At 68.7% G+C, this 213,292-nt stretch carries 184 protein-coding genes, 3 tRNA genes, 3 rRNA genes, 2 other RNA genes and 3 pseudogenes; 131 read left to right on the top strand and 64 right to left on the bottom strand.

The features are described 5' to 3' along the window. Positions 1–280: 280 nt before the first annotated feature. On the bottom strand, positions 281–2,311 hold the full coding sequence (locus ACW7G5_RS13825; RefSeq protein ID WP_457005424.1) for a sodium-translocating pyrophosphatase: 2,031 nt from the start codon (positions 2,309–2,311) through the stop codon (positions 281–283). A 178-nt stretch (positions 2,312–2,489) separates the two neighbouring features. On the opposite strand from ACW7G5_RS13825, the gene ACW7G5_RS13820 reads away from it, so the two are divergent. Further along, complete coding sequence (locus tag ACW7G5_RS13820) at positions 2,490–3,002, top strand: hypothetical protein (RefSeq protein WP_457005422.1); 513 nt, start codon at positions 2,490–2,492, stop codon at positions 3,000–3,002. Between the two features lie 45 nt (positions 3,003–3,047). On the opposite strand, the gene ACW7G5_RS13815 is transcribed toward ACW7G5_RS13820, so the two are convergent. Then, complete coding sequence (locus ACW7G5_RS13815) at positions 3,048–4,304, bottom strand: 6-phosphofructokinase (protein WP_457005420.1); 1,257 nt, start codon at positions 4,302–4,304, stop codon at positions 3,048–3,050. Positions 4,305–4,429: 125 nt separating this feature from the next. On the opposite strand from ACW7G5_RS13815, the gene ACW7G5_RS13810 reads away from it, so the two are divergent. The 3 genes from ACW7G5_RS13810 to ACW7G5_RS13800 all read left to right on the top strand — a co-directional run bounded on the left by ACW7G5_RS13810 (position 4,430) and on the right by ACW7G5_RS13800 (position 7,053). Beyond that, a complete protein-coding gene (locus ACW7G5_RS13810) occupies positions 4,430–4,996 on the top strand; it encodes an adenylate kinase (RefSeq protein WP_457005418.1) in 567 nt (188 codons plus the stop codon). Positions 4,997–5,000: 4 nt separating this feature from the next. Continuing rightward, positions 5,001–6,407, top strand: coding sequence for a UDP-N-acetylmuramate:L-alanyl-gamma-D-glutamyl-meso-diaminopimelate ligase (gene mpl / locus ACW7G5_RS13805; protein WP_457005417.1), 1,407 nt, complete (start codon positions 5,001–5,003; stop codon positions 6,405–6,407). 61 nt (positions 6,408–6,468) lie between these two features. After that, a complete protein-coding gene (locus ACW7G5_RS13800) occupies positions 6,469–7,053 on the top strand; it encodes an LON peptidase substrate-binding domain-containing protein (RefSeq protein WP_457005415.1) in 585 nt (194 codons plus the stop codon). Here the strand turns inward: ACW7G5_RS13800 and ACW7G5_RS13795 are convergent. After that, complete coding sequence (locus tag ACW7G5_RS13795) at positions 7,050–9,080, bottom strand: VTT domain-containing protein (RefSeq protein ID WP_457005413.1); 2,031 nt, start codon at positions 9,078–9,080, stop codon at positions 7,050–7,052. The genes ACW7G5_RS13800 and ACW7G5_RS13795 overlap by 4 nt on opposite strands. Before the next feature lie 21 nt (positions 9,081–9,101). Here ACW7G5_RS13795 and ACW7G5_RS13790 point away from each other — a divergent pair, with 21 nt between their 5' ends. The 3 genes from ACW7G5_RS13790 (at position 9,102) to ACW7G5_RS13780 (ending at position 12,005) form a co-directional block, all read left to right on the top strand. Next, positions 9,102–9,809, top strand: coding sequence for a serine/threonine protein kinase (locus ACW7G5_RS13790; protein ID WP_457005411.1), 708 nt, complete (start codon positions 9,102–9,104; stop codon positions 9,807–9,809). 144 nt (positions 9,810–9,953) lie between these two features. Further along, complete coding sequence (locus ACW7G5_RS13785) at positions 9,954–10,775, top strand: SDR family oxidoreductase (RefSeq protein WP_457005409.1); 822 nt, start codon at positions 9,954–9,956, stop codon at positions 10,773–10,775. A 9-nt stretch (positions 10,776–10,784) separates the two neighbouring features. Then, positions 10,785–12,005 (top strand): acetylornithine transaminase, encoded by a 1,221-nt coding sequence (locus tag ACW7G5_RS13780; RefSeq protein WP_457005407.1) that lies wholly within the window; start codon positions 10,785–10,787, stop codon positions 12,003–12,005. 117 nt (positions 12,006–12,122) lie between these two features. Here the strand turns inward: ACW7G5_RS13780 and hemL are convergent, their stop codons facing one another. Continuing rightward, on the bottom strand, positions 12,123–13,415 hold the full coding sequence (gene hemL / locus ACW7G5_RS13775; RefSeq protein ID WP_457005405.1) for a glutamate-1-semialdehyde 2,1-aminomutase: 1,293 nt from the start codon (positions 13,413–13,415) through the stop codon (positions 12,123–12,125). A 106-nt stretch (positions 13,416–13,521) separates the two neighbouring features. Next, complete coding sequence (thiE, locus tag ACW7G5_RS13770) at positions 13,522–14,160, bottom strand: thiamine phosphate synthase (protein ID WP_457005458.1); 639 nt, start codon at positions 14,158–14,160, stop codon at positions 13,522–13,524. An 87-nt stretch (positions 14,161–14,247) separates the two neighbouring features. Here thiE and ACW7G5_RS13765 point away from each other — a divergent pair, with 87 nt between their 5' ends. Beyond that, positions 14,248–14,430, top strand: coding sequence for a rubredoxin (locus ACW7G5_RS13765; RefSeq protein ID WP_457005403.1), 183 nt, complete (start codon positions 14,248–14,250; stop codon positions 14,428–14,430). A 20-nt stretch (positions 14,431–14,450) separates the two neighbouring features. On the opposite strand, the gene ACW7G5_RS13760 is transcribed toward ACW7G5_RS13765, so the two are convergent. Next, entirely contained in the window at positions 14,451–14,903 is a 453-nt protein-coding gene (locus tag ACW7G5_RS13760; RefSeq protein ID WP_457005401.1) for a DUF192 domain-containing protein, read from the bottom strand. Between the two features lie 769 nt (positions 14,904–15,672). On the opposite strand from ACW7G5_RS13760, the gene ACW7G5_RS13755 reads away from it, so the two are divergent. The 7 genes from ACW7G5_RS13755 to ACW7G5_RS13725 all read left to right on the top strand — a co-directional run bounded on the left by ACW7G5_RS13755 (position 15,673) and on the right by ACW7G5_RS13725 (position 22,076). Further along, positions 15,673–17,217, top strand: a 16S ribosomal RNA gene (locus ACW7G5_RS13755). Between the two features lie 96 nt (positions 17,218–17,313). Further along, a tRNA-Ala gene (locus tag ACW7G5_RS13750) sits at positions 17,314–17,389 on the top strand. A gap of 17 nt (positions 17,390–17,406) precedes the next feature. Next, a tRNA-Ile gene (locus ACW7G5_RS13745) sits at positions 17,407–17,483 on the top strand. 230 nt (positions 17,484–17,713) lie between these two features. Continuing rightward, positions 17,714–20,597: ribosomal RNA gene (locus ACW7G5_RS13740) — 23S ribosomal RNA — on the top strand. 171 nt (positions 20,598–20,768) lie between these two features. Next, positions 20,769–20,882, top strand: a 5S ribosomal RNA gene (gene rrf / locus ACW7G5_RS13735). Together the 16S, 23S and 5S rRNA genes with 2 tRNA genes alongside form the textbook arrangement of a ribosomal RNA operon. A 44-nt stretch (positions 20,883–20,926) precedes the next feature. Further along, positions 20,927–21,538 carry a hypothetical protein gene (locus ACW7G5_RS13730; RefSeq protein WP_457005400.1) on the top strand — a complete coding sequence of 204 codons (612 nt, stop codon included), beginning with the start codon at positions 20,927–20,929 and terminating at the stop codon, positions 21,536–21,538. 49 nt (positions 21,539–21,587) lie between these two features. Next, the gene (locus ACW7G5_RS13725; protein WP_457005398.1) at positions 21,588–22,076 is read left to right on the top strand and encodes a hypothetical protein; all 489 of its coding nucleotides are present in this window, start codon (positions 21,588–21,590) and stop codon (positions 22,074–22,076) included. A gap of 67 nt (positions 22,077–22,143) precedes the next feature. Here the strand turns inward: ACW7G5_RS13725 and rpiA are convergent, their stop codons facing one another. The 7 genes from rpiA to ACW7G5_RS13690 all read right to left on the bottom strand — a co-directional run bounded on the left by rpiA (position 22,144) and on the right by ACW7G5_RS13690 (position 26,911). Further along, positions 22,144–22,791 (bottom strand): ribose-5-phosphate isomerase RpiA, encoded by a 648-nt coding sequence (gene rpiA / locus ACW7G5_RS13720; RefSeq protein WP_457005396.1) that lies wholly within the window; start codon positions 22,789–22,791, stop codon positions 22,144–22,146. Next, positions 22,788–23,270, bottom strand: a complete 483-nt coding sequence (locus ACW7G5_RS13715) for an EVE domain-containing protein (RefSeq protein WP_457005395.1) — start codon at positions 23,268–23,270, stop codon at positions 22,788–22,790. The genes rpiA and ACW7G5_RS13715 overlap by 4 nt, the downstream gene beginning before the upstream one ends. Next, complete coding sequence (locus ACW7G5_RS13710; protein ID WP_457005456.1) at positions 23,267–23,815, bottom strand: 5-formyltetrahydrofolate cyclo-ligase; 549 nt, start codon at positions 23,813–23,815, stop codon at positions 23,267–23,269. Before ACW7G5_RS13710 ends, ACW7G5_RS13715 begins: the two co-directional genes overlap by 4 nt. Before the next feature lie 81 nt (positions 23,816–23,896). Then, positions 23,897–24,082: non-coding RNA, 6S RNA (ssrS, locus tag ACW7G5_RS13705), on the bottom strand. A gap of 93 nt (positions 24,083–24,175) precedes the next feature. Next, a complete protein-coding gene (locus tag ACW7G5_RS13700) occupies positions 24,176–24,469 on the bottom strand; it encodes a cell division protein ZapA (protein ID WP_457005393.1) in 294 nt (97 codons plus the stop codon). Next, positions 24,466–24,687 (bottom strand): TIGR02449 family protein, encoded by a 222-nt coding sequence (locus ACW7G5_RS13695; RefSeq protein ID WP_457005391.1) that lies wholly within the window; start codon positions 24,685–24,687, stop codon positions 24,466–24,468. The genes ACW7G5_RS13700 and ACW7G5_RS13695 overlap by 4 nt, the downstream gene beginning before the upstream one ends. A 31-nt stretch (positions 24,688–24,718) precedes the next feature. Further along, on the bottom strand, positions 24,719–26,911 hold the full coding sequence (locus ACW7G5_RS13690; RefSeq protein WP_457005389.1) for a putative bifunctional diguanylate cyclase/phosphodiesterase: 2,193 nt from the start codon (positions 26,909–26,911) through the stop codon (positions 24,719–24,721). Between the two features lie 141 nt (positions 26,912–27,052). On the opposite strand from ACW7G5_RS13690, the gene ACW7G5_RS13685 reads away from it, so the two are divergent. Both ACW7G5_RS13685 and ACW7G5_RS13680 read left to right on the top strand, forming a co-directional pair. Further along, complete coding sequence (locus tag ACW7G5_RS13685) at positions 27,053–27,601, top strand: UPF0149 family protein (protein ID WP_457005387.1); 549 nt, start codon at positions 27,053–27,055, stop codon at positions 27,599–27,601. Positions 27,602–27,611: 10 nt separating this feature from the next. Then, entirely contained in the window at positions 27,612–28,928 is a 1,317-nt protein-coding gene (locus ACW7G5_RS13680; protein WP_457005385.1) for an aminopeptidase P N-terminal domain-containing protein, read from the top strand. A 57-nt stretch (positions 28,929–28,985) separates the two neighbouring features. Here ACW7G5_RS13680 and pepQ read toward each other — a convergent pair whose 3' ends face one another. The 6 genes from pepQ to rph all read right to left on the bottom strand — a co-directional run bounded on the left by pepQ (position 28,986) and on the right by rph (position 35,795). Further along, complete coding sequence (pepQ, locus tag ACW7G5_RS13675; RefSeq protein ID WP_457005383.1) at positions 28,986–30,323, bottom strand: Xaa-Pro dipeptidase; 1,338 nt, start codon at positions 30,321–30,323, stop codon at positions 28,986–28,988. A gap of 65 nt (positions 30,324–30,388) precedes the next feature. Next, entirely contained in the window at positions 30,389–30,739 is a 351-nt protein-coding gene (locus tag ACW7G5_RS13670; protein ID WP_457005381.1) for a PilZ domain-containing protein, read from the bottom strand. Continuing rightward, a complete protein-coding gene (locus ACW7G5_RS13665; RefSeq protein ID WP_457005379.1) occupies positions 30,736–33,210 on the bottom strand; it encodes a DUF1631 family protein in 2,475 nt (824 codons plus the stop codon). The genes ACW7G5_RS13670 and ACW7G5_RS13665 overlap by 4 nt, the downstream gene beginning before the upstream one ends. Before the next feature lie 101 nt (positions 33,211–33,311). Then, on the bottom strand, positions 33,312–34,463 hold the full coding sequence (hemW, locus tag ACW7G5_RS13660) for a radical SAM family heme chaperone HemW (protein ID WP_457005377.1): 1,152 nt from the start codon (positions 34,461–34,463) through the stop codon (positions 33,312–33,314). Between the two features lie 3 nt (positions 34,464–34,466). Beyond that, positions 34,467–35,060, bottom strand: coding sequence for an RdgB/HAM1 family non-canonical purine NTP pyrophosphatase (rdgB, locus tag ACW7G5_RS13655; protein WP_457005375.1), 594 nt, complete (start codon positions 35,058–35,060; stop codon positions 34,467–34,469). A 3-nt stretch (positions 35,061–35,063) separates the two neighbouring features. Then, positions 35,064–35,795 carry a ribonuclease PH gene (gene rph / locus ACW7G5_RS13650; protein WP_457005373.1) on the bottom strand — a complete coding sequence of 244 codons (732 nt, stop codon included), beginning with the start codon at positions 35,793–35,795 and terminating at the stop codon, positions 35,064–35,066. Positions 35,796–35,858: 63 nt separating this feature from the next. Between rph and ACW7G5_RS13645 the strand changes: the two genes are divergently transcribed. The 9 genes from ACW7G5_RS13645 (at position 35,859) to ACW7G5_RS13605 (ending at position 45,474) form a co-directional block, all read left to right on the top strand. Next, complete coding sequence (locus ACW7G5_RS13645; protein ID WP_457005371.1) at positions 35,859–36,719, top strand: YicC/YloC family endoribonuclease; 861 nt, start codon at positions 35,859–35,861, stop codon at positions 36,717–36,719. Positions 36,720–36,729: 10 nt separating this feature from the next. After that, positions 36,730–37,347: a guanylate kinase gene (gmk, locus tag ACW7G5_RS13640; RefSeq protein WP_457005454.1), complete on the top strand. Its 618-nt coding sequence runs from the start codon at positions 36,730–36,732 to the stop codon at positions 37,345–37,347. Positions 37,348–37,467: 120 nt separating this feature from the next. After that, on the top strand, positions 37,468–37,770 hold the full coding sequence (gene rpoZ, locus ACW7G5_RS13635) for a DNA-directed RNA polymerase subunit omega (protein WP_457005369.1): 303 nt from the start codon (positions 37,468–37,470) through the stop codon (positions 37,768–37,770). A gap of 163 nt (positions 37,771–37,933) precedes the next feature. Then, the gene (locus ACW7G5_RS13630; protein ID WP_457005367.1) at positions 37,934–40,090 is read left to right on the top strand and encodes a RelA/SpoT family protein; all 2,157 of its coding nucleotides are present in this window, start codon (positions 37,934–37,936) and stop codon (positions 40,088–40,090) included. Positions 40,091–40,164: 74 nt separating this feature from the next. Continuing rightward, positions 40,165–40,548 (top strand): RidA family protein, encoded by a 384-nt coding sequence (locus tag ACW7G5_RS13625; protein ID WP_457005366.1) that lies wholly within the window; start codon positions 40,165–40,167, stop codon positions 40,546–40,548. Between the two features lie 3 nt (positions 40,549–40,551). Continuing rightward, positions 40,552–42,669 (top strand): ATP-dependent DNA helicase RecG, encoded by a 2,118-nt coding sequence (gene recG / locus ACW7G5_RS13620; RefSeq protein ID WP_457005364.1) that lies wholly within the window; start codon positions 40,552–40,554, stop codon positions 42,667–42,669. A gap of 17 nt (positions 42,670–42,686) precedes the next feature. Then, a complete protein-coding gene (locus tag ACW7G5_RS13615) occupies positions 42,687–43,619 on the top strand; it encodes a nucleoside hydrolase (protein WP_457005362.1) in 933 nt (310 codons plus the stop codon). Between the two features lie 66 nt (positions 43,620–43,685). Next, on the top strand, positions 43,686–43,928 hold the full coding sequence (locus tag ACW7G5_RS13610) for a type B 50S ribosomal protein L31 (protein WP_343254709.1): 243 nt from the start codon (positions 43,686–43,688) through the stop codon (positions 43,926–43,928). 271 nt (positions 43,929–44,199) lie between these two features. Further along, positions 44,200–45,474 carry a citrate synthase gene (locus ACW7G5_RS13605; RefSeq protein WP_457005451.1) on the top strand — a complete coding sequence of 425 codons (1,275 nt, stop codon included), beginning with the start codon at positions 44,200–44,202 and terminating at the stop codon, positions 45,472–45,474. Between the two features lie 185 nt (positions 45,475–45,659). Here the strand turns inward: ACW7G5_RS13605 and ACW7G5_RS13600 are convergent, their stop codons facing one another. Together ACW7G5_RS13600 and ACW7G5_RS13595 are read right to left on the bottom strand one after the other, a co-directional pair. After that, positions 45,660–46,349 carry a hypothetical protein gene (locus tag ACW7G5_RS13600; protein ID WP_457005360.1) on the bottom strand — a complete coding sequence of 230 codons (690 nt, stop codon included), beginning with the start codon at positions 46,347–46,349 and terminating at the stop codon, positions 45,660–45,662. A gap of 45 nt (positions 46,350–46,394) precedes the next feature. Further along, on the bottom strand, positions 46,395–48,875 hold the full coding sequence (locus ACW7G5_RS13595) for a penicillin-binding protein 1A (RefSeq protein WP_457005359.1): 2,481 nt from the start codon (positions 48,873–48,875) through the stop codon (positions 46,395–46,397). Between the two features lie 244 nt (positions 48,876–49,119). On the opposite strand from ACW7G5_RS13595, the gene ACW7G5_RS13590 reads away from it, so the two are divergent. From ACW7G5_RS13590 to ACW7G5_RS13525, 14 genes are all read left to right on the top strand, one after another. Further along, complete coding sequence (locus ACW7G5_RS13590; RefSeq protein ID WP_457005357.1) at positions 49,120–50,178, top strand: pilus assembly protein PilM; 1,059 nt, start codon at positions 49,120–49,122, stop codon at positions 50,176–50,178. Beyond that, positions 50,178–50,936, top strand: coding sequence for a PilN domain-containing protein (locus ACW7G5_RS13585; protein ID WP_457005356.1), 759 nt, complete (start codon positions 50,178–50,180; stop codon positions 50,934–50,936). The genes ACW7G5_RS13590 and ACW7G5_RS13585 overlap by 1 nt, the downstream gene beginning before the upstream one ends. A gap of 11 nt (positions 50,937–50,947) precedes the next feature. Beyond that, positions 50,948–51,604 carry a type 4a pilus biogenesis protein PilO gene (locus tag ACW7G5_RS13580; RefSeq protein WP_457005449.1) on the top strand — a complete coding sequence of 219 codons (657 nt, stop codon included), beginning with the start codon at positions 50,948–50,950 and terminating at the stop codon, positions 51,602–51,604. Positions 51,605–51,611: 7 nt separating this feature from the next. Continuing rightward, positions 51,612–52,145 carry a pilus assembly protein PilP gene (locus ACW7G5_RS13575; RefSeq protein WP_457005447.1) on the top strand — a complete coding sequence of 178 codons (534 nt, stop codon included), beginning with the start codon at positions 51,612–51,614 and terminating at the stop codon, positions 52,143–52,145. Between the two features lie 14 nt (positions 52,146–52,159). Then, entirely contained in the window at positions 52,160–54,115 is a 1,956-nt protein-coding gene (locus ACW7G5_RS13570; protein ID WP_457005354.1) for a type IV pilus secretin PilQ, read from the top strand. A 137-nt stretch (positions 54,116–54,252) separates the two neighbouring features. Then, a complete protein-coding gene (locus ACW7G5_RS13565; RefSeq protein ID WP_457005352.1) occupies positions 54,253–55,245 on the top strand; it encodes an AAA family ATPase in 993 nt (330 codons plus the stop codon). 71 nt (positions 55,246–55,316) lie between these two features. Further along, positions 55,317–56,258, top strand: a complete 942-nt coding sequence (locus tag ACW7G5_RS13560) for a DUF58 domain-containing protein (protein ID WP_457005350.1) — start codon at positions 55,317–55,319, stop codon at positions 56,256–56,258. Beyond that, a complete protein-coding gene (locus tag ACW7G5_RS13555; RefSeq protein WP_457005348.1) occupies positions 56,258–56,713 on the top strand; it encodes a DUF4381 domain-containing protein in 456 nt (151 codons plus the stop codon). The genes ACW7G5_RS13560 and ACW7G5_RS13555 overlap by 1 nt, the downstream gene beginning before the upstream one ends. After that, positions 56,710–57,723, top strand: a complete 1,014-nt coding sequence (locus ACW7G5_RS13550) for a vWA domain-containing protein (protein WP_457005347.1) — start codon at positions 56,710–56,712, stop codon at positions 57,721–57,723. Before ACW7G5_RS13555 ends, ACW7G5_RS13550 begins: the two co-directional genes overlap by 4 nt. Further along, on the top strand, positions 57,720–59,522 hold the full coding sequence (locus ACW7G5_RS13545; protein ID WP_457005345.1) for a VWA domain-containing protein: 1,803 nt from the start codon (positions 57,720–57,722) through the stop codon (positions 59,520–59,522). The genes ACW7G5_RS13550 and ACW7G5_RS13545 overlap by 4 nt, the downstream gene beginning before the upstream one ends. Before the next feature lie 4 nt (positions 59,523–59,526). Then, complete coding sequence (locus ACW7G5_RS13540) at positions 59,527–61,197, top strand: BatD family protein (protein WP_457005343.1); 1,671 nt, start codon at positions 59,527–59,529, stop codon at positions 61,195–61,197. A 60-nt stretch (positions 61,198–61,257) separates the two neighbouring features. Next, on the top strand, positions 61,258–62,592 hold the full coding sequence (locus ACW7G5_RS13535; protein ID WP_457005341.1) for a dicarboxylate/amino acid:cation symporter: 1,335 nt from the start codon (positions 61,258–61,260) through the stop codon (positions 62,590–62,592). Positions 62,593–62,793: 201 nt separating this feature from the next. Next, positions 62,794–64,782: a transketolase gene (gene tkt / locus ACW7G5_RS13530; RefSeq protein WP_457005339.1), complete on the top strand. Its 1,989-nt coding sequence runs from the start codon at positions 62,794–62,796 to the stop codon at positions 64,780–64,782. Positions 64,783–64,804: 22 nt separating this feature from the next. Then, a complete protein-coding gene (locus tag ACW7G5_RS13525; RefSeq protein ID WP_457005337.1) occupies positions 64,805–65,908 on the top strand; it encodes a PLP-dependent cysteine synthase family protein in 1,104 nt (367 codons plus the stop codon). A gap of 19 nt (positions 65,909–65,927) precedes the next feature. Here ACW7G5_RS13525 and modC read toward each other — a convergent pair whose 3' ends face one another. From modC to ACW7G5_RS13500, 5 genes are all read right to left on the bottom strand, one after another. Continuing rightward, positions 65,928–66,548: a molybdenum ABC transporter ATP-binding protein gene (gene modC / locus ACW7G5_RS13520; protein WP_457005445.1), complete on the bottom strand. Its 621-nt coding sequence runs from the start codon at positions 66,546–66,548 to the stop codon at positions 65,928–65,930. A gap of 32 nt (positions 66,549–66,580) precedes the next feature. Beyond that, on the bottom strand, positions 66,581–67,285 hold the full coding sequence (gene modB / locus ACW7G5_RS13515; RefSeq protein ID WP_457005335.1) for a molybdate ABC transporter permease subunit: 705 nt from the start codon (positions 67,283–67,285) through the stop codon (positions 66,581–66,583). Between the two features lie 27 nt (positions 67,286–67,312). Then, the gene (gene modA / locus ACW7G5_RS13510) at positions 67,313–68,101 is read right to left on the bottom strand and encodes a molybdate ABC transporter substrate-binding protein (RefSeq protein ID WP_457005333.1); all 789 of its coding nucleotides are present in this window, start codon (positions 68,099–68,101) and stop codon (positions 67,313–67,315) included. A gap of 90 nt (positions 68,102–68,191) precedes the next feature. Continuing rightward, the gene (locus ACW7G5_RS13505) at positions 68,192–69,007 is read right to left on the bottom strand and encodes a S1/P1 nuclease (RefSeq protein WP_457005331.1); all 816 of its coding nucleotides are present in this window, start codon (positions 69,005–69,007) and stop codon (positions 68,192–68,194) included. 70 nt (positions 69,008–69,077) lie between these two features. Beyond that, positions 69,078–69,716 (bottom strand): OmpW/AlkL family protein, encoded by a 639-nt coding sequence (locus ACW7G5_RS13500; protein ID WP_457005329.1) that lies wholly within the window; start codon positions 69,714–69,716, stop codon positions 69,078–69,080. A gap of 168 nt (positions 69,717–69,884) precedes the next feature. On the opposite strand from ACW7G5_RS13500, the gene gap reads away from it, so the two are divergent. Together gap and ACW7G5_RS13490 are read left to right on the top strand one after the other, a co-directional pair. Continuing rightward, complete coding sequence (gene gap, locus ACW7G5_RS13495) at positions 69,885–70,889, top strand: type I glyceraldehyde-3-phosphate dehydrogenase (RefSeq protein WP_457005327.1); 1,005 nt, start codon at positions 69,885–69,887, stop codon at positions 70,887–70,889. A 376-nt stretch (positions 70,890–71,265) separates the two neighbouring features. Then, positions 71,266–73,944 (top strand): DUF2339 domain-containing protein, encoded by a 2,679-nt coding sequence (locus ACW7G5_RS13490; RefSeq protein ID WP_457005325.1) that lies wholly within the window; start codon positions 71,266–71,268, stop codon positions 73,942–73,944. A 46-nt stretch (positions 73,945–73,990) separates the two neighbouring features. Here ACW7G5_RS13490 and ACW7G5_RS13485 read toward each other — a convergent pair whose 3' ends face one another. Together ACW7G5_RS13485 and ACW7G5_RS13480 are read right to left on the bottom strand one after the other, a co-directional pair. After that, positions 73,991–74,674 (bottom strand): DsbA family oxidoreductase, encoded by a 684-nt coding sequence (locus tag ACW7G5_RS13485; RefSeq protein ID WP_457005324.1) that lies wholly within the window; start codon positions 74,672–74,674, stop codon positions 73,991–73,993. A gap of 5 nt (positions 74,675–74,679) precedes the next feature. Next, positions 74,680–75,159 carry an RDD family protein gene (locus ACW7G5_RS13480; RefSeq protein ID WP_457005322.1) on the bottom strand — a complete coding sequence of 160 codons (480 nt, stop codon included), beginning with the start codon at positions 75,157–75,159 and terminating at the stop codon, positions 74,680–74,682. Between the two features lie 41 nt (positions 75,160–75,200). Between ACW7G5_RS13480 and xerD the strand changes: the two genes are divergently transcribed. The 3 genes from xerD (at position 75,201) to purL (ending at position 81,283) form a co-directional block, all read left to right on the top strand. Continuing rightward, complete coding sequence (gene xerD / locus ACW7G5_RS13475; RefSeq protein ID WP_457005320.1) at positions 75,201–76,175, top strand: site-specific tyrosine recombinase XerD; 975 nt, start codon at positions 75,201–75,203, stop codon at positions 76,173–76,175. 154 nt (positions 76,176–76,329) lie between these two features. Next, the gene (locus tag ACW7G5_RS13470; protein WP_457005318.1) at positions 76,330–77,190 is read left to right on the top strand and encodes a DsbC family protein; all 861 of its coding nucleotides are present in this window, start codon (positions 76,330–76,332) and stop codon (positions 77,188–77,190) included. Positions 77,191–77,266: 76 nt separating this feature from the next. Further along, a complete protein-coding gene (gene purL / locus ACW7G5_RS13465) occupies positions 77,267–81,283 on the top strand; it encodes a phosphoribosylformylglycinamidine synthase (RefSeq protein ID WP_457005316.1) in 4,017 nt (1,338 codons plus the stop codon). 37 nt (positions 81,284–81,320) lie between these two features. On the opposite strand, the gene ACW7G5_RS13460 is transcribed toward purL, so the two are convergent. Next, a complete protein-coding gene (locus ACW7G5_RS13460; protein WP_457005315.1) occupies positions 81,321–81,839 on the bottom strand; it encodes a hypothetical protein in 519 nt (172 codons plus the stop codon). 40 nt (positions 81,840–81,879) lie between these two features. Between ACW7G5_RS13460 and ACW7G5_RS13455 the strand changes: the two genes are divergently transcribed. Together ACW7G5_RS13455 and ACW7G5_RS13450 are read left to right on the top strand one after the other, a co-directional pair. Next, on the top strand, positions 81,880–82,011 hold the full coding sequence (locus tag ACW7G5_RS13455; protein WP_457005313.1) for a hypothetical protein: 132 nt from the start codon (positions 81,880–81,882) through the stop codon (positions 82,009–82,011). Positions 82,012–82,145: 134 nt separating this feature from the next. After that, entirely contained in the window at positions 82,146–82,733 is a 588-nt protein-coding gene (locus ACW7G5_RS13450; RefSeq protein WP_457005311.1) for an ECF-type sigma factor, read from the top strand. On the opposite strand, the gene ACW7G5_RS13445 is transcribed toward ACW7G5_RS13450, so the two are convergent. Further along, positions 82,654–85,140: a protein kinase domain-containing protein gene (locus ACW7G5_RS13445; RefSeq protein WP_457005309.1), complete on the bottom strand. Its 2,487-nt coding sequence runs from the start codon at positions 85,138–85,140 to the stop codon at positions 82,654–82,656. The genes ACW7G5_RS13450 and ACW7G5_RS13445 overlap by 80 nt on opposite strands. Before the next feature lie 191 nt (positions 85,141–85,331). Between ACW7G5_RS13445 and gspE the strand changes: the two genes are divergently transcribed. The 15 genes and pseudogenes from gspE (at position 85,332) to pncB (ending at position 99,756) form a co-directional block, all read left to right on the top strand. Continuing rightward, positions 85,332–87,044, top strand: a complete 1,713-nt coding sequence (gspE, locus tag ACW7G5_RS13440; RefSeq protein WP_457005443.1) for a type II secretion system ATPase GspE — start codon at positions 85,332–85,334, stop codon at positions 87,042–87,044. Between the two features lie 89 nt (positions 87,045–87,133). Continuing rightward, positions 87,134–87,634, top strand: coding sequence for a hypothetical protein (locus ACW7G5_RS13435; RefSeq protein ID WP_457005307.1), 501 nt, complete (start codon positions 87,134–87,136; stop codon positions 87,632–87,634). A gap of 130 nt (positions 87,635–87,764) precedes the next feature. Next, positions 87,765–88,982 (top strand): type II secretion system protein XpsF, encoded by a 1,218-nt coding sequence (gene xpsF / locus ACW7G5_RS13430; protein WP_457005441.1) that lies wholly within the window; start codon positions 87,765–87,767, stop codon positions 88,980–88,982. 54 nt (positions 88,983–89,036) lie between these two features. Further along, on the top strand, positions 89,037–89,465 hold the full coding sequence (gene gspG / locus ACW7G5_RS13425) for a type II secretion system major pseudopilin GspG (RefSeq protein ID WP_457005305.1): 429 nt from the start codon (positions 89,037–89,039) through the stop codon (positions 89,463–89,465). 12 nt (positions 89,466–89,477) lie between these two features. After that, entirely contained in the window at positions 89,478–89,951 is a 474-nt protein-coding gene (gene xpsH / locus ACW7G5_RS13420) for a type II secretion system protein XpsH (protein ID WP_457005303.1), read from the top strand. Next, the gene (gene xpsI, locus ACW7G5_RS13415; RefSeq protein WP_457005302.1) at positions 89,948–90,370 is read left to right on the top strand and encodes a type II secretion system protein XpsI; all 423 of its coding nucleotides are present in this window, start codon (positions 89,948–89,950) and stop codon (positions 90,368–90,370) included. The genes xpsH and xpsI overlap by 4 nt, the downstream gene beginning before the upstream one ends. Next, positions 90,367–90,978, top strand: a pseudogene (locus ACW7G5_RS13410) (prepilin-type N-terminal cleavage/methylation domain-containing protein); the annotation flags it as partial. The gene xpsI and the pseudogene ACW7G5_RS13410, both read left to right, overlap by 4 nt. A gap of 152 nt (positions 90,979–91,130) precedes the next feature. After that, entirely contained in the window at positions 91,131–91,979 is an 849-nt protein-coding gene (locus ACW7G5_RS13405; RefSeq protein WP_457005300.1) for a general secretion pathway protein GspK, read from the top strand. Continuing rightward, positions 91,979–93,151, top strand: coding sequence for a PilN domain-containing protein (locus ACW7G5_RS13400; RefSeq protein WP_457005299.1), 1,173 nt, complete (start codon positions 91,979–91,981; stop codon positions 93,149–93,151). Before ACW7G5_RS13405 ends, ACW7G5_RS13400 begins: the two co-directional genes overlap by 1 nt. Next, positions 93,132–93,761 carry a type II secretion system protein GspM gene (gspM, locus tag ACW7G5_RS13395; protein WP_457005297.1) on the top strand — a complete coding sequence of 210 codons (630 nt, stop codon included), beginning with the start codon at positions 93,132–93,134 and terminating at the stop codon, positions 93,759–93,761. The genes ACW7G5_RS13400 and gspM overlap by 20 nt, the downstream gene beginning before the upstream one ends. Further along, on the top strand, positions 93,751–94,551 hold the full coding sequence (locus ACW7G5_RS13390) for a type II secretion system protein XpsN (RefSeq protein WP_457005295.1): 801 nt from the start codon (positions 93,751–93,753) through the stop codon (positions 94,549–94,551). Before gspM ends, ACW7G5_RS13390 begins: the two co-directional genes overlap by 11 nt. 27 nt (positions 94,552–94,578) lie before the next feature. After that, entirely contained in the window at positions 94,579–96,801 is a 2,223-nt protein-coding gene (gene gspD / locus ACW7G5_RS13385) for a type II secretion system secretin GspD (RefSeq protein ID WP_457005293.1), read from the top strand. Between the two features lie 2 nt (positions 96,802–96,803). Then, a complete protein-coding gene (locus ACW7G5_RS13380; protein WP_457005291.1) occupies positions 96,804–97,691 on the top strand; it encodes a glycosyltransferase family 2 protein in 888 nt (295 codons plus the stop codon). A gap of 17 nt (positions 97,692–97,708) precedes the next feature. Beyond that, positions 97,709–98,578 (top strand): glycosyltransferase family 2 protein, encoded by an 870-nt coding sequence (locus tag ACW7G5_RS13375; RefSeq protein ID WP_457005439.1) that lies wholly within the window; start codon positions 97,709–97,711, stop codon positions 98,576–98,578. After that, positions 98,575–99,756: a nicotinate phosphoribosyltransferase gene (pncB, locus tag ACW7G5_RS13370; protein WP_457005289.1), complete on the top strand. Its 1,182-nt coding sequence runs from the start codon at positions 98,575–98,577 to the stop codon at positions 99,754–99,756. The genes ACW7G5_RS13375 and pncB overlap by 4 nt, the downstream gene beginning before the upstream one ends. A 101-nt stretch (positions 99,757–99,857) precedes the next feature. Here pncB and ACW7G5_RS13365 read toward each other — a convergent pair whose 3' ends face one another. The 3 genes from ACW7G5_RS13365 to ettA all read right to left on the bottom strand — a co-directional run bounded on the left by ACW7G5_RS13365 (position 99,858) and on the right by ettA (position 103,433). Then, positions 99,858–100,514: a hypothetical protein gene (locus ACW7G5_RS13365; RefSeq protein ID WP_457005288.1), complete on the bottom strand. Its 657-nt coding sequence runs from the start codon at positions 100,512–100,514 to the stop codon at positions 99,858–99,860. Positions 100,515–100,622: 108 nt separating this feature from the next. Then, positions 100,623–101,462 (bottom strand): orotidine-5'-phosphate decarboxylase, encoded by an 840-nt coding sequence (gene pyrF, locus ACW7G5_RS13360; RefSeq protein ID WP_457005286.1) that lies wholly within the window; start codon positions 101,460–101,462, stop codon positions 100,623–100,625. Positions 101,463–101,771: 309 nt separating this feature from the next. Next, on the bottom strand, positions 101,772–103,433 hold the full coding sequence (gene ettA / locus ACW7G5_RS13355) for an energy-dependent translational throttle protein EttA (protein ID WP_457005284.1): 1,662 nt from the start codon (positions 103,431–103,433) through the stop codon (positions 101,772–101,774). A gap of 170 nt (positions 103,434–103,603) precedes the next feature. On the opposite strand from ettA, the gene ACW7G5_RS13350 reads away from it, so the two are divergent. The 10 genes from ACW7G5_RS13350 (at position 103,604) to thiL (ending at position 111,811) form a co-directional block, all read left to right on the top strand. After that, positions 103,604–104,089 carry an RcnB family protein gene (locus ACW7G5_RS13350; protein WP_457005282.1) on the top strand — a complete coding sequence of 162 codons (486 nt, stop codon included), beginning with the start codon at positions 103,604–103,606 and terminating at the stop codon, positions 104,087–104,089. A gap of 128 nt (positions 104,090–104,217) precedes the next feature. Continuing rightward, entirely contained in the window at positions 104,218–105,486 is a 1,269-nt protein-coding gene (gene glyA, locus ACW7G5_RS13345; protein ID WP_457005281.1) for a serine hydroxymethyltransferase, read from the top strand. Positions 105,487–105,569: 83 nt separating this feature from the next. Further along, positions 105,570–106,103: a transcriptional regulator NrdR gene (gene nrdR, locus ACW7G5_RS13340; protein ID WP_457005279.1), complete on the top strand. Its 534-nt coding sequence runs from the start codon at positions 105,570–105,572 to the stop codon at positions 106,101–106,103. 5 nt (positions 106,104–106,108) lie between these two features. Next, positions 106,109–106,828 (top strand): DUF4272 domain-containing protein, encoded by a 720-nt coding sequence (locus ACW7G5_RS13335; RefSeq protein WP_457005277.1) that lies wholly within the window; start codon positions 106,109–106,111, stop codon positions 106,826–106,828. Next, on the top strand, positions 106,828–107,946 hold the full coding sequence (gene ribD, locus ACW7G5_RS13330; RefSeq protein ID WP_457005275.1) for a bifunctional diaminohydroxyphosphoribosylaminopyrimidine deaminase/5-amino-6-(5-phosphoribosylamino)uracil reductase RibD: 1,119 nt from the start codon (positions 106,828–106,830) through the stop codon (positions 107,944–107,946). The genes ACW7G5_RS13335 and ribD overlap by 1 nt, the downstream gene beginning before the upstream one ends. A gap of 12 nt (positions 107,947–107,958) precedes the next feature. Further along, a complete protein-coding gene (locus ACW7G5_RS13325) occupies positions 107,959–108,552 on the top strand; it encodes a riboflavin synthase (RefSeq protein ID WP_457005274.1) in 594 nt (197 codons plus the stop codon). A gap of 89 nt (positions 108,553–108,641) precedes the next feature. After that, complete coding sequence (ribB, locus tag ACW7G5_RS13320) at positions 108,642–109,745, top strand: 3,4-dihydroxy-2-butanone-4-phosphate synthase (protein ID WP_457005272.1); 1,104 nt, start codon at positions 108,642–108,644, stop codon at positions 109,743–109,745. 116 nt (positions 109,746–109,861) lie between these two features. After that, positions 109,862–110,329, top strand: coding sequence for a 6,7-dimethyl-8-ribityllumazine synthase (ribH, locus tag ACW7G5_RS13315; RefSeq protein ID WP_457005270.1), 468 nt, complete (start codon positions 109,862–109,864; stop codon positions 110,327–110,329). Continuing rightward, positions 110,326–110,805 carry a transcription antitermination factor NusB gene (gene nusB, locus ACW7G5_RS13310; protein ID WP_457005268.1) on the top strand — a complete coding sequence of 160 codons (480 nt, stop codon included), beginning with the start codon at positions 110,326–110,328 and terminating at the stop codon, positions 110,803–110,805. Before ribH ends, nusB begins: the two co-directional genes overlap by 4 nt. Positions 110,806–110,821: 16 nt before the next feature. Further along, positions 110,822–111,811, top strand: a complete 990-nt coding sequence (thiL, locus tag ACW7G5_RS13305) for a thiamine-phosphate kinase (protein ID WP_457005266.1) — start codon at positions 110,822–110,824, stop codon at positions 111,809–111,811. 85 nt (positions 111,812–111,896) lie between these two features. On the opposite strand, the gene ACW7G5_RS13300 is transcribed toward thiL, so the two are convergent. Together ACW7G5_RS13300 and ACW7G5_RS13295 are read right to left on the bottom strand one after the other, a co-directional pair. Further along, positions 111,897–112,268, bottom strand: coding sequence for a YraN family protein (locus ACW7G5_RS13300; protein WP_457005264.1), 372 nt, complete (start codon positions 112,266–112,268; stop codon positions 111,897–111,899). Next, positions 112,265–113,446 (bottom strand): penicillin-binding protein activator, encoded by a 1,182-nt coding sequence (locus tag ACW7G5_RS13295; RefSeq protein WP_457005262.1) that lies wholly within the window; start codon positions 113,444–113,446, stop codon positions 112,265–112,267. The genes ACW7G5_RS13300 and ACW7G5_RS13295 overlap by 4 nt, the downstream gene beginning before the upstream one ends. A 57-nt stretch (positions 113,447–113,503) precedes the next feature. Here ACW7G5_RS13295 and rsmI point away from each other — a divergent pair, with 57 nt between their 5' ends. From rsmI to lpxC, 16 genes and pseudogenes are all read left to right on the top strand, one after another. Continuing rightward, positions 113,504–114,328 (top strand): 16S rRNA (cytidine(1402)-2'-O)-methyltransferase, encoded by an 825-nt coding sequence (rsmI, locus tag ACW7G5_RS13290; RefSeq protein ID WP_457005437.1) that lies wholly within the window; start codon positions 113,504–113,506, stop codon positions 114,326–114,328. Positions 114,329–114,396: 68 nt separating this feature from the next. Next, an RNA gene (rnpB, locus tag ACW7G5_RS13285) (RNase P RNA component class A) lies at positions 114,397–114,777 on the top strand. 374 nt (positions 114,778–115,151) lie between these two features. Beyond that, a complete protein-coding gene (locus tag ACW7G5_RS13280; protein ID WP_343254290.1) occupies positions 115,152–115,598 on the top strand; it encodes a division/cell wall cluster transcriptional repressor MraZ in 447 nt (148 codons plus the stop codon). Between the two features lie 56 nt (positions 115,599–115,654). Next, entirely contained in the window at positions 115,655–116,551 is an 897-nt protein-coding gene (gene rsmH, locus ACW7G5_RS13275) for a 16S rRNA (cytosine(1402)-N(4))-methyltransferase RsmH (protein ID WP_457005435.1), read from the top strand. After that, on the top strand, positions 116,548–116,811 hold the full coding sequence (gene ftsL, locus ACW7G5_RS13270) for a cell division protein FtsL (protein WP_457005260.1): 264 nt from the start codon (positions 116,548–116,550) through the stop codon (positions 116,809–116,811). Before rsmH ends, ftsL begins: the two co-directional genes overlap by 4 nt. Then, on the top strand, positions 116,808–118,628 hold the full coding sequence (locus ACW7G5_RS13265; RefSeq protein ID WP_457005258.1) for a peptidoglycan D,D-transpeptidase FtsI family protein: 1,821 nt from the start codon (positions 116,808–116,810) through the stop codon (positions 118,626–118,628). Before ftsL ends, ACW7G5_RS13265 begins: the two co-directional genes overlap by 4 nt. After that, on the top strand, positions 118,625–120,100 hold the full coding sequence (locus ACW7G5_RS13260; RefSeq protein WP_457005256.1) for a UDP-N-acetylmuramoyl-L-alanyl-D-glutamate--2,6-diaminopimelate ligase: 1,476 nt from the start codon (positions 118,625–118,627) through the stop codon (positions 120,098–120,100). The genes ACW7G5_RS13265 and ACW7G5_RS13260 overlap by 4 nt, the downstream gene beginning before the upstream one ends. After that, entirely contained in the window at positions 120,097–121,515 is a 1,419-nt protein-coding gene (locus ACW7G5_RS13255) for a UDP-N-acetylmuramoyl-tripeptide--D-alanyl-D-alanine ligase (RefSeq protein WP_457005255.1), read from the top strand. Before ACW7G5_RS13260 ends, ACW7G5_RS13255 begins: the two co-directional genes overlap by 4 nt. Continuing rightward, on the top strand, positions 121,505–122,590 hold the full coding sequence (mraY, locus tag ACW7G5_RS13250) for a phospho-N-acetylmuramoyl-pentapeptide-transferase (protein WP_457005254.1): 1,086 nt from the start codon (positions 121,505–121,507) through the stop codon (positions 122,588–122,590). Before ACW7G5_RS13255 ends, mraY begins: the two co-directional genes overlap by 11 nt. Further along, positions 122,590–123,891 carry a putative lipid II flippase FtsW gene (ftsW, locus tag ACW7G5_RS13245; RefSeq protein ID WP_457005252.1) on the top strand — a complete coding sequence of 434 codons (1,302 nt, stop codon included), beginning with the start codon at positions 122,590–122,592 and terminating at the stop codon, positions 123,889–123,891. Before mraY ends, ftsW begins: the two co-directional genes overlap by 1 nt. Then, positions 123,888–125,342, top strand: a complete 1,455-nt coding sequence (murC, locus tag ACW7G5_RS13240) for a UDP-N-acetylmuramate--L-alanine ligase (protein ID WP_457005250.1) — start codon at positions 123,888–123,890, stop codon at positions 125,340–125,342. Before ftsW ends, murC begins: the two co-directional genes overlap by 4 nt. Next, positions 125,339–126,277, top strand: a complete 939-nt coding sequence (locus tag ACW7G5_RS13235; protein WP_457005248.1) for a D-alanine--D-alanine ligase — start codon at positions 125,339–125,341, stop codon at positions 126,275–126,277. Before murC ends, ACW7G5_RS13235 begins: the two co-directional genes overlap by 4 nt. After that, positions 126,274–126,981, top strand: coding sequence for a cell division protein FtsQ/DivIB (locus ACW7G5_RS13230; RefSeq protein WP_457005246.1), 708 nt, complete (start codon positions 126,274–126,276; stop codon positions 126,979–126,981). The genes ACW7G5_RS13235 and ACW7G5_RS13230 overlap by 4 nt, the downstream gene beginning before the upstream one ends. After that, positions 126,978–128,213, top strand: a complete 1,236-nt coding sequence (gene ftsA / locus ACW7G5_RS13225; protein WP_343254280.1) for a cell division protein FtsA — start codon at positions 126,978–126,980, stop codon at positions 128,211–128,213. The genes ACW7G5_RS13230 and ftsA overlap by 4 nt, the downstream gene beginning before the upstream one ends. Before the next feature lie 205 nt (positions 128,214–128,418). Next, positions 128,419–129,397 (top strand): annotated as a pseudogene (gene ftsZ / locus ACW7G5_RS13220) (cell division protein FtsZ); the annotation flags it as partial. A 548-nt stretch (positions 129,398–129,945) separates the two neighbouring features. Beyond that, positions 129,946–130,857, top strand: a complete 912-nt coding sequence (lpxC, locus tag ACW7G5_RS13215; RefSeq protein ID WP_457005244.1) for a UDP-3-O-acyl-N-acetylglucosamine deacetylase — start codon at positions 129,946–129,948, stop codon at positions 130,855–130,857. 267 nt (positions 130,858–131,124) lie between these two features. Here the strand turns inward: lpxC and ACW7G5_RS13210 are convergent, their stop codons facing one another. Further along, complete coding sequence (locus ACW7G5_RS13210; RefSeq protein ID WP_457005243.1) at positions 131,125–131,571, bottom strand: DciA family protein; 447 nt, start codon at positions 131,569–131,571, stop codon at positions 131,125–131,127. 46 nt (positions 131,572–131,617) lie between these two features. On the opposite strand from ACW7G5_RS13210, the gene ACW7G5_RS13205 reads away from it, so the two are divergent. From ACW7G5_RS13205 to mutT, 3 genes are all read left to right on the top strand, one after another. Continuing rightward, the gene (locus tag ACW7G5_RS13205; protein WP_457005241.1) at positions 131,618–132,493 is read left to right on the top strand and encodes a M23 family metallopeptidase; all 876 of its coding nucleotides are present in this window, start codon (positions 131,618–131,620) and stop codon (positions 132,491–132,493) included. 111 nt (positions 132,494–132,604) lie between these two features. Continuing rightward, positions 132,605–135,334, top strand: a complete 2,730-nt coding sequence (gene secA, locus ACW7G5_RS13200) for a preprotein translocase subunit SecA (protein WP_457005239.1) — start codon at positions 132,605–132,607, stop codon at positions 135,332–135,334. Between the two features lie 153 nt (positions 135,335–135,487). Further along, positions 135,488–136,513, top strand: a complete 1,026-nt coding sequence (mutT, locus tag ACW7G5_RS13195; RefSeq protein WP_457005237.1) for an 8-oxo-dGTP diphosphatase MutT — start codon at positions 135,488–135,490, stop codon at positions 136,511–136,513. A gap of 58 nt (positions 136,514–136,571) precedes the next feature. Here mutT and coaE read toward each other — a convergent pair whose 3' ends face one another. The 5 genes from coaE to pilB all read right to left on the bottom strand — a co-directional run bounded on the left by coaE (position 136,572) and on the right by pilB (position 141,570). Then, entirely contained in the window at positions 136,572–137,204 is a 633-nt protein-coding gene (gene coaE / locus ACW7G5_RS13190) for a dephospho-CoA kinase (protein ID WP_457005235.1), read from the bottom strand. 55 nt (positions 137,205–137,259) lie between these two features. Continuing rightward, entirely contained in the window at positions 137,260–137,523 is a 264-nt protein-coding gene (locus ACW7G5_RS13185) for a BrnA antitoxin family protein (RefSeq protein ID WP_457005233.1), read from the bottom strand. Between the two features lie 50 nt (positions 137,524–137,573). After that, positions 137,574–138,434 carry a prepilin peptidase gene (locus ACW7G5_RS13180; protein WP_457005231.1) on the bottom strand — a complete coding sequence of 287 codons (861 nt, stop codon included), beginning with the start codon at positions 138,432–138,434 and terminating at the stop codon, positions 137,574–137,576. A gap of 3 nt (positions 138,435–138,437) precedes the next feature. Further along, positions 138,438–139,712: a type II secretion system F family protein gene (locus ACW7G5_RS13175; protein WP_457005229.1), complete on the bottom strand. Its 1,275-nt coding sequence runs from the start codon at positions 139,710–139,712 to the stop codon at positions 138,438–138,440. Positions 139,713–139,845: 133 nt separating this feature from the next. After that, positions 139,846–141,570 (bottom strand): type IV-A pilus assembly ATPase PilB, encoded by a 1,725-nt coding sequence (gene pilB / locus ACW7G5_RS13170; RefSeq protein WP_457005227.1) that lies wholly within the window; start codon positions 141,568–141,570, stop codon positions 139,846–139,848. A gap of 130 nt (positions 141,571–141,700) precedes the next feature. Here pilB and ACW7G5_RS13165 point away from each other — a divergent pair, with 130 nt between their 5' ends. Then, positions 141,701–142,552: a glycosyltransferase family 2 protein gene (locus tag ACW7G5_RS13165; RefSeq protein WP_457005225.1), complete on the top strand. Its 852-nt coding sequence runs from the start codon at positions 141,701–141,703 to the stop codon at positions 142,550–142,552. Positions 142,553–142,643: 91 nt separating this feature from the next. After that, a complete protein-coding gene (locus tag ACW7G5_RS13160) occupies positions 142,644–143,792 on the top strand; it encodes a glycosyltransferase (RefSeq protein WP_457005223.1) in 1,149 nt (382 codons plus the stop codon). 19 nt (positions 143,793–143,811) lie between these two features. On the opposite strand, the gene ACW7G5_RS13155 is transcribed toward ACW7G5_RS13160, so the two are convergent. The 12 genes from ACW7G5_RS13155 to ACW7G5_RS13100 form a co-directional block, all read right to left on the bottom strand. Then, positions 143,812–144,723, bottom strand: coding sequence for a glycosyltransferase family 2 protein (locus ACW7G5_RS13155; protein ID WP_457005221.1), 912 nt, complete (start codon positions 144,721–144,723; stop codon positions 143,812–143,814). A 106-nt stretch (positions 144,724–144,829) separates the two neighbouring features. Then, positions 144,830–145,708 (bottom strand): glycosyltransferase, encoded by an 879-nt coding sequence (locus ACW7G5_RS13150; RefSeq protein ID WP_457005433.1) that lies wholly within the window; start codon positions 145,706–145,708, stop codon positions 144,830–144,832. After that, positions 145,696–147,153 (bottom strand): MOP flippase family protein, encoded by a 1,458-nt coding sequence (locus ACW7G5_RS13145; RefSeq protein WP_457005219.1) that lies wholly within the window; start codon positions 147,151–147,153, stop codon positions 145,696–145,698. Before ACW7G5_RS13145 ends, ACW7G5_RS13150 begins: the two co-directional genes overlap by 13 nt. Next, positions 147,150–147,827 carry a class I SAM-dependent methyltransferase gene (locus ACW7G5_RS13140; RefSeq protein WP_457005217.1) on the bottom strand — a complete coding sequence of 226 codons (678 nt, stop codon included), beginning with the start codon at positions 147,825–147,827 and terminating at the stop codon, positions 147,150–147,152. Before ACW7G5_RS13140 ends, ACW7G5_RS13145 begins: the two co-directional genes overlap by 4 nt. 12 nt (positions 147,828–147,839) lie before the next feature. Continuing rightward, positions 147,840–148,742 carry a class I SAM-dependent methyltransferase gene (locus ACW7G5_RS13135; protein WP_457005215.1) on the bottom strand — a complete coding sequence of 301 codons (903 nt, stop codon included), beginning with the start codon at positions 148,740–148,742 and terminating at the stop codon, positions 147,840–147,842. Then, the gene (locus tag ACW7G5_RS13130; RefSeq protein ID WP_457005431.1) at positions 148,739–149,674 is read right to left on the bottom strand and encodes a glycosyltransferase; all 936 of its coding nucleotides are present in this window, start codon (positions 149,672–149,674) and stop codon (positions 148,739–148,741) included. Before ACW7G5_RS13130 ends, ACW7G5_RS13135 begins: the two co-directional genes overlap by 4 nt. A 372-nt stretch (positions 149,675–150,046) precedes the next feature. Continuing rightward, entirely contained in the window at positions 150,047–150,466 is a 420-nt protein-coding gene (locus tag ACW7G5_RS13125) for a pilin (protein WP_457005213.1), read from the bottom strand. Positions 150,467–150,582: 116 nt separating this feature from the next. Continuing rightward, positions 150,583–152,556 carry a tetratricopeptide repeat protein gene (locus ACW7G5_RS13120; RefSeq protein WP_457005211.1) on the bottom strand — a complete coding sequence of 658 codons (1,974 nt, stop codon included), beginning with the start codon at positions 152,554–152,556 and terminating at the stop codon, positions 150,583–150,585. Beyond that, positions 152,553–154,409, bottom strand: coding sequence for a hypothetical protein (locus tag ACW7G5_RS13115; RefSeq protein ID WP_457005209.1), 1,857 nt, complete (start codon positions 154,407–154,409; stop codon positions 152,553–152,555). Before ACW7G5_RS13115 ends, ACW7G5_RS13120 begins: the two co-directional genes overlap by 4 nt. 75 nt (positions 154,410–154,484) lie before the next feature. Further along, a complete protein-coding gene (locus tag ACW7G5_RS13110) occupies positions 154,485–154,922 on the bottom strand; it encodes a pilin (protein WP_457005207.1) in 438 nt (145 codons plus the stop codon). Positions 154,923–155,526: 604 nt separating this feature from the next. After that, complete coding sequence (locus ACW7G5_RS13105; RefSeq protein WP_457005205.1) at positions 155,527–156,921, bottom strand: sigma-54-dependent transcriptional regulator; 1,395 nt, start codon at positions 156,919–156,921, stop codon at positions 155,527–155,529. An 80-nt stretch (positions 156,922–157,001) separates the two neighbouring features. Further along, positions 157,002–158,579, bottom strand: coding sequence for a sensor histidine kinase (locus ACW7G5_RS13100; RefSeq protein WP_457005429.1), 1,578 nt, complete (start codon positions 158,577–158,579; stop codon positions 157,002–157,004). 101 nt (positions 158,580–158,680) lie between these two features. On the opposite strand from ACW7G5_RS13100, the gene sucC reads away from it, so the two are divergent. Then, the gene (gene sucC, locus ACW7G5_RS13095; RefSeq protein WP_457005203.1) at positions 158,681–159,847 is read left to right on the top strand and encodes an ADP-forming succinate--CoA ligase subunit beta; all 1,167 of its coding nucleotides are present in this window, start codon (positions 158,681–158,683) and stop codon (positions 159,845–159,847) included. A 153-nt stretch (positions 159,848–160,000) separates the two neighbouring features. Then, positions 160,001–160,879, top strand: coding sequence for a succinate--CoA ligase subunit alpha (sucD, locus tag ACW7G5_RS13090; protein WP_457005201.1), 879 nt, complete (start codon positions 160,001–160,003; stop codon positions 160,877–160,879). Positions 160,880–160,952: 73 nt separating this feature from the next. Here the strand turns inward: sucD and ACW7G5_RS13085 are convergent, their stop codons facing one another. From ACW7G5_RS13085 to ACW7G5_RS13075, 3 genes are all read right to left on the bottom strand, one after another. Then, positions 160,953–161,456, bottom strand: a complete 504-nt coding sequence (locus ACW7G5_RS13085) for a hypothetical protein (protein ID WP_457005200.1) — start codon at positions 161,454–161,456, stop codon at positions 160,953–160,955. A 266-nt stretch (positions 161,457–161,722) separates the two neighbouring features. After that, positions 161,723–162,994 carry an N-acetylmuramoyl-L-alanine amidase gene (locus ACW7G5_RS13080; protein WP_457005199.1) on the bottom strand — a complete coding sequence of 424 codons (1,272 nt, stop codon included), beginning with the start codon at positions 162,992–162,994 and terminating at the stop codon, positions 161,723–161,725. After that, a complete protein-coding gene (locus ACW7G5_RS13075; RefSeq protein WP_457005197.1) occupies positions 162,991–163,278 on the bottom strand; it encodes a hypothetical protein in 288 nt (95 codons plus the stop codon). The genes ACW7G5_RS13080 and ACW7G5_RS13075 overlap by 4 nt, the downstream gene beginning before the upstream one ends. Positions 163,279–163,327: 49 nt before the next feature. Between ACW7G5_RS13075 and ACW7G5_RS13070 the strand changes: the two genes are divergently transcribed. Next, positions 163,328–164,104 (top strand): hypothetical protein, encoded by a 777-nt coding sequence (locus ACW7G5_RS13070; RefSeq protein ID WP_457005195.1) that lies wholly within the window; start codon positions 163,328–163,330, stop codon positions 164,102–164,104. After that, positions 164,101–165,738 carry an NAD+ synthase gene (locus ACW7G5_RS13065; RefSeq protein ID WP_457005193.1) on the top strand — a complete coding sequence of 546 codons (1,638 nt, stop codon included), beginning with the start codon at positions 164,101–164,103 and terminating at the stop codon, positions 165,736–165,738. The genes ACW7G5_RS13070 and ACW7G5_RS13065 overlap by 4 nt, the downstream gene beginning before the upstream one ends. A gap of 141 nt (positions 165,739–165,879) precedes the next feature. Here the strand turns inward: ACW7G5_RS13065 and ACW7G5_RS13060 are convergent, their stop codons facing one another. Next, positions 165,880–166,734, bottom strand: a complete 855-nt coding sequence (locus ACW7G5_RS13060; protein ID WP_457005191.1) for an outer membrane protein assembly factor BamD — start codon at positions 166,732–166,734, stop codon at positions 165,880–165,882. Positions 166,735–166,826: 92 nt separating this feature from the next. Here ACW7G5_RS13060 and rluD point away from each other — a divergent pair, with 92 nt between their 5' ends. From rluD to ACW7G5_RS13025, 7 genes are all read left to right on the top strand, one after another. Beyond that, positions 166,827–167,843: a 23S rRNA pseudouridine(1911/1915/1917) synthase RluD gene (gene rluD / locus ACW7G5_RS13055; protein ID WP_457005189.1), complete on the top strand. Its 1,017-nt coding sequence runs from the start codon at positions 166,827–166,829 to the stop codon at positions 167,841–167,843. After that, on the top strand, positions 167,840–168,667 hold the full coding sequence (gene pgeF / locus ACW7G5_RS13050) for a peptidoglycan editing factor PgeF (protein ID WP_457005187.1): 828 nt from the start codon (positions 167,840–167,842) through the stop codon (positions 168,665–168,667). Before rluD ends, pgeF begins: the two co-directional genes overlap by 4 nt. A gap of 130 nt (positions 168,668–168,797) precedes the next feature. Continuing rightward, positions 168,798–169,325, top strand: coding sequence for a lactoylglutathione lyase (gene gloA, locus ACW7G5_RS13045; protein ID WP_457005185.1), 528 nt, complete (start codon positions 168,798–168,800; stop codon positions 169,323–169,325). A 170-nt stretch (positions 169,326–169,495) separates the two neighbouring features. Beyond that, a complete protein-coding gene (locus ACW7G5_RS13040; RefSeq protein WP_457005184.1) occupies positions 169,496–170,566 on the top strand; it encodes a hypothetical protein in 1,071 nt (356 codons plus the stop codon). Beyond that, positions 170,563–171,108 (top strand): GTP-binding protein, encoded by a 546-nt coding sequence (locus ACW7G5_RS13035; protein ID WP_457005182.1) that lies wholly within the window; start codon positions 170,563–170,565, stop codon positions 171,106–171,108. Before ACW7G5_RS13040 ends, ACW7G5_RS13035 begins: the two co-directional genes overlap by 4 nt. Next, positions 171,101–171,514 carry a roadblock/LC7 domain-containing protein gene (locus ACW7G5_RS13030; protein WP_457005180.1) on the top strand — a complete coding sequence of 138 codons (414 nt, stop codon included), beginning with the start codon at positions 171,101–171,103 and terminating at the stop codon, positions 171,512–171,514. Before ACW7G5_RS13035 ends, ACW7G5_RS13030 begins: the two co-directional genes overlap by 8 nt. 35 nt (positions 171,515–171,549) lie before the next feature. Beyond that, the gene (locus ACW7G5_RS13025) at positions 171,550–171,909 is read left to right on the top strand and encodes a hypothetical protein (RefSeq protein ID WP_457005178.1); all 360 of its coding nucleotides are present in this window, start codon (positions 171,550–171,552) and stop codon (positions 171,907–171,909) included. 14 nt (positions 171,910–171,923) lie between these two features. On the opposite strand, the gene otsA is transcribed toward ACW7G5_RS13025, so the two are convergent. The 3 genes from otsA to otsB are packed head-to-tail and all read right to left on the bottom strand — an operon-like array spanning position 171,924 to position 175,938. Beyond that, complete coding sequence (otsA, locus tag ACW7G5_RS13020) at positions 171,924–173,291, bottom strand: alpha,alpha-trehalose-phosphate synthase (UDP-forming) (RefSeq protein ID WP_457005176.1); 1,368 nt, start codon at positions 173,289–173,291, stop codon at positions 171,924–171,926. A 1-nt stretch (position 173,292) separates the two neighbouring features. Further along, entirely contained in the window at positions 173,293–175,101 is a 1,809-nt protein-coding gene (locus ACW7G5_RS13015; protein ID WP_457005427.1) for a glycoside hydrolase family 15 protein, read from the bottom strand. Positions 175,102–175,146: 45 nt separating this feature from the next. Continuing rightward, positions 175,147–175,938, bottom strand: a complete 792-nt coding sequence (gene otsB, locus ACW7G5_RS13010; protein ID WP_457005174.1) for a trehalose-phosphatase — start codon at positions 175,936–175,938, stop codon at positions 175,147–175,149. Between the two features lie 217 nt (positions 175,939–176,155). Here otsB and clpB point away from each other — a divergent pair, with 217 nt between their 5' ends. After that, positions 176,156–178,741, top strand: a complete 2,586-nt coding sequence (gene clpB, locus ACW7G5_RS13005; RefSeq protein WP_457005172.1) for an ATP-dependent chaperone ClpB — start codon at positions 176,156–176,158, stop codon at positions 178,739–178,741. A gap of 118 nt (positions 178,742–178,859) precedes the next feature. Here clpB and ybaL read toward each other — a convergent pair whose 3' ends face one another. Further along, positions 178,860–180,575, bottom strand: coding sequence for a YbaL family putative K(+) efflux transporter (ybaL, locus tag ACW7G5_RS13000; RefSeq protein ID WP_457005170.1), 1,716 nt, complete (start codon positions 180,573–180,575; stop codon positions 178,860–178,862). Positions 180,576–180,650: 75 nt separating this feature from the next. Beyond that, positions 180,651–183,038 carry a TonB-dependent receptor plug domain-containing protein gene (locus tag ACW7G5_RS12995; RefSeq protein WP_457005168.1) on the bottom strand — a complete coding sequence of 796 codons (2,388 nt, stop codon included), beginning with the start codon at positions 183,036–183,038 and terminating at the stop codon, positions 180,651–180,653. Between the two features lie 119 nt (positions 183,039–183,157). Here ACW7G5_RS12995 and ACW7G5_RS12990 point away from each other — a divergent pair, with 119 nt between their 5' ends. The 6 genes from ACW7G5_RS12990 to ACW7G5_RS12965 all read left to right on the top strand — a co-directional run bounded on the left by ACW7G5_RS12990 (position 183,158) and on the right by ACW7G5_RS12965 (position 190,287). Beyond that, entirely contained in the window at positions 183,158–185,086 is a 1,929-nt protein-coding gene (locus ACW7G5_RS12990) for an ABC-F family ATP-binding cassette domain-containing protein (protein ID WP_457005166.1), read from the top strand. Between the two features lie 87 nt (positions 185,087–185,173). Beyond that, entirely contained in the window at positions 185,174–185,626 is a 453-nt protein-coding gene (locus tag ACW7G5_RS12985) for a universal stress protein (RefSeq protein WP_457005164.1), read from the top strand. 40 nt (positions 185,627–185,666) lie between these two features. After that, a complete protein-coding gene (locus tag ACW7G5_RS12980) occupies positions 185,667–186,347 on the top strand; it encodes a hypothetical protein (protein WP_457005162.1) in 681 nt (226 codons plus the stop codon). Positions 186,348–186,560: 213 nt separating this feature from the next. Further along, a complete protein-coding gene (locus tag ACW7G5_RS12975) occupies positions 186,561–188,162 on the top strand; it encodes a FecR domain-containing protein (RefSeq protein WP_457005160.1) in 1,602 nt (533 codons plus the stop codon). A gap of 1 nt (position 188,163) precedes the next feature. Then, on the top strand, positions 188,164–189,870 hold the full coding sequence (locus tag ACW7G5_RS12970; RefSeq protein WP_457005158.1) for a CHASE2 domain-containing protein: 1,707 nt from the start codon (positions 188,164–188,166) through the stop codon (positions 189,868–189,870). 60 nt (positions 189,871–189,930) lie between these two features. After that, positions 189,931–190,287 (top strand): FmdB family zinc ribbon protein, encoded by a 357-nt coding sequence (locus tag ACW7G5_RS12965; RefSeq protein ID WP_457005156.1) that lies wholly within the window; start codon positions 189,931–189,933, stop codon positions 190,285–190,287. A gap of 133 nt (positions 190,288–190,420) precedes the next feature. Here ACW7G5_RS12965 and ACW7G5_RS12960 read toward each other — a convergent pair whose 3' ends face one another. Then, positions 190,421–191,671, bottom strand: a complete 1,251-nt coding sequence (locus ACW7G5_RS12960; protein WP_457005154.1) for an MFS transporter — start codon at positions 191,669–191,671, stop codon at positions 190,421–190,423. 243 nt (positions 191,672–191,914) lie between these two features. Between ACW7G5_RS12960 and aspS the strand changes: the two genes are divergently transcribed. From aspS to queC, 17 genes and pseudogenes are all read left to right on the top strand, one after another. Then, positions 191,915–193,666, top strand: a complete 1,752-nt coding sequence (aspS, locus tag ACW7G5_RS12955; protein ID WP_457005152.1) for an aspartate--tRNA ligase — start codon at positions 191,915–191,917, stop codon at positions 193,664–193,666. A gap of 100 nt (positions 193,667–193,766) precedes the next feature. Then, positions 193,767–194,273 (top strand): annotated as a pseudogene (locus ACW7G5_RS12950) (N-acetyltransferase family protein); the annotation flags it as partial. 115 nt (positions 194,274–194,388) lie between these two features. Continuing rightward, positions 194,389–195,045: an esterase/lipase family protein gene (locus ACW7G5_RS12945; RefSeq protein WP_457005150.1), complete on the top strand. Its 657-nt coding sequence runs from the start codon at positions 194,389–194,391 to the stop codon at positions 195,043–195,045. A gap of 420 nt (positions 195,046–195,465) precedes the next feature. Next, complete coding sequence (locus ACW7G5_RS12940; protein ID WP_457005148.1) at positions 195,466–196,197, top strand: YebC/PmpR family DNA-binding transcriptional regulator; 732 nt, start codon at positions 195,466–195,468, stop codon at positions 196,195–196,197. A gap of 10 nt (positions 196,198–196,207) precedes the next feature. Next, a complete protein-coding gene (ruvC, locus tag ACW7G5_RS12935) occupies positions 196,208–196,744 on the top strand; it encodes a crossover junction endodeoxyribonuclease RuvC (protein WP_457005146.1) in 537 nt (178 codons plus the stop codon). After that, positions 196,741–197,331 (top strand): Holliday junction branch migration protein RuvA, encoded by a 591-nt coding sequence (ruvA, locus tag ACW7G5_RS12930; RefSeq protein WP_457005144.1) that lies wholly within the window; start codon positions 196,741–196,743, stop codon positions 197,329–197,331. The genes ruvC and ruvA overlap by 4 nt, the downstream gene beginning before the upstream one ends. Positions 197,332–197,353: 22 nt before the next feature. Continuing rightward, positions 197,354–199,321, top strand: coding sequence for a potassium transporter Kup (locus ACW7G5_RS12925; RefSeq protein WP_457005142.1), 1,968 nt, complete (start codon positions 197,354–197,356; stop codon positions 199,319–199,321). A gap of 172 nt (positions 199,322–199,493) precedes the next feature. After that, complete coding sequence (gene ruvB, locus ACW7G5_RS12920) at positions 199,494–200,516, top strand: Holliday junction branch migration DNA helicase RuvB (protein WP_457005140.1); 1,023 nt, start codon at positions 199,494–199,496, stop codon at positions 200,514–200,516. A gap of 41 nt (positions 200,517–200,557) precedes the next feature. Beyond that, the gene (ybgC, locus tag ACW7G5_RS12915) at positions 200,558–200,980 is read left to right on the top strand and encodes a tol-pal system-associated acyl-CoA thioesterase (RefSeq protein ID WP_457005426.1); all 423 of its coding nucleotides are present in this window, start codon (positions 200,558–200,560) and stop codon (positions 200,978–200,980) included. Beyond that, positions 200,977–201,783: a protein TolQ gene (tolQ, locus tag ACW7G5_RS12910; RefSeq protein ID WP_457005138.1), complete on the top strand. Its 807-nt coding sequence runs from the start codon at positions 200,977–200,979 to the stop codon at positions 201,781–201,783. Before ybgC ends, tolQ begins: the two co-directional genes overlap by 4 nt. A gap of 3 nt (positions 201,784–201,786) precedes the next feature. Then, positions 201,787–202,227, top strand: coding sequence for a protein TolR (gene tolR, locus ACW7G5_RS12905; RefSeq protein WP_343279152.1), 441 nt, complete (start codon positions 201,787–201,789; stop codon positions 202,225–202,227). Then, positions 202,227–203,198, top strand: coding sequence for a cell envelope integrity protein TolA (locus tag ACW7G5_RS12900; protein WP_457005136.1), 972 nt, complete (start codon positions 202,227–202,229; stop codon positions 203,196–203,198). The genes tolR and ACW7G5_RS12900 overlap by 1 nt, the downstream gene beginning before the upstream one ends. 79 nt (positions 203,199–203,277) lie before the next feature. Next, a complete protein-coding gene (gene tolB / locus ACW7G5_RS12895) occupies positions 203,278–204,618 on the top strand; it encodes a Tol-Pal system beta propeller repeat protein TolB (protein ID WP_457005134.1) in 1,341 nt (446 codons plus the stop codon). 61 nt (positions 204,619–204,679) lie between these two features. After that, positions 204,680–205,192 (top strand): peptidoglycan-associated lipoprotein Pal, encoded by a 513-nt coding sequence (gene pal, locus ACW7G5_RS12890; protein WP_457005132.1) that lies wholly within the window; start codon positions 204,680–204,682, stop codon positions 205,190–205,192. Between the two features lie 92 nt (positions 205,193–205,284). Then, the gene (gene ybgF / locus ACW7G5_RS12885) at positions 205,285–206,133 is read left to right on the top strand and encodes a tol-pal system protein YbgF (RefSeq protein WP_457005130.1); all 849 of its coding nucleotides are present in this window, start codon (positions 205,285–205,287) and stop codon (positions 206,131–206,133) included. 61 nt (positions 206,134–206,194) lie between these two features. After that, positions 206,195–206,881 carry a 7-carboxy-7-deazaguanine synthase QueE gene (gene queE / locus ACW7G5_RS12880; RefSeq protein WP_457005128.1) on the top strand — a complete coding sequence of 229 codons (687 nt, stop codon included), beginning with the start codon at positions 206,195–206,197 and terminating at the stop codon, positions 206,879–206,881. A 67-nt stretch (positions 206,882–206,948) separates the two neighbouring features. Continuing rightward, complete coding sequence (queC, locus tag ACW7G5_RS12875) at positions 206,949–207,617, top strand: 7-cyano-7-deazaguanine synthase QueC (RefSeq protein WP_457005126.1); 669 nt, start codon at positions 206,949–206,951, stop codon at positions 207,615–207,617. Here queC and ACW7G5_RS12870 read toward each other — a convergent pair. Then, on the bottom strand, positions 207,605–208,069 hold the full coding sequence (locus ACW7G5_RS12870; RefSeq protein WP_457005124.1) for a group III truncated hemoglobin: 465 nt from the start codon (positions 208,067–208,069) through the stop codon (positions 207,605–207,607). The genes queC and ACW7G5_RS12870 overlap by 13 nt on opposite strands. Before the next feature lie 93 nt (positions 208,070–208,162). Here ACW7G5_RS12870 and ACW7G5_RS12865 point away from each other — a divergent pair. The 3 genes from ACW7G5_RS12865 to ACW7G5_RS12855 form a co-directional block, all read left to right on the top strand. Then, positions 208,163–208,238 (top strand) — tRNA-Lys (locus ACW7G5_RS12865). 52 nt (positions 208,239–208,290) lie between these two features. After that, positions 208,291–209,040, top strand: a complete 750-nt coding sequence (locus tag ACW7G5_RS12860; protein ID WP_457005122.1) for a response regulator transcription factor — start codon at positions 208,291–208,293, stop codon at positions 209,038–209,040. A gap of 755 nt (positions 209,041–209,795) precedes the next feature. Continuing rightward, a partial coding sequence (locus ACW7G5_RS12855) for a DUF7507 domain-containing protein (protein ID WP_457005120.1) occupies positions 209,796–213,292 on the top strand: 3,497 nt, incomplete at its 3' end.

Here is a 213,292-nt window from a genome sequence, read left to right as displayed (position 1 = left end):
TCCCGCGCACAGGGGGTGTGCGGAGAGCCGGCCATGGATGGCCGGCGCCCGGCGCTGGTAGCAGGACGCGGAGACGCCGGCGCAGCACACCCCCTGTGCGCGGGACGGGCCGCGCGGACCCCAACGGAACGGCGACCATCCCCAGACGCGCATCAACGCCCCAGCTGCAAGCCATCACCCCTGCAGCCCGGAGAAGAGCCAAAGAAAAGCGGCCGCAGGGGCCGCTTTTCTGCTCCTGCGTGGGATGCCCCGCGCAGGAATGTGCCGTCTCAGGTATCGCCTAGAGCAGCGGCACCAACAGCAGGGCGACGATGTTGGTCACCTTGATCAGCGGGTTGATGGCGGGGCCGGCAGTGTCCTTGTAGGGATCGCCCACGGTATCGCCGGTGACCGCGGCCTTGTGCGCCTCGGAGCCCTTGCCGCCGTGGTGGCCTTCCTCGATGTACTTCTTGGCGTTGTCCCAGGCGCCGCCGCCGGTGCACATCGAGATCGCCAGGAACAGGCCGGTGACGATGGTGCCCATCAGCAGGCCGCCGAGCGCGTCCGCGCCCAGCACCAGGCCGACGATGATCGGAATGGCCAGCGGCAGCAGCGAAGGCACGATCATTTCCCGGATCGCCGAGCGCGTCAGCAGGTCGACCGCGCGGTCGTACTGCGGCTTGCCGGTGCCTTCCATGATCCCGGGGATCTCGCGGAACTGGCGCCGCACCTCCTCCACTACCGCACCGGCCGCGCGGCCGACGGCCTGCATCGCCAGCGCGCCGAAGAGGTAGGGGATCATGCCGCCGATCAGCAGCCCGATCACCACGTTCGGGTTGTCGATGGAGAAGTTCACCGCGCGGCCCGAGGCCTCCAGCTTGTGCGCGTAGTCGGCGAACAGCACCAGCGCGGCCAGGCCCGCCGAACCGATCGCATAGCCCTTGGTCACCGCCTTGGTGGTGTTGCCGACGGCGTCGAGCGCGTCGGTGGTCTCGCGGATCTCCGGCGGCAGGCCGCTCATCTCGGCGATGCCGCCGGCGTTGTCGGTGATCGGGCCGTAGGCGTCGAGCGCCACGATCATGCCGGCCATCGACAGCATGGCGGTGGCGGCGATCGCCAGGCCGTACAGGCCCGCGATTGCGTAGCAGCACCAGATCGCGGCCGCGACCACGATCACCGGTGCCGCGGTCGACTTCATCGACACCGCAAGTCCCGCGATCACGTTCGTGCCGTGGCCGGTCTCGGAAGCTCGCGCCACGTCCTGCACCGGCGCGTACTCGGTCGCGGTGTAGTACTCGGTGATCACCACCAGCATGCCGGTCAACACCAGGCCGACGATCGCGCACCAGAACAGCGGCAGCGCCAGCGAGGCTTCGAACATGCTGCCGGTGATGAACCAGAATGCGATCGCCGCCAGCACGCCGGACACGCCCAGGCCACGGTACAGCGCGTTCATGATCTTGCCACCCGGCCGCGCCTTGACGAAGAAGGTGCCGATGATCGAGGCGATGATGGACGCCGCACCCAGTACCAGCGGCAGCACCACGCCGGCCCAGCCGTAGGTCGCGAAGCTGATGCCGGCGACCAGCATCGAGGCGATGATGGTCACCGCGTAGGTCTCGAACAGGTCGGCCGCCATGCCGGCGCAATCACCCACGTTGTCGCCGACGTTGTCGGCGATCACCGCCGGGTTGCGCGGATCGTCCTCGGGGATCCCGGCTTCGACCTTGCCCACCAGGTCCGCGCCGACGTCGGCGCCCTTGGTGAAGATGCCGCCGCCAAGCCGCGCGAAGATCGAGATCAGCGAGGAACCGAAGGCAAGTCCGATCATCGGCTGCAGCGCGGCCTCGACCGCCAGCGCGTCGCGGCCGTCGCCGACCACGAACATGAAGTAGCCGGCCACGCCCAGCAGGCCCAGGCCGACGACCAGCATGCCGGTGACCGCGCCGCCCCGGAAGCTGACCGCCAGCGCCTCGTTCAGGCCCACGGTCGCCGCCTGCGTGGTGCGCACGTTGGCACGCACCGAAACGAACATGCCGATGAAGCCGGCCAGGCCCGAGAGTACCGCGCCGATCAGGAAGCCGATGGCCGTCGGCCAGCCGAGGGCCGGCACGAAGCCGGTGACCAGGAACAGCACCACGCCGACGATGGCGATGGTGATGTATTGCCGCCGCAGGTAGGCCCCGGCGCCCTCCTGGATCGCGGCCGCGATCTGCTGCATGCGCTCGTTGCCCGCGGGCTGCGCAAGGATCCATCGCGCAGAAACAATGCCGTAGATGATCGCCAGGCCGGCACAGGCAAGTGCCAGCCACAAAGCTTGTTGCTCGAGCATGAATCCCTCCCCAGGGTGTGGTCGATAGCATCTGAGTGGAGCTGGAACCACCCGACTATGGCATACGCCCCGGGCCCGGTATTGCCGCGCTGCAGCGCGTGCGGGCCGCGCCGCGGCAGGGCGGATTCAGGCGCCGCATGCCAGCCTGACCATCGCCCCGGCCCAAGGAGTCCCCGTGATGCGATCCGCCGCTGCCATCTGCCTGCTTGCCTTCGCCGCCGCGCCCGCGCTGGCCGCCGACCCGAAGCCCGAGATCAGCCGGCCGGCGGCGGCACCGCAGGCGGTGGGCGTGGTCCACACGCTGCGCCAGATCCCGGAGGCCTGCGCACGCATCGAGGGTGCGTTCACCGGCGATGCCGCTGATCCCTACCGTTTCGCCGTGGTCCGCACCAGCGCGAACTGCCAGCCGCGCGCACGCTTCGTAGACGCGGCCAAGGCCAGGCCGTCGGTCGCGTCAGGCTGGGTGTTCAACGATGTGCTCAGGGTGCCGAGCGCCGAGTGCGCCTCGCGGCGGGCAGTGGTGCGCGTGTGGCGCAAGCCGGTGGACCAGACGATGGAGCTGGACGGCCAGGGCCAGTCGCGGATCTACATCGAAGAGTCGAAGCAGGCCGCCGCCGCCGGCAGGATCGCGGCGACCCCCATGTACGCCGCCGAGATGGGTGTGGAAGGCGAGGCCTGCGCCGGCGGCTGACGCGGCTCCCGCTCGACCGCTATCGCCACCCCCGAGGGGAGGAACTCATTCTTCCCAGGTCGGCAGCTTCTTTGGAACGGCGACATTCTTCAGGGTGACGTACTTCGGCAGGCCGTCGCGGCCGTAGGGCGGGTAGGCTTCGCCGCGGATCAGCGGCTCGAGATAGGTTCTCGCCGCGGCCGTGATGCCGTAGCCGTCGCGGCGGATGAAGCCCCTGGGCATGGTCTTTTCGCGGTTGGCGATCCGGGCCAGCGGCGCCGGCTCGATCTTCCAGCGATAGGGCGCGTCGGAGGTGCGGACGATTGCCGGCATGGTCGCGTTGCGGCCCTCCAGCGCGAGGCGCACCGCGGCCTTGCCCACGGCCATGGCGTGGTCGAGATCGGTCTTCGAGGCGATGTGGCGCGCCGAGCGCTGCAGGTAGTCGGGCAGCGTCCAGTGCACCTTCAGGTCGAGGCGATCCTTCACCCGTCCCGCCAGGTACGAGGCGACCCCGCCAAGCTGGGTGTGGCCGAAGGAGTCCTTGCCGCCGCCCGCGTCCGCCACGAAGCGGCCGTCCGCGGTGCGGATGCCCTCGCTGGCCACGACCACGCAGTAGCCGACGCGATCCACGACCTTGCGCACCCGGGCCAGGAAGTCCTCCTCGTCGTAGGCGCGCTCCGGGAACAGGATCAGGTGCGGCGCGGCATCGGGGCCGTCGCCAGCGAGGCCCGCCGCGGCCGCCAGCCAGCCGGCGTGGCGGCCCATGGCCTCGTAGACGAAGACCTTGGTCGAGGTGTCTGCCATCGCCGCGACGTCCAGCGCTGCCTCGCGCACCGAGACCGCGGTGTACTTGGCCGCCGAACCGAAGCCCGGGCAGCAGTCGGTCACCACCAGGTCGTTGTCGACCGTCTTCGGCACGCCGATGCAGGTCAGCGGGTAGTCGAACTCAGCGGCCAGCTGCGAGACCTTGTTGGCGGTGTCGGCGGAATCGTTGCCGCCGTTGTAGAGGAACCAGCGCACGTCGTGGGCGCGCAGCACGTCGAGCAGGCGCTCATACTTCGCGCGGTCCTCGTCCAGTGATTTCAGCTTGTAGCGGCACGAGCCAAAGGCGCCGCCGGGGGTGTGGGCCAGGGCGCGGATCGCCGCCGCCGGCTCCTTCGACGTGTCGATCAGCTCCTCGCGCAGGGCGCCGAGGATGCCGTTGCGGCCGGCCAGCACGCGCACCTTGCGCGCGCGGGCCTCGCTGATCACAGCGGAGGCGGTGGCGTTGATGACGGCGGTGACGCCGCCGGACTGGGCGTAGAACAGGCAACCTTTGGGCATCTCGGGTCCGTTGGAAAGGGGCTTCGGGCCGGGGGGTGATTACGGTAAGCTGGCGCGGTCGTGGCCGCAGGCGGTGGATTCTACGCCCCGCGCCGTCCACGCCCAGAGACCACATGGAGCGTTCGATGCGACTGGTACTGCTTGGTGCGCCGGGTTCCGGCAAAGGGACGCAGGCCACGCGCCTGAAGGAGCACCTGCAGGTGCCACACGTGTCGACCGGCGACCTGCTGCGCGCCGAGGTCAAGGCCGGCAGCGCGCTGGGCCTGCAGGCGAAAGAGGTGATGGCCCGCGGCGAGCTGGTGTCCGACGCGATCCTGCTCGGCATGCTCGAGGACCGGCTCTCTCGCGCCGACGTGGCCAATGGCTTCATCCTCGACGGCTATCCGCGCAACCTGGCCCAGGCGGCCGCGCTTGACGCCCTGCTGCAGCGCATCGGCCAGCCGATGGACGCCGCGATCCAGCTTGAGGTCGACAATGAACTGCTGATCGACCGCCTTGCCGGGCGCGCACAGGCCGAAGGCCGTTCCGACGACAACCCCGAATCGGTCCGCAAGCGCCTGCAGGTCTATGACGAGCAGACCGCGCCGGTGATCGGCTACTACCGCGACGCCGGCAGGCTCGGCGTGGTCGACGGCGTCGGTACGCTCGACGAGGTCTTCGACCGCATCCTGGTGGCGCTCGACCGGTCCTGACGCCTTGAAGCTGCATATCCTCGGCATCGCTGGCACTTTCATGGGCGGCGTGGCCGCGCTGGCGCGCGAGCTCGGCCACGAGGTCGAGGGCAGCGACCAGGCGGTGTACCCGCCGATGTCGACCCAGCTCGAGCGCCTCGGCATCGAACTGCGCCAGGGCTACGACCCCGCCAATATTTCGGCCGACTGCGACCAGGTGGTGATCGGCAACGCGCTGTCGCGCGGCAATGCCGCGGTGGAGCACGTGCTGGACAACGGGCTTGCCTATACCTCCGGCGCGGAGTGGCTGCGCGACAAGGTGTTGCCGGGGCGCGACACGATCGCGGTGGCGGGCACGCACGGAAAAACCACGACCACCACGATCCTCGCCTGGCTGCTCGAGGCCGCGGGGCGTCATCCCGGATTCCTGATCGGGGGCGTGGCGGAGGATTTCGGGGTCTCGGCGCGGGTTGGCGGCATGCACGACGGTGCCAGGCGCGAAGGCCTGGAAAACTCCCCCTTCGTGGTCGAAGCCGACGAATACGACACCGCCTTCTTCGACAAGCGCTCGAAATTCGTGCACTACCGGCCGCTGGTCGCGGTGCTCAACAACCTCGAGTTCGACCACGCCGACATCTTCCCGGACCTGGCCGCGATCCAGCGCCAGTTCCACCATTTCGTGCGCACGATCCCGGGTCGGGGGCGTCTGGTGGTCAACGGCGAGGACCCGCACCTGGCCGAGGTGTTGGCCATGGGCTGCTGGACGCCGGTCGTGCGCTTCGGCATCGACGCGGGCCAGGGCGCGCCGCTGGACTGGAGCGCGCGGCTGCTCGCCGACGACGGCGGCGCATTTGCCGTCTTGCAGGCCGGACGCGAGGTCGGCGAGGTGCGCTGGCCGCTGCTCGGCCGCCACAACGTGATGAACGCGCTCGGCGCCCTTGCCGCCTGCGATGCGGTTGGCGTCGATGTCGCCTCCGTGCTGCCGGCGCTGGGGGCTTTCCGCAGCGTCAAGCGACGCATGGAGCTGCTCGGCGAGGCCGGCGGGATCAGCGTCTATGACGACTTCGCCCACCATCCCACCGCCATCGCCACGACCCTGGAGGGCCTGCGGGCACGCGTCGGCGACGGGCGGATCGTGGTGGCGATGGAGCCGCGCAGCAACTCGATGCGCCTGGGTGCGCACGCGAAGGCGCTGGCGCCCTCGCTCGCGCTGGCCGATGCGGTGGTGTTCCTCCATCGCGCCGGGCTGGAGTGGGATGCGGGCGCCGTGGTCGGCGGGCTCCGCGGCCAGGGCACTGCGGTATCCGATGCGGACACCTTGCTGGCGAGCCTGCGTGCCCTCGTGCATGAAGGCGACCATGTGGTGTTCATGTCCAACGGTGGCTTCGACGGCGCGCCGCGTCGCTTCCTCGGCATGCTGCGCGGCGACTGAGGTCGCACGATGCCGCCGTCTCGCCGTGGCCTTGACGCGCACGGCGGGTAAACTGCGGTCGATGGCCGATCCACCGCTGCTTCCGCTGCTTCCGCTGTTCCCGCTGCAGACCGTGCTGGTGCCCGGTGCGATGCTGGGCCTGCGCGTGTTCGAACCGCGCTACCTCGACCTGGTGGGCGAATGCGGCCGGCGCGGCAGCGGCTTCGGCGTTTGCCTGATCGCCGAGGGCAGCGAAGTCGGCTCACCCGCGGTTCCGGCGAAGTTCGGCACCGAAGCGCTGATCGAGGACTTCGGCACCGATGAGGACGGCCTGCTGACCCTGCGCGTACGCGGCGCGCGCCGGTTTCGCGTCGCGCGTACGGCCGTGCGTGACAGCGGCCTCGTCGAGGCCGAAGTGGAGTGGCGCGCGGACGAACCCGCCCATGCCCGGCTGCGCCCCGAGCACGCGCTGCTCGGCACCCTGCTGGAACGCATCTTCGACCAGGTCGGCCGGCCACCCGGCTTCGAGCCGGGTTTCCAGGATGCCGCCTGGGTCGGTTGGCGCCTGCTCGAACTGTTGCCGATGCCTGAAGAGCGGCGCGTCGAACTGCTGGCCATGGACGATCCCCACGCCCGGCTCGAGGGCCTGCTGGCGCTGATCGGCTAGGGCCCGGCTCCGGCCACCAGCGGCAGCCGCAGGCGCAACACCTGTTCGCCGGACGCCGGGTGCGGGTCTTCCCGCAGATCGAATCCGGCGAGGTCTTCGCGCAGCAGGGCGTAGGCGCTGCTGGTGTCCGCGTCGGGCGACCACAGTCCGAACAGGTCGAAGGGGCGCGCGTGGGTGAGGGTCTGGACCGTGCCGATCCAAAGCGGCGTGCCGTCGCGCGGCTGTCGCGGTGCGTGCCACAGGCGGAGCACCAGGATGCGGCCGTCATCGAGCGTGCGGCGCGCCAGCAGGGTTTCGGCGCTGGCGCCCAGGGTGGCCGGCAACACCTTCTGCTCCAGCGCGGGGGTGTCATCGTCAAGCAGCAGCAGTGTGTCGCTCCAGTCCGCCTGGGCCTGGACGGTCCAGCCGCGCTGGCCGAGGTGCGCCTCAAGGGGCTGCAGTGGCCCGGCGACCTGCACATCCAGCGGCCAGCGACGGCTGGCGTCGCGTTCGTTGCGCTGCCAGGGCAGGGCCGCCCAGCCGTCCCGCCACCAGCTGTCCAGGTCGATGTTGGCCGGTGCCGGCTGCGGTGCGAAGCGCTCCAGCAACGGATCCACCGCCCGCGGTGCGTGCCACAGCGCGGCCAGCAGGAAGGCGCCGTAGAACAGGCCTGCAAGTGGCCGCATCCAGAACGAGCGCGCCACGTGGCGGCGGTAGGCGATGCCCAGCGCCAGCAGCCAGGCAATGCCCAGCAGCATCCCGCCCACGAGGTCGGTCAGCCAGTGCGCGCCCAGGTACAGCCGCGCGAAGCCCAGCACCGCCACCACCGCGCCGGATACCAGGTAGGGCCAGACCCGCTGCCGCCCGGGGAGTTCGCGCGCAATCAGCACGGCGAAGAAGCCGAAGGTGATGGTGGTCATCGTCAGGCCCACCGAGGGGAAGCCGAAGCCGCTGAGCGCGGTCGGCGGGCGCGGCATGTCGATCGCCGCCTCCAGGGCCGCGGTCAGCACCAGGCCGAAGGCCAGCGCCGCCAGCCAGTGCGCCGCCGCCATCCAGCGCCGTCGCCACAGCAGCCACAGCGTGGACAGCGCGATCGGCAGGCCGAGGACCACCGGGTCGCCGATCGACGCCAGCCCGGCCATCAGCCGGTCGGCCAGCGGATTGCGCAGCGCGTACATCGCGTCGTGGATGCGCAGGTCCAGCGCCAGCGGCTCGCCGCGCGCCAGCATCGTCGCCAGCAGGGTGAACCAGGCCACGCCGATTGCGAGCAGGCAGGCGGCCAGCAGCGCCAGCGAGGCGGATTCCGGGCGGTTGGGCGAGATCAGCGCGGCGGCGTAGCGACCCAGGCGCGGATGGTCGCGGGTCCAGCGCAGGGCGCGCGCCAGCAGCGCATCGGCGTGGTTGGCGAACCAGCGATAGGTATAGAGGACCAGCGACCAGGCCAGCGCGATCGCCGCCAGCAGCGCGGCGACCACCAGCGCCAGGCGATCGGCGACCGCCGCCACCGCGTCGTAGGCCTCGCCGAGCAGCCAACCCGGGGCGAGGAACAGCATCGCCCACGAGATCGCGGCGACGATGCTCGCGGGTACGTAGCGCCGCAGGGGCATCCGCGACATGCCGGCGATCGCGGGCACGAAAGGGCGCACCGGGCCGACATAGCGGGCGATGAAGATGCCCTTGATCTCGTTGCGGCGGAACAGCACCCCGGCGCGGTCGAGCAGCTGCGGGTATTTCCTGAACGGCCAGGTGGCGCGCAGCTGCGGGCCCCAGCGGTAACCGATCCAGTAGCTGCTGGCATCGCCGGCCAGCGCGCCAAGCGCTGCGCAGGCGATCGCGTACGGCCCCGAGATCTCGCCGAAGCCGATCAGCACGCCGATCGCGAACAGCAGCGGCAGCGCGGGCACCACGGCACCGAGCACGATGACGGCATCGCAGAACGCAATTGCGAAAATGGCCACGCCGGCGGCCACGGGATGGGCGCCGATCCATGCAACGAGGGTGTCGAACCAGGCACTCACCGCAGCAATTATGGCAGCCGGAGGGCGCATCGCGCCGCCTACAATGCAGTAATGGATGACTCGGGTTCAGTCGAAGTGCGCGCGCTGAAAGCGGACAGCTTCGGCCGCATCGGACTGATGCGCCGCGAAGGCGGGGCCGCTGTGCCCGGCGCCGGGAACGCCGGCGCGGCCGGCGGCACCCTGTTCGTGCGCCGCGACCTGCGCCACGTGCCGTGGTGGCTGCGGCTCCCCGCCTGGTGGCTGGCGCGGCGCGAGGCGCGCGGACTCGAAGCGGTGGCGGGCATGGCCGACGTCCCGCAGCTGCTGCGCTGGGACGGTCGCATGCTCGACCGCAGCTACATGCCCGGCGATGCGATGTACCAGCGCCCGCCGCGCGGCGACATCGCGTACTTCCGTCGCGCGCGCCGGCTGCTGCGGCAGCTGCACCGCCACGGCCTGGCCCACAACGATCTTGCCAAGGAAGCCAACTGGCTGGTGCTCGAGGACGGGCGCCCGGCGATCATCGACTTCCAGCTGGCGGTGCGCGGCCATCCGCGCTCGCGCTGGATGCGCCTGCTCGCGCGCGAGGACCTGCGCCACCTGCTCAAGCACAAACGTACCTACTGCCCGGACCGCATCACCCCGGTCGAGCGCCGCGTGCTCAAGCGCACTTCATGGCTGCGCGACGCCTGGTTCGCCACCGGCAAGCCCGTCTACCGCTTCGTCACCCGCAGGCTCCTGAAGTGGGAAGACAACGAAGGCCAGGGCCCGAAGCCCTGAGGGCATCCGCCACGACCCCACCGCCGGACCACATGCGCCGCCCCCCACCGCAGGCGCAGCTGTCGCTGCGACGCACCCTCTTGAAGCCATGTCCTATCATCATCCGATCGCAGCTATAGCTGCTCCTACAGGCGGTGTCCTGCCATGACGTCCACACTTTCCGGCAAGACCCTCTTCATCACCGGCGGCTCGCGCGGCATCGGCCTGGCGATCGCGCTGCGAGCCGCGCGCGACGGCGCCAACGTCGCCATCGCGGCCAAGTCGGATGTCGCCAATCCGCGGCTGCCGGGCACCATCCACACCGCGGCGAAGGCGATCACCGACGCCGGCGGGCAGGCCCTGGCGCTGAAGTGCGACATCCGCGAGGAGGATCAGGTACGCGCCGCGGTCGCCGCCACGGTCGACGCCTTTGGCGGCATCGACATCCTGGTCAACAACGCCAGCGCGATCTGGCTGCGCGGCACGCTCGATACGCCGATGAAGCGCTTCGACCTGATGCAGCAGGTCAATGCCCGCGGCAGCTTCCTCTGTGCCCAGGCCTGCCTGCCGCACCTGCTGGAGGCGCCTAATCCGCACATCCTGACGCTCGCGCCGCCGCCGTCGCTGGACCCGAAGTGGTGGGGTCCGCACACCGGCTACACGCTGGCCAAGATGGGCATGAGTTTCGTGACCCTTGGGCTTGCGGCCGAGTTCGGGCCCAGGGGCGTGGCGGTCAACGCGCTGTGGCCGCGCACGATCATCGGCACCGATGCGCTGAACATGATCCCGGGCGTGGAGCCTGGCAACGGCCGCTCGCCGGAGATCATGGCCGACGCCGCCCACGCCGTGCTGGTGCGCCCGGCGACCGGCTTCGCCGGCAACTTCCTCATCGACGACGAGGTGCTGGCCGAAGCGGGCATCACCGACCTCTCGGGCTACGCGGTGGATCCGTCGATGCCGCTGTTCCCCGACCTGTTCCTCGACTGAGCCCGCCCCATGCCGGATACCGCCTCCCTCCTCGCCCTCGGGCGCGACCGCTACCTTCCGGTATACCGCCAGCGCGAGGTGGTGCTCGTGCGCGGCCAGGGCGCGCGGGTCTGGGACAGCGAAGGCCGCGACTACATCGACTTCTCGGCCGGCATCGCGGTCTGCAGCCTGGGCCATGCCGACCCCGACCTCGTCGCCGCGCTGGTCGAGCAGGCCGGCAGGCTTTGGCACACCAGCAACGTCTTCCACAGCGAACCGCCGCTGCGCCTGGCCCAGGAGCTGGTGGAGGCTTCGCGCTTCGCCGAACGCGTCTTCCTGTGCAACTCCGGCGCCGAGGCCAACGAGGCCGCGATCAAGCTGGTGCGGAAGTGGGCGAGCGTGCAGGGGCGGGGGCCGGAGCGGCGGGTGGTTCTCACCTTCCGCGGCAGCTTCCATGGCCGCACGCTCGCGACCGTGACCGCAACTGCGCAGCCGAAGTACCAGGCCGGCTACGAGCCGCTGCCGGAAGGCTTCCGCTACGTGGACTTCAACGCGATCGACCAGCTGGAAGCGGCGATGTCCGCGGGCGACGTGGCCGCGGTCATGCTCGAGCCGGTGCAGGGCGAGGGCGGGGTGGTCGCGGCCGCGCCCGGCTTCCTGCAGGCGGTGCGCGCGCTGTGCGACCAGCACGGCGCGCTGCTGGTCCTGGACGAGATCCAGAGCGGCATGGGGCGTACCGGTGCCCTGTTCGCCCACTGGCATGACGGCGTGGTGCCGGACATCGTCACCCTGGCCAAGGCCCTGGGCGGCGGCTTTCCGGTGGGCGCCATGCTTGCGGGGCCGCGCGTGGCGGAGGCGATGCAGTTCGGCGACCACGGCACCACCTTCGGCGGCAATCCACTGGCCGCGGCGGTGGCCCGGGTGGCGCTGCGCAAGCTGGCCTCGCCGCAGATCGAAACCAACGTGGCGCGGCAATCCGGTGCCTTGCGCGCCGGGCTGGTGGCGATCGGTGCGGAATTCGACCTGTTCTCTGAAGTGCGCGGGCGTGGATTGATGCTGGGCGCGGTGCTCAAGGCGGCGCATGCCGGTCGCGCCGGTGAATTCCTCGATCACGCCGCGGCCGAAGGCCTGCTGCTGTTGCAGGCGGGCGCCGACGTGCTGCGCCTGGTGCCGGCGTTGAACATCAGTGACGCGGAGGTTGCCGACGGCCTGGCACGCCTGCACGCCGCCGGGGCCCGGATGGTTCGCTGAAAGCATGGGGGATGCCGCGATCCGAAGCGCCGGGAGCGCCGGCACTTCGGGCAGCCCTGGTGGAAAGGCGGCCGGCCAGTGCGCCGCCGGGTCCGGCGGCGCCTGCGCTCCGCGGGCTCAGCCGGCGGCGACGACCTTGAACGCCTCGCGCGCGGCGGCCAGCGTGGCCTCGACCACCGCCTCGTCGTGGGCGCTGGAGACGAAACCGGCCTCGTAGGCCGATGGCGCCAGGAACACGCCGCGCTCCAGCATCGCGTGGAAGAAGCGGTTGAACGCCGCGCTGTCGCAGGCCACGGCGTCGGCATAGGTATCGACCTTGCGGTCGGTGAAGAACAGCCCGTACATCGCGCCGACGCGGTTGGTGGTCAGCGGTACGCCGGCCTCGCGCGCGGCGGCCTCGAAGCCGTCGCACAGCGTGTTGGCCGTGGCTTCCAGGCGGTCGTGGAAGCCGGGCGCTTGCACCAGCTCCAGCATCGCCAGGCCCGCGGCCATCGCCACCGGATTGCCGCTGAGCGTACCGGCCTGGTAGATCGGGCCGGCTGGCGCGATCTGCTGCATCAGCTCGCGGCGGCCGCCATAGGCGCCCACCGGCATGCCGCCGCCGATGATCTTGCCGAACGTGGTCAGGTCGGGAGTGACGCCGTAGCGCGCCTGCGCGCCGCCCAGGGCCACGCGGAACCCGGTCATCACTTCGTCGAAGATCAGCAGCGCGCCGTGCTTCGTGCAGAGTTCGCGCAGGTGCTGAAGATAGCCTTCGCGCGGCGGCAGGCAGTTGGCGTTGCCCACCACCGGTTCGATGATCACCGCCGCGACCTCGCTGCCAATGTCATCGAACAGCTGCGTCGCGGCCTCGAAATCGTTGTAGCTGATGGTCGAGGTCAGCTCGCCCAGCGCGGCCGGCACGCCCGGCGACGTCGGCACGCCGAGGGTGAGCATGCCGCTGCCGGCCTTCACCAGGAAGGAGTCGCCGTGGCCGTGGTAGCAGCCCTCGAACTTGACGATGCGCTGGCGCCCGGTGGCGCCTCGCGCCAGGCGCACCGCCGACAGCGTGGCCTCGGTGCCGGAGTTGACCATGCGCACCATTTCGCAGGACGGCACCAGGCGGGTGATGGTCTCGGCCATGGTCACTTCGGCCGGGCAGGGTGCGCCGAACGAGAGGCCGTTGCCGATCGCCGCCTGCACGGCCTCGCGCACCTTCGGATGGTTGTGGCCGACGATCATCGGCCCCCAGGAGCCGACATAGTCGATGTAGCGGTTGCCATCGACGTCATGCAGATAGGCGCCGTCGGCGCTCTCGACGAAGAACGGCTCGCCGCCGACCGACTTGAACGCGCGTACCGGCGAATTGACCCCGCCCGGGATCAGTTCCACGGCGCGGGAGAACAGGGCGTGTGACTTGTCGTGCTTCATCGCAATGAATTCCTGTAGTGGCGCCTGAAGGCGCGAATGGCGTGATGGTGATTGCCGCGGACGCTCCATGGCGCCCGTGCGGGACGTGCCCGGTGCATCCGGCTCTCTACGCGACAGGTGCTTCGAACGCCTGGAGGTAGGACTGCGCCGCGGCCACCGGGTCGGGCGCGTCGAACACGCCGCTGATCACCGCGACCAGGTCCGCGCCGGCATCGACCACGATGCGGGCATTGTCCGGCGTGATCCCGCCAATGGCCACCCGCGGCACGCCGAACTTCGCCGCGCTGCGCAGCAGTCCGGGCGTCGCGCGGCGGGCCAGCGGCTTGGTCGGCGATGGAAAGAACGCGCCGAACGCGAGATAGTCGGCGCCCGCGGCCGCTGCGCGCTCCGCGTGCTGCAGGCTGTCATAGCAGGAGGCGCCGATGATCGCGCCTTCGCCAAGCGCCTCGCGCGCGGCGCGGATGTCGCCGTCGCCTTCGCCCAGGTGCGCCCCATCGGCGCCGCAGGCACGCGCAAGCCGCCAGTCGTCGTTGATCAGGAGCGGTACGCCGCGCTCACGGCAAAGCGGCAGCAAGGCTGCAATCTGTGCGCGCGCCAGCGTGGCGTCGGCAAGCTTGTTGCGGTACTGCAGCAGCGCCGCCTTCGCGAGCACCGCCGAGACCCGGGCCAGCAGGCGCGACGTGTCGGGCTCGTCCGGCGTCAGCAGATAAAGGCCGCGCGCGTGGGCGCCCGGACGCGAAGGCATTGCCTCGGACATTGCGTGGTTTCCTGTCGATGGGCGTGATGGGACAATGGTGGCCCGCGCCGTGCGCGACCGGAACCGCATTATCCGATGAACGACACCACCGCCTACCGCACCTGGATGTGCGTGGTCTGCGGCTTCATCTATGAAGAAGCCGTGGGCCTGCCCGAAGAAGGCATCGCCCCCGGAACGCGCTGGGAGGATGTCCCGGACACCTGGACCTGCCCGGACTGCGGCGTAACCAAGGACGATTTCGAGATGATGGCGCTCTGAAGAGCCCCGCGTGACCGCATTCAGCGGCCGCGAGCGACGTCCGGGCCGAGTTCCAGCGCGGCGCCGTCCTCCAGCCCCAGCCGGCGGGCTTCACCGGCGTTGAGTTCAAGCACGTACAGCGCCGGTGCCCGGCTTGGATACGGCGGACAGCGGTCTCCCGCCGAACACGGCGGCACTCCCCGCTGCTGTGACACCAGGCGCAGCGATGCGTCGAAATAGAGGATGTCCAGCGGGATCCGCGTGTTCTTCATCCAGTAGGCCTGGCGCTCTTCGCGTTCGTGGATGAACAGCATGCCGTGGCCATCCGCCAGCGAGTCCCGGAACATCAGGCCGCGCGCCCGGGCCTCGTCGTCGTCGGCTACCTCGACCACGTAACGCTCACCGGCAAGCTCCACCCAGCGCCCGTCACTGGCGCACGCGGTCGCAAGCAGGGTCGTGCAGCACAGCAACAGCGCGAAAAAGGGTATTCGCATGGGCAGCGTCTCTCGTCATATATAGGGAGTGCGCCAACAGTCCCGGAGAGGCGCGGCGCGGTCAAGTCGAAAAAAAACACTGGACCCCTTCCCAAATCCTCCCGGGCGCTGCACAATGCGCGCCCCGCCAAGCAGCGGTCGGCACCGCCGGCAGCTACGAAGCGGGGAAGAACGAAAAAGCCGCTTCACAGGGTGTTGACGTTCTTCGAAACCGCGCTAAGATGTGCGGCTCCCCTGACGGAAACGGCCTCCGGGCCACGACGAAAAGGGAGGCTGAAATCAACCCCACACAGGGTGTTGACGGAAGCGAAAGTCGCGCTAAGATGTGCGGCTCGCTTCGGACAAAACGGTCACTGACCGCCACCTCCGAAGCACGCTGAAGGAAGCGCCCGCAGGGTGTTGACGGAAGCAAAAGTCGCGCTATAATGGGCGGCTCGCTTCGGACAAACGGTCACTGACCGCCACCTCCGAAGCACGCTGAAGAAGACGCCTCACAGGGTGTTGACGAAAGCAAAAACCGCGCTACAATGTGCGGCTCGCCTCGGAGGAAACGACGGGGCAACGGGAAAGGCGCTGAGGCCGATCCCCATGATCTTTGACAGTGTGCGCAGGTGACTTGTGCGGACGTCTGGCAAGTGGATGGTTGTCCATTTGCAGACGTACGTAACAAGAGCAACAAATCAAGCAAATGCAGAAATGCATGCGAGTGATTCGAGCTCGGGTAACGACGACTGCACTCAAAGCGTTTGGACTTCGGTCCATGCAATTTTAAGTGAAGAGTTTGATCCTGGCTCAGAGTGAACGCTGGCGGCAGGCCTAACACATGCAAGTCGAACGGCAGCACAGGAGAGCTTGCTCTCCGGGTGGCGAGTGGCGGACGGGTGAGGAATACATCGGAATCTGCCTATTTGTGGGGGATAACCTCGGGAAACCGGGACTAATACCGCATACGACCTACGGGTGAAAGCGGAGGACCTTCGGGCTTCGCGCAGATAGATGAGCCGATGTCGGATTAGCTAGTTGGAGGGGTAATGGCCCACCAAGGCGACGATCCGTAGCTGGTCTGAGAGGATGATCAGCCACACTGGGACTGAGACACGGCCCAGACTCCTACGGGAGGCAGCAGTGGGGAATATTGGACAATGGGCGAAAGCCTGATCCAGCCATGCCGCGTGAGTGAAGAAGGCCTTCGGGTTGTAAAGCTCTTTTGTTGGGGAAGAAAAGCAATCGGTTAATACCCGGTTGTTCTGACGGTACCCAAAGAATAAGCACCGGCTAACTTCGTGCCAGCAGCCGCGGTAATACGAAGGGTGCAAGCGTTACTCGGAATTACTGGGCGTAAAGCGTGCGTAGGTGGTTCGTTAAGTCTGATGTGAAAGCCCCGGGCTCAACCTGGGAATTGCATTGGATACTGGCGGGCTAGAGTACGGTAGAGGGTGGCGGAATTCCTGGTGTAGCAGTGAAATGCGTAGATATCAGGAGGAACATCCGTGGCGAAGGCGGCCACCTGGACCAGTACTGACACTGAGGCACGAAAGCGTGGGGAGCAAACAGGATTAGATACCCTGGTAGTCCACGCCCTAAACGATGCGAACTGGATGTTGGGGACAATTGAGTCTTCAGTATCGAAGCTAACGCGTTAAGTTCGCCGCCTGGGGAGTACGGTCGCAAGACTGAAACTCAAAGGAATTGACGGGGGCCCGCACAAGCGGTGGAGTATGTGGTTTAATTCGATGCAACGCGAAGAACCTTACCTGGCCTTGACATGTCGAGAACTTTCCAGAGATGGATTGGTGCCTTCGGGAACTCGAACACAGGTGCTGCATGGCTGTCGTCAGCTCGTGTCGTGAGATGTTGGGTTAAGTCCCGCAACGAGCGCAACCCTTGTCCTTATTTGCCAGCACGTAATGGTGGGAACTCTAAGGAGACCGCCGGTGACAAACCGGAGGAAGGTGGGGATGACGTCAAGTCATCATGGCCCTTACGGCCAGGGCTACACACGTACTACAATGGTCAGGACAGAGGGCTGCAAACCCGCGAGGGCTAGCCAATCCCAGAAACCTGATCTCAGTCCGGATCGGAGTCTGCAACTCGACTCCGTGAAGTCGGAATCGCTAGTAATCGCAGATCAGCATTGCTGCGGTGAATACGTTCCCGGGCCTTGTACACACCGCCCGTCACACCACGGGAGTCTGTTGCACCAGAAGCAGGTAGCTTAACCTTCGGGAGGGCGCTTGCCACGGTGTGGCCGATGACTGGGGTGAAGTCGTAACAAGGTAGCCGTATCGGAAGGTGCGGCTGGATCACCTCCTTTAGAGACTAAAGACAGCTAATTGCCTGTCAGGCGTCCGCACAAGTGACCTGCATCCAGGAGTTCCACGGCGAAAGCCGGGGGACCGACCCCTTTTATGGGGCCTTAGCTCAGCTGGGAGAGCACCTGCTTTGCAAGCAGGGGGTCGTCGGTTCGATCCCGACAGGCTCCACCACGCTGGGGAAAGACATTGGGTCTGTAGCTCAGGTGGTTAGAGCGCACCCCTGATAAGGGTGAGGCCGGTGGTTCGAGTCCTCCCAGACCCACCATTCCTGGATGATCTGCGCACACACTAAAGATTTAGAAGCGGGGCGGCATTGTGGCCGAACCGTGTTCTTTGAAAATCAGGGACGTAGCGAGCGTTTGAGACGAATATCCAAACGTGTCGTTGAGGCTAAGGCGGGGCCCTAGAGGCCCTACATAAATTGAGTGGTTATATTCACGTCCGTGCTTTGTACGCATGGGCTGCATATGGCTCCGAGGCGACTTGGGGTTATATGGTCAAGTGAATAAGCGCACACGGTGGATGCCTTGGCGGTCAGAGGCGATGAAGGACGTGGTAGCCTGCGAAAAGTGTCGGGGAGCTGGCAACAAGCTTTGATCCGGCAATGTCCGAATGGGGAAACCCACTCCGCAAGGAGTATTGCATGGTGAATACATAGCCATGCAAGGCGAACCCGGGGAACTGAAATATCTAAGTACCCGGAGGAAAAGAAATCAACCGAGATTCCCCTAGTAGCGACGAGCGAACGGGGAGCAGCCCAAAAGTTGTTCCGGTTCTAGCAAAACAGTCTGGAAAGACTGGCCATAGAAGGTGAAAGCCCTGTATGCGAAAGTGCCGGAATGATGATAAGTGAGTAGGGCGGGGCACGAGAAACCCTGTCTGAACATGGGGGGACCATCCTCCAAGGCTAAATACTCCTGACCGACCGATAGTGAACCAGTACCGTGAGGGAAAGGCGAAAAGAACCCCGGTGAGGGGAGTGAAATAGACCCTGAAACCGTGTGCGTACAAGCAGTAGGAGCTCCTTCGTGGAGTGACTGCGTACCTTTTGTATAATGGGTCAGCGACTTACTGTTCGTGGCGAGCTTAACCGTATAGGGGAGGCGAAGGGAAACCGAGTCTGATAAGGGCGCATAGTCGCGGGCAGTAGACCCGAAACCGGGTGATCTAGTCATGCCCAGGGTGAAGGTACCGTAACAGGTACTGGAGGCCCGAACCCACTCCCGTTGCAAAGGTAGGGGATGAGGTGTGATTAGGAGTGAAAAGCTAATCGAACCCGGAGATAGCTGGTTCTCCTCGAAAGCTATTTAGGTAGCGCCTCGCACGAATCTTCTTGGGGGTAGAGCACTGTTATGGCTAGGGGGTCATTGCGACTTACCAAACCATTGCAAACTCCGAATACCAAGACAGAATATGCGGGAGACACACGGCGGGTGCTAACGTTCGTCGTGAAAAGGGAAACAACCCAGACCCACAGCTAAGGTCCCAAATTCCATGCTGAGTGGAAAACCATGTGGAAAGGCACAGACAGCCAGGAGGTTGGCTTAGAAGCAGCCATCCTTTAAAGAAAGCGTAATAGCTCACTGGTCGAGTCGGTCTGCGGGGAAGATTTAACGGGGCTAAGCATGGAACCGAAGCTTGGGGTGCATCACTTTGTGATGCGCGGTAGAGGAGCGTTCCGTAAGCCGTTGAAGGTGGATTGAGAAGTCTGCTGGAGGTATCGGAAGTGCGAATGCTGACATGAGTAACGATAATGGGGGTGAAAAGCCCCCACGCCGAAAGCCCAAGGTTTCCTTGCGCAACGTTAATCGACGCAGGGTGAGTCGGCCCCTAAGGCGAGGCAGAAATGCGTAGTCGATGGGAAGCTGGTTAATATTCCAGCACCTCGCACAAGTGCGATGGAGGGACGGAGAAGGTTAGGTCTACCAGGCGTTGGTTGTCCTGGGGAAAGGAGGTAGGTTTGGGTCTTTGGCAAATCCGGGACCCTTCAAGACCGAGCACCGAGACGAGCTCATTAGAGCGAAGTGACTGATACCACGCTTCCAGGAAAAGCTCCTAAGCTTCAGCTTGTGCAGACCGTACCGTAAACCGACACAGGTGGGTAGGATGAGAATTCTCAGGCGCTTGAGAGAACTCGGGTGAAGGAACTAGGCAAAATGGTACCGTAACTTCGGGAGAAGGTACGCCCTCTTTGGTGGCCACATGCGTGGCTGGGCTGAGGAGGGCCGCAGATACCAGGCCGCTGCGACTGTTTATCAAAAACACAGGACTCTGCAAACACGAAAGTGGACGTATAGGGTCTGACGCCTGCCCGGTGCCGGAAGGTTAATTGATGGGGTCAGCCGCAAGGCGAAGCTCTTGATCGAAGCCCCGGTAAACGGCGGCCGTAACTATAACGGTCCTAAGGTAGCGAAATTCCTTGTCGGGTAAGTTCCGACCTGCACGAATGGCGTAACGATGGCGGCACTGTCTCCACCCGAGACTCAGTGAAATTGAAATCGCTGTGAAGATGCAGCGTTCCCGTGGCAAGACGGAAAGACCCCGTGAACCTTTACTATAGCTTTACACTGAACGTTGAGTTCGTCTGTGTAGGATAGGTGGGAGGCTGTGAAACCCTGGCGCTAGCTGGGGTGGAGCCAACCTTGAAATACCACCCTGTCGTGCTTGACGTTCTAACCTAGGTCCGTTATCCGGATCGGGGACCGTGTATGGTGGGTAGTTTGACTGGGGCGGTCTCCTCCCAAAGAGTAACGGAGGAGCTCGAAGGTACGCTCAGCGCGGTCGGACATCGCGCACTGTGTGCAAAGGCATAAGCGTGCTTGACTGCAAGATCGACGGATCAAGCAGGTACGAAAGTAGGACTTAGTGATCCGGTGGTTCTGTATGGAAGGGCCATCGCTCAACGGATAAAAGGTACTCCGGGGATAACAGGCTGATACCGCCCAAGAGTTCATATCGACGGCGGTGTTTGGCACCTCGATGTCGGCTCATCACATCCTGGGGCTGTAGCCGGTCCCAAGGGTATGGCTGTTCGCCATTTAAAGTGGTACGCGAGCTGGGTTCAGAACGTCGTGAGACAGTTCGGTCCCTATCTGCCATGGGCGTTGGAGATTTGAGAGGGGCTGCTCCTAGTACGAGAGGACCGGAGTGGACGAACCTCTGGTGTTCCGGTTGTCACGCCAGTGGCATTGCCGGGTAGCTACGTTCGGAAGCGATAACCGCTGAAAGCATCTAAGCGGGAAGCGCGCCTCAAGATGAGATCTCCCGGGGCACAAGCCCCCTGAAGGAACCATCAAGACTAGGTGGTTGATAGGCTGGGTGTGTAAGCACAGCAATGTGTTGAGCTAACCAGTACTAATGATCCGTGTGGCTTGACCATATAACCTCAAGTGGCCTTGGACTCGACGACGCGTCGATGTTCGACCCAAAAGTTCGCTACGTCCCTATTTATTCGCCAACGGCGGAGCTGATTTCTGGCTCCGTTCCGAGGCAAACCAACGAGAGCGTGTGCGCGTCAAGCCGGTAACGGCCCGCGACCCTCCACCCTCTCCCTGGTGACAATAGCTGCGTGGAACCACCCGATCCCATTCCGAACTCGGAAGTGAAACGCGCATGCGCCGATGGTAGTGTGCATCTAGCATGCGAGAGTAGGTCATCGCCAGGGTTTTACCCCAAAACCCCGCAGCCACGGCTGCGGGGTTTTTCTTTGTGTCCGTGCAGCTGACCGGGGCGCGGCTCTTGCCGCGTTACGCTGCTTCCGTTAACGTGTGCGACCTTTCCCTACCGGTGACGTCCATGCGTTGTTCTGCCCGCATCCTGATTTATGCAGCTTGCCTGCTCGTGCTGCCGGCCCTCGGCGCGGCCGAGCTTCCGCGTGTCGACGTGCAAGGCGCAACCGGCATGTGCAAGGCGTCCACGTTTGCCTACTCCCAGGGCACCCGGTATCGCCCGCTTGCGCTGGCGAACGAAGCCGCCGGCGACATCTATGTCAGCTGCAACTGGCAGGGTGATGATCGCGCGGGCAGCGTGCGCGGGGCCAAGCGTCTTTCGGTCGTGGTCAGCAATGGCGGCACGTCCGCGCGAGACGTGACCTGCACGCTGGTCAATGGCCATCAGACCGGTGGCCTGGAGTTCGCGGTCTATGTTCCGAAGACGGTCAGTGTCGCGGCCGGTAGCCATGCCGAACTGGCCTGGATTCCGGGTGACGTGTCCAATGCGAAGCCGTCGGGCATCGACCGGCCTTCCCTGAGTTGCGTGCTTCCGACGAAAACCTCAATGCAACACACCCGTCGCGAGTACAACGAAGATGTCGGCGCCTGATTCCCGCGGGCGCGCGCCCGCGGTTGCAACCGCCCTGCTTTCGGCCTTGATGCTTCCCATCGTTTCGGGGCAAGCGGATGCGGCCGAGGTCGTTCGTTACGACTTCCAGGGCGCTGCATCGGTTTGCCAACCGGCCACCTTCGCGTATGCGGAAGGCCTTGATTCGCGGCCCTTGAGCTTCGTAAACAAGGGAACGACGCCGGTATTCGTTTCTTGCGCCCTGCGTGGGGATCCGCGTCCCGGTGGCCGGGGCGCGATGAAGGTCCTGGTGGAAGCGGGTGCGACGGGCCGGCGATCGGGGAGGGTGACCTGCACCTTCGTCGAGGGCTACGAACAGGGCGATACGAGCCAGGCTGTCTATCGCACCAAGTCGGCGGATGTCTTCACGATGTCCCGCGGCGTGGCGCTTACATGGCAGCCCAGCGAGATCGCGGGCGCTCCCGAGCACATCTTCAGGCCGGCACTACAGTGCGTGCTTGCTCCGGGCACGGCCATCCACTATCTCTCCGTCACCTACGACGAAGACGTCGGCTCCTGAGCGTACGCATGCTTTGAGTCCTGGCAAGTCCTGGCAAGTCCGGGACTTCCGGTAGCAGTGCCGTGGTTCAGCGCACCCGCGGCGGCGTGCCGCCGACGATCACCACGTCGGCGGGACGCCGCGCGAACAGTCCGACGCTGACCACGCCCGGCACCTGGTTGAGCATCTGCTCGAGCGCCACCGGGTCGGTGATCGACAGGCCGTGGATGTCGATCACCCAGTTGCCGTTGTCGGTGACCGTGCCCTGGCGCCAGACTGGCTGGCCGCCGGTCAGCGCCACGATCTCGCGCCCCACCAGACTGCGCGCCATCGGGATGACCTCGACGGGCAGCGGAAAGCGCCCGAGCACCGGCACTTCCTTGGATGGATCGATGATGCAGACGAATTTCGCCGCCGCCTCGGCGATGATCTTCTCGCGGGTGAGCGCAGCGCCGCCGCCCTTGATGAGGCGCTTGCCCGGATCGCATTCATCGGCGCCGTCAACGTAAAGCGGGATCGGGCCGCAGGCATTCAGATCCAACACCTCGATGCCATGCCCGCGCAGTCGTTCGGTGCTTTGGTCCGAACTCGACACCGCACCGGCAATCCGGTCGCGGACGCCGGCGAGCGCATCGATGAAGAAGGCCACGGTCGATCCCGTGCCCACGCCCACCACCATGCCGTCTTCGACGTAGTCCAGGGCCTTTTCGCCGGCCAGGCGCTTGGCTTCACTCATTTCGGCTCCATGGCCAGCAGGATCTTCCACTGCGCGGCGCCCACCGGCAGCACGGACAGGCGGGTGCCCTTGCGGATCAGGGCGAAGTCCTCGCCCAGGGATTCCGAACGGGCGCGGATGGCTTCAAGCGTGACGGGTGCGGCGAGCCTGCGTACGAAGCCGACGTCGACCAGCATCCAGCGCGGTTCCTCCGGGCTCGCCTTGGAATCGAAGTACTTCGATTCGCGGTCGAACTGCGTCGGGTCCGGATAGGCCGCGCTCGCGACTTCGGCGATGCCGTAGATGCCGGGCACCTTGCAGTTGGAGTGGTAGAACAGCACGCCGTCGCCAAGCTGCATGCCGTCGCGCATGAAATTGCGCGCCTGGTAGTTGCGCACGCCCGTCCAGGGCTCGGTGCCGACCCGTTCAAGGTCGTCGATCGAGAAATCCTCGGGTTCCGACTTCATCAGCCAGTATCGTTTGCGCTTGCCAGTGGTCATGTCGGTCGGTAATGGGTGGATTGATCGGTGCATACCATGTCGAGCTGGACGTCCCAGTCTTCGCTGGGAAGGTCTTCGTCGACATGCTGGAATTCAAACGCAGCACCAACCAGCCGCGGTGGCGCGGATTGCCGGTGCCGGAACGCGAAGCTGCGATCGTACCAGCCGCCGCCCATGCCAAGCCGGTGGCAGCGGGTGTCGAAGGCGACCAGGGGCACGACCACCAGATCCAGCGCCGACGGCTCCAGGAGTGCCCCGGGCGCAACCGCGGGTTCCGGGATGCCATAGCGATTCGGTACGACGGGTTCGCCCGGGCGCCATGGAGCGAAGCGCAGGCAGCCGTCATCCTGCAGCACGGGCAGGCAATAGATGCAGTCCGCGGGAAGTCGCAGCTGCCAGACATGGAGGGCGATTTCACCGTCGGCGGCCCAGTAGCCGGCAACAGCGGCTCGAGGCGCAAGCGGCAGCGAAAGCAGCTGCCCGGCGAGGGCACTGGCCGAACCGATGCGCGCCGCCGGGGGAACCCCGCGTCGACGCTCGCGCATGAGGCGGCGGGTGTCGCCGCGGTTCGGGGGACTCACGTCACGTCCGGCGCAAGGCTCGCCGGCGGGAGTCGGAAAGGAGATACGTCCTCCACCATGTCGATGCATACCAAACGACCTTGAACCCGGGGTTCAAGTGGAGACGCTTGGCTGCCATCGGGCTTTCCGCTCGGGGGCGGACATGCACGCCAGGCTACCGTCGCGTCCCCGTGGTCGTGATTAAGGGACAAGGCGAATGTTTGTGTACGCCGTCGGTCACGGCAGAGGACGCAGCCGCAGTATACCCCTTGGACTTCCGACCCGAAGGCCATCCGTCGGTGGCCGTTCACCTTGTGCCTGGCCCCGCGGTCGATGCGCTCGCCTTCAAGCATGGAGCAGCGCGTCGAGCTTCAGCTCCAGCGCCGACAGCGCATCCGCCAGTTCCCGGTCGCGGCGTTCCGCGTCCCTGCGCAGCTGTTCGAGTTCGTGGGCCAGGTTGAGTGCGGCAAGCACCGCGACGCGATCGATCGCGGCCATGCGGTTGGCGCCGCGCACTTCGCGCATGCGCGCATCCAGCACGCGTGCCGCAGCCATGAGGCCTTCGACTTCGCCCGCGCCCACGCCAACGGTGTACTCGCGATCAAGCACCCGTACGCTGACGGCCTCGGTACCGCTCACGTGTGCTGCTCCAGTGATTTGAGGTGCGCGATCATCGCCTCGACCCGGCTGCGCGCCTGTTCGTTCCTGGTCAGCAGCTGGGCCCGTTCCCCCGAGGCCTGTTCATGCTGCTGGCGGAGGCTGCGGTTCTCCTCGCCCAACCGGCGCGTGCGCACCGCGAGCTCGTCGAAGCGTTCTGAAAGCCGCCGCAGCTGGGCAAGCACGTCCGGAGTGTCCATCAGCGGCACGATAGCAGGCGGGCGGGAGTGGTCAAGGCGTCCCGATGGTGGTGGCAGTGGCCGGACCCCCGGAATGGCGGCGGTTGTGGATGTAGGCCATGCAGGACACCGCGTCCAGGGGATGCGACACCCAGAAGCCCTGGATCTCGTCGCAGTGGTTGCGGGCCAGGAACCGGGCCTGGTCCGCGGTCTCCACCCCTTCGGCGACCACGGTCAGCCCGAGTCCGTGGGCCATCGCGATCACCGTGGTCGTGATCGACGCGCCTTCGCGGTCGTTGCAGACGTCGGCGATGAACGTCTTGTCGATCTTGATCGTGGTGATCGGCAGCCGCTTGAGGTACGCAAGCGACGAGTAGCCGGTGCCGAAATCGTCGATGGCCAGCGAGACGCCCAGCTCGCGGAAGGCCTGCAGCTTGTGCGCGGTCTGCGCGGCGTTGGCCATGAGCATGCTTTCGGTCAGTTCCAGCTCCAGTGCCTGCGCCGGTACGCCGGTATCGTCCAGTACGCCGCGCACGACTTCGGCGAAGTCCCCGCGCAGCAGCTGCAGTACCGACATGTTCACCGATACCCGGACATCGGACAGGCCATGGTCGCGCCAGCGGCGGGCCGCCAGGCAGGCCTCGCGCAGGACCCATTCGCCGATCTCGAGGATCATGCCGTTCTCTTCGGCAAGCGGGATGAAGTCGGCCGGCGGGATTTCGCCGTGTTCGGGACTGGTCCAGCGCAGCAGCGCTTCGGCGCCGGTGATGAGCGAAGACGCCAATGCCTGCCGTGGCTGGTAGACCACCCGCAGCTCGCCGCGGTCAAGCGCCTTGTGCAGCGCGCCGGCGAGGATCGCACGCCGGCGGATCGCGGCTTCCATGCTGTCGTCGTAGCGCATCCAGGTGCGGCGGCCGGCGGCCTTGGCCTGGTACATGGCGGCATCGGCGCGCTTGAGGAGTTCGGTGGGCACCTGGGCGTGGTCGGGGTACAGGCTGACGCCGATCGAGGCCGATACCGAGACCTCCTGGCCGTCCTCGGGGACCAGTGGCGCCTCGAACGCCATGATGATCTCCCGCGCCACGCGCTCGGCGTCCTCGGGTGCGGCCAGGCCCTCGAGGATCACCGTGAACTCATCGCCGGCCAGTCGGGCCACGGTCTGCCCCGGACCGACCGCCTGTTGCAGGCGGGCCGCGGCCGCGCGCAGGATGCGGTCGCCGACGGCGTGGCCAAGCGAATCGTTGATGTCCTTGAAACGGTCGAGGTCGAGGAACAGCACGGCGACCCGGGAGCCGTCGCGCCGGGCGTGGACGATCGCGCGCGACAGGCGCTCCGCAAGCAGCGAGCGGTTGGGCAGGTCGGTCAGCGAATCGAAGTTGGCCAGGTAGCGCAGCTCTTCCTCGGCGCGCTTCTGCAGCGTGATGTCGCTGAGCATCAGCACGTGCATGCGTTCGCCGCCGGCGTTGCCATCAAGCACGGTGGCGGCCTCCACGGCGCACAGGAGTTCCTCGCCGTTGTGTTCACGCTGCCACATTTCGCCCGACCAGCGGCCGTCGCGCCGGAGGGCCTCGCGCATGCTGCGCCCGCGTGAGTGATCGTGCTGGATGCTGTCGAGGACATCCACGCTGCGCCCGATGACGTCGGCCGCGCCGTGGCCGGTGATCCGCGTGAACGCGGGATTCACCGAGAGGAACCGGAAGCGGTCGTCAAGGACCGCAACCGCCTCGCTCATGCTGCGCAGCACTTCGCTGGCGATGCGGTTCTCGCGCTCCACCGCGCGGGTGGCGCCGATGTCGAGCGAGGTTCCGGCGACCCGCAGGATCGCGCCGTCGGCCTGGTGCTCGACCGCGCGGCCGCGGGCCCGGATCCACGTCCAGTCGCCTTGGGTCGACGCCGGGCTGTCGGCGCGGACCCGGTGTTCGGACGAGAACTCCGCGGTCTCGCCGGCGGCGTAACGATGCATGGCATCGACAACGCCCGGCAGGTCGTCGGGATGGATCACGGCGGCCGGCTCCGCCTGCTCGGAGCTGAAATCGTGCCTGCAGCCATCGCCATCGTGGCGGGCGACCAGGTATTGCAGGCGCGCGCTCGGCACATGGAAGTCCCAATAGCGCTGGCCGCTCGCCCACAGGGCCATGCGAAAGCTCTGCTCGCGCGCGTGCAGCGATGCCACCAACCTGCGCGCCCGTCGCGCACGCATGGCGAGGACGACGCAGGCCGCTGCCAGCATCGTCGCGATGACCACAGGTCCAGCTCCATCGGCCACTGGCAAGGCGGCTCTCCCCATCGCCTCCCCTGGCGGACATCGCAGTGTAGGCGCGCGTGCGCGCCGGCAACAAGCCGCGCCCGACGGTACACTGCCGTGGTCCATCGCAGACTCCTTGCCATGTCCGAAAAATCATTGCCTACCCTGTCCGAAGTCGAGCAGACCTGCCGCGAGTCCGGCCTCGCCACGCCCGCGCCCGAACTGCACGGCAGCCTGTGCGGCTGGTTGGCCGGTGGCGGCGACCCCGCGGGCAACTGGCTGGCCCGGGTGATGGTGGACGACAGCCTCCCGGCCCCGGCCGAAGGCTCGGTGCTGGCGCGCCTGCAGTCGGCAACGCGCAGCCAGTTCGAAGACCGCGAGTTCGGGCTGGTCCTGCTCGGCCCCGACGACGATGCCTCCCTGGCCGCGCGCAGCGGCGCCCTGTTCGACTGGTGCCGCGGTTTCGTTGGCGCGTTCGGACTCGCCGCCGGTAGTGGGGCGAAGCTTTCGGAGGAGGGCGAGGAAGCCCTTGCCGACCTTGCACGCCTGGCGCGCGCCACGGCCCAGGATGATGGTGACGAGGAAGACGAAGCCGCGCTGGCCGAGATCGAAGAGTTCGTCCGCGTCGCCGCACTGCTCCTGCACGGAGATTGCGCGCTGGCCGCCCGCCACCGCAACAGCCTCAACTGAGTTCCGCTGCATGGCCTTTGCCGCACCGACCAGCATCTGCAAGCGCCGTCGCCGCCAGCTCATGCGGATGGCCGGTGACGACGCGATCATCATCCTTCCCGCCGCGCCCGAGCGCGTGCGCAGTCGCGACACCTTCCATCCCTACCGGCCGGATTCCGACGTCCTGTACCTCAGCGGGTTCGACGAGCCGGAAGCGGTCCTGGTGCTGGTGCCGGGCCGCGCGCACGGCGAAAGCCTGCTGTTCTGCCGCGAACGCGATGCCGCGCGCGAAGCCTGGGACGGCTCCCGCGTCGGCCCCGAAGGCGCCCCGGACGCGCTTGGCATCGACGACGCCTATGCGATCGACGACATCGACGACATCCTGCCCGGCCTGATCGAAGGCCGCCGCCGCGTCTACTACCACTTCGGCCGCGACACCGACTTCGACCTCAAGCTGATCGGCTGGGTCAACAGCGTCCGCGCCCAGGTCCGCCACGGTGCGCAGCCGCCGCACGAATTCCTCGATCTGGGCCACCTGCTGGACGAGATGCGCCTGTTCAAGGGCGCCGACGAGCTGCGGCTGATGCGCCGCGCCGCGGCGATCAGCGTGCAGGCCCACGAAGCGGTGATGCGCGCGGCACGTGCCGGCATGCGCGAATACGAACTGCAGGCCGAGCTCGAGCGCGTGTTCCGCGCCGCCGGCGCCGAACCCGCCTATTCCAGCATCATCGGCGCGGGTGCCAATGCCTGCATCCTCCATTACCGCGGCAACCGCGCCACGGTGCGCCGCGGCGACCTGGTGCTGGTCGACGCCGGCGCCGAGCATCGCGGCTATGCCGCCGACATCACCCGCACCTTCCCGGTCGACGGCGCCTACAGCCGCGAGCAGCGGATCCTGCACGACCTGGTCGATGCCGCCTACGCCGCGGCGCTCGCGCAGGCGCGGCCCGGCGTGCCCTACGAGGCCGGCCACCTGGCCGCAGTGGAGGTGCTCACCGAGGGCATGCTTTCGCTGGGGCTGCTGAAGGGCACGCTGCGCAAGGCGCTGGCGGACGAGGCCTACAAGCGCTACTACCCGCACAAGACCGGCCACTGGATCGGCCTGGACGTGCACGACGTGGGCGACTACCGCATCGACGGCGAGTCGCGCCTGCTCGAACCGGGCATGGTCTACACCATCGAGCCCGGGATCTACATCCCGCCGGGCGATACCGACGTTGCCGCCAAGTGGCGCGGCATCGGCATCCGCACCGAAGACGACGTCGCCATCACCCGTGACGGCCACGAGCTGCTGACCGCTGGGCTGGCCCGCAGCGCCGACGAGATCGAAGCGTTCATGGCGGGCTGAACGGCGGCGCGGGCAAACGCACATGCCGCCGTCGTCGCGCCCGTTGCCGGTGGCCGGTCAGCCCAGCGAGGCGAACTCTTCGCGGGTCAGGTTCACCGGCTCGCCGTCCGTGCACACCACGTTGTCCTCGATGCGCACGCCGCCGAAGCGCCGGAAGTCATCCACGCGGTCCCAGTCCACCAGACGGGCGTTGTCGCTGGCCTTGAGGTCTTCGAGCAGCATGTCGCCGAAGTACAGGCCGGGTTCGATCGTCACCACCATGCCCGGCGCCAGCTCGCGCGTCAGCCGCAGGTAGGGATGGCCCTCGGGCTTGTCGATGCTGCCGCCGGCGTCGGAGGCCGCGAAGCCGGCGACGTCGTGCACCTGCAGGCCCAGGCCGTGGCCGATGCCATGCGGGAAGAAGCTCGCGCTGAGGCCGCTGGCCACGGCCTCCTCGGCGCCGCAGCCGATCACCCCGAATTCCTTCAGCACGCCCGACAGGGCCAGGTGGGCATCGAGGTGCAGCTGCCGGTAGTCGACGCCGGCGCGGACCTGGTCGCACATCGCCAGCTCGGCGCGATCGACGGCATCGATGAAGGCCTGGAATTCGCCCTCGCGATCCATGGCATGGGTGCGGGTGATGTCGGCCGCGTAGCCGGCGTGGCCGGCGCCGGCGTCGAGCAGGAAGCTCAGTACCGGCTTCGGCGGCAGGCGGTCGCGCTCGGTGTAGTGCAGCACCGCGCCATGGCCGTTGAGGGCGACGATGTTGCTGTACGGAAGTTCGTTGGCGTCCTGGCCCACCGCCTGGCAATAGGCCAGGTGGATGCCGAATTCGCTGGCGCCGGCCCGGAAGGCGCGTTCGGCCGCGCGATGGCCGCGGACCGCGCGCCGGTTGGCCTGGCGCAGCATGGCCAGTTCGTAGGGCGTCTTGTAGGCACGGTGGTAGTCGAGGTAGTCGAGCACCGGCTGCGGGTTGTTTGGGGCGAAGGCACCGTAACGGCCGAGCGCGCTCTGCGCCTCGCCGAGGATGGCGCAGCGCGTCGCGTCCCGCGGCAGGTGCTGCAGGGCCTCGTCGGGCGTGCGCACCACGGTGATGTCGAAGTGCTCGACCCAGTCGCCCGACGGCGACTCGGGTACCACGTGCCAGTAGTCGCGCGGCTGCAGGTAGACCAGCTTCGGGCGCGCGCCGGGCGTGGCCACAAGCCAGCTGCCGGGATTGGCCAGCAGCGGCACCCAGGCCTTGAACTGCGGATTGACCGCGTAGGGATAGTCGCGGTCGTCGAAGACCTGGTAATGCAGGGTGCCGCTGGGAACCACGAGGTGGTCGAAGCCGCCGCGCTCAAGCGCGATCGCGGTGCGCGCGGCCAGCGTCTCGAGGTGGGCGGCGTAGAGGGATGCGGGGGTCTGGACGGTCATGGCGGCTACACAGGGGGGGGGCTTGCCGCCATTTTGCCGCATCGGCCGGATCGTCGCCGGACCCGCTATTCGTAGCGGCTGCCCGGGGCGTCGATCCACGCGCGGAGCGGCCGCGCCTGCAGTTCGGTGATGCCGAGGAACCTGAAGCCGGCCCAGACCTGGCCTGGCGCGCTGGCCTGGTCCATCCACAGCAGGTGGGCGCCGATCTCGACGCTGGACTCGTCGTCGCCTTCCGTCGGCAGGCTGAAGCGGAACTGGTACAGGGCGTCGTCCACCAACGGCGTCCCGGCCATCAGCAGCATGCCGGTTTCCGACAGGTTGCCGATCCGCCCGACCACGCGTTCGGTCATGGCGTCGATCACCAGGATGGTCGCGGGGGCCTTGCGTCGCCGGGCGCGCCGGAACTCGTTGATCATGCGTGCGGATCCGCGTCGATGGACAGGGCGTCGCTGCGCCCGGCGAAGCTGCGCAGGGTACGCAGCGCGGCCTGCCAGGCGCGGTCGACCAGTCGGCCGCGCTCGGCGGTGACGATGCGTGCCTGCCCGGCCACGATCATCCGCGCCAGCGAGTCCAGCGAATGCTCGCCGATGCGCTGGCCGCGCTGGTTCACGAACAGCGCGTTGTCGGTGACCGGGCTGAACCACGACATGCGGCGGCGGACGACGTCGCCCTGCTGGTTGGTGGTGAATTCGATCCAGGTGCCGAAGGGCATCACCCGGAGCTGCTCGTAACGCGCCTGCTCCCCGGGCGTGCGCGGAGGCAGGTCGGGGCGGCGCGCCCGTTCGGCGTCCTCGCCGAGCCGGGTGCGCGCCTTGAGCTTCATCGCCAGCTCGGTGCGCGAGGCGGGATCGTCCTCGTCGCTGCGGCTGCTGGTCAGGCGCGCGGCGATGATGCCGGCCTCGTCGGCGTGGTAGCCAACCTGCGACAGGGCGGCTTCGACGTGGGTCGTCAGCGCCGGGTCGGCGACCGCTTCACCGCGTACGCAGGCGGTGATGATGCGCCGGGTGGCACCAAGCTGGGCCTGCCATTCGGGCGAATCCTCGCCCTGGCGAAGCAGGCTGAGGGTCAGGACATCGGTCCAGGCCTGGTTGAGCAGCGCCCGGGAGAATTTCGGGATCCGCTGGTCGCCGAGGAGCTTTTCAAGCACGGCCGCCGAGCGGAGCTTGGCGACCTCGAGCTTTTCCTTGCCGCGGGCGGCTTCGACGTGCCGGCGCTCGAGCATTTCGGCCTTGCGCACCTGCGCCTGCAGGTGTGCCTGCAGCTGCTCGTTGCTGGCCTCGAACACCTTGTTGTCGCCGTCGTACTTTTCGACGACCTGGCTGACCGCCTGCTGCAGCGGGAGCAGCAGCTGGGGGTCGACGTCGTCCTTGTCGAGCCAGCTTGCGGCGGTTTCGGCGACGGTGTTGAGGAGTTCGCGCGCCGGGTGCGTCGCCTGGACGAAGAAGGCCTGGTCCTGCAGCGCGACCCGCAGCAGCGGCAGCTGCAGCCTGCGGATCAGGGCGGCAGCCGGGGCATCGGTCCGGATCTCGCCTTCGAGCTGGCCGTACAGCAGGTGCAGGAGTTCGAAGGTGTCGTTGTCGCGCTGGGACAGGCTGGCGCCCTTGCCATGGCGCTGGCGTGCCTGCGCCAGCAGCATCTGGCGCACGTCCATCAGGCTCGGCCTGGTGCCACCGGGAGCATCCGGCTGGCGCTGTATCGACCCCAGCGCGTGCATCAGCTCGCTGGTTCCCAGCGTCGCCATCGGGCCCGCGGGACTGGTGGCGCGCAGCTTGCCGATCAGTGCGCGGCGTCCGGCCAGCAGCTGCTGCAGGGCACCGTACGACGCCTGCTCGTCGCTGCCGGCGAATGCGGTGGTGGTTTCCGCCATCCATCCGGTGTGCGGATGCCGGGTGCCTGCGGGACCCGGGCCTGTTCCCGACGGCTTCGAGCCGCGCTGCGCGCCGCCACCCGTGCCGCCGCCATTGCCAGCAGCGCCAGCGCGCGATCCACCGGCCACTGCGGCATCGCCTTGCCCGGCGTTCCGCGGCGCATTGTCCGCACCGCGCTGTTCGACCTCGCCATCGCGCCCGGAGCCGCTCCGCCCGTCCGGCGTCCCGCGGGCCCCACGGTTGTTGGACCGCCCCGGGGCCGCGCTCTCGGCGGCTTCCTCGGCCTGGTCGCGTGGCGAGGCGCGCAGCCGCGCGGGTACATAGGTCAGTCCCTTGAGGACACCCGCCTGGTCGAGGGTGGCGTCGAGCTTCTCGAGCACCGGCGCGTAGTGGGCCATGACCATGCGGTCGAACAACCGATACAGCAGTTCGCGCGCCTCGGCGCCGAGCTGGAGGGCGTGGCAGGCGCTGCGCAGGGCGCGGCACACGGCCTGTGGCCCCAGCGGCAGGCGTTCGGCGTCAGGCGCCGGCGTCCCGGCCAGCACGCCGAAGCGCTGGCCAAGCAGGTGCATCGGCAGGCTGGCGCGGCCTTCCTGCCGGATCGCGATCTCGCGCAGCAGCGTGTCCTCGTCGATCATCGAGTCGTCGACCAGGCCCAGGATCCGTCCGGCGGCCGGCGCTGCCGGAGGCGGGTTCGCCGCGGCCACCGGTGGCGCGCGCAGCGTGGCCAGGCCGATCTCCAGCTCGAGCATGAACTGCGGCACCAGGTCCGAGCGGTTCATGCGGAAGCTGCGCAGCGCCTGCACGTATGCGGACTCGCTGCCCGGGTGCCTGGAGCGCTCGGCCAGGCGGAACAGCTCCTGCTCGTACTCGTCGAGCATCGAGGCCAGGTACGGATCGAGCTCCATCGACACGAGCTTCAATGCCGCGTCCAAGGCCTTGCGTATGCGCCTTGGGAGGTCGACGGCCGCAAGGCCGCGCCGACCCGGACCATCGTTGGAATGTGTCGTCAATGACATGAGTGTTCGCTGGTTCCCCTGTGGGTTTCATATCACGGGCATCGAGTGACGGCCAGCACGGAAAGCGCAGGCCCGCGCGGCCACCCGGGCGCAGGTCGGCGTCAGGCCAGGAAGAGCGAGACCACGTCGTTGCCCAAGCGCCGCCCGAGGATGGTCGGGACCACGCGATCGCCATCGATCCGGAGCCAGTCGCGAGCCACTGCTTCATCAAGTTCGGCCGCGATCGCCGTGCGCGGCAGGCCGGTGCGTGCCTCGAAGTCGCCCAGGGCGAAACCTTCGTGCAGGCGCAGCGCATTGAGCATGTATTCGAAGGGCAGGCGCGCGGTCTCGACGTCCTCGTCGCCGCCCAGGGCGGCGGCGGTGCCGGCGACGCCCATCCACGCCGTGGGGTGCTTGAGCTTCCAGCGCCGGCGCACCGTCTGCGTTGCCCCAAGGCTGATCTTGCCGTGCGCGCCGGCGCCGATGCCGAGGTAGTCGCCGAAGCGCCAGTAGTTGAGGTTGTGCGCGCACTGCCGGCCGGGGCGCGCGTAGGCGCTGACTTCGTAGTGCTCGAAACCGGCTTCGGCCAGCATCGCCTGGCAGTGCTCCTGCATGTCCCAGGCGGCGTCCTCGTCCGGGATCGCGTCGGGCGGGCGCGCGGCGAACAGGGTGTTGGGCTCCAGCGTGAGCTGGTAATGCGAGACGTGCGCGGGCTGCAGCGCGAAGGCGCGCTCGAGGTCGCGCGCGGCGCCGGCCAGGTCCTGGCCCGGCAGCGCGTACATGAGGTCGACGTTGATGTTGTCGTAGCCGGCGTCCTGGGCCAGCTTCACGGCGGCGTCGGCCTCGCGGCTGTCGTGGATGCGCCCCAGGCGCTGGAGGCAGCCGTCGTCGAAGCTCTGGATGCCGAAGCTGAGCCGGTTCACGCCGGCGGCGAGGTAACCCTCGAAGCGCCCGTGCTCGGCGGTGCCGGGATTGGTCTCCAGCGTGATCTCGCAGCCGGGCGCGAAGCGCAGCCGCGCGCTGGCCTGCTGCAGGAAATCGTCGATGGCATCCGCCGGGAACAGCGAGGGCGTGCCGCCGCCGAAGAACACGCTGTGCACGGTGCGGCCCCAGGCCAGCGGCAGGTCGTGCTCGAGGTCGGCGATCAGCGCCTGCACGTAGCCGGCGAAGGGCAGGGCGCCGCGCTGTTCGTGCGAGTTGAAGTCGCAATAGGGGCATTTGCGCACGCACCAGGGCAGGTGCACGTACAGCGACAGCGGCGGCGGCACCAGCATGGCCTAGGCCAGTTCGTGCAGGCGCGCGCGCAGCGCGGCCAGGGCGCGGCCGCGGTGGCTGGTCGCGTTCTTGCGCGCGGCCGGCAGCTCGGCGGCGGTCAGGCCGCTGTCGGGATCCAGGAACAGCGGGTCGTAGCCGAAGCCGCCGTCGCCGCGCGGCGCGCGCAGGATGCGGCCGCGCCAGCTGCCCTCGACGACCAGCGGCCGCGGGTCGGTGGCGTGGCGCAACAGGACGATGCAGCAGTGGAAACTGGCGCTGCGGGCGTCGTCGGGCACGCCGTCGAGTTCATGCAGCAGGCGCTCGATGTTGCGCGCGGCGTTGCCGCCCTCGCCGGCGTAGCGCGCCGAATACAGGCCGGGCGCGCCGTCGAGCGCGTCCACGCACAGGCCGGAGTCATCGCCCAGCGCCGGCAGGCCGGTGGCCTGCGCCGCGTTGCGGGCCTTCAGCAGGGCGTTCTCGACGAAGCTGAGCCCGGTCTCATCGATATCCACGACGCCGAGCTCCGACTGCGCGCGCAGCCTGAAGCCCGCCTCGCCGAGCAGCTCGCGCAGTTCGACCAGCTTGCCGGCGTTGCCGCTGGCCAGCACCAGGTCCATGGCTCAGCCCGCGGCCAGCGCGGCCTGCTGGGCCGCGAACAGCTCGCTGCAGCCCTTGGCGGCCAGCTCCAGCATCGCGTCCAGCTCGTCGCGACGGAAGGCGTGGCCTTCGGCCGTGCCCTGCAGCTCGATGAAGCCGCCGCCGTCGTTCATCACCACGTTCATGTCGGTGTCGCAGTCGCTGTCCTCGGCGTAGTCGAGGTCGAGCACCGGCACGCCGCCGTGGATCCCGACCGAGACCGCGGCCACCGCGCCGTGGACCGGGTCGCGCTTGATGTCGCCGCGCGCCTGCAGCCAGCGCGTCGCGTCGACCAGGGCCACGTAGGCGCCGGTGATCGCGGCGGTGCGGGTGCCGCCGTCGGCCTGCAGCACGTCGCAGTCAAGGGTGATGGTGCGCTCGCCCAGGGCGTCGCGGTTCACGCAGGCGCGCAGGCTGCGCCCGATCAGGCGCTGGATCTCCAGGGTGCGCCCGCCCTGCTTGCCGCGCGAGGCCTCGCGGTCGTTGCGGGTGTGGGTGGCGCGCGGAAGCATGCCGTATTCGGCGGTGACCCAGCCGGTGCCCTTGCCGCGCAGGAAGCCGGGCACGCGGTTCTCGACGCTGGCGGTGCACAGCACGCGGGTTTCGCCGAAGGCGACCAGCACCGAGCCCTCGGCGTGGCGGGTATAGCCGCGCTGGATGCGCACTTCGCGCATCTGGCCGGCCGTGCGGCCGCTGGGGCGTGGGGTCTGGGACATGTCGATTACCGCTGGAATGGCGCGCGAGTTTACCATCGGCACCCCGATCCCCTGGATGCCGGCATGATCCGCAGCATGACCGCCTACGCGTCTGGCGAGCGCACAACCCCCTGGGGCACGCTTGCCTGCGAGCTGCGTGCGGTCAACCACCGCTTCCTCGAGATCGGCATGCGCGCGCCCGATGAACTGCGCGCGCTGGAGCCGCAGCTGCGCGAGCGGATCTCGGCCCGGGTCGCGCGCGGCAAGCTCGACCTGTCGCTGCGCCTGCGCCCCGCCGAGGGCGCGGCTTCGCTGCACGTCGACGATGCGCTGCTCGGCCAGCTGTCCGCGATCGCGCAGGACGCCGGCGCGCGCTTCCCCGGGCTGCGCACCCAGTTCGTCGACCTCCTCCAGTTCCCGGGCGTGCTGCGTTCCGCCGCGCCGGAGCCGGAAGCGCTGCAGGCGGAGCTGCTGGCGCTGCTCGACCAGGTGCTTGGCGAGTTCATCGCCGCGCGCGAGCGCGAGGGCGGCAAGCTGGTGGCAAACATGCTCGAACGCGTCGACGGCATCGAAGCGCGCGCGGCGGAGGTCCGGACGCTTGTGCCGCTGATCCGCGCCGGGCAGCGCACCAAGCTCGAGGCGCGCCTGGCCGACCTTGCGCAGGCGGCGGATCCGGGTCGCGTCGAACAGGAGCTGGTGCTGGCGCTGCAGAAGCTCGACGTCGACGAGGAGCTCGATCGCCTCGACAGCCACGTCGCCGAGATCCGTCGCGTGCTCGGCCAGCCCGAGCCCGCCGGCCGCCGCCTCGACTTCCTGCTGCAGGAGTTCAATCGCGAGGCCAACACCCTGGGTTCGAAGTCGGTCGATGCCCGCACCACCAACATCGCGGTGGAGCTGAAGGTGCTGATCGACCAGGTCCGCGAACAGGTGCAGAACATTGAGTAGCGACGCCCCGATGCGCGGGACCCTGTTCATGGTCGCGGCGCCGTCGGGCGCCGGGAAGTCGAGCATCGTCAACGCCTGCCTTGCGCGCGACCCGAACATCAGCCTGTCGGTCTCGTTCACCTCGCGCGCGCCGCGCCCGGGCGAGCGCCAAGGCGAGCATTACCACTTCGTCGACGACGCGGAATTCCAGCGGATGATCGATGCCGGCGATTTCTTCGAACATGCCCGCGTCCACGGCGACTGGAAGGGCACCGCGCGGCAGTCGGTCGATCCGCAGCTGGCGGCGGGCCGCGACGTGCTGCTGGAGATCGACTGGCAGGGCGCGCGCCAGGTGCGCGCCGCGGTTCCGGACTCGGTAGGTGTGTTCATCCTGCCGCCCTCGCGCGCCGCGCTCGACCAGCGCATGCGCAAGCGCGGCCAGGACAGCGAGGAGGTCATGGCCCGGCGCCTGGCGGCCGCGCGCGAGGAAATGTCGCACTACGGCGAGTTCGACTTTGTCATCGTCAACGAGGACTTCGACACCGCGGTGGCCGAGATGTGCGCGGTGTTCAGCGCCAGCCGCCTGCGGCGCGAGGCGCAGGCGCGACGCCACCAGGCGCTCATCCGCGCCCTGCTGGCGGGGGAGTGACCCGCCCCGCCCCGCAAGTCACTGATTTTCATTGCGCGTTACTTGTTTCTGCAAGTCGCGTGGGGTATCATTTCCGGTTCCTTACACCGCATCGACGGCCCGCCGGCCGCCCGGAGATTTATGGCCCGCATCACCGTTGAGGATTGCCTCCAGGTCATCGACAACCGCTTCGAGCTGGTCATGATGGCCGCCAAGCGCGCCCGCCAGCTTGCCAATGGCGTCGATTCGCAGCTCGACAACAGCGAGAACGACGACAAGCCGACCGTGCTGGCGCTGCGTGAAATCGCCGCCCGCCGCATCGATGCCGACTACGTCGAAGCGGTCGAGAAGTCCGAGCGCGAGCGCCGCGAGCGCGAAGCGCTGGAATGGGCTGCCGCCGAGGTGGTTGCCGACGACGAGCTCGGCAAGGGCGACGACGCCTGAGCCACCCGCGCGCGCGCCGACAGGTGCGTTGCCGCAGCACCCGCGCTGTCGCATTGACGGCCCCGCCCTGGCGGGGCCGTTCGCGTTTTGCCAGACGAAGTCGCCTGGCCGGGAGCGGAGGCGCTCCATTGCCGGCCCGCAGGCGCGCGCGTACGCTCGCTGCATGAACGCAGCTGAACTTGCGCTGGTCACCGTGCCGGTCCCCGGGGATGAGGAGATCCCGGGGTACATGCGTGCGCTCGAGGCCGCCGCCGCCTATCTCCCGGCCGAGCAGATGCGGCTGCTGCGTCGCGCCTGGGCGGTTGGTGCCGCGGCGCACGCCGGCCAGGTGCGGAAGTCCGGCGAACCCTACATCACCCATCCGGTGGCGGTGGCCGGCGTGCTGGCCGAGCAGAAGGTCGACCTCGAGACCCTGGTCGCAGCGATCCTGCACGACACCATCGAAGACACCCCACTGACCCGCGTCGCCCTTGCCAGCGAGTTCGGTGAATCGGTGGCGGAACTGGTCGAAGGCGTCACCAAGCTCGACAAGCTGCATTTCGCCAGCCGCCGCGAGGCCGACGCCGAAAGCTTCCGCAAGATGATGCTGGCGATGGCGCGCGACCTGCGGGTGATCCTGATCAAGCTCGCCGACCGTCTGCACAACATGCGCACGCTCGGCGCGCAGTCGGGCGAGGCGCGGGCACGCATCGCCCGCGAGACGCTGGAGGTCTACGCACCAATCGCGCAGCGCCTGGGCATGAACCTGATCAAGTCGGAGTTGCAGGACCTGGGCTTCCGCGCGCTGTATCCCATGCGGCACCGGATCCTCGACAAGCGGATCCGCACCCAGCCGCAGCTGCGTCGCGAGGCGATGGCCAAGATCGAGGCCCAGTTGGCGCAGCGGCTGACCAAGGAAGGGTTGAACTACCGGCTGGTGAGCCGGGTGAAGTCGCCCTGGAGCATCTACAACAAGATGCGCGCCGAAGCCAAGACCTTCGCCCAGGTGATCGACGTCTTCGGCTTCCGGCTGATCCTTGGCACGGTCCCCGACTGCTACCACGCGCTCGGCGTGGCGCACTCGGTATACAAGCCGGTCGACGGCCGCTTCCGCGACTTCATCGCCATCCCCAAGGCCAACGGTTACCAGTCCCTGCATACGGTGTTGTTCGGACCGTACGGCTCGCCGATCGAGGTCCAGATCCGTACCGAGGAAATGGACCTGATCGCCGAACGCGGCATCGCCGCGCACTGGGCCTACAAGCACGGTGGCGGTGGTCCCAACAGCGCCCAGCAGCGTGCGCACGCGTGGATCTCCGGGCTGCTGGAGTCGCAGAGCGGCACCGGTTCGTCGCTGGAGTTCCTGGAAAACGTCAAGGTCGACCTGTTCCCCGACGAGGTTTACCTGTTCACGCCCAAGGGCGAAATCATGTCGATGCCGCGCAACGCGACCGCGGTGGACTTCGCCTATGCCGTGCACACCGATGTCGGCAACCAGGCCGTGGCCGCGCGGGTGGACCGCAAGCTGGTGCCGTTGCGCACGCGCCTGGTCAGCGGGCAGACGGTCGAGGTGGTGACCGCGAAGTCGTCATTGCCGCGGCCGCAGTGGCTGGAGTTCGTGGTCACCGGCAAGGCGCGCACGGCGATCCGGCAGCAGCTCAAGCAGCTCGAGCACGAGGATGCCGTGCAGCTTGGCCATCGCATGCTCGACAGCGCGCTCGAGGATCTCGACAGCTCGCTCGAGCGCCTGCCGCCGGCCCAGCTCGAGGCCTACCTGGCCGAACACCGGTATCCGCGGCTGGAAGCGCTGCTGGCCGATGTCGCGCTTGGCAACCGGATGCCGGCGCACGTGGCGCAGTCGCTCAGCCACAAGGATCCCGCAAGCGCGCGCGCGCACCGCGAGGACCGCATCCTGATCACCGGTGCCGAACGCGGCGTGGTGACTTTCGCCAACTGCTGCATGCCGATCCCGGGCGACGACATCATGGGTTACCACACCGCCGGGCGCGGCGTGATGGTGCATCGGATCGAGTGCCCGAACGTGGCCGAGTACCGCAAGTCGCCCGAACGCTGGGTCGACATCGGCTGGGACCGCGAGGTTACCGGCGACTACAACGTCGCGCTGCGCTTCCAGGTCGAGAACCGCCCCGGCGTGCTGGCCCAGGTGGCGGCGGCGGTGGCCAAGGCCGACTCCAACATCGATGCGGTGGAGTACCTGGAGCGCGATACCAACGTCTCGGTGATCCAGTTCGCCATCGAAGTGCGCGACCGCACCCACCTGGCCGACGTGATCCGCAAGGTGCGCAGGCTCGGCGTGGTCCATGGCGTACAGCGCCAGTAGGCCTGCGCTCGATGGCGGTGGGCGCCTGCCGCGGTCATAATCGGCGGCCACGTACAGTCGCAAGGATGTCGCGCATGCCCAGGCAACCCGTCCGCACCGGCGATGCACCCGCCGCGATCGGCCCGTATTCGCAGGCCGTGCGCGCCGGCAATACCGTCTTCGTGTCGGGCCAGATCCCGCTGGATCCAGCCACCGGCGAGCTGGTGCCCGGCGATCTCGCCGCCCACGCGCGCCGCGCCTTCGACAACCTGCGCGCGGTCTGCCAGGCCGGCGGTGGTTCGCTCGACGACGTCGCCCGCGTCGGCCTGTACCTGACCGACCTGTCGCAGTTCGCGGTGGTCAACGCCGTGATGGCCGAGTACTTCACCGAACCGTATCCCGCGCGTTCGACCATCGAAGTGTCGGCGCTGCCCAAGGGCGCGCAGTTCGAGGTCGACGCGGTGATGGTCCTCGACTGAGGCGTGGCCGCGCGGCGCACGCCGGGTACGCCGGCGCCCGGACTGGCGCCGGTCGGTGCGACCGCACTGTCCACGCTTGCCGGCGTGGGGCCGAAGATCGCTGAAAAGCTCGCCGCGCGTGGCCTGGAAACCCTCCAGGACCTCTGGCTGCAGCTTCCGCGTGGCTATGAGGACCGCACCGCGTTGACGCCGTTCCGCCTGCTGCAGCCTGGCGTCGCGGCGCAGGTCGAGGGCCGGGTCGAGGCCGTCGAACGGGGGTTCCGCTACCGGCCGCTGCTGCGCGTTGCGCTCTGCGACGATTCGCACGCGACGCTGGTGCTGCGCTTCTTCCATTTCCGCGCCGTGCAGGCCGCGCAGTTCCAGCCCGGCGTGCGCGTGCGCGCCTATGGCACGCCGCGGCCGGGACAGCGCGGGCTGGAAATCGTGCATCCCAGCTACAGCCTGCTCGATGACGCTGACGATGCCGGACTCGGCGATCGCCTCGATCCCGTCTATCCCGCGGTGGAGGGCATCGGCCCGGCAACGATGAAGCGCCTGATCGCGCAGGCGCTCGACCGCCTCCCGGGCGACGACGTGCTGGAGTTGCTGCCCCCGGGGCTGCTGCGCGCGCACCGCCTGCCGGCGCTGCGCGAGGCGCTGCTCACCGTGCACCGGCCCCCGCACGACGCAGATGTCGATGCGCTGATCGCAGGGACCCATCCGGCGCAGCGGCGGCTGGCGTTCGAGGAACTGCTCGCGCACCACCTCAGCATGCGCAGCCAGCGCCTCGCCCGCCAGGCCCATGCGGCCACGCCGCTTGCCGATGCACGCCTGGCCGAGCGCCTGCGCGCTGGTCTGCCGTTTGCGCTCACCGGCGCGCAGGAGCGCGTGCTGGCCGAAGTACGCGCGGACCTTGCGCGGCCGGTGCCGATGCTGCGCCTGGTGCAGGGCGACGTCGGCTCGGGCAAGACCGTGGTCGCGGCGATGGCGGCGCTGATGGCGGTGGCCGATGGCCGCCAGGCGGCGCTGATGGCACCCACCGAGTTGCTCGCCGAACAGCATCTCGGCAACCTGCGTGGCTGGCTCGAACCCCTGGGCGTCGAGATCGCGTGGCTGGCGGGCAAGGTCACCGGTCGAGCGCGCGGCCGCGCACTGGCCGCGGTTGCCGACGGCGGCGCGCAGGTGGTGGTCGGGACCCATGCGCTGATGCAGCAGGCGGTGGCGTTCCACGACCTGGCGCTGGCGATCGTGGATGAGCAGCATCGCTTCGGCGTCCACCAGCGCCTGGCGCTCCGCGACAAGGGCGGCGAGGGCGGTCGCGTGCCACACCAGCTGGTGATGACCGCGACCCCGATCCCGCGGACGCTCGCGATGGCCGCCTACGCCGACCTGGACGTGTCCGCCATCGACGAGCTGCCGCCCGGGCGCACGCCGGTGCAGACCGTGGTCATGGCCGAGGGCCGTCGCCCGGAGCTGATCGAACGCATCCGCGTCGCCTGCGCCGAAGGCCGCCAGGCCTACTGGGTGTGCACGATCATCGACGAGTCCGACGAAGTGGTCGCGCAGGCCGCGCAGGCGACGTTCGAAGGGCTGTCGGCCGCGCTTCCCGGGCTGCGCGTGGGCCTGGTGCACGGGCGCATGAAGGCTGCGGAGAAGCAGGCCGCGATGCGCGCGTTCAAGGATGGCGAATGCGACTTGCTGGTGGCGACCACGGTGATCGAGGTCGGCGTGGACGTGCCCAACGCCTCGCTGATGGTGATCGAGAACGCCGAGCGCCTCGGGCTCGCGCAGCTGCACCAGCTGCGCGGGCGGGTGGGGCGGGGCATCGAAGCCTCCAGCTGCGTCCTGCTCTACCAGGCACCGCTGTCGCGCACCGCGCGCGAGCGCCTGGCGACCATGCGCGAAACCGGCGACGGCTTCGTCATCGCCGAAAAGGACCTGGAGCTGCGCGGTCCCGGCGAACTGCTGGGCACGCGCCAGACCGGATTGGCCACGTTCCGCGTCGCCGACCTCGCGCGCGACGCGGGCATGCTGCCGCTGGTGCACGCGCTTGGCGAAGGGCTGCTGCACGACCATCCGGCGGTGGCCGCGCGCCTGGTCGCGCGCTGGGTTGGCGGCGCGGCCCGGTACGCCTCGGCCTGATCGGGGATAATCCGGCGATGGACGAACGCATTCCGCTGTTGATCGATACCGACCCGGGCGTCGATGACGCACTGGCCCTGCTGATGGCCTTCGCCGATCCGCGGCACGAGGTCGTGGGCCTGACCATCGCCGCCGGCAACGTCGGCCTCGGGCACACCGTCGCCAATGCCCTGAAGCTGTGCGAGGTGCTGGGTCGCGACGACGTGCCGGTGTTCGCCGGCTGCGACCACCCGCTGCTGCACCCCTCGCCGGATGCCGCCAACGTGCACGGCCGCGACGGCTTCGGCGACGCCGGCCTGGCTCCGGCCACGCGCGGCGCCGAGTCGCGCCACGCCGCCGAGGCCATCATCGAGCTCTCGCACCGGCATGCCGGCCGCCTGCTGCTGGTGGCACTCGGGCCGCTGACCAACGTCGCGCTGGCGCTGCGCCTGGACCCGACGCTGCCTTCGCGCGTGGCGCGGCTGGTGGTGATGGGCGGCGCGGTCACCGGGCACGGCAACATCACGCCATCGGCCGAATTCAACGTGTTCTTTGATCCGGAGGCGGCGCACATCGTGTTCGGCGCTTTCGAGCGCTTCGACCTCTGCGACTGGGAGGCGACCATGGCCCATGGCTTCCTCCACGCCGACGTCGAGCGCTGGCTGGCGGCGCCGGGTCCGGTCGCCGCGTTCTACGAGGCCGTGTCGCGGCATACCCGCCTGTGGTCTGCCGACGCCCGCGGCGAGCGCTGGCACTCCGCCGATTCGCTGGCCATGGCCATGGCGCTGCGCCCCGACGGCGTGCGTGAAGCGCAGGAGCGACCGATCGAAGTCGTGCTGGGGCATTCAGCCGCCCGTGGAGCGACGCTGGTGGACTGGCAGCGCCAGCTGGGGCGCCCGGACCGGGCGCGGATCCTGCTCCGTTACGACCAGGCGGCCTACGAGGCGCAGGTGCGCGATTGCCTCGCTTGAAGGCTTGCGGGCGGTTCTGCTGCCGGCTATAATGCCGCTCTTCCCTCGATCACTCTGGTGCCCGCCATGAAGGCCGACATCCACCCCGAATACCGCGACGTCGTCTTTCAGGACGTGACCTCGGACTTCAAGATCCTCACCCGTTCCACGCTCTCCAGCAAAGAGACCGTGAAGTGGGAGGATGGCAATGAATATCCGCTGGTCAAGATCGAAGTCTCCTCGGCTTCGCATCCGTTCTATACCGGCCAGAACAAGCTGATGGACACCAGCGGTCGCGTCGACAAGTTCCGCAAGCGCTACGCCAAGTAAGCGCCTGCCATCGCGCACGCCCGACGGCCGCCGAAAGGTGGCCGTCGTCGTTTCCGGCGCACGCCCGCGCGCGGAGGGCAGACGCAGCATCCCGGCGATCACCGGCCGCATGGATACGGCGGCGCACGTTGCTATGCGATAATTGCCGCATCGCGTCAAAGCCGCGATCCGCCTGATTCCCCGACCGCCTGCCGCACCGCGCCGGCGTGGGACGCCAAGAAGGAGTGCGAGAGTGTCCGCCAACCAGAACACGGCCGGCAGCGAGCCGTCCATCGCCACCGTCCAGGTCGACGGTGCATCCGTCGAGCTGCCGGTCATCAAGCCAACGCTCGGCAACGAGTGCATCGACATCGCGAAGCTGCCCAAGGCCACCGGGCGCTTCACCTACGATTCCGGCTTCACCGCGACTGCCAGCTGCAAGTCCGCCATCACCTATATCGACGGCGACGAGGGCGTGCTGCTGTACCGCGGCTACCCGATCGAACAGCTGGCCGAGCACTCGAACTTCCTCGAGGTCGCCTACCTGCTGATGAACGGCGAACTGCCGGACCAGGCCGAAATGGCCGCGTTCGACCACGACGTCACCCATCACACGATGATGCACGAGGCGTTCAAGAGCTTCATCGGTGGTTTCCGCCACGACGCCCATCCGATGGCGATGCTGGTCGGCATGCTCGGTTCGATGGCGAGCTTCTACCACAACGACCTCGACTACGACGATCCCGCGCAGCGCCGCCTGGCCGGCATCCGCCTGATCGCGAAGCTGCCGACCATAGCGGCTGCGTGCTACCGCTATTCCATGGGTTGGCCGGCGAACTATCCGCGCAACGACCTCGGCTACGTCGAGCGCTTCCTGCACATGATGTTCGAGCTGCCCAGCGGTCCGCTGGAGCTGTCGCCGGTCGCGGCGAAGGCGATGGACCTGCTCTTCATCCTGCACGCCGACCACGAGCAGAACGCGTCCACCTCGACCGTGCGCCTGGTCGGTTCCACCGGCGCCAATCCGTACGCGTGCATCGCCGCCGGCGTTGCCGCGCTGTGGGGGCCCGCGCATGGCGGTGCCAACGAGGCCGTGCTGAAGATGCTCGCCGAGATCGGCGACGTGAAGAACGTGCAGTCGGCCGTCGACCGCGCCAAGGACAAGGAGTCCGGGTTCCGCCTGATGGGCTTCGGCCACCGCGTCTACAAGAACTTCGACCCGCGCGCCCGGATCATCCGCGAGATGACCCACAAGGTGCTGGGCGAACTCGGCATCGACGACCCGATGCTCGAAGTCGCGATGCGCCTGGAAGAGGCCGCGCTGAAGGACGACTACTTCGTGCAGCGCAAGCTGTACCCGAACGTCGATTTCTACAGCGGCATCATCTACAAGGCGCTGAAGATCCCGACCGAGATGTTCACGGTGATGTTCGCCATCGCGCGCACCGCCGGCTGGGTCTCGCACTGGCTGGAACAGCAGACCGATCCCGAGTTCAAGATCGGCCGCCCGCGCCAGGTCTATACCGGCGCGGCATCGCGCGACTACGTGGCCACCGCGAAGCGCTGACCGGTTCGCCAGTCGGCCGTGCCAGGAACGCCCCGCATCCGCGGGGCGTTCCGCGTTTCCGGGCAGGGAATTCCGACATGGATCCGGTCGGCGGCGGATGGTGCGCCATGGCGCCGGCACGGGAGCTCGAAGTGCGCACGGGCATCGTCACGGCCATGCAGCCTTGCCGCGCAAGCGCTTCCGCGTCATCGCCGGGCGGCAGTGGGTCCGACGCCGGCGCCGGCGCCGGTGCCGGTGCCGACGCCGGCGACGACGTCGTCCGCGGCAAGCAGCTCCTGCAGCTGGGCACGCGAGGCGCGTGGCATTGGCCGTTCATCAATGCCCGACAGCGGCGCCTGGCGCAGCGTGTCCAATGGCAACACGGTCAGGTCGAATGCCAGGCCGTCGGCGTTGAATGTCCAGACCGGTGCATCGCAGTCGCGCGCCCGGTCCAGGCGGATGCGGCGCGAGCCCGCCTCGGCCGGAATGCCGGCGTCGGCCAGGAAACGCGTGACCTCGTCGGCGTCATCGATGTGCAGGTGCAGGGACACGGCCGTGTGCTGGTCGGCGGTGCCGTCGAGCACGCGGCCGACCAGGCGCGGCTGGAACGGCCCGAAGAAGTCGAGCGCCTGCAGTGCCGCGTCGCGGCGCGTGCGCAACGTGACGGCCTGTGCATCGCCCAGGAACAGGCGCTGGTACTCGCGAAGCGCATCTTCGATCTCGCGGTTCCGCGGCAGCGAGGCGTCGTCGTGGATGCCCAGGCGGTCGGCGGCCTTGCGCTTGGCCTGGTGGTAGTCGCGGATGCCGCCTTCGGCCATCAGCCTGGCGGCTTCGTTGGCGAGCCTGTGGCGGCGTTCGCGGGTGTTTCGCTCGGCGTGTTGTCGGGCGCGGCGCATGCATCGACCTCCGTGCTGGCCCGGCAAGCCTAGCGGATACACATGTCAGAAGATGTCGAAGGCTTCCTCGGCGGGCATCTCGTCATCAAAGTCGTCGAAGGTCGATTCCATGCGCTCGAGATCCTCGGCCTTCACCCATTCGGTGATCCCGTCCTCGCCGGCGGGCAACAGGCGCCCGCTGGCGCTGACCGACACCTTTACCATGCCCTCGGGCGGCTCGTTGGCCGCGATCGGCACGCCGTCGAGCGCTGCGCGCATGTAGTCGATCCAGATCGGCAGCGCCGAGCGGCCGCCGTATTCGCGGCTGCCCAGCGAGCGGTTGTCGTCGCGGCCCACCCAGACCACGGTGACCAGGTTGCCGCCGAAGCCGGAGAACCAGGCGTCGCGGTGGTCGTTGGTGGAGCCGGTCTTGCCGCCGACATCCTCGCGGCCCAGCACCTTGGCCTGGGTGCCGGTGCCGCGCTGGACCACGTCGCGCATCATCGACACCAGCTGGTAGGCGACGCGCGGGTCGATCGCGCGCGGCGCGACCACGGCATCCGGACCGGGCGCCTGCGCGGGCTCTTCGGCGCTGGTGTCCGCAACCACTTCAGGGGCCGGCAGCGACGGGCCGAGGTTGAAGCCGTCGACGACCGTGGACGGCACTCCCGGCCTGCCACCGGTGCCGCAGCTGCGGCAGGCCACCGCCGGGTTCTCCTTGAAGATCACCTGGCCGTCGCGATCGCGGACCTCGTCGATGTACCAGGGCGTGACCAGGAATCCGCCGTTGGCGAAGACGCTGTAGCCGCGTGCGATGTCCATCGGTGCGAGCGACGGCGTGCCCAGCGAGATCGACAGGTTGGGCGGCAGCTCGGATTCGTCAAAGCCCATGTGGCTGATGTAGCGGCGTGCGTAATCCACGCCGATGGCATCGAGCAGGCGCACCGAGACCAGGTTGCGCGAACGCACCAGTGCTTCGCGCAGGCGCATCGGGCCGACGAACCTGCCGTCGTCGTTCTGCGGCCTCCAGTCCTGGCCGCGACGCATTCGGAACACCACCGGCGCGTCGGGGACGATGGATGCCGGGTTGAAACCGCGCTCGAAGGCGGCGGCGTAGATGAAGGGCTTGAAGCTCGAGCCCGGCTGGCGCCGCGCCTGCGTCGCGCGGTTGAACTTCTGTCCGGCGAAGCTGAAGCCGCCGACCAGCGCCCGCAGCGCGCCGCTGTCCGGCTCCAGCGACACCAGCGTCGCCTGGGCGCGCGGCAGCTGGTCAAGCTGCCACGTCGGTTTGGCGTCCGCCGCCGGTGGCTCGCCGTCCTTGCCCTTGGGTTCGATGCGGCGCACGCGCGTGAGGTCGCCGCGCGTGAGGAGCGCGGCCGGGTTGCGACCGGTCCAGCGGCTCGAAGCGGCATCCAGCGTGACCACGGTGGCATCGGCCAGCACCACGTCGGCGGTGCCGCCGTCGGCGCGCAGCACCACCGCCGGCAGGAGCCCTCCCTGCGCGAAGATCCCGCGCAGGCGCGCGGCGGCCGTCGCGGCGTCCTCGTCGTCGGCAAGTTCGAAGGTCTGCTCGACCTTGGACCAGCCATGGCGATGGTCGTACGCCGAAAGCCCACTGCGCACCGACTGGTCTGCGGCGGCCTGCTTTACCGGGTCGATGGTCGTGGTGACGTGGTAACCACGGGTCAGCACGTCGCCGCCGTAGCGCGCGATCATTTCCTGGCGGACCATCTCGGCAACGTAGGGCGCGTAGACCTCGACCGGACGCTCGTGCGGACGCGCGTGCATTTCCACGGCCTGCGCCGCGGTCGCCTGGGCGCGGGTGATGAAACCCAGGTCGGCCATGCGCTCGAGCACGTAGTCGCGACGGATCTGCGCGCGCTCGGGGTTGGAGATCGGGTTGCCGCTGGACGGGAACTTGGGAATCGCCGCCAGCGCGGCGACCTCGTCGAGATCGAGCTCGGACAGCTGCTTGCCGTAGTAGAACTCGGCGGCGGCGGCGATGCCGTAGGCGCGGTTGCCGAAGAAACTCTTGTTGAGGTAGAGCTCGAAGATCTCGTCCTTGCTGAGCTCGCGCTCCATCTTCATCGCGAGCAGCATTTCCTCGAACTTGCGCGTGTAGCTGACCTCGGGGCTGAGGTAGAACTGCCGCGCCACCTGCTGGGTGATGGTCGAGCCGCCCGGCACGCCTTCCTTCGAACCGGTCTTGGCGATCAGCCAGATGGCGCGCGCCACGCCCTTGTAGTCGACGCCGTCGTGTTCGTAGAAGCGGTTGTCCTCGATCGCGATGAAGGCCTGCTTGATCGCCTCCGGAACCTCTGCGATGTCGACCGGGTAGCGCCGCATCTCGCCGAACAGCGCCATCAGGCGGCCGTCGTTGGCGTAGACGTACATCGGCTCCTGCAGTTCGATGTTGCGCAGGCTGTCGACTTCGGGCAGGCGCGAGGACACGACGTAGTAGAGTGTGCCCGCCGCGAGCAGGCCGAGGACGGTAGCAAGTGCGGCCAGCAGCAGCAGCCAGCGAAACAGACGACGAAAACGTGACATCGGATTGATCCTGGGCCGTATCGGGGCTTGGCGGGCCGTGGAGAGTCGCGCAGTATATATATGGTTGGGCCGGGCGGCCGCGAGGCGCACTGTCCAGAGGGGTGACGTTCTACGTCAAGACGTGACCGAACGCGCAGTGCGACACGCTTTGGCGTGCCGCTTATTGCCATTCGGTAAAAACTCCGTTATTTAATGCACCGGGGCACGAAGCGCACGTAAGCGCCCGTGACATGGGGAGAAAAGCGTGGGGCTCATCACAAAAAGCCAGGCACCGCTGGTCGGGGTCGATATCAGCTCGACAGCGGTGAAGCTGTTGCAGCTGTCGCGGTCGGGCGACCGTTATCGGGTCGAGCACTACGCCGTGGAGCCGCTGCCACCGAATGCGGTGGTCGAGAAGGGCATCGTCGAGGTCGAGGCCGTCGGCGAGGCGATCCGCCGCGCGATGGCGCGTTCGGGCAGCAAGGCCAAGCATGCGGCCGCGGCCGTTGCGGGCTCCGCCGTCATCATCAAGCTGATCCCGATGCCGGCCGACCTCGACGAAGAGGAAATGGAGTCTCAGGTCGAGCTTGAGGCGGTCAACTACATTCCGTACCCGATCGAAGAAGTGAACCTTGATTTCGAGGTGCTTGGTCCGATGCCGGGCAACACCGAGATGGTGCAGGTGATGCTGGCCGCGTCGCGTTCGGAAAGCGTGGAGATGCGCGCCTCCGCCCTCGAACTCGGTGGCCTTGCCGCCAAGGTCATGGACGTCGAGGCCTTCGCGATCGAGAACGCCTTCGCGCTGCTGGCCAACACGCTCAGCGTGCCGCGCGACGGCATCGTCGCCCTGGTCGACGTCGGCGCGACCATGACCACGCTCAGCATCCTGCGCAACGACCGCAGCCTGTACACCCGCGAGCAGGTGTTCGGCGGCAAGCAGCTCACCGACGAGGTCATGCGCCGCTACGGCCTTTCCTACGAGGAAGCCGGACTGGCCAAGCGCCAGGGCGGGCTGCCGGAAAGCTACGAGGTCGAGGTGCTGGAGCCGTTCAAGGAGGCGCTGGTCCAGCAGATCAGCCGCCTGCTGCAGTTCTTCTACGCCGGCAGCGAGTTCAACCGCGTCGACCAGGTGGTGCTGGCCGGGGGCTGCGCCTCCATCGCCGGCATCTCCGAGATGGTCGAAGAGCAGCTCGGCGTGCAGACCGTGGTCGCCAACCCGCTTGCGCAGATGACCCTGGGTCCGCGCGTGCAGGCCCATGCGCTGGCGCAGGATGCGCCCGCCCTGATGATCGCCTGCGGACTGGCCCTGAGGAGCTTCGACTGATGGCCCGCATCAACCTCCTGCCGTGGCGCGCCGAACGCCGCAAGCAGCGACAGAAGGAATTCGGCGTCATGCTGGCCTTCGCCGCGCTGGCCGGCGTGCTGCTCTGGTTCCTGGTCAACGGGTATTACAACGCCCAGATCGACGGCCAGAACACGCGCAACGCCTACCTGCAGGACCAGATCAAGCAGGTCGAAGAGCGCATCACCGAGATCGACGAGCTCGACCGGCAGAAGGCGCGCCTGCTGGCGCGCAAGGAAGTGATCGAGCAACTGCAGGCCAACCGCTCGCAGATGGTCCACCTGTTCGACTCGCTGGTGCGCACCATTCCCGACGGCGTGGTCCTGACCGCGATCAAGCAGGTCGGCGAGAAGCTGACGCTGGAAGGTCGCTCGCAGTCCAATGCGCGCGTCAGCACCTACATGCGCAACCTCGAGGGCTCGGGCTGGATGACCAAGCCGGACCTCTCGATCATCGAGGCCCGCGACGGCGTGGCCGGCCTGCCCTACGCCTTCACCCTGGCCGTGGAGCTTGCCAACCCCAACGCGCCGAAGGACGAAGACGGCGACGGCATCCCGGATGCGGTTCCGCCGGTCGATTCCGCGGACGCCGCGGCGCCTGCCGGCGTCGCCGCCGATCCGGCGCCGGACGCCGCTGGAGCTGCCGGTGCCGCGCCCGCCGCGAATGCCGAACCCGCCGTCGAGGCCCCCGCGGACGCTGAAGACGCCGTGCCGGCCGCTGAAGAAGGAGCCGCATCGTGAGCAAGCGCAAGATGTCGCTCAAGGAACTTGATTTCAACAATATCGGTTCCTGGCCGCGCGAGTACAAGATCGGCTTCTGCGCGATCGTCGGCCTGTTGATCTTTGGCCTGGCGTGGTGGGTGTTCACCCGTGAAAAGGGCGACCAGCTCGAAGGCCTGGAGCGCACCGAGTCCGACCTGCGCGCCGAGTTCGAGACCAAGCAGGGCCGCGCCGCCAACCTCGAGCCGCTCAAGCTCCAGTTGGTGCAGATGGAACAGCAGCTGCAGCAGATGCTGCGCCAGCTGCCCAGCCGCACCGAGATGCCCGACCTCATCGTCGACATCTCGCAGACCGCGCTGGCCACCGGCATCCAGAACGAACTCTTCCAGCCCGGTCCGGAAACGCCCAAGGAGTTCTACGCCGAGAAGCCGATCGCGCTGCGCATGGTCGGCACGTACCACCAGTTCGGCGCCTTCGTCAGCGGCGTGGCCTCGCTGCCGCGCGTGGTGATCATGACCATGCACGACATCCAGCTGCGCCCGCGTGGTGCCGACAAGGATCCGCGCGCCGGCATCCGCGCCAACTCGCCGCTCGAGCTTGCCGGCACGGTGAAGACCTATCGCTACCTGGACGAGGAAGAGGCCGCTGCCCAGGAAGCCGCGGCCGCTGCAGCCGGGGGGAGCCGCTGACATGCGCATGACATCCAACGCCATCCGCGGGCTGGCCCTGGTCGCGGCCATCGCCGCACTGGCCGGCTGCGGCCGCGGCATCACCAGCGAACCCGGCGGCGCGCCGAACCTGGAGGAGTGGGCCGCCAACGTCCGCGCCCGTCCGGCGCCACCGCTTGATCCACTGCCGGTGATGCAGCAGTTCGAGACCTTCGAATACGCGGCACAGGGCATGCGCGATCCGTTCAGCGCCGCCTTCACCAACGAAGGTGGTGGCAGCGGGCCGCGGCCCGACTCCAACCGCCGCAAGCAGACGCTCGAGCAGTTCCCGCTCGACAGCCTCGACATGGTCGGGTCGCTGGGCGCGGGCAACAGTTTGACGGCGCTGGTGATGGCGCCCGACAAGGTCACCTACCGGGTCGGCCCGGGTGTGTACATGGGCCAGAACGACGGCCGCGTCACCAGCGTTACCGATGACCGCATCGAACTCGTGGAACTCGTGCCCGATGGCTCGGGTGGCTGGCTGGAACGGCCGGCCTCGATCGCGCTCGAAGACAATTGATTAGGGGAAGCCAGATGACGTTCACCAACGCGCAACGCCGTTCGCCCACCCAGCGGGCACTTCCGCTCCGGGCAGGCGCCTGCGGACTCCTCGCCGGCCTGCTTGGCGCCTTCGGAACGGTCAGCGCCGCTCCCAACCCGGGCGTGCCCGTGGCCAGCTTCGCCCAGTCGTCCGTGGCGGCGACGGATCCGGCAAAGCAGGTCCCGGCCGAAGTGGCCGTGGCCGACATCGACTTCAAGCGCGGCGACGGCGGCGCGGGGCGGCTCGTGCTCCGCTTCGACGGCGAAGGTGCCGCCCCGGACCTGCGTACCGAAGGCGGCTCCGTGATCATCAACGTCGGCAATGCGTCCCTGCCGGCCTCGCTGCAGCGCCCGCTGAACGTCACCGATTTCGCGACCCCGGTGCAGCGGATCGACGCCAACCAGAGCGCCAAGGGCACCCAGATCGTGCTCAGCACGCAGGGTGCGTTCGAGCCGCTGGCCTACCAGACCGGCCGCGACTACATCGTCGAGATCGTGCCGCGCGCCGAAGCACCGGACCGCGCCGTGGGCGCAGCCTCGGCCAATACCGTGGCGGCCACCGGCCAGGTCGTCGCGGCCCAGGCCGCGCAGGGCGAGACCCGCGCATACCGCGGCCGCCCGGTCACGTTCAACTTCCAGGACGTGCCGGTGCGCACCGTGCTGCAGCTGATCGCCGAGCTGTCCGACCTCAACATCGTCGCCAGCGACAACGTCACCGGCAACGTCACCCTGCGCCTGATCAACGTGCCGTGGGACCAGGCGCTGGACATCGTCCTGCAGGCCAAGTCGCTGGACAAGCGCCGCAACGGCAACGTGGTCTGGGTGGCTCCGCAGTCGGAGATCGCGAAGTTCGAGCAGGACATCGCCAACGCCCGGATCGCGCTTGAGAACAGCGCGGAAATGGTCACCGAGTACATTCCGATTTCCTATGGCAGCGCTGAAGACATCGCCAAGCTGCTGACCGACGAGAGCAAGAGCAGCCAGGGCGGCGGCGGTGGGCAAGCCAACTCCAGCCGCGGCTTCCTGTCGCCGCGCGGCAGCCTGAGCTTCGATCGCCGGACCAATACGCTGCTGGTGATCGATATTCCGGATCGCGTGCGGGAAATCCAGAACCTGGTCGACGAGCTGGACAAGCCGGTGGACCAGGTGGTGATCGAGTCGCGGATCGTGATCGCGAACGAGTCGTTTGCGCGGGACCTGGGCGCGCGCTTCGGCGTCCGCGCCGCGAAGGATCGCTTCGTCAGCTCCGGATCGCTTGAAAGCAACCGGCGTTTGGTCAACTCCACGCTTGAGGCGATCGACGGCGGCGGCGACAGGCCGACCTGGGGTACGGTTGGCCAGACGCTCAACAACGATTTCAGCATCAGCAACCTCAACCCGGGTTCGATCGCCTTCACCATCCTCGGCAACACTATTGACTGGGATCTGGAGTTGCAGGCGCTGCAGCAGGAGCAGCGTGGTGAAGTGGTATCCAACCCGCGCGTGGTTACCAGCAACCAGCGCGAGGCGGTCATCCGCCAGGGCCGCGAGGTCGGCTATCTGACGGTGACCGGCGGCCAGAGCAACAACGTGCCGACAGTGCAGTTCAAGGAAGCGCTGCTGGAGCTGAAGGTCACGCCGACCATCACGGCCGACGGCCGCGTGTTCCTGACCCTTGCGGTCAAGAAGGACGAGATCGAGGACTACACCGAGATCACCGGCTTCGGCTCGATCCCGAACCTGGCCAAGCGCGAGGTCACCACCGCGGTCCTGATCGAGGACGGCCAGACCGTGGTCATCGGTGGCGTGTACGAGTTCAGCGACCGCAACTCGGTGTCCAAGGTTCCGTTCCTCGGCGACCTGCCGATCCTGGGCAACCTGTTCAAGACCAAGGGCCGCTCCAAGGCCAAGGCCGAGCTGCTGATCTTCGTGACCCCGCGCGTGCTGCGCGTGGCGCCGCGCGGATACTGATCCCGCAAGGCCAGGTGTGACCCACGACGGGGCCCTTGCGGCCCCGTCGTCGTTCCAGTGACCAGTGCGCTTGAACCAAGTCGCCCGGTTGGGGTCAAACTGGTCCCGGCGCAGCCCGCGTCGCAGACCGGCTTCAAATGGAAACGACCAGCGACGAAAGTGTCCGCCTCCACGGCCTTTTCTCCAGCCTCCGCGACGCGCTCGCCGAAGAGATCATCGGCCAGGCGGCGCTTGTCGAGCGCCTGCTGATCGCGCTGCTCGCAGACGGCCACCTGCTTGTGGAAGGCGCGCCCGGGCTGGCCAAGACCAGCGCCATCCGCGCGCTGGCCGCGCGCGTTGAAGCCGACTTCGCCCGCGTCCAGTTCACCCCCGACCTGTTGCCCGGCGACCTGACCGGGACCGAGGTCTGGCGGCCGCAGGACGGCCGCTTCGAGTTCCTGCCGGGGCCGGTGTTCCACTCGCTGCTGCTGGCCGACGAGGTCAACCGCGCGCCCGCCAAGGTGCAGTCGGCGCTGCTCGAGGCCATGGGCGAGCGGCAGGTGACCGTGGGCCGCCAGACCTATGCGCTGCCACCGCTGTTCCTGGTCATGGCGACCCAGAACCCGATCGAGCAGGAAGGCACGTTCCCGCTGCCGGAAGCCCAGCTTGACCGTTTCCTGATGCATGTCCGCGTCGGCTATCCGGAAGCGGACGCCGAGACCGCGATCCTGCGCCTGGCGCGCGAGCGCGCGATTGCGACGCTGGAGGCGCCGTCGGTTCCCGCCGAACGCATCTCGCAAGCCGATGTGATGGCCGCGCGCTCCGCCGTGCTGGCGCTGCACATGGCGCCAGCGGTCGAGCGCTACCTGGTCGAGATCGTGCTGGCTTCGCGCGACGCTGCGCGCTACGACGAAACACTTGCACCGCGCATCGCCTGGGGTGCCAGCCCCCGCGGCTCGATCGCGCTGGAGCGCTGCGCGCGCGCCCACGCCTGGCTTGCGGGGCGTGACTTCGTGACCCCGGACGACGTGCGCGCGGTCGCGCCCGATGTCCTTCGCCACCGCGTGCTGCCGAGCTACGAGGCCACCGCCGAGGGCTGGGACGGGGAGCGCCTGGTGCAGGCGCTGCTGGCGCAGGTGCCGTTGCCGTGATCGGAGGGGCCGTAGTCGATGCCCTGCGCGGGCGACTGCGGGTTCGCGCAGGGGCGCCAGCAGGGAGCCTGATGCCGGCAGCGACTCCGCCACGCGAAGGCGATGGCATCGTGCCGACCCTTCCCGAACTGATCGCGCTGCGCGGCCTGGCGCAGGCGCGCGGCGCGGCGCGTCGCGGGGCCGCGGGCCTGCGCGCCCAGGCGCCATCGGTGCTGCGCGGGCGCGGCATGGAGTACGCGGAGTCGCGCGGCTATGCGATCGGCGACGACGCCCGCCACATCGACTGGCGCCTGACCGCTCGCAGCGGCAAGCCGCACACGAAGTTGTTCCAGGCCGAGCGCGAGCGACTCAGCCTGATCGTGGCCGACACTGCGCCGGCGCTGTATTTCGGCACCCGCGTGCGCTTCAAGTCGGTGCAGGCCGCGCGTGCCGGCGCGATCGCGGCGTGGCGCGCGGTGGCCGACGGCGACCGCGTCGCCGCGCTCCGTGGCAGCGACGCGTCACCGCCGGTGCCCGCGGGTTCCGGCGCCCGCGGCGCGCTGCGCGTCCTCGATGCCCTGGTGCGCTGGTACGCGCGGCCGCCGGACGCCGATGCGGGCCTGGATGTCGCCCTCGACCATGCCCATCGCCTGCTTCGGCCCGGCTCGCGCCTGCTGGTGCTGGCCGACCCGGCCAGCGTGGCGGCGGTCCCCGCGCGGCGCTGGCCGGCGCTGGCCGCGCACAGCCAGGTGGTCGTGCTGCTGTTGACCGATCCGCTGGAGACGGCACCGCCCGCGGCCCTGCTTGCGTTCACGCCCGCGGGCGCAGGGCAGGCCTCCGGCGCGCGCATCAGCGTGGACCTGGCGGCCGATGCCCAGCGCAGGCGGTGGCAGGAGGCATTCGCCGGTAGCGTTTCGGCCACGGTCGCGAGCCTGGCGGCCCGCGGGGTGCGCGCGGTGCCGCTGTCCTGCGACGCGCCCAGCGATGCCTGGCTCGCGGGGCTCGGGGCCGGTGCGGGAGCAGGGCGCGGCTGATGGACGACGGGCTGGTCCTGCGCGACATCCATCTGTCGACGGCGCCCTCGTGGTGGCCGCCGGCACCGGGCTGGTGGATGCTGGCCGCAGCGCTGCTGCTCGTGCTTGCCGCGATCATCGCCTGGCGCTGGTGGCGTGCCCGTCGTCGTCGTCGGCTGCAGGCCCTGTTCGACGCCGAGGTGGACGCCGCCCGGGGACCTGCCGAGTCCGTCGCCGCGATCTCGACCCTGCTGCGCCGCGCGGCGCGGCTGCGCGATCCCGCGGCGGACCGGCTGAAAGGCGAGGCCTGGCTCGCGTTCCTGGATGCCGGTCGCGAGGCCCCGCGCTTTGACGGCGCCCGTGGGACGCTGCTGCTTGAAGGCCCGTTCCGACGCGATGCGGATGCTGCCGGGGTGGCCGACCTGCGCCACGTCGCGCGCGAGCGCTTCGTTGAATGGATGGAGGGCCGCAAATGAGTGCGCTGTCTTCCGCCTGGCCGGCGTTCGCGGGCTTCGCCTGGCCCTGGCTGCTGCTCGCGCTGCCGCTGCCCCTGCTGCTGCGCGCCGTCCTGCCACCGCTGCGCGACGCGGGCCCCGCGCTGCGCGTGCCCTGGGCGGCGCGGCTGGCCCCGATCGTCGCCCCGTCCGGCCTGCAGCCACGCGCGGGCGGGCAGCCTTGGCTGGCCTGGGTCGGCTGGGCGCTGCTGTGCCTGGCGGCTGCCCGCCCCCTGGCCTGGGGCGAGGTCGTCACGCCACCGCAGGCCGCGCGCGAGCTGATGCTCGCCGTCGATCTTTCCGCGAGCATGGGCGAGCGCGACATGCTGGTCGGCAACGAGGTCGTCGACCGGCTCGGGGCGGCCAAGGCCGTGATCGCCGATTTCCTGGACCGGCGCGAGGGCGACCGCGTCGGCCTGCTGGTGTTCGGCCGCGGCGCGTACGTGCTGGCGCCGGCCACCGCCGACCTCGACACGGTGCGCGAACAGCTGCTGGCGACCGAGGTCTCGCTGGCCGGCCGCGAAACCGCCATCGGCGATGCGATCGGGCTCGGGGTCAAGCGCCTGCAGGCGCAGCGCGAGGGTGAGCGCGTGCTGGTGCTGCTCACCGATGGCGTCAACACCGCCGGCGCCCTGGATCCGGTGAAGGCCGCTGAAATCGCCCGCGACGAGGGCGTGCGCGTCCACACCATCGCCTTCGGCGGCAGCGGCGAACAGCTGTCGGTCTTCGGCTTCCGGCTGCCCTCGGGCGGAAGCGAAATCGACGAGGAATCGCTGGCACGGATCGCGGAGATGACCGGCGGGCGCAGCTTCCGCGCCCGCGACACCGAAGCCCTGGCCGGCATCTACGCCGAAATCGACCGCATCGAACCGGTCGAGGCGCCGGGCGAGGCCATGCGCCCACGCCTCGAGCGCTACCACTGGCCGCTGGCCCTCGCGCTGCTCGCCGGCCTGCTTGCAGCGGCGCTGGCATGGCGCAGGGACGGACGATGACCCTGCCGATCGCCGACCTCCAGTTCCTGCGCCCGGCCTGGCTGCTGGCGCTGCTGCTCCTGCCGCTGCTGGCCTTGGCCTGGAGGCGGCGCGCGCGCCGGCGCAGCGGCTGGCGCACGGCGGTCGATGCACATCTTTTGCCGCACCTGATCGATGCACGCGGTGGTGGGCGCGACAGCTCGCTGGCCGGCGTCGCCACGCTCGCCGGCCTCGCCCTGGCGATCGTCGCACTCGCCGGACCAAGCTGGCGCGGCGTGCCGCAGCCGCTGCAGGGTGGCGGCAGTGCCCTGGTCATCGTCCTCGACCTGTCGAGCGCGACCTTGGCAAACGACCTGCAGCCGTCGCGCCTGGTGCAGGCCCGCGCCAGGATCGACGCCCTGCTGCACGCGCACGCCGGCGAGGTCGCGCTGGTGGCGTATGCGGACGATGCCTTCGTGGTGTCGCCGGTCACGTCCGATCCGGACAACGTCGCCGTCTTCATCGATGCGCTCGCACCTGACGTCATGCCCGTGGATGGCCAGCGGGCCGGGCGCGGCATCGACCGTGCGCGCGAGCTGCTGGCACGGGCCGGGCATGCCCGCGGCGACATCCTGCTGCTGGCTCCAGGGGCCGGGCGCGACGCGGTGCGCGCCGCCACCCGCGCCGCCGCGGACGGCTACCGTGTCTCGGTGCTGGCGATGGGCACCGAAGCCGGTGCCGGCTATCGCGGCCGCGACGGTGAAATTCATCGCAGCGCGCTCGATCCCGGGTCCCTGCGCGCGCTGGCCGCGGCGGGAGGCGGCAGCACCCACGCCTGGGGTGAACCCCAGGCCGAGCTTGTCGCCACGCTCGGTGGCGGCGGGGCCTCGGGTGCCAGCGCAGGCGCCGTGGCCGCCGACGCGTCGCGCGGCCTGGTGCGCGAGGACGGCGGCTACTGGCTGCTGCCGCTGGCCATGGTCCTGTTGCTGGTCGCGTTCCGGCGCGGCGGCGTGCTCGCGGTGCTGGCGCTTTGCATGGTGCTGCCGGTGCAGCCAGGCTTCGCGGCCGGCGCCGGGCCGCCGGTGGCCGATGCCTGGCGCCGTGCGGACCAGGCCGCGCATGCACGCAGCGCGGAAGCCGAAGCCGCCTACCGCGAGGGCGATTTCGCGGCCGCCGCCCGAGGCTTCGACGGACTGCCGGGCGCCGACGCCGCGTACAACCGCGGCAACGCCCTGGCCCGCGCGGGCCGCTATGAAGAAGCGATCGCCGCGTATGACGAAGCCCTGGGCGAAGTCCCGGGCATGCCCGATGCGCTCGCCAACCGCGCCGCTGTCGAAGCGGTGATGGCCCGCGAACCGCCCGACGGCGGTGCCGGCGGCGGCGACATGCCTCCCGATGGTGGCAAGGGCGACCGTGGCGCGGGCGACGAAACGGGCGACCGCGGCGACGACGGGCGCGCGCCGCCGGATGCCGATGCCGGGAAGGAGCCTGGCCAGGACCCGCCATCGCCCCCGCCACAGCCTCCGGATCCAGGCGACGACGCCGGGCCGCCGCCCGCGGCCGACGAGATCGGCGACGCCGAGGCCCGCGCCCGCCAGCAGGCCGCCGACGAAGCACAGCGCGAGGCGATGCAGCGCGCCATCGACGCCGGCGACGCGCGCGACGGTGGCAGCGAGCCGGGTGACGGGCGCGACGCGTCCGAACGCACGGATTCCACCGCCGCCGCCGAGCGCGAGCAGGCCAACGCGGCATGGCTGCGCCGCGTGCCCGACGACCCGGGGGCGCTGCTGCGCGCCCGCTTCCGCAACGAACACCTGCGCCGCCGCGCCGGGGAGCGCTGACCACATGTCCATGTCCAACGCCTTCCGCCGGCCGCTCGCGCTGCTCCTGCTGCTGGCCATGCTCGTCCCCGGCTTCGTCCACGCCGAGACCCGCGCCTGGCTGGACCGCGACCGCATCGAGCTCGGCGAAACCGTCACCCTCAACGTCGAGACCGACGGCGGCGGCCGTCCGGACTACGCGCCGCTCGAGGACGACTTCCGCATCGAACAGCGCAGCAGCCGCCAGTCCTTCGGGCAGCAGGGTGGGCAGGGTGGGCAGGCGGTGACGCGCACGCTGTACGCGGTGGCGCTGCAGCCCGACCGCGAGGGCAGGATCACGATCCCGGCGCTGCGGGTCGGCGGCGAACGCACCGCGCCCATCGTGCTCACCGTGACTGCCGCCCGTGCGGCGCCGGCGCGCGCCCGCGGGCCCGCCTACATCGAAGCCGAGGTCGACGACACCGCGCCCTATGTGCAGCAGGCCGTGGGACTGCGCCTGCGGCTGTACTACTCGGCACAGCTGGTGTCCGGGCAGCTGGACCAGCCGGAGCCCGATGGTGCCGCGCTGCGGCGCGTCGGCAGCGACCTGCAGTACACGCGCGAGGTCGACGGCCGCCGCTTCCACGTGGTCGAACGCAACTACCTGCTGGTGCCCGAGCGCAGCGGCCGGATCGAACTGCCGCCGGCGCGCTTCCGCGGCCGCGGCGTGGGCGGCTGGCTCGACGACCTGTTCGGCGACGGGCAGCGCGCACTGTCCGCGGACGGCCCGGCGATCGCGCTGGACACGAAGCCGGTGCCCGACGCGGCGGCCCGGCCCTGGCTGCCGCTGCACGGGCTGCAGCTGCGCTGGCTGGAGACGCCCGCCACGGCGCGCGCGGGCGATGCGTTCACAGTCGAACTGGAGCTTGTCGCCGATGGCGCGATCGCCGCCCAGATCGAGCCGCCGGTGCTTGCCGTCGACCAGGGTGCGCAGGTCTTCCCCGAACCCGTCCAGCACGACGAGACCGTCGAGGACGGCCGCCCACGCGTGCGCATGGTGCGCCGCTTCTCGATCCTCCCCGCGCGCGAGGGCCGCGTCCGCGTCGAGGCGCCGCGCCTGCAATGGTGGGACGTGGATGCCGAACGCGCCCGCGTGGCGACGCTGCCGCCGCTGGAACTCGATGTCGCGGCATCGGCATCCGGCGGCGATGCCACGACCACGTCGCCGCGCGACGGGGGATGGATGCGCGTCCCCGGCGTGCAGGGAGAAGTACGCACCTGGGCGCTGGCGACGGTGGCGTTCGCCCTGCTGTGGCTGGTGACCCTGGGCTGGGCGCTGGGCTTGCGGCAGCGTGCAGGCGCCGGTATCCGGGATGCAGGCGGCGGACAGGCCGCCGATGCCGCGCCGGCCCGCCGCGCGGGGCCATCGCCCGCGTTGCGCAAGGCGCTCGACACGGGCGACCTCGGCGACGTCGCCGCTGCCCTGTGCGCGCTTGCGTCGCCGCCAGCCGCCGACCTGGACGCGCTGTCGCGGATGCTGGCGGCCGGCCCGCAGCGCGAAGCCGTCGCCGAACTGCAGCGCGCACGCTGGGGACAGGGCGACGCCACGGCGGCACAGGCCCGCGCCGCCGTGCGCGCCGCCTTCGCGCGCGGTCCCGACTGGCTCGCACGGGACGTCGACCGCGACGGCTCGCTGCCGCCGCTCTATCCGCCCTGAGCTGCCGCGGCGGGCCGCTTTGCTAAGCTCCGCCGTCCACACCGTTCCGGGGAACACCGCATGACCGAGCCGAACGCGCCCAGCCGCAAGCGCATGCCGCTGCACTGGAAGATCGCCATCGGCTTCGTCGCCGGCCTGGTCCTCGGCCTGTTCGTGCACTACGTCGCCGGCGCCGAGACCGCCTGGGTGCAGGGCCTTACGCGCTACGTGACCCAGCCGCTGTCGACCCTGTTCCTCAGCCTGATCTTCATGATGATCGTGCCGCTGCTGTTCTCGGCGCTGGTGGTCGGCGTGTCGGAGATGGGCGACGTGAAGTCGCTGGGCCGCATCGGCTGGCGCACCCTGGTCTGCACCGTGCTGTTCTCGGGCATCGCCGTGCTGCTGGGCCTGGTGATGGTGAACGTGTTCAAGCCCGGCGTGGGCGTCGACCCGGTGCTGGCGCAGCAGCTGCTGACCGAGGGCGCCGAGCGCGCCGCGGCCATCGTCCGCGACAGCAGCGAGCAGCCGTCCGGCATGCAGATGCTGCTCGACATCGTGCCCCAGAACGTGGTCGGCGCGGCGGCGAACAACGCCAACATCCTGGCGCTGATGTTCTTCGCGCTGATGTTCGGCATCGGCATCGTGATGAGCCCGGACACGGCGCCGATCCGCACGCTGCGCCGCGGCATCGAGGGCATCTTCGAGATCTCGATGACCCTGATCGGCCTGATCATCCGCATGGCGCCGGTGGCGGTGTTCTGCTTCATGTTCAACCTCGCCGCGCTGTTCGGCTGGGACCTGCTGCTGCGCCTGGGCGCCTTCGTGCTGGTGGTGGTCGGAGCGCTGGCGCTGCACATGGTGGTGACCTATTCGCTGGCGCTGAAATTCATCGGCGGCTATTCACCGGTGAAGTTCTTCAAGGGCGTGCAGGAGGCGATGCTGATGGCCTTCTCCACGGCCTCCAGCAACGCCACGCTGCCGACGGCGCTGAAGGTGGCCGACCAGGACCTGCACCTGCCGTCGAAGGTCTCGCGCTTCGTTCTGACCATCGGCGCCACCGCCAACCAGAACGGCACCGCGCTGTTCGAGGGCGTGACGGTGATCTTCCTGGCGCAGTTCTTCGGCGTGGATCTGACCTGGGGCCAGCAGTTCATGGTGATGCTGGTCTGCATCCTGGGCGGCATCGGCACCGCCGGCGTGCCCTCGGGCTCGCTGCCGGTGGTGGCGCTGATCTGCGCCATGGTCGGCGTGCCGCCGGAAGGCATCGGCCTGATCCTGGGCGTGAACCACTTCCTCGACATGTGCCGGACCACGGTGAACGTGACCGGCGACCTCGGGATCGCTGCGATCGTGTCGAAGGGCGAGGTGGGCGCGCCGCTCGACCCCGCCCCGGACACCCCTGCAGCCACGACCTGACAGTAGGAGCAGCTATAGCTGCGACCGAACCAATCGGTTGAGCCAATTTTCGTTCAGTGGGGGACCGTGGTCGCAGCTATAGCTGCTCCTACGGAGGGGGCGCTCCGGACGGAGCGAGGCGGCGGGGCGGGGCGGGAGACTCCGCGGGCGGGGGATGGGACAATGGCGGCTTCGCCCGCCGTCCCAGCCGCCCGAGACCCCATGACCAGCCCCAGCCGCCGCGACCTTGCCAACGCCATCCGCATCCTCGCCATGGACGCCGTCCAGGCGGCCAACTCCGGCCATCCCGGCATGCCCATGGGCATGGCCGACATCGCCGAGGTGCTGTGGAACGACTACCTGAACCACAGTCCGGGCAATCCGAAGTGGTTCAACCGCGACCGCTTCGTGCTGTCCAACGGCCACGGCTCGATGCTGCAGTACGCGCTTCTGCACCTTTCGGGCTATGACCTGCCGATCGAAGAGCTGAAGCACTTCCGCCAGCTTGGCCACCGCACCCCGGGGCATCCGGAGAACTTCGTCACCGACGGCGTCGAGACCACCACCGGGCCGCTCGGCCAGGGCTTCGCGAATGCCGTCGGCTTCGCGCTGGCGGAGAAGCTGATGGCGCAGCGCTTCAACCGTCCGGAACACGCGGTCGTCGACCACCGCACCTGGGTGTTCATGGGCGACGGCTGCCTGATGGAGGGCATCAGCCACGAGGCCGCATCGCTCGCCGGCACCTGGGGCCTGGGCAAGCTGGTGGCGTTCTGGGACGACAACCACATCTCGATCGACGGCGACACCGCCGGCTGGTTCACCGATGACACCCCGGCGCGCTTCGAGGCCTACGGCTGGCGCGTGATCCGCGACGTCGACGGCCACGATGCGGATTCGATCAAGGCCGCGATCGACCAGGCGATGCAGCACGACGACAAGCCGGTGCTGGTCTGCTGCCGCACCACGATCGGCTTCGGCTCGCCTGCCAAGGCCGGCAGCGAGTCCTCGCACGGCGCGCCGCTGGGCAAGGACGAGATCGCCGCCACGCGCAAGGCGCTGGGCTGGACGCACGGCGAGTTCGAGATCCCGCAGGCGATCCGCGACGGCTGGCGCGCGAACAACGCCGGCACGGTGCGCGAGGACCAGTGGAACCGCATGTTCGACGCCTACGCCCAGCGCCACCCGGAGCTGGCCGCCGAGCTGACGCGTCGTTCGCACGGCGACCTTCCGGAGGGCTTCGCGGCCGAGGCTGACGCGTACATCGCAAAGCTGCAGGCCGAGAGCCCCAAGGTTGCCTCGCGCAAGGCTTCGCAGATGGCAATCGAAGCCTTTGCGCCGCTGCTGCCGGAGCTCATCGGCGGTTCGGCCGACCTCGCCGGCTCGAACCTCACCCTGTGGAGTGGCAGCAAGTCGGTGGCCGGTGACGACCCGGACGCCAACTACATCTATTACGGCGTGCGCGAGTTCGCGATGACCGCGATCTCGAACGGTCTTGCGGTGCACGGCGGGTTCATCCCCTACGACGCCACCTTCCTGGTGTTCAGCGACTACGCCCGCAACGCGGTGCGCATGAGCGCGCTGATGGGTGCGCACGCGATCCACGTCTATACCCACGACTCCATCGGCCTGGGCGAGGACGGCCCGACGCACCAGCCGATCGAACATATCGCGAGCCTGCGCTACATCCCCGGCAACGACGTCTGGCGTCCCTGCGACGCGGTCGAGTCGGCGGTGTGCTGGAAGGCCGCGATCGAGCGTCGCGACGGCCCGAGCTGCCTGGTGTTCTCGCGCCAGAACCTGGCGCCGCAACAGCGCGACGCCGGCCAGGTTGCTGCGATCGCGCGCGGCGGCTACGTGCTCAGGGATTCGGTCGGCGCGCCGGGAATCATCCTGATCGCCACCGGTTCGGAAGTGGGCCTGGCGATGGACGCCGCGGCGCAGCTCGGCGACTCGGTGCGCGTGGTGTCGATGCCTTGCAGCGATGTCTTCGATCGCCAGGACGCGGCCTGGCGCGAATCGGTGCTGCCCGATGCATGCCGCAAACGCGTCGCCGTCGAAGCCGGCGTGTCCGACTTCTGGCGCAAGTACGTCGGCCTGGACGGCGCGGTGATCGGCATCGACCGCTTCGGCGCCAGCGCCCCGGCCGAGGTTCTGTTCCCGCACTTCGGCTTCACGGTCGAGGCGGTGGTCGACGCCGCGCGCGCGCTGTAAGGCGCGCGGGGAGCACGGCGACATGGCACAGCGGGACTGGGTGGCGCGCGCCATCCACACCATCGAGGCCGACTTCAACCGGTCGGCCGACACCCACCTGATACCGATGCCGCTGCCCGGCTACCCGGGCATCGACGTCTACCTGAAGGACGAGTCCAGCCACCCGACCGGCAGCCTGAAGCACCGGCTGGCGCGCTCGCTGTTCCTGTACGCGCTGGCCAACGGCTGGCTGCGCGAGGGGCGGCCGGTGGTGGAGGCCTCCAGCGGCTCGACGGCGGTGTCGGAAGCGTATTTCGCGCGCCTGCTGGGCCTGCCCTTCATCGCCGTGATCCCGGCGTCGACCTCGCCGGAGAAGATCGCCGCGATCGAGTTCCACGGCGGCCGCTGCCAGTTGGTCGACACCGCCTGCGGCCTGGACGCCGAGTCGCACCGCGTGGCGCAGGAAACCGGCGGTCATTTCATGGACCAGTTCACCTACGCCGAGCGCGCGACCGACTGGCGTGCGAACAACAACATCGCCGAGTCGATCTTCCGGCAGATGGCCGAAGAGCCGCACCCGGTGCCCGCGTGGATCGTGTGCAGCCCCGGCACCGGTGGCACCGCGGCCACGCTGGGCCGCTACGCGCGCTATCGCCGCCACGACACCCGCGTGCTGTGCGCGGACCCACAGGAGTCGGTGTTCCACCAGGCCTACCGCGCGGCGCTGGCGGACGAACCCTGGCGCGACTTCACCCATCCCTGCGGCTCGCGGGTGGAAGGCATCGGCCGCCCGCGCGTGGAGGCGAGCTTCATCCCCAGCTGCATCGACGGCATGGTCAAGGTGCCCGACGCACTGGCACTGGCGGGGATGCGCCACGTCAGCGCGACCCTCGGCCGGCGCGTGGGCGGCTCCACCGGCACCAACTTCGTCGGCGTGCTGCACGCCGCGCGGCGCATGAGCGAGCAGGGGCGCGACGGATCCATCGTCACCATCCTCTGCGACGCCGGCGACCGCTACGCCCACAGCTACTACGCGCCCGCCTGGTACGTGGACAACGGCATCGACACCGCGCGTTCCGACGCGGCGATCGCCGCGGCCGTCGCCGGCGGCGACCTCGAGCCCCTGGACCCGCTCGGCGAAGCCTGACGCGCACCGGCACGCCGCGTCAGTCGAGCCGGTGCACGGCCTCGGCCAGCCGGCGGACTTCGTCGGGATGGTGGCTGACGTAGAGCATCGGCAGCCGCACCTCGTCGCGCACGCGCTGCAGCCAGGGGATCAGCTCCTCCCGCCGCGCCTGGTCCAGCGCCGACAGCGGCTCGTCGAACAGCAGGATCGCCGGCTGCGACAGCAGCGCCCGGCCGATCGCCACGCGCTGCGCTTCGCCGCCGGAGAGGTTCGCGGTCCGCCGCGGCAGCAGCGCTTCGATGCCGAGCAGGGCGACCACGGCGTCGAGCTCGAAGCGCCTGCCGCCCGCCACCGCGGCGTGGCGGCCATAGAGCAGGTTGCCGCGCACGTCGAGGTGCGGGAACAGCCGTGCATCCTGGAACACATAGCCGACGCGGCGCCGGTGCGCGGGCAGGTCGATCCGGCGCGCGCTGTCGAACAGCACGCGGCCGTCGACCTCGATGCGCCCGGACCGCGGCTTCACCAGCCCGGCGATGGCATTGAGCACCGTGGTCTTGCCCGAGCCGGACGGGCCGGTGAGCGCGACCACCCGCGCGCCGTCCTCGATCCGGACATGGCGCTGGAAGCGGCCCCGGCGCAGCTCGATGTCCAGGCTCAGCATCGGCCGGCGTCCGGACACCAGGCCTGGGGTGCTCATGCCTCGTCCCCATCGTCGCGACGCCCGTGCTGCCGCCGCACCAGCCACTCCGAGGCCAGCAGCGCCAGCAGCGAAATCGCCACCGCCACGATCGCCATGCGCCAGATCCCCAGCTCGCCGCCGGGGACCTGCATCAGCTCGTAGATCGCCGAAGAAATGGTCTGCGTCTCGCCCGGGATGTTGGACACGAAGGTGATGGTGGCGCCGAACTCGCCCAGCGCCTTGGCGAACGCCAGCACGCCGCCGGCGACGATGCCCGGCCAGGCCAGCGGCAGGGTGACGGTGGCGAAGACGCGCCAGGGGCTGGCGCCCAGCGTGGCCGCAGCATGCTCCAGCCGGCGGTCGACCGCTTCGATCGACAGGCGGATCGCGCGCACCATCAGCGGGAAGCCCATGATCGCGCTGGCCAGCGCCGCGCCCGTCCAGCGGAACGCGAAGGTGATCCCGAAGCGTTCGGCCAGGAAGGCGCCCACCGCGCCCTGGCTGCCGAACACCACCAGGAGCGCGTAGCCGACCACCACCGGCGGCAGCACCAGCGGCAGGTGCACCAGGGCATCGAGCAAGGCCTTGCCCGGGAAGCGCCGGCGCGCCAGCAGCCAGGCCACCGCGATCCCGAAGGGCAGGCTGGCCAGCGCCGCCACGCAGGCCACTTTCAGGCTGAGCGCGATGGCGGCGAGTTCGGCGGGACTGAAGTCGGGCATGGCGGGGGCGGCGCGCCGGGTCGGGCGTCAGCGCAGGCTGAAGCCGTGGCGGGCGAAGATCGCGCGCGCCGCGGGCCCGCGCAGCCAGCGCACCAGGCCGGCCGCCTGCGGATGCCTGCTCGCGGCCACCCGCGCCGCCGGATAGACGATCTGCGGATGCGAATCCGCCGGGAAGGTCGCCAACACGCGCACCCGCGGCTCGGCGCGCGCGTCGCTGCCGTAGACCACGCCCAGCGGCGCTTCGCCACGCGCGACCAGCATCAGCGCGGCGCGCACGTTTTCCACGCCGGCCACGCGCGGCGCGAGCATGTCCCACATGCCCAGCGATTCGAAGCCGGCCCTGGCGTACCTGCCCGCGGGCACGCTGTCGACCATGCCGAGCGCGATGCGTCCGCGTTCGCCCAGCAGCGGACGCAGGTCCAGGCCCGGGCGCAGCGTGAGGGCGCTGGCAGCGGACTTCGCGGGCGCCACCAGCACCAGGGTATTGCCGAGCAGCTCGCTCCGGGTCGAGGCGTCGACCAGGCCCCTGTCCTGCAGCGCGTCCATCCAGTCCAGGTCGGCGGAAACGAAGACATCGGCCGGCGCGCCCTGGGCGATCTGCCGCGCCAGCGCGGAACTGGCGGCGTACGACACGCGCACCGCCTGCCCGCTGGCGGCGGTATACGCGGCGGCCGCGTCGTCCATCGACTCCTTGAGGCTGGCGGCGGCGAACACGGTCAGCGGCGCGCCGGCGGCCTGCACGGCGGGCGCCAGGCACAGCGCCGCGACCGCGGCCAAGCCGCGCAGGGCAAGCATGGCGCGTCGGGAAATCAGCATGGCCCTGCGGGACTCAGCAGGCGTCCGCCGCCGCGCCGCGCCGGCTGCCGCCATGCTGGAGCGGTGCGACGGCGACGGGCGCGGCCCTGGTCACGGGACGTTCTTGGGCCGTGCCAGCGCGTAGTTGAGCATCTTCGCCAGGCGATAGCCGGCCTCGCGCAGGCGGCGCTCGGCCAGCGGGCGCTGCGCGTCGAGGAAAGCCTCGTCGATCACATGCGTGCCCTCGGCTGGATAGAGTTCGCCGGACTCCACCAGGCGGCAGGACTCCAGCGCCCACTCCAGCGTCGGCCGGTCGGAGGCGAGGGTCGGGTCGTCGGGCAGGGGCTGCTGCAGCAGTTCGGCGGCATAGGCCTCCGCCCCCAGGTCGCGGCGCTTGAGGATGGTGCCGTCCCAGATGCGGTGCATGTTGCTGCCTTCACCGTCCAGGTTCACCTGGTAGTCGTTGCCGCCCTTGTCGTCGCGCATGCTGGCGTGCATCGGCTGGTGCAGGTCGCCGATAAGGTGCACGAGCCATTTCAGCGCCCCGGTGCGCTCGGCATCATCCTTGCCGCGGTTGGCCAGGACGCCGAACATCAGGTTGGCCTGGGTGACCACGCAGTTGTTGCCCGGGCAGTCCTTCGGCGGCTCGAAACCGCAGCGGCCATCAAAGTTGATGTAGTGCCACTTGGCCGTGCGCTTGGCGACCTCGGGAAGGGTGTCGCGCAGTTCGTCGGCCCAGGTGGAGATGCCGGCCAGGGTCGGGTCGGGCTCGGCGGCGAGCAGGCGATCGACCTCGGCGCGGGCGGCCGGCGTGAGGCCGGCCTCGGCGATGCGGGCGACGATGCGGTGGCCTTCGGCGCTCCAGGCCAGGGCGTCGCCGGCGAACAGGGCGCCGGCAAGCACGAGGAGGGAGAGGTATCGGTGCATTCGGGGGGCTCGGTTCGGGTGCATGCGGCGATTCTAGCCGCATGCGCCCGGTGATCCCGCCCGGGGTGGATCAGAAGCGCATGACGTAGGCGGCGCCGTACACCAGCGGGTCGATCTTCGCGCTGCCCAGCTTCACGCCGTCGAGCTTGACGTCGCTGTCGATGTCCATCCAGCGCACGTCGACGCGGATCGCGCCCTTTTCGCCGACCTTGAAGTCGACGCCGGCGTGCAGCGCGAGGCCGAAGGAATCGTCGAGTTCGAGCTTCGAACCCGCGAGCGCGCCGCGGGCGTCTTCGCTGAAGAAGGTGGTGTAGTTCAGGCCCACTCCCAGCAACGGCGAGACCTTGCCCTGGCCGTTGAAGTGGTACTGCAGGCTGACGGTCGGCGGCAGGTGCTTCGTGCTGCCGACGCGGCCCAGGCCGTCGATGGCGATGTCGTGCTGGAACGGCAGTGCGGCCAGCACTTCCAGGCCGAGGTTGTCGCGCAGGAAGTATTCGAAGGCGATGGTCGGGCGGGTGCTGGAGCCGATGTCCAGCGGCAGGGTGCCGGCGGCGAGCTTGCCGTTGTCGGAATCCGGGTTGACCTGGTGGGCGCCGATGGCGACGGTCCAGTCGCCGGCGGACTGGGCGAGGGCGGCCGGGGCGGCGAGGGCGCCGGCAACGGCAAGGGCGAGCAGGGGGAGCGGGAGGGAGCGGGTCTTGCGGGCCATCGAGGCACCTGTTCTCTGTGGGGATGCCGCCATGGTCCGCTCTCCCATACGGCCCCGCATTGATCGTGGTCAAGCCCGGCCCCTGCCTGCCCGGGCCTGCTAAAATGGGCGTTCTGCGTGTTCCATCCACTTCTGCCGCGGCGCGCGGCGTTACGGAGTCAGCATCCCATGGCGATCAAGGTTGGCATCAACGGTTTCGGGCGCATCGGGCGCAACGTCCTGCGTTCGGCGGTGGCGAATTTCGGCAGCGACATCGAGATCGTCGCCATCAACGACCTGCTTGAGCCGGACTACCTGGCCTACATGCTGAAGTACGACTCCGTGCACGGCCGCTTCGATGGCGAGGTGTCGGTCGACGGCGGCACGCTGGTGGTCAACGGCAAGCGCATCCGCCTGACCCAGGAGCGCGATCCGGCCAACCTGAAGTGGGACGAGGTCGGCGCCGACGTCGTCATCGAGTCCACCGGCCTGTTCCTGGACAAGACCACGGCGCAGAAGCACCTGGATGCCGGCGCGAAGAAGGTGATCCTCTCGGCGCCGTCGAAGGACGACACGCCGATGTTCGTGTACGGCGTGAACCACGAAAAATACGCCGGCGAGGCCATCGTCTCCAACGCGTCCTGCACCACCAACTGCCTGGCCCCGATCGCCAAGGTGCTCAACGACAAGTGGGGCATCAAGCGCGGCCTGATGACCACCGTGCACGCCGCCACCGCCAGCCAGAAGGTGGTCGACGGCCCGTCGAACAAGGACTGGCGCGGCGGCCGCGGCATCCTCGAGAACATCATTCCCTCGTCCACCGGCGCGGCCAAGGCCGTGGGCAAGGTGATCCCCGAGCTCAACGGCAAGCTCACCGGCATGTCGTTCCGCATCCCGACCTCCGATGTCTCCGTGGTCGACCTGACCGTCGAGCTTGAAAAGGGCGCGAGCTACGAAGAGATCAAGGCCGAGATGAAGGCGCAGTCGGAAGGCGCGCTGAAGGGCATCCTCGGCTACACCGAGGACAAGGTGGTCGCCACCGATTTCCGCGGCGACACCCGCACCTCGATCTTCGACGCCGAGGCCGGCATCCAGCTCGACGACACCTTCGTCAAGCTGGTGGCCTGGTACGACAACGAGTGGGGCTATTCCACCAAGTGCCTGGAAATGGTGCGCGTGGTGGCGGCGAAGTAAGCGCCGCGCCAAGGCGATATCCGAAGCCCCGCCCAGTGCGGGGCTTCTTTTTGGTTCTTCTTCCGATTGAGGGGGCGGGTGATTGCTCCGGGAGGGTGCGCGTTGCCCGCCGTGGAGGCGGGGGGATGCCCAGCCGGACAGGCCGGGGGAGTACACCTCCTGTGCACGGGACGGGCAGCGCGGACCAGGGCGGAGCAGCTCACGGCGCAACGCTCCCACTGCACTTCACCATCCCAGAGCCTCGAGAAGAACCAGCCACCCCGCCGGGCCGGCCATACGCCTCCCCTCAGTCGGGAGATGAACCTTCTTTTTTCCGGACCCGCGTCGGTTAAGGTTCCGGCCGGGGCCGCGGATGCGGCGGAGGCGGGATCGGGGAATGGAATCGATGTTGGTGCTGTTGGCGCTCGCCGTATTGGCGGTGCCCGTGCTGCTGGTCGTGGTGCTTGTGGGGCTCGGCAACCTGAAGCGGCGTGTCGACGAGCTGGAGGGTGAGCTGGGGCGGCTGCGCGCGGCGGAATGGACCGACGCTGCACGATCGCCCGCTGAACCGACGGCTGTTGCGGCGCCGAAGCCGCCCGCCGCGCCGGCAATCGTCGAGACGTCGAGGCCGCCCGCCTCGCCGGCAACCATCGAGACGCCGAAGCCGCCCGCCGCGCCGGCACGCGCCGTGCCGCCGCTGCCGCCGCGCATCGAATCGGTCCCGGCGACGGCCCGGCCCGCGATCGCCGCCCCGCTGCCTTTCGACCGCCTGGCCACGATGGCCAAGCGCTGGTTCACCGAGGGCAACGTGCCGGTGAAGGTCGGCGTGCTGGTGCTGCTGGCCGGCGTGGCCGCGCTGCTCAAGTACGCCAGCGACCAGGGCTGGCTGACGCTGCCCATCGGCATGCGCCTGGCGGCGGTTGCGCTGGCGGCGCTGGCCGCGCTGGCGTTCGCGTGGCGCAAGCGCGACAGCCACCGCAGCTTCGCGCTGGCGGTGCAGGGCGGTGCGATCGGCGTGCTGCTGCTGGTGGTGTTCGCCGCGTTCAAGCTCTACGGCATGCTGCCGGCGGCCGCCGCGTTCGCGCTCAGCGTGGGACTGGTGGTGGCGCTGGGCCTGCTGGCGGTGCTGCAGGGTTCGCGCACCATGGCGGTGCTCGGCATCCTGGCCGGCTTCCTGGCGCCGATCTGGCTGTCCACAGGCAGCGGCAACCACGTGGTGCTGTTCTCGTATTACGCGCTGCTCAACGCCGCGATCTTCGCCATCGCCTGGCTGCGCCCGTGGCGCGAGCTCAACCTGCTGGGCTGGATCTTCACCTGGGGCATCGGCGTGGCCTGGGGCGTGCTTGCCTACGACCCGGACAAATACGCCAGCACCCAGCCCTTCCTGCTGCTGTTCTTCGCGTTCTACCTGCTGCTTCCGGTCCTGTACGCGCGCAAGCGTGCGCCCGGCCGGCGCGACGTGGTCGACGGCTGCATGCTGTTCGGCACGCCGCTGGTGGCGTTCAGCCTGCAGGCGGCGCTGCTCGAGGGCGAGCGCATGCCCCTGGCACTGTGTGCCCTGGCGCTGGCGGCGATCTATGCGGCGTTCGCATGGTGGCAGCGGCGCGGCGCGCATCCGGTGCTCGGCGAATCCTACGTGCTGCTCGCAGCGGGCTTTGCCACGTTGGCGGTGCCGCTGGCACTCTCGGCACGGGCGACGGCGGCGGTGTTCGCGATCGAAGGCGCGGCGCTGGTCTGGTTGGGCCTGCGCCAGGAACGTCGACTGCCGCAATGGACCGGCGCCGGTCTCCAGATCGCAGCGGCAGTGGCGTTTTTCATCGGCGTGGGCGACCTGCTCCGGCCTGCGCCTGCGCTCGCCAATCCGGTATTCACCGGCGCCCTGCTGCTGGCACTGTCCGGCTTCGCCAGCGCGTGGTGGTATCGCGGCGCCGGGCGGTCACCGGCAGCGGCGGCGTTCTATTGCTGGGGCCTGGCGTGGTGGTGCGGCAACGTGCTGCACGAGGTGGGCGCGCATGTCGCGCATGCGCTGCGCGCCGATGCGTTGCTTGCCGCGTTGGCGGTGACCGCCGTGCTGGCGGCGCTGGTGCACCGGCGGCGGCCCGCGCCCGCGCTGGCGCTGACCGTGCTCGGCGCGTTCCTGCTCGCGGTCCCGCTGGCATTCGCCCAGGTCGGGATTCGTGGCCAACCGCTTGCAGGCTGGGGCGCGGCGGCCTGGCTGCTCTTTGCCGCCTGCGGGGTGCAGAGCCTGGTGAGCCTGCGTGGAGATGGCGGACGCTTTGCAATCTGGGCGCAGTTCGCCTGGTGGCTGCTGTGGCCGCTGGTGCTGTCGCTGGCGGCGGGTGAGTGGGCACGCGCGCAGGCGCTGGGCGGCGGTTGGCGCTTGGCCCTGCCCGCCCTGCCGTGGCTGGCCCTGCTGGCGCTGCTGCAGTTCCGCTGGCGCTGGCTGCGGCAGCCGCTGGGTGCGGGTTTCGATGCGTCGCGCGGCGCGCTGCTCGGCGTGACCCTGGCCGTGGTGGGCCTGGGCTGGCTGCGCGCCCTGCGCGATGCCGGTGACAGCGCGCCGCTGCCCTGGCTGCCGCTGCTCAATCCGCTGGACCTCGCCCAGCTCGCGACGCTGGGGCTGTCCGCATGCTGGCTGTGGTCGACGCTGGCGCCGGTGGAGTTCGCCCGGCGGCGGATCGCCCTGCTGTCGGCGGCCGGCTTCCTGCTGGCGACCTGCGTGACCCTGCGTGCGGTGCATCACTGGGGCGGTGCGCCCTGGGGCGAGGGACTGTGGTCGAGCAGCCTGGCGCAGACCGCGCTCACCGTGGTCTGGAGCGTGCTCGGGGTCGGTGGCTGGATCGCGGGATCGCGCCGCGGGCAGCGCGCGCTGTGGCTGGCGGGCGCGGTGCTGATGGGGCTGGTGCTGGCCAAGCTGGTGCTGGTCGATCGCCAGCACCTCGGCAACCTGCTGGGCATCGGCTCGTTCATGGCCTACGGCCTGCTGTGCACCCTGGTCGGGTGGTTTGCGCCGGCGCCGCCGCGCGCAGACGGCGGCGCAGACGATGGCGAGGCGGCGGCACCGGCAGGCACCTGAGCAGGCCGGGCCGGGACACGCGACTCGCGGTTCCGGCCGGGGACCCTCAGGTGTTGCAGCCCTCCGGGCCGCAGGCGCCGCCGTCGCCAGCGGCGGCGGGCTTCGGCGCCAGCTTGCGCAGCGCGTCCGCGAGCACCTCCGGAGGATGCGCGCCCTGGATGCCGTGTTCGCCATCGATGACGAAGGCCGGCACCGCACGGATGCCCATCGCCTGCGCGCGGCCGAGTCCGGCCTGGACTTCCGCCAAGCCTTCGTCGGACGCGAGCATCGCGCGCACGCGGGCCGCGTCGAGGCCGCCGGCGGCGCCTGCAGCCACCAGCACCTCCGGATCCGCCAGGTTGCGGCCTTCGGCGAAGTGGGCGTGGAACAGCGCTTCGCCGACCGCATCGGCATCGCCCTCGCGCGCCGCCAGCCACATCAGGCGGTGGCCGGGCAGGGTGGTGACCCGCACCTGGCCACGCTCGAAGTCCATCGGCAGGCCTTCGGCGCGCGCGGTGCCCTGGGTACGCGCAAGCATCTGTGCGGCCTGCTCCGCGCCGCCGAACTTGGCTGCATAGGCATCGCGCAGCGGAACCGGCGTGGCGTCGGCGTCCGGATCGAGCAGGTAGGGATGCCAGTGCACCTCGACCGCGGGCGCGTCTTCGCCAAGCAGCGCGAGCGCGCGCTGCAGGCGGTGCTTGCCGATCCAGCACCAGGGGCAGACCAGGTCGGACCAGATGTCGATGCGCATGGGCTTCACCTCTGCGGTTTGCGTTCGTGGACGACGCGCGTGCCGGCCGCGCGGTCGTGCCAGGTCAGGCGGTCGCGGTCGATCCACGCCCACCAGAAGCCGAGCCCGGCCGCTGCCAGCGAAAGCGTGGCCACGGCGTAGCGCAGCCACATCACCTGCCAGGAGGGCACGGCGCCGTCGGCGGCGACCACGCGCAGCCGCCAGGGCCGCATGCCCAGCGTCTGCCCGCCGCGGCGCCAGCTCACGGTCGCATAGCCACCGGTGACCGCCCAGCAGCACAGCCACAGCAGCCACTGCAGCGGGCTCCAGGGCGCGATGTTCTCGCGTGGCGCATGCCCGGCCAGGGTGTAGCCCAGCGCAAACAGGAAGCCGAGCAGGAACCACAGCGCCAGCACCGGCAGCAGGTCGTACAGCATGGACAGCATGCGCCGGCCGATGAAGGCGCCGTGCCGGGCGCTGGCGTCGGGGTGGGGTGCGGAGGACATCGCCACAGGATAGCCGGCGTGGCCCGCGCACCGCTAAGCTGGTGGCGATGACCGCGTCCACGCCCGCCGAGCGCCGCACGCGCGCGATGCGGCTGCCGCCGCTGCGCGACGCGGACGCGCGCGCCATCGATGCCTTCATCGATGCCTGGTGGGCCGAATCCGGCGCCGCGCGCCAGACCCTGGACAGCTATCGCCGCGACCTGGGCGGCTTCGCACGCTGGCGCGACCGTGGCGACATCGCCGACGCAGGCCGCGGCGACCTCTTCGACTACCTCGCATGGCGCAGCCGCGGCGGCTGGTCACCGCGCAGCAACGCGCGCCTGCTCTCGGCCCTGCGCGCCTTCTATCGCTGGCGCCTGCGCCAGGGCCTGCGCGCGGACGACCCGACCGCGCTGCTGGAGCCGCCCAAGCTGCCACGGCTGCTGCCCAAGGCGCTGGGCGAGGGCGAGATCGACCGCCTGCTGGCCGCGCCCGGGGTCGACAGCGCCGATGGCCTGCGCGACCGCGCCATGCTCGAGCTGATGTACGCCTGCGGCCTGCGGGTGAGCGAGCTCGTGGGGATCGCGGCCAACGGCGTCAACCTGCGCCAAGGCGTGCTGCGGGTGTCGGGCAAGGGCGGCAGGGACCGGGTGGTGCCGCTGGGCGAGGAGGCGCGGCACTGGCTCGAGCGCTACCTGGCCGACGCGCGCCCGGTGCTGGCCGGTGGCCGCGCGATCCCGGTGGATGACAGCGGCGAAGCCCCCCTGTTCATCGGCCGCGGCCTGGCGCCGCCCAGCCGCCAGGCGTTCTGGGCGACGGTGAAACGCCACGCGGCCGCCGCCGGCATCGACCCGGCGCGCGTGAGTCCGCACGGCCTGCGCCACAGCTTCGCCACCCACCTGCTCAACCACGGCGCCGACCTGCGCTCGTTGCAGATGCTGCTGGGCCACAGCTCGCTGTCCACCACCCAGATCTACACCCTGGTCGCGCGCGAGCAGCTCAAGCGGTTGCACGCGAAGCACCACCCGCGCGCCTGAGGGCCACGCAGCGCCCGACGCCGGGCGCGCGCCCCTCCTCTGCCTGAAAGCCGGCGCAACGCGAAGCCGGAGCCGGGCCCTCGCCGCCGGGACGCGTGCGAGAATGCCGGGCCAGCCGCCGGATCCGGGCGGCACCGTCGAGCCGAGATCGCGAATGAAGTCCTTGCTGCCCCTCCTCCTGTGTGCCGTCAGCCTCACCGCCTGCGCCCAGTCGCCGGGCGATGCCGCCGCGGGTGACGCGTCCCCGGGCGCGGCCACGGCCGGCGGCCAGGGCCTGGCAAGCGCCGCGGCCGGTTCGGCCGACGAGCGCGCGATCCAGGCGCTGCAGTCGATCAATCCGCGGATCGAGGTCGATCACGTCGGCGCGGCGCCGCTGCCGGGCTTCCGCGAGGCGGTGGTGGGCGGGCAGATGGTCTACATCAGCGACGACGGCCGCTACCTGCTGCAGGGCGCGCTGTTCGACGTCCGCGAAAAGAAGGACCTCAGCCAGGCCGGCATGGCCGAGGTGCGCCGCGAGCTGCTGGCGACGATCCCGGCGTCCGAGCGCATCGTGTTCGCGCCCGCCAACCCCGACTACACGGTCAGCGTGTTCACCGACGTGGAGTGCGGTTACTGCCAGAAGCTCCACGAGGACATCGAGGAATACAACCGCCTCGGCATCGCCATCGAGTACCTGGCGTTCCCGCGCATGGGGCCGGCCAGCGAGGACTTCGGCAAGATGGTGTCGGTGTGGTGCGCGGCCGACCGCGGCGCGGCGCTGTCGGCGGCCAAGCAGGGCCGCAAGGTACCCGCGAGCGACTGCACCAACCCCGTTGCCAGGCATTACGACATCGGCCGCCGCGTGGGCCTGACCGGCACGCCGATGATCGTCACCGCCGACGGCACGCAGATGCCGGGCTACATGCCGCCGGCCGACCTGCGCGCCGCGCTGGACCGGCTGGCCGCGGACGCCGGCGCCACGGTGCCCGCCGCAGCCCCGGGCGCGGCCGCCCCGGGCGCAGCCGGCAGCCGCTGAGCCGCCGGGCCGCGCGCCGGCAGCGCCGCGGCTTCGCTACAATGGCCGGCCCGTTCCATCACGGTCGAATCCGGTCATGATCGTCCTCGAAGGCGCTCCCGCGCTGCCGCCGTTCCGGCGCGAACGCCTCCAGGCCCGCCTGCAGTCCATCGATCCCGGCATCCGCATCAGCGGCGCCTGGCATGTGTACTGGGTGCTCGCCGAACCCGACGCCGGCGCCGCGATCGACCGGCCGGCCCTGCACCGCATCCTCAAGGCCTCCGACGCGGCCGCGCCGGTGGAGCCGGGCGCCACCACGCGCTATGTCTCGCCGCGCCTGGGCACGCTGTCGCCGTGGGCGAGCAAGGCCGCCGAGCTGCTGCGCGGGGCCCGCCTGCCGGTGGCGCGCGTGGAGCGCGGAACCCGCCTGGACATCGTCGGCTGGCCGGCCGACCCCGCAGTCGCCGCCGCGCTGGCGCAGGCGCTGCACGACCCGATGACCCAGTCGCTGCTGGCCGCGCACGCGGACGCGGCCGCGCTGTTCGCGCTGCCGCCGCGCGGCGCCGTCGAAGCCATTCCGCTGGCGGGCCTGGAAGAAGCCAACCAGCGCCTGGGCCTGGCGCTGGCCGAGGACGAGATCGCCTACCTGCGCGAGCGCTACGGCGCGCTGGGCCGCGACCCGCACGACGTCGAACTGATGATGTTCGCGCAGGCCAACTCCGAGCACTGCCGCCACAAGATCTTCAACGCGTCGTGGACCATCGACGGCGAGGACATGCTGGCCGGGGGCGGGGCTGCCAGCGGTCCGCAGTCGCTGTTCGGGATGATCCGCCACACCCACGCGCAGACCCCGGAGCACACGCTCTCGGCCTACAGCGACAACGCCGCGGTGGTTGAAGGCTACCCGGCGCAACGCTTTCGCCCGGATCCCGCAAGCGCCGTGTATCGCGCCGAACCGGAGCTCGGCAGCGCGTTTTGCATCAAGGTCGAGACCCACAACCACCCGACCGCGATCTCGCCGTTCGCGGGCGCCTCCACCGGCGCCGGCGGCGAGATCCGCGACGAGGGCGCCACCGGCCGCGGCGGCAAGCCCAAGGCCGGCCTGGTTGGCTTCAGCGTCTCCCACTTGCGCATTCCCTCGCTGCCGCAGCCTTGGGAGGCGCCGCGCGCGCTGAACCCGCGCATGGCGCCGGCGCTGGAGATCATGACCGACGGCCCACTGGGCGCGGCGGCGTTCAACAACGAATTCGGCCGGCCGAGCCTGACCGGCTATTTCCGCAGCTTCGAGCTCGCCGAGGGCCAGGGCCTGGTGCGGGCCTACGACAAGCCGATCATGCTTGCCGGCGGCCTTGGCGCGATCGATCGCGACCAGGTCGCGAAGCGCCGGCTGTCGCCGGGCGACGCGGTGGTGGTGCTGGGCGGCCCGGCGATGCTGATCGGCCTGGGCGGCGGCGCCGCAAGCTCGGTCGCCTCGGGCGAAAGCGCCGAGGAGCTCGACTTCGCCAGCGTCCAGCGCGACAACCCGGAGATGGAGCGCCGCTGCCAGGAGGTCCTCGACCGCTGCACGGCGCTGGGCGAGGAGGGCAACCCGATCAAGTGGTGCCATGACGTCGGCGCCGGCGGCCTGTCCAACGCGATCCCGGAGCTGCTGCACGACTCGGGCGTGGGCGGCGTGATCGACCTCGGCCGCGTGCCCAGCGACGATCCATCGCTGTCGCCGATGCAGCTGTGGTGCAACGAGTCGCAGGAGCGCTACGTGCTCGGCGTTGCGCCAGGGCGCATCGCCGAGTTCGCGGCGCTGTGCGAGCGCGAGCGCTGTCCGTTCGCGGTGGTGGGCTACGCCACCGCCGAGGAGCGGCTGGTGGTCGGTTACGGCGTGCTGCCGACGCCGGCCGCGGCGGAGCACCTCGAGACCGTGACGCCCGCTGCGGCGGCCGACGGCCCGGGGCAGGGCGCGGGCGATACCGCCACGCGGCCCGTGCTGCCGATCGACCTGCCGATGGACGTGATATTCGGCAAGCCGCCGAAGATGCACCGCGACACCGCGCGCACCACGCCGCACCGCTGGCCACAGCTCAACGCCGTTGCCCTGGCCGCCGCCGGCCGCCCCGGCGAGGCCCTGCACGAAGCCGGCCTGCGCGTGCTTGCGCACCCGACGGTCGCCTCGAAGCAGTTCCTGGTCACCATCGGCGACCGCAGCGTCGGCGGCCTGACCGCGCGCGACCAGATGGTCGGGCCCTGGCAGCTGCCGGTGGCCGACTGTGCGATCACCCTGGCCGGGTTCCACGGCCATGCCGGTGAAGCCATGGCGATCGGCGAGCGCACGCCGCTGGCCCTGATCGACGCCGCCGCCAGCGCGCGCATGGCCGTGGGCGAGGCGATCACCAACCTTTGCGCGGCGCCGGTGGAATCGCTGGCCCGCACCAAGCTGTCGGCCAACTGGATGGCCGCCGCCGGCCATCCGGGCGAAGACGCGCGCCTGTTCGACGCCGTGCACGCGGTTGGCATGGAGTTGTGCCCGGAGATCGAGCTGTCGATCCCGGTCGGAAAGGATTCGCTGTCGATGCAGGCGCAGTGGCAGGCCGATGGCCAGGCGCAGGCATCGGTGTCGCCGGTATCGCTGGTGGTCACCGCCTTCGCGCCGGTGGCCGACGTGCGCGCGCAGCTCACGCCGCTGCTGGTGCGCGAGCCCGGCACCGAGCTGTGGCTGATCGGCCTGGGCGCCGGCAAGCAGCGCCTGGGCGGCTCGATCCTGTCGCAAGTGCACGGTGCCTTTGGCGGCGCCTGCCCGGACCTGGACGATCCACAGCGCCTGCGCGCCTTCTTCGAACTCATCCGCGATGCGCGCGAGGCCGGCCTGCTGCTGGCCTACCACGACCGCTCCGACGGCGGCGTTTTCGCCACCCTGTGCGAAATGGCCTTCTGTTCACGCGTCGGCATGGACATCGACCTCGACACCTGGGGCGACGACCGCACCGAGAACGTGTTCCGCACCCTGTTCAACGAAGAACTGGGCGCGGTGGTGCAGATCGCCGCGGGGGACCGGGTCGAGTTCGTCGATCTCATCGAGCGCCACGGCCTGGTCGAATGCGCGCAGCGCATCGCACGCCCCACCACGGCCTCCTCGGTGCGCGTGCTCGACGACGGCGAGGTGATGGCGGAGTGGGCCTGGCAGGACCTGATGGGCGCCTGGTGGTCGGTCAGCCATGCCATGCAGCGCCAGCGCGACAACCCCGACTGCGCCGACGCCGAGCGTGCTGCGGCGCTACGCTTCGACGCGCCCGGCCTGCAGCCGGTACTCACGTTCGACCCGTCCGACGACATCGCCGCGCCCTACATCGCCAGGGGCGCCGCGCCGCGGGTCGCGATCCTGCGCGAGCAGGGCGTCAACGGCCAGGTGGAGATGGGCGCGGCGTTCACGCTCGCCGGCTTCGAGGCGGTCGACGTGCATATGAGCGATCTCATCGAGGGCCGCGCGCGGCTGGATGACTTCGCCGGCTTCGCGGCCTGCGGCGGCTTCAGCTACGGCGACGTGCTGGGTGCCGGCCGCGGCTGGGCGACTTCGATCCTCGAGCGCGAAGCGCTGCGCGACATGTTCACGCGCTTTTTCGCCCGCGGCGACAGCTTCGCCCTGGGCGTGTGCAACGGCTGCCAGATGATGTCGCAGCTCAAGGAGATCATTCCCGGCGCCGCGCACTGGCCGGGCTTCCAGCGCAACCTGAGCGAGCAGTTCGAGGCGCGCCTGTCGATGCTGGAGGTGGTGGAATCGCCCTCGCTGTTCTTGCGCGGCATGGCCGGCTCAAGGATCCCGGTGGTGGTTTCGCATGGCGAGGGCCGGGCGGAGTTTGCTGGCGCGGCCGACCGTGCCGCCGCGTGCGTGGCGCTGCGCTACGTCGAGGGCGACGGCCGCGTTGCGGCCGGCTATCCGGAAAATCCCAACGGCTCCGACGACGCCGTCGCCGGGCTGGCCAGCGACGATGGCCGGGTGACGCTGCTGATGCCGCATCCCGAACGCACCCTGGCCACCGCCAACTTCAGCTGGGCGCCGGCGGCTTGGTCGGAGGCCTCGCCGTGGCTCAGGATGTTCTGCAACGCGCGGGTGGCGATCGGCTGATCCGCCACCCGTTGTCCAGTCTTTCCGCCGGCCAGGGTCAGGCCCCGATTTCCGCCTGCTGTACCGAGCCCAGATGTCCGATGCCGGTGCCGGCCGGCAGGTTGCAGGACAGGCTGGTCCAGCGCGAGAACGGGTTGCCGCCGTTGTCGACCGGAAGCCAGTGGAGACCCGTGGCTCCGCCGGGATCATTGGCGGGCACTTCCCGGGTCTTCGTCACGCTGAGGAACACGTCGCCCGCGTGGCTGTTGACGAGCGTGCAGGTGATTGAAGCCGGCGCGTCGTTGAGGTTGATCAGATAGACGAATATTTGTTGGGTTCCTCCCAGGCTGTTTCCGTCACCAATCAGCGCGCAGCTCACGAACGCGTTGGTGGAGCTCTCGTTCTGTACGGCCAAGGGCCTTTTGCGGATCCTGCCGTCGTACGCCGGCAATGCGGGCTGGCAAAGCGCGGGCGCGCTGGCGGTGGTCATGCGCGAGGTGGTGGCCGCATCGGTGTCGCCCGAAGCGAGGGCGAGCAAGGCGACGATGGACGTGGCGAGGAGGATCGGACGCTGCATGTGTACTCCCTGGTTGATACCGCGTGACAGTAGCGGTCTCATGGAATACGTGAACGGGCGCGGCAACCGGACGGAATTCGCCGGCGAAGCCGCCCGCGCCGCTGCCCGCGTGACGCTGCTGATGCCGCATCGTGAACCGCAGCGTCAGGGCGATTTCGGCATCACTTGCTAGTATCCGTTGCTGCACGGTCGAACCTCCACATGCGCCACCGGTCCGGGGCCAGGTCACGGTGGGGGCGGGACGCGGCGATTGGCTGGCGGGCACGGAATGCCGCGGCACCCACTGCGATGGAACGGGGTACGGATTTGCCAAACGATTCCACGGAAGAGATCTGCGCCAGCGCGGTCGAGCTCGCGCCACTGCTGTATCCGGACCTGCGGCGCGCGGCGCGTGGCATCCGCGCCGGCTACCGCGGCGGGGGAACCCTGCAGACCACGGCCCTGATCCACGAGGCCTGGCTCAAGGTGCTGCGCGGCGGTCCCTGGGAAAGCCGCAGGCATTTCCTCGCGGCCGCGGCGGTGGCCATGCGCCACGTGCTGGTGGACCAGGCGCGGTCGCGCTCACGGCAGCGCCGGGGCGGTGGCGTGGCGGCGGTCAGCCTGGACGAGGCCTTCCATTCGTTCGAGGCGGCCACGGACGTCGCGGGGCCGGATGACGACGCCAGCATCGCGATCGGCGATGCCATCCGTGACCTGGAGCGGATCAGTCCGCGCCTGGCGCGGGTGGTCGAGTGCCGCTATTTCGCCGGCTATACCGAGGCCGAGACGGCCGAGATCCTCGCTGTCACCGAACGCACGGTGCGGCGCGACTGGGTCAAGGCCCGTGACTGGCTGCAGCACCAGCTCCGTGACTTCGGGGGGCCGCTGGCGCCTGCGGAGCCTGCGACGGATTGACCGTGGGCGGCGGGTCGCCGTCGCGCCAGCCTGCCTCCAGCCGATCCAGCTGCTCAAGCGCGCCGGTGCCCCCGGGACCCAGCGTCGCCAGTATCTGGCGGGCACCCGCGGCGGCCTGCATCGCGCTGTCGCGCGCACCTGTCGAATCGTGGATTCGCGCCCGCGAGACGCCCAGCATCGCCGCCAGCAGGTGCTGCTCGCCGTGGGCATCGCGGATCAGGGGCAGGAGTCCGTCCAGTACGGCGTGGCCTTCGACCGGGTTGCCGATGCCTGCCAGCGCCTCGGCGAGGCCGAGCCCGGCGGCCAGCGACACCGGCGCCGCCGGCCCGCCGGCGTGGGCTTGGCCCATCTCGATCGCTTCGCGCAGGAGCGGGATCGCCTCCTGGTGCCGACCGAGCTGGCTGAGGGTCTTGCCGAGGTTGTTCAGCAGGGCCGCAGTCGCGGTGGACGGGCCGTAGAGTTCCCGTCGCAGCTGAAGGGCCGCGCGCATGCTGGCCGCGGCCTGCTCGGAGCGCAGCAGGCGCGCTTCGACCGCAGCCAGATTGTTGAGCGTGTTCAGCGCATCGGCGCTGCGCTCCTGGCCGAGTGCGCTCCATAGGGAGTGGGCCTGCTGGAACCGGTCGCTGGCCTGTTCCAGCTGGCCGGCCTGGAAGTAGGTGATGCCGAGGTTGTTGATCAGCACCGCGGTTTCGCGATGCTTCCGCCCCGAGAGCGCGATCCGCTGCCCAAGCGCCTGTTCAAGCGTTGCCAACGCCCGCGGGAAGTCGCCGTCGGCGCGTTCCAGCTGCGACTGGATCAGGCGGCTGTCGAGCAGCTCGGACAGATAGCGCCGCGGTTCGGCGGACCAGAATGCCTGCGCCTGGCGCAGGAGGGCCCAGGCGTCCTCCATCCGGCTTTCGCGATAGTTCACCTGCGCCAGATCGTGCTGCGCCATCGCCCGAACGTCCGCGGAGATCCGGTCGCCCTGCTCGACCAGGCGCTCGAGCAGCGGCCGGGCGCCGGTGTAGTCGTTGAGCTGGAAGAACAGTTCGGAAAGCGCGATGGAGATGTCGGCGTGGGCCTCGGGGTCGTTGGCGAACTGTTCGTCGACCTCGTCCGCGGCACGGGCAAGCACGTCGCGCGCGGTCATGTCGTCGTTGCCCTGCAGCTCACCGGCGGACCGGAACATCAGCATCAGGTACTGGCGCACGGCGTTGTTGCGGACCACCTCGCGCCGGGCATGGTCGCGCTCCATGGCGGCTTCGCGGCCTTGCACGATCACGCCGCCAAGGCCCAGCAGCAGGCTGGCGACGGCGACGCCGGCCAGCGCGGTGGCGAGCCTGTGCCGACGCACAGTGCGCACCACGACGTAGGCAAGCGTCGGTTTGCGCGCCCTGATCGGCCGTTGCTCCAGGTGCGCCTTCAGGTCGTATGCGAGTTCGTCGGTGTTGCGGTAGCGCTTGCCGGGTTCGGGCTGCAGCGCCTTCAGCACGATGGTGTCCAGATCCCCGCGCACGGCGCGTGCGGCCGCTCCGCGCAGCCGGCTGCTCGGCCGCGGGGTGTCCTGCACCCACAACCGCTCCAGCGCGCGCATCAATGGCAGGCCACCAAGCTGCCAGGGCCGCTCGCCGGTCAGCAGCTCGAACATGATCACGCCGAGTGCGAACACGTCGGTGGCGGTGGAGATCGTGCCGCCGTCGAGTTGCTCCGGTGCGCAGTAGTCCGGGGAGGCACGGATCACCTGGGTGGCGTCGTCGTCGACGCTGGACAAGTGCTTCGCGATGCCGAAATCGAGCAGGCGCAGGCGTCCGTCGGCCGATACCAGCATGTTCCCGGGCTTCAGGTCGCGATGCACCACCAGGTGCCGGTGTGCATGCCCGACCGCGTCGCAGGCCTGCAGCACCAGCTCCAGGCGCTCCCGCAGGGGAAGGTCGCGTGCGTAGTCGGTCACCGACTGGCCGTCGACGTACTCCATGACGGCATACGGCGTGCCCTGGTATTCGCTGCCGTCCAGCAGGCGCGCGATCGAGGGGTGCTCGAGGCGGGCGAGGATGCGCCGCTCGGCGGCAAACCGGGCCCGGTCCTCCTCCGACTCCATCCGCAGCAGCAGCTTCAGCGCCGCGCGCTGCTCGAAATCCGCGTCCACCCGCTGCGCAAGGTAGACCTCGCCCATTCCGCCGCGGCCGATCAGGCGCTCCACGCGCCAGTTGTCGACCAGCGTCCCGGGCTGCAAGCGTGGCTGCAGCGCCGGGGCCGGGTCCGGGGCGGTGACGTCGCTGGTATGGCTCGCCTGCAGCAGGCGCTCCACTTCGGCGCGGATGCCGGCATCCGCTTCAAGCGACATCAGCAGCGCGGACTGCTCCCCGGCCGACACGTCGACGACCTGGTCGAACAGCTCCCACGTCCGCTTCCAGCGTGCTGCATCCATGTCTTCCCGCTCCTGACTGTGCGACGGGCGTCGATACCCACAGCCGACCCCCGTGCTCCCCTCGGCCGATGGTATCCGAAGCCACTACCACGGGCCGCCACCCTGGCCACGGCGGGTTCCTGCCCGGCATCGGGCAAGGACCGGGTGGAGCGCGACCGGTCTGCTAAAGTCGGCCACCGCACGAAATCCCGCTGGAACGAGTGAATACCGACACGATCCAAGCCTCCGCCGACGAACGCATCGTCGCTGCCCTGCTTGAAAAGGGCCGGGTGAAAGACGCCGACCTTGGCCGCGCGCGGCGCCTGCAGGAGGAAACCGGCGGCAGCCTGCTGTCACTGCTCGGCCGGCTGGGCCTGGTGTCCGAACGCGACCACGCCGAGGCCTGCGCCCAGGTCATGGAGCTGCCGCTGGCCAGCGCCAAGGACCTGCCGGAGATGCCACCTGACGGCACGCCGCTGACCGCGCGCTTCATGACCCAGTTCCACGTCGTGCCGGTGGGCGAGGGCGAAGGCTTCATCGATGTGCTTGCCGCCGACCCGCAGGATCCCTATGCGCTCGACGCCGTGCGCCTGGCCACGGGCAAGGCGGTGCGCGTCAACGTTGCGCTGCGTTCGGAAATCGCCGGGCTGGTCGAGCGCTGGCATGGCCAGGGCCGCAGCGCGATGGGCGCGATCGTCGAAAGCGCCGAAGGCGACGGCGGCGACATGGACGACGTCGAGCACCTGCGCGACCTCGCCTCCGAGGCGCCGGTGATCCGGCTGGTGAACCTGGTGATCCAGCGGGCGGTGGAGCTGCGTGCGTCCGACATCCACGTCGAGCCCTTCGAGAACCGGCTGAAGGTGCGCTATCGCGTCGACGGCGTGCTGGAGGAGGGCGAAAGCCCGCCGACCAACCTCACCGCCGCGGTGATCAGCCGCATCAAGATCATGGCCAAGCTCAACATCGCCGAGCGCCGCCTGCCGCAGGACGGCCGCATCATGCTGCGGGTACAGGGCAAGGAGCTCGACCTGCGCGTGTCCACCGTGCCCACGGCGCACGGCGAGAGCGTGGTGATGCGCCTGCTTGACCGCGAGACGGTGGTGTTCGACTTCCACAAGCTCGGCTTCACCGACAATTTCCTGCCGCAGTTCGAGGCAGTGCTGCAGCAGCCGCACGGCATCCTGCTGGTCACCGGGCCGACCGGCTCCGGCAAAACCACCACGCTGTACACGGCGCTGTCGAAGCTCAACACCGCCGACGTCAAGATCATCACCGTCGAGGATCCGGTCGAGTACCAGATCGAGGGCATCAACCAGATCCAGGCCAAGCCGCAGATCGGGTTGGACTTCTCTCATGCGCTGCGCTCGATCGTGCGCCAGGATCCGGACATCATCATGATCGGCGAGATGCGCGACCTCGAGACCGCGCGCATCGCGATCCAGTCGGCGCTGACCGGGCACCTGGTGCTGAGCACGCTGCATACCAACAACGCCGCCGGCGGCATCACCCGCATGCTCGACATGGGGGTGGAGGACTACCTGCTCACGTCGACCATCAACGGCATCCTGGCCCAGCGCCTGGTGCGCCGCCTGGAGCCTTCGCACGCGGAGAAGTACCTGGCGTCGCCGGAGGAAGTCGAGAAGTTCGGGCTGCGGAAGTACCAGCCCGAGGGCGAGATCTTCCTGTACCGCCCGCGCGGCTCGGCCATCGCGCCCACCGGCTACCTCGGCCGTACCACGATCATGGAGTTCCTGGTGATGAACGACGCGCTGCGCCGCGCGGTCATGCGCCACGCCGGCATGGGCGAAATCGAGCAGCTCGCCCGCGACGCGGGCATGCGCACGATGTACGAGGACGGCATCATCAAGGCGATGGCGGGCATGACCACCATCGAGGAAGTGCTGCGGGTGACCGAGGACGCGTAAGCCGACGCGCAGGCCGGGATGAATCCGTGATAAACAGCATGCGGCGTAGCCGGCGCGCCATTCTTTCCGCCGGTACCAGGGGGAATTGGATGAAGTTCTTGATGAAGTCGCTGCTGTGTTCGGCCGTCGTGGCCGCGGGCGTCGCCCAGGCCGGAGTTCCGGCCATGGTGGAGCGGACCCAGTATTTCAACGCGGCGGCGCACTGCCAGGCCTCGCTGTCGAAATTCGATGACGCACTGCGCAAGCGTCCGCTCGCCCTGCAGAACGAGGGCACGACCAGCGCCTTCGTGACCTGCGCGATCCCCACCCAGGGCCAGGTGGACGGACTCGAGGTCTACGTGTCGAGCCACGACGGCAGCGCCGCGCCGGTTGCATGCACCGCGGTGACCGGCTGGCACGGTGGCACCAACTACTACGTGACCCAGGTCACCGATACCGCCTCCGGCTACGCCGGGTTCTACTGGGCTGCGTCGGACTTCGTCGAAGGGGCCACCGTGTTCCCGAACGGCTACCTCGCGCTGTCGTGCAACCTCGCACCTGGCACGGGCCTGAACGATTTCTGGCTGCATTACTCCGAAACCGTCGGCTGAGCCCGGCTGCCGTCGCGTCGCCGCCCATCCGGCGGCGGCCCGTCACGCGACGCCTTGCCCGTCCGCCGCGCCCAGCACCGGCGCGACCTGCGGTAACGTGTCGGCCCTGCCCGATGCCCGCCCCCGACCGATGCCGCTTTACCGCTACAAAGCACTGAACAGCCGCGGCGAGACCCTGGACGGCCAGATGGAGGCTGCCAGCGACGCCGAGGTGGCGCTGCGCCTGCAGGAGCAGGGCCACCTGCCGGTCGAAGCCCGCCTGGCCAGCGAAGGCGGCGGCGAGGGTTCGCTCAGGTCGCTGTTCAAGCCCAAGCCGTTCTCGGGCGAACGCCTGGTGCAGTTCACCCAGCAGCTGGCGACGCTGCTTGGCGCCGGACAGCCGCTTGATCGCGCACTGACCATCCTGCTCGACCTGCCCGAGGACGAGGCCGCCAAGCGCACCATCACCGACGTCCGCGACCAGGTGCGCGGCGGCACGGCGCTGTCGACCGCGCTCGAGCGCCAGCACGGCAGCTTCTCGCGCCTGTACATCAACATGGTCCGCGCCGGCGAGGCGGGCGGCACCCTGCAGGACACCCTGCAGCGCCTGGCGGACTACCTGGAGCGCTCGCGTTCGCTGCGCGGCCGGGTGATGAACGCGCTGATCTACCCGGCGATCCTGATCCTGATGGTGGGCCTGGCGCTGCTGTTCCTGCTTGGCTACGTGGTGCCCCAGTTCGGCGTGATGTACGAAAGCCTGGACGCGGAGCTTCCGTTCTTCACCAAGATCGTCCTTGGCCTGGGCGAGCTGGTGCGCGACTGGTGGATCGTGCTGCTGGCGGTACCGGCGATGGCGGCGCTGTGGTTCGACCGGCGCCTGCGCGACCCGGCGTTCCGCGCACGTTTCGACGAGTGGCTGCTCGGGCGCAAATTCATAGGCGGGCTGGTGGCGCGGATCGAGACCGCGCGCCTGATGCGTACCCTGGGCACCCTGCTGAAGAACGGCGTGCCGCTGATCGCGGCCCTGGGCATCGGCCGCAACGTCCTCGGGAACCGTGCGCTCGCCGCCGATGTCGAAGCAGCGGGCGAGGAGGTCAAGAACGGCGTCGCGCTGTCCACGGCGCTGGCGCGCGGCAAGCGATTCCCGCGGCTGGCACTGCAGATGGTGCAGGTCGGCGAGGAGTCCGGCGCGCTGGACACGATGCTGCTCAAGACCGCCGACACCTTCGAGGCCGAGACCGGCCAGGCCCTGGACCGCATGCTGGCCGCGCTGGTCCCGGTGATCACCCTGCTGCTGGCGGTGGTGGTCATGGTGGTGATCCTGGCGGTGCTGGTACCGATCTACGACCTCACCAATGTCATAGGCTAGCCGCCTGCCCGGCGCCCGGGCACCCGACACCCCATATCAATACAGGCAGGTTCCATGCACAAGCGACCCTTCACCCGTTCTCCCCGCCAGTCCCAGGGCGGCTTCAGCCTCATCGAGATCATCGTGGTGGTGATGCTCATGGGCGGCATCGTCGCGTTCGCGGCCTCGCGCATCATGGGCGGTGGCGATCGAGCCAAGGTCCGCTTGGCCGAAGCGCAGGTGCAGACCATGGCCGAGAAGATCAACCAGTTCGAGATGGACACCGGCAGCCTGCCCAACGCGCTGTCGGAGCTGGTCAATTCGCCCGGTGGCGCGGCAGGCTGGCTTGGCCCCTATGCGAAGGCCTCGGAGCTCAACGATCCCTGGAACACGCCCTTCGAGTACCGCGTGCCCGGCGATGCCGGCGCCTTCGACATCGTCAGCTATGGCGCCGACCGCAAGCCCGGTGGCGAAAGCGTGGACGCGGACATCCGTTACGAATAAGGAGTCGCGGCAATGAACGCCGGGTGCGGCGGTGCGGGCCGCTGCGGCGGCTTTTCCCTGCTCGAACTGTTGCTGGTCATGGTGCTGATCGCCGCGACCGGCGTGCTGGCCGCGGGCGTGGTCGGCGGCGGCTTCGCGCGCATGGAACTGCGCAGCCAGACCCGCGACGTCGCTACCCAGCTGCGCTTCACCCGCGCCCGCGCGCTCGATACCGGCGTGCCGCAGACCTTCAGCATCGATCCCCGCGGCCACCGGTGGCAGGGCGCGGACGGACGCAGCGGCGAGGTGCCGGCGTCGCTGGGCATCCACTTCACCGGTGCGCGCGAGCTGCAGCCGACCGAAGGCGTCGGCGCGATCATGTTCTTCGGCGACGGCGCGTCCACGGGCGGGCGCGTGCAGCTGAGCCGCGACCAGGCCGCGTTCGACATCGACGTGGCCTGGCTGACCGGCGAGGTGACCGTGCACCGGGCCGAGGGCGTGCGATGACCAGGCAACGGCAACGCGGGTACACCCTGCTCGAGGTGCTGGTGGCCTTCGTGGTGCTGGCGCTGGCGCTGACGTTCCTGCTGGGCACGCTGTCCGGCGGCACGCGCCAGGTGCGCTGGTCGGCGGACGCAGGGCGGGCGGCGCTGCACGCGCAGTCCCTGCTGGCCGATGTCGGCGTCGGCGAGGCGCTGCGGCCCGGGCGCGATGAAGGTGATCTCGAGGACGGCCGCTATCGCTGGCAGCTCGAGGTCGCGCCCTATATCGATCCGCTGCGTCCGGGCGGTGCGCCCCAGGATCCGTTTGCCGCACAGCTCATGCAACTGCGTCTCGAGCTTGCATGGGGCGACGGCACGCGCGCGCAGCGGCTGGTGGTCGACTCGTTGCGCCTGGTGCAGCCGGAGCCGGGGACGGAGCCATGAGCCGTACCCGGGCCGCCGGCTTCACCCTGATCGAGGTCCTGCTGGCCACGGCGCTGCTGGCCAGCGGTCTTGCGCTGGGCTTCGCGACCTTGCGCGCGGCCACGGCCACCGTCGAGCGCGGCGAAGCCATGGCCGCGCGCAGCGAACGCATGCGTGCGGTTGAAGGCTTCCTGCGCCGGCGCCTTGCGGCGGCGCAGGCCATCGCCTTCGACCAGGATCCGGACAACGGCGGCGCGCTGCGCTTCATCGGTGAGCCGGACCGCATCCGCTTCGTCGCCGACCTCCCGAGCTACCTCGGCCGCGGCGGTCCGCACCTGCATGACATCGCCGTGTACGGCCAGGGCGATGACACGACATTGGCAGTGTCGTTCGCGATGGTGCTGGCCGGAGAAACCATCGAGGAGGACCAGCCGCGCGAACCGGAGCCGCTGGTCGAGGGCCTGACCGGGCTGCGCATCCTCTACCGCGGGCTTGATGACGAGAACGGCCTGACCGACTGGCTGGATGCGTGGGAGTCGAGCGAGACGCTGCCGCTGCAGGTGTCGATAGAAATCGAGAGCGCCGGTGGCGGTGCCTGGCCGCCGCTGGTGGTCGCGCTGCCGCAGGCGGGGACCACGCCGCACATGGGCAGCGGGCGCTCGCGCCTGGGGCCCGCGCAACGGCCCGGCCAGCGGCCCGTGCAGCGACCCGGCCAGCGGCCGGGACGGGGCGATGGCAACGGCCGGTCCCGCGTGCGCGACCGGTTCCCGGGGAGGCGATGATGTCGACGCAGCGGGGTGCAGCCCTGATCCTGGTGATGTGGCTGGTGGCGCTGTTGACCGCGCTGATCGGCGCCTATGCGGCCACCGCGCGCATCGAGTACATGCAGGGGCGCGGCCTGCACGGCGCGGTCGCCGCCGAGTCCGCCGCGCGCGCCGGCCTGGAGTACGCGCTGGTCCGGGTGCAGGCGCAGGAGCCCGACTATGCCTGGATGCCGGATGGCCGCCCGTATCGCTGGAGCTTTGGCGCGGCGACGGTCGAGGTCCGGATCGTGGACGAGTCGGGCAAGGTCGATCTCAACGCCGCGGACGTGGGCCTGCTGTCGTCGCTGATCCGTGCGGTCGGCACCGAACAGGAGCGGGCCGATGCGGTCGCGGCCGCGATCGTCGACTGGCGCGATGCCGACGACCTCACCCAGCCGATGGGCGGCGCCGAGGGTCCGCAATACGCACAGGCCGGAAGGCCGTACGGCGCCAAGAACGCACCCTTCGAGACCGTGCCCGAGCTCGAGCAGGTGCTCGGCATGGACCGCACCCTGTTTGAAGCCGTCGCACCCCACCTCACCGTGTTCAGCGGCCTGCCGCAGCCCGACCAGCGCTTTGCCGGCGGCCCGGTGCTGCAGGCGCTTGGCGTCGATCCGCAGGCGACGCTGATGCAGCGCGACGCGGACGATGCATTCACGCCCGATCTCGTGGGCGGCGGCAGTGGCACGTATAGTATCGACAGCCGCGCCCGGCTCGCCGATGGTCGCCAGGCCGTGCTGCGCGCCGTGGTTCGCGCAGGAGGGGGCGGATTGCCGGGTTCGGCGTACGTCCCGCTGCAATGGGAAGAGGGAGCCACGCCGCGCTGATGGCAGTCGCAAACGACACCGCTGCTGTAACACCGCGTCGCCAGGCGCTCGGCCGCCTGGGTGGCTCGCTGCGCCCGCGCGCCGCAGGCTTCTGGCGTTGGTGGACGCAGGCGCTTGCCACCTGGCTGCCGCTGCGCCTGCGCGAGCTGTTCGGGCTTGCGCGCGAGCGCCTGCTGCTGCACGTGACCGCCGACGGCCTGCGCGTATCCATCGACGGCGGCACCGGGGCGCGCACCTTGGGCGACCTGCCGCCGCTGCCGGAAGGCGTCGATGATCCGCTGGCCTCGCTGCTGGCACAGCGCGTGGCCAAGCTGCCGCGCTGGCTGCTGCTGCCCGAAGCCGCCGCGCTGCGCCGGCGCATGCCGCTGCCGGCGGCGGCCAGTGCGCGCCTGCACGAGGTCCTCGGCTTCGAGATCGAGCGGCAGACGCCATTCCCCGCCGCCGATGTCGAGTACGACGCGCGCCTGGTCGGCCACCGTGCCGACGGCCAGGTCGACGCCGAACTCGTGGTGGTCCCACGACAGGCACTCGAGGCGCGGCTGGCCGCGCTCGGCCCGCTGGCCACCACCCTGACCGGCGTCGACGTGGATGCCGGCGACGGCACCGGCCGGGGCGTGAACCTGCTGCCCGGCGCGCGCCGCCACCGCCGCGTCGACCCGTGGATGAGCTGGAACCTGGCCCTGGGCCTGGTGACCGTGGTCGCCACCGCCGCCGCGCTGTGGCAGGTCCTGGACAACCGCCGTGCCGCCGCCGACGCCTTCGAAGCCGAAGTCGCGCAGGCCGCGACCCGCGCCCGCGGCGCTTCCACGCAGCGCCAGGCCCTGGTGGACCTGGTCGAAGGCATGGCCTTCCTGCAGGCCACCCGCGCCGCGCGCCCGACCACGGTTGAAGTGATGGACGAACTGTCGCGGCGCCTGCCGGACTCGACCTACCTGGAAAAACTGTCCATCGAGGACACCCGGATCCTGCTGATCGGCCTGAGCAACGAGGCGCCGTCGCTGGTGCAGAGGCTGGAAGGGTCGCCGCTGTGGCGTTCGCCGGCGCTGGCCGGGGCGCTGCAGCCGGATCCACGCAGCGGCCGAGACCGCTTCACCCTGACCGCCGAACTGGTGGTGGCGCCGGCCGCGGCCGCGCAGGACCGGGAGCCCGCGCGTGCGCGAAGCAATCCCTGACCGCGACCGCTGGCTGGCGCTGGCGATCCTTGCCGGCGCACTGGCCGTGGCCTACCTGGTGCTGGTGCACCCCTGGTGGACCGCGCCGATGCTCGAGGTCGGCGAGCGCATCGAAAACCTGCAGCAACGCGACCTGCGCGTGCGCATGGAGCTCGCACAGGCCCCGCACGTGCAGGAGCGGATGGCCGAAGTGCAGGACATCGCCGCGCGCGTGCCCGGCTTCATGGCCGAGGGCAGCACGGAGCTCGCCACCGCCGCGCTGATCGCGCGCCTGGAAACCGCCGTGCTCGAAGCCAGCCCCGGCAACCGCAGCTGCGCCATCCGCAACCGCTCGCCGATGACCGAGCCGCGCCAGGGCCGCTTCCCGCGCGCGGTGGTCCAGGTGCGCCTGCACTGCGGCAATCCCGAGCTCGCGGCGGTGCTGCACTCGCTGGAAGGCGGCGCGCCGCGGCTGTTCGTCGACAACCTCAACGTGCTGGCCCCGCGCCAGGTCTTCGGCCGCAGCGGCAACGGCGCCCAGGGCGCAGGGCTGGACATCACCTTCGACCTGTATGGCTACCTGCGGCCGGTGCCCGCCGCCCCGGGCCAGGGAGGCGACGATGCGCGCTGAGGTCCCGGGCGCGCGTACCTGGGTGCTCGGCGCCGTGGCGCTGTGGGCGCTCGCGACCTGGGCGCTGGGCCTGTTCGGGCTCGGTGGGCGCGTCGACCGCCTGCCGCCGGATCCCGAGCTGGTACAGGCCCTGCCCGCGGCCATCCAGCCCGGCGAAGAGCGCCTGGGTCCGCTTACGCAGTACGCCGAGCTGGGTGACCGGCCGATGTTCACCACCGATCGCCGGCCGCAGCCCTTCTTCATCAATCCGCAGGGCGAGGAAGCGCCGGCGGAGTTCGAGTACGTGTTGACCAGCATCCTGCTCACGCCGGGGCTCGAGGTGGCGATCGTGCAGCCTGCCGAGGGCGGCGAGTCGCTGCGGCTCAAGGTGGGCGAAAGCGCCGCGGGTGCGCCGGGCTGGCAGCTGGCGTCGATGACGCCGCGCAGCGCCGTGTTCGACGGCCCCGAGGGCCAGCGCACGCTGGAGCTGCGGGTGTTCGACGGCGTTGGCGGCGAGGCCCCGACGGCGATGTCCACCCCCTCCGCACCCCGGGATGCTCCGGTGCGTGGGCGCGCGGCCGCCGACGAAGATGGCAACAGCGCGGCCGGCAACCGCCCGGTGGTGGTGACGACCTCGAGCTCGCCCGCGCCCACCGAAGTCGAAGTCCCGGCGCCCGGCCAGCCGGCGCAGGACGCCGAAGTGCCCGCCGAGGCCGCCCCCGAAGACCAGGTCAATGCCATCCGCCAGCGCATCGAGGCGCGCCGCGCACGCCAGCGCGAGCAGGCCCAGCAGGAAGCAGAAAGCCAGTGACCGGCCCGAATCCCTAGAATGCCCGAGATGACCCTGACCAAGACCCTCAAGCCGGCGCTTGCCGCATTCCTTGCCACCCTGCTGGCCGCCTGCGCTTCGGCGCCGGTGCCCGACGTGCGCCGGGAGGCGCGCATGCCGGCCCCGGTGATCCAGGTCGACGGGGTCCCGCGTGACGCGAGCGCAGCCCTTGGCACCGACGGCATCGCCGAGCAGGCGCTCCCCGAAGGCCCGCGGGCGCAGAAGCACCGCGGCGATGGCCGGGTCATCAATGAATCGCTGGCGGCCTCGGCGCCGCCCAACCTTGCCGGCACCACCGGCGAGGCCACCTTCAACTTCGAAGGCGAGTCGCTGCACGCCGTGGTCAAGGTGATCCTGGGCGACATGCTCGGCCAGAACTACGTGATCGCCCCGGGCGTGCAGGGCACGGTGACCCTGGCCACGCCGAAGACGGTCAGCCCGGCACAGGCGCTCAGCCTGCTGGAGATGGTGCTGGGCTGGAACAACGCCCGCATGATCTATGCCGAAGGCCGCTACAACATCGTGCCCGCCGAAGGCGCGGTCGCCAGCGGCGCGGTCGCGGCGCGCACCGGCACCGCCACCGGCGCGCGCGGCTTCGAAACCCGCGTGGTGCCGCTGCAGTACATCTCCGCGGTCGAAATGGAGAAGGTGCTGCAGCCGTATGCGCGCGCCAACGCCATCGTCGGCGTCGATGCCGGCCGCAACGTCATCACCGTTGCCGGCTCGCGCCAGGAGCTGGAAAACTACCTGCGCACGATCCAGATCTTCGACGTCGACTGGCTGTCGGGCATGTCGGTGGGCGTGTTCCCGCTGGTTGCCGGGCGTGCGCCGCAGGTGGTCGCGGACTTGGAAAAGGTCTTCGGCGCGGAAAGCAGTTCGCCGGTGGCCGGCATGTTCCGCTTCATGCCGCTGGAAGGCGCCAATGCGGTGCTGGTGATCACCTCGCAGCCGGCCTACCTCGACCAGATCGAACAGTGGATCAACCGCATCGACGGCGCCGGCGGCGGCGTGCAGCTGTTTTCCTACGAGCTGAAATACGTCACCGCCAAGGACCTGGCCGAGCGCCTGTCGGAGGTCTACGGCAGCGGCGGCGGGCGCTCCGGCGGCGGTGGCCGCGGCGGTGCATCGCTGATGCCGGGCCTCGAGTCCACGGAAATCGACGACGGTGGCATGGACGGAGGAATGTCCAGCGCAAACCTTGGCCGCGATGGCGGTGGCAGCGGCAGCGGCAGCGGCGGTCTCGGCGGCGGCACGCTGTCACTGGGTGAACGCCAGGGTGGCAATGCCTCGGTGACCCTCGAGGTCGACGGCAGCGAAGTGGGTGTCTCCGCAGTCGACGAAAGCAACACGCTGCTGGTGCGTTCCACCGGCCAGGCCTGGCGCTCGATCCGCGAGGTCATCGACCGCCTGGACGTGATGCCGCTGCAGGTGCATATCGAGGCGCAGGTGGTCAAGGTGACCTTGACCGGCGGCCTGGAGTACGGCGTGAGCTGGTTTCTTGAAAAGGGCATGACCGACAACGGCATCGGTCCCTTCCCGGCGCCGGCCGCGGGTGGCCCGAGCGGCTGGAGCACGCTGGGCGCCGCGCTCGGTACCGCGGCGAACCCGGGCGCGGTCTGGAGCCTGGTCAAGAACGATGCCGCCGCGGTCATCCGTGCGCTGGACCAGGTGTCGGACGTGCAGATGCTGCAGACCCCGTCGGTGCTGGTGCGCAACAACTACGAGGCGACGCTCAACGTGGGCGACAGGATCCCGATCACGTCGGTGTCCTACAACCCCGGCTTTGGCGGTGGCGACACCGTCGGCCAGGTGCAGTACCTCGACACCGGCACCATCCTCAAGGTGCGCCCGCGCGTGACCCGCGACGGCACCGTGTTCCTGGACATCGTGCAGGAAGTCAGCGCGCCGACCGACACCGATGCCAACGGCAACCGCACCATCAATACCAACCGGCTCAAGACCAATGCGGTGGTGCAGAGCGGTGACACGGTGTTCCTGGCCGGCCTGATCACCGACGACGTGACCCGGGGTGCATCCGGCATACCGGGCCTGAGCAGGATCCCGGTGATCGGCGGTCTCTTCGGATCGCAGCGCTCGCGCACCGAGCGCAGCGAGATCGTGGTGCTGCTGACGCCGACGCTGGTTCGCGATGGCAACGACGCTCGCAACCTGACCGACGAATACGGCCGCCGCTTCCGCGCGCTGGAGCCGCTGAACCGGACCACCGACTGAGCATGGCCGGCGGGCAGGGCGCCGGCGTGCCCGGACCGCGGAGCGAAGCCTCGGGCGAGCTTCCGATCGTGCTGCTCCCGGTGGCGGTGGATGACGACGTGCTCGATGCCTGCCTGGCGGCGCTCGATGCCGGCACGCCCGCGGGCACGCGGGTCTGGTTGGCCGATGATGCCCAAGCCGGTCCCCGGGGCCTCGCGATCATCGAACGCTGGCTGGAACGCACGCCGCTGCGCGCCGAGTACACGCGGCGCCAGCGACGCCTGGGCGAAGTCGCGCACCTGGACGAAGCCCTGGCCGCCTGCGGCCACGCCGACGTGATCGTGCTGGCCGCCGATGCGGTGCCGGGTCCCGGCTGGGCAGGGCGGCTGGCGGCCTGCGCTGCACGCGATGGCGCCATCGCCACCGCCACGCCCTGGTGCAACGCCGGCGAGACCGCGGCCTGGCCGGACTGCGGCGAGGTCTCTCCACGGCCGGACGAAGCCGAGCTCGTGCGCTTGGCGCGGGCCGCCGAACGCATGCCGTCGACCTGCCCCGAACTGCCTTCCGCGATCGACCACGCGGTCTTCATCCGCGGTCGTGCGCGTGCGAAGGCCGGTGGCCTGGACGCCGCAAGCTACGCCTCCTGGTATGCGGCCCTGATCGACCTGTCGCTGCGCATGGCCGGGCTGGGCTGGCGCAACGTGTTGTGCGAAACCGCCTTCGTCGCACGCGGCGGCGAGGGCGGCCCGGCCGAAGGCGACCTGGATGCACTGGCCGCGCGCTGGCCGGGGTGGCGGCCGCGGCTCGCGGAATTCCTGATGCACGATCCGATCAGCGACTGCCGCCGCGGGCTTGCGCACCGCCTCGATGGTCTTGAGCCGCCGTCGCAGCACGAGTTGTTCGCGCCGTGAGCGCGCCTGTCGCCGCCGTGGGCGCGCCGTCGGTCGCCGCCGTCGTCGTCAGCCACCAGAGTGCAAGCAGCATCGACGCTTGCCTGTCACGGTTGTGCGCCGCCGCCGGCGTCGCCGAAATCCGGGTGGTCGACAACGCGTCCACCGACGACACGCTGGCGGTGGTCCAGCGCCACGCCCTGGCCGATGCGCGCCTGCGCTTCATCGCCAATCCCGACAACCCCGGCTTCGCCGCCGCCTGCAACCAGGGCGCGGCCGACAGCACGGCGCCGTGGCTGGCCTTCGTCAATCCCGACTGCATGGTCGAGGCCGACACCCTGGAGCGGATGCTGCGCCACGCTGGCGCGGCCGGTGGCGAGTTGCTGCTGGGTGCGGATCTTGTCGACGAGGCCGGCGTGCGCGACGGCGCGGCGCGGCGCAACGATCCCGATTTCGCCGCCATGCTGCGCGGCCCGCTGCGCGCGGGTCGCGGACGGCCGCTGGACGTGGAGGTCGATGAAACCTTGCCGCTGCAGCCGGTGCAGGCGGTCTCGGGGGCGCTGATGCTGCTGCCGCGGGCGCTGTTCGATCGCATAGGCGGCTTCGATGCAGGCTATCGGCTGCACGCCGAGGACCTCGACCTGTGCCGCCGCGCCCGCGAGGCGGGTGCCGGGATCGCGGTGGCCAACGACGTGCGCGTGCTGCACCTGCGCGGCGTGTCCGCGCGCTCGCGGCCGTTCTTCGTGGAGTGGCACAAGCATCGCGGGCTGTGGCGTTACTTCAGCCGCTTCGAGGCGCCTGTGCGTGGCCCGCTGCTGCGTGCCGGTGTGTGGCTTGCAGTCTGGATGCACTGGCTTGCGGGCCTTCCGCGCATGCTGCTCGAGTCGATGCGGGAAGATGCCTCATGATCACTTCCCTGCTCGACACCGACCTCTACAAGTTCACGATGATGCAGGCGGTGCTGCACCGGTATCCGGCGGCGCACGCCGAATACCGCTTCCGCTGCCGCACGCCCGGCGTCGACCTGGCGCGGCATATCGACGTGATCTCGGACGCCATCGACGCCCTGTGCGCGCTGCGCCTGTCCAGCGATGAGCTTGACTACCTGCGCGGCCTGCGCTTCATCAAGCCCGACTTCGTCGACTTCCTCGGCCTGTTCCACCTCGACCGCAAGCATGTGCGCCTGGAGCGCTCGCGTGACGAGCCCGGCGGGATCTCGCTGACCCTGTCTGGACCCTGGCTGCACACCATCCTGTTCGAAGTGCCGCTGCTGGCGATCGTCAGCGAAGCCTGGATGGTCGGCGAGCACGGACCGGCCGACGAAGCCGAGGGACTGCGCCGGCTGCAGGCCAAGGTTGACCGTCTCGACGCCGCGGTTGGATACGAGGATTGCCGGATCACCGATTTCGGCACCCGCCGCCGCTATTCGCGGAGCTGGCAGGACCTGCTGGTGCCGCGCGTGGCGCAACTGCTGGGCCCGAAGTTCGCCGGCAGCAGCAACGTCGACATCGCCCGCCGCCACGGCCTGGTGCCGCAGGGCACGATGGCGCACGAATGGCTGCAGGCGCACCAGGCGCTGGGGCCGCGCCTGCGCGACTCGCAGACCGCCGCGTTCGAGGCCTGGGCGCAGGAGTACCGCGGCGACCTCGGCATCGCGCTCACCGACGTGATCGGCATGGACGCGTTCCTGCGCGACTTCGATCTCTACTTCTGCAAGCTGTTCGACGGCATGCGCCACGATTCCGGCGATCCGGTGGAGTGGGGCGAGCGCATGCTCGCCCACCTCGAGGCGCTGCGGATCGATCCACACACCAAGACGCTCGTGTTCAGCGACGGCCTGGACATGGAGCAGGTGATGCGCCTGTACGCGCATTTCCGCGGCCGCTGCCGGATGTCGTTCGGCATTGGCACCAACCTTACCAACGACACCGGCCCGAAAGCGCTGCAGATCGTGCTGAAGATGGTCGCCTGCAACGGCCAGCCGGTGGCCAAGCTGAGCGATTCGCCGGGCAAGACCATGGTCGACGACGAGGGCTACCTGCGCTACCTGCGGCAGGTGTTCGAAGTCCCGCAATCCCCGACCTGAGGCCACCGCGCTGCACTGTGGGAGCGGCGGCTCAAGGGGCAGCTGAAGGCAGCCAAGGCAGCCCTGTGGGAGCGGCTATAGCCGCTCCCGCAGGGTCGGGTTCAGCGCGGCGGAATCTCGACCCGCTGCTGCTCGAACATGCTGTCGCCTTCGGGGCTCACCACCACTACGCCCGGCTCGAGCGCACTGATCGTGGCGTTGCCGACGAGCTTCGTGCCCAGGGGAAAGTCCGCCACCGCCTTCCATGCGCCATCGACCTCGCGCAGGACGTAGCCGCTGCGGTCGTAGTAGTTCCCGCCGCCGCCGCAGCCTTCCATCGTGTACAGCAGGAGCGCCTCATCGCCTGGCTGGCCATCGAGGTCGAGCATGAACAGGCGTTCGCCCTCGGGGTAGGTGCCGCATTCGCGCTCCTCACCGGTAGCGTCGACGAGGCGCCGGGCTGCATCACGCAGCTCCGGCGTGGCCGCGCGCCCTGCGTTGCGCACCTTTTCCAGGGCCGGGCCGCTGAAGTCGAAATACTGCGTGTCTTCGGCGTCGCTGCCGGCGGTCGCCACGACTTCGTCGGTCGCGGGCGCGGCGGCCGGCGTAGCGTCACCGGTACCTGCGATGAGAGTGGTGCCGGTCGCCCTCGCCGATGGCTCCGACGCGCCGGCAAGGGTCTCGGGTGACGCGGTGTCCATGGACGTGGCAGGTGCGTTCGACTGGCCGCAGGCGACGAGCACCAGGGCAAGGGCGACGGTCAGGGGCAGGCGTGTCATTGGCATCCTTCCAGCTTCAGGGCGGCAGCCCCGTTGGCCAGCAGGATATCCATGCCGCGTGAGGTCGGCGGCAATCTTTTTTGCCTGGCCCGTGCCAGTGTGCCGGGCTCAGTCCGCGGCGCGGTGGCGGTTGAGCGTGTCGCGCAGCTCGCGCGCAGCATCGGCGGCAGCTTCGGCGTAATCCTCGCCAGTGGATGCATACAGGATCGCGCGCGACGAGCTCACCATCAGCCCGGCGCCCTCATCGCTGCGCGCGTTGCGCACCACGGCTGCCGCATCGCCGCCCTGCGCGCCGACGCCCGGCACCAGCAGCGGCATGTCGCCGACGATCGCGCGCACCTCGCGCAGTTGCTCCGGCCAGGTCGCACCCACCACCAGCGCGACGTTGCCGTTGCCGTTCCACTCGCGCGCCGCGCGCTCGGCGACGGACTGGTACAGCGGCCGCGCGCGACCATCGGCGCTGCCCTGGACCGGCAGATCCTGAAGGTCCGCCGCGCCCGGGTTGGACGTGCGGCAGAGAATGACTACGCCGCGGTCCGCACGATCGAGGAACGGTTGCAGCGAGTCACCGCCGAGGTAGGGATTCACGGTCACCGCGTCGGCCGCGTACCGGTCGAAGGCTTCCGATGCGTAGCGCTGTGCCGTGGACCCGATATCGCCGCGCTTGGCATCCAGGATCACCGGGATGCCCGGATGCGCGGCATGCACGTGGGCGATCAGCCGCTCCAGCGCCTTTTCGGCACCCAGCGCCGCGAAGTGCGCGATCTGCGGCTTGAACGCACAGGCGTACTCCGCCGTGGCATCCACGATGTCCCGGCAGAACCCGAACACCGCGTCCGCATCGTTGGCGAACCGCGCCGGAAACCTGCCCGGCTCCGGGTCCAGGCCGACACAGACCAGCGACCCGGACGTGTCCCAGCGGTGTCGCAGCTGCTGCATGAAGGTCATCGGGACGTCCTTGTTGCTGGGACCCAAACGGGAGAGGAGTGATCTGTGGAGATAGAGCGGAAGAGCATTTTTGCCACGGATTTACGCGGATAAACGCGGATAGGGCAAAAGCAGATAAGAGCAGGTGAAGCCAAGGCGGATTTCAGTCGCATATCGCGGGGAATTCGCAGCAGAGAAGGGGTGGGGTTCTGGAAGCCTGCATCAACGTGCAAGCACACGGCCCGGCCAGAACCCATCCATATCTTTTGCCCTATCCGCGTTTATCCGCGTAAATCCGTGGCCAAAAAGCTCTTGCTCCTGCTCTTGCCCTTACTTCAACGCCTTGAACCGCAGCCGCTTCGGACCGGCGTTGTCACCCATGCGGCGCTTCTTGTCTTCCTCGTATTCGCGGTAGTTGCCCTGGAAGAACTCGACGTGCGAGTCGCCTTCGAACGCCAGGATATGGGTCGCGATGCGGTCCAGGAACCAGCGGTCATGGCTGATCACGAAGGTGTTTCCCGGGAACTCCAGCAGCGCGTCTTCAAGCGCGCGCAGGGTCTCGATGTCGAGGTCGTTGGACGGTTCGTCCAGCAGCAGCACGTTGCCGCCCTGCAGCAGGGTCTTGGCCATGTGCAGGCGGCCGCGTTCGCCGCCCGACAGCGTGCCGACCATCTTCTGCTGGTCCTGGCCCTTGAAGTTGAAGCGGCCGATGTAGGCGCGCGACTGGATCTCGATGCCCTTGATGTTGAGGATGTCGGCACCGCCGGAGATTTCCTGGAACACGTTGTGGTTGCCCTCCAGCTTGTCGCGGCTCTGGTCGACGTAGGCGACCTCGACCGTCGGACCCATGTCGATCGAACCCGAGTCCGGCTTTTCCTGGCCGGTGATCATCTTGAACAGCGTCGATTTGCCGGCGCCGTTGGGGCCGATGATGCCGATGATCGCGCCAGGCGGCGCGATGAAGCTCAGCTTGTCGATCAGCAGGCGGTCGCCGAAGCTCTTGGAAACGTTGTTGAACTCGATCACCTTGTTGCCCAGGCGGTCGCCCGGCGGGATGAAGATCTCGTTGGTTTCCTGGCGCCGCTGGTAGTCGACCGCCTGCAGCTCCTCGATCCGCGCCAGTCGCGCCTTGCCCTTGGAACGGCCGCCCTTGGCGTTCGAGCGCGCCCACTCCAGTTCCTTGGTGATCGCCTTCTGCCGCGCCTTCTCCGTGGAGTCTTCGCGCTTCAGGCGGTCTTCCTTCTGCACCAGCCAGTCGGTGTAGTTGCCCTTCCACGGAATGCCACGGCCGCGGTCGAGCTCGAGGATCCACTCGGCGGCGTTGTCCAGGAAGTAGCGGTCATGGGTGACTGCCACCACGGTGCCGGTGTAGCGGGCCAGGAACTGCTCGAGCCACTCCACCGACTCGGCGTCCAGGTGGTTGGTGGGTTCGTCGAGCAGCAGCATGTCGGGCTTCTGCAGCAGCAGGCGGCACAGTGCGACCCGGCGCTTCTCGCCGCCGGACAGCTTGTCGATCACCGCGTCCCACGGCGGCAGGCGCAGCGCGTCGGCGGCGACTTCAAGCTGGTTCTCGAGCGTGTGCGCATCGCCGGCGGCGAGGATCGCCTCCAGGCGCTCCTGCTCCTTGGCCAGGGCATCGAAGTCCGCGCCTTCCTCGGCATAGGCGTTGTAGACCTCGTCCAGGCGCTTCTGCGCCTGCAGCACTTCGCCCACGCCTTCCTCGACCGCCTCGCGCACGGTGTGCTCCGGATCCAGCTCCGGCTCCTGGGCCAGGTAGCCGACCTTGATGCCGGCCTGCGGGCGCGCCTCGCCGCTGAAATCGGTGTCGACGCCGGCCATGATCCGCAGCACGGTGGACTTGCCGGACCCGTTCAGGCCCAGCAGGCCGATCTTCGCGCCGGGGAAGAACGACAGCGAGATGTCCTTGATGATCTGGCGCTTCGGCGGCACGGTCTTCGAGACGCCGTTCATGGTGTAGATGTATTGCGACATGGGGGACTCCGGTGCAACGTGACCGCCGCCCGCGCGGATGCAGCGGACGGGAACGGTGGATTGGGGATGGCGCGATTATACGGCCACCGCCGCCGGCTGGCGGTTGGATAGGGCGTCTGTTCAGCCGCTGCGGGCAATAGTCGGGCCAGTCCACCGCCGGAGTCCGCACCATGATGTCCGCCAGCCGCCTAGCACTAGCCGCCGCCACCCTGGTGATGGCCTTCGCCTTCGCACTGCCCGCCGAAGCCCGCGACAACCACCGCCGCGGCCATGACCGTGGAAACGATCGTGGCCATGTCCAGCGTGACTGGCGCGGCGACAGCCGGTCGCGCGGCAATGACCGGCATGATCGCCGCGACCGCCGTCATGCGCGCGGGTACGACCGGCGCCATGACCGTCGTGATACCCGCGTGGTCTACGTTCCGCGGCCGCTGGTCGTGCACCACCCGCGGGGCCATCGCGGACCGCCGCCGTGGGCGCGCGGCCGCCATTACGGCTATTCCGGCTATGCGCCGACCTACGTCGTCAACCAGTACGGCCACTACGGCCTGCGCCAGCCGCCGCGCGGCCACCATTGGCGCCGCAGCGATGCCGGTGACTTCCTGCTCGTGGCGATCGCCACCGGGATCATCGCCGACGTGATCACCGGGCGCTGAGGCTCCGCCGGAGCGGCCGGGCCTGCAACAGAGCGTCGCGGCCATGGCTGCTCCCACGCCGGCCCCGGGACCTTCCCGGGGAATGGGGGAGCTACAATGGCGGCCTTTCCCGGCCATTGGAGCGCACGATGTTCCCCCGCGACGCACGTATCGAAGGTTACGACCCCGAACTGGCCGCAGCCATCGCCGCCGAGAACCAGCGCCAGGAAGACCACGTCGAGCTGATCGCGAGCGAAAACTACGCCAGCCCCCGGGTCATGGAGGCCCAGGGCAGCCAGCTCACCAACAAGTACGCCGAAGGCTATCCGGGCAAGCGCTATTACGGTGGCTGCGAGCATGTCGACGTCGCCGAGCAGCTGGCCATCGACCGCGTGAAGGAGCTTTTCGGGGCCGACTACGCGAACGTGCAGCCGCATTCCGGCTCGCAGGCCAACCAAGCCGTGTACCTGGCCCTGCTCGAGCCCGGTGACACCATCCTCGGCATGTCGCTCGCCCACGGTGGCCACCTGACCCACGGCGCCAGGGTCAACGTCAGCGGCAAGCTGTTCAACGCCGTGCAGTACGGCGTCGACGACAAGGGCCTGATCGATTACGACGAGGTCGAGCGCCTGGCGGTGGAACACAGGCCGAAGATGCTGGTGGGCGGCTTCAGCGCCTATTCGCAGGAAATCGACTGGGCGCGCTTCCGCGCCATTGCCGACAAGGTCGGCGCGATCCTGTTCGTCGACATGGCCCACGTCGCCGGCCTGGTCGCGGCAGGCGTGTACCCGAATCCGGTGCCGCACGCGCACGTGGTGACCTCCACCACCCACAAAACCCTGCGCGGGCCGCGCGGCGGCATCATCGTCGCCAGCCGCAAGGCCATGGGCGAGGGCGCCGACGACATGGTCAAGAAGCTGCAGTCGATCGTGTTCCCCGGCATCCAGGGCGGCCCGCTGATGCACGTCATCGCGGCCAAGGCCGTGGCCTTCAAGGAAGCGCTCGAGCCTGGTTTCAAGGCCTACCAGCAGCAGGTGGTGAAGAACGCGCAGGCGATGGCGAAGGTGATCATCGACCGCGGCTACAAGATCGTCTCCGGCGGCACGATGAACCACCTGATGCTGGTCGACATGATCGGCAAGGGCGTGACCGGCAAGGCCGCGGAAGAAGCGCTGGGCCGCGCCCACATCACCGTCAACAAGAACGCGGTGCCCAACGACCCGCAGAAACCCTTCGTGACCTCGGGCCTGCGCCTGGGCACCCCGGCGGTGACCACGCGCGGCTACACCGAAGCGGACTGCATCGAGCTCGCCGGCTGGATCTGCGACGTGCTTGACGCCCCCGCCGACGAATCGGTGATCGAGGCGGTGCGGGCGAAGGTCGAAGCCCAGTGCCGCCGGCTGCCGGTGTACGGCTGATGGCGGGGCAGGCGGAGCGCGCGGGACCGGCGGCCGCTGCCCGCCCGCGCCGCACGCACGGCGCCTGACGGCGTCGCCCGACGATGCATTGCCCTTTCTGCCAGCACGTGGATACCCGGGTCATCGATTCCCGGGTGAGCGACGACGGCGCAACCATCCGCCGCCGGCGCGAATGCGAGGCCTGTGGCGAGCGTTTCTCCACCATGGAGACCATCGAGCTCAAGCTGCCGGCGATCATCAAGACCGACGGCCGCCGCGAGCACTTCGATGCGCGCAAGCTGCGCCAGAGCTTCGACCGCGCCGTGCACAAGCGCGCGGTGTCGGAAGAACAGATCGAGTCGGCGGTGCGCGCGGTGATCCACCAGCTGCGCATGACCACCGAGCGCGAGCTGGCATCGCGCCGCGTGGGCGAGTTCGTGATGGCCGAACTGCGCAAGATCGACCACGTCGCCTACGTGCGCTTCGCCTCGGTCTACCGCTCGTTCCAGGACGTCGCCGATTTCCGCGACGAGCTTGACCGCCTGGAGCGCGACCTGCCCGGCGAGGGCCAGCTGCCGCTGCTCGATGGCGAACCTGCCGCCTTCGATTCCAGATCCGGCAAGGGCCGGAAGCGCTGAGCGCGGTGCGAGATCCCGGCGAACCAGGGCGCTACCCGAGGCCTCCGGCGGCCGACGTGCTGCGTCGTGCATTGGCCCTGGCAAGCGTGGTCGCGCGCGCGGGGCTCGAGCCGCGTGCGGACGGACCCGAGGCCGCGGCAATGCACCGGCGCATGCTCGACTGGCTGCGCGTCACCGGCCTGCATGCGGCGCTCGAACCCGCCGAGGCAGCGCTGGTGGAGGCGCCGCTGGGCAGCCTTTCCGACGCCGCGGTGGTCGATGCCAGCTGGCGTGCCGAAGGGATCCAGGTGCTGGCCTGGGCGCTCGACCGGCATGGGCCGGTGCCACACGATCGCATGGTCGATCCCGACGACGTCGCCTGGACGCTGGGCTTCCTCGATGACGCCGCGCCGGACATGCTGCATGACGCGGCGCTGCGCGGCGATCGCGAAATCGATACCTTCCTCGCCCGCCAGCTTGCGCTGCACTGGCGGCTGCGCGAGTACTCGCTGCGCCCGGGCCCGATGGATTTCGCCGCCGTGGTCGCCAACGGCGGCTGGGCGCGGCTGGACATCGACGATGCCGACCTGGTCGACGACGACCTCGCCATCGACGGCCTCCGCATCGATCGCGCCGACGCCGCCCAACTGGCGCGCTGCACCAGCATCGCCGGCGAGCGCCACCGCGCGGCCAGCTGGCTGGCCGGCGCCGACCCCGTCTATTCCAGCGTGGAGAACATCACCTGATGCAGGGCCATTCCGATATCGACCATCTGATGATGGCGCGCGCGCTGCGCCTGGCCGAACGCGGCGCATGGACCACGCGCCCCAACCCGATGGTCGGCTGCGTGCTGGCGCAGGGCGACGAGGTGGTGGGCGAGGGCTGGCACCAGCGGCCGGGCGGCCCGCACGCCGAAGTCTTCGCGATCGAGGCCGCCGGCGAGCGTGCCCGCGGCGCTACTGCCTACGTCAGCCTGGAACCCTGCGCGCACACCGGCCGCACCGGCCCCTGCGCCGACGCGCTGGTCGCGGCCGGCGTGTCCCGCGTGGTCGCGGCGATGCGCGACCCGTTCCCGCAGGTCGACGGAAACGGCTTCGATCGCCTGCGCGAAGCCGGCATCGAGGTCGAGCACGGGCTGATGGAGGCGGCGGCGCAGGAGCTCAACCGCGGCTACGTATCGCGCCTGGTGCGCGGCCGGCCCTGGCTGCGCGTGAAGCTGGCCATGAGCCTGGACGGCCACACCGCGCTTGAAAGCGGCGAGTCCAAGTGGATCAGCGGCGAGGCCTCGCGCCGCGACGTGATGCGCTGGCGCGCGCGCAGCGGCGCGCTGTTGACCGGCTCCGGCACGGTGATGGCCGATGATCCGCAGCTGACCGTGCGCCTGGACGACGACGCCGAATTCTCGCCGCCGCTGCGCGTGGTGCTTGACCCGGGACTTGCCACCATCGCCCGTGGCCGCGTCCGCGAGGGCGACGCGCCCACGCTGTACGTGCACGCCGCCAACGCCAAGCCGCCGCGTGAGCTCGGCAGCGAGCGCGTCGCGGTGCCCGCGAACGGCAATGCCCTGGATCTCGCAGCCGTGCTTCGCGTGCTCGCCGACCGCGCCATCAACGAGGTGCAGGTGGAGGCGGGTGCCACGCTGGCCGGCGCCTTCATGCGCGCAGGCCTGGTGGACGAAGTGCTGCTGTACGTGGCGCCGGTGCTGCTGGGCACGCAGGCGCGGCCGCTGTTCGCCGGCCTGCAGATCCAGGACATGGCGCAGCGCATGGCGCTGCGGATCGTCGACAACGTCAGCGTGGGCGATGACCTGCGGCTGCGCCTGGTCCCCGAGCGCGCGGTGGTCGACGCCGGCGCGGTGGGCTGAGGAGGCACGCCGATGTTTACCGGAATCATCGAAGCCGTCGGCAGCCTGGTTGCGCGCGACGCCCGCGGCGGCGACGCCCGCCTGCGGATCGCCGTCGGCGCGCTGCCGTTCGCGGACGCACGGCTGGGCGAAAGCGTTTCGGTCAACGGCGTCTGCCTGACCGTGGTCGCCTTCGACGCTGGCCATTTCGAGGCCGACGCCAGCAACGAAACCCTCGCCCTGACCACGCTTGGCGGCCTCGGCGAGGGCGCGCCGCTGAACCTCGAGCGCGCCATGCGCCCGACCGACCGCCTCGGCGGCCACCTCGTCAGCGGCCACGTCGACGGCGTCGGTCGCGTGCTCGAGGTGCGCGAGGATGCGCGTGCGCAGCGCTGGCGCTTCGCCATGCCGAAGGCTTTGGCGAAGTACGTCGCGCAGAAGGGATCGATCTGCGTCGACGGTGTCAGCCTGACCGTCAATGTCGCCGAGGCGGAGGCCTTCGAAGTCGCCCTGGTGCCGCACACCGTCGCCAACACGGCCTTCGCGTCGGCGAAGCCCGGCGACCCGGTCAACCTCGAAGTCGACCTCATCGCGCGCTATCTGGAACGCCTGCGCAGCGTCCCCTGAAACGCCAGCAGGCCCAGGGCCACCGCTGTGGGAGCGGCAATCCCCGCAATCCCGCAATCCCCCGCAATCCCAACCCAGGTCGCAGTCCCATGTCCTTCGCCCCCATCCCCGAACTGCTTGAAGAACTCCGCGCCGGCCGCATGGTCGTCATCGTCGACGACGAGGACCGCGAGAACGAAGGCGACCTGATCATGGCCGCCGAGCTGGTGCGCCCGGCCGACATCAACTTCATGGTCACCCACGCCCGCGGCCTGGTCTGCCTGTCGCTGACCCGCGAGCGCTGCGCACAGCTGGGCCTGCCGCCGATGGTGCAGTCCAACACTTCGTCGCACCACACCAACTTCACCGTCTCGATCGAGGCCGCCGAGGGCGTCACCACCGGCATCTCGGCCTATGACCGCGCGCATACCGTGCGCACCGCGGTGCGGCCCAATGCCTCGCCGGCCGACCTTGCGCAGCCGGGCCACATCTTCCCGCTCACCGCGCAGCCCGGCGGCGTGCTGGCGCGCGCCGGTCACACCGAGGCCGCGGCGGACCTGGCGATGCTGGCCGGCCTGGAGCCGGCGGGCGTGCTGGTCGAGATCCTCAACCCCGACGGCACCATGGCGCGCCGGCCCGAGCTTGAAGTGTTCGCTCGCGAGCACGGCCTGAAGATGGGTTCGATCGAGGCACTGATCCGCCACCGGCTCGAGACCGAGCACACCGTCGAGCGCGTCGACAGCCGCGACATCGAGACCGAGCATGGCCGGTTCCGCCTGCACACCTATCACGACCGCCTCGGCCATGCGCTGCACTTCGCCCTGGTCCGCGGCGAGCCGGATGCGGACACCCCGACCCTGGTGCGCGTGCAGGTGCGCAATGCCCTGGCCGACGTGCTGCGCTGGTGCCGCCCGGACTTCGGGCCCGCGGTGGGCGAGGTGCTGGCGATGATCGCCAACGAGGGCCGCGGCGCGCTGGTGCTACTGGATGGCGGCCAGACGCCGGAAGCGCTGCTGGAGCGCCTGCGCGCGGAGGACGAGGCGCCCACGCCGCCGCGCGGCGGCGCCCTGGTCGAGTGGCGCCGCAACGGCGCCGGCAGCCAGATCCTGGCCGACCTCGGCCTGGGCAAGCTGCGCGTGCTGGGCACCGCCCGCAAGCAGGTCGGCCTGGCCGGCTTCGGCCTCGAAGTCGTCGAATACCTCGACCCCGCCTGATTCCCCGTAGGAGCAGCTATAGCTGCTCCTGCAGAGGGCGTCGGGGCGATGTGCGGCGTGTTCCGGCAGCGGCGCGGCGCAGGGCTTAGAATGCGCGTCCGTCCAAGGAACATGCCATGACCCATCACGAAGGCGACCTGCACGCGCCCGAAGGCGCGCGCTTCGCGATCATCGCCAGCCGCTGGAACCCGCGCATCGTCGACGCGCTGGTGACCGCCGCGCGCGCCACCTTCGAGGGCAATGGCGTGGCTGCCGACGCGGTCGACGTCATCCGCGTGCCCGGCGCCTGGGAAATCCCGATGGTCGCCGCACGCCTCGCGCGCAACGGCCGCCACGCCGCGGTGGTCGCGCTCGGCTGCGTGGTCCGCGGCGATACCCGCCACTTCGAGCACGTCGCCGACACCTGTGCCGAGGGCCTGGCGCGGGTGCAGCTCGACCACGGCGTGCCGGTGGCCAACGGCGTGCTTGCCGTCGACGACATGGTCGACGCCGAGAACCGCGCCGGCGGCAGCCATGGCAACAAGGGCGAGGAATGTGCCTTGGTCGCGCTGGAAATGGCCAGCCTGCTGGAGGTGCTGCCGTGAGGCCGCAGCGCGGCGGTGGTGCGGGTGGCCGCAACGCCGGCATCGACACCGTCGGGCGTTCGCGCTCGCGCCGGCGCGCCCTGCAGGCGGTGTACGCGATGCAGCTGTCCGGCGTGGACGCGCGCAATGCGATCGCCCAGTTCGCCCACGAGCAGGCGCACGAAGTCGCCGACCTCGAGTATTTCGAAGACCTGGTGCGCGGCGTGGAAACCCATCGCCGCGACCTCGACGCCGCCCTGGAACCTTTCCTCGACCGCGCCATCGGCGAAGTCGACCCGATCGAGCGCGCGATGCTGCGCATTTCCGCCTATGAGCTGCGCCATCGCATCGACGTGCCCTACCGGGTGGTGATCGACGAGGCCCTGAAGACAGTCAAGCGCTTCGGCTCCGAGCACGGCCACACCTATGTCAACGGCGTCCTTGACCACGCGGCGGCCGAGTGGCGCGCGGCCGAGGTGCGGGCCGGCCGCGGCTGAGCCCGCGGCCGTGGCGATGGCCGAGTTCACGCTGATCGACCTCATCCACGCGCGCGCCGCGCATGCGCGCGACGACGTGGTGCTGGGCATCGGCGACGACGCCGCACTGCTGCAGCCACCGCCAGGCATGCAGCTGGTGGTGGCGATGGACACGCTCAATGAAGGCGTGCATTTCCCGTCCGGCACCGATGCAGCCAGTGTCGGCTGGAAGGCGCTGGCGGTGAACCTGTCCGATCTTGCCGCGATGGGTGCCGAGCCCGCCTGGTGCACGCTGTCGCTGTCGCTTCCGGATGGCGACCCGGCGTGGGTCGCCGGCTTCCTCGACGGCTTCTTCGCGCTGGCCGGGCAGCACCGCGTCGCCCTGGTCGGCGGCGACACCACGCGCGGGCCACTGTCGGTGTCGGTGACCGTGCACGGTTTCGCCGACCCGGGCCGCGCGCTGCGTCGCGACGGCGCGCGCATCGGTGACTCGGTCTGGGTGAGCGGCACGCTTGGCGGCGCCGCCGGCGCGCTGGCGCAGTGGCGCGAGGGCCGGGCGATCGCCCCCGCGCTGCGCGAGCGCCTGGAGCGGCCGCGGCCCCGGATCGCGCTGGGGCGCACGCTCGCCGGCGTGGCCAGCGCGTGTATCGATGTCTCCGACGGCGTGCTGGCCGATCTTGGCCACGTCTGCGCCGCCAGCGGTGTCGGCGCGCATCTGGAAATCGACGCGCTGCCCGGGCGTGACGCCTTGAGCCCGCACTTCTCCGGTGACGCGCTGCGCGCGCTGCAGGCTTCGGGCGGCGACGACTACGAACTCTGCTTCACCGTGCCTGCGACAAAGGACGCGACCGTTGCCGCCGCTGCAACCGCCGCGGCTACCGGCGTCACGGTCACCCGCATCGGCACGGTGGTGGCCGGGCAGGGCGTGCAGGCCTTCGACAGCGATGGCCGCATCTGGCAGCCCGCACAAGCCGGCCACGAACACTTTTCCACCCCCTCAAACCCCGCCGCCCCCACGCATTTGTAGGAGCGGCTAAAGCCGCGACCGCCGTTTGATCGCCAAGTCGGTCGCGGCTATAGCCGCTCCTACAGCGGGGGTGGCGGGTGCGACGTCAGGCGTCGTCCAGGCGGAACGCGTCGCGGTGCCAGATGAAGTCCGGCGCCTCGGGATCGCCGCTGGCATCAATAACGTCGAAGCGGCAGAAGTCCTCCGCCAGCGCCGGGTGCTGCAGCAGGAACAGCTGCGCCGCGCGTACGATGCGGCGTCGCTTGCCACGGTCAACCGATTCCGCGCCACCGCCGTAGTCGGCGCTGGCGCGATAGCGCACTTCCACGAACACCAGGGTGTCGCCGTCGCGCATCACCAGGTCGAGCTCGCCAAGGCGGTAGCCGGCATTGGCCGCGATCGCGTGCAGGCCGGCGCGCAGCAGGTGCGTGCGCGCGGCGGCCTCGACCCCGGCGCCGCGGCGCCGGGTCTCGCTCAATTTGCGACGCCCGCCAGCGGCACCACATGACCGCCGTTGAAGGTCGACCAGGCCGGCACGCGCTGGACGTGGCCGTCAACGTTCATCCGCAGCACGCCGCTGGCGCTGGAGACCGAGGCCTCGGAGCTGGTTGCCAGGTGTCCCAGGTAGGCCGAGAGCAGCCAGGCGTCGTAGCCGAATGCGAACAGGCGCGCGGCCGGGCCACGCGCCGTGGGCAGGGCATCGGCCACGGTGCGCGCGGGCGGCAGGCCCGGCACTCCCGACACGCTCCAGGCATCGCTCGGGAAGGCGATCCCGTCCAGCACCGCGTCCTCGTCCGGCTTGCCGGTGCCCGACAGCAGCTGCGAGGTCGCCACCCGCGGACGACCCGCCAGACCGGCGGCCGACACTTGGGCCGCGGCCAATCGCGCCTGCGGCCCGCGCAGGGCGAGGAAGATCGCGTCCACGCCGCCCTCGCGCTGCAACGCAGCCTGCATCGGGCCGATCAGGTCGGGCGGACTGTCGCCGACCACGGGCAGCAGCTGCACCATGCCGCCGCCAAGCTCCTGCAGGCGTGCGTTGAGCGCATCGATGCTGCGGCGCGCGTTGTCATCGCCGGAACTGAGCACCAGCACCCGCAGCGCGTTGCGCGCGGCAAGGAAGTTGGCCGCGGCCACGCCCTCGTCCTCGGGCGCGAGCGCATAGCTGGCGCTGTTGAGCGGCGGCGCGCCGGCGCGGTTCAGCGCCAGCACCGGCACGGTAGCCGTGGTCTGCGCGAAGACCGCATCGACTCCGTCACGGCCCAGCGGCCCGACCACCTGGTCGGCGCCCTCGGCGACCGCGCGCTGGTAGGCGGAGACCGCACCATAAGCCGTGCCCATGGTGTCGTAGAACTCCAGGTCCGGACGCCGCCGGTGCTCGCCGTAATAGCCGGCCAGCAGGCCGTCGCGCACGGGGCCCGCGGCGGTGGCCAGGCTGCCGGTCAGCGGCAGCAGCACCGCGAGCTTGCGCGGCGGGCGGTAGCCGTCGCGCTCGGCGGGCGGGCGGTCACCGGCATCGAACTGCCAGTGGCCGGTTGCCACCGGCGCAGGCGCGCTGTCCGGAGCATCGGTGGGCCGCGTGACCTGCACGGTCGAACAGCCCGCGATCACGAACGCGGCGAAGGTAGCTGCGAGGGCCTGCTTCCAGGGATGGCGCATCAAGGCGTTCCGGCTGCGAGAATGCCCGGATTCTACCGCCACCCCAGCAGGGACACGATGCAGCCCGCCGCCGGAACCCTCCACGTCGTCGCCACGCCGATCGGAAACCTCGCCGACCTGTCGCCGCGCGCGCTGGACACCCTGCGCGCGGTCGACGCGATCTGCGCAGAAGACACGCGCCATACCCGCCGCCTGCTCGCGCACTTCGGCGTCGATCGCCCGCTGCTCGCCCTGCACGAGCACAACGAGGCCGAGGTCGCAGCGCGGCTGGTCGCACGACTGGCCGCCGGCGAATCGCTGGCCCTGGTCTCCGACGCCGGCACCCCGCTGGTCAGCGACCCCGGTTTCCGCCTGGTGCGCGCCGCGCGCGAGGCCGGCATCCGCGTCAGCCCCGTGCCCGGACCGAGCGCGATCATCGCCGCGCTGAGCGTGGCCGGGCTGCCGAGCGACCGCTTCACCTTCGAAGGATTCCTTCCGGCGAAGGCCTCCGCGCGTCGCGAACGCCTGGCATCGCTGGCCGGCGAAACGCGCACCCTGGTGTTCTACGAGTCCTCGCACCGCATCGCCGATACCCTGGCCGACTGCGTCGCGGCCTTCGGCGCCGAGCGCCCCGCGGTGCTGGCGCGCGAGCTGACCAAGCTGTTTGAAACCGTGCTCGATGGTGGCCTGGCCGAGCTTCACGCTCGCGTCGAAGCCGATGCCAACCAGCGCAAGGGCGAGTTCGTGCTGCTGGTGGGCGGCGTCGGCGACGACGCGGAAGCAAAGGTGGCGCAGGGCAGGCTGCTGTACGCCAAGCTCGCCGTGCACCTGCCGCCATCAACCGCCGCGAAGCTGGCCGCGGAGATCAGCGGGGCGCCGAGGAAGGAGTTGTACGGGGGCTGAGGCGAACCTGATCGCGGCCATGGCCGCTCCCACAGGATCGTCGCCATGCGTGCGAGAATGCACGTGGCGGAGTCGGCCAGACAGTCGCGTCACCGTTCCCGTTTCGACGGGAGCCGGTGCCGAGGAAAGTCCGGGCTCCACAGGGCACGGTGCCAGGTAACTCCTGGGCGGCGCGAGCCGACGGAAAGTGCAACAGAGAGCAGACCGCCGAACGGTCGAGTATTCGAAAGAGTGCTGGATGCGTGGCAAGGGTGAAACGGTGCGGTAAGAGCGCACCGCGAGTCTGGCAACAGACCGGCATGGCAAACCCCACCGGGAGCAAGGCCAAATAGGGACCTCATGGCGCTGCCCGCGTCGGGTCCGGGTAGGTTGCTTGAGCGTATCGGTGACGATGCGCCTAGAGGAATGACTGTCCACGACAGAACCCGGCTTATCGGCCGGCTCCGCCACCTTTTCCTCTTCATCGCGTGGCCGCCATGGCGGCGCTGGACCCCTGCGCGCGAAACCTCCCCGCCATCGCGGGCATGGTCGCTCCCGCATGGCCTCCTGTCGTCCGGGGCCGGTGCGGGATGCCGCATGTGAAAATCATGTGAAGACCATCACATATTCTCAGAATCTGTGACTAAACAGCAGCTTGTGGATAAAGCTTGAACAAGTCTCTGAAGTTCGCTGCAAGTCATTGACCTGCCTGATGAAAATTCCTGGCCAAGCTGTTGACAAGGGTGGGGAGCGCTCCTAATGTGGCCATGCGTGGGGAGACCGGGAATATCGTGGTTTTTCCAAGCATGAAACCCGCCGCAGACGGGTACTGGAGTGGCAGAAGGTGTTGCAGGGCGAAACCGCCATCACGATCGACGACAAGGGACGGCTGGCGATTCCGACCGGCTACCGGGAGATCGTTGCGTCCGAATTCGGCAATCGCCTGGTCATCACCTACAACCCGTTCGAGAAGGGTTCGCTCTACATCTATCCCTATGCCGCCTGGGGGCAGGTGCGCGACGGCGTCAATGCGCTGCCCCGGGTGAAGGAAGCCAACCGCCGCCTGCAGCTGAAGCTGGTGGGCGCGGCGGCGATCGTCGAGCCCGACGGCAACGGCCGGATCCCGATTCCGGCCAGCATGCGCAACGCGCTCGGCATCGAGAAAAAGGCCGTCCTGCTGGGCATGGGCGACAAGTTCGAGCTCTGGAGCGAGCAGGCGCACCGCACGCAGATCGAGACGCCCCTGGGCGACGACGATTTCGGCGACGACCTGGTCGGGCTGCAGTTGTGACCGCGGGTGCCGCGGATGTCCGCTCCGCGCACCTTCCGGTCTTGTTTGTGCAGGTCATGGAAGGGCTGCGCGTGCGCGAGGACGGAACGTACCTGGATGGCACCTTCGGCCGCGGCGGGCATGCCCGTGGCGTGCTGCAGGCGCTCGGGGCTGGAGGCCGGCTGCTGCTGATGGACAAGGATCCCGACGCGATCACCGTGGCCGAACGCGAGTTCGGTGCGGATCCGCGCGTCTCGATCTTCCGCGGCAGCTTCGCCGACCTCGGCCGCTGGGACGCGACCGCCGGCGGTCTCGACGGCGTGCTGTTCGACCTCGGCGTGTCCTCGCCGCAGCTTGACGTCGCCGAGCGCGGCTTCAGCTTCGGCAAGGATGGTCCGCTGGACATGCGCATGGACCCCGATGCCGGCGAGAGCGCGGCGCAGTGGCTCGCGCATGCGGGCGCCGACGAGATCGCCGACGTGCTCTGGACCTATGGCGAGGAGCGCATGAGCCGCCGCATCGCGCGCACCATCGTCGAGCGCCGCGCCGAAGCGCCGCTGGTCCGCACCGCGCAGCTCGCGGAGCTGATCGCCTCGGTGATGCCACGGCCGAAGCCCGGCCGCCACGAGATCCACCCGGCCACGCGTTCCTTCCAGGCCATCCGCATCCACGTCAACCGCGAGCTGGCCGACCTCGAAGCCGGCCTCGACGCGGCGCTGGCCGCGCTGAAGCCGGGCGGCCGGCTGGCGGTGATCAGCTTCCATTCGCTCGAGGACCGCATCGCCAAGCGCTTCATCGCCGCGCAGTCGAAGGCGCCCCCGGGCAACCGCCGCCTGCCCGAGGCGACGGATTTCGTGCCCACCCTGCGCGCGATCGGTGGCGCGCAGAAGGCTGACGGCGCCGAGCTCGCCGGCAACCCGCGCGCGCGCAGCGCCGTGCTGCGCGTGGCCGAAAAGCTGGAGGTGGCGGCGTGACCCGCTTCCTGGTCTTCGTGCTGCTGGCGGCCAACGTGGTCGCGGCCATCGGCGTGGTGCATGCGCGCCACGCGCACCGCCAGCTCTTCGTCGAGCTGACGCGGCTGGTGGACGAGCGCGACGAACTCAATATCGATTTCGGCCGCCTGCAGCTGGAGCAGGCCACCTGGGCCGAAGCCAACCGCATCGACCATGTGGCACGCACCCGGCTGGGCATGAAGTTCCCGGAAGCCGGGGACATCGTGGTGGTGCGGCCATGAAGTTCCGCCGCGATCGCAATGGCACCGTCCGCCCCCGCGGCCGCGCGCAGTTCGACCTGCGCGGGCGGCTGAAACTTGTGGTGGGCGCGCTCGGCCTGTGCGGTGTGGTGCTGGTGGCGCGCGCGGTCGACCTGCAGCTGGTCGACAACGCCTACTACCAGCAGAAGGCCGACTCGCGCTTCCTGCGCGAGATCCCGATCCCGACCTCGCGCGGCATGATCACCGACCGCAACGGCGAGCCGCTGGCGGTGTCGTCGCCGGTCGACAGCGTCTGGGGCAACCCGCAGGAGATGCTCAAGCATCCCGAGCGCCTGCCCGAGCTGGCCGAGGCCCTGGGCGTGCCGCTCGACCATCTCGAGCGCCGCGTGGCGCAGCGCGCGGACAAGGAATTCGTCTACCTCAAGCGCCGCATCAACCCGGCCGAGGCGCAGCAGATCCTGGCGCACAAGGTGCCGGGCGTGTTCTCACAGCGCGAGTTCCGCCGCTTCTACCCGCAGGGCGAGGCGCTGGCCCACGTGCTCGGCTTCACCAATATCGACGACGCCGGGCAGGAAGGCGTGGAGCTGGCGTTCGACGAATGGCTCAGCGGCGAGCCGGGCGCGCAGAAGGTGATCCGCGACCGCCGCGGCCGCACCGTCGAGAACGTCGACCTGGTGCGCGCCGCGCAGCCGGGCAAGGACCTCACCCTCAGCATCGACCGCCGCATCCAGTACCTGGTGCACCGCGAACTGCGCGCGACGCTCGAGCGCACCGGTGCGGTCGCGGGCTCGGCGGTGGTGCTCGACGTCGCCACCGGCGAGATCCTCGCCATGGCCAACCTGCCGACCTACAACCCGAACGCGGTCACCGGCGAGCACCGCGATGCGCGCCGCAACCGTGCGGTCACCGACCTGATCGAGCCCGGCTCCACCATCAAGCCGATCACCGTGGCCGCAGGGCTTTCGGCCGGCGTGATCACGCCGGAGACCATCTTCGACACCAACCCGGGCTGGATCCCGAACGGCCGCTACCGCACCACCGACCATCGCAACCTGGGCGTGCTCGATACCACGGGCGTGATCACCAAGAGCTCCAACATCGGCGTCGCGCGCATCGTGCAGCGCCTGGACGACGACTACTACCACGACTACATCGCACGCCTGGGCTTCGGCCACAGCACCGGCAGCGGCTTCCCGGGCGAAGCGTCCGGCGTGCTGCCGCCCGCGGCAAGCTGGAGCGGCACCAGCAAGCAGACCATGAGCTACGGCTACGGGCTGTCGGCCACGCCGCTGCAGATCGCGCGGTCCTACGCGACCATCGCCAACCACGGGCGCGCGGTGCGGCCGACCCTGGTCAAGGGCCAGCACGGCGAGTCCGAGCAGGTGATGGATGCCGCGGTCGCCGACACCGTGCTGGCGATGATGCAGACGGTCACCGAGCCCGGCGGCACCGCCATCCAGGCGGCGATCCCCGGCTATCACGTCGCCGGCAAGACCGGCACCGCGCGCAAGGCATCCGGTGGCGGCTATTCGCGCCGCTACGTGTCCTTTTTCGCCGGCGTGGTGCCGGTGGAGAACCCGCGCTTTTCGATGGTGGTGGTGATCGACGATCCCGATCCGGCCAAGGGCATCTACGGCGGCCAGGTTTCGGCCCCGGTGTTCCAGAGCGTCATGGACGGCGCGCTGCGGCTGATGGACGTGCCGCCGGACGACATCGAGACCTGGCTGGCCGAGCAGGCGAAGCAGCAGGCGAAGGAGCGCGCGCGCAATGCGCCGCGCGTCGCGGCCGGGCGTGCAGCCACCGCCGCCGCGCCCCCCGCGTCCGGAGGTGGCCAGTGAGCCGCCGCATGGCCCTGCGCGAACTGCTGCCCGACGTCGTCGACGTCCCGGCGGCGCTGGAGGTGTCCGGCCTGGTGCTGGACAGCCGCTCCGTGCGCGCCGGCGACGGCTTCGTCGCCATCGGCGGCTTCGGCACCCATGGCCTGCACTTCGCCGGACAGGCGCTTGTCGATGGCGCTGCAGTGGTGATGTACGAACCACCCGTGCCGGCCGACGTGCCTGAGCCGCCCGCGGATGCGATCGCGGTGCCCGGCCTGCGCGCGCGCATGGGCGCGATGGCCGATGAGTTCCACGGCCGGCCGTCGGCGGCGATGTCGACCGTCGCCGTCACCGGCACCAACGGCAAGACCTCGACGGTGCAGCTGCTGGCCCAGGCCTGGGAGCTGCTCGGTCGCCGCGCGGCCACCATCGGCACGCTGGGCGCGGGCCTGCACGGCGACGTGCGCCCGACCGGCTTCACCACGCCGCTGGTATTGCAGGTGCACGAGCTGCTGGCCGGGTTGCGTGACGCCGGCGCGCAGGCGGTGGCGATGGAAACCAGTTCGCATGCGCTGGACCAGGGTCGCGTGGATGCAGTCCATTTCGAGGTCGGCGTGTTCACCAACCTCACCCGCGACCACCTCGATTACCACGGTGACATGGCCACCTATGGCGCGGCCAAGGAGCGCCTGTTCGGCGTGGCCGGACTGTCGGCGGCAGTGGTGAACATCGATGACGGCTTCGGCCGCGGCCTGTTCGCGCGGCTGCCGTCGACGCTGCGCCGGATCGGTACCAGCGCGCGCGGCGATGCCGAAGCGCTCGTGGCCGCCACGGATATCGTGCTCGATGCCGCGGGCATCGCCTTCCAGCTGCGCATCGACAGCGAACGGCTGCCGGTGCGCTCGCCGCTGCTCGGTCGCTTCAACGTCGAAAACCTGCTGGCGGTGGCCGGCGTGCTGCACGCGCAGGGCGTGGCCGCGGCGGACATCGCGCGCGTGCTTGGCCGACTCGAGCCGATCGCCGGACGCATGAACCGCTTCGGTGGCCATGACGGCCTGCCGCTGGTGGTGGTCGACTATGCGCACACGCCCGACGCGCTTGAGCAGGCCCTGGCCGCGGTGCGCGCGCACGCTGCCGGCCGCATCACCTGCGTTTTCGGCTGCGGTGGCGAACGCGACCGCGGCAAGCGCCCGGAGATGGGCGCGGCTGCGCTCGGTGGCGCCGATTTCGTGGTGGTCACCGACGACAATCCGCGCGGCGAAGACGGCAACGCCATCGTCGTCGACATCATGGCCGGCTTCCCCGATACCGCGGTGGTGGTGGTCGAGCGCGATCGCGCTGCCGCCATCACCCGCGCGATCGGCATCGCCGATTCCGGCGACATCGTGCTGGTCGCCGGCAAGGGCCACGAGCCATACCAGGAAATCGACGGCGTGCGCCATCCATTCGACGATCGCGACGTCGCGCGCCGCGCGCTGGAGGCCCGGGCATGAAGCCGATCACGCTCTCGCGCATCGCCCAGGCATGCAACGGCCGCCTGCAGGGCGAAGACGTCCCAGTCGAGGCGATCGCGACCGACAGCCGTACCTTTGTCCCGCACGCCGGGGGCACGCTGTTCGTCGCCATCGCGGGCGAGAATTTCGACGGCCATGAGCATGTGGCCGCGATCGCCGCCGCCGGCGCGACCGCCGCGCTGGTGTCACGCCCACTGGACGTGGCGCTGCCGCAGGTCGTGGTAGGCGACACTGTCGAGGCCCTGGGCTCGCTCGCGGCCGCGCTGCAGGCCACGCGTCCGGCGCAGGCCGTGGTCGCGATCACCGGCAGCAACGGCAAGACCAGCGTCAAGGAGCTGCTGCTGTCGATCCTCGGCCGTTGCGGCAGCGTCACTGCCAGTCCCGGCAACCGCAACAACGAGATCGGCCTGCCGCTGGCGATCATCGATGCCGACGACGCCGCCGCCTTCGCCGTGTACGAGATGGGCGCCGGCAAGCCTGGCGACATCGCCTACCTGGCGGCGATCGCGCGCCCGCGCGTCGCGCTGGTGAACAACATCGCACCCGCGCACCTCGAGCGCATGGGCAGCCTGCAGGGCGTGGCCGATACCAAGGCCGCGATCTACGACGCGCTGCCGACCGATGGCACCGCGGTGATCAATGCCGACGATGCGTTCGAGTCGTTTTTCGCCGAGCGTGCCCATGGCCGCCGCGTGCTGCGCTTCGGCTTCGGCGCGCGCGCGGACGTGCATGTGCGTGAGGTGGTGCTGCACGAAGGCGGCAGCGATTTCGTGCTGGTGACGCCGGAAGGCGAGGCCGCCGTTTCGCTGTCGCTGCCCGGCCGGCACAGCGTTGCCAATGCAATGGCGGCGGCGTCGCTGGCGCTGGCCTGCGGCGCGCCGCTGCCGGCGATTGCCGAAGGCCTGACGCACGCGCAGCCGGTGGCTGGCCGCCAGGTGCGCCGGCAGTTGCCGGGCGGCGCGTGGCTGGTGGATGACAGTTACAACGCCAATCCCGGATCGCTTGCCGCCGCCATCGATACCCTGGCCGCGGCCAGTGGCGGCGGCTGGCTGGTGCTGGGCGACATGCGCGAACTGGGCGCTGACGCGGTGGCGCTGCACGAAGCCGCCGGGCGCCGCGCGCGCGAGGGCGGCGTGGAGCGGGTGTTCGCGCTTGGGGAGCTGGCGGCGAAGGCGGCCGAGGCGTTTGGTGAGGGAGGCCAGGTGTTCGCTTCGCACGAGGCATTGGTCGCGGGCTTGTTCGCGGCTATAGCCGCTCCCACAAAGGCCGCGCCACCCGTGGGAGCGGCTACAGCCGCGATCGCTCCCACCATTCTCGTCAAGGGCTCGCGCGGCAGCGCGATGGATCGCGTGGTCCGCGCGCTGCTGGAAGGAGTCGATACCGATGCTGCTTGAAATCACCCGCTGGCTCGAGCAGCTCGAGGGTCTGTTCGGCCTCTTCGGCTACCTGACCTTCCGCGGCATCCTCGCCGCGCTGACCGCGCTCTTCCTGTCGCTGTGGTGGGGCCCGGCGGTGATCCGCAAGCTCGCCCAGTACAAGGGCGGCCAGCCGATCCGCCAGGATGGCCCGAAGACGCATTTCTCAAAGGCCGGCACGCCCACCATGGGCGGCGGGCTGATCCTGCTCACCGTGCTGGCTTCGGTGCTGCTCTGGGGCGATCTGCGCAACAAATACGTGTGGCTGGTGCTGCTGATCATGGTCGCGTTCGGCGCCATCGGCTGGTGGGACGACTGGATCAAGATCGTGAAGCGCGATCCCAACGGCATGCGCTCGCGCACCAAGTACCTGCTGCAGTCGATCTTCGGCCTGGCGGCGGGCCTGTTCCTGTGGTTCAGCGCAGACACGCCGGTCGCGACCACCTTCTACATCCCCTTCTTCAAGGCGGTGGCGCTGCCGCTTGCCGGCGTCTCGTTCGTGACCATCGCCTACTTCTGGATTGTCGGCTTTTCCAACGCGGTCAACCTGACCGACGGCCTCGACGGCCTCGCGATCATGCCGACCGTGCTGGTGGCCTGCGCGCTGGGCGTGTTCGCCTACGCCTCGGGACATGCGCAGTTCGCCGAATACCTGCAGATCCCGCGCGTGCCCGGCGCCGGCGAGCTCGTCATCATCTGTGCGGCGATTGCCGGGGCGGGGCTGGGCTTCCTCTGGTTCAACACCTATCCGGCCATGGTGTTCATGGGCGACATCGGCGCGCTTGCCCTCGGCGCCGTGCTCGGCAGCATCGCGGTGATCGTGCGCCAGGAGCTGGTGCTGGTGGTGATGGGCGGCATCTTCGTGATCGAGACGCTGTCGGTGATCATCCAGGTCGCGTCGTTCAAGCTCACCGGCAAGCGCGTGTTCCGGATGGCGCCGATCCACCACCACTTCGAACTCAAGGGCTGGCCGGAGCCGCGCGTGATCGTGCGCTTCTGGATCATCTCGGTGATCCTGGTGCTGGTCGGCCTGGCCACGTTGAAGGTGCGCTGATGGACAGGACCCACGACCGCGGCAGCCAGGCGGTCCGCCTCGAATCGATCGGCGGCCGTTTCGACCCGTGGATGCTCGGCGCCGTGTTCGGCCTGGGCGCACTCGGCATCGTGATGGTGGGCTCAAGCTCCATCGCCGTCGGCGAAGAGCTCGGCGTCGGTCCGTACTACTTCCTGATCCGGCACGTGGTCTTCATGGCCCTGGGCGCGGCGCTCGCGTTCTGGGCGATGCGCACCGAGCTCAAGACCATCGAGCGCTTCGACCGCCTGCTGCTGGTGGCTTGCTTCCTCGCGCTGCTGCTGGTGTTCGTGCCCGGCATCGGCAGCAGCGTCAACGGCGCGCAGCGCTGGATCAACCTCGGCGTGTCCAAGTTCCAGGCGGTCGAGGCGGTCAAGGTGATGTACATCGTCTGGCTTGCCAGCTACCTGGTGCGTTTCCGCGACGAGGTCAACGCCACCTGGGGCGCGATGCTCAAGCCCATCGGCGTCGCCATCGTGCTGATGGTCCTGCTGGCCTTGCAGCCCGACTTCGGTTCGCTTGCGCTGCTGCTGGCGATCACCGCCGGCATGCTGGTCCTGGGCGGCGTGCACCTGCCGCGCATGGCGGCACCGGTGCTGCTGCTGCTGCCGGTGCTGGCGATCGTGGCGATCGCCGAGCCTTACCGCATGCGTCGCCTGACCTCGTTCATGGATCCCTTCGCCGACCCCTTCAACAGCGGTTACCAGCTGGCCAACGCGCTGATGGCGGTGGGCCGTGGCGAGTTCTGGGGCGTGGGCCTGGGTGCTTCGATCCAGAAGCTCAACTACCTGCCCGAAGCGCATACCGACTTCATCCTCGCGGTGATCGCGGAAGAGCTCGGCTTCGTCGGCGTGTGCCTGGTGATCGGCCTGTACGCGCTGCTGGTCGGCCGCGCGTTCCTGATCGGCCTGCGCTGCGTGGAGACGCGCCGCCACTTCGCCGGCTACGTCGCCTTCGGCATCGCGCTGTGGATGAGCCTGCAGGCGCTGGTGTCGATCGGCGTCAACCTCGGCCTGCTGCCGACCAAGGGCCTGACGCTGCCACTGGTGTCGTCGGGCGGCTCCAGCGTGATGATGACCTGCGTCGCCGTGGGCCTGCTGCTGCGCGTGTCCTATGAACTCGACCGTACCCAGCGCCAGGTCGCGCGCCTGCGCGGCGAGGCCGTTGCAGCGCCCGCCACGCCGCCGCCCACCGCACAGCCGGTGCCGTCGCTGGCAGCGCGTGGCACCAGCCGCCTGCGCCAGCGCATCGAACCCAGGATTGCCCCCGGAGTGAACGCATGACCCGCCGCCTCCACGACACCCACGGCGTGGCCATGGCCGACTTCGCGCGGCGGCATTCGCGCGTGCATTTCATCGGCATCGGCGGCACCGGCATGAGCGGGATCGCGGAGGTGCTGTGCACGCTCGGCTACCAGGTGTCGGGATCCGATACCGCCGACAGCGCGGTCACCCGGCGTCTTGCGAGCCTGGGCGCAACCGTGCATCTCGGGCATGCCGCGGCCAACGTGATCGCCAGCGACTGCGTGGTGGTGTCCAGTGCCATCAAGCCGGACAACCCGGAGCTGGTGGAAGCGCGCGCGCAACGCATCCCGGTGGTGCCGCGCGCGGAGATGCTGGCCGAACTGATGCGATTCCGCCGCGGCGTGGCCGTGGCCGGAACCCACGGCAAGACCACCACCACCTCGCTGCTCGCCAGCGTGCTCGCCGAAGGCGGGCTCGACCCGACCTTCGTGATCGGCGGCAAGCTGCTGGCAGCCGACGCCAATGCGCGCCTGGGCGGTGGTGACTGGCTGGTGGCCGAGGCCGACGAGAGCGACGGCAGCTTCCTGCGCCTGAACCCGTTGGTCGCAATCGTCACCAACATCGACGTCGATCACCTCGAGAACTACGGCGGCGACTTCGCGCGCGTGCAGCAGGCGTTCTCCGAGTTCCTGCACCGGCTGCCGTTCTACGGCCTGGCCGTGCTGTGCATCGATGATCCCGAAGTCGAGGCCCTGGCCGGCGCGGTCTCGCGCCACGTCATGACCTACGGCTTCCATGCCGATGCCGACGTCCGCGCCGAGAACGTGCGCCAGGAAGGGCCGACCATGTATTTCGACCTGGTCCTGCCCGATGCGTCCACGACGTCCATGGAGCTTGCGCTGCCCGGCCGCCACAACGTGCAGAACGCGCTGGCCGCGGCCGCGGTCGCCTGGCAGCTGGGCGTGCAGCCCGAAGCCATCCGCGACGCGCTGGCGAAGTTCGAAGGCATCGGCCGCCGCTTCAACCGCCTGGCCGAACTGACCACCGCACGCGGCGCCAGGGTGCAGCTGGTCGACGACTACGGCCACCATCCGCGCGAGCTTGCCGCGGTGTTCGAGGCCGCTCGTGGCGGCTGGCCCGACCATCGCCTGGTGGTCGCATTCCAGCCGCACCGCTACAGCCGCACCCGCGACCTGCTCGACGACTTCGCCGGGGTACTGTCCGAGGTCGACGCGCTGGTGCTGACCGAGGTGTATCCGGCCGGCGAACAGCCGATGGCCAATGCCGACGCGCGTGCGCTGGCGCGTGCAATCCGCGCCCGCGGCCGCATCGACCCGGTGGTGGTCAACGGCCCCGGCGACCTGCGTGACGTGCTGCCCGACATCCTCGAAGACGGTGACCTGCTGCTGGTGATGGGTGCCGGCGACATCGGCCAGGTGGCGCAGAACCTGGTGGCCGAAGGCTTCCCGAAGGCGGGGGAGGGCGGATGAGCGAGCAGCTGCCGCCGCTGCGCCTGACCGACCCGGCCGACTTCGGCCGCGTCGCCGTGCTCATGGGTGGTGACACCAGTGAGCGCGAGGTGTCGCTCGACTCCGGCGCCGGCGTGCTCGAAGCGCTGCGTTCGCGCGGCGTCGATGCCGAAGCCGTCGACGGCGTGCCCGCCTTGCTCGCCGCGCTCCTGGCCGGCCGCTTCGACCGCGTGTTCAACATCCTCCACGGCGGCGTCGGCGAGAACGGCGTGCTGCAGGGGCTGCTGCAGGCGCTCGATGTGCCGTTCACCGGCTCCGATGTGCTCGGCTGCGCGCTCACCCTCGACAAGATCCGCACCAAGCAGGTGTGGCTGTCCGAAGGCCTGTCGACGCCGCGCTACGAGCGCCTGGCGAAGGGTGCCGACCTGCGCGTGGCCGCGCAGCGGCTCGGCTATCCGGTGTTCGTGAAGCCTTCCAGCGAAGGCTCCAGCGTCGGCGTGTTCCGCGTGCTTGCCGAAGCCGACCTCGCTCCCGCCATCGAATTCGCCGCCCACTACGACGGCGAGCTGCTGATGGAGCAGATGGTGCGCGGCGACGAGCTCACCGTCGGCATCCTCGGCGACGTCGCGCTGCCGTCGATCCGGATCGTGCCCGCAGGCGAGTGGTACGACTACCACGCCAAGTACGTCGCCGAAGACACGCAGTACCTGTGTCCCGGGCTTGAAGGCGATGACGAGGCCGCGATCCGCGACCTCGCGCTGCGCGCCTTCCGCGCCGCCGGCTGCAGCGGCTGGGGTCGCGTGGACATCATGCGCGACCGCGAGCGCGGCCTGCAGCTGATCGAAGTGAACACCGCGCCGGGCATGACCGGCCATTCGCTGGTACCCAAGGCCGCCGGCCAACTGGGCTGCGACTACGCGGACCTGTGCTGGCGCGTGCTGGAGCAGACGCTGTGAACGCGCTCGCCCGCATCCTTGCCTGGACGCTCGCGGTGGCGCTGATCGCGCTGCCGGTGGTGGCCGTGGTCCAGGGCTGGATCGGCGCCGAGCGCTGGCCGCTGCGCACGCTGCGCATCAACGACAACCTGCAGCAGGTCGATCCCGCGCGTGTGCGCGAAGTGGTGCTGCCCTATGCGCAGCAGGGCTTCTTCGCCGTGCGCCTGGACGAGGCCCGCGAGTCGGTCGCCCGCCTGCCCTGGGTGGAGCAGGCCGACGTCGGCAAGCGCTGGCCGGACGTGCTTGAAGTGCGCGTGCAGGAGCACCGCCCGTTCGCGCGCTGGGGCGATGAACGCCTGCTTTCGCTGCAGGGCAAGCTGTTCCCGGCCGAAGGCATCGACGTGCCGCAGGGCCTGCCGCTGCTGCACGGCCCCGACGCCCGCTCGGAAGAAGTGGTCGAGCTCTACCAGGCCGCGCGCGAGCTGTTCGCGCCGGCGGGTTACGGCGTGCGCGCGCTGCTGCTCGACAGCCGCGGCAGCTGGACCATGGTCCTGTCCAACGGCACCCGGGTACTCATCGGCAGCCACCAGGTGCGCACCCGCATGGCCCGCTTCGCCCGCCTGCTTCCGCAGCTCCTGACCCAACGGCACCAGCCGCTGGCACGCGCCGATCTCCGCTACACCAATGGATTCGCCCTGACATGGGCCGAGGAACACACCGCATGAACCGCAAAGGCGACAAGGCCCTGATCGTCGGCCTCGACATCGGCACCTCCAAGGTGGTGGCCCTGGTCGGCGAGTACTCGCCGGGCAACCCCATCGAGGTGATCGGGATCGGCAGTCACGAATCGCGCGGGCTCAAGCGCGGCGTGGTGGTGGACATCGAATCGACCGTGCAGTCGATCCAGCGCGCGATCGAGGAGGCCGAGCTGATGGCCGGCTGCGACATCCGCTCGGTCTACGCTTCGATCTCGGGCAGCCACGTGCAGTGCAAGAACTCGCCGGGCATCGTCCCGATCCGCGACGGCGAAGTGACCTGGTCGGACCTCGACCGCGTGCTCGACGCTGCCAAGGCGGTCGCGATCCCGGCCGACCAGAAGATCCTGCACGCGATCCCGCGCGAATACGTGCTCGACGATTCCCAGGAAGGCATCCGCAATCCCGTCGGCATGACCGGCGTGCGCCTGGAGGTGCACGCGCACCTGGTGGTCTGCGCGCAGTCGGCCGCGGCCAACATCTCCAAGTGCGTGCAGCGCTGCGACCTGCAGATCGACGACCTGGTGCTGTCGTCGCTGGCGTCAAGCACCGCGGTGCTGACCAGCGACGAGCGCGAGCTTGGCGTGGTGATGGTCGACATCGGCGCCGGCACTACGGATCTCGCTGTGTTCGTGCAGGGCGCGATCTGCCACACCTCCAGCCTGCCGATCGCCGGCGACAAGGTCACCGAGGACATCGCGCACATGCTGCGCACGCCCACGCCCGAGGCCGAGCAGATCAAGGTCCGCTATGCCTGTGCGCTGGCGCAGCTGGCGACCAGCGAAGAATCGATCCAGGTCCCGAGCGTCGGCGACCGCCCGCCGCGTCGCCTGCCGCGGCAGTCGCTGGCGCAGGCCGTGCAGGCCCGCTACGAGGAGATCTTCGAGATGGTGCAGGCCGAACTGCGCCGCTCGGGTTTCGAACAGCACGTGCGCGCCGGCATGGTGCTCACCGGCGGCGCCGCGAAGATGGAAGGCGTGGTCGAACTGGCCGAGGAAATGCTGCAGATGCCGGTGCGCGTGGGCATTCCCCAGCACGTCACCGGCCTCGGCGAAGTGGTCAACAACCCGGTGCATGCCACCGGCGTCGGCCTGCTGCTGATGGGCAGCCAGATTGAAAACCCGCGCCGCCCGGTGCTGCCCACCGGGCGCGCCGGCAGCCTGCTGAAGAAGCTCAAGACCTGGTTCAACGGGGAGTTCTAGACCGATGGCCGCATTCCACCAAAACCCGTGTAGGAGCAGCTATAGCTGCGACCCACCCCGCGACCCACCTCGCGACACCCGGCTTTTGTGGGAGCGGCCATGGCCGCGAAGAAAGACAAGGCGACGACGAAAGCGGCACGCGACAGCAACAAACAACAACTAGAAAACACCAGCAACACATAACGACATCAAAAGGACTACGGACATGGCGCATTTCGAACTGGTTGAAAAGATGGCCCCCAACGCCATCATCAAGGTCATCGGCGTGGGTGGCGGCGGCGGCAACGCGGTCAACCACATGGTCAGCAGCAGCGTGGACGGCGTGGAGTTCATCACCGCCAACACCGACTCGCAGGCAATCAAGAACTGCGGTTCCAAGCTGCAGCTGCAGCTCGGCACCGGCGTCACCAAGGGCCTGGGCGCGGGCGCGAACCCGGAGGTCGGCCGCCAGGCCGCGCTTGAGGACCGCGACCAGATCATGGAAGCGCTGCAGGGCGCCGACATGGTGTTCATCACCGCCGGCATGGGCGGCGGCACCGGCACCGGTGCGGCACCCGTGGTCGCGCAGCTGGCCAAGGAGATGGGCATCCTGACCGTCGCCGTGGTCACCAAGCCGTTCCCGTTCGAAGGCCGCCGCCGCATGCAGGTGGCGCTGAAGGGCATCGAGGAGCTGTCGGCGCACTGCGACTCGCTGATCACCATTCCCAACGAGAAGCTGATCACCGTGCTCGGCCGCAACGCCACCATGGTGCAGGCCTTCCGTGCGGCGAACGACGTGCTGCTGGGCGCCGTGCAGGGCATCGCCGATCTCATCGTGCGCCCGGGCCTGATCAACGTCGACTTCGCCGACGTCCGCACCGTGATGTCCGAGATGGGCCTGGCGATGATGGGCACCGGGCATGCCCGCGGCGACGACCGCGCCCAGGCCGCTGCCGAGTCCGCGATCCAGAACCCGCTGCTCGACGACGTCAACCTGGCCGGCGCCAACGGCATCCTGGTCAACATCACCGCCGGCCCGGACTTCACCATGGCCGAGTTCGACGAGGTCGGTCGTACGGTGGAGAACTTCGCAAGCGAAGACGCCACCATCGTCATCGGCACCGTGCTCGATCCCGACATGCAGGACGACGTGCGCGTGACCGTGGTTGCCACCGGCCTCAACCGTGCCCAGGCGCGCGGCGTGGTCCGCGACAGCGGCTACGGCCGTGACGCAAGCTTCAACGAGGCTCAGCGCCGCCCGCACGTGCAGCTGATCAACACCGGCGGCCGTCGCGACGGCACCACCGGCATGCTGATCGAGGAAGACGACGTGGCGCAGCCGATGGCGGCCGGCGGTGGCATGGGCATGGGCCTCGGCCTGCGCCGCGGCTCCGCCGAGCCCGCCGCCCCGAGCACCCCGGCCGTGGCCGATTTCGGCAGCAACAGCGACGGCGGCTACCTCGACATCCCCGCCTTCCTCCGCCGCCAGGCCGACTGAGCAGAACCCGCGCCCCGCCCCTGCAGGAGCAGCCCTGGCTGCGACCCCGCAGTGGCGGGACCGCTCGATCCGCTCTTGCAGGAGCAGCTATAGCTGCTCCTGCAGGTGGTTGTTCCGCGTTGGGTCGGGGTTGCGCTCCTGCAGCATGAGGGCGCCTGCGCTCCGTTCAGGTTCAGCGGCTCGCGTGCTAAATTGCGAACCGCTTCCATTTGCCGGTTGCTTGTCTGCCGCCGGCGCTTCCCCCAGAGTCCGTGAATGGTCCAGCAGCGCACCATCAAGAACATCACCCGCGCCACCGGCGTGGGGCTGCACAGCGGTGAGAAGGTCTATATGACCCTGCGTCCGGCGCCGCCGGACTCGGGCATCGTGTTCCGCCGTGTCGACGTCGATCCCGCGGTCGAGATCCCGGCCAGGGCCACCCTGGTCACCGAGACCACGCTGTGCACCGGCCTGTCGGTGGATGGCGTCAACGTGCAGACCGTCGAACACCTGATGTCGGCCCTGGCCGGCCTTGGCATCGACAACATCATGGTCGAGCTCTCGGCCGCCGAAGTGCCGATCATGGATGGCTCGTCGGGCCCGTTCGTGTTCCTGCTGCAGTCCGCGGGCGTCGTCGAGCAGGCCGCGCCCAAGCGCTTCATCCGCATCACGCGCACCGTCGAGGTCCGCGATGGCGACAAGATCGCCCGCTTCGAGCCCTTCGACGGCTTCCGCCTGGGCTTCACCATCGACTTCAACCACCCCGCCATCCCGACCGCCCGGTCGCGCGCGGAGGTGGAGTTCACCACCGAGAACTACATCCGCGAAGTCAGCCGCGCCCGCACCTTCGGCTTCATGCGCGACCTGGAATACATGCGCGACCGCAACCTCGGCCTGGGCGGCTCGATGGACAATGCGATCGTGCTCGACGACTTCCGCGTGCTCAACGACGACGGCCTGCGCTACGCCGACGAATTCGTGCGCCACAAGATCCTTGATGCCGTGGGCGACCTGTATCTTGCCGGCCGGCCGATCATCGGCGCCTTCGAGGGCTACAAGTCCGGGCACGCGCTGAACAACACGCTGGTGCGCGCGCTGCTGGCGGAGCAGGACGCCTGGGAAGAGGTGACCTTCCCCGAGGCCAAGGTCGGACCCGTGGCCTACGGCGAACTGCAGCCAGTCGCCTGAGGGGCTGCAGCCAGTCGCCTGAAGGGTAGGGCGGCTCCCGTGCTTTTGTGGGAGCGGCCATGGCCGCGATCGCCGCTATAGCGGCTCCCACAAAAAGCGGACTCCGGACCTGTCTGCGGCCTGTAGGACTTTCACGGGTTGTTGCCGCCCAGGTCACATCTTTACGAAAAATTAACGAAATCGGTCTAAAAACGTTCCGCCCGGTTAACGTTTCGGGTGCCAATGGCCGTTAGGATGCCCCGTCCGCGCCAAAAGCGCGGTCTGATTTCAGGACTCGTTCTTGCCGTTGCCGATGGCTTCGCGCAGGGACGCCAAGGCGGCCCGCAGCCCTTCCGGTGCGGACGCCGACAACGGACGTACAGCCGCTTCGACCCGCGCAGGCGGGAACAGCGGTTGGGTGGTCGTCTTGACCCTGAGCTCCCGGACCTTCAGCCCGTGCGAACGGGCGGCATCCAGGAGCGCTGGAGCGGCAAGCCTCAGGCTGGCGTTCCACAGCGGCGAATCCACCAGGTACACCAGCCTTGCGCCATCCACATTTGCAAGCCGCGCGTGCGCGGACAGTGAAGGTGGGAGGTGGGGACGCAGGGTGCGGTCCAGTGCGTCGAGCCACATGGCGCGCTGGATCGGGGAACGGCCGGAGACATCGGCCGCCAGCGCGTCGAAGACGGCGCGCGGACCTTTTGGGGAGACCGAATTGGCATTGCCAGCAGACATCCAGATGACTTTACACCGTACGCTTCAACACTCACATGATTGGCTCATGCATTACGCCCGCCTCGGTGGGCGCCGCCTGGCGCAGGCCGGAGGCCGGCAGCCGATGGCACTGCTGGGCGCGGCCCTGGTGCTGGGCGCCGCGATCGGCGCCGCCGTGCAGTCGGGCGAAGTCAACGCGCTGCGCGTCGAGATCGCCAGCCAGGACGCCCAGCTCGATGACACCCGCCGCGCCGCGCAGCGCGAGGTCAACGCACTGGCCGCCCGCCTTGGCGAGCTGCAGGCCCAGGCCAACCGCCTCAACGCCCTCGGCGACCGGCTGACCCGCGTCGCCCAGCTTGGCGATGGCGAGTTCGACTTCAACAGCCCGGTGGGCGTCGGTGGCCACGGTCCGGTCCGCGACATGCCGGCCGGCGAGCTGCGCGACGGCATCGCCGGCGTCGACGGCGAGTTCGGCGTCGCCGGCGACCAGCTCTCGGTGCTCGAAATGCTGCTCTTCAACCGCGAGATCGACCGCAACTCGGTTCCTTCGCGCTCGCCGGTGGCCGCCAGCTACATCACCTCCGGCTTCGGCCGCCGCGCCGACCCCTTCGGCGGCGGCTCCGCGTACCACAAGGGCATCGATTTCGATGCCCGCACCGGCGACACGGTGATGGCCGTGGCCGACGGCGTGGTGAGCTACTCCGGCGTGCGCTCCGGCTACGGCAAGGTGGTCGAAATCGATCACGGCAACGGCTACGTCACCCGCTACGCCCACAACTCGGCCAACGTGGTGCAGGTCGGCGACCTGGTGCGCGTGGGCCAGAAGATCGCCCGCGCCGGCAGCACCGGCCGCAGCACCGGCGCCCACGTGCACTTCGAAGTGTGGGAGAACGGCCGCGTGACCAACCCGCGCAAGTTCCTCGGCGAAAAGAAGAAGGCCTGACCGCTTGATAGGCGGGGTCCCGGACCCCACGCTACAATGTCGCAGCCAGCTGGAAAGGGCGCCTTGCGCCCTTTTCCCGTTTTTGCCCCCCTTCCACGAACCGGTCATCCAATGCTCAATCGCCTGCTCACCAGCGTCTTCGGCAGCCGCAACGAACGCATCGTCGGTCAGTACACAAAGATCGTCGCCAAGGTCAACGCGTTCGAACCGCAGATGCAGGCGCTCTCGGACGCCGAACTCCAGGCCAAGACCCCCGAATTCCGGCAGCGCATCGCCAACGGCGAATCGCTCGACAAGCTCCTGCCCGAAGCCTTCGCCGTCTGTCGCGAAGCCTCGGTGCGCGTGCTCGGCATGCGCCACTACGACGTGCAGCTGGTCGGCGGCATGGTGCTGCACACCGGCAAGATCGCCGAGATGCGCACCGGCGAGGGCAAGACCCTGGTCGGCACGCTGCCCACCTATCTCAACGCGCTCGACGGCAAGGGCGTACACGTGGTCACCGTCAACGACTACCTGGCCCGCCGTGACTCGGCGTGGATGGGCAAGCTCTACAACTGGCTGGGCCTGTCGGTGGGCGTGGTCTACCCGGGCATGCCGCACGGCGACAAGAACGCCGCCTACAACGCCGACATCACCTACGGCACCAACAACGAGTTCGGCTTCGACTACCTGCGCGACAACATGGCGCTGTCGAAAGAGCAGCGCTACCAGCGCGGCCTGAACTTCGCGATCATCGACGAGGTCGACTCGATCCTGATCGACGAGGCGCGCACGCCGCTGATCATCTCCGGCCCCGCCGACGAAACCCCCGACCTCTACATCAAGGTCAACCGCATCGTCCCCGAGTTCACCCGCCAGGCCACCGAAGAAGCCGAGGGTGACTACTGGGTGGACGAGAAGGGCAAGCAGGTGCACCTGTCCGAGTCCGGCCAGGAACTTGCCGAGACCCTGCTGCGCGCCGCCGGCATCCTCGACGACGACGCAGGCCTGTACGACCCGCAGAACATCCACGTCGTGCACCACCTCAACGCCGCCATGCGCGCGCACGCGATCTACCAGCGCGACGTCGACTACATCGTCCGCGACGGCGAGGTGATCATCGTCGACGAGTTCACCGGCCGCACCCTGACCGGGCGCCGCTGGTCCGACGGCCTGCACCAGGCGGTCGAGGCCAAGGAAGGCGTGCCGGTGCAGCGCGAGAACCAGACGCTGGCCAGCATCACCTTCCAGAACCTGTTCCGCATGTACAACAAGCTCGCGGGCATGACCGGCACCGCGGACACCGAAGCCTTCGAGTTCCAGTCGATCTACAGCCTGGAAGTGGTGGTCATCCCCACCAACCGCGAGATGGTGCGCAAGGATCATCCGGACGCCGTCTTCCTCAACCGCGCCGGCAAGTACCGCGCCGTGGTCAACGAGCTCAAGGAAGCGCACGCCCGCAACCAGCCGGTGCTGGTCGGCACCACTTCGATCGAAGTCTCGGAGTTGCTCAGCGAGCAGCTGCGCGAAGCCGGCATCCACCACGAAGTGCTCAACGCCAAGCAGCACGAGCGCGAAGCGCAGATCGTCGCCAACGCCGGCACGCCCGGCGCGGTCACCATCGCCACCAACATGGCCGGCCGCGGCACCGACATCGTGCTCGGCGGTTCTCTCGAGGTCGAGATGGCCGAGCTCGAGGCCGCGGGCGAAGTCGACGACGCCACCCGCGAGCGCGTCAAGGCCGAATGGCAGAAGCGCCACGACGCGGTGAAGGCCGCCGGCGGCCTGCACATCGTCGGCACCGAACGCCACGAATCGCGCCGCATCGACAACCAGCTCCGCGGCCGCTCCGGCCGCCAGGGCGACCCGGGTTCCAGCCGCTTCTATCTGTCGCTTGAAGACAACCTGATGCGCATCTTCGCCGCCGACTGGGTGCAGAAGGTGATGGCGCGCATGGGCCTGAAGGAAGACGACATCATCGAGTCGCCTCTCGTCAGCAAGCAGATCGCCAACGCCCAGCGCAAGGTCGAGTCGCACAACTTCGACATCCGCAAGAACCTGCTCGACTTCGACGACGTCAACAACGACCAGCGCAAGGTGATCTACGGCCAGCGCAACGAGCTGCTGGAGTCCGAGGACATCTCCGACAACATCGCCGGCATCCGCGGCGACGTGGTGGCCGATGTGGTGGATCGCTTCGTGCCGCCGGATTCGGTCGATGACCAGTGGGACCTGCCGGGCCTGCAGGCCGCGCTTGAAGCGGACTACAGCCTGCAGAGCGGCCTGGTGGAGTGGGCCGCCGCACAGCAGGAACTGGACGCCGAAGGCATCCTGCGCCACGTGCAGGAGCTGGTGGAGCAGGGCTATGCCGAGAAGGAAGCCAGCACCGGCCCCGAGACCATGCGCATGCTCGAGAAGCACATCATGCTCAGCGTGCTCGACGACAACTGGAAGCAGCACCTCGCGCGCATGGACTACCTGCGCCAGGGCATCCACCTGCGCGGCTATGCCCAGAAGCAGCCCAAGCAGGAGTACAAGAAGGAAGCCTACGAGCTGTTCTCCGAGCTGCTGGAGAAGGTCAAGCGCGAAGTTGTGATGATGCTGGCCCGCGTGCGCGTGCGCACCGAGGAAGAGCTTGCCGCGATGGAAGCCCAGGAGCGCGCCCAGGCCGCCGCCCAGGCCGGCCAGCTGCAGTTCCAGCATGCCGACAGCGGCGGCTACAGTGCCGACGAAGAAGCCGCCCAGCCCGACTACCAGCTGGACGGCGACCCCGCCGACCGCATGCCCAAGGTCGGCCGCAACGACCCCTGCCCCTGCGGCAGCGGCAAGAAGTACAAGCACTGCCATGGGCAGATCACCTGACGCGCACCCCGTGGGAGCGGCTATAGCCGCGATTGATCCTTCGGGCGCAGCCGCGGCCGCGAATCGCCGCTATAGCGGCTCCCACAAGGGCAGGGCTCCAGGCTCCCACAAGGGCGGGGATCCGAGCCTCCACAAGGGCGGCGGAGGTCCAGCGTGAACCCGGTCGAAGTCCTCGCCGCGGTCATCACCGATGCCAGCGGCCGCATCCTGCTGGCGCGCCGCACCGCCGGGCGCGACCTCGCCGGCCTGTGGGAGTTCCCCGGCGGCAAGCGCGAGCCGGGCGAGACGCCCGAAGCCGCCCTGGTGCGCGAGCTGCACGAAGAGCTCGGCATCGAAGCCCGCATCGGCGCGCACCTGATCACCGTGCCCCAGGCCTACCCCGGCAAGCGCCTGCGCCTGGACGTGCGCCACGTGACCCGCTGGACCGGCATCCCCCGCGGCCGCGAAGGCCAGGCCCTGGCCTGGGTCCCGCCGCACAAGCTGGCCAGCTACGCCATGCCGCCGGCCGACATCCCCGTCGTCGCCGCCCTCCTGCAGCCCGCCCTCTACGCCATCAGCCCCACCCTGGCCCCGCCCCCCTGTGGGAGCGGCTACAGCCGCGATCCGGCGGCGCCGGTTTCTTCGATCGCGGCTATAGCCGCTCCTACTGGGGGTGATGGGTGGCTCGCTGGCTTGGACCTTGCCCTTGCGGCTGGCGTCAGGCGTATCCAGGTCAGGCTTCCCGGCATCGACTCCACCCAGCGCCGCGAACTCACCATCGCCGCCACCGTGCGCTGCCGCGCGGCCGGCGCCGACATCCTGGTCAACGGCGACCCTGATCTCGCCCGTGAACTCGGCATCGGCCTCCACCTTCGCGCCGCCCAGCTTGCCGGCCTGGATGCGCGGCCCGCGCTTGCGGACGGTGCCCTGCTGGCCGCCTCGTGCCACAACGCCACCGAACTCTCCCACGCCACCCGCCTGGGCTGCGACTTCGCAGTCGTCGGGGCGGTGAAGCCCACCGCAACGCACCCCGGCGAGCCGGGCATCGGCTGGGATGCCTTCGCCTGCCTGCGTGAGGACGTCAGCCTCCCGATCTACGCCCTCGGTGGCCTGGCCCCCACCGACCTCGAAGACGCCCGCCGCCACGGCGCGCAGGGCATCGCCGCCATCCGCAGTCTCTGGGGTGGCGCCCGGCGATAGCGGCCGCACTCGGCCCTGGTCTCGGCGGCTGGGTCTCTCGGTGCGTTACCCGGGGCTCCTACGGGATGCGGGGGGCGGGCTTGCTTTGGGCGAGGGTGAGGTAGCGCTCATGCAGCGCTGTCACCACACCATCCAGCGCCTCCAGCGGCCCGTCGTTGGCGATGACGTCGTCCGCCACCGCCAGCCGCTGCTCGCGGGTGGCCTGGGCGCGGATCATGTTCCAGGCCAGGGCTTCGTCGATGCCGTCGCGCCGCAGCAGGCGTTCCAGCTGCAGCTCCACCGGCACGTCCACCACCAGGACGCGGTCGATCCACTCCGCGTAGGCGTCGCGGCCGGCTTCGGCGAACAGCGGGATCGCGGCGATGGCGTAAGGGCCGGGCGCGGCCTCGCAGGCGGTGCGCAGCGCGGTGCGCACCCGGGGATGGATGATCGCTTCGAGGCGAAGGCGGGCGGTGCCGTCGGCAAAGACGCGTCGGCGCATGGCCGGGCGGTCCATCCCGCCGTCGGCTCCCAGCACGTCGGGGCCGAAGGCCTCCACGATCTCCGCGAGTCCCGGCGTTCCGGGCTCCACCACCTCGCGCGCTGCCACGTCGGCATCGGCCACGTATACGCCCAGGGCGCGGAAACGGCGCTCGACCTCGGACTTGCCCGAGGCGATGCCGCCGGTGAGGGCGATGGTGTAGTGGGCCATGGGAGCGAAGTCTAGCCTGTGCAACGTACGGCGCTACAGCCCTACGGACGCCCTGTCAGCGCTGTGGATGCTTCCCCAGCCATTCCCGCAGCGCGGCATTCATCCGCGATTGCCAGCCGGGGCCGTCGGCCTTGAAGGCTTCCAGCACGTCCTTGTCGAACCGGATCGTATCGGTTTTGAGCAGCTCGCCGAAGTGACCGACAAACCCAGCAAGAGTCTGCATCGCATGCTCTCGTCCCACGGCAATCCGAGCATGGACAACCTGGCGGCGATCTTTGGCGCGGTGCGCGAGCGCCTGGGTGTCGGTCTTGAGGTTCACGCGGTCGAAGCCCACGCTTGAGGAAGAGGGGCGGCTCCTTGCGACGCGAGCTACAGCCCGGCGTACGCCTTGTAAGCGCCGATAATCCCATCACCCCACATGAAGACGATCCAGCCGGCCATCGCCAGGAACGGGCCGAAGGGGATCGGGGTCGCGCGTTCGCGGCCCTTGATCATCAGCCAGGCCCCGCCGATCAGGGCGCCCACCAGCGACGACATCAGGATAATCGGCAGCACGCCCGCCAGCCCGCACCAGGCGCCCAGCGCGGCCAGCAGCTTGAAGTCGCCGTGGCCCATGCCGTCCTTGCCGGTCAGCTGCTTGAACACCCACCACACGCTCCACAGGCTCACATAGCCCGCTATCGCGCCCAGCACGGCCTCCTTGGGCCCGTGGTACAGGTTCTCCACCGCCGCGATCAGCCCCAGCCACATCAGGGGCAGGGTGAGTGAGTCCGGCAGCAACTGGGTGCGCAGGTCGATGCCCGACAGCGCGATCAGGTAGCAGGTCAGGAGTCCCGCGCCGAAGCCCTGCCAGCCGAAGCCGAAAGTCCACACGCAGGCCAGCAGCAGCAGCATGGTCAGCAACTCGACCGCCGGGTACTGCGCCGAGATCGGCGCGCGGCAGCTGCGGCACTTGCCGCGCAGCGCCACCCAGCTCAGCACCGGAATGTTCTCGTACCAGCTCAGCTGGTGGCCGCAGTGCGGGCAGTGCGAGCGCTCCACCACGATGCCGGGCGGCGGCGGATCATAGAGCTCCGGCTCGCCGAGCATCTCGCGGCTGTCGCGCTTCCACTGCCACTCCATGCGCCTGGGCAAGCGCAGGATGACCACGTTGAGGAAGCTGCCGACGAGCAGGCCGAGGCCTGCGACCAGCGGGTAGCCGATCTCGGGGTTCTGGTCGAGGAAGGCCATTCGTCAGACGACGGCGGCGAGCTTGAAGATCGGCAGGTACATACCGATCACCATGCTGCCCACCACGCCACCGATGAAGATCATGATCATCGGCTCAAGCAGGCTGGACAGCGCGTCCACCGCGTTGTTGACCTCTTCCTCGTAAAATTCGGCGACCTTGAACAGCATGGTGTCGAGTGCGCCGGCTTCTTCGCCGATGGCGGTCATCTGCACCACCATGTGCGGGAACAGGTTGACCTGCTTCATCGACATGTTGAGCGGGTAACCAACGGCGACGTCGTCCTTGATGGCGTGGGTCGCCTTCTCGTACACCGTATTGCCGGTAGCGCCGGCCACGATGTCCAACGCCTCGACCAGCGGCACGCCGGCCTTGAAGGTGGTGGCCAAGGTGCGGGCGAAGCGGGCGATCGAGGAGTTGTGCATGACCTGGCCGATCACCGGCACCTTGAGGATCGCCCGGTCCATGAAGTGCTGGAACGCCGGAGACCGCTTGAACGCGAAAATCAGCGCAAAGACGGTCCCGATCACGATAAGCAGAATCAGCCACCAGTACGCCACCATGAAGTCGGAGGCGGTCACGATCATCTGAGTGAACGCGGGCAGGTCTGCGCCAAAGCCCTTGAACACCGCCTCAAATTGCGGAACCACGAACACAAGCAGGATCGCGCTCACAATCAGCGCCACTGCCACCACCGTCGCGGGGTAGAACAGCGCCTTCTTGATCTTTCCCTTGAGGGACTCGATGTTTTCCTTGTAGGTGGCGATGGTCTCAAGCACGGTCTCGAGCACACCGGCGCCTTCACCGGCCTTCACCAGGTTGCGGTACAGCTCGTCGAACTGCACCGGATGCTTGCTCATCGCCTCGTAGATCGACGAGCCGCCCTCAAGGTCCAAGCGCAGGCTGTCGACCATTTTGGTCATGCGTGGATTCTTGTTGCCGTTGCCGATGATCTCGAGCGACTGCACGACCGGCACGCCGGACTTGATCATCGTGGCCAGCTGGCGGCTGAACACCGCGATATCCTTGGCGGAGATGGGCTTGCCCGCGCTGCCGAACAGCGGCTTTGGCTTGGGCTTGACCACGTTGGGGGTAATGCCCTGGCGCCGAAGCTCGGCGCGCAGCAGGTTGGCGTTCTTCGCCGACTGCTCGCCCTTCATCTTCTTGCCGCGCTTGTCGGTGCCTTGCCAGACAAACGTCGCCAAATCCACGCCCTTGCGGATGGGCGCGGCAGCCTTGCTCTTCGCAGACGCGCGCGCAGCAGAACCGGTCACAGACATCTTCAGACTCCCCAAAAGAGACCCGGAACCCCGACCAGGCCACAAGAGTGCATCCTAAACCCTTGGGGGCCAAAGTGAAATTTCCGTTTGTGACGCGGCTCCGGGTTCGGGCAACTCCCGGGTGTTCCGGGGGTTAATCCACCGTAATCCGGTTCAGTTCAGCCAGGCTGGTCCACCCGTTCTTGACCTTCCTCAGCGCCGACTGCCTCAAATCCTGGACCCCCGATTTCTGCGCGACCTCGGCGATCTGGAGCGCGTTGCCGCCCTCCAGGATGATTTCCTGGATCGCCTCGCTCATCGGCATCACCTGGTAAACGCCCACGCGGCCCTTGTAACCACCGGTGCACTCGTCGCAGCCGATGGGCTCGTAGACGGTGAGGCCCTGATTGATCTCTTCGGTGGTGAAGCCTTCGGCCAACAGGGCGTTATCAGGCAGTTCCTGCGGCTTTTTGCACTTGGGGCAGAGCCGGCGGGCCAAGCGCTGGGCGATGACCAGGGTCACGGAGCTGGTGATGTTGTAGGGCGCGATGCCCATGTTCATCAGGCGGGCGATGGTCTGCGGGGCGTCGTTGGTATGCAGGGTGGAGAGCACCATGTGGCCGGTCTGGGCCGCCTTGATCGCGATCTCGGCGGTTTCCAGGTCGCGGATTTCGCCGACCATGATGATGTCCGGATCCTGGCGCAGGAAGCTGCGCAGGGCAGCTGCGAAGGTCATGCCCCGCTTTACGTTCTGCTGGACCTGGTTGACGCCCGGCAGGCGGATCTCAACCGGATCCTCGGCCGTCGAGATGTTCCGGGTCTCGTCGTTCAGGATGCCCAGGGCCGTGTACAGACTCACCGTCTTGCCCGAGCCTGTGGGGCCAGTCACCAGTACCATGCCGTAGGGCTTGTGGATGGCCTCCATGAACAGGGCCTGCTGATCCGGCTCGTAACCCAGCTTCTCGATGCCGAGCTTGGCGGCGCTGCCATCCAGGATACGCAACACCACTTTTTCGCCGAACAGGGTCGGCAGGGTGCTGACGCGAAAGTCGATCTGCTTGGTCTTGCTGAGGTTGAGCTTGATGCGGCCATCCTGCGGCACCCGCTTCTCGGCGATGTCCAGCTGAGCCATGACCTTGAGGCGGGCAGTGACACGCTGGTTCAGCTTGACCGGCATCTTGGCCGCTTGCTTGAGGATGCCGTCGATACGCAGGCGGACCCGGTAATCGTCCTCGTAAGGCTCGAAGTGGATGTCCGATGCGCCTTTCTTGATCGCGTCGATCAGGATCTTGTTGATGAACTTGACTACCGGGGTGTCGTCGCCCTTGGCGTCGACGCCTGAGTCGGTGCCTTCGTCCTCGCCGCCGGAGATGTCGAGGCTCTCCAGCCCATCGCTGTCACCCAGCGCGTCGCCAAACGTGTCCCCGGCGTCCTGCCACAGCTCTACGCAGCGGCGGAGCTTGTCCTCGTCCACAAGGATGGGTTCCACGACCAGGTTGGTGTGGAACTTCACCTCATCCAAGGCATGCGTATTGGTGGGGTCGGTCGTGCCCACGAACAGCTTGCCGCCGCGCTTGAACAGGGGAAGGATCGTGTGCTTGGACAGCAGCTCTTCGCTGACTAGCTTGATCGCGCTCATGGAGCCGTCCATGACCGAAGGATCGAACACAGGCATGCCGAACTCCATGGAGTTCGCCGCGGCCATTTGGGCCGCCGTGACCAGTTTGGCCTCGCGCAGGTACAGGCCAACGGGCTTACGCGCCGTGGTGGCCTTGTCCAGCGCCTCGCGGGCGGTGGACTCGTCCAAGGATCCGTCCAGGACCAGGCGACGGGCGATGCCGGTGATTCCGACCAGGTTGGCCGATGCGACTGCGTTCATTGGGTTCCTCCACGATGGGCAGACTTTACCGCAAGCATCCCCAACGCCATAGGCAGGTGGCCGTCCCAGTATCGGGACCGACAGCTGCCACCGTCGGAATTTCCGGCTACCCTTGTGCAAAGGGGATCTCATGCGAATTTCAGTCATCCTGCCCGCCAAAAACGAGGCTGACGGCCTGCGCCGCACGCTACCGGCACTCAGGTCGCTGCTACCTGGCGCGGAGGTCATCGTGGTCGACGATGGTTCCGGCGACGACACCGCCGAAGTGGCGGCCGCGCATGGCGCCCAGGTTCTTTCCTCTCCGTACTCGATGGGCAACGGTGCAGCGATCAAGCGCGGTGCCCGCGTTGCCTCCGGCGACGTCCTGGTATTCATGGACGCCGATGGCCAACACGATCCGGCGCATATCCCGATTCTGCTGGCCCGGCTCGCGCAGGGCTACGACATGGTGGTTGGTGCCCGGGACTGGTCCGGCCAGGCAGGGGTCAGCCGGGGTGCGGCGAACGCCTTCTATAACTGGCTGGCGAGCCGGATGACCGGGTTCGACGTAAAAGACCTGACGTCAGGTTTCCGCGTGGCCCGCGCCGACAAATTCAGGGAGTTCCTCCACCTGTTGCCGAACGGCTTCAGCTATCCGACGACCAGCACGATGGCTTTCTTTCGCAGCGCGTTTCCCGTGGCCTACGAACCCATCCCGGTCGCCAAACGTTTGGGCAAGAGCCACATCAGGCCGGTACGGGATGGTATCCGGTTCCTTCTGATCATCTTCAAAATCGCGACCCTGTACTCTCCGCTCAAGCTGTTCGTGCCGACCTCCGGCGCGTTTTTCCTGTTGGGCGTGGGCTATTACGGCTTCACATACATCACCCAAGGACGTTTCACAAACATGAGCACGCTGCTGCTCAGCGCGGCGGTGATCATCTTCCTCATCGGTCTCGTGTCGGAGCAGATCACATCGCTGACGTATCGTCGCGATGCTTGACGAGAGTGGAGGTGGCGCCAGTCGCCGGCCGGTCCTGTTGATCCTCGCATCGACGTATCCGCGGTGGGCTGGGGACCCGGAGCCAGGCTTCGTGCATGAGCTGGCGAAGCGCTTGATTGACTCCTTCCGCGTCATTGTCCTTTGCCCTCACGCAGCGGGTGCGTCCACGAGCGAATTGTTCGACGGCGTTGAGGTTGTGCGTTATCGGTACGGTACAAGCGGGATCGAGACGCTGGTCAACGATGGTGGCATCGTGACCAATATCCGCCGAAGCCGCTGGAAAGCGCTGCTGGTGCCTGGGTTTGTTCTTGCACAAGCCTTCCATGCATGGCGAATCATTCGTCGGGAAGCCGTGGATGTGGTCCACGCCCACTGGCTGGTTCCGCAGGGATTTGTCATTGCGTTGCTGCAGTTCCTTCCAGGAATCACGGTGCCATTCGTAGCGACCTCGCACGGCGCTGATCTCTTCGCGCTGCGCGGAAAGATTCTCGAACGAATCAAACGCTTCGTGATTGAAAGGGCATCGGCGAGTACCGTAGTCAGTAGCGTCATGAAGCAAATGCTCGCTGATGCTGGCGCGGATCAGGGGAAAGTGCGTGTACAGCCCATGGGTGTGGACCTCGTGCGGCGCTTCACCGTGGATCCCAAGATCGAAAGGTCGTCCGATCACCTTTTGTTTGTCGGTCGCCTCGTGGAGAAGAAGGGGCTGGGCTACCTGCTGGAGGCAATGCCGAGAATCCTGCAGAAGCGCCCAGCCGTGCATCTGACTGTGGCCGGCTTCGGGCCAGAAGAACTCGCGCTCAGGCGCCAGGCTGTTCGGCTGGGAATCGATTCCCGGATCACATTCCTTGGAGCTGTGCCACAGGAAAAGTTGCCGCGCCTCTACCGCAAGTCCGCATTGTTCGTAGCACCCTTCGTGCGCGCGACCTCAGGCGACCAAGAGGGTTTAGGGCTCGTTCTGGTTGAGGCGATTGGATGCGGCTGCCCCGTGCTGGCAGGCAACGTGCCGGCTGCGCGGGATGTTCTGGGTGACTGGCCTGAACTTCTAGTGGACCCGAGCGATGCGGCTGCGCTTTCAATCTCGATTCTTGGGCTGCTGGAAAGTGCTGAGCGCGCTCGATCGCATGGCGACGCGATCCGGGAACGCACCCGCGAAAAGTTCAATTGGGACGGGGTGGCTTCGGAGTACGAGCGGATATTGCTCGACGCTGCGTGCCTCAGGAGTGCGGAATCGGCGTGAGATGGTTGCGTCGCCCGTACTATGCGTCCAGGTCCAACGCAGGCGCGCGGGACGCGCCCGCCACGTAGCTCAAGCCGGTCGCTCCGCGGACACACATGCGTTTGACGGCGTAGGGAACAAGTTTAGAGTCGACAATCGAGTCGCCCAGGGTGGCCAGAGGGGCGGCGGCCTGCCTTGCGAAGGCTGCGGGAATCCGCAGCCAGGGCCTCAATCTTGGATCGGCAGCGGCGTAGCCGAGCGCGCGGTACGCATCGGGATAGTCAAGGGCGAACTGAGTTGAAGAGCGCTCACCCGCTTCCTGCATTTTCCGGCTGATCGCGCGCAACGACAGCGAGTCCATGTGACGGACCACGGCATGTGGCGTCCATGTGATCGGGCCGAGTGCCAGGAGCCGAAGTTGCAGGTCACGGTCCTCAAACCCATAGCTCGCATAGGCTTCGTTGAAACCGCCGATAGCCTCAAATGCCCACCGCGAAACCATCAGATTCGTGCTCGTAGCGCTGTACTGGATGCCCGCCGCGTGCCGCCTCTCCCGGGTCTTCGCTACTTCACTCTGGTATCGATGCCAGAAGCCGCTGCCGTCACCGACAATAGGCCCACTACTCGCAACCGCGGTGGGTGCCAGGTTGATTAGGTGCTGGGCTAGGAGTCGTGCATCACTTGGCAAGCAATCGGAGTCGAGAAACAGGATTGCGTCCCCATTCGCCTCGGACACACATCGGTTCAGCGCCCTACCGCGGCCGTGGTTGGTTGCAAGGCGCAACAATCTTGCGGAGCCACCGCTAGCCGCTTCAATCTTGTCGGGCGTGTCGTCGCCCGAGCCATCGTCGACCACGATGACTTCACATTCAGCGTCAAGCGGAAGTTCTTGGGAGCGCAATGCGGAAATCAGATTGATCGCGCGTACCGCATCGCGATAGACAGGAATCACGACGCTTATGCGATGGAATGTGGGCATGTCTTCAATCACTAGGATCGAGGTGCGCAGCTCGGATCAGGCTGGGCGAGGTCGCACCAAGATAGTCGGGCGCTCAATGTCAACGACGTTCAGCTGCGCCGCCGAGGCACAATCGAACGCGCTCCAGCACAGTTGAACAGAAGATCAGTGCCGCGGCACCTATGATTCGAAAACGATCCAGAACTGAGAGCCCACCAGCTGAAAGAACGCCGTGCAGGACCGCAATACGATTGCGGCGGTGGTGCAGTTGTGCTCTTCGGACCAAGGTCGATGGTAATGCGATGAGGTGCCGGCGCCCCGCTGCCACGCGCCGAGCTTGGCAGATGGCGGCGTTCAACGATGTTCTCGGCTCGGTTCGAACAATCGCCGAGGGTTCGAATCGCACGGGCGCGCCCGCGTGCGCAGCCCTAAGACACCACTCCTGGTCTCCACCAGAAAGCAGAGCCGTCTCGAACTCGCCAACCTCTCGAAATGTTTCTCGCGAGCAAAGAAGGTTCGCAGTCACCGCGAAACCACGCTCTTCGATGTTCTCGCGCTGACGGAATCCAACGAGGTGCTGATAGAGCCCCGTTCCGGTCCTTTTCGTCGGCCTCTCAACAAACACTTCCCCGCCAACGACTTGTGCCGGGTGAGCTTCAATCGCTCGACCGCCTGACTCCAGCCAACGGGAATCCGGAACACAATCGGCATCTGTGAAAGCCAGGATTCGACCAGACGAGGCGGCGACTCCGGCATTCCGGGCCGCGTATGACCCTGGTGTTTCGCACCGGACGAGAACCACCCGTAGCGCATCAACATGCTCCACAAGGATCGGCGGCTCAGAACCATTGTCGACTATTACGACCTCGACCAGCCTGCGATCCACGACCTGCTGGGCCAAGGCTCGCAGACACCGTGTCACGCCAGCCTGATCGTTGAAGACGGGAATAATAACGCTGAATTGAGCTACTTGCGCCATGGCATCAACGGGGTCGAGATTTCGATCATTGAGCGTGCCCACTCCCTGTTGAGAACGAGACTCAGTCCGACGTACGTCATAGACATGGTGATGGTCGCGCTCGTGATTCTGGCAAGGATACTATCTGCTACCTGCAGTGCAGCAAAGCCCGCTCCGGCGCCGGCTAAAGTAATCGCAAGTGGGACGAGTAGCGGTTTCGAGTATTCCGTCAGACTGGCGCCGCAGGCCGGGTGTACCAGGTAGCGCCATGCGGGAATCACCATGCCGACTTGCGTGGCAAGCACTGCCAGCGCCAGGCCGATCAGGCCGTAGTGCATCCCCGCCAGCCAGAAGATAATTGGCGTCGCAAACAGTAGCACTGCGTTCCACAGGAATGCCTGTCTTACAAAGCCTGTGGCGTACAGCAAGCTCCCCATCGGGTTTGCCGTGGATCGGACCAAACCCCATGCTGCAAATATCTGCATAAAAATGGGCGCGCTGCTCCACTGGTCGCCAAGCAACAGAAATACGATCTCGTCTGCGAGCAAGGCGATAACCGCGTATATCGGAAAGTTAATCGAGGCGGTCATCCGGAGTGTTTGCAGATAGATCGACTTGAGTGCCGGTCCGTCTGTCTGAACTCTCGCCATCAGTGGCAGTCCGACTCGCGTCACAACCGGATTTACCACTGTGCTGGCGATCCGAAAGCAGAAGTCGCGTGGAACAGCATAGGCTCCAACAAGAGATGGAGAAGCGAGAGCGCCAGCGATCAGGAGGTCGGACTGCATGCGCAGCGCGTTTGTCAGCGAATCCCCTATTCGATAGATTCCATACCCGATGAACGGTCTGGTCGCAGAGAGCTCGAACACCATGGATGGTCGGACACCTTTGGACAGGTACAGGAATGACAGGGCGGCGTTGACTGCTGCGTTGATAAGAAGGCCAACCACCAGAGCATAGACGCCGGCTCCCAGTGCAGCGGCGGCGAGTGCAGCGACTACACTGACTACTGTGGCCATGACCTCTATCCGGGCCAGTGCAGCGAACTTCATTGCCTTCTCTGCCAAGGCCTTGAACTGCAAGCTGCACGCTGACAGCGGCAGCACGAAGCTACTAAAGAACATCACTCCAACCAGCTCGGGCTGTCCATAGACGTTGGCGAGTCCAAGCCCGAGGGCGACTACCAAGGCCATCATGACCACGGCAAGCCCCAGGTTGATCCAGTAAAGCGTAGAGAGAGTCCTGTGATCGGGCGTGGGGAAATGCATCAGCGCGCTGCTGATGCCCATCTCAGCCAATAGCTGGGCGATGGCTATTGCCGCGCCTGCCAACGCCATGACTCCAAATGCGTCAGGTGTGAGCAGTCTGGCCAGAGCCATCGTCTGGGCAATGTGCAGTGTTGCCCGTAGCGTGGCCGAAGCTGTTGTCCAGCGACCCGCAGAAAAGGCGGCTGCGCGCAGGCTCATCGTTTCCGGGCAGTCACGAAGTAGCCTGCCGTTTCCCGAGGTTCACGCCAGTACCTGTCCAGCAGTGGCGATACTGTCTGCCCTGTGAACCAGAAAGGTATGAGAAACGCACGCAACATTACACGCAAAGGCTTGGGTCCTCGAACGAGTCGAATAAGCTGATAATTCAGCTTGAGGCACATCATTGACCAGAACCCAGAGGTCGGGCGCACTTTGATCTCATAGAAGCCGGCCTTGGTGAGCATATGCTCCAGCCCGTGGCACGTGTAACGATAGTAGTCATAAGGTGCTTCGTGTACCCACCATTGGAACGGAACCGAAAGCGTAAGCCGTCCGCCAGAACGCAGGATCCGGTGAGCCTCCGACAGCATCACGTTGGGTTCGGCAAGATGCTCCATGACTTCGAATGAGACGACGTGGTCAGCGATACCGCTTTCCAGCGGTAACCGAGTGTTCAAGTCCGCGACGACATCCGCGTGCGAGCCGTGAAGGGAATTGCCCCAATCCACGCCCAGGTAGGAGGTGGCGCTAGCCATAATATCGGCTTCAAAGGGTCTGGTTCCACAACCGAGATCTATTACTGCGCCGGTGATTTCCGGCAGTCGGCTGCGAACCTGCACATTGAGCAAGCGCTTGATCAGCCAGTTATGCGCATAGCGGGGTTCCGGGTACAAGGCTCAGCCCCGCTACTTCGTATGGGGCTTTTGCATGACAGCCAGGATGTTTGGGCCAGTCTCGTTACAGGCGCGCCAAGCTCCAATCAACAGAAGCGAGGCAGCCAGCTTTGCGACCTTGTAAACAGGTGAGGTGGCTGTGCTTCGCTTAACTGCTTCGAAGGTAGGTCGGCGTGGCTCGAGTTTGATGGCTTTTACCGCAAGTCCGTAGTGGCTGGCTATTCGCCGATAGGTCTCCTCGCTGAAGTGCCCCATATGGTGGGGGGGGAGGTCAAAGACGTCCTCTTGCGCCTCAAAAGCAGGGTAGGCGTGGCTCGGTGTGCTGAAGATAAGTAACCCGCCTGGGCGCACGCAGCGCAGCGCGCCCTCGATGAATCCTGCGGGATTCGCGATATGTTCCAAGACCTGAAAAGCGCACACGATGTCATAGAATTCCGGGGTCGCTTCCGCGACCTCAACCAATGACATCCTTTCCACAAGAACGGATGTCACTTTGTTGGCTATCGCATCACGATTCAGCTCAAGGCCTTTGGCATAATCGACCCGGTGTTCAATGGATTGGAGAAAGTAACCTCGACCGCACCCAACCTCGAGGACCGAGGCGCCCTTGCTAACAAAATTCCGCGCAAGGCTGTACTCCCAGCGGGTCGTGCGATAATAGTTCGTCCAATGTTCGCTCAGCAATTTGTAGAACGCCTCGTCCCCCGCAAGGCTTTCCGGGCGCCAGAACCTATAGCCTGTCCGGTTGCACTCGTAGAGCCAAGCGTGCGCCTGGTCGCCGAATAGTGAATTGATCTCAATCCCGCACTTGCGCCTGTAGGCTTCTGCCAGATACGCGGTCGGAACAGCCATGATCAACCGCGCCTCGCCACCAAATGGGCTTTCTGTAACGCCGGGGATGGTATTCGAGTTCATGGGGCGGCATGTTGCTCGTAATGTGTTTCGAGACTTGCGGCGCACGCGGCAAGGTCAAATTCCGCGACAGCTGTTTCCCTAGCGTAATTTTTCATCGATTCGAGCAAACCATCATCTTTCAGCATCCTAAGAAGGTAACTAGAGAGTTGATGTGTGTCGCCTTCCTTGAAAACAAAGCCATTCTTGCCGTGATGCACGGCCTCGTCGGCTCCGCGGGCGGACGTGATGACGGGAACGCCACAGGCCAAGGCCTCCAGAATCGAAATCGGCAGTCCCTCCGCGTCGCCCGAGTCCGTCGTTATGCTAGGCAGGCAAAACGCAGCCGCATCTTGCAGATAGGCGCGCACTTCCTCGCTTGGCAGAGTTCCTGTGAATTTTACCGGAAGCTGGTGGCTTGCTGCTTCATCCTTTGCTTGGGCCAGCAGCGGGCCGTCACCAATCATGATGAGTTCAGCGCCTTCGACAGCGTCTCTTATTTTCCGAAATGCTCGGACAAGCAGCTGAGGTGCCTTCTTGGCCACAAAGCGGCCAATGAAGACGATGCGGGGGGGACTCTTCCTCGGGAGCGTGGCCGGGCGAAAGTAGTTCGTGTCTACCCCGATGTACGAAAGAGAAATCCTCTCGCCAGGGATTCCATAAGCGATCGCGCGGTCCTGGACGGCCTTGGAGACGGCGAGGAATCGCACGCCGGGCTCCCCGGACATCTGCAGAAGTCGACGGGGATAGCGTGTGTGTCGCAGTCCGCCTCGCCCGGATTCCCACCACTCCCGGCTCACGTTGATGTCATAGCCATGCAGCGTTACAACCATTGGGACTCCGGACTTGCGCACGCTTGGCCAAATATCGACTGCGTCTGTCCCGAAGTGAGCGTGGACCAGGCTTGCGTTGTGGCTATGGAGCGCCTGCGGCACTTGGGGGTCTGCGTGTCCCATGAGAAAGCGTGTGCCAGCTAGCAGGCTCCCCGCGAACTGACCCGGCCTTGTCATCAACTGCGTTTCCAGGCCAGACAGATCCAGTGAGGGCTGCGACCTACGATAGCCCAGAAGCACCGGATTCCAACGCGACAGTGCGAGCGCCTGCGTCAGGATGAACGTCTCTGAGAGCGGAAGGAGGGCGCGACGATAGATCGCAACAGTTCGCGGCTTGTTGGAGTGCGGAGCTCGCCCATCATGGGATGCGAAGGTGATCAAAGTCGTAGCGATCGCGGAAGACAAGGGGCACGGCAGAGTTTAACCGCAGCCTGCAGTTGGAGCAGCTGCGGAGAGCTTGCCACTTGGGCGCCTACTGAAAGTGCTACATCGCGCTCAGCGGCATGACGCCGGGACGTATCTCGGGTCAATGCCGGCGCAGGTCCAAGTGATGGCTCCGCCGTGGTCAAAGGGGCTGATCTGCAAGATGGCTCCCGTGATACGGGTGCTCGCGTCGTGGCCAAAGAGGACGTCGATATGGCCTGAGCCATCTACCGTCACAGACTCTACGTAGCGACCCATGATCGACTCAGGGTCGGCCAGTCCGGCTGCCGGATTGTCCGTGGGGAATGTTCCGGTGTCGGCGTAGTGCGTCGCGATGGCCGCCTTGGCGCCAGTGGCCAGGCTGAACCCTTCCGATACTTGGGAGCGTGCCACGTATTCCTGATAGGCCGGAATGGCGATAGCCGCCAAGATCGCGATGATAGCAACCACGATCATCAGCTCGATCAGCGTGAAGCCCCTTGTGTCCTTCATGGTCAACTTTTCCCCGGAGACGGTCCACAAGGCGCGAACCGGCGTCTAGGGGTAAGCAAGGGGTATGCCACTCGGGAGTGAGAGCTTTCCATCCCAGACCGAACTGTGATGGTGGGTTAGTCCCGCGATGGCTGGGACCCCGTGTCAGCCTCGAGTAGCACTCTTAGTCTGACCCATTCGTCGTCCCAGAAGGCTTGGCGATCAATAATCCTGTCGCGCAAGCGAAGCATGGGGCTGGCTGCAAGAGCGTCTCCCTGCCCGGAAAGCGCAGAATAATGGTCCAGATGACCGAGTCCGTGGGCTGGGCCGCATAGTTTGGCCAATGTTGCGATCTGTTCGTGCGCCAGCTCGGGCCGTCGTTGAATGTCCAGACGGCTGTTGAAGGCCTCAAGCGCAGCATCGCATCGGCCCTCCCGAAGAGCGAGGAGAGCGTCAATGCGATGACGTCGCGACTGCTCCTCGATACTTGGTTGTATAGAGGCGGCAGCTACCGCCGCAGCACTGAAAGCCTGGATTGTCAGATCAGGAAGCCCAGCGCAGGGGGCATTGCGGTCCGGGGACAGTAGGCGCGAGATCCACTGGTTGACTGCATCCTTCCGCAGACCCGAGGCCGCTATCGCCGCCTCAGCGTTGCGAAGACCGGTTAGGGGAACCTGGCCCGAAAGACAGTATGCATCCAAGAGCGTCAGTGAGTACTGAGCTTCCAGTGGATTTCGCTTCGCTAGCGGTGCCAGGCGGTCGATCACTGCGGACAGACGCCCTGCGGCAAGGTCGCGGTTGGCGGCATGGGTCTGTGCGCGTGGCGACTGAGGCAGATCGCGGGCCCACACTTTCGCCAACTTGTCCGGATCGCCCCACAGCCGCGTTTGCGCTAGCGTAGTCGTGGCAAGCAGCACAGCCAGTCCCACGGTGAACGTCAAACGCGCCCAGTGGTGGCGAGAGCGGCGTGTGAGGAATAGGGCCAGTGGCCAGAACAGGAATGCTGCAGGGAGGTAGTTGCGATGCTCGAAGTAGAGTTCAAGCGGGACCACCGAGCTCTCCATGGCATGACCTGCAAGAAAGAAGAGAGCTGATGCCGAGAGAGCGGGCCAGCGTTGCCTCCCCAGCCAAGCCAAACCTGCCAATCCCACCAGCCCAGCGAGAGCGGGCATCGTAGTGGCTGGCTCGAACCAGCCGGTTGAGAGTGGGAAGCCGTCGGCAAACACGCCTGTGGCGTCGAGTCCGGGAATGAAGAGGCGCTCGAGATAGTCGAATATGGCACGGGGCTGGCTCAATAGGCGCTCGCCTACACTCCAAGGGCGGCCTCCTCTGGAGTCCAGCTTAGTTACGCCCATCCATACCAGCGTCAGGATTAGAACAGCTGCGGGCACGTGGACGAAGAGTGCTCGGGCGCAGGCTGCATGCTTCCGAGCACCGCCGTTAGTGGAGCGTAGGATCGTGACGTGAAGGGTCCAAAGCAGCAGGGGAAGCAGGAAGCCGTTCATCTTGCTCAATCCTGCGAGCATTCCCAAGACCGGCACCGCGAGGAGGGCGAGCCAGTAACCTCGGCGCGTGTCTTGGCGTGCGAATGCGTCTTGAGAGGCAATCCACACGCGAACTCCGGCCAGTACAAAGAATGCAGCCAGCATTGCCTGGCGCTGGACAACATAGAGCACGGTGGAAACCCAGAGGGGGTGGAGCAGCCAGAACGCTGTCGCCACCAGTGCCGCGCGCTGTCTGGTTGTCGAGTCCATTACCAAGTGGCGCCCTAGAGCCACCAAGACCGAATACAGGAGCAGTCCATTAAAGACATGGAGCAGGACGTTGCTGCGCTTGAACGGGTAGGGATCCGCGGGCCAGTTGCGGGCGTCCATCAGAAAGCTGAGCATCGCGACCGGTCGCCCCGTGGGATCGGCAATCCCGGACGTGAGATAGCGCAGGAGAGCATCCCAGTCACGCACAGGCCCGTACCGCCCCAGCGCAGGCAGGTTGGCGAAGTCATCGAACAGGAAATCGCCCTGGAGCCCTGGCCAGTAAATTGCGAAGACCAGTCCTGCAAGCACAGCAAGAGCAGTACGCAACGTTAAAGCCTGAGACTGTGACACTTTCACTGGGCTGCAGCCTTGATCGCTGCCGTGAGCGCGCGGCCTTCGGCTTCCAAGGTCTTGTCGCCGGATGCGGTCAGGAAACGCGCCAGCGCGACTCGCGACGGGACGCTATAGGGTGCGATGGCGACCCCTTCGCGCTGCACGTCAATGGCGAGTTCGTGATCTCCCGCCACGTTCCACAGGAAGTTCGCATACATGGTGTGCCCTGCTTCACTTCGAGGATTTCGCGCCAACACCGCCAGGAAGGTGGCAAGAAGTTCTTCGTCCCGAAAGCTGCATCTCCGTTCGATTCGGCACTGTGACACCGCATACAACGCGCTTGAGGCTTCCGGCCGTAGTGGCCTGGCCGTGAGGCGGTCGCGAAACTCTTGCCAGCGCGCAGGCGTAATAGGGTGCGAGCGTCGGCCGTCCAGTATCAAGAGGGCTTGGAGCGCGAGTACGGACTCGCCTGGCAACGTCGCAGCGTGGGAGAACTGGCCGTAGGCGAGCGACCAAGCGGGACTCCCGGGGTTATTGCCGGCCGCTTTGAGTAGTTCGCTGCCTAGGCTATAGCTGGCCCTCACGGAGGTTGGGTTGCGATTCTCAAGCGTCCATGCCAAGCGCATAGAGTTGCCCCACGTTCCGACCTGCATGGTGCCTAGCCATGCCAGCGCCAGGATAGGAAGAATTGCAAGAACGCACCGGGCATCGGTATGCAACCGACGCCCGAGTGCGGATAGAGGTTGGACAAGAGCAAGCACTACGCCCAGCAGAGAAAGATAATTGCGGTGCTCGAATGCCAACTCCAAGGGTACGATATTGCTCGTCATGGCGTGTGCGACGAAGAACCAGGCAATACCAAGCGATGTCAACGGCATGATTCGGCGTGTGGCGACCGCGAGCATGCCAACCGCGAACAGCACCAATGCCGCGCTGCCGGTGCTCGGTGAAAACAGATCACGCGACACCGGAAGGTTGTCGTAGTAGAAGTGCAAGAAGTCGGGCAGGGGTAATACTGACTGCTTGAGGTACATCGCCAGCACTGGGAGCTGGGTGAGCAGTCGCTCGCCCAGCGTGAAGTCGCGGGCAGCGTACGAGCTGGGTGATTGCACGATTGGCAGGGCGACAGTGAGGTAGAGGGCGAGACCGAGAGCCGCTAAGGCCGCATAGCTCCAGCCGAGGGTGCGCAGGGTGCGCCCATTGGCTCGGAAGCGAAGCACCGCAAGCTCGATTACTAGTGCGAAAGCAGGCGCCAGCAGAGCGGACTCTTTGAACCCAAGCCCCATCGCGATGGCGCCAAGCACCATGAGAGCCCAAGGCCACCACCGGGACTGCGTTGTCACGGCCCTGCGTGCGCGCAGGTAGAAAAGCAGTGCCAGGAGTATGCCCGTGGCGGCGCCAATCTCCATGCGTTGCACGACATAGAGCACGGTGGAAGCTTGCAACGGGTGGAGGAGCCAGGCCGATGCAACCAGAGAGGCCGCGTACATTCCCGGTCGCTTGACGGACGCGTGGGGTGGCAGCACGTTAAAAAGGCGATGACACAGCAGCCACACCAGCAGGCCGTTGAAGCAATGCATCAGCACATTGACGAGCTTGAGCCAGAATGGATCCAGACCCGTCAGCACATGGTTGGCGGCGAAGCTCAGAATCGCGAGCGGGCGCCCCGACGCGCTTGAGATCCCGCTGCGTGCCGCGCGCTCCCACTCTGCAAACGTACCGGTGGTGACCTTCCAGCCCTCGTCTCGGACCAGGTTCGGGAGGTCGTCGAGGATGAAGCCACCGTGCAAGCCAGGCCAGTAAAGCAGGAGGGTGGCAGCGATCAGCGCGGTGGCTGCGGCCCACCACGTAATAGACAGGCGCCTATGCTCTTGCATCGGGTCTCGGTTCCAAAAAACAGGGGGCCGCGATGCGGCCCCCTGAATTTACACTTTGCCGCTGTCCGACGCAGATTAGCCGCGGCAGACGCTCGGCAGGTACTTCTCCTCGATATCGGTGCCGGCAGTCTGGCCGCAGCTCCAGGACACGGAACCACCCTCGTCAAACGGGCTGTAAACAAGGAGGCCGCCAGCGACCTTGGCGCTGGCCTCGTTGCCCATGGTGGCCGTGATCACGCCTTCATCAACCTCGACCTGGGACACGTACTTGCCCTGGATGCTCGCGGCATCGGCCAGGCCGGCGGTTTCGTTGTCAATGCCGGCGAAGTCGGCAGTGTTGGCATATTCCTCGGCCACGGCCGTCTTCGCGCCGCCGCTGAGCGTGGCGGCTTCCGACACGTGTGAACGGGCCACGTAGTCCTGGTAAGCCGGCAGCGCGATGGCGGCCAGGATGGCGATGATCGCCACAACGATCATCAGCTCGATCAGCGTGAAACCTTGCATCTTCTTCATTTGGGTAACTCCCCTAGAGGTTTGTAGGAAAATTCACGTGTGACAACGCCGGCTTGGGTTCCGGAACCGTTGCTGCCGTGCGATATCGCACGTGCAGTGAAGTGTATGCAGAACCCGTGCCAGTTGTAGGCTTGTTGGCTTCGATGAACAGATATGTAACCGGATTCACGGTCCAGACTGTCGTTGTCGGGGAGTAGGCGACGCATCACGTCACCTTTTGGCGCCGATTGTGACGCGGAGTGTCAGCTTGAAGCCCTGATGCGTGACGTGTATCTCGGATTGATGTCGGCGGTCCGCGGACGCTGCGCGAACTTGGCGACGCCCATTGCTGCATTGGGAGTCACAAGCTGACGGTAGCGAGGCGAGATGGGCGCGCGAGTTCCGCGTTGGCGGTGTCGGCCGGCGCGAGGTGGAGCTTGCAGTAGCTCAGCCGATCAGGTGGCCGGTGAGGGAGGCGGTGATGGCGGTGATGGCGGTGATGGCGCGCTTGCCGGCAGCGAAATCGCGGCTATAGCCGCTCCCACAAGAGCTGCTCCCACAGGGTTTTTCGGCTGCTCCTGCAGGTGGTGGGTCGCAGCTATAGCTGCTCCTACAGGTGGCTGGGTCAGTCGATGCCGAGCTTTTTCAGCTTGTAGCGCAGGGCGCGGAAAGTGATGCCCAGCGCCGCCGCGGCCTTGGTCTTGTTGTAGCGGCTTTCCTGCAGGGCCTGCTGGATGGCTGCGCGTTCGATCTCTTCTATATAAGAAGGCAGGGCGCTCGACGCGGTCTCGCGCGGGTTCATCGCGGCAGGCGACTGCGCTTGGGCGGCGCTGCCCGCCATCGGCGGCCGGCGGCCGGGCGAATGGATGTTGCTGCCGCCCGGCAGGCGCAGGTCGGCGGCTGTGATGTTGTCGCTGTCGGCCAGGGCCATGGCGCGTTCGAGCACGTTTTCCAGCTCGCGCACGTTTCCGGGGAATGCGTAGGCATCCAGTGCGGCCAGCGCCTCGGGGCCGAGCTTCGGCGCGCTGCGGTGCATCGCCTGCGCCAGCCGCGCGAAGATGGCGTCGGACAGGATCGGCAGGTCGCCGTCACGGTCGCGCAGCGCCGGTACGTGCAGTTCGATCACGTTGATGCGGTAGTACAGGTCATGCCGGAAGCTGCCGGCATTCACCAATGCGTTGAGGTCCTTGTGGGTGGCCGAGAGGATGCGCACGTCGACGTCGATCTCGGTCTGCGCGCCGACCGGGCGCACCTTCTTCTCCTGGATCGCGCGCAGCAGCTTGACCTGCATCGCCAGCGGCAGCTCGGCCACTTCGTCCAGGAACAGGGTGCCGCCGTCGGCGCTCTGGAACAGGCCGGGCTTGTCGGCATGGGCGCCGGTGAAGCTGCCCTTGCGGTGGCCGAAGAACTCGCTTTCCATCAGTTCGGTGGGGATCGCGCCGCAGTTGACCGGCACGAAGGGGCCGTTGGCGCGTGCGCCCTGGGCGTGGATGGTGCGCGCCACGAGTTCCTTGCCGGTGCCGGATTCGCCGCTGATGTGCACCGGCGCCTGGCTGCGCGAGACCTTGGCGATGGTTTCGCGCAGGGCTACCATCGCCGGCGAGCCGCCAAGCAGGCGGCCGGCCTCTTCGGGCTGGGCGGCGCGGCGGGCGTTGAGCTCCAGCGCCTGGCGCACCAGGCCCCTGAGTACGTTGATGTCCACCGGCTTGCTGACGAAGTCGAAGGCGCCGGCCTTCAGCGCTTCCACCGCGGCCTCGACGTTGCCGAAGGCGGTGATCATCGCCACGGGGGTCTCGGGGAAGCGGGTGGTGATGTCGCTGATCAGCTCAAGGCCGGAGCCGTCGGGCAGGCGCATGTCGGTCAGGCAGAGGTCGTAGCGGCCGCGGCCCAGCAACTCCTGCGCAGCGGCCAGGGTGGCGGCGGTATCGGTGCGCAGGCCCATGCGGCCCAAGGTCAGGACAAGGAGCTCGCGGATGTCGTGTTCGTCGTCGACGATGAGGGCGCTGCGGGCGTCTGTCATGGAATTTCTGCGAACCTGTCCGTGGGTGACCAATTTTGGCACTTTTCACCATAGTGTGACGAGTGTCAAAGGTACAAGCCTCAGCCCAGCATCGCGGAGCCGCTGCGCAGGGTGATGCGGAAGCAGGCGCCGCCGCCGGGGAGGGAGACGTACTCCAGGCGGCCGTCGTTGGCGCGGCACAGCTCGTGGGCGATGTAGAGGCCCAGGCCGGTGCCGTGCTCGGAGGTGGTGAAGAAGGGGCGGAACAGCTGGTGGGTCACGGCGTCGGGGATGCCGGGGCCGCGGTCGCTGATCTCGATCACGGGGCTGCCGTCCAGGATGTCGGCGTTGATGGTGATGCGGGCGGCCTCGCCGGGCTGGTGGCCGTGGCGCACGGCGTTGTTGGTCAAGGACGTCAGTACCTGCTGCAGGTGGCGGGGGTCGACCATGGCCGGGACGTCGGGGCGCTGGCCAGCCTGGCGCAGGCTGGCGTTCTCTTCCGGGCAGGTCTGGCGGTAGTCGTCGATGAAGGTGCGCACCTGGCCCACGAGATCCACGTGCTCGGGCTGGGCGCGCTCGCGGCGGGCCAGGCTCAGCACGCTCTCGACGATGGCGTTGGTACGCATGCACTGCTGGTGGACGATCTGCAGCAGGCGGCGGTCGCTGTCGCCGATGTCGCGCGATTCCTCCAGCAGCTGGGTGGCGTAGCTGATGGCGGCCAGCGGGTTGCGGATTTCATGCGCCAGGCTTGCGGAGAAGCGGCCCATGGCGGCCAGGGTGAGCGATTCGGCGCGGCGCGAGACAAGCGCCGTGTCGTCGAGGAAGATCAGGGTGGTGTCGTCGGTGGCCAGCAGGCGGGTGAAGCGCGGCAGGACTTCGTTGCCATCGTCGCCGATGGTCAGCGGGGTGTCGTCGCTCCGGCCGCTGCGGCGCCATTCGGCCACGCGCATGGCCAACGCCGGGGAAATCTTCGGCAGGGTGCGCGGCGGGCCTTCGGGGTCGGGGCCGGGTCCGCCCAGCAGGATCCGCGCGGCCTCGTTGGCCATGCGGATGCGGCCGGTGCCGTCCACCATCAGCACGCCCACGCGCATGCGGCGGATGATCAGCTCGTTGACTTCGGCAAGGTTGGCGGCCTCGGCGCCGCGCCTGTCGGCCAGGCTGCGGGTTTCGCGCATGTCGCGGCCAAGGAAGTTGGTCAAGGACGCGATGGCCAGGTAGCTGACCGAGAACATCAGCACTTCGGCCAAGGGGCGCTCGCGGATCGGGCTGCCGGCCACGATCACCGCCATGTACTGCGCCACCAGCGCGCCCGACGCCAGCGCGGCGGCCGCCAGGCCCAGGTGCAGGGGCAGCAGCAGGGCGGCGGCGCCGACGTTGAACAGCAGCATCATCGCGATGCCGGGCCCGGCGTGGGGCAGGGCGTGGGTGGCCAGGGTGGCCACCGCGATGTCGATGATCACGCCGAAGATGACCTGCGCCGGCAGCGGGATCGATGCGCGGCCCGAGAACACCAGCAGTACGGCGGACGCCGCAAGGTAGGTGGCGGCCACCGCCACGGCCAGCGCGGGATCCCGCGCCTCGCCGCCGAATACGCCCTGCAGCGGGCCGAATACGGCCAGCGCCAGCAGCGCGGCTTCGAGCGTCCGGTACAGGGCAAGGAGGTACAGCTCGCGCCTCATGGCGCGGTCGGTGGGGGCAATGGGCACTCGGGCGGGCTCCGTAGGCGTTGGCGCACTATAATGGTCGGCGCTGTGTCCCACTTTCCCACGACGGACCCCACATGAACTTCCACGAGTACCAGGCGAAGCAGCTCTTCGCCGATTACGGCATTGCAGTCCCGGCCGGGCGCGTCGCCCGGACCCCTGAAGAGGCGGTTGATGCCGCCAAGGCGATCGGCGGTGATTTCTGGGTGGTCAAGGCCCAGATCCACGCCGGCGGCCGCGGCAAGGCCGGCGGCGTCAAGCTGTGCCGCTCGCTCGACGAGGTGCGCGAGCACGCCAAGGGCATGCTCGGCAAGAAGATGGCGACCTACCAGACCGCCGGCATCGAGCTGCCGATCGACTCGGTGCTGGTGACCCTGGCCACCGATATCGACAAGGAGCTGTACCTGTCGGTGCTGGTGGACCGTTCGACCCAGTCGGTGACCTTCATCGCGTCAAGCGAAGGCGGCATGGACATCGAGCAGGTGGCCGCCGAGACGCCGGAGAAGATCCAGTCGCTCAACGTGAACTTCATCCAGGGCCTGCAGCCCTACCAGTGCCGCGACATGGGCTTTGCCCTGGGCCTGACCGGCAAGCAGGTCAACCAGCTGTCGAAGATCATGATGGGCCTGTACAAGCTGTTCAACGAGAAGGACCTGGCGCTGGTTGAGCTCAACCCGCTGGCGATCCTCACCGACGGCAACCTGGCCGTGCTGGATGGCAAGGTCGACTCCGACGACAACGCCGGCTTCCGCCACCCGGAGCTGGTCGCCCTGCGCGACATCCGCCAGGAAGACGAGACCGAGGTCAAGGCCAGCCAGCACGACCTGAACTACGTGACCATGGACGGCAACATCGGCTGCATGGTCAACGGCGCGGGCCTGGCGATGGCGACGATGGACGTGATCCAGCTGGAAGGCGGCTCGCCCGCCAACTTCCTGGACGTCGGCGGCGGCGCCACCAAGGAGCGCGTGACCGAGGCGTTCAAGCTGATCCTCTCGTCCGACGACGTGAAGGCGATCTTCGTCAACATCTTCGGCGGCATCGTGCGCTGCGACATGATCGCGGAAGGCATCATCGCCGCGGTGAAGGAAGTCGACGTCAAGGTTCCGGTGATCGTGCGCCTCGAGGGCACGAACGTGGACGCGGGCAAGGAGCTTTTGAAGAACTCCGGCCTGGCGATCACCGCCGCTGACAACATCAACGACGGTGCCCGCAAGGCCGTTGAAGCCGCCAAGGCTGCCTGAGTCCCGACATCCACCATATTTCTTCCTGCCACCTGGGCCTTGACCCTGTGGGAGCGGCTACAGCCGCGATTCCCGCACGGCCAAGACAGCAATCGCGGCTATAGCCGCTCCCACGGGTGGGGCGCGGAAGACACAGAAGAACCGAGGAAACACATGAGCGTTCTGATCAACAAGGACACCAAGGTGATCGTGCAGGGCTTCACCGGCACGCAGGGCACCTTCCACGCCGAGCAGATGCTCGAATACGGCACCAAGGTCGTGGGCGGCGTGACCCCCGGCAAGGGCGGCAGCGAGCACCTGGGCCTGCCCGTGTTCAACACCGTGGCCGATGCCGTGGGCGAAACCGGCGCCAATGCGTCGGTGATCTACGTGCCGCCACCGTTCGCGGCCGACGCGATCCTTGAAGCCGCGGATGCCGGCATCAAGGTGATCGTGTGCATCACCGAGGGCATCCCGGTGCTGGACATGCTGCGCGTCAAGAAGACCCTGGTCACGACCTATCCGGACACCGTGCTGGTGGGCCCCAACTGCCCCGGCGTGATCACCCCGGGCGAGTGCAAGATCGGCATCATGCCGGGCCACATCCACATGCCGGGCAAGATCGCGATCGTCTCGCGCTCGGGCACGCTGACCTATGAAGCGGTCAAGCAGACCACCGACGCCGGCCTTGGCCAGTCGACGGTGATCGGCATCGGCGGCGACCCGATCAACGGCCTGAACTTCATCGACTGCCTGAAGCTGTTCCAGGACGATGCGCAGACCGAAGGCATCATCATGGTCGGCGAGATCGGCGGTTCGGCCGAGGAAGAAGCAGCCGAGTTCATCGCCGAGTACGTGACCAAGCCGGTGGTGGGCTTCATCGCCGGTGCGTCGGCCCCGAAGGGCAAGCGCATGGGCCACGCTGGCGCGATCGCCTCGGGCGACTCGGGCACGGCGGAAGGCAAGTTCGCCGCGATGGAGAAGGCCGGTGTGACCACCGTGCGTTCCCCGGGTGACCTGGGTGCGGCCATCGCCAAGCGCCTGGCGGGCTGATCGCCCGCCTCACCCTGCAGAAAGTGAATGAAAAAGGCCGCCTTCGGGCGGCCTTTTTCATTGCGCGAACGCATCAGTGATGTGGAAGTGGCGGGGCAGGCCGCGGCGTACGCTCGATGGTCGCTCCGAGGCTGCGCTCGGCGTCTTCTCCCAGCGTCAGCAGGGTGAGGTTCCAACCTGACGTTGCATGGATCTGGAACAGCCGTGGCAGGTCGTCGCTGGTCTCGATGCTTGCCAGGTGCCTGTCTTCGACGCTGTAGACGTACAGCAGGACGGCAGCGGGCGGCAGTGCATCGATTTCGGACGCGGTGCGTCCTGCCACGTCGGCCGGAGGCAGGTGTGCTTCGCCCAGCAGGTGGGCATCATCCAGCCAATGCCAGGTGAATCCGGTGGCGTCTTCCAGGCCCGGGGGTATCGTGGGCAGCGCGGAGGCATCGTCGGGCGTGCCGACGGACGCGATCGCGTACTCCGCATCCCCGAAGTAGATGAGCGCCATGTTCTGGCTGGGGTTCAGCTCCAGTCCGTAGATGGATGCACCGCTGCGTCCGTCGCGGACGACGGTGCCGTCGCGGTCCACGATCCGCGAGCTTGTTCCGCGTCCAAGCAGCCTGATCGGTGCGGTGTCCGGACGGGAGGCTGTGTCTTCAGCGGGGGCACCGGGGACCAACTGGTATTCCATCCGGTCCTGGCCAACGTGGCCCGGCTCCGTGACGGTGGCAGTGGTCGCCGCCTGCACGGTTGCGGGGCCCGGGGCGCCCGCGGAACATCCGGACGCAAGTAGCAGCCCGGCCGCGAACAGTACCGCCAGGCCCGATCGCATGGTTGGGAGCGGGCGCGCGTGCTTCATGGATTCCGCCTCAGGTCTTCGATCAGTGCGTCGGCGATGGCATCGGCAATGTCCTGCCGCACCTGCTCGTGGTCATCGCGGGTGTTGAGCAGTTCGTCCACTGCCAGGTTGTCGATGAACTCGATTTCCACAAGCGCCGCGCGCAGCGGATGGTAGTTGGCGGAATTGCCCAGCGACGTATCGCTCAGCACGGCGAGTTGCTGGTCCTTGACGCCGCGGTCGAGGGCGCCGGGATCGTGCGCAAGAACGGTCTGGTACACGGCTTCGTTGACGCGCTCCGCCAGCGCGACATCCTCGCCATGGTTCACGTTGTCGCTGCTTCGCCTGACCAGGGTTTCGGTGCCGCGCGCGGTGCCGTTGAAGCCATTGAAGTGAATGCTCAGCAGGATGTCCGCGCCGTTGTCGCGCCCGACGTGCGCCCGGCTCGCGCCGGGCAGGTTGACGTCCTCGTCGCGCGTCATGTGGATCCGGAGGTTGGTGTTGTCATCGACCCGCAGCGTGCGCAGCGCGGTCCTGGTGCGCAGTCCGAAATCCAGCGTCAGCTCTTTTTCAAGGATGCGGCTGGTGTGCGATGTCGCGTTGTTGGCGGTGGAGCTGGTCTCGTTCCTGTCGCCTCCGTGCCCCGGGTCGATCACGATGATGCCGGGGACTTCCAGGTCGATCAGCTCCACCGCGCTGTCTTCACCTTCCAGCTGGGCACTGATGCGCGCCGCGTTGAAGGCGATGGGCGCCAGGTTGATGCGGATGGCGGTGTGGCCGGTGTCGTCCACGACGGTGGTGGCCTGCTGCTGGCTGCTGCGCGTGAAGTCTTCCGCGGTGAAGTCCGCCGGCGCTTCGAAACGGTCGCGGTGCCCGGCCGCGGCACGGGCCCAGTCGCCCCGGAAATCGGGATCCCCTTCCTGCTGGCCTTCTTCGACGGGAGCCACGAACAGCGGGGCCATCGACCAAGTAACGGTTTTCCCCGCGTGGTGGCCATCGGGGCGGCCTTCGCTCCACACGCGGATCCTCAGTTCGCGATGCGCGATCCGGTTGGTCGCAGGCTGGATCTTGACCATCGGGTGCTTGTGGGGCGCCGCCTGCGGCTCGGTCGAACCGTCGACCTCGTCGCCGTCTTCGTCGGTGATGGCGGGTGCAAGCTCGATGGCCTCGACATGCAGCACCTCGTCCGGGGTCTCGAGCAGCACGTCCCTGCGGACCAGGTTGTTCGTGGTGGACATGACGGAGTCGGCAACGCGCCTGTAGAGCAGGCCGGAGTCAGCGCCGGTCATGGTGTCTGCTCCCCCACTTCCAGGGCCAGGCCTTCGGGCTCCGCCGCCGCCACCACCTGTGTGCGCCCGGCTGCGTCGGTCACGCCATGCAGGTAGCTGCCATCCTTGAGCAGGATGCGGTAGGGGACGTTGGGAAGCGGCTTGCCGGTGCTCCTGTCCTTGAGCACGAAGCCTTCGTCGAACAGCTCCACGCGGGAGTCGGGCAGCGTCGGAAGACCGGCGGCCTTCGCCTCTCCGGCGAGGAAGGGCGACTGGCTTGCCTTGACGATGAAGTTGCCAGGCACGTAGATAGCTCCTTTATCTCCGGTGCGAATTCATGGAGCCTGGCCAGCAATGTCGCTGATCATCGCCGCCGATGTGCAGGACCACCTGATCCTGGCCGGTGATCATTGCGCGGTCCTTTCCGGGGAGTCAAACCGGGGCGTACCCGAGCTGGTGCTCGACAGTTACCGCAAGGTCTATCCGTGGAAGTACGGCGTGGTGGCGGCTTCGGGCGATGTGTTCCTGATGGTGCTTTTCTGCCGCCTGTTCGTGCAGCACGAGCAAACGGGACGGCCCGTGGACCTGCTGCGGGTCGCGAGGGAGGCGAAACAGGCGCGCACCCGCAGCGGGGTTCCGTCCGACCGGTCCGTGGGGAGCATCTTCTTCACGCTGCCGGGCCGCGAAGGCTTCGAGCTGTACGGGGTGTCCGTACGCGCGCGCAGCATCGAGTACGAGGTCATCGAGCCCATCAGCACGCGCTTCGCGATGCACAAAGATGCGCCGCGGGCGTCCGCGTACGAAGCATTCAACAGCAGCCTCCGGCCGTCGTTCTTCTATCCGGATGCTGCCGGGTTCCAGCGCCATCACCTGGATCTGCTGGCGGGATTCTTTGCCGGCCAGAGCGCCGTCGATGATCGGGTGACGGCCTCGTTCGATGCGTGCATCCTCGAGAAGCGGACGGGGGCCGGGCTGTTCTGGCAGGTGTCCGAGGGGCCGAAGCAGCTGCTGCTTCTCGAGCCGGGCGCTGGCACGGACGCCCCGTGGCCTGCAGCCGATCGCGCGCTTCCGGAGGCGGCATGCGACCATCGTGGCCACTCCAGACCTGCCGATTCCCGGGATCCGACATGACCGACTCGCTCCGCATCGCACTCGCCCAGTTCGACTTCCCGGTGGGTGACGTTGCCGGCAACGCGCAGCGCATCGCGGCGATGATCGGCGAGGCCCGCGACGAGTACGGCGCCGACATCGTGGTGTTCCCGGAGCTTGCGGTCAGCGGCTATCCGCCGGAAGACCTGCTGATGCGGCCGGCCTTCCTGGCCGAGTGCGAGCAGGCGCTGCGCACCATCGCGGATGCGGCGACCGGCATCGTCGCCATCGTCGGGTGGCCGGAGTCGGCCGGCAGCATCCTCTACAACTCGGCCAGCGTGCTGCGCAATGGCAAGATCGAACGCACCTACCGCAAGCGCGAGCTGCCCAACTACAACGTGTTCGACGAGCGCCGCTATTTCCACGTCGATCCCGACGGCGGCAGCTGCGTGTTCGAGGTCAAGGGCGTGCCGGTGGGCCTGCTGGTGTGCGAGGACCTGTGGTTTGTCGAGCCCATCGCCGACACGGTGGCGCAGGGCGCGCAGCTGGTGCTGGTGCCCAACGCCTCGCCCTTCGAGCGCGGCAAGCACGCGCAGCGCGACGCCATGATCGCCGCGCACACGCGCGATACCGGCGCGGCGCTGGCGTATCTCAACGTGGTGGGCGGGCAGGACGCGTTGGTGTTCGACGGCGCGTCGGTGGTTGCCGATGGCGACGGCACGGTGCACCCGGCCGCGGCCGCGTTCACCGACCAGTGGCTGGTGGTGGACTACGACGCGGAGCGGCGCGCGTTCACGCCTATCGTGTGGATGGATGACGGCGACGAGAGCATGGACGCGCTGGCCTGGCGCGCGGTGGTGCGCGGGATTCGCGACTATTTCGGCAAGAACGGGTTCAGGCGGGCGTGGCTGGGGCTGTCGGGCGGTCTTGATTCGTCGATCGTGCTGGCGATGGCGGTGGAGGCGCTGGGCGCGGAGAACGTGACCGCGGTGCGCATGCCTTCGCGCTATACCGCCAACCTCAGCAACGACCTGGCCGCGGAACAGTGCCGCGCGCTGGGCGTGGAGATGATGACGGTGCCGATCGGGCCTGCGTTCGACGGCCTGCTGGCCAGCCTGGGGGATGCCTTCGAAGGCCGCGAAGTGGACGTGACCGAGGAGAACCTGCAGTCGCGCGCGCGTGGCGTGATCCTGATGGCGCTGTCGAACAAGCTCGGCGGCCTGGTGCTGACCACCGGCAACAAGAGCGAGTACGCGGTTGGCTACGCCACGATCTACGGCGACATGGCCGGCGCCTATGCGCCGATCAAGGACCTGTACAAGACGGAGGTCTACGGGCTTTCGAAGTGGCGCAACACGGTGGGCGGGGCGCCGGTGATCCCGCCTGCGGTGATCGCCAGGCCGCCGTCGGCGGAGCTGCGCGACAACCAGCTGGACCAGGATTCACTGCCGCCCTACGACGTGCTGGACGCCATCCTGCTGCGCTTCGTGGACCAGGAACAGTCGCGCGACGAGGTCTGCGCGGCCGGCTTCGATGCGGCGGTGGTGGACCGCGTGGTGGCCCTGGTACGCCGCGGCGAGTGGAAGCGCCAGCAGGCGGCGCCGGGCCCGAAGATCTCGAGACGGGCCTTCGGTCGCGAGCGGCGCTATCCGATTACCAACAAGTACCCCCACTAGCGCCGCTGCCGAACGCCTTTGTGGGAGCCGCTATAGCGGCGATCGCAGTTCGGCCACCGCCACGGGAACCCATGGCAGCTTTCGCGGCTATAGCCGCTCCCACAAAAAAGTGGACCATGCCGCGGAAGCCCGGCCTCGGGGTTACTGGATGGCGGATTTTTCGGTGGCGAAGGGGTTGAGCTTGCGGATCGTCCACGGGTAGTCCGGCCAGTCGCCGCTCAGGTACGGGTGGTCCGGCTCGTTGAGCTCGAGCACGCGGCGGGCGTCCGTGGCCAGGGTGTCGTTGCCCAGTTCGACATAGGCGGCGGCGAGTACGGCCACGGCGTCGTTCTGGTATTCGCTCTGCGGGTAGGTCTCGAGCAGGTAGCGGGCGCGCTCGATGGCGGCGACCCAGGCCTCGCGGCGCATGTAGTACAGCGCGGTCTCGATCTCGTGGCGGGCGAAGGTGTTGCGCAGCGCGGCCATGCGGTTGCGGGCATCGGCGGCATAGCGACTGTTGGGATAGCGCTCGGCCACGGTGCGCAGGTCGTTGTAGCCCTGCATGGGCGTGGCCAGGTCGCGGCGGCTGGTGTCGAGGTTCCAGGCGCGCTGCAGGAACACGGTGTCGCGGCTGGAGTTCACCAGGCCGCGCAGGTAGTACATATAGGCCACGTTGCGGTGCGTGGGATAGGTGCGGATGAAGCGGTCGACCGACGACACGGCGTCGTCGTGGCGGCCCATCTTGTACTGCGCATAGGCGATTTCCATCAGCGCCTGCTCGGTGTACGTGCCGTACGGGTACTGCGCGACCAGGCGGCGGTAGGTGGTGGTGGCGCCGTTCCAGTTGCCGCGGCGCATCAGCCCATGGCCCTTGTCGTACAGGGTTTCGACGGCTGCGCCCTCGTCGACGTCCTTGTCCTTGAACATGCCCTTCATCCGCGCGCAGCCCGACACGGTGAACATGGCCAGCAGCAGGAGCAGCAGGGCGCTGCGGATAAGGGTGGTGCGTCGGGTCATGGGACGTCCGGGGCGGCGAGGGCTTGAACGGGGGATAATAGCAGCCACCACCGGCCCGCCAGCGGCCACGACTGAACCCGAGCCGACACCCCATGACCGACGACCACGACGCTGAGATCCCGGAAGCCGCTTCCGACGCCCCCCGGGCCGCCCGCGTGCCGGATGCCATGGCCGGGCGGCGCTTCGACGCGGTGCTGGCGGAGCTGTTCCCCGAGTTCTCGCGGTCGCGCCTGGCGGCCTGGGTGAAATCGGGCGATGTGCTGCTCGACGGCGCCACCGTGCGCCCGCGCGAGGCGGTCCGCGGTGGCCAGGAGATACTGCTCACCGCCACCCTGGAGATCCAGGTCAGCGCCGAGCCCGAGGACATCCCGCTGTCGGTGCTGTACGAGGATTCCGAGGTCCTGGTGATCGACAAGCCCGCCGGCCTGGTGGTGCACCCCGGCGCCGGCAACCACAGCGGCACCCTGGTCAATGCGCTGCTGTTCCGCGACCCGGCGTTCGCCGCGGTGCCGCGGGCGGGCATCGTGCATCGCCTGGACAAGGACACCTCCGGCGTGATGGTGGTGGCCCGCACCCTGCAGGCGCACGCCGCGCTGGTGGCCCAGCTTTCCGCGCGCGACGTGCACCGGCAATACCTGGCAGTGGTGGTGGGCGCGCTGGTCTCCGGGGGCACGGTGAATGCGGCCATCGACCGCCACCCGCGCGACCGCCTGCGCATGGCGGTGCGCGAGGAAGGCCGCGAGGCCACCACCCATTACCGCCTGCAGGAGCGCTTCCGCGCCCACACCGCGCTGGAGTGCCGGCTGGAAACGGGGCGCACGCACCAGATCCGCGTGCACATGACCCACCTCAAGTCGCCGATCGTGGGCGACCAGCTTTACGGCGGGCCGGTGAAGCTGCCGCGTGCGGCCTCGGATGAACTGATCGCCGCGCTGCGCGGGTTCCGCCGCCAGGCCCTGCACGCGCAGGTGCTGGAGTTCGTGCATCCGACCAGCGGCGAGTCCGTGCGCTGCGAAGCACCGGTGCCCGAAGACATGCAGGCGCTCATCCGTGAACTGCGCGCGGATGCCGCCGCCCACGCGGTCACCGGGGCGGGTGTGCGCCGGTGAACGCTGGCGCTGCGGCACAGGGCGGCCCGGGATCGTTGCGCCGGGCCTGGCTGGATGCCGGGTGGCCGGCGCCGGAAGGCGTGCACGCACTGGTGACGCTGCGCCACGGCGCCGGTGCATCGATGGTGCCCTTCGACCGCTTCAACCTGGGCAATGTGCACGGCGTGGGCGGCGACGACCCGGTCATCGTGGCGGCGAACCGCGCCGAGCTGGTGGATCGCGCGGACCTGCCTTCGGCGCCGCGCTGGCTGCGCCAGGTGCACGGCACCGGCGTGCTGCGGGTCGACGATGTGCTGCCCTACGGCAACGCGACCACCGAGCGCGGGCGCATGGCGGCTGAGCCGGAGGCCGATGCCGCGGTCACCGACGTTCCGGGCGCGGTGCTGGCCATCCTCACCGCCGACTGCCTGCCGGTGGTGTTCGCCGCCCGCGACGGCAGCGAGGTGGCGGTCGCGCACGCGGGCTGGCGCGGACTGGCCGCGGGAGTGCTGGAGCACACGGTGGCGGCGATGCGTGCCGCGCCCGGTGAACTCGTGGCCTGGCTGGGTCCCGCCGCGGGGCCGGCCGCGTATGAAGTAGGCGCCGAGGTGCGCGAAGCGTTCGTGGCCGATGACCCCGGCGCGGCGGCCGCGTTCGCTTCCACGCGTCCCGGGCACTGGCATGTCGATCTGTACGCCCTGGCGCGCCGCCGGTTGCTTGCCGCTGGCCTGTCCAGCGCCGACATCCACGGTGGAGGCCTGTGCACGATCTCCGATCGGCGCTTCTTCTCCCACCGGCGCGACGGCCGCAGCGGGCGCATCGCGACGCTGGCCTGGCTGGGCTGAGAGTTCCCGGCGCTGTCCCACAAAGGCATGTTCGCGTTGCTTTTGTAGGAGCAGCCATGGCTGCGACCGGTTCAGCGACTGTGGTCGGCTGCGGCGATAATGGCGCGTCCCCCCCACAAGGATGCCGACCATGACCAATCCCATCGCCAGCCTGGCCAACGTGCCCGGCGTTGCCGCGCGCGACGCGGCGACCACCGGCTTCGTGTTCAACCACACCATGCTGCGGATCAAGGATCCGCGGGCTTCGCTGGATTTCTATACCCGCGTGCTGGGCTTCAGCCTGGTGCGGCACAACGACTTTCCGGAGGCGGAGTTCTCGCTCTACTTCCTCGCCATCGTCGACCCGGCTGACATTCCCGGCGACGAAAGCGAGCGCAAGGCCTGGGTCGCCGGCCTGCAGGGCGTGCTTGAGCTGACCCACAACCACGGCACCGAATCGCAGGACGGCGCGGTGTACCACGACGGCAACAGCGAGCCGCGCGGCTTCGGGCATATCTGCCTGAGCGTGCCGGACGTGCGCGCGGCATGCGAGCGCTTCGAAGCCCTGGACGTGCCCTTCCAGAAGCGCCTGACCGACGGACGGATGAAGGAAATCGCCTTCATCAAGGATCCGGACGGCTATTGGGTCGAGATCATCCAGCCGACGCCGCTGGGCTGACCTGTTCCCGGATATCGGTCGCGTTGCATGCGATTGCATGTGTGCATGGAACAGATCGGCGCGCGGCACCACTCCTGAACTGGGGCATGGGTCACTTCATGTCAGTGACCGCGCGCCTAACATGGATCCACCTGCGGGATGCAGGGCGGCTGCCCGGAACCCTCGCGGCCATGCAGCTGAAGGAACAGGGGATCAAATTGTTGATGCACGCCACGCCCTCCGGTTACTCCGGGGCGGTCAGGGTTCTGATCATGGGCACGGACATGCCCACCGAACACGCGTTGCTGAAGCGTCTGCAGACGCTGATCCCGGCGCCTGCGCCGGGTGCGTCGACCAAGGCCGCCCGCGCGCCCGTGCTCGCCATCAGCGACGACCTGTCCACCTGCGACCTGCTGGTCGTGCCGGGCAGCAGCGCGATGGCGCGAGTCGGGTTGCGCATGGCGCAGACCCGGCCCGAGCTGGCGTTCTGGACGCTCGACGACGATGGCAGGCTGCATGACGGCCGCAGCTCGCCGCCGGTGGAGCTGACCGACGATGACATCCGCGTGGTGCTCGTCGGTGGCGGGAATGAACCCGAAGGCGAGCACGAACGCGAAGGCGACATGCTGCCGATCGCCCGCGTGCTGCGTGATCGCGTGGTCGCCGGGCAGGGCCTGGCCACGCTGGTGCGCAACGGTCGGCCGCAGCTGCTGCTCGATTTCGATCGCAGTCTGGCTGTTCCGGTTGCCGGCATAGATGATGATGTCGCGGCCGCACTGGCCGCGGATTTCCACCAGCTGCGACTGGGGCCGCTGTCGATACGCGACTTCGACAGCAGCATGTCGGCCACGCCGCCGCTGCCGTTGGTGCCGCTGCTGTGGAACATCGCGCTGCAGGTCGACGCGCCCGTTCCGCTTTTCGATCCGATGGATCGCCGCACGGTGCTGTCGCTGCGGCAATGGCCGGACTTCCGCGCACTCGCGCGCCGCCCAGATCATTTCCGCCTGTGCTGCCTGCTGCTCAAGCGACCCAGCACCACGGTCGAAGCCTGCGAGCTGCTGGAGCTCGATGCGGCCACGGTCGATGGCTTCTTCAACGCCGCGTACCTCAGCGGCCATGCGGATACGGGTCGGCACGGGCACGCCGTCTCGCCGCTCGCGGTGGCCGCCGCCGCTACCCGCGCGCGCCCGCGCAAGAGCGGCGGGTCGGCGCTGGCGCGGATGTGGCGCTCGGTCCGCAAGAGCATGCAGGTGGGGACATGATCGAGCACAAGATCGTCATCCTGGGGTCGATGGGCGCCGGCAAGTCGACCCTGGTGCGCACGGTCGCGAACGATCGTGTCGTCGATACCGATGTCGACAACACCGATGCCGCGTCGGAAAAGCTCGCCACCACGGTGGCGATGGACTATGCCGATGTCGCGCTGCCCAACGGCGACCGCATCCGCCTGTTCGGCACCCCGGGGCAGGCACGCTTCTCCTTCATCTGGCCGATCCTGCTGGAAGGCGCGGCCGGCGCCGTCGTCCTGCTGGATGCCAGCGGCGCGGAGCCCGCCGCCGAGCTGGACCGCTACCTCGACGTGCTGGGTGAGCACGCGCCCGAGGTGCCGGTGGCGATCGGGCTGACCAAGCTGGACCTGGCCGACGCCACGGTGGCGCAGCGCCTGGCCGTGCATGTCGGCACGCGTGGCCAGGCCGTACCCCTCGTGCCGGTGGACGCGCGCGTCGCCGGCGACATCCTGATGCTGATGGACATATTGATGATCCAGATCGACACCGCGGACCTGGTGGCCACGCATGGCTGACGCATTCTTGCGCACTCCCCGGCCGTCCGACCCGCAGAACGCACGGATCCGCGCCGAACTCGATGCCTTCGCCAGCGCCGTCCCCGGGCTGCGCAATGCCGTGGTCGCCAGCGTCGACGGCTTTGCGCTTGCCGAGGCCAGCGGGAAGGGCGACAACGGCGAACGCCTGGCCGCGATGACCAGTTCGATGCTTGCGCTCGCCAAGGCGGTGACCCGCGAACTGGAGCTGGGCAGCATGGAAGTGCTGATGATCGAAGCCGACCAGGGCAAGGTCCTGATGCTTTCGATCCCGGTTCCCGCGCGCCCGCTGCTGTTGATGGCGGCCTGCAGCCAGCGCAGCGTCATCGGCAACGTGCTCTGGAGTGCGCGCGAGTGCAGCCAGAAGATCCTTTCCGCAACAAGCTGATCCACAACCACCCGACCACAACCAAGGAAATCGCAATGGCCAACCTGAAACAATCCCTTGACGAACTGATGACCCTCGACGGCGCCCAGGCCGTGTCCCTGGTCGACTACAACAGCGGCATGCTGCTCGGCGAAGCCGGCGGCGGCATCGACATGGAAGTGGCGGCGGCCGGCAACACCGAAGTGATCCGCGCCAAGCTCAAGACCGCGAACTCGCTGCAGCTCAACGACAGCATCGAAGACATCCTGATCTCGCTCGGCAAGGCGTATCACATCCTGCGCCCGGTGGCCTCCAAGCCCGGCCTGTTCTTCTACGTCGTGCTTGATCGCAGCAAGTCCAACCTCGCCCTGGCGCGCCGGAAGGTGCTGGACGTGGAGGGTGCGCTGGAGCTGTAGCGGTTGCGGGACACTCAGCGGGCGGCGAGTTTGCCGAGGAAATCCCGCCGCCAGGCATGGATGTCGTAGCCCTCGATCGTGTCCATCATCGCGCGCCAGCGCTGCTGGCGTTCGGGCAGCGGCATGGCGAGGGCCTGGGCCAGCGCATCGGCGACGCCGTCGATGTCGTAGGGGTTCACCAGCAGCGCGGTGTCGAGTTCGCGCGCTGCGCCGGCGAAGCGTGACAGCAGCAGGACCCCGGGATCGGCCGGGTCCTGCGCGGCCACGTACTCCTTCGCCACCAGGTTCATGCCGTCGCGCATCGGCGTGACCACGCCGACATGGGCGGTGCGGTAGAAGCCGGTCAGCACCTCGTGCGCGAAGTTGCGGTTGACGTAGCGCACCGGCGTCCAGTCGGGCGTGGCGTGGCCGCTATTGATGTGGCCGGCCAGCGTTTCCAGCTCGCGGCGCAGCAGCCGGTATTCCGGCACGTCGCTGCGCGAGGGCGGGGCGATCTGCAGGAAAGTGAGCTGGCCGTTCTGGTCCGGGTGGCGTTCGAGGTGGCGTTCGAAGGCGCGGAAGCGCTCGGGCAGGCCCTTGGAATAATCGAGACGATCGACGCCGATCGCCAGACGGCGCCCGCTGAGGCTGTCGCGCAGGCGCCGCACCGGCAGGCGTTTCATCGCGCGCGCGGCCTGGCCGGCGATGGTGGGCACGTCGATGCCGATAGGGAAGGCGCCGCCGTGGAACTGGCGGCCGTCGGGCGTGGCCAGCACGCCGGTGCCTACCACGCCGCCGCCGCCGTACAGGCGCACGTAGTCCTGGAAGCGTTCCAGGTCGCGCTCGGTCTGGAACCCGACCAGGTCGTACGACGACAGCGCCGCGAACACTTCGCGGTGTTCGGGCAGCGCCGCCAGCAGGTCCGAGGACGGCATCGGCACGTGCAGGAAGAAGCCGATGCGGTTGCCCACGCCGCGCTCGCGCAGGCGCTGCGCCAGCGGGATCAGGTGGTAGTCATGGATCCAGATCAGGTCGTCCTCGCGCAGCTCCGGCGCCAGGCGGTCGGCGAACAGTTCGTTGACGCGGCGGTAGCCGGCATAGGTCTCGCGGGTGTAGTCCACTAGGTCCATGCGGAAGTGCAGCAGCGGCCACAGCGTGCGGTTGGCGAAGCCGTTGTAGTAGTCGTCGAAATCGCGCTTGGACAGGTCCATCACCAGGTAGCGCGTGTCGCCCTCGCGCTCTTCGTGCATGCCGCCCGAGGCCCCGGTGACGGTGCGCCCGCTCCAGCCGAACCACAGGCCGCCGTGCTCGGCGAGCGCGGCCCGCAGCGCGACCGCAAGGCCGCCGGCCCGGGCTTCGCCGGGGAGGGAGACGCGGTTGGACACCACCACCAGGCGCGCCATGTCAGTTGGCCGCCGACCACGGCCGCGACAGGCGCATCGCGGTCATCACCACGCCGACATGGGAATACGTCTGCGGAAAGTTGCCCCAGGCCTCGCCGCCGTCGAAAGCCAGGTCCTCGGACAGCAGGCCGAGGTGGTTGCGGCGGGTGAGCAGGCTTTCGAACTGCTGGCGCGCCTCGTCGACGCGGCCGATGGCGGCCAGCGCGTCGATGTACCAGAAGCTGCAGATGGTGAAGCTGGTCTCGGGCTCGCCGAAGTCGTCGGCGGCGATGTAGCGGAACAGCGAGTTGCCGCGGCGCAGCTGGGTGCCGATGGCCTCGACCGTGGCCACGAAGCGCGGGTCGCGCGGGTCGATGAAGCCGAGTTCGGCGAGCAGCAGCAGGCTTGCGTCCAGGCGCCGGCCCTCGGCGGATTCGACGAAGTGCCCGAGCTCCTCGTCCCAGGCGCGTTCGAGCGTGGCTTCGCGCATGGCGTCGGCACGTCCGCGCCAGTGCACCGCGCGCTGGGCCAGGCCGAGGTGCGCCGCGATGCGCGCCAGGCGGTCGCAGGCGGCCCAGCACATCACGCTGGAATAGGTGTGCACTTCGGCGCGGCCGCGGAATTCCCAGATGCCGGCGTCGGGCTGGTCGTGCAGCGCCCAAGCGTGTTCACCCAAGGGTTCCAGGCGGCTGAAGGCGTCGACGTCGCCGGGACGCTCCAGGCGCTGGTCGAAGAACAGCTGGGTGGCGGCCAGAACCACGCTTCCGTAGACATCGTGCTGCTTCTGGATCCAGGCCAGGTTGCCGCGGCGCACCGGGCCCATGCCGCGATAACCGGCAAGCGCGGGCATGGCGTGCTCTTCCAGGCGGTCCTCATAGGCGATGCCGTACAGCGGCTGCAGGGTGCCGTCGTCGCCGGTGGCGAGGTTGAGTACGTAGCGCAAATACCCTTCCATGGTGCGGGTGGCGCCGAGGCGGTTGAGCGCGCGCACCACGAAGGCCGAGTCGCGCAGCCAGCAGTAGCGGTAATCCCAGTTGCGCTCGCTGTGCGGCGCCTCGGGAATCGACGTGGTGATGGCGGCGACGATCGCGCCGGTTTCCTCGTACTGGCAGAGCTTGAGCGTGATCGCGCTGCGGATCACCGCGTCCTGCCACTCCAGCGGGATCGATAGATAGCGCACCCACTCGCGCCAGTAATCGACAGTCATGCGCTCGGCCTTGCGCGCAAAGCCCTGCACGGATTCGGTGAGCGTTTCGTCGGGGCCCAGCACCAGGTGGCGCTCGCCGTCGAGTTCGAACGGCAGCGATTCGCGCACCAGGCGCACCGACACGTCGCTGGTCAGGCGCAGGGTGAAGCCGGGCAGCAGGTAGCGGATGTGGTTGCTGCCCCAGGTCTGTTCCGGCACCTCGGCGCCGTAGTCCGCCAGTGGACGCAGCACGACGCGGATGCGCGGCCGGCCGGACAGCGGACGCAGCCGCCGCACCAGCATTACCGGCCGGTAGAAACGGTCGTGCTGATGCCAGCGCGGCATGAAGTCGGTGATTTCGATCGCGCCGCCGTGGCGGTCGCGCAGCACGGTGCGCAGCACGGCGGTGTTGTTGAGGTAGGTTTGTTCCGCGCTTTCGAAGTCTTCGAGTTCGATGGCGTAATCGCCGCCGCCGGCCTTGGGCGAGAGCAGCGCGCAGAAGGCGGGGTCGCCGTCGAAGGCGGGGATGCAGCACCAGGTCACTCGCGCACGGGCGTCGACCAGGGCCGCAACGCTGCCGTTGCCGATCAGGCCGAGATCAAGACTGGCCTGCCCCGCTGTTGTGGGAGCGGCTACAGCCGCGATATCCGCCCCGCTCACAGCGATGCCCTGTTCACAGCGATGCCCTGCTCAAAGCCGCGCTCCGCTCACCGCAGCGTTCCGATCCATGCGCACTCCAATCCAGGCATGCACCTCCGCTGTCCCCGCCAACCCGAAGTGCGCCGCGCTTTCCCGCGGCCGACCCACCAGTACGCTGATTCCGTCGCGGGCGTTGACGGCGGCAAAGCCTGCTTCATCGGTGATGTCATCGCCCGCAAACACCGGCAGGCGGCCCGCGAAGGGAGGCTCGGCGAGGAAGGCGAGGATCGCCGCGCCCTTGTCTGCGCGACCGCCCTTGTGTTCGGCGGGTCGCAGTTCAACCACGTCGTTGCCGGGCTGCAGGCGGTAGCCCGGAAGGCGGGGCAGCGCGGCGCTGGCGAAGGCGAGCAGTTCGCCGCAGGCCGCCGGTGCCGCGCGCCAGTGCAGGGCCAGCGCCGCACCCTTGTCCTCGACCACGGCGCCCGGATAGCGGGCGGCGACCTGCGTCGCCTCGCTACGGACCAGCGCCAGCGCGGCGGGCGTGGCGGGCGCGCGATGGCCACGACGGCCGTGGCGGCGCTCAAGGCCGTGCAGGCCGGCGGCGGGCATGACGGGTGGCGCAAGCAGTGCATCGAGCGTGGCGATGGAGCGGCCGCTGACCAGGGCCAGGGCGCCATCGAGGCGCCGGTGCAGCGTTGCCAGCGCTTCGCGCAGCGGCCCGGGCACGTCGACCGCGTCGGGGTGCGGCGCGAAATCGAGCAGGGTGCCATCCACATCGAGGAACAGCGCGCAGCCGTCGTCGATGGCGGGCGGTGGCGGGAGCGCGGAGGTCTCTGCGGCCATGCGGGGCATTGTGTCCCGGAGCATGTGAGATTTTCGCTAGGGTGCTTTTGTGGGAGCCGCTATAGCGGCGATTGGCATCGATGTGCCCGTGGCCGGGTCGCAGCTATAGCTGCTCCTACAGGAGCGGGGTGCCCGTGATGGCTTGAATTGATGGGGCGTGGGCCGCATTTTCGGGATATTGCCGGCGTGGCCGGCCATCGACAGCCGAGGCATCCCCATGCGCATGGACAAACTCACTTCGCGTTTCCAGCAGGCGCTGGCCGACGCGCAGTCGCTGGCCGTGGGCCGCGACCACAATCTGATCGAACCCGCCCACGTGCTGGTGGCGCTGCTTGACGAGTCCGGCGGCGGCAGCGGGCCGCTGCTGGCGCAGTCGGGCGTGAACGTGCCGCTGCTGCGCGAACGCCTGGGCGAGATCCTGGAAAAGCTGCCGAAGGTGTCCGGCCAGGCCGGACAGGTCTCGCTGGGCAACGACCTGGGGCGCCTGCTCAACCACACCGACAAGCTGGCGCAGCAGCGCGGCGACGCCTTCATCGCGTCCGAGCTGTTCCTGCTCGCGGCGCTGGACGACGGCGGCGACGCCGGTCGCGCGTTGAAGGCCGCCGGTGCCGACAAGGCGCGCCTGGAGGCGGCCATCGACGCCATGCGCGGCGGCGACAGCGTCAACGACGCCAGCGCCGAGGAAGCGCGGCAGGCGCTGGAGAAGTACACCATCGACCTGACCGCGCGCAGCGAGATCGGCAAGCTTGATCCGGTGATCGGACGCGACGAGGAGATCCGCCGCACCATCCAGGTGCTGCAGCGGCGCACCAAGAACAACCCGGTGCTGATCGGCGAGCCCGGCGTCGGCAAGACCGCGATCGTCGAAGGCCTGGCGCAGCGCATCGTCAACAACGAAGTGCCCGAGGGCCTGCGCGGCAAGCGCGTGCTGTCGCTGGACATGGGCGCACTGATCGCCGGCGCCAAGTACCGCGGCGAGTTCGAGGAGCGGCTGAAGGCGGTGCTGAGCGACCTGTCCAAGCAGGAAGGGCAGGTGATCCTGTTCATCGACGAACTGCACACGATGGTCGGCGCCGGCAAGGCGGAAGGCTCGATGGATGCCGGCAACATGCTCAAGCCCGCGTTGGCGCGCGGCGAGTTGCACTGCATCGGCGCGACCACGCTGGACGAGTACCGCAAGTACGTGGAAAAGGACGCGGCGCTGGAACGTAGATTCCAGAAGGTGTTCGTGGGCGAGCCGTCGGTCGAGGACACGATCGCGATCCTGCGCGGGCTGAAGGAGAAGTACGCGGTGCACCACGGCGTGGAGATCACCGATCCGGCGATCGTGGCCGCGGCGACGCTGTCGCACCGCTACATCGCCGACCGCAAACTGCCGGACAAGGCCATCGACCTGATGGACGAGGCCGCAAGCCGCATCCGCATGGAGATCGATTCCAAGCCGGAGGAACTGGACCGCAAGGAGCGCCGCCTGATCCAGCTCAAGATCCAGCGCGAGGCGCTGAAGAAGGAGAAGGACGCGGAATCGAAGCAGCGCCTGGCGGATCTTGAGAGCGAGATCGCCGTGCTGGAGCGGGATTACAACGATCTCGAGGAAGTCTGGAAGGCCGAGAAGGCGACGCTGCAGGGCGCGACGAAGATCAAGGAGCAGATCGAGGCCGCCAAGCTCGAGCTCGAGGCCGCGCAGCGCCGCCAGGACTTCGCGAAGATGAGCGAGATCCAGTACGGCCGGCTGCCGGAGCTGGAGAAGCAGGCGCGCGCGGCGCAGGAAGCCGAAACCAAGGGCTTCACCCTGCTGCAGGACAGGGTGACCGCGGAGGAGATTGCCGAGGTGGTCGCGCGCTGGACCGGGATCCCGGTCAGCAAGATGCTGGAAGGCGAGCGCGACAAGCTGCTGCGCATGGAAGAGGTGCTGCACTCGCGCGTGGTCGGCCAGCAGGAGGCGGTGAAGGTGGTGTCCGATGCCGTACGTCGTTCGCGCGCGGGCCTGAGCGATCCCGACCGGCCGAGTGGTTCGTTCCTGTTCCTTGGCCCCACCGGCGTCGGCAAGACCGAGCTGTGCAAGGCGCTGGCCGAGTTCCTGTTCGACTCGAGAGACGCGATGGTGCGCATCGACATGAGCGAGTTCATGGAGAAGCACTCGGTGTCGCGCCTGGTGGGCGCGCCCCCGGGCTACGTGGGCTACGAAGAAGGCGGTTACCTGACCGAAGCCGTGCGTCGGCGCCCCTACAGCGTGATCCTGCTCGACGAGGTCGAGAAGGCGCATCCGGACGTGTTCAACATCCTGCTGCAGGTGCTCGACGACGGTCGCCTGACCGACGGCCAGGGGCGCACGGTGGACTTCCGCAACACCGTGATCGTGATGACGTCCAACCTCGGCAGCCAGATGATCCAGGAGCTCGACGGCGACGATTCGCCCGAGGCCTACATGCAGATGAAGGCGGGCGTGATGGCGGTGGTGCAGTCGCACTTCCGGCCGGAGTTCATCAATCGGCTGGACGACATCGTGGTCTTCCACTCGCTGGACAAGGCGCAGATCAAGGCGATCGCGCGCATCCAGATGCGTGGGCTGGAGAAGCGCCTGGGCGAGCGCGGGATCCGGCTCGAGGTCAGCGATGCGGCCTTCGAACTGCTGGGCGATGCCGGCTTCGACCCGGTATATGGCGCAAGGCCGCTGAAGCGCGCGATCCAGCAGCAGCTGGAGAATCCGCTGGCGCAGAAGATCCTGTCGGGGGAGTTCAGCCAGGGCGATACGATTCGAGTCGGCGCCGAAGCCGGGCATCTGCAGTTCGCCAAGGCCTGACGCCTCCCCCGGATCCCGGTCGCCTGCCCTCGCCACACTCACCCGTGCTTTCTTTGTAGGAGCAGCTATAGCTGCGACCGCTCTTTCCGGTCGCCGGCAATCGCAGCTGTAGCTGCTCCTACAGCAGCTCGGTTCGGGCGGGGCGGTAGGGGGGGGTGGCCATCACCATCTCCGCCAGCGAATAGGCGAGTTCGCGTTCGGCCAGCACTGCGCCGTCGGCGCCGTGCGCCAGCAGGTGCTTGACCTCGGCATCGCTGTGCGCGCGCGCCAGCACGGTGATCGCTGGGTTCGCCGCCTTGAGGCGTGCGATCGTTTCGCCCGCCTCGAGCGCGTTGGGAATCGCGAATACGGCCAGCGCCGCGCGGCCGGGGGCGGACTCCAGCATTACCGCTTCCGAGGCGACGTTGCCGCGCACCGCATGCAGTCCTTCCTCGCGGGCCTTGTCGACCAGGTTGGCGTCGTCCTCGATCACCACCAACGGCACGCCGCGGGCGTGCAGCAGGGTGGCCAGTTGCCTGCCTACGCGGCCATAGCCGACGACGATGGCATGCCCCGACAGCGACTCCGGGAGATGGTGGCTGGCGGCGTCGGCGGCGACTTCGTGCGCGGTGGCGGTGGCGGCTGCGGCATCGACCTTGGCGTCATGTCGTGCCAGCCACCGGTCGACCACGCCGAACGACAGCGGGTTGAGCATGATCGAGATCAGCGCGGCGGCCAGCACCAGGTCCTGGCCTTCTTCCGGCAGGATCCCCAGCGTCACGCCAAGCGCCGCGATGATGAAGGCGAACTCGCCGATTTGCGCCAGGCTGGCGGAGATGGTCAGCGCGGTGGATTTCGGGTGCCCGAAGGCGCGCACGATCAGGTACGCCGCAGCCGACTTGCCGAACATGACGATGAAGGTCGTGGCGAGCACCAGCAGCGGCTCGCGCACCAGGATCATCGGGTCGAACAGCATGCCCACCGAAACGAAGAACAGCACCGCGAAGGCGTCGCGCATCGGCAGTGAATCCTGCGCCGCCTTGTGGCTGAGCTCGGACTCGTTGAGCAGCATGCCGGCGAAGAACGCGCCGAGCGCGAACGACACCCCGAACAGTTCCGCCGAACCCAGCGCGACGCCGAGCGCTATCGACAGCACCGCCAGCGTGAACAGTTCGCGCGAGCCGGTGCCCGCGGTGCGCTCGAGCATCCACGGGATCACCCGCCGCCCGACCACCAGCATCACCGCCACGAACAGCGCCACCTGGACCAGGGTCTTGCCGATCTCGATCGTGAGCCGGCCCGCCGACACCGGTTCGCCGCCGGCGTTCCCGAACACGCTCGCGACTGCAGGCATCAGCACCAGCGCCAGCACGCAGGCCAGGTCCTCGACGATCAGCCAGCCGACCGCGATCCGCCCGCGCGTGCTGTCCAGCAGCCGCCGCTGCTCCATTGCCCGCAGCAGCACCACGGTGCTGGCCGTGGCCAGCGAGAAGCCGAAGACGATGCCCTGCAGGGTCGGCCAGCCGAGTGCGGCGGCCAGTCCCCAGCCGAGCAGGGTGGCGACGCTGATCTGCACCACCGCGCCGGGGATGGCGATGTGCTTCACCGCCATGAGGTCGCGGATGGAGAAATGCAGGCCGACGCCGAACATCAGCAGGATCACGCCGATCTCGGCCAGCTGCGGCGCGAGCTCCTGGTCGCCGACGAAGCCCGGCGTGAACGGCCCGGCGAGGATGCCCGCGACCAGGTAGCCCACCAGCGGCGACAGGTGCAGCCGATGGGCGGCCAGTCCCAGCACATAGGCCAGCACGAAGCCGACGGTCAGGATCGCGATGAGTTCGGTGTGGTGCGGCATCAGGGATTCCCGCCGGGGGGCTGGGGCAGGATAGAGGCAATGTGGGAGGGGGCCCGTCCCTGGGCCCTTCATCGGCTACCAGCTGTAGCCGACCTTGCCGTACACGAAGGCGCCGTTGTAGCCGAACGGAGACAGGTTGCTGTACGGGAACTGGCCATTGGTCGAGTTGGCGAAGATGTTCTCGTCCGGGTATTCGTTGAGCACGTTGTCGGCGCCGAGGGTGAAGGTCCAGTTGTTCATCCGATAGGCCGCGGACGCGTCGAGCAGCCACTTGGCGTCATAGGTCTGGTCGTTGGCGCTGTTGGCCGAGCGGCTGGTCACGCTGCCGTAGCGGGTGGTGGCCAGGGTGAAGTCCCAGGCGTCCAGCGACCAGGTGCCCGAGAGCAGCAGCTTGGTGTTCGGGAAGCCCTCCTCGATGCGCCCGATCTCGGTCCGGTCGATGCGTTCGAGGTCCAGGCCGGCCTGCTCCAGCTCGTCCGGGTTCGGCGCGATGCGGGTGATTTCGGTGTCGGTGTAGTTCCAGCCGGCGGTGAGGTCCAGCGTGCCGGCGCCGAGGTCCATGCCGTAATTGGCGACAAGGTCGATGCCCTGCGTGCGGGTATCGATCGCGTTGGTGAAGTAGCGGCCGCCGTTGACGCCGAAGATGCCGCGTGATTCCAGCAGCGCGCGCACCGCGTCGCCGGTGAGGTTGGACGACAGCGCGATGCGGTCGTCGACCTCGATGTGGTACGCGTCGATGGTGACGTAGAGCCTGTCCACGGGCTGCAGCACCAGGCCCAGGCTGTAGGACAGCGATTCCTCCGGCTGCAGCGCCTCGGCGCCGAAGGCCTGCGCCACGGCGCTGGACGCCGGGAAGGTGCGCACTTCGAACGGATCCGGAATGCCGGCCAGGAACAGCGTGCTGACGGTCTGGAAGTACTGCTGTGCCAAGGACGGCGCGCGGAAACCGCTGGATACCGTGCCGCGCAGCGCGACCGCGTCGGTGAAGGCGTAGCGCGCCGAGAGCTTGCCCGAGGCCTGGCTGCCGAAGTCGTCATAGTCCTCGTAGCGCCCGGCGATACCGCCGGAGAACTTTTCCGTGAGGTCGGCTTCGAGGCTGGCGTAGACCGCGTGGCTGTCGCGCGAGTAGGCGCCGGACACGCCGGGCGCGAAGCCGCCAAAGCCCTGCGCGCCGCCCGGCCGGCTGAGGTCGGGCTGCGCGTACGAGCCGTATTCACCTGGCGACTGGTTCCACTTCTCGTTGCGGAACTCGACGCCCATCGCCAGCGCGACCGGATACGCCAGGCCCCAGTCCAGCTGCCGGCTGAGGTCGAAGTTGGCGATGTTCTGCGTGGTCTCCAGCGCGCCGTCGTAGAACGAGGTCGGCGAGTCGGCGCCGATGCTGGCGTTGAGCGTGTTGCGGGTGAAGAACTCGAGGTTGTTGTAGCCGTGGTTGAAGCTCAGGTCCCAGTCCCAGGCCTCGCCGAAGCGGCCGTTCATGCCGGCGACGATGGCGCGGTCGCGGGAGACGTTGTTGATCTCGGGCAGGAAGCCGTCCGGGTAGATCGAGGGAATGTTCTGGCTGCTGTTGCCCGGCGCGCGGAAAAACGCGAACGAGGTGATGTCGCGGTTGCTGATCGTGCCGAAGGCGTACAGCGACAGCGTGTCGCTGATGTCGAAGCCGGCGTTGAACGAAGCCGCCGCGGCGTCGACTTCCGGGTCACCGATCACGAAGGCCTTCTGGCCCGGCTCCGGCTGGGTCGGCCCCGGCGTGCCTGCGAAGGGCCGCGCGCGGTTGGTGCGGTCCTGCCGGTTGACCTGGGCCGACAGGTGCAGGAAGCCGCGGCCAGCGCCCAGCGCCAGGCCGGCATCGCCGGCAAGCTGGGTCTGGTCGCCATCGCCGGCGGAGTGCTGGCCGTGGCTGAGCGACACGCTGCCGCCTTCCGATGCGCCCTTCAGCACCACGTTGACCACGCCGGCGATGGCGTCGGAGCCGTACTGCGCCGATGCGCCGTCGCGCAGCACTTCCACGCGCTCGATCGCCGAGATCGGGATGGTGTTGAGGTCCACCGGCGCCGAGCCGCGGCCGATGGTGCCGTTGAGGTTGAGCAGCGACGAGGCGTGGCGGCGCTTGCCATTGACCAGCACCAGCACCTGGTCGGGCGCCAGGCCGCGCAGCTGCGCCGGGCGGATGGCGCTGGTGCCGTCGGTCAGCGCCGGGCGCGGGAAGTTGAGCGAGGGCAGGGCGCGCGCAAGTGCGGTGGCGAGCTCGGTGGTGCCCGTGGCCTGCAGCGCCTCGCTGCCGATGATGTCGATCGGTGACTGCGATTCGGCCACGGTGCGGTCGGTCACGCGGGTGCCGGTGACGATGATGTTGTCGAGGTTGGTCGCGTCGCGCCGCGGCTGGGCCGGCTCCTGCGCCTGGGCGGCAAGGACGGGGGCGAGGGCGGCAAGCAGGGCAATGGCGAGGGGAGCAGGCTTCATGGTCGGATCCTTGCGACAGATGACAGGGAAGGGGTCGGCGGTAGGGGCGCTCGCGCATCCAGCGCGGTTTCGACGGTACCGCACGCGGGCCCGGGCGTGCAGCCCGGTAAACTGTGCGGATGATCTCTTTCCGCAACTTCGCCCTCCGCCGCGGCGAACGCCTGCTCCTGTCCGATGTCGACCTGTCCCTGCACGCCGGCTGGCGGGTGGGCGTGGTCGGCCGCAACGGCACCGGCAAATCCTCGCTGTTCGCCGCCGTGCGCGGCGAGGTCGAGGCCGACCGCGGCGACCTCGACCTGCCCTCGCGCCTGCGCATCGCCTCGATCGCGCAGGAAATGCCCTCGCTGCCGGATTCGGCGATCGACTTCGTGCTGGCCGGGGACGAAGCCGTCCACGCCGCGCTGCAGGCCGAGGCCAACGCCTTCGCCGCCGAGGACTGGGAGGCCGTGGCCGAGGCCCACCAGAAGCTGGAAGAGGTGGGCGGCTACGACGGCGCCGCGCGCGCGGGCAAGCTGCTGCACGGCCTGGGTTTCCCGGGCGAGGCGCAGCAGCGGCCGGTATCGAGCTTCTCCGGCGGCTGGCGCGTGCGCCTGAACCTGGCGCGCGCGCTGATGACCCCGTCCGACGTGCTGCTGCTCGACGAGCCCACCAACCACCTCGACCTCGACGCCGTGCTGTGGCTCGAACAGTGGCTGATGAAGTACCAGGGCACCCTGCTGCTGATCTCGCACGACCGCGAGTTCCTCGACAACGTCAACACCCACACCCTGCACCTGCACGGCGGCAAGGCGAAGCTGTACATCGGCAACTACACCGCCTTCGAGCGCCAGCGCTCCGAGCAGCTGCGCCTGCAGCAGATCACCCACGAGAAGACCCAGGCCGAGCGCGCCCATCTGCAGAGCTTCATCGACCGCTTCAGCGCCAGCGCCGCCAAGGCCAAGCAGGCCCAGTCGCGGGTCAAGCGCCTGGCGAAGATGGCCGATACCGAAGCGGTGCGCGCGGAGCGCGACGTGCGGATCGATTTCCCCGCGCCGGCGAGGCTGCCGCATGCCCTGCTGCGCTTGAACCACGCCGACTGCGGCTATCCCGGCGCGGCTCCCCCGGGAGCGACTCCCACGGTGATCCTCCGTGACGCCAACTTCGGTCTGGAGGCCGGCGACCGAATCGGACTGCTTGGGCCCAATGGCGCGGGCAAGTCGACGCTGGTGAAATCGCTGGTCGGCGAGCTTCCGCTGCTCACCGGCGAGCGCTACGCCCACCCCGACCTGCGCATCGGCTACTTCGCCCAGCACACGGTCGAAGCGCTGGTGGCCGGCACCTCGCCGATCGATCACCTGCGCGAGCTCTCGCCGAATGCCTCGACCCAGGACTTCCGTAATTTCATGGGCAAGTGGAGCTTCCCCGGCGACCGCGCCTTCGAATCCATCGACGGTTTCAGCGGCGGCGAACGCGCGCGCCTGGCGCTGGCGCTGATCGCCTGGCGCCAGCCCAACGTGCTGCTGCTCGACGAACCCACCAACCATCTCGACCTTGAAATGCGCGAGGCCCTGGCCGAGGCACTGTCCGATTTCCCGGGTGCGATCGTGCTGGTCTCGCATGACCGCCACTTGATCGGCCTGGTCGCCGATACCTACTGGCGCGTGTCCGAGGGCGTGGTGCGTCCGTTCGATGGCGACCTTGACGACTACGCCGCATGGCTGCGCTCGCGGCCCCAGGATGCGAAGGCGGCGACGGCCGCGCCCGAAGCGCTTGGCGCCAATGCCGCGGCCGCCCCGGTCGCGGCACCGGTTCCAGCGCCCGCGCCGGCGCCATCCAGGCCGGCAAGGAAAACCAACCCGCACCGGTTGGCACGCGCCGAGCAGCGGGTGGCGGAGCTGGAGGCCGCGCGCGCTGCGATCGAGGCCGAGCTTGCCGACCCGGCGCTGTATTCCGCCGGGAGCAACCGTGCCCAGGACCTGGCGCGGCGCCAGGCCGACCTGGTGGCCGAGCTGGCGCAGGCGGAAGAGGTGGTGCTTGAGCTCTACGCCCAGGATGAAGGGGCCGCCTGAGGGCCGGGCCTATAGTCGGTTGACCCGGGTCAACGCGGCACGCTGCCCGCGGGTCCAGGCCGGGTCGACAACACGGAGGGTAGTGCCATGTACAAGCAGATCCTGATCCCGACCGACGGGTCCGAACTGTCCCTGTCCGCCATCGACCAGGGCCTTGCCTTTGCACGCGAAGTCGGGGCGTCGGTGACCTTCTTCACCGTGACCACGCCGCTCCGCATCTATGGCGTGACCGGCGAACAGCTGGCCGGTGGCTACGAGGCCTACGGCACGATCGCCCGCGAGGAAGGCGTGCGTCGCCTGGCGCAGGCCGAGGAGCGCGCGAAGGCGCTGGGCGTGCCCTGCCAGGTGCGCATGGTCGAAAGCGAGCATGCCTGGGAGGCGATCATCGAGGCCGCCAACGAGGCCGGCTGTGACCTGATCGCGATGGCCTCGCACGGCCGCCGCGGACTCGGCGGATTGCTGCTGGGCAGCGAGACGCTGAAGGTGCTGACGCACTCGGCGATCCCGGTGCTGGTCTATCGGCAACCGAGAGCGGGCTAGCGGTTTGCGCCGCCGCGTGGGCGGCGGTTAGGGTGTCCGGATGACTATCATCCGACTCTCCGCGCTTTCCGCCGCGCTCGTGGCCCTTGCCGCCTGCGCTCCTTCCGCCGACCAGGCGCCTGCGGCCGATCTTGCCACCGCCGACGCCGCACCCGCCGAGGCGCTCGACGCCCCGGTGCCCGACGCCGCCCCCGCCGACGCCTTCCTTGCCGCGCTCGCCACCCACTGCGGCCAGGCCTTCGCCGGGCGCATCGTCGCCAACGAGCCTGCTTCGCCCGAACCCGACGCTTTCGAAGGCAAGGATCTGGTGATGCACGTGCGCGGCTGCGACGACCCGACCCGCGGGCTGCGCGTGCCCTTCCACGTTGGCGACGACCATTCCCGCACCTGGGTGCTGACCCGCACCGACGACGGCCTGCGCCTGAAGCACGACCACCGCCACGAGGACGGCAGCCCCGACGAGCAGACCATGTACGGCGGCGAGACCGCGACCGCGGGCACCGCCGTGCGCCAGGAATTCCCGGTGGACGCGGAATCGATCGAGCTCTTCGGCCGTACCGGCGCCGACGTCTCCACCACCAATACCTGGGCGATGGAGATCGAGCCCGGCAGCCGCTTCCTTTATGAGCTGGCGCGTCCGGGTGGCCGCATGTTCCAGGTCGAGTTCGACCTGACGACGCCGGTGGCCGAGCCGCCGGCCCCCTGGGGCTCTGCCGACTGACCTCGAAAACTCGGACGCCACGCGCCACGCGCGTGGCGTTCACGGGCGTGCCAAGGCACTCGCCTACAATCAGCGTCATCAGCGGTTTGGTGGATGGTGCTTTTGAATTCGATCGTCAGTGTCGTGCCCGTACCGCGCACGTGTTCCCTTCATGCCATGCTTGCGTCCCGCCGCCGTCCACCGTCGTTGCTGAAGCGGCTGGCTCCCGCCCTGTTGGCGCTGTTCGCGATGCTGGCGTCCTTGGACGTGGCGGCGCAGGAATGGCGCTACCGTGTCCGCCCCGGCGACAACGTATGGGACCTGGCGCGTGCACACATGCGCCCCGACGTGCCGTGGCAGCAGCTGCAGGCCTTAAACGGGGTGGACGACCCCTATCGCCTGGAACCGGGCTCGGTCATGCGCTTCCCGCTGGCGTGGCTGCGCGTGCAGCCGGCCAAGGCGCGGGTGGTGGCCGTGTCGGGATCGATTTCGGTATATGCGGACGAGGCATCCGGCGTTGCCGTGCCGGCCACCGTGGACCAGATGCTGGGCGCGGGCACGATGTTGCGCACCGCGTCCGACGCGAGCCTCACGCTGGAGTTCGCGGATGGTTCGCGCCTGCAACTGCTGGCTGACAGCGAACTGCACCTCGACCGCCTGAGCGCGTGGGGGCGCACCGGCATGGTCGACACGCGCTTGCGTCTGCCGCGCGGTAGGACCAGCCACGACGTCAAGCCGGGGCGTGGTCCGGGATCGCACTTTTCCGTGGAATCGCCCGGGCTGATGACCAGCGTGCGCGGCACGGGTTTCCGGGTGGCGAGCGACGGTGAAGCCAGCCGGTCCGAAGTCTATCGCGGGCGCGTGGATGTCGAGGGTGGCGGCCGTCGGGTGCAGGTGGGCGCGGGGCTCGGTACGCATGGCGATGCGGGGCAGGGCCCGATCACGCCCGTCCCGCTGCTGCCCGCGCCGGACCTGGTGCGGCTGCCCGATACCGTGCAGTGGATCCCGGCGGAGCTTGCGTGGGCCCCGCTGCCCGGTGCACGCGGCTACCGGCTGCAGGCCAGTTCGCACGACGATTTCCGCACCTTGCTGCAGGACGTGAGGGTCGATGCTGCCGCCGCGCGTTTGGACGTGCAGGCGGCAGGCACCGTGCATGTGCGCGTGCGTGGCATCGATGAGCGCGGACTCGAAGGCCTGGATGCGGTGCGCGTGCTCCAGATCGCAGCCCAGCCCGGCCCGCCGTTCACGGTGAGTCCGGGCGTCGACAGCGAGGTCGCGGGCCCGCGACCGCGGCTGCGCTGGACGGCATCCGAGGGGGCCGCGAGCTATCGCGTACAGGTGGCGCGCACCGCGGACTTCAGCGATCTGCTGGTCGATCGTGAGGAGGTGACCGCCGTGGAGCTGCGCACGCCGGTTGAACTCGAGCCGGATACGTATTACTGGCGGATCGGAGCCGTGGACGCGACCGGCCGTCGCGGTCCGTTTGGGGACCCGGTGCCGTTCGCCGTGCGCGCGGCCGACGCCCCGCCCATGCCGACGGCCGATCGCGATGGAAAGATCCTGCAGGTCGGCTGGCAGAGTGCGGGCGAGGGGCAACGTTATCGCTTCCAACTGTCGCGCAAGGCCGACTTCAGCACGCTCGCGGAGGAGCACCTCGTCGATGAAAACCTCATCGCGCTGCCGGATATCGGCACCGGGACGTGGCACATGCGCGTGCAGGTCGTGGAGAGCGACGGCTATGCCCACCCGGTGGGTCCGACCCAGGCGCTCAAGGTGGGCTGCGGCGCGTGCCGCGTGTTGCTGGGTATCGCCGCCGCCGTGTTGATCGTGCTCTAGCATGCGCAGCTGGTCGCTGCAGGGCGTGTACATGCGGATCCTGGCCGGCGCTGCCGGGGCCGCGGCGGTGGCCGTGCTGACTCTCACGTCGATGACCTGGCGCGTGGATGCGTGGGTCTACGATCGACTGCAGGCCGCGTTCGCGCCGGCCGCGGATGATCGCATCCTGCTGGTGACCGTGGATGACAGGAGCCTGTCCGCGCTCGGCCGGTGGCCGTGGCCGCGCGGCGTGCATGCGGCGCTGCTCGACCGGCTGGAGCCGGCAGGCGTGCGCGGCATTGCCCTGGACCTGATGTTCGCCGAGGCCAACGCCAGCGATCCGTCGGGTGATGCGGCGCTGGCGCGCGCCATCCGTCGCAACGGCAAGGTGGTCCTGCCGGTGATGGCCGAGCCCTCCGGGCCCGAGGGTCCGCTGATCGAACAGATGCCGCTGGCCCCGCTGGTCGACGCGGCCGCGGCGCTGGGGCATGTCGAGGTGGCGGCCGGAAGCGATGGCGTGGTGCGCGAAGCGGCCCTGTACGCGGGACTGGGTTCCGCGCACTGGCCGGCCCTGGCCCTTGCGCTGCACGAGCTGCATGCCGGCGTGACGCCGCGTGCGGAGTTGCCCGGGTTGCGCCCCGGCGCGGATGCGCCTGCGCCGTCGCCCTACCAGTGGAGTCGCGACCACCGCGTCATGATCCCGTTCGTGTCGACGCGCGGCTTCCAGGAGGTGTCGTACATCGACGTGCTGCGCGGCGAGGTCCTGCCAGCGCTGCTGCATGATCGCTGGGTGCTGGTGGGCGTCTCGGCAACCGGCATCGCCCGCGACGTGCTGGTGCCCGGCGTCGGGGTCGGTGAGCGCATCTCCGGCCTGGAATACCACGCCAACGCCCTCAACATGCTCGAACAGGGCGCGGCCGTGACCGCGCTGCAGCGACCATGGCAACTGCTGCTGGGCGTCGGGGTGCTGCTGCTGCCGCTGCTGCTCTACCGCGAGCGTGCACGCGTGCGGCGCGGGTGGGTGGTGATGCTGCTGGCGATCTTGGCGACGTTCGCGGCCAGCGCCACACTGTTGAAGTTCGGGCAAGCATGGTTCGCGCCTGCGCCGACGGTCGCGGTGTTGCTTGCCGGCTACCTGGCGCTCGTGGTCCACCAGTTCCTCCGTTCGCAGCGCCTTGCCAGTTCCGACGGCCTGACCCGGCTGGCCAACCGGCACATGTTCGATGCCACCCTGGAACGCGAACTTCGCGCGGCGCGGCGTGCGGGCCGGCCCCTGTCGCTGCTGCTGGTCGACGTCGACCACTTCAAGACCTTCAACGACTCCTACGGCCACCAGGCCGGGGACCAGGTGATGCGTCGTGTCTCGGGGGTGCTGGACGGCTGGGCGCGGCGACCGCGTGACATGGCGGCGCGGTATGGCGGCGACGAACTCGCGCTGGTGCTGCCCGAGAGTACGGCGGCGTCGGCGCTTGGCATCGCCAACAGCATCGTCGCAGACGTGCGCCGCCTGAAGGTGCCGCACGGCAAGTCGCCCACCGCCGCCATCGTGTCCGTCAGCATCGGCATTGCAACGTTCGACCCGGCGCTGCACTTGCAGGATATCGACCTGGTGGAGCGCGCCGACGCCGCGCTGTACACCGCCAAGCGCGAAGGGCGCGATCGCGCGTTCTGCGTGGAGGCGACGCCGGCAGTGGCTCCGCCGGGGGAGCCCGCGAGGCCCGCGGCTTGAATTTCGCGTCCGCGGCCCCAGATTGCGCGATCTCCATATCAACGAATCGACACCATCGCTATGCCGATCTATGCGTTCCGCTGTGCCCTGTGCGGGCATGATTTCGATCGTCTGCAGAAGCTTTCGGACGCGGATCCGGACACCTGCCCGGCGTGCGGTGCCAGCGGGGGAGTCGGTCGCCAGCTGACCGCGCCTGCATTCCGCCTGGCCGGCAGCGGCTGGTACGAGACCGACTTCAAGAAGGACGGCGACAAGAAACGCAACCTCGCCGAAGGTGGCGAAGGCGCTGGCAAGGCGGAAAGCGGGACCGCCGCCGGTGATGCGCCGGCGAAGACGAACAGTCCCGCTGCGCCAGCTGCGCCTCCCGCGGCGAAGCCGGAGGCCAAGCCGGCTGCGGCCAAGCCCGACGCTGGGTGAGTCGGCGGCGGCCGCGGCTTCGGCGGCTGTCGCAAGCTTCGCCCCCATCTGCCCTTAGGGCATCTTCGCCCGCAAGCGGGGGAAGAGTCGCATGGGCCTGGGTCCCTGATTCCCGCGTTGCCGCGGAGGGGGGTCAGGGGGCTTCCGCCTCATCGATCTCCGTTGCGTCCACTTCCGGCAGCAGTTCGATCGCGGACGGCGTGGTGCGCAGCATCAGGTGGAACACCGATGGCGTGTCGTTGTCGCGCGGGTAGAGCAGGCGGCGACCGCCGGCGACCAGGGCGGCGAGGAACAGCGTCGCGGCGAAGAACGCGGGTAGCGCCTCGGGACCGTAGCGGGTCATCGCCACGCCGGCCAAGGCCGGGCCGAACGCCGAGCCGACGCCGTTGAGCAGCAGCAGGCTGCTTCCTGCCGCCAGGGTCCTTTCCGGCGGCAGGTGGTCGAGCAGGTGGGCCATGCAGATCGGGTAGATGGCGAACGCCAGGCCACCGAAGAAGAACCAGAGTGCGTACAGCGGCAGACCGGACTGGCCCGCGGGCAGCATCATGACCAGGCCGATGGCCGCGGCCAGCACGCAGACCACGACCAGCGCGGTGCGGCGGTCGCTGCCGTCGGACAGGCGGCCGATGGGCCACTGCAGCGCCGCGCCGCCGAGGATGGTCGCGCTCACCAGCAGCGCCACGCCGCTCAGGCCCAGTCCGAGCCGGCTCGCGAACACCGCGCCCAGTCCCCAGAAGCTGCCCACCGCCATGCCCGCCAGCAGCGCGCCCAGGGCGCCGGCCGGGGCCACGCGGAACAGCTGTTTCAGCGCGAGCCGGGGCATCGGCGGCAGTTCGGGCTGCACCATCCGGCTGGCGGTGACCGGCAGCGACGCCAGGCAGATGAGGATGGCGACCAGGTTGAACAGCACGAAACCCGCCGCCGACCACAGCCCGATCAGCCACTGGCCCGCCGCCAGTGCGAGCAGGCTCACCGCCATGTAGATCGCGAACACCTGGCTGCGCTGCTCGGGCGGCGCCTGCACGTTGAGCCAGCTCTCGATCACCGTGTACAGGCCGACCAGCGCGATGCCGGTCCCCAGCCGCAGCAGCGCCCAGGCCCAGGGCGACACCAGGATCGGGTGCAGGAGCACGGTGGCCGCGCACAGGGCGGAATAAAAGGCGAACGCGCGGATGTGGCCGATCCGCTGGATCAGGCCGGGCGCGGCATAGGTGCCCAGGAAGAAGCCGGCGAAGTAGGCCGACATCACCAGTCCCAGCACCTGGTCGTCGTAGCCCTCGATCCGCCCGCGCACGGCCAACAGCGTGCTCAGCAGCCCGGCGCCCATCAGCAGCAGCGCCGCGCCCGCGAGCAGGGCGGCCAATGGGCGGACGGTTGCGATCATGTCGGAGCGGACCGCAGGGGCCGGGGCGGGGGTAGCGGCAGGGGGGCGCGAGGTGTCGATTGCGGGAAGCGTGGGGCAACAGCGGGCCCCCAAGCTTAGTCGCTCCGGCGTGACTCCTGCTTTTGTGGGAGCCGCTATAGCGGCGAAGGGTTCTCCGCAGCCAATCGCGGCCATGGCCGCTCCCACAGTTAAACTAGGCGGCTCCGCCTGTCAGGCGGCCCGTTTCCCGCGTCCGGAGTCCACATGCGCACCCATTTCTGCGGCCTGATCGACGAGTCGATGGTCGGCCAGACCGTCACCCTCTGCGGCTGGGCCGACGTCGCCCGCGACCTCGGCGGCCTGTGCTTCATCGACCTGCGCGACCACGAGGGCATCGTCCAGGTCGTGGCCGAACCGTCGGACGCCGAAGGCAACGCCGGCGTGGTCGCGACCGGGGCGAAAGTCGGCTACGAGGACTGCCTGCGCGTGACCGGCACCGTGCGCCGCCGCCAGTCGGTGAACCCGAAGATCCCCACCGGCCAGGTGGAAGTGGTGGCGACCGCGATCGAGGTGCTGAACAAGGCCGAGCCGCTGCCCTTCCACGCCCACGAGAACCCGGGCGAGGACATCCGCCTCAAGCATCGCTATCTGGACCTGCGTACGCCGGAGATGCAGCGCCGCATGCGCACGCGCACGAAGCTCGTGGCCGCGCTGCGCCGCTGGCTGGACGCGCGCGACTTCCAGGACATCGAGACGCCGATCCTGACGCGCGCGACGCCCGAGGGCGCACGCGACTTCCTGGTGCCGGCGCGCATGCACGCCGGTGAGTTCTACGCGCTGCCGCAGAGCCCGCAGCTGTTCAAGCAGATCCTGATGGTGGCCGGCTTCGACCGCTACTACCAGGTCGCGCGCTGCTTCCGCGACGAGGCCCTGCGCGCCGACCGCCAGCTGGAATTCACCCAGCTCGACATCGAGTTCGCCTGGGTGGACGAAGCCGCGGTGCAGGGCACGGTCGAGCAGATGATGCAGGACGTATTCCGCGAGGTGATGGACGTCGAGCTGGGCGCGTTCCCGCGCATGACCTGGCACGAGGCCATGCGCCGCTACGGCTCCGACAAGCCGGACCTGCGCATCGCGCTGGAGCTGGTGGATGTCGACGAGCTGGTGAAGGATTCGCAGTTCAAGGTGTTCACCGACGTTGCCGGCGTCGACGGCATGCGTGTGTGCGCGCTGCGCATCCCGGGTGGCGCGTCGCTCTCGCGCAAGCAGATCGACGAGTACGCCGCGCACGCCGCGAAGTACGGCGCCAAGGGCCTGGCCTACGCCAAGCTGGGCGAGGACGGTGCGGTGAATTCGCCGGTGGCCAAGTTCTTCGACGAGGCCGCGTTCGCGGCGCTGCTCGCGCACGTGGGCGCCGGCAAGGGCGACATCGTGTTCTTCGGCGCCGGCGCGTACAACACCGTCAGCGACTTCATGGGCGCGGTGCGGCTGAAGGCCGGCAAGGACTTCGGCTTGGTCGAGGATGGCTGGAAGCCGCTGTGGGTCACGGACTTCCCGATGTTCGAGTGGGACGACGAGGCGCAGCGCTATGTGGCCCTGCACCATCCCTTCACCGCACCGGCAGTGGACGACGTCGACGACCTGCGCGCCAATGCCCGCACCGCCACCAGCCGCGGCTACGACATGGTGCTCAACGGCAACGAGATCGGCGGCGGATCGATCCGCATCCATCGGCCGCAGATGCAGTCGGCGGTGTTCGAGCTGCTGGGTATCGGCGCGGAGGAGGCGGAGGCCAAGTTCGGCTTCCTGCTCGACGCGCTGAAGTACGGCGCGCCGCCGCACGGCGGCATCGCCTTCGGCATCGACCGCATCGCCGCGCTGATGGCGGGCACCGAGTCGATCCGCGACGTCATCGCCTTCCCGAAGACCACCGGCGCCCAGTGCCCCATGACCGGTGCCCCGTCACCGATCGACGACGCGCAGCTGCGCGAAGTGCACATCTCCGTCCGCCCGTAGGAGCAGCTACAGCTGCGACCCACCCCACTCGTAGGAGCAGCCATAACTGCGACCCACCATCCAGACGGTTGCAAGTACAGGTGCAGGTAAAGAACACGACATGGCCCCGACCATCCGCCGAGCCACCCCCGAAGACGCCGCGACGCTGTCCAGCCTGGCTGCCCGCAGCTTCACCGAAACCTTCGGTCATCTCTATCCGCCCGAAGACCTGCAGGCCTTCATCGACGAGGCCTATGCGGTCGGCCGCCAGCGCGTGATCCTCTCGCACCCCGACTACGCGGTCTGGCTGCTGGAGGACGAAGGCGAAGCCGTCGGCCACGCCGCCGCCGGGCCCTGCGGCCTGCCGCACCCCGATGTCGCTCCCGGCGATGGCGAACTCAAGCGCCTGTACCTGATGGCCACGCACCAGAACGGCGGCTGGGGCGCGCGCATGTTCGACACCGCCATGGACTGGCTGCAACGCAACGGACCGTGCGCGCTGTGGATCGGCGTATGGTCGGAAAACTTCGGTGCCCAGCGCTTCTACGCGCGCCGCGGTTTCGAAGCCGTGGGCGAATACCTGTTTCCCGTTGGCCGCGTCCTGGACCGCGAGTTCATCCTGCGCCGTATCGCGCCGGGGTCTTTCGCGGCGGTCCCCTCGGATACGCCGGCTCCTTCCGGCACCCCGGCGCCGGATTCCCCGGCCGCCCGTGGGAGCGGCCACGGCCGCGACGGCCGCTCCGATGGTTCCTGAACCAGCCGCGGCCGAACCCGCGGGAGCACCGGCCGTCCGCCACGTCCTCCTGCTCCACGGCCTGTGGATGCCGCCCCTGGTCATGCGGCGCTTCGCCTCGCGCCTGCGCGCCGCCGGCTGCACGACCGCGATCCTCGGCTACCGCAGCATCGTCGGCAGCACCGATGCCGCCGTCGCGACCGTGCGCGACCGCCTCCGCGACGGGCCACCGACCCACATCGTGGCCCACAGCCTCGGCGGCCTGATGGCGCTCGAAGCAGTGCGCGCGGAGCCATCGCTGCCGGTAGCGCGGGTGGTCTGCCTCGCCACGCCGCTGTGCGGCAGCGGCGCGGCCAGGCGCCTCTCGCGCCAGGCCCTGACCGCGCTCTACCTCGGTCGCAGCGCGGCCCTCCTGCGCCGCGGCTGCACGACGCTGCCCGACGGCGTTGAGGTGGGCATGATCGCCGGCGACCGACCACGCGGCCTCGGCGCCCTGGTCGCGCGCTTCGAAGGCGCCCACGACGGCACCGTGGCAATGGACGAAACCCGTGTCCCCGGACTCGCAGACCACGTCGTTGTCGCCGCCTCGCACAGTGGCCTGCTGTTTTCTGCCGAAGCTGCGCGGCAGGCGGTTGGCTTTCTCAGGAATGGGCGGTTCCCTGGCTGACGTGTGGGTTTGGCGGGGGGCGGAGGGTGGGCGGGTACTCCGCCGGCGTCGCGGTGGCCTTGGCTTGGCAGGGGCAGAGGGTGGGCGGGCATTCCGCCGGCGTCGCGGTGGAGCTGCTCCTTATTGCCGGCGGAATGCCCGCCCACCCTCCGCTGCAATCAGCGCGGTGGGATGTGGGAAGGGCAGGAGCGTCGCGCCTTTGATTTTCCGGCGGGCTGCGGGAAGGCGCTGCAAGGCGGGTTGGGGGGTGCGTAGTGGGCATAAAGGCCCGCGCAGCGGGACAGCCCACGGAGTACCCACCGACCTGCCGTACCGCGCGGCTTCGGCGAGAGGTCGCGACCCGCCGTACCGCGCGCCTTCGGCGAGTCGGGAAAGGGGTAAAATCGGGCGTTGCAGTCACTTCCAGGATGGGTAATACGCATGGGCAGGGGTCCCTCCATCGAAACCCGCAAGAACGCCGAGGATGCGCGTCGCGGGAAGGCCTTCACCAAACTGATCCGTGAGATCTCCGTCGCCGCGCGCGCCGGCGGTGGAGACCCCGGGGGAAACCCGCGCCTGCGCAGCGGCATCGACAAGGCGCTTGCCGCCAACATGACCAAGGAAGTCATCGAACGTGCCGTCAAGAAGGCCACCGGTGAGCTCGAAGGCGTCGACTACGAAGAGATCCGCTACGAAGGCTATGCCCCCGGCGGCGTCGCCGTGATCGTCGACTGCCTCACCGACAACAAGGTCCGCACCGTCGCCGACGTGCGCCACGCCTTCGGCAAGTTCGGCGGCAACCTCGGCACCGACGGCTCGGTGGCCTTCATGTTCCGCAAGCAGGGCATCCTCCGCTATGGCGCGGGCGCGGACGAGGACGCCGTTACCAACGCGGCCATCGAGGCCGGCGCCGACGACGTCGTGGTCTACCCCGACGACGGCGCCATCGACGTGCTCACCAGTCCCGAGGATTTCAGCGCCGTGCGCGACGCCATGGCCGCCGCCGGGGTCGCGGCGGAGCATGCCGAGGTCACGATGCGCGCCGACAACGACGTGGCGGTCGAGGGTGATACCGCGCAGCAGGTGGTCAAGCTGCTGGCGTGGTTGGAAGACATCGACGACGTGCAGGCCGTGTACTCCAACGCCGAGCTCGGCGACGACGCATACGCGTAAGCTGTCGTCCGTGACCAGGATCCTCGGCATTGACCCGGGCTCGCAGCGCACCGGCGTCGGCATCATCGACGTCGACGCCGCCGGCCGCTGCACGCACGTGTTCCACGCGCCGCTGGACCTGCTTGCTCGCGCAGCGGCCGCGCCCGGCGACCTGCCGCTGCGGCTGCGCAGGCTGCTGGACGGGCTGCGCGCCGTGATCGAGGAGCATCGCCCGGACGAAGTGGCGATCGAGCAGGTGTTCGTGTCGAAGAACGCGGACTCGGCGCTCAAGCTCGGCCAGGCGCGCGGCGCGGCGATCTGCGCGGTGGTCATGCACGACCTGCCGGTGAGCGAGTACGGCGCACGCCAGGTGAAGCTGGCCCTGGTCGGCAGCGGTGCCGCCGACAAGACCCAGGTTCAACACATGGTCGGCGCCATGCTGGGCCTCAAGGGGCGACTGCAGGCCGATGCCGCCGATGCCCTGGCCATCGCCATCACCCACGCCCACGTCCGCGCCAGCGCGCAGCGGATGGGCATCGATGCAAAACTGGCCTGGAGTCGCAGATGATCGGTCGTCTCAGGGGGGTGCTCGCGCACAAGTCGCCGCCGTGGCTGGTGCTGGACGTCAATGGCGTCGGCTACGAGCTGGAGGCGCCGATGAGCACGTTCTACGAGCTGCCGGTGCTGGGCAAGGAGGTCTCGCTGTTCACGCACTACGCGCAGAAGGAGGATTCGGTGTCGCTGTACGGCTTCAGCACCGAGTCCGAGCGGCGGCTGTTCCGCGATGTGCAGCGGGTCAGCGGCATCGGCGCGAAAATAGCGCTCGCAATCCTGTCCGGGGCCAGCGTCGAAGAGTTCGCGCGCCTGGTGCAGGCGGGCGACGTGACCGCGCTGACCCGGATCCCGGGCATCGGCAAGAAGACCGCCGAGCGCATCGTGGTGGAACTGCGCGACCGCGCGGAGGCGATCATGGGCGGTGCCACGGCGTTGCCACGCGCCGGCGTGCCCGCCGATCCGCTGTCGGAGGCGACGGTCGCCCTGCAGCAGCTCGGCTACAAGCCGGCCGAAGCCCAGCGCATGGCCCGCGCCGCGCTGGTCGAGGGCGATTCACCCGAAGCCATCATCCGAAAAGCGCTACAGTCCGCGCTTCGCTGAGCCGGCGCTCCACGGAAATCCGATGTCCGAAGGTACAACCAAGCTCGCAGCTGCGTCGCAGGGCAGGCGTGGCGGAGGCCGCGACCACGGCGGCGGCAATGGAGGCGGGTCCGATCCGGGCCACGGCAAGATCGGCCTGACGGGCCTCGTGGTCGGCGCGATCGGCGTGGTCTTCGGCGACATCGGCACCAGCCCGCTGTACACCCTGCGCGAAGCCTTCAACCCGCACTACGGACTGACCGCCAACGACGACACCGTGCTCGGCATCCTGTCGCTGATCTTCTGGGCGCTGACGGTGGTGGTGACCTTCAAGTACGTCACCATCATCATGCGCGCCGACAACGAGGGCGAGGGCGGGATCATGGCGCTGATGGCGCTGGCCCAGCGCAGCCTGAAGCCGGGTTCGAAATCGGTGTACCTGGTCGGCATTTTCGGGGTGTTCGGCGCCTCGCTGTTCTTCGGCGACGGGGTGATCACGCCGGCAATCTCGGTGCTGTCGGCGGTCGAGGGTCTGCAGGTGGTCGCGCCAGGGCTCGACGACTGGATCGTGCCGATCACCGTGGTGGTGCTGGGGGTGCTGTTCGCCACCCAGCGCTTTGGAACCGAGAAGGTCGGGCGCATATTCGGGCCGATCACCATCCTCTGGTTCGCATCGCTGGCCGCGCTGGGCGTGCTCAACATCCTGCACGAGCCCGAGGTGCTGAAAGCCATCAACCCGTGGTGGGCGGGACGCTTCTTCGTCGAGCACAGCTGGGGCGGGGTGTTCATCCTCGGCGCGGTGGTGCTGGCGGTCACCGGCGGCGAAGCCATCTATACCGATATGGGCCACTTCGGTGCGCGCCCGATCCGCCTGGGCTGGTACTGGTTCGTGCTGCCCTCGCTGATGCTGAACTACCTGGGGCAGGGCGCGCTGGTGCTCGAGGACCCGGCCGCAATCCGCAACCCGTTCTTCATCGGCGTGCCCGAGTGGGGGCGCTGGCCGATGGTGGTGCTCGCCACCGCGGCTACGGTGATCGCGTCCCAGGCGGTGATCACCGGCGGCTTCTCGGTTGCGCGCCAGGCCATGCAACTCGGCTACATCCCGCGCATGCGCATCATGCACACGTCCAGCGAAACCATCGGCCAGATCTATATCCCCGCGATCAACTGGGCGATGGCGGTGATCGTGATCGCGCTGGTGCTGAGTTTCCGCACCTCGTCCTCGCTGGCGGCGGCCTACGGCATCTCGGTGTCGATGACGATGCTGATCGACACCCTGCTGCTGGCGATCGTGGCCCGCGCGCTGTGGCCGAAGGCGCGGCGCTGGGTGCTGCCGTGCTGCGTTGGCTTCGTGCTGATCGACCTGGCCTTCGTGGTCGCCAACGGCGCCAAGGTCCTGCAGGGCGCCTGGTTCCCGCTGGTGCTGGGCATCGTGCTGTTCACGATGCTGCGGACCTGGCGGCGCGGAAAGGAGCTGCTGCGCGAAGGTGTCCAGGCGGGCGGCCTGCGCCTGGACACCTTCATCTCCGGCCTGATGCTGGCGCCGCCGGCGCGTGTGCCTGGCACGGCGATCTTCATGACCAGCGATCCGGGCGTGGTGCCGCACGCCCTCATGCACAACCTCAAGCACAACAAGGTGCTGCACGAGCGCAACTTGTTCCTGACCGCGGAAACCCTGTCGATGCCCTATGCACCGCACGAGCGGCGGCTGGAGCTGCACGGTATCGGCGACGACTTCTACCGGGTGACGGTGCGCTTCGGCTTCATGGAGATTCCGGACGTACCGCTGGCGCTGATGCGCGGCTGCGATGTCGAGGGGCTCGACATCGATCCGATGGACACCACGTACTTCGTCAGCCGCGAGACCGTGGTCGCGAGCCGCCACGTGGGCATGCCGGTGTGGCGCGACAAGCTGTTCGCGGTCATGCACCGCAACGCGGCACCGGCCAACACCTACTTCCGCATTCCCGGCAACCGCCTGGTGGAGCTGGGGGCGCAGGTCGAGATCTGAGGGGAGCTGCAACCTGTGGGAGCGGCCTGCATCGCGGCTATAGCCGCTCCCACAAGTGCAGCTCCCTAAGTGAGCTCCCCCAGTGAGTTCCCCCAGTGAGTTCCCCCAGGTGCAGCTCCCGCGGACCGCTCCACAGATGCCCCGCCGGGGTGCAGCGTGCGAACATGGGCGCATGACTGAAGAGCGCATCATCGCCCCCGACGCCACGCGGGAAGACGCTGCCATCGAGGCCTCGATCAGGCCGCAGCGGCTTGCCGACTACCTCGGCCAGCAGCCGGTGCGCGAGCAGATGTCGATCTATATCGAGGCCGCCAAGCGCCGCGGCGAGGCCATGGACCACGTGCTGATCTTCGGCCCGCCGGGCCTGGGCAAGACCACCCTCAGCCACGTGATCGCCAACGAACTCGGGGTCAGCATGCGGTCGACCTCGGGCCCGGTGATCGAGAAGGCCGGCGACCTGGCCGCGCTCCTGACCAACCTGCAGCCGCACGACGTGCTGTTCATCGACGAGATCCACCGCCTGTCGCCCGTGGTCGAGGAGGTGCTGTACCCGGCGATGGAGGACTTCCAGATCGACATCATGATCGGCGAGGGCCCGGCGGCGCGCTCGATCAAGCTCGACCTGCCGCCGTTCACCCTGATCGGCGCCACCACCCGCGCGGGCCTGCTGACCGCGCCGCTGCGCGACCGCTTCGGCATCGTCCAGCGGCTGGAGTTCTACAGCGCCGCCGAGTTGACCCGGATCGTGCGCCGTTCGGCGCAGATCCTCGGCATCGACTGCGCGCCCGAGGGCGCCGACGAAATCGCGCGGCGTTCGCGCGGCACGCCTCGGATCGCCAACCGCCTGCTGCGCCGGGTGCGCGATTACGCCCAGGTCCGCGCCGCCGGCCACATCGACAAGGAGGTCGCGGATGCGGCGATGGAGATGCTCAAGGTCGATCCCGAGGGCTTCGACAACCTCGACCGCCGGTTGCTCAACCTGATCATCGAGAACTTCGACGGTGGCCCGGTGGGCGTCGAGTCGCTGGCGGCGGCGCTGAGCGAAGAGCGCGGCACGCTCGAGGACGTGATCGAACCCTACCTGATCCAACAGGGTTTCCTGGTGCGCACCGCCCGCGGCCGGATGGCGACCCACAAGGCCTGGCGCCACCTCGGCCTGCAGCCGCCGGGCCCGGGTGCCGAGACCCTGTTTTGAGCGACGCCGCCCGCGATCCCCCTGCCGTGAGTACCGCCGTAATGCCTCTGTTCAGCCTTCCGACCCGCGTCTACTGGGAAGATACCGATGCCGGTGGCGTGGTCTACCACGCGCGGTACGTGGCGTTCCTGGAGCGCGCGCGCAGCGAATGGATGCGCAGCCTGGGCTACGGGCAGCAGGCCATGATCGATGGCCGGGACCTGGTGTTCGCGGTGCGTGACATGGAGCTCGACTTCCGTTGGCCTGCACGCCTGGACGACGCGCTCGAGGTCACCGTGGCGCTGGCGCGGGTGCGCCGGGCCAGCGTGGAGTTCGCACAGGAGGTGCGGCGCGACGGCGAGCGGCTGGCGTCGGCGCGGGTGCGGGTCGCGGCGATCGATGCGCGCAGCTTCCGGCCGCGGGCGCTGCCTGACCAGCTGTACGAACAGTTCAAATCCCTCGAATCCAACGCGGAGCAAGATTGATGAGTGCAACGGCCATCCTGATGCAGGTGAGCAGCGTCGAACCCCTGCCGGAAGACGTGCCGGCGGACAGCGCCGCGCTGGCCGCGGACGCCGCCACCCAGGCCGCAGCCGTGCCGACCACCGGGGGCGAGCTGGACCTGCTGCACCTGATCCTGCACGCGTCGCTGCCGGTGCAGCTGGTCATGCTGGTATTGCTGTTCGCCTCGATCGCCTCGTGGGTGATCATTTTCCGCAAGAAGCGCCTGATCGACCGCGCCGAGAAGGAGGCCGACCGCTTCGAGGAGCGTTTCTGGTCCGGTGCCGACCTCGGCAAGCTCTACAGCGCCGCCAGCGAGCGCAACCGCGAGGTCGAGGGCCTGGAGGCGATCTTCGAAGCCGGCTTCCGCGAGTACAGCCGCAGCGGCCAGCGCCGCGGTGGCGACAGCCGGGCCAAGCTGGAAGGTGCGCAGCGCGGCATGCGCGTGGCCAGCTCGCGGGAGCTCGACGGGCTTGAGCACAACCTGGAGTTCCTTGCCAACGTCGGCTCGATCGCGCCCTACGTCGGCCTGCTGGGCACGGTCTGGGGAATCATGATCGCGTTCCAAGGGCTGGTGAACGTCAAGGAAGCGACCATCGCAAGCGTCGCCCCCGGCATCTCCGAGGCGCTGATCGCGACCGCCATGGGCCTGTTCGCGGCGATCCCGGCGGTCTGGGCCTACAACCGCTTCGCCACCAAGGTCGAGCGCGTCGCCGGCCGCTACGACGCGTTCTCCGAGGAGTTTTCCTCGATCCTGGAGCGCCAGTCCTCGGCCGGCGAGGACTGATCCATGGCCGTCCGGTCCCGCCGCGGCAAGCGCCGCCAGCTCAAGAACGAAATCAACGTCGTGCCCTACATCGACGTGATGCTGGTGCTGTTGATCATCTTCATGGTCACCGCGCCGCTGATGAACCTGGGCGTTGACGTGCAGCTGCCCGAATCCAATGCCAAGTCGATCACCGAGCAGAAGGATCCGGTGGTGGTGAGCGTGGATGCGGGCGGCAACTATTTCCTTGCCGTTGAAGCCGGCAGCAACGAGGCCGTGGACCCGACCACGCTCAGCGCCAAGGTGCGCGCGCTGGTGGCAAACAACGCCGACGTTGCGGTGTTCGTCGCCGCCGACGGCGCCGGCAGCTACCAGAACGTGATGGACGCGATGGCGCTGCTGCAGAACGCGGGCGTGGAGCGCGTCGGCCTGATGAGCGATCCCAGGCAGGGCGGCGCACCCTGATGCGGGAGGAACGCGCCGATACCACGCGCGCGGTGGTGCTGGCCGTGCTGCTCCACGCCGCCCTGTTCGCGCTGATGTTCGCGGGCCTGTGGTGGACGCGGGAGGCGGCACCGCCGTCGGCCGCCGGTTCACCGATCAGCGCCGAGCTGATCGATGTCGGCGACCTGTCGGCGGCGATGCAGCAGACCCTGCGCAACCGCCCCGAGCCGGCGCCGCCGGAGCCGGAGCCGTTGCCGCCGGAGCGTGAGCCGGTGCCTGAGCCGGAGCCGGTGGTGGTCGAAGATGCCGCGCCCGAGCCGCAGCCGATCCCGGTGCCGCTGCCGGAAGACGCGCCGATCGAGCAGCAGCCAACGCCGCAGGTCCAGGTGCCGGAGCCTTCGCCCGTGGACCAGGAGGAAGTGCGCCGCGATGCGATCGCGCGCGAAACCGCGGAGCGCGAAGCGGAGGAAAAGCGTCGCCAGGAGCAGATCGACCTGACCGAGCGCAAGCGCAAGGAAGAGGCCGAGCAAAAGCGTCGGCTGGCACAGGAGAAGCTGGCCGAGATCCGGCGCGAGCAGGAGCAGGCGCAGCGTGAACAGCGCGAAGCCCGGAGCAGGCTCGAGCGGATCGCGCAGAGCAGGGCGGACCAGGCGTCGGAACAGGCCTCGTCGGCCGGCACCCCGCCGCCAGGCAACGAAGGCGTGGATGCCGGCCTGCAGGCGCAGTACCAGGCCGCGATCATGGAGGCGATCCTCAGCAACTGGACGCGGCCGGACAACGTGCCACTTGGACAGCGGTGCCGGATCACGATCACCCAGGTACGCGGCGGCACGGTCGTCAGGGCCGAGGTTTCGCCGTCCTGCCCCTTCGACGACCTGGGCCGCCGATCGGTCGAGGCCGCGGTGCTCAAGGCGCAGCCCTTGCCTTACGCCGGTTTTGAAAGCGTGTTCAACCGCACCCTCAACCTGAACTTCGAAGCCCGGGATCGCTGAGCCCGCCGTTCATCCTTGTGAGCGCCTTCACGGCCATGCTGTCACCCTCTCTCCCGCAGTCCTTTCCGGAGCCTGTTACATGACCCGATCCCATCGCCGGCCGGCCACCACGCGTGCGTGGTTTGTCGCCTGCCTTGCACTCCTCCTGCCGTTCGCCGCCTTCGCGCAGCAGGGCGGCCTCGAGATCGACATCGTCGGCGGCAACGCCCAGGCGCTTCCGATCGCGGTGGTGCCGATGCCCTACCTCGGCGCCGGTGCGGCTCCGGACACCGACGTCGCGCGCGTGGTGCGCGAGGACCTGGCGCGCTCCGGCCAGTTCCGCGGCCTCCCCGAGCAGGACATGGTCGACCGGCCGACCCGCGGCGGCGAAGTCGACTACGCCACCTGGCGCACGCTCAAGCAGGACTTCCTCGTGGTCGGCCGCGTGGTCGATGCCGGCGGCGGCGCCTACCGGGTTGAATACGAGCTGTTCGATGTCGCCAAGCAGGAGCGCCTGCTCGGCGTGGCCATGACCGGCCGCGCCAACGCCATGCGCGATGTCGGCCACCAGATCGCCGACGCCATCTACGAGAAGATCCTGGGCGTGCGCGGCGCTTTCTGGACGCGCATCGCCTACGTGACCTCCACCGGCACCGGCGAGAACATCAACTACGCGCTGATGGTCGCCGACGCCGACGGCCACAGCCCGCAGGTGGTGGTGCGCTCGACCGAGCCGCTGATGTCGCCCGACTGGAGCCCCGACGGCCGCAAGCTGGCCTACGTCTCCTTCGAACACAACAACAATTCGGCGATCTACATCCAGGACCTGGGTACCGGTGCCCGCGAGCGGGTGGCGAGCTTCCGCGGCATCAACAGTTCGCCGGCGTTCTCGCCTGATGGCGGCAAACTGGCGCTGACCCTGTCGCGCAGCGGCAGCCCGGAAATCTACGTGATGGATCTCGGCAGCAAGGCCCTGACCCAGTTGACCACCCAGATCGGCATCGATACCGAGCCCACCTGGAGCGCCGACGGGCGCAGCATCTACTTCACCTCCGACCGTGGCGGAAGGCCGCAGGTCTACCAGGTTCCGGCCACCGGCGGCAGCGCGACCCGGGCGACGTTCCAGGGCAATTACAACGCCAGCCCGACGGTCTCGTTCGACGATAAAAAGATCGCCGTGGCGCAGGGTTCAGGAAACGTATACCGTATTGCATTGCTGGACCGCAGCCTAGGCACGCCCCGCTGGTCCACGCTGTCGCCAGGGTCGCTCGACGAATCGCCGAGCTTCGCCCCGAACGCCAGCATGGTGCTGTACGCGGGCAGGGAAGGCAGCAGGGGAGTCCTGTATGCCGTTTCCGCCGACGGACGCGTCCGCCAGCGGCTGGTACTTGCCGACGGTAACGTCCGCGAGCCGGCGTGGGGACCGTACCGCGAACGCTGACATCGCGTGCACGGCCGATACAGCAATGTGAAGTACTGCCCATCTGAAGGATCGACGAGAGATGAAGACCACAACCCGCGTTCTGCTCACGGCCCTGCTCTGCACGGCTGCCGTTGCCTGCTCCAAGAAGGTCAAGGAAGAAGTGCCGGTCGACACCACCCCGACCACCCCCACCACCACTCAGCCGGCCACCACGCCGGGTGCCTACGGTCCCGAGGACCTGGACACCGACGCCTGCCTGCGCCAGCGCACCATCTACTTCGATTTCGACCAGGAGTCGGTGCGTCCGGAATTCCAGGCGGCAATGGCCTGCCATGCGAAGTACCTGCGCGACCGTCCTTCGGCCCGCATCACGCTTGAAGGCCATGCCGACGAGCGCGGCAGCCGTGACTACAACCTTGGCCTCGGCGAGCGCCGCGGCAACGGTGTGTCGTCCGCGCTGCAGGCCAACGGTGGGTCCGACGGCCAGCAGACGGTGACCAGCTACGGCGAAGAGCGCCCGACCTGCACCGCCTCGAGCGAGGATTGCTGGGCGCAGAACCGTCGGGTGGAGATCACCTACACCGCCCGTTGATCGGCGGCACGGCAGCAACACGTCGGCAGCTGGCGGGAACCCCGCCAGCTGCCGATTGTCTTTATGAACTCCGAACATCAGATGCGAAGGCCATGACCCGCAGCCATTTCCTGACCAGCTTCGCCCTCGTTGCCGCCGTGTCGGCGGTACTCGTGGCGCCACCCGCCGCCGCGCAGCGCGCCAGCCTGGGTGAACGCGTGGCCGCGCTCGAATCGCAGGCCGCCAACAACCAGGGCAACATCGACCTTCTCAACCAGCTCACCGCGATGCGCAACGAACTGCGTGCGCTGCGTGGGCAGGTCGAGGAGCTGCAGCAGCAGAACCAGGCGCTCGAGACCGCGATGCGCAACCAGTACCTCGACGTGGACGACCGCTTGAGCCGGATCGAAGGCGGGGCGCCCACGGACGCCGGCGCCGCTGCGCCAGCCGCGGCCACCCCGGCCGCAAGCGCATCCGGTGCGTCGGGTGCGGCCGCTGCGCGCGCGCCGGCCACGGCGCCCGCAGAGAGCGCCCCGATCGTGTTCGGCGACGCCGGCCTGCTGGCCAACGCCGCCGACGAGCGCGGCGCCTACGAAACCGCCTTCGCCGCGCTGCGGGCAGGCGACTACGAACAGTCGGCGAACCTGTTCAACGAGTTCCTGCGCCTGTACCCGACCGGCTCTTACGCGCCCAACGCCACGTATTGGCTGGGCGAGAGTTACTACGTGACCCAGGACTATGCGCGCGCGCAGGCGCAGTTCGAGGGCATCCTCCAGCGCTGGCCGACCCACGACAAGGCGCCTGGCTCGCTGCTGAAGATCGGCCTGTCGCAGTACGGACAGCGGGACCTGGTTGCCGCGGAGGCCACCCTGGCCCGCGTCACCGAGCAGTACCCGGGCACCGACGCGGCCCGCACCGCCGACGACAGGCTGCGCTCTATCCAGCTCAACAGCCTGCGCTGAACCCGCGTAGCGCTGCGCCGGACGCCAGGCCGGCGCCGGCCTGGGCGTTACAATGAAAGCCATGAGTACCCCTATCGCCGAGACCGGCGCGACCAGCGTCGCGGCACCGGACCGGCTCCGCATCACCGAGATTTTCCTGTCGCTGCAGGGCGAGGCGCGCGACGCCGGCTGGCCCACGGTATTCGTGCGCCTGACCGGTTGCCCGCTGCGCTGCACCTACTGCGACACCGCCTACGCGTTCCACGGCGGCCGATGGCATGACGTCGATGCCATCCTCGCCGAGGTCGCCGCCCACGGCGTGCGCCATGTCTGCGTGACGGGGGGCGAGCCCCTCGCGCAGAAGCGCTGCATCGGCCTGCTGCGGCGGTTGTGCGATGCCGGGTACGTCGTGTCGCTGGAGACCTCGGGCGCGCTGGACATCGGCGAAGTCGATCCCCGCGTGTCCCGCGTGCTCGACATCAAGACGCCCGGCTCCGGCGAGGATGCACGCAACCTCTGGTCGAACGTCGACCTGCTGACGCCGCATGACCAGGTCAAGTTCGTCATCTGCAGCCGCGCCGACTACGAGTGGGCCCGGGAAGCGATGGCGCGCCATGCACTGGACCGGCGCTGCGACGTGCTGTTCTCGCCGAGCAAGTCCGAGGTCGATGCGCGCCAGCTCGCCGACTGGATCGTTGCCGACCGCCTGCCGGTGCGCTTCCAGATGCAGCTGCACAAGATCCTCTGGAACGACGAGCCCGGGCGGTGAAGTCCGTGCCAAGGCGCCAGCACGCATCGCCCCGGGGTCGCATCACCGGATCATCGGAGTCCGCATCTTGAACAACGCAGTCGTACTGGTCTCCGGGGGCATGGATTCCGCCGTCGTCCTCGCCCTGGCCCGCGAACAGGGTTTCGCGGTGCATGCGCTGAGCGTGGCCTATGGCCAGCGCCACACCTCCGAGCTCGAAGCCGCTGTCGCCCTGGCAGCGTCCCAGGGCGCCGTCGCGCACAAGGTGGTCAGCGTCGACCTGCGCGCGATAGGCGGCTCGGCCCTGACCGCCGATATCGAGGTGCCCGAGGCTGGCAGTGCCGGCATTCCGGTCACCTACGTGCCGGCCCGCAACACCATCATGCTGTCAATCGCGCTGGGCTGGGCCGAAGTGGTGGGCGCGGCGGACATCTTCTGCGGCGTCAACGCGGTCGATTATTCCGGGTATCCCGACTGCCGGCCGGAGTTTATCGACGCGTTCGAGCGCCTGGCCAACCTCGCGACGCAGGCCGGCGTGGATGGGGCCGGTATCCGCGTGCATGCGCCGCTTCAGCATCTGTCCAAGGGCGACATCGTGCGCGAAGGGCTGCGCCTGGGCGTGGATTTCTCGCAGACGGTGTCGTGCTATCGCGCCGACGACGACGGCCGCGCCTGCGGGCATTGCGATGCCTGCGTGCTGCGGGCCGAGGGCTTCGCGGCCGCCGGGGCCACGGACACCACGCGTTACCTGGACTGAGGGTCCGGGTCCGCGTCGCCGTTGTCGCCGCTGCGGCGATGGAGGCAGGCGGGTTCATCGCTGGCGCGTCGCAGCCGGCGCAGCGGATCGATCTCCAGCCCGATGCGCAGCGAGCGGCCGATGCGTTGGGCGGTTTCGAAGACGTGCCGGGCCTGCGCCTTCGGAAGCACCTCGCGCGCGGTTGCGTCCCACAGCGCCAGCCAGCGTGCGAAATGCTGGTCGTCCACGCCCAACGGGCGGTGCGCGGCCATCGGATTGCCGCGGTACGTACCCGCGCGCAGCAGCACCGAGCACCAGAAGCGGACCAGGGTGTCGAGGTGCTCGTCCCAGTCATCCACCGCCGCATCGAATACCGGGCCGAGCAGCCAGTCGGTGCGCGCACGCGCGTAGAACGCGTGCACAAGGCGGGCGATGCCGTCGGGGTCGGGGATATGCGCGGCGTCGGAAGACATGCCGACAGTGTCGGCCGCCGCGCCTGCACCGCGCATTGACCGGGATCAGGCGCTGCGGCCACGGGGACGGCATGACATAATCCGCTCCTCTCCGGGCCGTTAGCTCAGTCGGTAGAGCATCGGACTTTTAATCCGCTGGTCGATGGTTCGAATCCATCACGGCCCACCAGTCACGTCATGCGGCGCGGTGCCTGCAAGACACCGGATGCGAGGTGGCGCCCATGGAACCACTGACGATCGCAGTGGTTGAGGACGATCCCGAATACCGCGATGCGATCCTGCTCCCGCTGCTGAAGCACTCCGGATTCACTCCCGTCGGCTTCGGCAGCGCGCTTGCGCTGTACCGGACGCTTCTGTCCGAGCGCTTCGACCTGGTGCTTCTCGACGTGGGCCTGCCGGACGGCAGCGGGGTGGAGATCGCCCGCCATCTGCGGGACACGCTGCCCGGGGTGGGCATCGTCATCCTGAGCGGACGGGTTTCCCCGGCCGACCGCATGCGCGGGCTGGAGGCGGGAGTGGATGCCTACCTGGGCAAGCCGGTGGAGCTGCAGGAACTCGTCGCGACGCTGCGCAACGTGGCGCAGAGGACCCGTCCGCGCGGTCCGGGCCGGGATGTACCGGCAGCCCGTGGCCTGATGGCGGACGGTGCCGGTGCAGTCGCCGAAGACGAAAACGAAAACGAAGACGGATGGCGCTTGGGTGCGCAGGGCTGGAACATCGTCGCGCCCTGCGGTTCGGCGGTGGTGCTCAACCTGGCCGAAAGGCAGGTGGTTTCGCTGCTGGTCGCCTCGCAGGGGGTGCCGGTTCGGCGCGAGACCCTGATCGGCGGCCTGGTGGAGGACGTGCACCAGTTCGATCCGCACCGGCTTGAAATGCTGGTCCATCGGCTGCGGCAAAAGTGCCTGCAGGAAACCGGCACCCGGCTGCCACTGAAGACGGTGCGCGGCGTGGGCTACATGCTGGCCTGGTAGGACGCGGCGTCGGCGCCGGGGTGGCCAGGTTGAGGATGGCCAGACCGAGCTGTGCGCGGTCGAAGGTGATCGGGCACGGGCTCGGCGGAAGCTCCATGTGCAGCGTGATCTCCGCACCGGCGCCTGGCGGAGCAGGGGTGCCAGGTCGCCGAGCACTTCCTTCCCTTGCGTGGGTGACGACGACAGCGGCGTCGCGGCCCCCGGCGCACGGCAGCCGGTACTCCAGGGTCAAACTTCACGCGCGGTGAGAATCCGTAATAAACCGTGCGTGAATCACACTTTAGCGGCATGTAACCTTCCGCCTCATTTCCGCCTCATTTCCGCACAGCCGCTTGGGCTGGTGCGCCGTACGCGCGGGCCTTGAAGCTGCGCGAAAAAAACCGTGAAGGCCGGCCGCTCGCGGGCCGAGGTGGCGCAAGAGCGGATGCGACATCGGGGCGGAATAGGCCACAGGCAGGCGTTGAGTGACGCGACGAGTCAGCATTTGGCTAATATGAATGCGGTTTTGATGGGCTTGCGCGCCGATGCTGTGAGTTGCGTACCGGTCTTGTTGTGAGCAGCGCTGGCAAATATGTGACGCTTGGCACGGTTTCTGCTTGCCGGGTTGGGGCTTGAAGTGCCCAGGGCTCAACGAATTTTGGAGCGAGGGGGGTGGTCAGCGCGGGCTTGCCGGTCGATGTCGACCAGCCCGGCACCGCCTCCGGGAATGAGTGCGGCCGACGTGCCGGAAAAATGAATCTGCAGGGGATCTACGCGTGAATTTCGATCGTTCGAAGAGTGGTGCGCTGGCGCGCGCGTGGGCCATGGTGTTCATGGGAATGCTGCTGGCCTTGTTGCTGCCCGGCGTCGTCCATGCGCAGGCCATCCAGTCCGACTGCCGCCTGGCCAACCCGAACTCCAGCGGCGCACACGTCGCCGAAATCTGCTGGTTCCAGTTCGGCAGTGTCAATCAGGACCTCGCGGGAGGCACGCCGGGAACCAGCAGGGATTACGACGTTGCCCTGCCGGATGGCTCGCGAATCACGTATACCGCACGGATAACGGGTGGTACGCACGCCAACCCCGGGCTGCGGGTCCTGCAGGCACCGGCCTGGACCGGCTCGCACTTCAGCGGCACGTCCGGCTATTACACGATCCTGACGCCGAACGCGGCGGCTTTGAACACGCCGGAGAACGGGCGCGGCAATGGCGTCGTGCTGACCTTGGAGGACGTACGTCTGTTCGCGCCTGACGGGCGGGAAATCAACGATCTGCCGTTCCAGATCATCATGGCCGACGCCGAGCGTCTGAACAGCAATCCCGAACACATGGATTTTGGCGTTGTTTCGGGTGGGCAGCCGTGGGTGGTGATGGAATGGCTCGGCGACAGTGCGAGCAACAACGTTTCGCGATCAACGCCACCGGCCAGCTCCGCCTGCCTGTCCACTTACGTCGATTGCGCGCGTTTCACCGGCACAAGTAACGGCAATGCCAACACGGTCGTGCTGGCCGCGAATCGCGATCCGAACTCGCCGGCACCGTTCACGGTGATGGCGCAGATCCACTCGAATGCGGGACAGGGCTTCGCGATTGGCGTGCGCTGGGGCAGCGTGCGCCTGCGCAAGATGCTGCCGGAAGGCCGGATTGCGCCGCAGGACCAGTTCGCCTACCGGATCAGCAACGCGGTCGGTACCGAGGTCGCCACCGGCACCACGACCGCCGCCACGACCACATCGCCCTGGATCAGCGCCATGGCGATGCCGGGCAACCGGCTGGTACTCGAAGAGGTGATGGCACCCGGCTCGAGCTCGGTGCTCGGCCAGTACAGCCGCTGGGTGACGTGTCAGGTCGTGGGCGGTCCCATCCTGATCGACCAGGCCTATAACCCGGCCAATCCGCCGCAGATCGTCATCGATTCGGGACAGCCCGGCGACAACATCGACTGCGAGATCACCAACCGGCCGGCCCAGTTCGACCTGACGGTCGGCAAGACCGTTTCGCAGATCAATGGCCAGCCCGCGGCCTCCGGCGTCGCGGTCTCCCCTGGCGACGTCGTCACGTACCAGATTGAAGTCACCAACATCAGCAACACCGAGACGGCGATCGTGCCGGTGGGCGCGGTGGTCGAGGGCATCCCGGCCAACACCGAGGTCGTCGCGGCCGGCAATGACTTCACCTGCTACCTCAACAGCTGCAGCAATACCGCAGAGCTGACCATCAATCCGGGCAGTTCGGTGATCCTGGACTTCGTCGTCAGGGTGGACGATCCGCTGGCGGACGGGGTCACGGAGATCGTGAACCAGGTGGCCGTCGACGGCGTGGACTGCGCGGCCGCGGGCAACAGCTGCAGCGAGATCCTGCCAATCGCGCCGTCGGTGACGGTCGCAAAGAGCGCGGACCCGGCCAGCGGCGTCCCGGTCCTGCCGGGCGCCCAGGTGTCCTACACCTTGACCGTCACCGTTGCCAACGCACCGACCACCAGCGCCGTGGTGCTGAGCGATACGCTGGGCGCCGGCCTGACCTTCGACAGCGTGAGCAGCCCGGGCGGCTTCAGCCACAACGGCGCCAACGCGCCGATCCATGTGTTCACCCTGCCTGCGGGTGCCGCGGTCGGTTCGCACAGCGTCACCTATGTCGCGACTGTCGATGCGGATGCCGGCAACACCGTCGGTAACAGCGTGACGGGCGAAGGTGGTGGTGGCCCCGATCCGGTCTGCGTTGACTGTACGACCGAACATCCCGTGCACCGGCCTTCGCTCGAGCTGACGAAGACCGGCACGCTCTCGGCCGACGAGAGCACGATCACCTATGTGTTCTCGGTGGAGAACACGGGCAACGTGGCGCTGACCAACGTGTCGGTGAGCGACCCGCTGCTGCCCGCGCTGGACTGCCCGGTGATCGCGACCCTGGCGCCGGGTGCGACGCAGACCCTGACCTGCACGGACAACGTGTACACCGTGCAGCCGGGCGACGTGGACGCCGGCCAGGTGGAGAACACCGCGACCGCGAGCGGCCAGCCGCCGACGCCTCCGGGCGGCCCGGCGCCGGATCCGGTGACGGACGATGACACCGAAACCACTCCGCTGGCGCAGGATGCCGGCCTGGAAGTGGCGAAGTCGGTGACCTCGGCGGGTCCGTATACGGAAGGCGACGTCATCACCTATCAGTTCGTGGTGACGAACACCGGCAACGTGACGCTGACCGGCGTGTCGGTCACCGACCCGCTGCCGGGTCTGAGCGCGATCACTTACGCGTGGCCAGGTGCCGACGGTGTGCTGGACGCTGGTCAGAGCGTGACTGCGACCGCGACCTATACCGTGACCGCGGCCGACGTGAACACCGGCAACGTGCACAACAGCGCGATCGCAGGCGGTACGCCGCCGTCGACGCCGTCGAACCCGAACCCGCCGCCGGTCGACAGCCCGCCGGACGAGGAAGACACCCCGATCACGCAGGATCCGAGCCTGGAAGTCACGAAGTCGGTGACTTCGACGGGTCCGTACACCGAAGGCGACACGATCACCTACCAGTTCGTGGTGACGAACACCGGCGACGTGACGCTGACAGGCGTATCGGTCACCGACCCGCTGCCGGGTCTGAGCGCGATCACTTACGCGTGGCCGGGTGCCGCCGGTGTGTTGGACGCTGGTCAGAGCGTGACCGCGACGGCGACCTATGTCGTGACTGCCGCGGACGTGAACTCCGGCAACGTGCATAACAGCGCGATCGCGGGCGGCACGCCGCCGTCGACGCCGTCGAACCCGAACCCGCCGCCGATCGACAGTCCTCCGGATGAGGAGGACACCCCGATTACGCAGGAGCCGGGCCTGTCGCTGGTGAAGTCGGCGGCATCCGCCGGTCCATATGCCGAAGGCGACACGATCACCTACCAGTTCGTCGTGACGAACACCGGTGACGTGACGCTGACCAACGTGTCGGTCACCGACCCGCTGCCGGGCCTGAGCGCGATCACTTACGCGTGGCCGGGCGCCGATGGTGTGCTGGATGCTGGCCAGAGCGCGACCGCGACCGCGACCTATGTCGTGACCGCGGCCGACGTGAATGCCGGCAACGTGCACAACAGCGCGACTGCCGATGGCACGCCGCCGTCCACGCCGACGAACCCGACCCCGCCGCCGGTGACGACGCCGCCGAGCCCGGTCGATACGCCGATCGCGCAGGACCCGAGCCTGTCGCTGGTGAAGTCCGTGACTTCGACGGGTCCGTACACCGTAGGCGACACGATCAGCTACCAGTTCCTGGTTGAGAACAC

The sequence above is a fragment of the Luteimonas sp. A501 genome (assembly GCF_054052085.1).
The sequence above is the reverse complement of the archived record's forward strand: the minus strand, read 5'-3'. Positions and strand labels throughout refer to the sequence as shown.

Bases quoted from the DNA above. Each gene is read 5' to 3' on its own strand.
- ACW7G5_RS13065 (WP_457005193.1), top strand. From the start codon at position 164,101: ATGACCGACTCGCTCCGCATCGCACTCGCCCAGTTCGACTTCCCGGTG.
- ACW7G5_RS13145 (WP_457005219.1), bottom strand. From the start codon at position 147,153: ATGAGCCTGCGCGCAGCCGCCTTTTCTGCGGGTCGCTGGACAACAGCT.
- ACW7G5_RS12870 (WP_457005124.1), bottom strand. From the start codon at position 208,069: ATGTCTTCCGACGCCGCGCATATCCCCGACCCCGACGGCATCGCCCGC.
- gap (WP_457005327.1), top strand. From the start codon at position 69,885: ATGGCGATCAAGGTTGGCATCAACGGTTTCGGGCGCATCGGGCGCAAC.
- rph (WP_457005373.1), bottom strand. From the start codon at position 35,795: ATGTCCCAGACCCCACGCCCCAGCGGCCGCACGGCCGGCCAGATGCGC.
- ftsW (WP_457005252.1), top strand. From the start codon at position 122,590: ATGGACAGGACCCACGACCGCGGCAGCCAGGCGGTCCGCCTCGAATCG.
- murC (WP_457005250.1), top strand. From the start codon at position 123,888: ATGACCCGCCGCCTCCACGACACCCACGGCGTGGCCATGGCCGACTTC.
- ACW7G5_RS12960 (WP_457005154.1), bottom strand. From the start codon at position 191,671: ATGATCGCAACCGTCCGCCCATTGGCCGCCCTGCTCGCGGGCGCGGCG.
- ACW7G5_RS13665 (WP_457005379.1), bottom strand. From the start codon at position 33,210: ATGTCATTGACGACACATTCCAACGATGGTCCGGGTCGGCGCGGCCTT.
- ACW7G5_RS12985 (WP_457005164.1), top strand. From the start codon at position 185,174: ATGTACAAGCAGATCCTGATCCCGACCGACGGGTCCGAACTGTCCCTG.
- queE (WP_457005128.1), top strand. From the start codon at position 206,195: ATGAGTACCCCTATCGCCGAGACCGGCGCGACCAGCGTCGCGGCACCG.
- ACW7G5_RS13575 (WP_457005447.1), top strand. From the start codon at position 51,612: ATGACATCCAACGCCATCCGCGGGCTGGCCCTGGTCGCGGCCATCGCC.
- sucD (WP_457005201.1), top strand. From the start codon at position 160,001: ATGAGCGTTCTGATCAACAAGGACACCAAGGTGATCGTGCAGGGCTTC.
- ribD (WP_457005275.1), top strand. From the start codon at position 106,828: ATGCAGGGCCATTCCGATATCGACCATCTGATGATGGCGCGCGCGCTG.
- otsA (WP_457005176.1), bottom strand. From the start codon at position 173,291: ATGGCGCGCCTGGTGGTGGTGTCCAACCGCGTCTCCCTCCCCGGCGAA.
- ACW7G5_RS13460 (WP_457005315.1), bottom strand. From the start codon at position 81,839: ATGCAGCGTCCGATCCTCCTCGCCACGTCCATCGTCGCCTTGCTCGCC.
- ACW7G5_RS12980 (WP_457005162.1), top strand. From the start codon at position 185,667: ATGACTATCATCCGACTCTCCGCGCTTTCCGCCGCGCTCGTGGCCCTT.
- ACW7G5_RS13135 (WP_457005215.1), bottom strand. From the start codon at position 148,742: ATGAACTCGAATACCATCCCCGGCGTTACAGAAAGCCCATTTGGTGGC.
- ACW7G5_RS13535 (WP_457005341.1), top strand. From the start codon at position 61,258: ATGACCGAGCCGAACGCGCCCAGCCGCAAGCGCATGCCGCTGCACTGG.
- rluD (WP_457005189.1), top strand. From the start codon at position 166,827: ATGACCGACGACCACGACGCTGAGATCCCGGAAGCCGCTTCCGACGCC.
- purL (WP_457005316.1), top strand. From the start codon at position 77,267: ATGATCGTCCTCGAAGGCGCTCCCGCGCTGCCGCCGTTCCGGCGCGAA.
- ACW7G5_RS12925 (WP_457005142.1), top strand. From the start codon at position 197,354: ATGTCCGAAGGTACAACCAAGCTCGCAGCTGCGTCGCAGGGCAGGCGT.
- ACW7G5_RS13400 (WP_457005299.1), top strand. From the start codon at position 91,979: ATGGCAGTCGCAAACGACACCGCTGCTGTAACACCGCGTCGCCAGGCG.
- ACW7G5_RS13445 (WP_457005309.1), bottom strand. From the start codon at position 85,140: ATGGATGCAGCACGCTGGAAGCGGACGTGGGAGCTGTTCGACCAGGTC.
- ACW7G5_RS13790 (WP_457005411.1), top strand. From the start codon at position 9,102: ATGGATGACTCGGGTTCAGTCGAAGTGCGCGCGCTGAAAGCGGACAGC.
- ACW7G5_RS13025 (WP_457005178.1), top strand. From the start codon at position 171,550: ATGGCCAACCTGAAACAATCCCTTGACGAACTGATGACCCTCGACGGC.
- ACW7G5_RS12940 (WP_457005148.1), top strand. From the start codon at position 195,466: ATGGGCAGGGGTCCCTCCATCGAAACCCGCAAGAACGCCGAGGATGCG.
- rdgB (WP_457005375.1), bottom strand. From the start codon at position 35,060: ATGGACCTGGTGCTGGCCAGCGGCAACGCCGGCAAGCTGGTCGAACTG.
- glyA (WP_457005281.1), top strand. From the start codon at position 104,218: ATGTTCCCCCGCGACGCACGTATCGAAGGTTACGACCCCGAACTGGCC.
- pal (WP_457005132.1), top strand. From the start codon at position 204,680: ATGAAGACCACAACCCGCGTTCTGCTCACGGCCCTGCTCTGCACGGCT.
- ettA (WP_457005284.1), bottom strand. From the start codon at position 103,433: ATGTCGCAATACATCTACACCATGAACGGCGTCTCGAAGACCGTGCCG.
- ACW7G5_RS13500 (WP_457005329.1), bottom strand. From the start codon at position 69,716: ATGGCCCGCAAGACCCGCTCCCTCCCGCTCCCCCTGCTCGCCCTTGCC.
- ACW7G5_RS13125 (WP_457005213.1), bottom strand. From the start codon at position 150,466: ATGAAGGACACAAGGGGCTTCACGCTGATCGAGCTGATGATCGTGGTT.
- ACW7G5_RS13630 (WP_457005367.1), top strand. From the start codon at position 37,934: ATGAACGCAGCTGAACTTGCGCTGGTCACCGTGCCGGTCCCCGGGGAT.
- ACW7G5_RS13695 (WP_457005391.1), bottom strand. From the start codon at position 24,687: ATGGACACTCCGGACGTGCTTGCCCAGCTGCGGCGGCTTTCAGAACGC.
- ACW7G5_RS13820 (WP_457005422.1), top strand. From the start codon at position 2,490: ATGCGATCCGCCGCTGCCATCTGCCTGCTTGCCTTCGCCGCCGCGCCC.
- ACW7G5_RS12970 (WP_457005158.1), top strand. From the start codon at position 188,164: ATGCGCAGCTGGTCGCTGCAGGGCGTGTACATGCGGATCCTGGCCGGC.
- hemW (WP_457005377.1), bottom strand. From the start codon at position 34,463: ATGCTGGTGCCGCCGCCGCTGTCGCTGTACGTGCACCTGCCCTGGTGC.
- ACW7G5_RS12990 (WP_457005166.1), top strand. From the start codon at position 183,158: ATGATCTCTTTCCGCAACTTCGCCCTCCGCCGCGGCGAACGCCTGCTC.
- ACW7G5_RS13265 (WP_457005258.1), top strand. From the start codon at position 116,808: ATGAAGTTCCGCCGCGATCGCAATGGCACCGTCCGCCCCCGCGGCCGC.
- ACW7G5_RS13105 (WP_457005205.1), bottom strand. From the start codon at position 156,921: ATGACAGACGCCCGCAGCGCCCTCATCGTCGACGACGAACACGACATC.
- ACW7G5_RS12900 (WP_457005136.1), top strand. From the start codon at position 202,227: ATGCGGGAGGAACGCGCCGATACCACGCGCGCGGTGGTGCTGGCCGTG.
- modA (WP_457005333.1), bottom strand. From the start codon at position 68,101: ATGCTGATTTCCCGACGCGCCATGCTTGCCCTGCGCGGCTTGGCCGCG.
- ACW7G5_RS13595 (WP_457005359.1), bottom strand. From the start codon at position 48,875: ATGTCACGTTTTCGTCGTCTGTTTCGCTGGCTGCTGCTGCTGGCCGCA.
- ACW7G5_RS13710 (WP_457005456.1), bottom strand. From the start codon at position 23,815: ATGCGCGAGCGTCGACGCGGGGTTCCCCCGGCGGCGCGCATCGGTTCG.
- ACW7G5_RS13540 (WP_457005343.1), top strand. From the start codon at position 59,527: ATGTCCATGTCCAACGCCTTCCGCCGGCCGCTCGCGCTGCTCCTGCTG.
- ACW7G5_RS13480 (WP_457005322.1), bottom strand. From the start codon at position 75,159: ATGTCCTCCGCACCCCACCCCGACGCCAGCGCCCGGCACGGCGCCTTC.
- pncB (WP_457005289.1), top strand. From the start codon at position 98,575: ATGATCACTTCCCTGCTCGACACCGACCTCTACAAGTTCACGATGATG.
- ACW7G5_RS13615 (WP_457005362.1), top strand. From the start codon at position 42,687: ATGGACGAACGCATTCCGCTGTTGATCGATACCGACCCGGGCGTCGAT.
- ACW7G5_RS13435 (WP_457005307.1), top strand. From the start codon at position 87,134: ATGAAGTTCTTGATGAAGTCGCTGCTGTGTTCGGCCGTCGTGGCCGCG.
- ACW7G5_RS13725 (WP_457005398.1), top strand. From the start codon at position 21,588: ATGCTTCCCATCGTTTCGGGGCAAGCGGATGCGGCCGAGGTCGTTCGT.
- ACW7G5_RS13555 (WP_457005348.1), top strand. From the start codon at position 56,258: ATGGACGACGGGCTGGTCCTGCGCGACATCCATCTGTCGACGGCGCCC.
- ACW7G5_RS13645 (WP_457005371.1), top strand. From the start codon at position 35,859: ATGATCCGCAGCATGACCGCCTACGCGTCTGGCGAGCGCACAACCCCC.
- secA (WP_457005239.1), top strand. From the start codon at position 132,605: ATGCTCAATCGCCTGCTCACCAGCGTCTTCGGCAGCCGCAACGAACGC.
- ACW7G5_RS13060 (WP_457005191.1), bottom strand. From the start codon at position 166,734: ATGACCCGACGCACCACCCTTATCCGCAGCGCCCTGCTGCTCCTGCTG.
- ACW7G5_RS13235 (WP_457005248.1), top strand. From the start codon at position 125,339: ATGAGCGAGCAGCTGCCGCCGCTGCGCCTGACCGACCCGGCCGACTTC.
- hemL (WP_457005405.1), bottom strand. From the start codon at position 13,415: ATGAAGCACGACAAGTCACACGCCCTGTTCTCCCGCGCCGTGGAACTG.
- ACW7G5_RS13505 (WP_457005331.1), bottom strand. From the start codon at position 69,007: ATGCACCGATACCTCTCCCTCCTCGTGCTTGCCGGCGCCCTGTTCGCC.
- aspS (WP_457005152.1), top strand. From the start codon at position 191,915: ATGCGCACCCATTTCTGCGGCCTGATCGACGAGTCGATGGTCGGCCAG.
- ACW7G5_RS13255 (WP_457005255.1), top strand. From the start codon at position 120,097: ATGAAGCCGATCACGCTCTCGCGCATCGCCCAGGCATGCAACGGCCGC.
- ACW7G5_RS13110 (WP_457005207.1), bottom strand. From the start codon at position 154,922: ATGAAGAAGATGCAAGGTTTCACGCTGATCGAGCTGATGATCGTTGTG.
- ACW7G5_RS13210 (WP_457005243.1), bottom strand. From the start codon at position 131,571: ATGTCTGCTGGCAATGCCAATTCGGTCTCCCCAAAAGGTCCGCGCGCC.
- ACW7G5_RS13680 (WP_457005385.1), top strand. From the start codon at position 27,612: ATGGCCTTTGCCGCACCGACCAGCATCTGCAAGCGCCGTCGCCGCCAG.
- gmk (WP_457005454.1), top strand. From the start codon at position 36,730: ATGCGCGGGACCCTGTTCATGGTCGCGGCGCCGTCGGGCGCCGGGAAG.
- ACW7G5_RS13295 (WP_457005262.1), bottom strand. From the start codon at position 113,446: ATGCGCCATCCCTGGAAGCAGGCCCTCGCAGCTACCTTCGCCGCGTTC.
- ACW7G5_RS13760 (WP_457005401.1), bottom strand. From the start codon at position 14,903: ATGCGAATACCCTTTTTCGCGCTGTTGCTGTGCTGCACGACCCTGCTT.
- thiE (WP_457005458.1), bottom strand. From the start codon at position 14,160: ATGCCTTCGCGTCCGGGCGCCCACGCGCGCGGCCTTTATCTGCTGACG.
- ACW7G5_RS13685 (WP_457005387.1), top strand. From the start codon at position 27,053: ATGTCCGAAAAATCATTGCCTACCCTGTCCGAAGTCGAGCAGACCTGC.
- ACW7G5_RS13610 (WP_343254709.1), top strand. From the start codon at position 43,686: ATGAAGGCCGACATCCACCCCGAATACCGCGACGTCGTCTTTCAGGAC.
- xpsI (WP_457005302.1), top strand. From the start codon at position 89,948: ATGACCAGGCAACGGCAACGCGGGTACACCCTGCTCGAGGTGCTGGTG.
- ACW7G5_RS12995 (WP_457005168.1), bottom strand. From the start codon at position 183,038: ATGAAGCCTGCTCCCCTCGCCATTGCCCTGCTTGCCGCCCTCGCCCCC.
- ACW7G5_RS13325 (WP_457005274.1), top strand. From the start codon at position 107,959: ATGTTTACCGGAATCATCGAAGCCGTCGGCAGCCTGGTTGCGCGCGAC.
- ACW7G5_RS13115 (WP_457005209.1), bottom strand. From the start codon at position 154,409: ATGCAAGAGCATAGGCGCCTGTCTATTACGTGGTGGGCCGCAGCCACC.
- ACW7G5_RS13800 (WP_457005415.1), top strand. From the start codon at position 6,469: ATGGCCGATCCACCGCTGCTTCCGCTGCTTCCGCTGTTCCCGCTGCAG.
- otsB (WP_457005174.1), bottom strand. From the start codon at position 175,938: ATGGCCGCAGAGACCTCCGCGCTCCCGCCACCGCCCGCCATCGACGAC.
- ACW7G5_RS13565 (WP_457005352.1), top strand. From the start codon at position 54,253: ATGGAAACGACCAGCGACGAAAGTGTCCGCCTCCACGGCCTTTTCTCC.
- ACW7G5_RS13825 (WP_457005424.1), bottom strand. From the start codon at position 2,311: ATGCTCGAGCAACAAGCTTTGTGGCTGGCACTTGCCTGTGCCGGCCTG.
- xpsH (WP_457005303.1), top strand. From the start codon at position 89,478: ATGAACGCCGGGTGCGGCGGTGCGGGCCGCTGCGGCGGCTTTTCCCTG.
- ribH (WP_457005270.1), top strand. From the start codon at position 109,862: ATGACCCATCACGAAGGCGACCTGCACGCGCCCGAAGGCGCGCGCTTC.
- ACW7G5_RS13815 (WP_457005420.1), bottom strand. From the start codon at position 4,304: ATGCCCAAAGGTTGCCTGTTCTACGCCCAGTCCGGCGGCGTCACCGCC.
- ACW7G5_RS13810 (WP_457005418.1), top strand. From the start codon at position 4,430: ATGCGACTGGTACTGCTTGGTGCGCCGGGTTCCGGCAAAGGGACGCAG.
- gloA (WP_457005185.1), top strand. From the start codon at position 168,798: ATGACCAATCCCATCGCCAGCCTGGCCAACGTGCCCGGCGTTGCCGCG.
- mraY (WP_457005254.1), top strand. From the start codon at position 121,505: ATGCTGCTTGAAATCACCCGCTGGCTCGAGCAGCTCGAGGGTCTGTTC.
- ACW7G5_RS13380 (WP_457005291.1), top strand. From the start codon at position 96,804: ATGGCCGGCGGGCAGGGCGCCGGCGTGCCCGGACCGCGGAGCGAAGCC.
- ruvB (WP_457005140.1), top strand. From the start codon at position 199,494: ATGACTGAAGAGCGCATCATCGCCCCCGACGCCACGCGGGAAGACGCT.
- thiL (WP_457005266.1), top strand. From the start codon at position 110,822: ATGGCCGAGTTCACGCTGATCGACCTCATCCACGCGCGCGCCGCGCAT.
- modC (WP_457005445.1), bottom strand. From the start codon at position 66,548: ATGCTGAGCCTGGACATCGAGCTGCGCCGGGGCCGCTTCCAGCGCCAT.
- ACW7G5_RS13150 (WP_457005433.1), bottom strand. From the start codon at position 145,708: ATGGCGCAAGTAGCTCAATTCAGCGTTATTATTCCCGTCTTCAACGAT.
- ACW7G5_RS13455 (WP_457005313.1), top strand. From the start codon at position 81,880: ATGGAATACGTGAACGGGCGCGGCAACCGGACGGAATTCGCCGGCGAA.
- ybgC (WP_457005426.1), top strand. From the start codon at position 200,558: ATGCCTCTGTTCAGCCTTCCGACCCGCGTCTACTGGGAAGATACCGAT.
- ACW7G5_RS13525 (WP_457005337.1), top strand. From the start codon at position 64,805: ATGGCACAGCGGGACTGGGTGGCGCGCGCCATCCACACCATCGAGGCC.
- ACW7G5_RS13580 (WP_457005449.1), top strand. From the start codon at position 50,948: ATGTCGCTCAAGGAACTTGATTTCAACAATATCGGTTCCTGGCCGCGC.
- ACW7G5_RS13550 (WP_457005347.1), top strand. From the start codon at position 56,710: ATGAGTGCGCTGTCTTCCGCCTGGCCGGCGTTCGCGGGCTTCGCCTGG.
- rpiA (WP_457005396.1), bottom strand. From the start codon at position 22,791: ATGAGTGAAGCCAAGCGCCTGGCCGGCGAAAAGGCCCTGGACTACGTC.
- clpB (WP_457005172.1), top strand. From the start codon at position 176,156: ATGCGCATGGACAAACTCACTTCGCGTTTCCAGCAGGCGCTGGCCGAC.
- ACW7G5_RS12965 (WP_457005156.1), top strand. From the start codon at position 189,931: ATGCCGATCTATGCGTTCCGCTGTGCCCTGTGCGGGCATGATTTCGAT.
- tolB (WP_457005134.1), top strand. From the start codon at position 203,278: ATGACCCGATCCCATCGCCGGCCGGCCACCACGCGTGCGTGGTTTGTC.
- ACW7G5_RS13390 (WP_457005295.1), top strand. From the start codon at position 93,751: ATGCGCGCTGAGGTCCCGGGCGCGCGTACCTGGGTGCTCGGCGCCGTG.
- ACW7G5_RS13780 (WP_457005407.1), top strand. From the start codon at position 10,785: ATGCCGGATACCGCCTCCCTCCTCGCCCTCGGGCGCGACCGCTACCTT.
- gspD (WP_457005293.1), top strand. From the start codon at position 94,579: ATGACCCTGACCAAGACCCTCAAGCCGGCGCTTGCCGCATTCCTTGCC.
- rsmH (WP_457005435.1), top strand. From the start codon at position 115,655: ATGGAAGGGCTGCGCGTGCGCGAGGACGGAACGTACCTGGATGGCACC.
- ACW7G5_RS13765 (WP_457005403.1), top strand. From the start codon at position 14,248: ATGAACGACACCACCGCCTACCGCACCTGGATGTGCGTGGTCTGCGGC.
- coaE (WP_457005235.1), bottom strand. From the start codon at position 137,204: ATGGCCCACTACACCATCGCCCTCACCGGCGGCATCGCCTCGGGCAAG.
- ACW7G5_RS13560 (WP_457005350.1), top strand. From the start codon at position 55,317: ATGCCGGCAGCGACTCCGCCACGCGAAGGCGATGGCATCGTGCCGACC.
- tolR (WP_343279152.1), top strand. From the start codon at position 201,787: ATGGCCGTCCGGTCCCGCCGCGGCAAGCGCCGCCAGCTCAAGAACGAA.
- ACW7G5_RS13070 (WP_457005195.1), top strand. From the start codon at position 163,328: ATGTCGCTGATCATCGCCGCCGATGTGCAGGACCACCTGATCCTGGCC.
- nrdR (WP_457005279.1), top strand. From the start codon at position 105,570: ATGCATTGCCCTTTCTGCCAGCACGTGGATACCCGGGTCATCGATTCC.
- ACW7G5_RS13490 (WP_457005325.1), top strand. From the start codon at position 71,266: ATGGAATCGATGTTGGTGCTGTTGGCGCTCGCCGTATTGGCGGTGCCC.
- ybgF (WP_457005130.1), top strand. From the start codon at position 205,285: ATGACCCGCAGCCATTTCCTGACCAGCTTCGCCCTCGTTGCCGCCGTG.
- ACW7G5_RS13670 (WP_457005381.1), bottom strand. From the start codon at position 30,739: ATGATCAACGAGTTCCGGCGCGCCCGGCGACGCAAGGCCCCCGCGACC.
- ACW7G5_RS13600 (WP_457005360.1), bottom strand. From the start codon at position 46,349: ATGCGCCGCGCCCGACAACACGCCGAGCGAAACACCCGCGAACGCCGC.
- ACW7G5_RS13165 (WP_457005225.1), top strand. From the start codon at position 141,701: ATGCGAATTTCAGTCATCCTGCCCGCCAAAAACGAGGCTGACGGCCTG.
- ftsA (WP_343254280.1), top strand. From the start codon at position 126,978: ATGAACCGCAAAGGCGACAAGGCCCTGATCGTCGGCCTCGACATCGGC.
- ACW7G5_RS13100 (WP_457005429.1), bottom strand. From the start codon at position 158,579: ATGAGGCGCGAGCTGTACCTCCTTGCCCTGTACCGGACGCTCGAAGCC.
- ACW7G5_RS13350 (WP_457005282.1), top strand. From the start codon at position 103,604: ATGATGTCCGCCAGCCGCCTAGCACTAGCCGCCGCCACCCTGGTGATG.
- sucC (WP_457005203.1), top strand. From the start codon at position 158,681: ATGAACTTCCACGAGTACCAGGCGAAGCAGCTCTTCGCCGATTACGGC.
- ACW7G5_RS13585 (WP_457005356.1), top strand. From the start codon at position 50,178: ATGGCCCGCATCAACCTCCTGCCGTGGCGCGCCGAACGCCGCAAGCAG.
- ACW7G5_RS13405 (WP_457005300.1), top strand. From the start codon at position 91,131: ATGTCGACGCAGCGGGGTGCAGCCCTGATCCTGGTGATGTGGCTGGTG.
- ACW7G5_RS13035 (WP_457005182.1), top strand. From the start codon at position 170,563: ATGATCGAGCACAAGATCGTCATCCTGGGGTCGATGGGCGCCGGCAAG.
- rpoZ (WP_457005369.1), top strand. From the start codon at position 37,468: ATGGCCCGCATCACCGTTGAGGATTGCCTCCAGGTCATCGACAACCGC.
- ACW7G5_RS13485 (WP_457005324.1), bottom strand. From the start codon at position 74,674: ATGCGCATCGACATCTGGTCCGACCTGGTCTGCCCCTGGTGCTGGATC.
- pepQ (WP_457005383.1), bottom strand. From the start codon at position 30,323: ATGACCGTCCAGACCCCCGCATCCCTCTACGCCGCCCACCTCGAGACG.
- ACW7G5_RS13625 (WP_457005366.1), top strand. From the start codon at position 40,165: ATGCCCAGGCAACCCGTCCGCACCGGCGATGCACCCGCCGCGATCGGC.
- ribB (WP_457005272.1), top strand. From the start codon at position 108,642: ATGTCCTTCGCCCCCATCCCCGAACTGCTTGAAGAACTCCGCGCCGGC.
- ACW7G5_RS13795 (WP_457005413.1), bottom strand. From the start codon at position 9,080: ATGCGCCCTCCGGCTGCCATAATTGCTGCGGTGAGTGCCTGGTTCGAC.
- rsmI (WP_457005437.1), top strand. From the start codon at position 113,504: ATGCAGCCCGCCGCCGGAACCCTCCACGTCGTCGCCACGCCGATCGGA.
- gspG (WP_457005305.1), top strand. From the start codon at position 89,037: ATGCACAAGCGACCCTTCACCCGTTCTCCCCGCCAGTCCCAGGGCGGC.
- ACW7G5_RS13205 (WP_457005241.1), top strand. From the start codon at position 131,618: ATGCATTACGCCCGCCTCGGTGGGCGCCGCCTGGCGCAGGCCGGAGGC.
- ACW7G5_RS12945 (WP_457005150.1), top strand. From the start codon at position 194,389: ATGGTTCCTGAACCAGCCGCGGCCGAACCCGCGGGAGCACCGGCCGTC.
- ACW7G5_RS13570 (WP_457005354.1), top strand. From the start codon at position 52,160: ATGACGTTCACCAACGCGCAACGCCGTTCGCCCACCCAGCGGGCACTT.
- ruvA (WP_457005144.1), top strand. From the start codon at position 196,741: ATGATCGGTCGTCTCAGGGGGGTGCTCGCGCACAAGTCGCCGCCGTGG.
- ybaL (WP_457005170.1), bottom strand. From the start codon at position 180,575: ATGCCGCACCACACCGAACTCATCGCGATCCTGACCGTCGGCTTCGTG.
- ACW7G5_RS13040 (WP_457005184.1), top strand. From the start codon at position 169,496: ATGCAGCTGAAGGAACAGGGGATCAAATTGTTGATGCACGCCACGCCC.
- tkt (WP_457005339.1), top strand. From the start codon at position 62,794: ATGACCAGCCCCAGCCGCCGCGACCTTGCCAACGCCATCCGCATCCTC.
- pyrF (WP_457005286.1), bottom strand. From the start codon at position 101,462: ATGACCTTCATGCAGCAGCTGCGACACCGCTGGGACACGTCCGGGTCG.
- pilB (WP_457005227.1), bottom strand. From the start codon at position 141,570: ATGAACGCAGTCGCATCGGCCAACCTGGTCGGAATCACCGGCATCGCC.
- ACW7G5_RS13715 (WP_457005395.1), bottom strand. From the start codon at position 23,270: ATGACCACTGGCAAGCGCAAACGATACTGGCTGATGAAGTCGGAACCC.
- ACW7G5_RS13785 (WP_457005409.1), top strand. From the start codon at position 9,954: ATGACGTCCACACTTTCCGGCAAGACCCTCTTCATCACCGGCGGCTCG.
- ACW7G5_RS12860 (WP_457005122.1), top strand. From the start codon at position 208,291: ATGGAACCACTGACGATCGCAGTGGTTGAGGACGATCCCGAATACCGC.
- xpsF (WP_457005441.1), top strand. From the start codon at position 87,765: ATGCCGCTTTACCGCTACAAAGCACTGAACAGCCGCGGCGAGACCCTG.
- lpxC (WP_457005244.1), top strand. From the start codon at position 129,946: ATGGTCCAGCAGCGCACCATCAAGAACATCACCCGCGCCACCGGCGTG.
- ACW7G5_RS13470 (WP_457005318.1), top strand. From the start codon at position 76,330: ATGAAGTCCTTGCTGCCCCTCCTCCTGTGTGCCGTCAGCCTCACCGCC.
- modB (WP_457005335.1), bottom strand. From the start codon at position 67,285: ATGCCCGACTTCAGTCCCGCCGAACTCGCCGCCATCGCGCTCAGCCTG.
- ACW7G5_RS13365 (WP_457005288.1), bottom strand. From the start codon at position 100,514: ATGACACGCCTGCCCCTGACCGTCGCCCTTGCCCTGGTGCTCGTCGCC.
- ACW7G5_RS13180 (WP_457005231.1), bottom strand. From the start codon at position 138,434: ATGGCCTTCCTCGACCAGAACCCCGAGATCGGCTACCCGCTGGTCGCA.
- ACW7G5_RS13130 (WP_457005431.1), bottom strand. From the start codon at position 149,674: ATGGGACACGCAGACCCCCAAGTGCCGCAGGCGCTCCATAGCCACAAC.
- ACW7G5_RS13030 (WP_457005180.1), top strand. From the start codon at position 171,101: ATGGCTGACGCATTCTTGCGCACTCCCCGGCCGTCCGACCCGCAGAAC.
- ACW7G5_RS13545 (WP_457005345.1), top strand. From the start codon at position 57,720: ATGACCCTGCCGATCGCCGACCTCCAGTTCCTGCGCCCGGCCTGGCTG.
- ACW7G5_RS13175 (WP_457005229.1), bottom strand. From the start codon at position 139,712: ATGTCTGTGACCGGTTCTGCTGCGCGCGCGTCTGCGAAGAGCAAGGCT.
- ACW7G5_RS13080 (WP_457005199.1), bottom strand. From the start codon at position 162,994: ATGACCGGCGCTGACTCCGGCCTGCTCTACAGGCGCGTTGCCGACTCC.